The following is a 230,686-nucleotide window of genomic DNA, read 5'->3' on the forward strand; positions in this document are numbered from 1 at the left end:
CGCCGCCCTCGCCCAGGGCTCATCGGTCGTCACCGCGAACAAGGCGCTCCTGGCCGGCCACTACGGCGAACTCATGTCCGCGGCCGATCGCGCCGGGGTCCGCCTCGAGCACGAGGCCGCAGTGGCCGGTGCGATCCCGATCATCCGTCCGGTCGGCGATTCGCTGGCCGGCGACCGGATCGAACGGATCATGGGCATCGTCAACGGCACCACCAACTACATCCTCGACCAGATGGACACCGAGGACTGGGACTTCGCCCATGCGCTGGCCACCGCACAGGAGCTGGGCTTCGCCGAGGCGGACCCCACGGCCGATGTCGGCGGACACGATGCCGCGGCCAAGGCCGCGATTCTGTCCTCGCTGGCCTTCCACGCCCCCGTCTCGATCGACGACGTCCACGTGGAGGGCATCGAGTCGATCACCGCGGAGATGGTCGAGACCGCCCGGGACCAGGGGTTCGTCATCAAACTCCTCGCCGTCTGCGAACGAGTCGCGGACTCACCGGCCGGTGCCGGTCTCTCGGCGCGCGTCTATCCCGCGCTGCTCGGCCGCAGCCACCCCCTGGCGACCGTGCGCGGAGCCTTCAACGCCGTCTTCATCGAGGCGGAGGCGGCCGGTTCGCTGATGTTCTACGGCCAGGGTGCCGGCGGTGCCCCGACCGCCTCGGCAGTGCTCGGCGACGTGGTCTCCGTGGCCCGCCGGAAGGTGCTCGGCGGGCGCGGACAGTATGAGCGCCCGTTCCACTCCGACTCGCGGATCCTGCCGATCTCGGCCATCACCACCAGGTACCACATCACGCTCGACGTGGTCGATCGTCCCGGTGTCCTGGCCGCCGTGTCGGAGGTCTTCGCCTATGAGGGCGCCTCCATCGAACTCATGCGCCAGACCGTGGGAGAGATCGACGACCAGGGCATCCAGCATGCCAAACTGGTGCTCGCCACCCACACGAACACCGACGCGACCCTGAGGGGAACGGTCGATCGCCTCGGCGGCCTCCCCGTGGTCCGCGCCGTCAAATCCGTGATCCGTGTAGAAGGACAGTGAGAATGACATTTCCCAGACATCAGTGGCAGGGCGTCGTCGAGGAGTACCGGAGCCTGCTCGGCATCTCCGATTCCACCCCCGCGGTCACCCTCGGAGAAGGCGGAACACCACTGATCCGGGCGGAGAAGCTCAGTGAGATCACCGGCGCCGAGGTGTGGGTGAAGTACGAAGGCCTCAACCCGACCGCATCGTTCAAGGACCGCGGCATGACGATGGCGATCACGAAGGCCGTGGCCCACGGTGCCAAGGCCGTGATCTGCGCGTCGACGGGCAACACCTCCGCCTCGGCCGCGGCCTATGCGACCAAGGCCGGACTGACCTGCGCCGTGCTCGTGCCGACGGGCAAGATCGCGCCGGGCAAGATGAGCCAGGCCATCGCCCACGGGGCCACCCTGCTCGAGGTCGACGGCAACTTCGACGACTGCCTGACGCTGTGCCGCAAACTCTCCGAGTCCTATCCGGTCCACCTCGTCAATTCGGTCAATCCCGACCGCATCGAGGGCCAGAAGACCGCTTCCTTCGAGGTCGTCGACGTGCTCGGCGATGCCCCGGACATCCATGTCCTGCCCGTCGGCAACGCCGGCAACATCACCGCGTATTGGAAGGGCTACCGCCAGTACCAGGAGATCGGCGTCTCGACTCGCCTGCCGCAGATGTGGGGATTCCAGGCGGCCGGTGCCGCCCCGATCGTCCTCGGCCACCCCGTGGACGAACCCGACACCATCGCCACGGCGATCCGTATCGGCAATCCCGCCAGCTGGGCGCAGGCCATCGAAGCCCGGGATTCCTCGGGCGGAGTCATCGATTCGGTCAGTGATGAGGAGATCCTGGCCGCTCACAAGATCCTCTCCCGCGACGAGGGCATCTTCGTCGAACCGGGTTCGGCGGCCTCGGTGGCCGGCCTGCTCAAGATGTCCGCGGCCGGAAAGGTTCCGAGCGGGGCGAAGATCGCGGTGACCGTGACGGGACACGGCCTCAAGGATCCCAGTTGGGCGCTGCACACCGCCGACGGCTCGGAGATCGAACCCCTGCGGGTCTCGGTCGACGCGGTCAGCGCCGCACGGGCCCTGGGACTCGAAGACCGGTGAGTGTCCGGATCCGACTCGAGGTCCCGGCCACCTCGGCGAATCTGGGGCCCGGCTACGACGCCTTCGGCCTCGCCCTGGACCTGGTCGACACGCTGACGCTGACCGTCCATGACGAACCGGTCGCCGACGAGTCCTGCGTGAGCGTGACGGGGGAGGGGGCCGAGTCGCTGCCGCGAGATCGCACCCATCTGATCATGCGCATCATCACCGAGGTGCTCGCCGGCGAATTCCCCGAGGCGATCGAGGGACTCGCCGAACGGCTGAGCCTCGACTGCGTCAATCGGATACCGCACTCGCGGGGACTCGGCTCCTCGGCCGCAGCGGTCGTGGCCGGGATCGCACTGGCCGGAGAGGTCGCCGCCGTCTTCGGCGGCGGCGAGCTCGACCGGGCACGCGTGCTCGAACTCGCCACGGAATACGAGGGCCATCCGGACAATGCGGCGCCCGCCGTCTACGGCGGTCTGACGATCTCGCTGTCCCACCCTGCACGGGCCTGGCAGGTCGCGGTCACCACCCTGTCCACGGTCACCGTCCTTGTTCCCGAGCATCGCCTCGACACCGATATCGCCCGCGGCCTCATCCCCGTCTCGATCGAACATGAACGTGCCGGCGAGAATTCGGCGCGGACGGGTCTCCTCGTCCACGGCTTCGCCTCCGACGCCTCGGTGCTCTTCGAAGCGACGCAGGATCAGCTGCATCAGGAATTCCGCCGCGAGGCCTACCCGGAGTCGATGGATCTCGTCGACGCCCTGCGGTCGCGGGGGCTGCCCGCGGTGATCTCAGGGGCCGGTCCGACGGTTCTGGTTCTCGCCGACTCGGTGCCCGCCGATTGTGTGCCGGAGTCGGTGGCGCTGCTGCGCACGCCCATTGACCTCGGGGGATATCGGGTGTTCCGAGAAACTTGAGCAATCGATTCGCAAGATCGTCGATAAGCAAGTAAACTGAGGGTGTTCCTCCAGTGATCGGGTTGTGCGATATACATCGCGAACCCACATTCAATGTCACAGATTCTGGAACGTCTCCTGCTCATCTTCAGCAGGTTTTCTTTCACAATGCACCGTCAACGGTGTTTCCGTCGCCGTGAGTAAACGGCTCTTGCCGCACGGCCGAAAGAGGGAGAAGGACCTTCGTGTCTGAAACCACTACTCAAGATTCCACGCCTCGTACGGGCAGTCTGACCGCCCTGCGTCTGCCCCAGCTCCAGGAAATGGCAGCGGGCCTGGGAATCAAAGGGTACCGTCGACTCCGCAAAAGCGAGCTGATCGACGCCATCAACAACCAGAACGGCTCGGGAGCGGCGAAATCCGCACCGAAGTCCGGCTCCGCCGCACCTGCAGCCTCCGAGAAGTCTGCCGACGACTCCAAGGCCGCCGACTCAGCGAAGAACGACGAAGCGAGGAGCGATGCGCCGAAGGGCCGTAGCTCGCGTCGCTCCGCGGCCTCGGTCACCTCGGATGAGGCACCCGCTCTGATCATCGAGCCGCAGTCCGATTCCGACTCTGCGAACGCACAGGAGTCCGCGCCGGCGCAGTCTTCCGGAGACGAGGATCGTTCACGGTCGCGCCGGGGACGTTCGCGTTCCCGCAGCGGTGACGGGCAGAAGGACGACCGCGCTCAGGACTCCGAGGAGTCGAACGATCGCGGATCACGCGGCGATCGCGGCGGCAACGGACGCAACGATCGGGGCGGCAACGGCGGCAACAACGACCGCAACAACGACCGCAACGGCAGCGACCGCAGCAACGATCGCGATGACCGCAACGACCGCGGCAACGACCGTGACGATCGCGGCAATGATCGTGATGACCGCAGCGACCGGGGCAACGACCGGGGCGGAAATGACCGTCGCAATCGTCAGGGCGGGGACAACGACGACCGTGGAAACCGCAACGACCGCGGCAACAACGATCGTCGGAACAACCGCAACAACAACGACGACGATGACCGCGGCGGACGTCGCGGTCGCGGCCGGGATCGCAAACGTCGCGGACGCGGCAACGACGAGCCCGAGATCCGCAACGACGACGTGCTCATCCCCGTCGGCGGCATCCTCGATGTCCATGACAACTACGCCTTCCTGCGGACATCGGGCTACCTGCCCGGTCCCAATGACGTCTACGTCTCCGCATCGATGGTCCGCAAGAACGGTCTGCGCAAGGGCGATGCCGTCGCCGGTGCCATCCGTCAGCCGCGCGAGAACGAGCAGCGCAACAGCAAGCGCGAGAAGTTCGACGCTCTCGTGCGCCTCGATTCCGTCAACGGTCTGACCGTCGACGATGCGCGCAGCCGGGTCGAATTCTCGAAGCTGACACCGCTCTACCCGCAGGAGCGCATGCGGCTCGAGACCACCTCGAAGCTGCACGCGACGCGCATGATCGATCTCATCACCCCGATCGGCAAGGGCCAGCGCGGCCTCATCGTCGCGCCCCCGAAGGCCGGTAAGACGACGATCATGCAGCAGATCGCCAACGCGATCACCGAGAACAACCCTGAGGTCCACCTCATGGTCGTCCTCGTCGACGAGCGTCCCGAGGAAGTCACGGACATGCAGCGTGCGGTGCAGGGAGAGGTCATCGCCTCGACCTTCGACCGTCCCGCCGACGATCACACGACCATCGCCGAACTCGCCATCGAACGGGCCAAGCGCCTCGTCGAGATGGGATCGGACGTCGTCGTCCTCCTCGACAACATCACCCGACTCGGCCGTGCCTACAACATCGCACAGCCCGCCTCGGGCCGGATCCTCTCCGGCGGTGTCGATGCGAACGCACTGTACCCGCCGAAGAAGTTCTTCGGTGCCGCCCGCAACATCGAGAACGGCGGCTCGCTGACCATTCTCGCCACGGCGCTCGTCGAGACCGGATCCAAGATGGACGAGGTCATCTTCGAGGAGTTCAAGGGCACCGGCAACATGGAGCTGCGCCTGAGCCGTCAGCTCGCCGACAAGCGCATCTTCCCGGCCATCGACGTCAACGCCTCGAGCACACGTCGCGAGGAGATCCTGATGACCGGCGAGGAGACCAAGGTGATGTGGCAGCTGCGCCGTCTGCTCTCGGGTCTCGAGCAGCAGCAGGCCGTCGAACTGCTCATGTCCAAGCTCAAGGAGACCGGCTCGAACGTCGAGTTCCTCATGCAGGTGCAGAAGACCACTCCACTGCCGAAGTCCTCGACCGACAACAGCTGAGATGGCCGATGACACCCTCGCCGCCAACGTCAGCGCACTGCTCGATGAGCATTCGAGACTGCAGGAGGAGCTCTCCGATCCTGCTGTCCACACTGACGCCGGCCGGGCCAAGAAGCTGACGAGGCGCTACGCCGAACTCGAGAAGGTGGCCGTGGCCGCCCGTCGGTTCGCTCGGCTCGAAGAGGATCATGCGGCCGCGGAGGAACTCGCGGACGACGACTCCGAATTCGCCGCCGAGGCGGGGCGCCTGGCCGAGGAGATGAGCGAGGTCGAGACCGCGCTCAAGGATCTCCTCGTGCCCAGCGATCCCGATGACGCCCGAGATGCGATCATCGAGATCAAGGCCGGCGAGGGCGGCGACGAGTCAGCTCTCTTCGCGGGCGACCTGCTGCGGATGTACCAGCGGTGGGTCGACTCGCGGGGCTGGTCAGCACAGATCCTCGACGCCACGCATTCGGACCTCGGCGGCTACAAGGACGTCTCGATGGCCATCAAGGCCAAGGACGAAGGCGCCTACGGGTGGCTCAAGTTCGAAGGCGGTGTCCACCGGGTGCAGAGAGTCCCGGTGACCGAATCGCAGGGGCGCATCCACACCTCGGCCGCAGGCGTGCTCGTCTTCCCCGAGGTCGATGAGCCCGAGGAGATCCACCTCGACGACAACGATCTGCGCATCGATGTCTACCGTTCATCGGGTCCCGGCGGACAGTCGGTGAACACCACGGATTCGGCCGTGCGGATCACGCACCTGCCGACCGGCATCACCGCCAGCTGCCAGAACGAGAAGTCACAGCTGCAGAACAAGGAGGCGGCGATGCGGATGCTGCGTGCCCGCATCCTCGCCAAACAGGCCGATGAGGCCGCGGCCGAGGCCGCCGACATCCGCCGGTCCCAGGTCCGCACCGTCGACCGTTCGGAGCGAATCCGGACCTACAACTTTCCGGAAAATCGGATCACCGATCACCGAACGGGATACAAGGCCTACAACCTCGACCAGGTGCTTGCCGGCGATCTCGATCCGGTGGTCGGCTCCTGCCGTGATGCCGACAAGGCCGCTCGCCTCGACGCCCTGGGAGACTGATCTGGACGCGCACCCCCGGCAGCGCGTGTCGACCCTGCTGCGTGCGGCCGAGGGGCTGCTCGCCGAGGCCAGCATTGCCAATCCCGCGCCGGACGCTTCGTCCCTGCTCGCTCATGCGTGGGGAATCGAGACCCAGACGCTGTCGCGGCGACGCCTCTTCGACGAGGAGGTGCCTGCCGAAGTGGCAGGTGACTTCGCGCGCTTATGCGAACGACGCAGACAGCGTGTCCCACTCCAGCATCTGACCGGCACCGCCCACTTCCGCCATCTCGAACTCAGCGTCGGACCCGGTGTCTTCGTTCCCCGCCCCGAAACCGAACTGCTGGTGACAGAGGTCCTCGAGGAGCTCAAGTCCCGTGCCGAGGGCGCTGCTCCTCTCGTCATCGATCTGTGCTCCGGATCCGGGGCGATCAGCCTGTCCCTGGCCAGTGAACATCCCGGGGTCCGGGTCATCGGCGTCGAACGCGAACGCACCGCCCTCGAATGGTCGCGGATCAACCTCGAGCGGACCCACCTCGGCGAGTCCTCGGTCGACTTCGTCGAGGGCGACGCGACGACCTTCGCCGACGACACGCCTGCACTCCACGGCAGCGCCGATGTCGTGGTGACCAACCCTCCCTATGTCCCCGATGCGGCTGTCCCACGTGATGCCGAAGTGCGCGAGCACGATCCCGCTGCCGCACTCTACGGCGGATCGACCGGTCTCGAGATCCCCGCGCAGATCATCCTGCAGGCCGAATCGCTGCTGCGCCCCGGTGGATTCTTCATCATGGAACACAGTGAGGAACAGGGGGCGGGGGCGCGCGAACTCATCGCCTCCACGGCCAGTCTGAGACAGGCCGCGACCTTCCCGGACTACACTGGACGCGACCGCTACACGGTGGCTCGGCGCATGACAGAGACGAGCCGGTGACCACGGGGATCCCTCCGTCGCCACTGCCACCCGAGATTCGAAACGGAGAACGCGTGTCGAGACGATTCGACGTCAGCCAAGCCGACATTCGCGAGCTGGTCCTCGACGAGTGCGCCCGAGTCAGCGAAGCGGGCAATCTGCTCGTCATCCCCACCGACACGGTCTACGGGGTCGCCGCCGACGCATTCAGCGCCTCGGCCGTCGCCTCGCTGCTCGCCGCGAAGGGGCGCGGACGCAATATGCCGCCGCCGGTGCTCGTGCCCCGTGCGGAGACGATCTTCGGACTCGTCGACGGCGTCGATGACCGCGTGCTGGCACTGACCTCACGGTTCTGGCCGGGTCCGCTGACGATCATCGCCAACGCCCAACCCTCCCTCGACTGGGACCTCGGCGACACCCACGGAACGGTCGCCGTGCGGATGCCCGACGATGAGTACGCCCTCGCCCTCCTCGGCCGCACCGGTCCGCTCGCGGTCTCGAGTGCGAACACCAGCGGCTCTCCCGCAGCCACCTCGGTGGACGAGGCGCAGGAGATGCTCGGCGAAGACATCGACATCTACGTCGACGGCGGTGCGCGCGAATCCGGCCTGGCCTCGACGATCATCGACCTCAGCGGGCAGACCCCGCGCATCGTCCGCGAGGGACCCATCACCGCGGCCGAGCTGCGGGAGGTCATCCCCGAGCTGATCGACCTGGACGGCTGAGTGCGCGCCTACCTCTTCATCCTCATCGTCTCCGCCCTCGTGGCGTACCTGCTGACCCCCATGGTCAAGAGGGTCGCCGAACGCGGGCTGATCTTCTCGCCCCTGCGCGAGCGGGACGTGCATTCCGTCCCCACGCCGAGGCTGGGGGGAGTGGCGATGTTCGGTGCGGTGATCGTCGGGCTGGTCTTCGCCTCACAGACGCCGTTCCTGCAGCGGATCTTCGTCGACACCGGTCCGATCATCGGCATCGCCGGGGCCGCGGCCGTCCTCTGCGTTCTCGGCATCATCGATGACATCTGGGATCTGCACTGGATCACGAAACTCGCCGGCCAGGCGCTGGCGGCCGGGTTCATGGCGATCAACGGCGTCGCACTGCTCTCGATTCCCTTCGGGGGAGTGATCATCGGCTCGCCGCGGATGTCGATCATCATCACCATCCTCGTCGTCCTCGTCACCATCAATGCCGTGAACTTCGTCGACGGCCTCGACGGACTCGCCGCCGGAGTTGTGGCCATCGGCGGCAGCGCCTTCTTCATCTACTCCTACTGGCTGGCCCGGGATGCCTCACCCGATTCCTATGCGAACCTGGCCTCGCTCATCATCGCCATCCTCGTCGGCGCCTGCGTCGGCTTCCTGCCCCACAACTTCAATCCCGCGCGCATCTTCATGGGCGATTCCGGTTCGATGCTCATCGGGCTGCTGCTCGCCGCCTCGACGATCCGGGTCACCGGCCAGGTCGATCCCGCTCTCATCGGGCAGGAACGCGTGTTCGCGACATTCATGCCGATCATCCTGCCGATCGCCGTGATGTTTCTGCCGCTGCTCGACCTGGGCCTCGCCGTGGTGCGCCGGCTGATGGCCGGACAGTCCCCCTTCTCCGCCGATGCGAAGCATCTCCATCACCGAATGCTCCGCCTGGGTCACTCCCATGCCCGCGCAGTCCTCATCCTCTACACGTGGACCGCGCTCATCGCCTTCGGCTCCGTGCTCCTGCTCTTCCGCAGCTGGGTGTTCGTCGCCTGCCTCGTCGGCGGACTCTTCGCCGTCACTCTGATCTTCACCTTCTACCCCCTGCGTATGCGACAGAAAGCCAGAGAGGAACTCTCGTGACTGCTCAGTCCGACCCGTCCCGTCCCCAGGAGACCGCCGTGCAGGCTGCCTGGACCCGCGTGTGGAAGACGATGCTCGTGCGCGGGATCGTCCTCGTCCTCGCCGTCGCGATCCTCGGCATGGGCATCGGCTGGCTGATCTCCGGCACCGAAGGTCTGCTCGGCGGCGCGGTCGGCGGGGGACTGGCCGCCGTGTTCATCATCATCACGCTGGTCATCATGTACCTCGGTCGGAACATGGGGCTGACGACCATCGCTGGGTTCCTGGGCATGGGCTTTCTGTTCAAGGCCTTCATCTTCATGATCGTGATTTGGCGTCTCAAGGACGCCGCATGGCTCGACGGGACGGTCGCCTTCTTCACCATCGTCGTCGCCGTCATCGGCTCGTCACTGGTGGAGGCGCTGACCGTGGTCAAGGGGCGAGTTCCCTATGTCGATCCGGAAGCGAAATGACTCGAAGGTAACCGTGAGCGGGCGCCGGGAGAACCGAGCTGACAGAAATTGCACAGCAAAGGCTGATGGATTTGTCGGCAGCTCTCTACAATTGGTAGAGTAGACCTGGTGCTGGAGCCATCTGTAGCTCCATGTCGCTCCTGAACCAAAAGCCACGCAGCGTTCGCGTGGCCAAGGCCAGGCCATCAAGGCCCTTGACCATGGGAGAGTAAAACAAACGTGGGAACACTCAACGCCGCGAACACGACGCTCAATGCTGCAGAAGGTGGCTTCCACGCCCCTTCGATGGCCGAATTCTTTCCAGCGGCTTTCCTCTTCGAGGGCACTCCGTTTGAGATGAACCGCGTGATGCTCATCCGCATCCTCGCGACCGCCGCCGTCGTGATTCTGCTGGCCGTGTGGGCTAACAGAATGAAGCTCATCCCCAGCCGCTTCCAGTCGGCCATGGAACTCGCCATGGAGTTCGTCACCGTCGGCATCGCCGAAGACACCATGGGCAAGGAGAAGGCGAAGAAGTTCATGCCGCTGATCGTGGCGATCTTCTTCGGCATCCTGTTCTGGAACGTCACGAAGCTGATTCCGTTCCTGAATATGCCCGGCACCGGCGTCATCGGTCTCCCGATCGTCCTCACGCTCGTCGTCTACGTGACGTACCACTGGGCAGGCATCGCCGAGAAGGGCATCGGGCGCTACCTCAAGGATTCGCTCATCCTGCCCGGCGTGCCGTGGCCGATGCACATCCTACTCATCCCGATCGAGTTCATCACGAAGTTCATCACCCAGCCGTTCACGCTGGCGATCCGACTCTTCGCGAACATGATGGTCGGCCACCTGCTGCTCGTGCTCTGCTTCTCCGCAACGAGCTTCTTCCTCTTCGACGCCTCCAACGGCTTCCAGTTCTTCTCGATCCTCACTTTCGCCGGCGGATTCTTCGTCTTCCTGCTCGAGATGCTGGTCGTCTGCCTCCAGGCCTACATCTTCGCCCTTCTGTCCTGCGTCTACATCAATGCCGCGATCTCGGACGACCACTGAGTTACGACCCCACAATCTGTAACCCCCTGGTGTTACAAGGCCGGGCCAACCACCCGGCTGCCATATGAAAGGAAAAGCAATCAATGGATATGCTCGCTGAAGTTTCAGGAAGCGTCTCGACGATTGGCTACGGCCTCGCCGCCATCGGCCCCGGTATCGGTGTCGGTATCGTCATCGGCAAGACCATCGAGGGAACCGCTCGTCAGCCCGAGATGGCCGGCGCTCTGCGCGGAAACATGTTCCTCGGTATCGCTCTGATCGAGGCCCTGGCCCTCATCGGTATCGCCACCCCGTTCTTCCTGCCCTGATCGCGAAGAGGACTAAACGATGACTCCGGTACACATTCTCGCGGCAGCGGAAGAGGGCGGAAACCCGCTTCTCCCCGCGCTGTATGACATCGTCTGGAGTGCCGTCTGTCTGCTGATCGTCTTCCTGGTTGTCTGGAAGTACGTCCTCCCGGCCTTCAACAAGACACTCGATGAGCGCGCCGAGCGCATCCAGGGTGGCATTGAGAAGGCTGAGAAGGTGCAGGCCGAAGCCGATCAGGCTCTGGCCGAGTATCAGAAGCAGCTCGCCGACGGTCGTGCAGAGGCTGCACGACTGCGCGCCGAGGCTCAGGAAGAGGGCGCCCAGATCATCGCCGACATGAAGGCACAGGCTCACTCCGAGTCCGAGCGCATCGTCGCTCAGGCTCAGACGCAGATCGAAGCCGAGCGTCAGGCCGCCATGGTGCAGCTGCGCTCGGAGGTCGGCACCCTGGCCACGGATCTCGCTTCACGGATCGTCGGGGAGTCCCTCACCGATGACCAGCGCTCGGCCAATGTGGTCGACCGCTTCATCTCCGATCTCGAGTCCAAGTCGTCCGCACAGCCGGTCAAGGGGGCGTGATGCTCCAGTCGAGCAGATTGTCCCTGCAGGCCGTTCTTGAAGCCGCCAACACCGAGATCTCCGCGGGCGATGCCCGTGAGATCGGTGAGGGCATGCTGGCCGTCGTGTCGGTTCTGGCCGAGAACGTGCAGCTGCGCAAGGCCTTGGCGGACTCGTCTGAGTCGGCCGAGAAGAAGCAGCAGCTGCTGCGGACTCTGTTCTCGACTCGGACCACCGAAGCCGTTCTGCGGATCAGCGACCAGGCCGTCGGCCTGCGTTGGGCGCGGACCCAGGACCTGGTGACAGGTCTTGAGGTTGCGGGTGTGACTGCGATCGCCGCAGCCGCACAGGTGCAGAGCCGACTCGGGCAGGTAGAAGAAGAGGTCTTCCGCTTCGCACGCCTGTCCGAGAGCGATCACGAACTCGGCCGAGCTCTCGATTCCGAGGCATCCGCTGAGGTCAAGAGTCAGCTGATCACCGATCTGCTGGCCGACAAGGCTCAGCCTGACACCATCACACTGATCACCCAGGCGGCACTGCACCCGCGCGGTCTTCGCGTCGCGACCGCCCTCGATCAGTACAGCGATATACTCGCGGCCAGGCAGCAGCGTTCGGTCGCAGACGTCACCGTCGCCAAACCGCTGAGCGAGACTCAGACCCAGAAGCTGGGAGCCGCGCTCTCGGCCAGCTACGGTCGCGAGCTCGTTCTCAACATCCAGGTCGATCCCGATGTCATCGGGGGAGTCCGGGTGCAGGTCGGCGACGAGATGATGAGCTCGACCGTGGCCGACCGATTGGCCGAAGTGCAGCGCAAGCTCGCAGGTTGACACGAGTGGCCGGCTCCTCCGGCAGCACTGGCGGCCCCACCGGTCGCCGGAGACCAAGATTTGAGTAAAGGAAGCAGGGAAACCAGATGGCGGAACTGACAATTCGCCCGGAAGAGATTCGGGACGCTCTGGGGAAGTTCGTTGAATCGTACAACCCCGAGAGCTCGGTAAAGAGCGAGGTCGGCAAGGTCGTCACCGCCGGTGACGGAATCGCCCACGTATCCGGTCTGCCCGGAACCATGGCCAACGAACTCCTCCGGTTCGAAGACGGCACCTTGGGACTGGCACAGAACCTCGACGAGCGCGAGATCGGCGTTGTCGTCCTCGGCGAGTTCTCCGGCATCGCCGAAGAGCAGAACGTCTACCGCACCGGTGAGGTCCTCTCGATCCCCGTCGGCGACGGCTACCTCGGTCGCGTCGTCGACCCGCTGGGTCGTGCCGTCGACGGACTCGGCGAAATCGAGACCGTCGGCCGCCGTGAGCTCGAGCTCCAGGCTGCAGGCGTGATGGATCGCCAGGAAGTCCGCGAGCCGATGCAGACGGGCTACAAGAGCATCGACGCAATGATCCCGGTCGGACGCGGACAGCGTCAGCTGATCATCGGCGACCGCAAGACCGGCAAGACCGCTCTGGCGATCGACACGATCATCAATCAGAAGGCCAACTGGGAGACCGGCGACCCGAAGAAGCAGGTCCGCTGCATCTACGTCGCCGTCGGCCAGAAGGGCTCCACGATCGCCGGTGTCCGCCGCTCCCTCGAAGAGGCCGGCGCGCTCGAATACACGACGATCGTGTCGTCGCCTGCCTCCGACCCCGCCGGCTACAAGTACCTGGCGCCCTATGCCGGTTCGGCCATCGGTCAGCACTGGATGTACGACGGCAAACACGTCCTCATCGTCTTCGACGACCTGTCGAAGCAGGCCGAGGCCTACCGTGCAGTGTCGCTGCTCCTGCGCCGTCCGCCGGGCCGCGAGGCCTACCCGGGTGACGTCTTCTACCTGCACTCGCGTCTGCTCGAGCGCTGCGCCAAGCTCTCCGATGAACTCGGCGGCGGTTCGATGACCGGTCTGCCGATCATCGAGACCAAGGCCAACGACGTCGGCGCGTTCATTCCGACCAACGTCATCTCGATCACCGATGGTCAGATCTTCCTTCAGTCGGACCTCTTCAACGCCGGTCAGCGCCCTGCTGTCGACGTCGGTGTGTCCGTCTCCCGTGTCGGCGGCGCCGCACAGACGAAGGCGCTCAAGGGCGTCTCGGGTACGCTGAAGATCTCGCTGGCTCAGTACCGTTCGCTCGAGGCCTTCGCGATGTTCGCCTCCGACCTCGACGATGCCACCAAGCGCGATCTGGCTCGCGGTGCCCGCCTGACCGAGCTGCTCAAGCAGTCTCAGTACTCGCCGATGCCGTTCGAGAAGCAGACCGTGTCCATCTTCGCTGGCACCAACGGCTACCTGGATGAGATTCCGGTCTCGGACGTGCTCAAGTACGAGACCGAGCTGCACGATCACATCGAGCGGAAGACGGGAATCTTCACGACCATCCGTGAGACCCTCAAGCTCGACGATGACACCAGCGAAGAGCTGAAGAACGTCCTCGGCGAGTTCACGCAGAACTTCGTGAGCTCCGATGGCAGCGGTTCGAAGGCCGGCAGCGAAGACACTTCGGTCGCCTCGTCCGATGACGTCGAGCAGGAGCAGATCGTTCGGCAGAAGCGTTGAACCTGTTCCGTAACGGCGAAAGGAAGAACTGATGGGAGCCCAGCAGAGGGTCTTCAAACAGAAGATCCGCTCGACTCAGTCCTTGAGGAAGATCTTCAAGGCCATGGAGCTCATCGCTGCTTCACGGATCCAGAAGGCCATTGCCCGTTCGCAGGCAGCCAGCCCCTACGCCAACGCCCTGACCCGTGCGGTCTCGGCGGTGGCAAGCGAATCGAACGTCGACCACGTGTTGACCTCGGAACCGGAATCGGTCACCCGCGCAGCCGTGCTGGTGGTCGGTCCCGACCGCGGATTCGCCGGAGCCTACTCCGCGAACCTCCTGCGTGAGGCCGAAGAGCTCATTCGGCTGCTCCGAGAAGAGGGCAAAGACGTTCAGCTGTTCACGGTGGGCGGCAAGGCCAAGAACTACTACACCTTCCGCGATCGTGCGATCGAACGGGCCTGGACCGGCATCTCGGAGAACCCGACTGCCGAGAACGCCCGCGAGATCGGCGAGGCACTGTTGGACAGCTTCGATCCGGAATCGGCCGAACACGGCGTGGACGAGATCTACATCGTGTTCACGAAGTTCGTCTCCAGCGTCAACCACGACCCGGAGTACCGGCGGCTGCTTCCCTTGGAGGTCGTCGATGCCGATGAGGCATCGTCGGGCAACCGGACGGAGACCGCGGCCAACGCCACGGCCCTCCCGCTCTATGAGTTCGAACCCAGTGCAGAGGCCGTGTTGGACGCGCTGCTGCCCCGCTACATCGATTCGCGGATTCTCTCAGCGCTGCTGAGTGCGTCTGCGTCCGAGCAGGCGTCGAGGCAGGCGGCGATGAAGACAGCCACTGACAATGCGGATGATCTCATCAAGACCTACACCCGGTTGGCCAATACGGCCCGCCAGGCGGAAATCACCCAGGAACTCACCGAGATCGTCGGTGGGGCCGATGCCCTTGCGGCGTCGGCAGCCGGCGACTGACCGGCGAGAGCAGAGAAGAAAGAGACCATGACTGCCACAGTTACGGAAACGTCCCCGGCACAGGGCACCGCCCTCGGTCGGATTTCCCGAGTCATCGGCCCGGTTGTCGACATCGAATTCCCGCTCGACTCCGTGCCCGAGATCTACAACGCGCTGACCACCTCGGTCGAGCTCTCCGAAGGCACTCGCAACCTGACCTTCGAGGTCGGCCTGCACCTCGGCAACGGCATCGTCCGCGCCGTGTCCCTGCAGCCCACCGACGGACTCGTCCGCGGTCAGGAAGTCGTCGACAGCGGTTCTCCGATCACGGTGCCCGTCGGTGACGTGACGAAGAACCACGTCTGGAACACCACCGGCGACTGCCTCAACCTCCAAGAGGGCGAGAAGCTCGAGATCGCTGATCGCTGGCCGATCCACCGTTCGGCACCGGCCTTCGACGAACTCGAGTCGAAGACCGAGATGCTCGAGGTCGGCATCAAGAGCATCGACCTCCTCACCCCGTATGTGCAGGGTGGAAAGATCGGCCTCTTCGGCGGTGCCGGTGTGGGCAAGACGGTGCTCATCCAGGAGATGATCTTCCGTATCGCTCACAACCACAGCGGCACCTCGGTGTTCGCCGGTGTCGGTGAGCGCACCCGTGAAGGCAACGACCTCATCATGGAGATGGACGAGGCCGGCGTGTTCAAGGACACCGCCCTGGTCTTCGGCCAGATGGACGAGCCGCCAGGCACGCGTCTGCGCGTGGCGCTGTCGGCGCTGACCATGGCGGAGTACTTCCGCGATGTGCAGAACCAGGACGTGCTGCTCTTCATCGACAACATCTTCCGCTTCACCCAGGCCGGTTCCGAGGTCTCGACCCTGCTGGGTCGCATGCCCTCGGCCGTGGGCTACCAACCCAACCTGGCTGACGAGATGGGTCTGCTGCAGGAGCGCATCACCTCGACACGTGGTCACTCGATCACCTCGATGCAGGCGATCTACGTCCCGGCCGACGACTACACCGACCCGGCTCCGGCGACAACCTTCGCCCACCTGGACGCGACCACGGAGCTCAGCCGTGACATCGCATCGCGCGGTCTCTACCCCGCGATCGACCCGCTGGCCTCGTCCTCGCGCATCCTCGATCCGCTGATCGTGGGCGAGGAGCACTACCGGGTGGCCAATGAGGTCAAGGCGATCCTGCAGAAGAACAAGGAACTGCAGGACATCATCGCCATCCTCGGCGTCGACGAACTCGGCGAAGAGGACAAGCTGGTCGTCCACCGTGCGCGCCGCATCGAGCAGTTCCTCTCGCAGAACACCTACACTGCAGAGAAGTTCACGCAGGTGCCCGGTTCGACCGTGCCGATCGCCGATACGATCGAAGGCTTTGCCAAGATCTGCTCCGGCGACGTCGACCACATCCCAGAGCAGGCCTTCTTCAACGTGGGTGGGCTTGACGATGTCATGCGCAACTACGAAGAGATGCAGAAGTAAGTCATGGCGACACTCGATGTGAATGTCGTCGCGGCCGATCGCGAGGTCTGGGTCGGTGAGGCCAAGCGCGTCATCGCCCGGACCTTGGACGGCGAGATCGGCATCCTGCCAGGCCATGAGCCTGTGCTGGGTGTCGTCGCCGATGGCGAGGCACGGATTCTCACGAACGGCGAGGAAACCATCAGGGTCAAGGCCGATGGCGGCTTCCTCTCCGTTGAGAACAATCGTGTGATCATCGCCGCTGATCAGGCCGAACTTCTCTGATCCGCGCGTTACACTGGCAACCGTGAACCCTTCTGTCCTGCTGATCGTTCTGCTCTCGTTGGTAGGACTCGCGCTTGTGCTCATCGTCGTTGTGACGATTCGACGCAGGTCCATCTCGAAGCTCTCCGGTGCTTTTGACTGCTCCATCAACGTGGGCGAGGAATCTTCTTCTCGCCCACGTTGGCGTTTGGGCGTAGCGGTGTTCTCTGTGGCGTCATTGGACTGGTACCCGGTCTTCGCCCTGACGCGCAGGGCCGCTGTGCGCCTTCCGCGCGCCGATCTCGATATCCTCGTCCGCCGCAAACCGACCTCCGGCGAGCAGTACTCGGTGCTGCCTGACGCGGTGGTCGTCGACTGCTCCTACGGGAAGGCAGACGGACGCCCCCGGTCCGTGTCCCTGGCGATGGACGCCGAGTCCTTGTCCACGATGGCTTCGTGGCTCGAATCCTCTCCTCCCGGCTTCAACCCGACGATGGGAAGGTTCACCTGATGGATGTCTTCCGCCTGACCGGCCCCTCTCAGCTGCGCGGCGTCGTCGACATCAGGGGCGCGAAGAACAGCGTCCTCAAACTCATGGCGGCGAGTCTTCTCGCCGTCGGTCGCACCACCATCAGCAATGTTCCCGCGATCCTCGACGTCAGGATCATGGTCGAGCTGCTGGTGCGCCTCGGCTGCTCCGTCGACTATGACGCCGAGGCGGGTGTCGTCAGCATCGACGTGCCCGAACAGGTCGGCATCCAAGCCGACTACGAACTCGTGCGGGCGATGCGCGCCTCGATCTCTGTGCTCGGGCCGCTGACGGCTCGGATGCGCTCCGCACACGTCGCTCTGCCCGGCGGAGATGCGATCGGCTCACGTGGGCTCGACATGCATCAGGCCGGCCTCGAAGCCCTCGGCGCGACCGTCCATCTCGACCACGGCTACTTCGTCGCCGAGGCACCTGAGGGTCTGCAGGGCACGGAGATCTCTCTCCAGTTCCCCTCCGTGGGCGCCACGGAGAACCTGGTCATGGCGGCCACTCTCGCCCACGGCGTGACAACGATCTCGAATGCCGCGAAGGAACCGGAGATCGTCGACATCTGCTCGATGCTCGTCGAGATGGGTGCCCGGATCGACGGCATCGGCACACCTGATATCACCGTCACCGGAGTCTCCGAGCTCCGCCCGGTCGATCATCGCACTGTCGGCGATCGCATCGTCGCGGGCACCTATGCTTTCGGTGCCGCGCTGAGCGGGGGAGACGTCACTGTCAGGGGAGTGGGGCTCGACCTCATGCCCAATATCGCGATCAAGCTGCGGGACGCCGGAGCCACCGTCGATCCCTTGGACGGGATCGAACTCGGGGACGGCACTCTGGGCGCGGGATTCCGGGTCCGTGGAGCCGACCGACCGAAGGCGATCCGGGTGGCCACGATGCCGTTCCCCGGCTTCCCGACCGACCTGCAGCCCTTCGTCATCGCACTCAACTCCGTCGCCGAGGGAACGGGGCTGCTCTCGGAGAACCTGTTCGAGGCCCGGTGGCGCTTCGTCCAGGAGATCGCCCGCCTCGGAGCGAAGGTGCGCATCGACGGCAACCATGCCCTCATCTCCGGTGTCGAGGGTCTCTCCGGCGCCGAGGTGGAGGCCTCCGACATCCGGGCCGGCGCAGGTCTCGTGATGGCTGGTCTGCGAGCAGTGGGCATCACAGAGGTCTCGGGCATCGATCACATCGAACGCGGCTACGAGAACTTCGTGACGAACCTGCGCAGCCTCGGCGCCGATATCGAGCGCGTCGAGAAGCGCGACATCCTCACCTTCGAGTAGAACCTCAGGAAGTTCTCAGAAGAGGCGGGTGTCGGGATCGTCCATGCCGCGCAGCGCATCGTAGTCGAGCACCACACAGCGAATGCCGCGGTCTTCGGCGAGGGTCCTGGCCTGCGGCTTGATCTCCTGGGCGGCGAAGACGCCGTCGACGGGACTGAGCAGGGGATCCCGATTCATCAGCTCGAGGTAGCGGGTGAGCTGCTCCACGCCGTCGATGTCACCGCGACGTTTGATCTCGACGGCCACCGACCTCTGTCCCTGGTCACGGGCGAGGATGTCGACCGGACCGATCGCGGTCATGTACTCACGGCGGACGAGGCTGTAGCCGGTCCCCAGCGTTTCGATGTGCTCGGCCAGCAGCTCCTGCAGATGGGCTTCGACGCCGTCTTTGACCAGACCGGGATCGATACCGAGGTCATGCTGGTCATCGGCGATCACCTCGGCGATGGAGATGACGAGACGATCTCCGGTCTTGGTCTGGGAGACCTCCCACAGCTGGGTCAGTCCCGCCTCTGCCTGCTCCTCGCTCGGCTCGGTGATCTTCACCGTGGCCGGGGGAGTCATCCAGTTCAGCGGTTTGTAGGAACCGCCGTCGGAATGGATGAGGATCGAACCATCGGCCTTGAGCATGATCAGGCGGGCGGCCATGGGCAGATGGGCGGTCAGACGACCGGCATAATCAACGGAGCACTTAGCAATGACGAGACGCACGGGGTTCACCCTACGTGAGACAATGAGCCAATGCCACGATCTTCATCCTCGCGTCGCAAGAACAAATGGCAGCAGGCACCGCCGGACCTCTCCGATTCGGTCGCGGGCATGCGCACGAGCCGCAATCTGCCCGATGGCACCTGGTCGGTGCAGACGGTGAAGGGCAATGACTCGGGCAAGGTCTACACCTGCCCCGGCTGCGGCCGCGAAGTGGGAGCATCGAGCGCACACATCGTCGCCTGGCGGCAGGAAGCCCGACACGGCATCGAGATCGGCGTGGAGTCACGGCGGCATTGGCATCAAAGGTGCTTCGAACGATTCCGCTGATCGGCAGTCAGCCTCGGAGATATGACGAAAGGGACCCGCGAACTGGTCCCTTTCGTCGTTCCTGAGCCAGCATCGGCATCTGCCACCGGCATAGGCGCTTCAGCTCATGTCACGAAGCTTTCGAAGCTCAGCGCAGGGAATTGCGCGAGCGCGAGGCTTTCTGGTTGGAGTTGTTCGGTCCGGCCTGGCTGCCGTCCTTCGCACCCGACACCTGAGCATCGATCGCGATCGTGTCCTCGTCGGTGGCGCCGTTGGGCAGGTCCTTGCCGTCGGTCTTCGACTCGGCCGATTCACCCTCTGCGTCGGTTGACTTCGCTCCGGCCTGAGCCGCCTTCGCATCTGCCGGAGCCCATTTCGCATCCGTGCCGGTTGTCGCGGACTTCCCGTCCGAATCAGCCGTCTGAGCGTTCGATGTTGCGGCCTTGTGCCCCTGAGAGTTCGAATTCGGTGAATTCGACCCCTGCGGCTTCGCGCCATTCGACGGCTGCGACTGCGTCGACGTGCCCTTGCTGCCGGTCTTCGACGAGCCTGCTGACTGATCCTCGGTCGATGTCGAAGCCGCATCGGAATCGGCACCGTCGGCTTCGCCCTCGGCGAGAAGATCTGCGAGTTCCTGCTCGTCGGCGATCTGCTCCGTCGCGTGGGACGCTGATTCTGCCTTGGCCGGATCGACGGCGTCTTCGCCCATCACACCGGGCATGGCGAAGAGAGAGCGGAGCTGATCGAGCTGCGCAGTGATCGTCTTCCGCTGCTTGGTGAGCAGGTCGACCTGCGACTGTGCGGAGGCGACATTGCGCTTGGCTTCGGCCGCAGACTCTTCGATCGTCGCCTCGGCGGTCGCCCGCGCTTCGGAGATGAGGGTCTGGGCCCGGGTCTTGCCGTCGGCGATGATCTCGTCGGCCTTCTTCACGGCATCGGCGCGAGTCGTCTCCGCGCGCTCTGCCGCTTCCTTGGCCTCCGTGTCGGCCTTCGCCGCACGAGCCTGGGCCTCCTCGATCAGCTTCTTGTTCTCGACCTGGGCGTCGTCATAGCGCTTCTTCCGATCGGCCTCGGCCTCCTGGCGCTTGGTCGCCAGTTCGACGTCGAGTTCGTTGCCGGCCTTCTTCGACGCTTCGTCACGGGCCTTGGCGGCGGCCAGGAGCTCATCGGCCTGGGCCTGGGCGGCGGCGATGGTCTCCTCTGCCTGCGTCTTCGCCTCGGCGCGGAGATCGGCCGCTTCCTTCTCGGCGGTGGCGCGGAGTTCGGAGATCTCGTGCTCGAGAGCTTCGCGGGACTCCTTGGCCGAAGCCGCATTGGCTTCCTTGGCCTGATTGGTCTCCCGATCGGTGGTGGCCTTGAGCTCGGCGGCCCGGTTCTCGGCGGCCTTGACCGTCTCTTCGGCCCGCATCTCGGCGGAGCTGATGATCGCATCGGCCTCGGACCGGGCGTTCGACAGGGTGTCATTGCTTTCGGTGTGCATCCGTGCACGAGCCGAAGCAGCCTCGGCGCGGGCCTTGTTCCGGATGGTCTCCGCATCGGAATTGGCCTGTGCCAGGGTCTCGCGTGCCTGCGATTCTGCGATCTTGAGCAGGTGGTCGATGCGGCTGCCGGGAGGGCCTGCCGCCTCGGCGCTGTCATTGGCGGCCTTCTTCAGCTGAGCCTTCGCCTCGGACAGTTCGCCGGCGATCTGGAGCTTCGCACGGTCGGCGTTGATGACCTGACTACGCGCATCGGAGAGCGCCTTGCGCACCGACTCGACCTCGGTCCGAAGCTGCTGCAGGCGAGAATCGACTTCACTCTTTTCGTACCCGCGCATCGCTGTGCGGAATTCTTCGGTGGGCGTCACTGAAGTGAACTCCTGTCGTGTCAGGGAATGGTGGTTTCTGATGTCCTCGTCCTACTCTAACGGAGACAGTATGAATGTTGGATCCGAATGGCAGCACGTGGACACCTGTTCGCACGGCGGTGATCGGACCCCGTGATTCGCGCCACAGCCGACTGGACTACGCTGGGATGCAAAGACGCGAATCCGGTGCTGTCGCCTCGGCGGATCCGGAGAATCTGAGGAGGAAACATGGCTGATGCAGTGATCGTCGCGGGAGCCCGCACACCGTTCGGACGGCTGCAAGGCGCGTTGTCGAAGCTGAGCGCGGTGGACTTGGGTGGCCGGGCCATCGCCGGCGCACTCGAGCGTGCCGGGATCACAGGCGAGGACGTCGACTGCGTCATCATGGGGCAGGTGCTCCAGGCCGGTTTGGGACAGGGCCCGGCCCGCCAGGCGGCCGTCGCAGCCGGCATCCCGATGAACGTTCCCGGCGTGACCGTGAACAAGCTGTGCCTCTCCGGCATCAACGCGATCACTCAGGCGGCGCAGCTCGTGCGCTCCGGAGAATACGACGTCGTCGTCGCCGGCGGCCAGGAGTCGATGAGCCTTGCCCCGCACCTGCTGGAGAAGTCGCGGTCGGGCTACAAGTACGGCGATGTCGTGCTCAAGGACCATACGGACTACGACGGTCTGTGGGACGCCTTCACCGATCAGGCCATGGGCGGCCTGACCGAAGACGCGAATGCCGGTGACGGCGAATTCTCCCGTGCGGACCAGGACGAATTCTCCGCTCGCTCCCACCAGCGGGCGGCGCAGGCCTGGGAGGCCGGAGCGTTCGAGTCCGAGGTGGTGCCCGTGACGATCAGCGGACGCAAGGGCGATGTCACGGTCTCGACCGATGAAGGTGTGAGGGCCGAGACCACGATCGACTCCCTGTCGAAGCTGCGCCCCTCGTTCCGGAAGGACGGGACCATCACCGCCGGCAACGCCTCCCAGATCTCGGACGGTGCCTGCGCCGTCGTCGTCATGTCCCGTGCGAAGGCCGAGGCCCTCGGTGCCCCGATCCTCGCCGAGATCCGCTCCCACGCCTGGACCGCGGGCCCGGACTCGACCCTGCAGCACCAGCCGTCCCAGGCGATCAAGGCCGCGGCGGAACGCGAGGGCGTCGCCGCAGACTCCTTCGACCTGTACGAGATCAACGAAGCCTTCGCCGCTGTCGGCCTGGCCAGCTCCCGAGACCTCGGCGTCGATCCGGAGAAGGTCAACGTCAACGGGGGAGCGGTGGCCCTGGGCCACCCGATCGGTGCCTCGGGCGCCCGCATCGTCCTCACCCTCGCCCTCGAGCTCCAGCGCCGAGGAGGCGGCACCGGTGTCGCGGCACTGTGCGGCGGCGGCGGCCAGGGGGACTCACTGATCATCTCCGTGCCCGCGCAGAGCTGAGTACGGCACGCCGGCTCGGAGCAGTCTCACCGAGCCGGGGCCGGCTCGCCGACCCGTAGAAGTCTCACCGACCCGCAACAAGCGCCTTAACAAGCAGAGGAGATCACAATGCTCGTCGCATTCTCAGTTGCCCCCAGTGGTGGGGAAGGTTCCGATGCCTCCGTCCACGACGCGGTCGCCGCCGCGGTGGAGGTCGTGCGCGACTCGGGGCTCGACCATCGCACCGATTCGATGTTCACCACGATCGAAGGTGAATGGGACGAAGTGTTCGCCGTGATCAAGCAGGCCACCGAGGCGGTCGGCAGGTTCGGATCCCGCGTGTCCCTGGTGCTCAAGGCCGATATCCGCCCCGGCTACAGCGGGGAGATCTCGGGCAAGCTCGACCGCCTCGAAAAGGCCATCGACGCTCGACGCGAGGACTAGGGCGAGCGGTCGAGGAATTTTCGGCCGATTGTCAGTGATTCACGTCTCATTCGGAGTTACCCTGTGTTTACGACAGAAGGAGATGCACAATGAACGGTTCCCCGTACTTCAGCACTGCCACCGCCCTGACCATGGTTGCTCTGCTCGGCTTCATGCTCGCCGGATTCTTCCCGATCGTGGTCGACTTCGCATTCGCGATCGAAGCGGTCGCGGTCATCCTCGCGCTGACCGGGTTCGTCATCGTCGCCTTCGTGACGGTGCGCAAGTCCTTAGAGCGGGTCACCCGCATCTACTGAACCTCCGCACGGGACGCAGCGGCTCTTGGCGGGCCTCGGACTCAACGACCGAAACCCGCCGGGAGCCGCTTTCTGTTCTGTGCCGAGCATCGGATAAGATATTCGAGCCTCCGTAGCTCAGTTGGATAGAGCAACCGCCTTCTAAGCGGTAGGTCGCGGGTTCGAGCCCCGCCGGGGGTGCAGGTGAGGCTCATCAGGGCCAATTCCGTTCTGCTACGGCGTGGCAATTGGTGCACAGCTGGGAAAACGTAGAGAGTGGATGCGTGATGACAGACAGCAAGAGTGCCATGACACCACCGGTGGGAGGAGCGCTGAGCGATATCGCCCAGCGAGTCTCCGAAACCCGATTCCCGCTGCAGACCGAGGACTCCGAGCACGGCCGCGCCCTGCATTCGGCGCTGTCCTCCGAATTGGGTGACTATTTGCTGCCGCGCATCAACCGCACGCGCACCCCGTTCCTCATCGCCGTGGGCGGATCCACCGGCGCGGGCAAATCGACCTTGGTCAACTCCCTCGTCGGTCGGACAGTGAGCCCGGCGGGCGTCCGCCGGCCCACGACGGCCAATCCGGTCGTCGTCCACAACCCCGCAGATGCGAAGTACTTCGAGTCCGAACACTTCCTGCCCGACCTTCCGCGCGGTGCCTCCGCCGAGGGCTCCGGGGCTCCGGCGGTGGTGCTCGTCGCCGATGACAGCATCGAACCCGGCACCGCAGTCCTCGACTGCCCCGACATCGACTCGCTCGTCGAATCCAACCGGCATCTGGCCAGGCGGATCCTGATGAGCGCTGACCTATGGATCTTCGTCACCACCGCCAACCGCTACGCCGATGCGGCTCCCTGGTCGGTGCTCAAGGACGCGGCCGCCCGGGAGACCTCGGTGGCCATCGTCCTCGATCGCGTTCCCCCCGAGGCCAACCGCGAGGTCCGGCACCATCTCTCGAGCCTGCTGTCGGAGTCCGGACTGGCGAAGTCGCCGATCTTCTCGGTCGCCGAACTCGACCTCGCCGACGGACTGCTCCCGCACTCGGCGATCTATCCGATCCGGTCCTGGATCAGCCAGGTCGGTTCCGAGGGAAGCTCCCTGAGCCGAATCCGGCAGCGCACCCTGACCGGGTCGATCGCAGCCCTGCCCGCTCAGGTGAAGACCTTGGCCGACTACGCGGAATCCCAGGAGACGGCACACGCGGGACTGGAAACCGCACTCGATGAGCGGCTCCGTGCCGCCCACTCGGGACTGGCCGACGTGTTCTCCGACGGTCGCGTCCTCCACGGCGAGGTCAACGCCAGGTGGCAGGACTTCGTCGGCACCGGACAGCTCTTCCGCGGACTCGAGCCGACCATGGCGCGCATGCGGGACCGCATATCCGCAGCAGTGACCGGCAAGCACGATGCCGCGTCACCGCTGCATGTGGCGATCCTGCGCAGCGCAGCCATCTCCCTGCGCGAACAGGCGATCGGCGTCGTCGATGACGTCAACGCGGCCTGGCAGCGTGATGTCAGCGGAACGGCGCTCATCGACGCCCACCCCGAACTCCGGCGACCGGCCGAGGACCTCGAAGACTCCGTCAAGTCGGCGGTGAGCACGTGGTCCGATGAGGTGAATGCGCTCGTGCGTGACATCGGTCAAGGCAGGAAGTCCAAGGCGAGGATCCTCTCGTTCGGGGTCGGCGGCGTCTGCGCCGTCATCGAATACGCGGCCTTCTGGGATCCCAAGCATGCCCGCGGTGCCGACGCCGGTGTCCGCAACGACGCCAACGTGGCCCTCAGCCTCGCCGGCACGATCTTCGGAGAGCAGGAAGCTGTCAGCCTCATCGCTTCGGTGCGGGATCGGTTCCTGACTTCGGCCTCGGGGATCGTCGGCTCCTGCCGGGTTCCCTTCGACAACGCTCTGAGACTATCCGCGGTGCCGGCGCGGCAGGCGGGCGCGCTGCGCTCCTCCGGTGAACGACTCGAGGTGGCATTGTGAACAGTTCTGCACAGACCGAAATCAGACGATTCGCCGAGGCGATCCGGCATTCGCTGTCCCTGGGCCCCGACAAGCTCAGCTCCGAGGTCCGCGAGGATGCCCTGCATCTGCTCGAACGCGCCGAGGATCGGCTGGGCCTGGGCGAGGATTTCACCGTCGTCGCCTTCGCCGGCTCGACCGGCTCGGGCAAATCTTCGCTGTTCAACGCCGTGGCCGGACTCGAGATCGCCCGCGTCGGCGTCCGTCGTCCCACGACCTCCCGACCGACCGCATGCGTCTGGGGCTCGGGCGGAACCGACCTGCTTAACTGGCTGCACGTTCCCGAGCGCAGTCGCACCTGGCGCGAGTCCGCGCTCGACGGTGACGATCAGCGCAGACTCCACGGTCTGATCCTGCTGGATCTGCCCGACCACGATTCGACGGCCGTGGCACACCGGGTCGAATCGGATCGCCTCGTCGGGCTCGTCGATGTGGTCTTCTGGGTCGTCGACCCGCAGAAGTATGCGGACTTCTCTCTCCACTCGGAGTACCTGGCCAAACTGGCGGAGAACAGTTCGAATATGGTCGTCGTGCTCAACCAGATCGACAAGCTCAGTGCTGAGGAGCAGAAGGCCGCGGCCGATCATCTGCGCCAGCTGCTGGTCGAGGACGGACTCACCGACACCAAGGTGCACGTGTCCTCGGCGGTGACGCGAGACGGCATTCCCGAGATCCGCAGCATCCTTGCCGACACGGTCGATTCGAAGCAGGCGGCGGCCGAGAGGCTGCTCTCCGATATGGAGTCGATGGCCAGGCGGATCCAGGGCGAGCTCGGTTCTCCCGTCGCCTCCCCGGACGAGCTGCCCGAAGCCTCCCTGCTCGTCGAGACCATGTCCGACGCGGCAGGCGTCGAGGCTGTGACCCAGACGGTGCGAGACGACTACCTGCGCCGGGCCTACCGCAAGACCGGCTATCCCGTCTTGGCCTGGCTGCAGCGCAATGCCCCCGATCCGCTGGGAGCCAAGCACGGGCAGGGCCGAGACGAACTCGTGCGCGCCTCGGTGCCGGCGACGAGCAAGGCGCAGAGTTCACAGGTCCGCCTGATGGCCCACGACCTGGTCACAGAATCCGTGTCGACGCTGCCCCGACCCTGGCAGGCGGCCGCGGCCGAAGCCGAGAAGACGAGCACGGCCGAACTGGCCGAGACGCTCGACTCTGCGGTCACGGCTGTGGATATCCAACGACGCAGTCCCGGTTGGTGGTCGCTGGCGAATCTCGCGCAGATCGTGTTCTTCCTCGCCACCATCCTCGGAGCCCTCGGCATCATCGTCTCCGCGATCGTCGCGATCGTCGGCTCGGGGACACTGCCCGGTTGGTGCTGGGTGCTGAGCATCGGCCTCTTCGTCCTCGGCGTCATCGGATCCGTCGTGACCTCGGTGATGGCGAAGTCCGCGCGGTTGAAGGGGGCGAATGAGGCCGCCGGCGAGGTGGACCGCAGTCTGCGAGACGCCGTGGGGCAGGTGGCGCAGAGTTCCTATCTGCAGCCGGTCAAGACCGTCATCGGAGAGCACCGAAAGGCCTACGAGCTGCTCGCCTAGCACTTGCCTGCACAGGAGCGACGACTCGTGGGCTGATGCCCTGTGGATGGATGACCTCCGTCCACAGGGCATTTCTCATGTCTGGACAGCGAATCCGCGGCGGGGCCCAATGGAGGTCAGCGTGCCGGACAATCCGGTCGCGATGTCGACGCACTCAAGGGAGCCGCCATGACCACCATTCCCATCACCCTCACCGGGACCATCGCGATGGATCCGGAGAGCAGGACTCTGCCGACCGGACGCGCCTGCGCCTCATTCCGCATGGCCGTCAATCATTGGCGGGTCGACAAAGACACGGGGGAGTTCGTCAGCGACGACACCTCGTGGTTCGGAGTCGACTGCTACGGGCCTCTGGCGAGCAATGTCGCGATGTCGCTCAAACGCGGCATGGCCGTCGTCGTGCAAGGCGCACTGAAGAACCGCGAGTGGGAGACCGCCGAGAAGAAGGGGGTCTCGCCGACCGTCGTCGCCGACCACATCGGCCCCGACCTGCGCTACGGCACGGCCAACTATCAGCGGGCGAAGGGCTCCGCCCGTGACGCGGGCGCCGAGGACTCCGGCGGGCGTTCGAGCGAGACGACCGGCACCGACGGCTGGGGCAACATCGAGGGCACCGCACTCCAGGCCCCGACGATGTCCGATGGCGGCTTCGGCGAGGAGCAGCCGGGGGATTCCGATGGTGAGCCCGTGGAGGCCCTCGGTGACCAGGCAGCCGACGGTGACGGGGGAGTCCGGGCGGACTCGATGCGCAGCGGAGATGACTCCTCAGAGGGCGATGTCATCGCGCGTGAGACCGCGGCGGCCGCCGCGCCGTTCTGAGCGCAGGGGAGGATGATCGGTTACAGTGAGACTGTCAATCATCCCCTCCCGCCGAGGTAGTCGATGCGTCTCGTTCCTGCGCTGGGTGTCTGCGCCCTGACCCTGGCTCTGTCCGGCTGTTCGCTTCTGGGCTTCGGCGGCGATGACACCGAGCCTGCACCGGCCAAGACCCAGGCCAAGCCTGTGGCCGAGGTCGACAAGGTGATCAAGGCCCTGGATCCGCTGACAGGGGACAAGGATTCGGTCCCCTCGACGAAGAAGTTCTTCACCACCATGCTCGACGCCGGGTACGAGGCCGATCAGCTCGAAGCCACGATCGACGAATCGCCGCTGGGCAATGATGTGCCCTCGAAGATGTTCGGCGTGAAGACCGAGAAGGGCTGTGTCGTCGGAGAGATCCGCAGCGGCAAGGCCACCGCCGAGCTGATGCCCCCGACGGAGTCGACCGGCTCGTGCCTGTTCGGCGAGGTGGAGCGTCCCGAAGGCGCGAAGGCGCCCAAGGGGGAGAAGCGCGACGAGGACGGCGATTCGAACGGCGCCGGCCACCTGCCCGGTGAGGACATCAACGGCAAGGACGGCGGCACCGAGAGTCCCGCCGCGTCCGAGGGCTCCGCCTCCGGTGAGGAGTCCTCCTCGACGGGAGGAAGCTCGGAAGGCGAAGGATCGTCATCTTCGAGTTCGTCCGCCGAAGGATCATCGGAGGGCTCCTCGGAAGGCGGATCGTCCGAGTCGGATTCCTCCGGAGAGGCACCGTCCCTCGGGGGCGGGTGACCGTCAAGCCCCGTCCGCGGCGGGTTCCGGATCCGGCCGTGCCGGACCGTGCCGGCAGCCGGGTTCCCGGCCGCGCCGGACCGATGTAAGGACCGGTCGAGGACCGGGTCAGAGGCGGTACATTCGGAGAGTGTCAATTCGCGCTGGAGTGCGCGGTAGCGATAGCCTGAAGACACTATGGCCGAATTCATTTATACGATGCACAAGGCGCGCAAGGCGCACGGTGACAAAGTCATTCTCGACGACGTGTCGATGTCCTTCTACCCCGGGGCCAAGATCGGCATGGTCGGCCCCAACGGCGCCGGCAAGTCAACCATTCTCAAGATCATGGCCGGCCTCGAGCAGCCCTCGAACGGCGAGGCCCGACTCAGCCCCGGATACTCCGTGGGCATCCTCCTGCAGGAACCCCCGCTCAATGAGGACAAGACCGTGCTCGGCAACGTCGAGGAAGGCGTCGGAGAGATCAAGGCGAAGCTCGACCGCTTCAACGCGATCTCCGAAGAGATGTCCGACCCCGACGCCGATTTCGACGCACTCATGGAGGAGATGGGCAAGCTCCAGGAAGCGATCGATGCCGCGGACGCCTGGGACCTCGACTCCCAGCTCGAACAGGCGATGGACGCCCTGCGCTGCCCGCCGCCGGATGCCGAAGTCTCGGTCCTCTCCGGTGGTGAGCGCCGCCGCGTGGCACTGTGCAAGCTGCTCCTCGAGAAGCCTGACCTGCTGCTCCTCGACGAGCCGACCAACCACCTCGACGCGGAGTCCGTGCTCTGGCTCGAGCAGCACCTGAAGTCCTACCCCGGCGCCGTCATCGCCATCACCCACGACCGGTACTTCCTCGACCATGTCGCCGAATGGATCGCCGAGATCGACCGCGGGCACCTCTACCCCTATGAGGGCAACTACTCGACCTACCTCGAGAAGAAGCGCGAACGACTCCAGGTCCAGGGCAAGAAGGACGCCAAGCTCGCCAAACGTCTCAAAGACGAACTCGAATGGGTGCGGTCGAACCCGAAGGCCAAGCAGACGAAGTCGAAGGCCCGCCTGGCCCGCTACGAGGAGATGGCCGCCGAGGCCGAGAAGACGAGGAAGCTCGACTTCGAGGAGATTCAGATTCCGGCCGGACCGCGCCTGGGCGACATCGTCATCGAAGCCGACAACCTCGAGAAGGGCTTCGACGGGCGACTGCTCATCGACGGCCTGAGCTTCTCGCTTCCGCGCAACGGCATCGTCGGCGTCATCGGACCCAACGGCGTCGGCAAGTCCACCCTGTTCAAGACCATCGTCGGACTCGAAGAGCTCGACGGCGGTGACCTCAAGATCGGCGACACGGTCAAGATCTCCTACGTCGACCAGTCCCGCGGGGGAATCGACCCCGACAAGTCTCTGTGGGAGGTCGTCTCCGACGGCCTCGACTTCATCCAGGTCGGTGCCGTCGAGATGCCCTCGCGCGCCTACGTCTCGGCCTTCGGATTCAAGGGACCCGATCAGCAGAAGAAGGCGGGAGTGCTCTCCGGCGGTGAGCGCAACCGGCTCAACCTCGCCCTGACGCTCAAGCAGGGCGGAAACCTGCTGCTGCTCGATGAGCCGACCAACGACCTCGACGTCGAAACCCTCGGTTCGCTCGAGAACGCGCTGCTCGAGTTCCCGGGCTGCGCTGTCGTCGTCTCGCACGATCGCTGGTTCCTCGACCGCGTGGCCACGCACATCCTGGCCTGGGAGGGCACAGCGGAGAACGAAGCCGACTGGTACTGGTTCGAAGGCAACTTCGAAGCCTATGAGAAGAACAAGGTCGAACGTCTCGGTGAGGACGCCGCCCGTCCGCACCGCGTGACCCACCGTCGCCTCACCCGCGACTGAGTCCCGAGCGTCGCTGCGACCCAGTCGCAGTGCTCGTCTCTGAGGCCACACACTGGTGCCCCGGTCATTCGTGACCGGGGCACCAGTGCATTGCGCGGGCGAATTTAGGAGAAGAGCTGCCCCAGCAGCAGAATGCCCTTGAACAGCAGCCGGACGAGGTAGGTGCCGGCGACACCGACGACGATCGCGATCAGCGCGATGGGTCCGATCTCCATCTCCGTGTTCTCCCGCATCCACACGAGCGCGAGGATGGTGATGACGACGAAGAGCGCGACATTGACCAGACGACTGAGGATCGTCCCGAGGACCTCCATCATGGAAGTGTTCTCACTCATCGGGTCTCCTTGACTCGCACCATGCCCTCTTGGGCGACGGTGGCGAGCAGTGAGCCGTCCTGAGAGAAGATGCGTCCGTAGCCCAGCCCGCGACCGCCCTGCGCGGCAGGCGACTCCTGGACGTAGAGCATCCATTCGTCGACCCTGACGCGGCGATGCCACCACATGGCGTGATCGAGGCTGGCCACGCGCAGCCCGGGAGTCTTCCACGTCAGACCCTGACGTCGCAGCACGGGTTCGAGGAGATTGAAGTCACTGGCGTAGGCGAGTGCTGCGGCATTGAGCACGGGATCGTCGCCGAAGGCCGAACCGGTGCGGAACCAGGCGTGCTGTTCGCTGCGTTCGGTGTCCTTGACGCCGGCACGATGCAGCGAAGCTTCGACGGGGCGGACCTCGAAGGGGCGTTTGGCCAGCCACTCGGTCGCCTGCGGCGAATCGTCGCCGGCGAGGATGTCCTGCAGCTCCGGGCAGTCGAGGGGATCCGGCAGCCCGGTGGGCATCGCCTCGGAGTGCTCGAGGCCCTCCTGCTCATCCTGGAAGGAGGCGATCAGGGAGAGGATCGGGGCGTTCTTCTGATAGGCGTGGACCCGTCGGGCCGAGAAGGACCTGCCGTCACGCAGACGTTCGACACCGAATTCGATCGGCTCGGAAACGTCACCGGCGCGCAGGAAATAGCCGTGCAGAGAATGGATCAGCCGCCCCTCCGGCATCGTCGCCGCGGCCGCGACGACACACTGCGCGAGGACCTGACCACCGTAGACTCGTCCGTCGGGCTTGTACTGACTGCCGCCGACGAAGAAGTCGCTCTCCCGCGAGGCAGAGGTGAAATTGAGAGGTTCGAGGTCGAGGAGCTTGCGCAGCTCGGCCACATTCGCCTCGGCTGCGGTGGATTCGGCATCGGTCATTCGGTTCTCCCAAGCTCCTGCACGGACATTGCGCCGGCACGGTCGTTCTCGCGTCGTCCACGATCCTATCGCGAGCGACACCAACGGGCCGAAGATGGCATGATGGGGACCATGCACCTAGGCACCACCGATCCCCATCTGGGCGAATATACGCGGGTACTGTTGGAACTGAGATGGGGTGACATGGATGCCTATGGGCACGTCAACAACGTCACCCAGCTGCGCCTCCTCGAAGAGGCCCGTGTCAGGGCGCTCGGATCTCCGACCCACAGCTCCGATGCTCCGACGACCCCCGGTGAGTTCGGCGTCGCCGAGTCCGTGACCGGCATCGAGATTCCGCAGGTCTTCGCCGCCGCGTCTGCGACCACCGAACTGCTGGTGGCCTCGCACCAGATCGAGTACCGGAAGCCGATTCCCTATCGTTCCGGTCCCATCGCCGTCGACCTCGTCATCAGCGAGGTCAAGCCCGCCTCGATCACGGTCGGCTACGTCATCTGCGAGCCCGACGGCTCGGTCGCCTACTCCCTGGCAGAGACGGTGGTCGTCTTCATCGACGTCAGCAGCTCCAGGCCGCGCCGCCTGAGCGAGGGGGAGACGCTCGCCCTCGAATCGGTCCTGCGTCCGGGTGTCCCGCTGCGGAGCAAGCGGCGATGACGGCGCTGGAGGTCGCCGACCCGCTGGCGATGAAGGACCTGGCCGCATTCACCTCGATGGCCCACCGGCTCGACGCCGACGGAGCGATGCGCCTGCACGTGTCCTCGACCGTTCTCGTCGTCACCGTGGCACCGCTGTACCCGCACGGCATCGGAGATTCGACCCCGCTGGTGCTGGCGATGCGGATGCTGCGTCTGCGCGGACCGGAGATGGACGGATTCGACGAGGTGGTGCCGCTGTCGAACCTCATGGATCGGTTCGCCCGGGAGGAGAACGGCACCACCCTGCCGGTTCCACCGAATCCGGTGCTCGTGTCGTGGAGCGGGATCGCTCCGCCGAAGAGCCGCTGGCTGTCCGTGGACTCGATTCCGGTGCATCAGCTCCGCTCCGCCGCCGAGGCTGGGGTCGAGGAGATCAGCGCGGGCAGTCCCGAAGGGGCGGGGTCGCAGGCGGTCAGGTCCCTGCGCGCACGAGTGTGGTCGCGGCCGATGGAGGCCGCCGGCGGCACGAAGCTTCCGGCCGGCATGGCCTTCGCCGCCGAGGGGCTGAGATTTCTGCCGGGGGACTCCACCGACCTCGAGGTGATGGAGTCGACCGGATGGCTGCGGCTGGTCAGCCCGGGCGGCCACCTGCTCACCCGCACCCGCGTCTGACACGGCGTCATTCGTCTCACGTGCGGACGCGTGCGGGTGGGGGTAGGGCGCCGACGTCCCAGTCGGCCCGCCTCAGCGGACGTTGGGGTTCGTGTTGACCATTGCCGTGGCGGCTCTCTGGAAATAGTCCCAGAAGACCTCGTCGTAGAGCGGAGGCAGCCCGACATCGTCGAGAGCGGCGCGCATGCAGCGCAGCCACCGGTCGCGTGCGTCGAAGTCGACAGGGAACGGGAAGTGCCGCATCCGCAGGCGGGGGTGGCCGCGCTCGGCCTGATATGTGCCGGGGCCGCCGAAGTACTGTTCGAGGAACATCTGCAGCCGGTGCTTCGCACCCTCGAGGCTGTGTCCCTCGGGGTACATGGCGATGAGCACCTCGTCCCGGTCCACGTGCTCATAGAAGACATCGACGAGCCGCGTGAAGGTCGGATGTCCGCCGACGGCTTCGAAGATGGTCTCATTCGACGTCTGCTTCACTTCTCAGTCGTCCTTGTCCGCGGAGTCGAGTCCGGATTCGTCTGCACTGGTCCGGATCTCGTCATCGCTGGGCAGTGGTGAGGGGGAGTCCTCGGCACGGTGCTTCTGCGCGGGAATCCGCGTGGCTGCGGTGGTGCGTGCCGCGGCCGTGGGCGCAGCGTCGGTGCTCCGCGGCTCATCGGCGGATCGGCGCTGACCTGTCGTGGTCTGCCCGGGCGCGGACTCGGCCTGCGGCATGGTCTTGAGCACGGTCTCCTGGAGCACCGGGAAGTGGATGCCGCGCCGATCGAATTCGTCCATCAGCTCGGCACGGAAGGCACGTTCGACCTTCCACTGCAGATTCGGGCGGGTCTTGATCATGGTCCGAATCACCCGGTATTCGGCAGACAGGGACTGGATGCCGGCGATCTCCGGAGGCTCGAGCATCGCAGGGGCGACGTCCGGATCCCGGGTGAGCGCGGCCGTGACCTTCGCGGTGATGTCCCGATAGTCATCCATCGAGGTGGTGTAGTCGACGGGAATCTCGAGCACTGCGCGGGCCCAGCCCTGGGACAGGTTTCCGACCCGGAGGATCTCGCCGTTGCGCACATGCCACAGTGTGCCGGTGAGGTCACGCACCTGAGTCTTGCGCAGACCGACGTCCTCGACCTCACCGACGGCTTCGCCCAGATCGACGGTGTCACCGATGCCGTACTGATCCTCGATGACCATGAAGAAGCCCGACAGATAGTCGCGCACGAGTTCCTGGGCACCGAAGGCGACGGCCACACCGACGATGCCGGCCGAAGCGAGAATCGGTGCGATGTTGAAGTTGAGGTTGTCGAGGATCATCAGCGCGGCGATGGCGCTGATGACGATCGTCGTCACCGAGGACAGCATCCGACCCACGGTCTTCGCGCGTTGGGCACGACGCTCGCGGATGACCTCGGGCTCCGTGCCCGCCCGCTGGGCCTGGACGGCAGTGCCGGAGAACTTGTTCGCCGCCTGGCTCGTGCTGCCGACGGTGCCCTTGGCCACGGCCGCCGAGAAGCGGCGGATGAAGAGCCGGACGATCATATTCAGCGCCACGGCGGCGACGATGATGACCAGGATCTTCAGGGGAGCATCAAGGAGGAAGTCCCAGTCGATCTCGGGTGCTGATATGAGGTCAGAGTTCAGTGCTTCCAAAGTCATGATGTCTGAAGACTAACGTCCCAATTTCAATGATCGCTTGGAAGTGCTGGACACTCGCTGAACTTCGAGCGCTCGCTGCGCATCGGCGAGATTCTCCCGCATCAGGCGCAGCAGGCCCTTCGGCGCCGCCGGATGCTCGGCCAACCAATCCTGCGCCGAGGCGACCGTGGCCGAACTCACCGGCGGGAACAGCCGCAGAGTCATCGTCTGCGCCATCTCCAGGGTCCGGGTCTCCCACCAGCCGGAGACGCGCTGGAAGTACTCCTGGGCGAAGGGGCGCAGCGGTGCCTGAGCCTCGATGGGTCCACCGGTCTCGGTCTCCAAGCCCGTGGCGAAGCCCGTGGCCAGGGCCGCGAGTTCGGAGTTGGGAAGTTCGGCATCGTCCATCATTCGGGTGAAGGCGAGCGATTTGGCCGCCGAGGTGGGGCGTGCGGACCGTGCGGTTGCCGCCTGGCGGAGGCCGGTGGCGCTGGGGTCGCGCTCGGCCATTGCGGCAATGGCAGAGTCGTCGACGGCGTCGTGTCCGGCCAGGGCGATGAGGATCTCCCATCGGAGGTCGGTGTCGACGGTGATGCCGTGGACCGTCGTCGTGGACTCCTCCGACCAGGATCGCAGCGTGGCCAACTGCTCGGCATCGGTGGCGTGCTTGATGAACCCGCGGACGAGCTGGAAGGCCTGGTCCGTGCCCTCAGGCACGGTCGTGAGCAGTTCGGCGAACCGTGCGGCCACGTCGGTGTGGGTGCGGGTGCGGGCCTCGGGCGGCAGATAGGAGCCGACGGCCGTCTCGAGCTGGCGCAGCTGGGTGAGCAGCCCGGAGGAGTGGGTGATCCCGCCGATATGGGCGAGCACCGTGTCGATGTAGTCCTGCACCGGACGTTCACCGTCGCGGACGGCATCCCAGAGGGTGCTGAGGACGAGCAGCTGGGTGAGCGAATCGTCGAAGTCGCTCAGCCGTCTGGCTGCCGTGTCCATGCTCTCAGGATCGAAGCGGACCTTCGCGTAGCTGAGGTCGGCATCGTTGACGATGACGACATCGGGTTTCGGCAGTCCGCGGGCGTCGGCGACGACCGTGGCATCGGAATCGATGTCGAGCGGGAAGGTGTGCTTGCGCACGAGCCGACCGGACCCGTCATCGGAATAGAACCCGATGGCCAGTCGGTGCGGACGCAGGGAGGGCGCGGGCTGACCGTCGAGGACCCAGGGCTTCTGCGTGACGCGCAGCTCGGCGACCACCTTGGCGGTTGTGCCGGTGCTCTCGTTCGGCTCCTCAGTTGTGAGTTCGGCCTCGATGAGGTTCACCCCGGACTCCTCGAGCCACAGCTTCGACCAGCTGGCCAGGTCCCGACCGCTCGTGGCTTCGAGTTCGTCGAGCAGATCGCTCAGTTCGGTGTTCGACCACGCGTGTTTGTCGAAGTACTGCTTGAGTCCGGCGAAGAACTCCACGCGGCCGACCCAGGCGACGAGCTGTTTGAGAACAGAGGCGCCCTTGGCGTAGGTGATTCCGTCGAAATTGACCTCGACATCGGCGAGGTCCTCGATGGAGGCGACGATCGGATGGGTGCTCGGCAGCTGATCCTGCCGGTAGGCCCAGGACTTCTCGACCGTGGCGAACGTCGTCCATGCCTCGGTGTACTTCGTCGCCTCGGCGGTGGCGAGGGTGGACATGAACTCGGCGAAGGACTCGTTGAGCCACAGGTCGTTCCACCACCGCATGGTCACGAGGTCGCCGAACCACATGTGAGCGAGCTCGTGGAGGACCGTGACGGTCCGGCGTTCGACCAGAGCCTCGGTGGGGCGGGAGCGGAAGACGTAGTTCTCGAGGATCGTCACCGCCCCGGCGTTCTCCATCGCCCCGGCGTTGAACTCGGGGACGAAGAGCTGATCGTACTTCTCGAACGGGTAGGCCACACCGAACTCGCGTTCGTAGAACTCGAAGCCGGCGCGGGTGATGGCGAACAGGTTCTCGGCGTCGAGGTGCTCGAACAGGGAGGCCCGGCAGTAGAGGCCCAGCGGCACCGGCGAACCGTCGGACGAGGTCAGCTCCGAGTGCACGCCCTGATAAGGACCGGCGATGATCGCGGTGATGTAGGACGAGATCGGCGTGGTCGGGGCGAACTGCCAGACGGCCGTGCCCGGGATCGGAGGCTCGCCGAGGTCGACGAAGACCTCCTCGGGGTCGCTCGGATTCGGAGTCGGGGAGTTCGACACCACGGTCCACGAGGCCGGAGCGACGACGGTGAAGGAGAACGGGGCCTTGAGATCGGGCTGTTCGAAGACCGGGAAGACCCTGCGGGCGTCGGGGACCTCGAACTGGGAGTAGAGGTAGATCTCATCATCGATGGGGTCGACGAAGCGGTGCAGTCCCTCACCGGTATTCATGTACGAGAAGTGCGCATCGATGATGAGCTCATTCTCTGCGGCAAGGCCGGGCAGGGTGATGCGGGAGGGGGCGACCACCTCGGCGGGTTCGATGTCGAGTCCGTTGAGTCGGATGCGCTCGACGCTCGCGGTGATGGCATCGATGAACGTCGTCGACTCGGGCACAGCGGTGAAGCGGATTCGCGAGCGGACCCGGAAACTCTCACCCTCTCCCGTGAGGATCAGCGTGTTCTCGTAGCTCTGCACATCGACCAGGGACGACCGTCGGCGTGCTTCGTCGCGGGTGAGGTTGTATTGGGGCACTGTGGGGTGACCTCCGCTTCGGAACCGGGTGTACTCGGCCATTGTTTCATGAACGTGCAGGGAACTTGTCGGGTCCTTCGTCTCATCGTCGAACGGGCACGTTTCCCGCACGGACATGCCTTGGTAGATTGGCCTCGGACAGCGCGGGCGGTTCGCCATCACCCGCACCCCGTCAACAGAGGAGTCAGATTGAGCAAGGAAACACTTGACCTGTGGTTCGACACGGCCTGCCCCTGGGCCTGGATGACCTCCCGTTGGGGGCTCGAGGTCGCCAAGGTGCGCGACATCGAGGTGAAGTTCCACCCCATGAGCCTCAATTTCCTCAACCGTGACCGGGACATCCCCGAGGACTACCGTGCGCTGATGAACCGGGCGTTGGCCCCGATGCGTGTGGTCACGGCCGCCATCGCCGAGCACGGCGAGGAAGTCGCCGAACCGCTGTACACGGCGATCGGCACCCGCATCCACCCGGGTGGGGAGCAGGACTTCGAGAAGGCCGTCTCCGAGGCCCTCGCCGAGGTGGGGCTGCCCGCCGAGCTGCAGAAGTACGGCGAGACCGAGGACTACGATGCGGCTCTGCAGGCCTCCCACGACGAAGGTCTGGCACTCGTCGGCGACGATGTCGGAACCCCGATCTGCCGGGTTGCCGGGACCGCCTTCTTCGGTCCGGTCGTCACCCCGGCTCCGAAGGGCGAGGACGCAGGACGCCTGTTCGATGGTGTCCTCGCGGTCGCCTCGACGCCGGGCTTCTTCGAGCTCAAGCGCACGCGCGACCAGGGACCGGTCTTCGACTGACCGCTCCGGCCCACCGGCCGCATCGCGGCCGACCCACCGCTCCACGACAGATCCGTCTCACGGATCGCTGAAAGGCACCCACACATGAAGGTTCATCTCGGAACCGACCACGCCGGCTTCGCATTCAAAGAGGTCCTCAAGGCTCACCTCGGGGAAGCCGGGCACGAGGTCGTCGACCACGGCGCCCTCGAATACGACGCCCTCGACGACTACCCGGCGTTCTGCATCGCGGCCGCTCAGGGCGTTATCGATGACCAGGCGGCAGGCGTCGAGGCGCTCGGCGTCGTCATCGGCGGATCCGGCAACGGCGAGCAGATGGCGGCGAACAAGGTCAGGGGCATCAGGACGGCCCTGGCCTGGAACCCGGAGATCGCCAAGCTCGCACGCGAGCACAACAACGCCCAGGTGGTGGCCGTCGGTGCTCGGCAGCACTCCGAGTCCGAGGCCGTCGACATCGTCGATGCCTTCCTGGCCGAGCCCTTCTCCGGAGACGATCGCCATCAGCGGCGCATCGCCATCATGGCCGACTACGAGGTCAAGGGCCAGGACGCGCTGTGACCTCGCGTGACCACCGCGGCAGGGAGACTGCGCACGGGGGAGTGCGCTCGTGAGGATACGGGGCGCCGTGCTGCGGGAGATGGAACGGCCGCGTCCCTTCGCGGACTCGCAGCCGATGACCGTCGAGGAGCTCGAACTCGATGCGCCGGGTCCCGGCGAGGTGCTCATCCGGATGAGTGCCGCCGGGGTCTGCCATTCCGATCTCTCCGTCGTCGACGGCAACCGCCCCCGCCCGCTGCCGATGCTGCTCGGGCACGAAGGAGCGGGCACCGTCGAGCAGCTCGGCGAGGGCGTCGACGATCTCGAGATCGGTCAGCAGGTGGTCACGGTGTTCCTGCCTCGGTGCGGGGAGTGCGCGAACTGCCGCACCGACGGCAAGCTGCCGTGCACTCCGGGCAGTGCCACAAATGGTGCCGGGACTCTGCCCTTCGACGGTCACCGGGTGCGGCTCCACGATGACACCGGCGCCGAGGTGCTCCACCACCTCGGCGCGTCCGTGTTCGCCACCCATGCCGTGGTCAACCGGGCGTCTGTGGTGCCGGTGGCCGATGACGTTCCGGCACCGATCGCCGCCGTGCTCGGCTGCGCCGTGCTCACCGGCGGGGGAGCGGTGCTCAACGCCGGTGCTCCGGGACCAGAGGACGAGGTGATGATCGTCGGTCTCGGTGGTGTCGGCACCGCCGCACTGATCACTGCGCTCTCGATCGAGACCGCCGGTGTGATCGGTGTCGACGCGAATCCCGAGAAGCTCGTTCGGGCCAAGGAACTCGGCGCCGTCGAGGTCTACACCCCCGAGCAGCTCGGTGACCGGAAGGCGCCGATCGTGATCGAATGCGTCGGTCACGCGCGCGCCTTCGAGACTGCGTTCTCGGCGACTGCGGTCGGCGGGACGACTGTGACGGTCGGACTTCCGGCTCCGGACGCGGTCTCGCAGATCACCCCGGTGACGCTGACGGCTGAGGCGCGGACCGTGGTCGGCTCCTACCTGGGCTCGGCAGTGCCGAGCCGGGACATTCCCGTCTACGCGGATCTGTGGCGTCAGGGAAAGCTGCCCGTCAAAGAGCTGATCTCTGACACCATCGGACTCGAGGACCTCAATTCCGCCTTCGACGCGCTCTCCGAAGGGCGCGTGGTGCGTCAGATCATCGACTTCTCCCGCTGAGTCCCGCCCGGCGGCGGACCGGTCGACCGGAGTGCTGTTCCGGGAGGTTGTTCCTGAGACCTGTTTCGGAAGGTCGGCTGAGTGAGCCGCGGGGGATTTCGCCGGACTTCGCTGACTTCGCCGGTGTCGGTGCACTTCGCCGGTGTCGGTCCACAGTTCCGTTGAAAACAACGTCTCGCGCGACGATGTTTTCAACGGAACTGTGGACCGAGCGGAACGGAACTGTGGACCGAGCGGATGTGGCGGCCCGGAGGTGGTCGTTGTCACCCGTGCGGGCAGAAACGAAGAATGTCCCACGCCGTCGAGTGAACGATGACGTGAGACATTCCCGCGAGCGGGTGGTACCCCCTCGTTGGTCGGGATGACAGGATTTGAACCTGCGACCCTCTGTTCCCAAAACAGATGCGCTACCAAGCTGCGCCACATCCCGCGACCAGGACTATCTAACCATAGGCCGCGGCCCGGGCGCACCTTGTGGACGCATCCCGGCGCCGATGGGATGCAGCTCACACATATGTCGGTTCGACTGCGGCTCGGGCCGCATCTGCGGGTTGTGGCACAGCTCACGAAGTGCCGATTTGGCCGACGGCGAGATCGTCGACTATAGTCGATCAAGCAACACGGGGATGTAGCTCAATGGTAGAGCCTCAGTCTTCCAAACTGATGGTGCGGGTTCGATTCCCGTCATCCCCTCCACGATGTCGCCGCTGGTCACAGCGGCGACATTTTTCATTCCCGCGATGGTCCGCCGGACGTGAGGCCGGACCTGGAGGTGGGACCGAGCCTCTGGGGTAGGATTCCGCTCAACCCCGATCCGCCTGACGCAAAGATCCCGATGCCTCCCGAACCTCGACCACGGCCGCCCCGCCGAGCGCTCTCCCGCCGCAGGGTGATCGCCGGTGCGCTGTCGGGCGCGGGTCTGCTCGGCGCAGGATTCGCCGCCTCCCGAGGCACCGAACTGCTCCGATCCGTCGGTCGCGATGACCCGAGCAGATCGGTCACCGTGGCGTACACCTCCGCGACGGGGCGCACGGGCATCGACGCCGAAGCGGCCGCACGCCTCCCGGCCGGGTCCCGAGTCATGCCCGAACTCTCAGGCACCGGTCCGGACCGGAGGCAGCAGGAATTCCTCGATCGCAGTCGGCCGTGGCTGGAGTCGCTGCCGACGCATCGACGTGAGTTGGCCACCTCGGCGCTGCTCGATCTCTGGGTCCTCTCGGATTCCCTCCCCGGCACCGTGGCCAGCTGGACGGGGCCGTGGCGGTGCATCTGGCCTCGCGACACCGCATTCTCCGCGATCGCGCTGGCCCGGGTCGGCGCGATCGACCTGGCTTGGAGTCATCTTCTCCACCTGCAGTCGCTGCAGGACGCCGAAGGGTCGTTCGCCGCGCGCTACCTGCCGGAGACCGGAGGGGTCCCAGATGATCGAGCCGCGCAGTCCGACGCGATAGGACTCCTGCTCTGGGCCGTCGCCGAGGTGGCGGACTCGGCCGCACGAAACGGCCGTCCCGTGAACCACGGGGACATGGCGCCTATGCTCCGCCGGTCGAGCTCCCGTCTGATCTCGCACACCTCCCACGGCACCCGACTTCCCCCGGTGTCCCCGGACTACTGGGAGGTCGCCGAATCGAGGGTGACCCTCGGGATCGCCGGGCCCACCCTGATCGGCCTCCAATCGCTGCTCGAGCTGGCGGAGTCCTCTCCGCAGATCTTCGCGGGCAGCGCCGGGGGAGTCGCCGGTCTCGAGGAGGCGGCCGCCGGCTTCCGTGCGACCTTTGCGCGGACCTTCACCGCGAACGGATTGCAGCGCTATCCCAGTTCGGGCGGACTCGATTCCGCTCTCTCCTATCTCCCGGCGGCCGGCCTCGTAGCGGGTCGCCGGGCGCACGGCCAAGGTGCCAGCGCCGATCTCGCTCTGGGCATCGCCGATCTTGATCGGGCCAGGCGGCTCCTCGGGCAGCCTGCGGGCGGCATCCGACCCGGCCACGGCTGGATCCTCGATCGTTCGAGCTGGACGCCGTCGACCTCACTCATGGCACTGGGCTACGCCCGCCTCGGCGCCACCGAGACCGCCGAGGAGATGCTCGACTGGCTGAGCGCGCATCGCACGGGCCCGGGGTCCCTGCCGGAGAAGGTGAGTGAGGACGGCGTCCCGGTCTCCGTCGCTCCGCTGTCCTGGACGGCCTCGAACGTCGTCATCTGCCTCGACGAGCTCTACGGCGGCACCTGAGCGGTTTCGTGTTTTGCCCGGTGTTTCGCGTAATATGGGTGACTGCGTCTTGCGGACGTACGCGAACATGTCGCGGACTTTCGCTCCCCTTCGGTCACGAGCTGACCGTCCAGGTCGCCGAATGACCGAATTTGCATGACTGTCGAACTTGAAAGGTCCCACTGTGAATAGCTCCGTCGAGCAACTCGACCCCACGCGGGTCAAGATCAGCGTGGAAGTCCCATACGCCGAACTCAAACCGAGCGTCGACGAGGCATATAAGACGATCGGTGCTCAGGTCACCGTTCCCGGCTTCCGCAAGGGGAAGGTGCCCACGCGCATCATCGACCAGCGCATCGGCCGTCCTGCAGTGATCCAGGAAGCCATCAACAACGGCCTCGACGGCTTCTACCGCGATGCCGTCGAAGCCAACGATCTCAAGCCCATGGGGCAGCCCGAGGTCGAGATCTCCGAGGTTCCCGGACTCGACGGAACCGAAGACGGCGACCTCACCTTCACCGTCGAGGTCGACGTGCGCCCCGAGATCGAACTGCCCGCCTTCGATTCGATCTCCGTCGAGGTCGATCCCATCGAAGTCACCGATGCCGACGTCGATGCCGAACTCGAGCAGCTGCGCACCCGCTTCGGAACCCTGACCTCGGTCGATCGCCCCGCGGCGACCGACGACTTCGTCACCCTCGACCTGGTTGCGACCATCGACGGCGAAGAGATCGACACCGCCTCCGACATCTCCTACCAGGTCGGCGCCGGAACCATGCTCGAAGGCATGGACGAGGCTCTCGACGGACTCTCCGCAGGAGAGACCACGACCTTCGAGACCACCTTCGCCGGCGGCGAGCACGCAGGTGAGACCGGCAACGTCTCGATCACGCTCTCGGCGGTCAAAGAACGCGAACTGCCCGAGGCCGACGATGACTTCGCTCAGCTGGCCAGCGAGTTCGACACCATCGCCGAACTCCGCGATGACCTGCGCGAGCAGGCCGCGAAGCAGAAGGAGACCGACCAGGGCGTCCAGGCCCGCGACAAGGTCCTCGAGCACCTCATCGAGACCCTCGAGGTTCCCGTGCCGGCCAAGGTCGTCAGCGAAGAGGTCGAACGTCACCTCGAGTCGGAGAACCGCCTCGACGACGATGAGCACCGCACCGAGGTCACCGAGGAGACCGAGCGCAACCTGCGCACGCAGTTCATCCTCGATGCCATCGCCGAGGCCGAGCAGGTCGAAGTCAGCCAGCCCGAACTCATCGAGTACCTGATCTCCGCCTCGCAGCAGTACGGAATGAACCCGAACGAGTTCGCCCAGATGCTCGACAGCTCCGGTCAGGTCAACGCCCTGGTCGGTGAGGTCTCGCGCCGCAAGGCTCTGGCAGCGGCGCTTGCCGGCGCCACGGTCAAGGACACCGCGGGCAACGTCGTCGACATGGAGGCCTTCACCTCGCCCGCCGAGGACGAGGCCGATGACGCCGAGGCAGTCGCCGCCGAGTCCGCTGAGACGGACTCCGCTGCGGACGCCGCCGAGGCGACCGCGCCGGACGGCGACGAAGAGAACTGAGGGACGACCGCCTCGGCGGACCCCGAATCTGACGGTGGGCACGGAGATCTCCGTGCCCACCGTCATTTTCTGTCTGCGGGAACCTGCCCGGTAACGACCTACCCGGTGCGAACCTGGCCACCGTGTCCGCGCGTGCCCGGGTCGCACATGTCCTGGCGGCCCGTGGAATTCCCGTGTGAGGTCCTGCCAGCTGGACGGATTCGCCCTCCGATCACGCTGATGGCGAACATGGGGGCCGCGCCGGACTAAAACCGTGGGGCGAGCAGTTAGAGTCCATATCAAGCCATCAACAGACAACAGGAGTGAAACGTGAGCGCACACGACATGACCTCTCCCGTCGGCCTTGACGCCGGTGGGGGAATGGGTCTGGACGACCATATCTTCAATCGTCTGCTCAAAGAACGCATCATCTGGCTCGGCTCAGAAGTGCGCGACGACAACGCCAACGCCATCTGCGCCCAGATGATGCTGCTGGCCGCCGAGGATCCCGATTCGGACATCTCGCTCTACATCAACTCTCCGGGCGGCTCGGTCACCGCCGGCATGGCGATCTACGACACCATGCAGTACATCAAGCCCGACGTGTCCACCGTGGCCATGGGCATGGCGGCATCGATGGGGCAGTTCCTGCTCTCCTCCGGTGCCCCCGGCAAGCGCTATGCGACCCCGCACGCCCGCATCCTCATGCACCAGCCTCTCGGCGGAATCGGCGGCACCGCCACCGACATCAAGATCCAGGCCGAGCTGATCCTCAACATGAAGAAGCAGATGGCCGAGCTGACCGCTCAGCAGACCGGAAAGTCGCTCGAGCAGATCCTCAAGGACAACGACCGCGACCACTGGTTCACCGCTGAGCAGGCCCTCGAGTACGGCTTCATCGACAAGATGATCACCCGTGCCTCGGACGTCGAGAACAACTGAGCGGGAGTGAAGGAAGAATGAATTCAATGAACTTTATGCCAGGCTCCACCGCCGGAAACATGCCGCAGTCCCGCTACGTCATGCCGCAGTTCGAAGAGCGGACCCCGTACGGCTTCAAGCGCCAGGATCCCTACACGAAGCTCTTCGACGATCGTGTGATCTTCCTCGGAGCGCAGGTCGACGACACCTCCGCTGACGATGTCATGGCCCAGCTGCTCGTCCTGGAATCGCAGGACCCGGACCGCGACATCACGCTCTACATCAACTCGCCCGGTGGTTCGTTCACCGCGATGACCGCGATCTACGACACGATGCAGTACATCAAGCCGGAGATCCAGACCGTCTGCCTCGGACAGGCCGCCTCGGCCGCGGCCGTGCTGCTGTCTGCCGGCAGCCCCGGCAAGCGTCTGGCTCTGCCGAATGCCCGCGTGCTCATCCACCAGCCCGCCATGGAGGGCCAGGGACAGGGTCAGGCCTCGGACATCGAGATCCAGGCCGCCGAGGTGCTGCGCATGCGCGAGTGGCTCGAGGGCACCTTGTCGAAGCACTCGAACAAGACCCCCGAACAGGTCTCGAACGACATCGAGCGCGATCTCTTCCTCACCGCCGAGCAGGCCAAGGACTACGGTCTCGTCGACCAGGTCCTGTCCTCACGCAAGGAAGCCAACTGATCATCCCTCGATGATCTCCGCACCAGCGTTTCGGGCCCGGACGGTGCCAAGCCGTCCGGACCCGAAACGCTGTCGGGGATACGACACACCGAATGACGTCGCTGGAGGCTCGTGTCAGCGACGTATGGGAAGCTATTGAGGTACAGGAAACACGAGCGGTAGAGTTGGGGCCAAGCGCCCTGGCGAAAGGTTGTGACAGTGGCTCGCAGTGCGGACGGAGCAGACCTGCTCAAATGCAACTTCTGTGGCAAATCACAGAAGCAGGTTCGGAAACTCATCGCCGGACCCGGGGTGTACATCTGCGATGAATGCATCGGTCTGTGCAACGAGATCATCGAAGAGGAGCTCAGCGAGACGAGCCCGGATCACGCCGAACTCGAACTGCCGAAGCCGCGTGAGATCTTCGACTTCCTCCAGGAATACGTCGTCGGGCAGGAGCCCGCGAAGAAGGCGCTCTCGGTCGCCGTGTACAACCACTACAAGCGCATCCGCTCACTGCAGAGCAGCGAGGACACGAAGACGCTGGGCGTCGAAGACTCCGAGGTCGAGATCGCGAAGTCGAACATCCTTCTCGTCGGACCGACAGGGTCCGGCAAGACCTATTTGGCCCAGTCGCTGGCGAAGCGGCTCAACGTTCCCTTCGCTGTCGCCGACGCCACCGCGCTGACGGAAGCCGGCTATGTCGGCGAAGATGTCGAGAACATCCTCCTCAAACTCATCCAGGCCGCCGACTTCGATATCCAGCGCGCCGAACACGGCATCATCTACATCGACGAGATCGACAAGATCGCCCGCAAGTCCGAGAACCCCTCGATCACTCGCGACGTCTCCGGTGAGGGCGTTCAGCAGGCGCTGCTGAAGATCCTCGAGGGCACGCAGGCCTCGGTTCCCCCGCAGGGCGGTCGCAAGCATCCCCACCAGGACTTCCTGCAGATCGACACCACGAATGTGCTGTTCATCGTCGCCGGCGCCTTCGCCGGGATGGAGGAGATCGTCGCCGGACGCAAGGGCAAGCACGGCATCGGCTTCGGTGCCCTGCTGCAGTCGAAGAACGACGAAGAGGATCTCTACGCGGACATCCTGCCTGAGGATCTGCTCAAGTTCGGTCTGATCCCCGAGTTCATCGGGCGTCTGCCCGTACTCGCCACGGTCTCGACCCTCGACCGGGCCGCCCTCATGTCGATCCTCACCGAACCGAAGAATGCGCTGGTCAAGCAGTACCAGCGGATGTTCGAGTTCGACAACGTCTCACTGACCTTCGAGACCGAGGCGCTCGAGGCCATCTCCGATCTCGCGCTACTGCGCGGCACCGGAGCTCGCGGTCTGCGCTCGATCATGGAAGAAGTGCTCCAGCCGGTGATGTTCGATGTGCCGTCGCGTGAGGACATCGCCGAGGTGGTCGTGACCAAGGACGTCGTCGACAGCAATGTCGCCCCGACCCTCGTTCCCCGCACCCAGTCCCGGACGAACAAGAAATCAGCTTGAGCCCTCACCGTAGATGAGGCTCTTCGCCGACACCCGTCCGCTCCGCTACGCCGACTTCCGGCGGCTGTGGCTGGCCAACATCGTCACCGTCATCGGCGCGCAGATGACGGTTGTGGCGATCCCGGCGCAGATCTTCCACATCACCGGGTCCTCCGGCTACGTCGGCCTGGCCGGGGCGTTCGGTCTCGTGCCGCTCATCGTCTTCGGACTCTGGGGCGGGTCGCTGGCCGATGTCATCAACCGACGCACTCTCCTCATCATCTCCACTCTCGGACTCATCGTGACGAGTGCGCTCCTCGCGCTCATCGCTGTCCTCGGCGTCGAGAACGTGTGGCTGCTGCTGAGCGTCTTCGCCATGCAGCAGGCCTTCTTCGGTCTCAACCAGCCGGCCAGGGGCGCTCTTCTGCCCACCATCGTTCCCTTGGCCCTGCTGCCGGCGGCGAACTCGCTGAACATGACCGTGGCCACCCTCGGCGCTGTCATCGGCCCTGTCATCGGCGGAGCCCTCATTCCGGTGTTCGGATACCAGCTGCTCTATGTCATCGACGCCGTGTTCCTGGCGGCCACGCTCTACGCGGTGCTCCGGCTGCCCCCGCTGATTCCGCAGAAACAGTCACACACCCGTTCCGGGATCAAGGGAGTCATCGACGGCTTCCGCTACTTGGGAACGAACACCGTGGTCATGGTCTCGCTGCTCGTCGACGTCATCGCTATGGTCTTCGGAATGCCCCGGGCTCTGTTTCCGCAGATCGCCGTCGAGACCTTCGACGGTCCGCCCGCAGGCGGCATCGTCTTCTCCCTGCTCTTCGCGGCACTGGCCGGGGGCAGTGCCCTGGCGGGCATCTTCTCCGGGTGGGTCTCGAAGGTCCAGCGTCAGGGGCTGGCTGTCATCGTCGCCATCATCGTGTGGGGAGCGGCGATGACGCTGTTCGGCATCTCCCTCGAATTCGCGAGGGGATTCTGGCTCGCCGCCCTCATCATAGCGCTGTTCGGTTTGGCGCTGGGCGGGGGAGCGGACATCATCTCCTCCGCATTCCGATCGACGATGCTGCAGGAGGCGGCCACCGACGATATGCGGGGTCGGATGCAGGGGGTCTTCATCGTCGTCGTCGCCGGAGGCCCGCGGCTGGCTGACATCCTCCACGGCTCCGTCGCCGAACTCACCGGCACCACTGCAGCCTCGGCGGGAGGCGGCATCGCCGTGATCGTCCTCGTGCTCGTCTGCGCCGTGGTGTTCCCCGCATTCCGGAAGTACCGCGTCGAACGCGGCGAGGGACCCGAGCAGACAGTGGCCCTCGAGAACTGACGGGAGCGCCCGGTCACCTCAGCGTGTGCAGGTGACTGGGCGCTCCGGCGTCGTTTCGGAGAGCTTGTGGCTCGCTCAGCCCTGGGCGGCCGAGTAGACGGCGTTCTCAGCGGGCTGGACCACGACGAAGCCCGGGCCGTGGAATGCCAGCTGCACCGACTCGCCGGATCCGCGACCGAAGAAGGTGCCGACGCTGACATCGGTCTTGATCTGCGGCGCCAGTGCCGATGACCAGCAGACCGCTGCCTGCGGGTCGACGAAGGTCGGCTGCTGTGAGCAGTCGAGGACCATCGGCGCTCCCTTGCAGCAGATCGCGGCGGTTCCCTGGCCGGCGAGTTCGAGGTTGAACAGGCCCGAACCGCTGACCATCGCCCCGACACCGCCCTTGATGCGCCTGATCTCCCAGTTCAGGGCATCGTCGAAGGCGAGCAGGTTCGCGGTGTTGACAGTCAGCGCGTCCTGCGGGCCCTCAAGGGCCATCATGAAGATGTTCGAGGCCTCCCGGGCGAAGAACACCTCACCGTGGCCTTCGACGCGCATGACGTTGCCGCCCTCACCGGTGGCCGCCTTCTTCATGAACTGGCCCATCGACTTCGAACCCTGGTGGGCGAATTTCACGTCACCCTGGTAGGCGACCATTGCGCCCTTCGTGGCGATCATCGGAGCGTTGGGGGTGATGACCGTGCGCAGCATCTTGTCCGACTGCAGTGTCCAGCGTTCCTGATTCTGGACTTCGGCGTTGCGCTTCGAAAAGAGTTCGCTTCTCATGGTTCAAAAGCCTTTCATGCGAGAAGAAGTCCTGTACTTCTTCGGCTGTCGAGACAATCGTAAGCGCTCGATGGGCGGGACGGCCCTGATTTGGTGTGTTCATCTTGGAACAGCAACGCCGGGTGTGCGAGCTCGTATGCTCGCACACCCGGCGGGTGCTGTGTGCTGTGGTCGGGCGGTCACCGCCCGGGGGCCTCAGTCCTGAGGCACGAAGTCGACCGCGGTGATCGCGATCTCGTCTCCGGACTCCTCGGCGACGAGATTCTCGATTCGTCCGGCGGCGACCAGGTCACCGTGAGCGGCCCCGATTGCGGCCACGACCGCGGCCGGGGCCGCAATCGTGAGACTGCGCACCTGAGTCTTCTGGGAGACCTTCGCCTCCGTCTTGGTGCGACGGATCTCGGTCAGCACCGCGGCCACGGAGGCCAGCAGTGTCGGATCGACCGCGGATGCCGGGTCTGCCAGCTGCTCATCTCCCGGCCAGGGCGACCGATGCACGGAGCCGGTCCGCCACCAGGACCAGACCTCTTCGGTGACGAAGGGCATGATGGGAGCGAACAGGCGCAGCAGGACGTCCAGGGCCGTGGCCAGAGTGACGTGAGCCGAGAGCTGCTCCGACTCGCCGGCGGCTCCATAGGACCGGTCCTTGACCAGCTCCACGTAGTCGTCGGTGAATTCCCAGAAGAAGCTCTCGCTGACCCGCAGCGTATGGGCGTAGTCGTAGTCGGCCATATGCGCGGACGCGGACTCGACCACCTCGGCGAGCTTGGCCAGCAGCGCCCGATCGAGCTCATGGGTGACGGCGCCGAGCTGACCGATGAGTCCCGCGTGCACACCCTGCGCCAGGGCGAACTTGGAGGCGTTGAGCAGCTTCATCGCGAGGCGACGGCCGATCTGCATCTGGGTCACATCGTAGGCCGTGTCGGCACCGAGCCTGGCGCTGGCCGCCCAATAGCGGACGGCATCGGGACCGTACCCGGGCTTCGGCTCGGCGAGGATGTCCGAGGGCACGACGACGTTGCCCTTCGACTTCGACATCTTCTTCCGGTCGGGATCGAGGATCCACCCGGAGAGTCCGGCGTGCTTCCACGGTGCGACGTCGTTGAGCGAATTCGCACGCACGACGGAGGAGAACAGCCAGGTCCGGATGATGTCGTGGCCCTGCGGGCGCAGATCGAAGGGAAAGACCTTGGAGAAGAGATCGTCGTCCCGGCTCCAGCCGCTGAGCAGCTGCGGGGTCAGCGATGAGGTCGCCCAGGTGTCGAGCACATCGGGGTCGGCGCTGAAGCCGCCGGGGACGTCGCGCTGCTCGGCGGTGAACCCGGCAGGCACCTCGGCGACGGGGTCGACCGGCAGGGACTCGGGCACGATCGGATTCTCGTAGTCCGGCTGTCCCTCGGCGTCGAGGCGGTACCACAGCGGAATCGGCACACCGAAGTAGCGCTGTCGGGACACCAGCCAGTCACCATTGAGATTCTCGACCCAGTTCTCGTAACGGGAACGCATGAAGCTCGGGTGCCATTCGATCTCGCGGCCGCGGGCGATGAGCTCATCTCGCAGCTGCGCGGAGCGTCCTCCGTTGCGGATGTACCACTGGCGGCTGGTGACGACCTCGAGCGGCTTGTCGCCCTTCTCATAGAAGGGCACCGGGTGGGTGATCGCTTCGATCTCACCGATCAGGTCACCGGATTCGACGAGCATCTCGGCGATGTCCTTGCGGGCAGAGAACGTCGTCTTCCCGGCCAGCTTCTCGTAGTTGGCGACCGCGTCCGGCTTCGGGGACGCCGCGATCCACTCCGGAACGTCAAGATTCAGGCGTCCGCCCCGGTTGATCACCGCGCGGGTCGGCAGATCAAGCTCTCGCCACCAGGTGACGTCGGTGAGGTCGCCGAAGGTGCAGACCATGGCGATGCCGGTGCCCTTGTCGGACTTCGCGAGCTCATGGGCACGGACTTCGACGCTGACCCCGAAGAGCGGGGAGACGACGTTCGTGCCGAAGAACGGAATGTAGCGCTCGTCCTCCGGGTGGGCGACGAGAGCGACGACGGCCGGGATCAGCTCGGGCCGGGAGGTGAGGATGACGATCGGGTCCGCCGAGGTGTCGGCCAGTCCGTCAGCTCCCTCCGGGAAGAACTTCACCTTGTGGTAGGCGCCGTCCTTCTCGCGGTCCTCCAGCTCCGCCTGCGCCACAGCCGTTCCGAAGGTCACGTCCCACATCGTCGGTGCGTCCTGCGAGTAGGCGTGGCCGTTGGACAGGTCCGTGAGGAAGGCGCGCTGGCTGACCGATCGGGAAGTGTCGTCGATCGTGCGGTAGGTGTACTTCCAGTCCACGGACAGGCCGGTGGAGCGGAAGAGATCCTCGAAGATCTGCTCGTCCTCGGCCGAGAGCTTCTCACAGAGTTCGATGAAGTTCTGGCGGGAGATCTTCACGAAGTCCCGCGAATTCTTCGCCGGCTTGGCCGGCGGTTCGAAGCTCGGGTCGTAGGGCTGGCTGGGGTCGCAGCTGACGCCGTAGTAGTTCTGCACACGTCGCTCGGTGGGCAGACCGTTGTCGTCCCAGCCGAGGGGGTAGAACACGTTTTTGCCCTGCATGCGCTGGTAGCGGGCGAGGATGTCCGTCTGCGTGTAGGAGAACACGTGACCGACGTGCAGGGATCCCGAGGCCGTCGGCGGGGGAGTGTCGATGGAGTAGACCTGCCCACGGTCGGTGTCGACGTCGAAGTCGTAGACCCCGGACTCGCTCCATGCGGCGTCCCACTTGTCCCGCAGACCCTCGAGGGCCGGTTTGTCCGGTAGGTTCACTGACTCGTGTGTCGAGTCCGAAAAGGCAGGTGTGTTCATAACTGCTGATTTTCTCACCCGGACCGTCTCTGGCCAAACCGGTCGTCTCCGGGACGGACACCGTTCGATGAAGCTGCCTCGGCGAGGTCGGGAAGCCGGTCGGGTGGTGGCCCGTCTCACAACCTGAAGACGTCTTGAGACGAGTTGAGTGGCAGTAATGAGATTATTGGCTCATGGCGACCTTGGACAGAATTCCGACAGAGAATCCGCCGCCGACCTCGACGGCATGGATGAACCCGGCACGGGCGATCGCGATCGTGGCCGTGGTCGCCATCCACTCCTTGGGCACAATCGTCGAACAGAACTTCGCCGCCATGGGCGCTGACTGGTGGGTCGCCAACGCCGTGGACTCCGCCTGCCGCTGGTCGGTGCCGGTGTTCATCATGATCTCCGGGGCGCTGGCCCTCGACCCGGCGCGGGGCAGCAAACCCCGGAAGTTCCTCAGCAAACGGGTGTGGCGAATCGGGATCCCGCTGGTGTTCTGGACCGCGGTCTATCTGCTCTTCCGCCGGTATTATCTCCAGCCCGGAGATGACAACTGGAACCCCGGCATCGCCATCCTCACCGGATCCCCGTTCGTCCAGCTCTACTTCCTCTACGTGCTTGCGGGTCTGACGCTGCTGACTCCGTTCTTCCGACTGCTCAGCGTCCACGGCTCCCGCCGCCTGCAGTGGGGCACCGGCCTGATCTTCCTCGGGATCGGCATGCTCGACCAGTGGGTGTCGATGATCTTCGACGTCGGGGAAGCCAACATCGCCACCCGCTTCCTTCCCATGGCCGGCTTCTACATCCTCGGTTGGGTGCTCCGCGACATCGTGCTGAACAGGCGCGCGGTGATCCTCTCGTGGGCGACCTTCCTCGCTTCGGTCGGCGTGACCACACTGTGGGCCGGGTTCGGTCCGGGGGAGAAGCCCTGGATGTTCCCCTATGAGTACCTGTCTCCGGGCGTGGTCGTCGCCTCTCTGTCGGCCTACCTGCTGCTGCATCACCACATGCGCACCGGTTTCGGCTTCCTCCACTGGTTCTACCCCTACTCCTTCGGCGTGTTTCTGCTCCACCCACTCGTGCTCTATCCGGTCCGCAACGAGATGGGACTGCCGACGACGGTTCCCGGAGTGCTCCTCCACGCCTTCGTCATGCCGATCGCCTACACCGTCGTCTGCGCCGTGGTGACCTGGGTGGCCGTGAAGATTCGCGGAGTGCGAGCGGTCTTCGGCGAGGGCGGCCCACGCAACCCGCACTCCCGACCTTCCGGGAAGTCGGCTCGAGCAACGCCGAGTCCCTCAGGGTCGGCGGCTGGTCCGACACAAGGTCCCTCCGGAAAGTCTGTTGGTGCGACCGAGAGCCCCTCGGGAACGACACCCGACCCGGATCCACAGGACGCCTGAGGATCCGTAGACTGGTCATCAGAATTCAAGAGCACCCAGACCGATCGAAGACAGGGGTACGAAGATGGAGACGTTGAGAGCAGTGGTGACGGGCGCGAGCTCGGGCATCGGGGCCGCCACCGTACGACAGCTGCGCGAGCAGGGCTGGGACGTCGTGGCCGTGGCCCGCCGGGAGGACAAACTCAAGGCCCTCGCCGAGGAGACCGGAGCCAGCTACTTCGTAGCGGACATGACCGATGACGAGGCCGTCGCCTCCTTCGCCGAAGAGGTCATCGCCGCCGGCCCCGTCCACTCCCTCGTCGCCAATGCCGGAGCCGCCTACGGCACCGATACCGTCGCCGAGGCGTCGGTGGCCGGGTGGCGGGACATGTTCGACGTCAACGTCCTCGGCGTGCTCCGTGTCGTCAAGGCCTTCCTGCCGGCGCTCATCGAATCCGGTCGCGGCGACATCGCCGTGATGTCCTCGACCGCTGGACACCAGGCCTATGAGGGTGGAGGCGGCTATGTCGCCGCCAAGCACGGCACTCATTCGATCGCCGCGACTCTGCGTCTCGAACTGGCAGGCGAACCCGTGCGCGTCATCGAGATCGCTCCCGGCATGGTCGCCACCGACGAGTTCACCCTCAAACGAGTCGGCGGCAGTCAGGAGCGCGCGGACAAGGTCTACGAAGGGGTGGAGAATCCCCTCACGGCCGAAGACGTCGCCGATGCGGTGGTCTACACCCTGACCAGACCCCACCACTTCAACGTCGATCTCATGGTCATCCGCCCCATCGCCCAGGCGGCCCAACACAAGGTGGCGCGCAACCAGGGGCTGTGAACAGCTTCCCGAGTGGTCGGGGAGCTCGGCCCGGGTATACGATTGTGACTGCGATGATCCGGCCATCACCGGGGAGCTTCCGGAAGAACAGATTCCTCATCCGTCGAGGACCACCTCGGCGGGATGACGATCCCAGTAGAACCGGACGGTTGGACCCGTCATCGATCCGGCTATGAGCGATCCGTGCTCGTGCGTCTTCACCGACGGCGGCTGCGGATAAGCGAGGTGGTACCGCGGCAGAGATGTCGTCCTCGTGACAGTGACCGCAGTATACCAAAAGGACGCTCATGACCCAGCCTCTGTATCCCAAGGTGTCGACCTCGGCGTTCGGCCTGTCCGCCTCGCCGAACTTTCCCGCGATCGAGGACGCCGTCCTCCGCTACTGGCAGGACGACGACACGTTCCAGGCCTCGATTGACCAGCGCGATCCGGGCGAGGACGGGGAGAACGAGTTCGTCTTCTACGACGGCCCTCCCTTCGCCAACGGCCTGCCGCACTACGGCCACCTGCTCACCGGCTACGTCAAGGACGTCGTGCCGCGCTTCCAGACCATGCGGGGCAAGAAGGTCGACCGACGCTTCGGCTGGGACACCCATGGCCTGCCCGCCGAGCTCGAGGCCGAACGGCAGCTGGGCATCACCGACAAGTCCGAGATCGGCCGGATGGGTCTGGCCGCCTTCAACGACGCCTGCCGCTCCTCTGTCCTGCGCTACACCCAGGAATGGCAGGAGTACGTGACCCGCCAGGGCCGCTGGGTCGACTTCGACAATGACTACAAGACGCTCAACGTCGAATACATGGAAAGCGTCATCTGGGCGTTCAAGCAGCTGTGGGACAAAGGCCTCGTCTACGAGGGCTACCGCGTTCTGCCCTACTGCTGGAAGGACGAGACCCCGCTGTCGAACCATGAGCTGCGCATGGACGACGACGTGTACAAGATGCGTCAGGATCCGGCCGTGACGATCGGCTACAAGCTCAAGGACGCCGAGGAATGGGTCCTGATCTGGACCACCACGCCCTGGACCGTGCCTTCGAACCAGGCCGTGGCCGTGAATCCGGACATCCCGCTCGTCGCGGTCGTCCCCGGTGACGACGGCGCCGCGGAACTCCAGGGCAAGACCCTCATCCTCGCCGAGGCGCGCCTGTCCGCCTATGCCCGGGAGCTGGGGGAGAACCCAGAGATCCTGCGCAGCTTCAACGGCAGCGAACTCGTCGGTCGCGAATACGAGCCGCCGTTCCCCTACTTCGAGAGCCGCCAGGACGAGTTCGGGCAGCGGATGCACACGATCCTCTCCGCCGACTTCGTCACCGTCGAAGACGGTACCGGCATCGTCCACCAGTCGCCGGCCTTCGGTGAGGAGGACAAGGAGCTCACCGACTCCTACGGCATCACTGCCGCCCGCCCCGTCGACGACGCGGGTCGCTTCGACTCGACGGTTCCCGACTATTCCGGCCAGCAGGTCTTCGAGGCGAACAAGGCCATCATCAAGGACCTGCGCAACCACACCGGTCCACTGGACGGCCGGTCCGCGCTGCTGGTCCGCCACGAATCCTACGAACACTCGTACCCGCACTGCTGGCGCTGCCGGAACCCGCTGATCTACCGTGCGGTGTCCTCCTGGTTCGTCCGCGTCACCGAGTTCAAGGACCGGATGGTCGAACTCAACGAGCAGATCAACTGGGTGCCCGACAACGTCAAACACGGACAGTTCGGCAAATGGCTGGAGAACGCCCGCGACTGGTCCATCTCACGCAACCGCTTCTGGGGATCCCCGATCCCGGTGTGGATCTCCGACGACCCGACGTATCCCCGCACCGACGTCTACGGTTCGCTGGCGGAGATCGAAGCCGACTTCGGCCGACTGCCGCGCAACGACTCCGGCGAGGTCGACCTCCACCGGCCGTGGGTCGACGACCTCACCCGCCCGAACCCCGATGATCCCACCGGACAGTCGGTGATGCGCCGGATCCCGGAGATCTTCGACGTGTGGTTCGACTCGGGTTCGATGAGCTACGCCCAGGTCCACTACCCGTTCGAGAACTCCGAATGGTTCGATAACCACTTCCCGGCCGACTTCATCGTCGAATACGTGGGACAGACCCGCGGCTGGTTCTACCTGCTGCACGTGCTCGCGACCGCGATCTTCGACCGACCGGCCTTCACCAACTGCATCTCCCACGGGATCGTGCTCGGCTCGGACGGGCAGAAGATGTCGAAGTCGCTGCGCAACTACCCGGACGTCAACGAGGTCTTCAACCGCGACGGATCCGATGCGATGCGCTGGTTCCTCATGGCCTCGTCGATCCTGCGCGGCGGCAACCTCGTCGTCACCGAACAGGGCATCCGCGACGGGGTGCGCCAGGTGGTTCTGCCGCTGTGGAACACCTGGCAGTTCTTCGCCACCTACTCGAACACCGCCGACGGCAGCGCCGGTGAGAAGTCCGGGTACCAGGCACAGACCCGCTACGACTCCACCCAGGTGCTCGACCGCTACCTGTTGGCGAAGACGCACGACCTCATCACCGAATTCGCCGAGGCGATGGAGGGCCTGGACATCTGGGCCGCCTGCGACCTCGTCCGCAGCTACCTCGACATGCTCACCAACTGGTACGTGCGGCGCTCTCGCCGCCGGTTCTGGGACGGCGGTGCCGACACGCACGAATCCTTCGACGTGTTCTACACCTGCCTCGAGGCCTTCTGCCGAGTGGCGGCGCCTCTGCTGCCGTTCACGGTCGAGGAGATCTACCGCGGACTGACCGGGCAGCGTTCCGTCCACTTGGCCGACTACCCCGACGCCGCGGCGTTCCCCGCCGACGCCGAGCTCGTGGAAGCCATGGACCTGACCCGGGACATCTGCTCGACGGCATCCTCGGTGCGCAAGGCCAACCGACTGCGCGTGCGACTCCCGCTCGCGCAGCTCACCGTGGCCACCGACGCGCAGCTCGGTGCCGCATTCACCGACATCATCGCCGATGAGCTCAACGTCCGCTCCGTCGACGTACTCGACGTCGCCGAGGCGGAGGCGGCCGGCTTCTCGCTCTCACAGAACCTCGTGGTCAATGCCCGCGCAGCCGGACCCCGGCTTGGCAAGCAGGTGCAGCAGGTCATCAAGGCCTCGAAGACGGGGGACTGGTCGGTCGTCGACGGCACCGTGACCAGCGGCGGCATCGAACTCGTCGAAGGGGAGTACACCCTCGACTCGGTCGCCGAGTCCGGCACGGACGGCATGGAACTGGCCGCCCTCGATTCCGGATTCCTCGCCCTCGACACCCGGGTCACTCCCGAGCTCGAAGCCGAGGGTGTGGCCCGCGATGCGGTCCGCGCCATCCAGGGCATCCGCAAACAGCTCGATCTGCATGTCTCCGACAGGATCACGGTGAGAGTCGACGCAGACTCCGAGGTCGCCTCGGCGCTGCGTCCGCACACAGATCTCATCGCCGGTGAGACCCTGGCGACCGCCCTCGAATTCGACGCGATCGATGACTCGGCTGTGCAGGTGTTCACTCCCGAGGAGCTGCCTGCGGGCACTCGGCTGACCGTGAGCCCGGCATGAGCGGCGAGGACACCTCCGGTCGCAGCGGAGACGAGCCCGAGATCATCGAGTCCGCCGGTGCGGACGAGGCGGCGCGAGGAGAACTCGCCCGCGTCTACGCCGCGCTGTTGGCCCGGGCAGGCGAAACCCAGGTCGAGCTGCGACTCGATGCGACCCGGCGAGCCTGCGAGCTCCTCGGCGACATCCACACCGCGGCCCCGGTGATCACGGTCACCGGGACGAACGGCAAGACCTCGACGGCACGGATGATCGACTCGATCGTCACCGCCCACGATCTGCGGGTGGGCCGGTTCACCAGCCCTCACCTGCATTCGGTGACCGAGCGCATCTCGGTCGACGGGGCGCCCGTGGCGGTCGAGACCTTCGTGCGGATCTTCGATGAGATCTCCGCCTACCTCGAGATCGTCGATGCCGAGCTCGCCGCCGAGGGCCGGGCCCCTCTGACCTACTTCGAAGCCCTGACAGTGCTGGCATTCGCGGTCTTCGCCGATGCCCCCGTCGATGTCGTCGTCACCGAGGTCGGCATGGGAGGGCAATGGGATTCGACCAACGTCGCCGACGCCGAAGTGTGCGTATTCACCCGGATCGGTCTCGACCACCAGCAGTTCCTCGGTGACACCTTGGCCGAGATCGCGGGCACCAAGGCCGGGATCCTCGACCGCAACGTGGATCCGAGTCCGGCACCGAGTCCGGTCGCGGTCATCGCCGAACAGGCTGAGGAGGCCCAGACCGTCCTCGACGCCGAGGTGGAGCGCCGGGGTGTCTCAGCCCTGACCGAGGAGCGGAACTTCCGGCTCCTCGATCGCCAACGCGCCGTCGACGGCCAGCTGGTCACGGTGCAGGGACTGCGCGATGTCTACACCGACGTCTTCGTTCCCCTGCACGGAATCCATCAGGCCCACAACGCGGCGGTGGCGATCATCGCGGCCGAGGCGTTCCTCGGCGACGAAGGAAAGCCTCTCGACCTCGAGACCCTGGCCGAGGGACTCTCACGCACCACCTCGCCGGGTCGCGCCGAACTCGTGCGCACCGGCCCGAGCGTCGTCGTCGACGGGGCACACAACCCCGATGCCGCTCATGTGCTCGCCGACACCCTCGCCGAGGCCTTCGACTTCGACTACACCGTGATGGTGCTGGCGATGCTTGAGGACAAGGACATCCACGGGGTGCTCGAAGAGCTCCACCGCAGCGCCGACGCCTTCGTCATCAGCGAGACGATGAGTCCGCGGGCGCTGAGCGCGGAGACACTCGCCGAGGCAGCCCGGGAGTGGGTGGACGAGGACTCGGTGATCCTCGCCGCCGATCTCAACGCCGCCCTGATGAAGGCCATCGACCTGGCGAACGCGGCCGAGGCGAACAGCCCCGGCATCGTCGTCACCGGTTCCCTCTACACGGTGGCCGAGGCCCGGCTGCTGCTGGGCAGGGGAGAGAGCGAATGAAGTCGAAGTACCCCGTGCTGTGCGGGTCGATCCTCATCTGCGAACTCTTCGTCGTCTACTTCGCGGTACTCACCGCCTATGGGCTTGCGGTCAAGACCGCCGGCTCGCTGACCCTCGGGCAGCTGCTCATCGGCGCGTCGGTCATCGCAGTGCTCGCGATCGCGGCGGTGGGCATGCTGCCGCGCAGGATCGGCCAGAAGCGCCCCGGAGTCATCCTCGGCTGGATCGTGCAGGCCCTCCTGCTGGCCTCCGGCTTCGTCCTCAACTCGATGTTCTTCGTCGCGGTGCTCTTCATCGCCCTGTGGGCGGTGGCCGTGTACTGGTCGGCGCGCATCGACAGGGAAGTCGCCGAGCGGTCCTGAGGCCGCCTCGGCGAATTGATCACCGGGCACCCGTGCCCGGTAAGCTGTGAACAGTCGTCGACACATGCAACGGAAGGACCGGAATGGAACGCACTCTCATCCTCATCAAGCCCGACGGGGTGGCCCGCGGACTGGTGGGTCAGATCCTCGCACGGATCGAGGCCAAGGGCTACACGATCGATGCCCTGAGCCTGCGGTCGGCGACGGCCGAGGAGCTCGCCGCCCACTACGCCGAACACGAGGGCAAGCCCTTCTACCAGCCGCTGGTCGACTTCATGTCCGAAGGACCCATCGTCTCGATCATCGCCTCCGGACAGGGTGTGATTCCGGGCTTCCGGTCACTGGCCGGAGCCACCGATCCGACGTCTGCGGCACCGGGCACCATCCGCGGTGACCTCGGCCGCGACTGGGGCGAGAAGGTCCAGAAGAACCTCGTCCACGGCTCCGACTCCGTGGAGTCGGCCGAACGGGAGATCGGGATCTGGTTCCCGGCCTGAGGCCTGAGAACGCCTGATCCGAGGAAGCGGATCGTCAGCTCCGGCCAGGCGATCCCCGAAACTGGTGATCAGACGTGAAGCGGGTGCCCTGCCGACAGGCGGGGCACCCGCTTTTTCGCTGCTCGGGCCGAAGGAGCCCCGCCGGGACCGGATCAGCGCCGAGGCGAGCTCAGAGCGCCACGGAGCCGAGTTCGCAGCGTCGAGCTCGCAGCGTCGAGCCGGAATCAGAACAGCGAGGCGAAGAAGCTCCAGAACTGGGTGAGGATGCACGCGGCGATGATGAGCAGCCACAGCACGGAGACGGCGATGTTCTCCTTCGCCAGCACCTTGACCATCGGATTCTGCGCCGCGGCGGCACCGAAGTGCCCGGACAGCAGATTGCGGGCGGTGACTCCCACGAACATCGGAATCGTCACGGTCCACACGACGATGCACCACGGGCAGCCGACACCGATGGCGTAGATCGAGGTGTAGAACAGGAACATCACGAGCACGACACCGAGGCCGAGGCCGATATTCAAGCCGATCTGGACCCAGCCGGGCAGCCTGGTGCCGGCGAGGATGAGGACGCCGATCAGCAGCGGAAAGACGAAGGCGGCGATGCCGAGCAGCTGGTTCGGGAAGCCGAACAGCTGACTCTCCGGATGCTCCATCACCGAACCGCACGAGAAGAACGGGTTGAAGTCGCAGGAGAGGACCGCATTCGGATTCTCCAGCTTCTCGTACTTCTCCGCGGCCAAGGCGAACGAGGCGATGAAGCCGATGATCGAGGCGATGATGAGGAAGAGGCCGAACGGGAGCCCCCTGAGTACCCAGGATCGGGTCGATTCCGGAACGTCGAGCTCGTCATCGGTGAGTGTCTGTGTGCTGTTCACCCTCCAAGGATGCCTGCCGCGGGCACGTGCGGCAAACCTCATCACTGTGAATTCCCCGGATAGGGTAGTGATGCGGACCACACCGAAGCGCCGGGATCCGGTCCGGGCGCGAAGTTGTGTGACATAATGGCGATACGGATACCTGCTCTCACACCGAGCAGGAGAAGTGCCTCCACCGAGTCGAGGGTAGGACCTCGCAGGTCGACACCAAGATGAGGCAGCCCGGAAGGCCTACGCGCGGAGCGCGAGCCGGAAGTGCCATCCACAGGTTTCGGTCCGATACGGACCATGCAAGGATCCGGAGATCCGCGAGGTGTGGGCGGAGTCTCCGGACTGGGAGAACTGATGAACGACACGTCGAACGACGGCAACGAAGCAAATGATGCAACACAGGGCATTCTCGCCGACCTCGCTGATCTCCAGCACAAGGTGAATGCCGACGGCGACGCCCATGAGGACGTCGATGACACCGTCAGGCAGAGACTCGACCACATCGCCGAGGCGGCGGAATCGCTGCGTACGGGCGGAAGCGCCGAGGAGGCCGACGAGGCTCCGGAACCCGAGCCCCAGCCGAAGCGGGGAGGCCCGAAGAAGGCCCGCGAGGCGGTGGCCAACAGAGGCCTCGTATTCGAGCAGTTCGTCCGTGACAGCTCCGATGATGACTCGGACGACGATTCGGACAGCGACGACGAGGACCAGCAGGCCCAGTCCGCGAATGACCGTGAGGACCGCACCCGGTCCACACCGTCCGTGACTTTCGATCCGCGCAATCCCTTCGCCGCACCCGCCGCGCAGCCCGAGCCGGCGGCGGCTCCGGAACCTCGTGCCACCCCGCCCGCGCCCCACGACGGCGGATTGATCTTCCAGGTGCCCCAGGCCGAGCTGGCCCAGGTCGTGCATGTCGAGGACGATGACGACGATGACTGGGATGGCTCTGATGACGCCGAGGATACCACCTCGGATTCCCATGATTCGGACGATGACGATCGTGATGACTCCGAGGATGATTCGAACGGCCGTCGGCGTCGCCGAGGCGGACGGGGCCGTCGGTCCCGCAACCGCGACGACTCCACCGATTCGGCCGAGTCGTCCGAGGCCAAGGACTCGTCGCAGTCGACGGATGAGACAGACGATGACGACGAAGGGTCCCGTAGCTCACGTCGCGGCGGACGCTCGAACCGTCGCTCCGAGAACAAGTCCAAGCAGGGCGACTCGGAGCAGAACCAGACGAAGACCGGGAATGACCACTCCGGCGGCGAGTCCCAGACGGAGGACTCCGACGACGGCGACGATGACGACGATGACGGCGACAGCGGATCGCGTCGCCGCCGCCGCTCGCGTTCCCGGACCCGGTCTCGCAGCACCGACCGGGATGAAGTCACCTCGCTGAAGGGATCGACCCGTCTCGAGGCGAAGCGGCAGCGTCGCAAGGAAGGTCGTGAGGCCGGACGTCGACGCCCCGTCATCACCGAAGCCGAGTTCCTGGCGCGGCGCGAGTCCGTCGACCGGACGATGATCGTGCGCGAGAGCGGCGACCAGACCCAGCTCGTCGTCGTCGAAGACGGAATCGCCGTCGAGCACTACCTCAAGGAGAACCGGCAGCAGTCCTCGCTGATCGGCAATGTCTACCTGGGCAAGGTCCAGAATGTGCTGCCGAGCATGGAGGCCGCGTTCATCGACATCGGCAAGGGCCGCAACGCGGTGCTCTACGCCGGTGAGGTCAACTGGGACGCACTCGGAATGGACGGCAAGGCCCGTCGCATCGAGACCGCTCTGAGCTCGGGGGACTCCGTGCTCGTGCAGGTGACCAAGGATCCCGTCGGTCACAAGGGTGCTCGGCTGACCAGCCAGATCTCCCTGCCCGGCCGCTTTCTCGTCTACGTGCCCGGCAATTCGATGACTGGAATCTCCCGGAAGCTGCCGGACAACGAACGCAGCCGGTTGAAGAAGCTCCTCAAGGAACTCGTCGGCGACTCCAACGGCGTCATCGTGCGCACCGCTGCAGAAGGCGCGACCGATAAGGACCTGAGCCGCGATGTCGAGCGCCTGGCCAAGCGGTGGGAGACGATCGAGAAGAAGTCGAAGTCGACGAAGGTGCTCGCACCGCAGCTTCTCTACAGCGAGCCCGACATGATCGTGCGCATCATCCGCGATGTGTTCAACGAAGACTTCAACTCGCTCGTCATCGACGGCGACGGGGCCTGGGACACCATCCACGAATATGTCGAGGCGGTCGCCCCCGACCTGCTCGAACGCGTCCACCGCTACAGCGAAGAAGAGAACATCTTCGACCACTACCGGATCGAAGAGCAGATTCAGAAGGCGCTGCAGCGTACCGTCAGTCTGCCCTCGGGCGGTTCCCTCGTCATCGACCGCACAGAGGCGATGACCGTCGTCGACGTCAACACCGGAAAGTTCACCGGTTCCGGCGGCAACCTCGAAGAGACCGTGACCCGAAACAACCTCGAGGCCGCCGAAGAGGTCATCCGCCAGGTGCGCCTGCGCGACATCGGCGGCATCATCGTCGTCGACTTCATCGACATGGTGCTCGAATCGAACCGCGATCTCGTCGTGCGTCGCCTCGTCGAGTGCTTGGGCCGGGACCGGACGAAGCATCAGGTCGCCGAGGTGACGTCGCTCGGACTCGTGCAGATGACCCGCAAGCGCATCGGCACGGGTCTGGCCGAATCCATGGTCAGCGCCGGCGCCGATCTCTCGGGTCGAGGCCTGTTGCTTCCGGGATCCGAGGAAGACGGTTCCAAATCCCATCGCGGAGGCAAATCCTCGAACGGCTCGAACAACGAGAGCCGTCGCGATCGCAAGCGTCGTGGTGAGTCCAACGGCAAGTCCAAGAACAGCGAAGCCGACTCCTCTGCGGATTCGGTGACCTCGGATGCCTCCCGCTCGGCGGTCGCGGCAATCGCCAAGGCGACCCTGAAGAAGGACGAGGACTCCGACGATGCCGCCGAGCAGCACGCCGAAAAGGCCGGGCAGAACGCCGACAAGGGTCCGCAGGATCCTGCGGGCGATGCGCATGACTCGGACAAGGACGGTCGCAGCGGCTCGGGTCGCTCCGGTTCGGGCCGCAACCGGTCCCGTAACGGGCGCCGCCGGTCGAACGCAGACTCCGAGCAGTCCGCCGAATCCGCAGACAACTCGTCGACTGGTTCCCAGCAGGACGGGACCGCGACGAGTGCGAAGTCTGCACGTTCGGACGAGCAGGCAGAATCCTCAGCAGCAGGCGCCGCAGAGAAGACTCGGCCCGCGACGGCACCCGAGAAGTCGGAACCGGCAGCCGAGCTGCCGTTGATGATCGGCGCCGACACCGCGACCAAGGTCGCCAAGGCGGAGCCGGTCAAGCGTGCGCCTCGCCGTTCGGCCGCGGCCCAGACCAAGCCGAAGGATGACGCGGCGAAGGAGCAGCTGCCGACCTCGTTCGTCATCATCGGCGAGAGCTGATACCGCAGTGCGAGGCTGAGCCCACGCGCACAGCGAGGCGCCCTGCCGGTGATCTCCATGATCATCGGCAGGGCGCCTCGCCATTCACCGGTCTGGGACCGCTCCGCAGCTGGGTGCCCGGCTGAGCGCCCAGGATCGGGGAACTCAGCCGGTCGAACTCTGGTTGCGCGTGGTGCTGATGGTCGGCTGCGCCGCGGTGTCGCCGCACAGCACGATCATCAGGTTGGAGACCAAGTCGCTGCGTTCGGCTTCGCCGAGGTTGACGATATTGCGTCCCTCGATCTCTGCGATGGCCGTTTCGACCATGCCCACGGCTCCCTCGACGATGAGCTGCCGGGCGGCGACGACCGCAGTCGCCTGCTGACGTTGCAGCATCGCGCGGGCGATCTCGGCGGCATAGGCCAGCTGCGTGATCCGCGACTCGATGATCGTCACCCCCGCCGCAGAGACACGGGCGGCCACCTCGTTGGAGAGCTTCGAGGTGATCTCATCGGCGTTGTCGCGCAGAGACATCCGATTCGGATCCGAGGAATCGTAGGCATAGGAGTTCGCTATGTGGCGAACCGCTGTCTCCGCCTGGATGGCGACGAACTCCTCGAAGTCGTCGACTTCGAACATGGCCTGTGCGGTGTCCTTGACCTGCCAGACGACAACGGCTCCGATCTCGATGGGGTTGCCGTCGAGATCATTGACCTTCAGCGTGGAAGTCTCGTGGTTGCGGATGCGCGTGGAGACCTGATCCTTCGAATACAGCGGATTGACGAATCGCAGTCCCGACTGACGGACGGTGCCGACGTACTTGCCGTAGAGCTGCAGGACGACCGCATGTCCGGGAGCCACCGAAGTGCAGCCTTTGAAGAGGAACATCGAGGCCACGAAGCTGATGATGCCGATGACCATGAGGATGACCCCGAGGGTCGCCTGAGCGAAGGTCAGGAAGAAGCCGAGCGCGCCGAGCAGCACGGCGATGAGCAGGAGAATGACTGCGGCGACGATTGCGAAGTATCCCGAGAAGCCGCCGGCCGGGCGCTCTCTGACTCGTTCGCCTTCGGGGGAGACGATGCGCGGGGCACCTCCCGGAGCATTGCCCCCACCTCTGTGCAGGCCGGGGGCGTTGGCCTGCTGCCCCGTCCCGGCCGGGGTCTGTCGAGGGGGACCGCCCTGGGACCGGGCGCCCGGAGGGGTCCCCTGACCGGCGGTGGAATCATAAGGCTGCGGCTGCCCTGAGGGCGGACCGTACCCGGGTCCGCTCTGGCCGGGTTGGGGCTGCCGGATCGGAGGACCTGGCTGATTGCTGTTCGGGGGACCGGGGTTCTGTGACATGCCACCAGTCTAGGACACCAGGTGAGACGGATGTCTCACCGTGAGGACGAATGTGTGATCCAGGTAACAGTTCTGTAACCGAATCGTTCCCGGTGCTCCGAGTGCTTGTCAGTTCGCCCCAGCTACGGAAGCTTTGAACAACATGAACACCTTACTGTTAGCTGCAGATGCTCCCAGCTCGCCCGTCGACGATGCCATCAACACCTGGTTCGACCCGATCGCCACCTGGTTCGGGAACATCATCTTCTTCCCGGTCACCCTCGGGGATCTCTCATTCCCCTTCGTCGTCTTCTGGCTGATCTTCGCCGCCCTCGTCTTCACCGTCTACTTCGGCTTCATCCAAGCCCGCGGGTTCAAGCTCTCGCTCGAGATCATCCGCGGAAAGTTCTCCTCCAAGAACGACCCCGGTGAGGTCACCCACTTCCAGGCCCTGGCCTCGGCGCTCTCGGGCACCGTCGGACTCGGCAATATCGCCGGTGTCGGCGTCGCCATCGCACTCGGCGGTCCGGGCGCGACCTTCTGGATGATCGTCGCCGGCCTCCTCGGCATGTGCACGAAGTTCGTCGAGTGCACCCTCGGAGTCAAATACCGTGAGATCGACGAGAACGGCGTCGTCCACGGCGGTCCGTTCAAATACCTGCCGATCGCCTTCCGTCGCTTCTCCAAACCGGTGGCGACAGTGCTCACCGGACTCTTCGCGGTCGCAATCCTCATCTTCGGCGTCGTCGGCGGCGGCATGTTCCAAGCCAATCAGACCTTCGCTCAGGTGCGCACCGCCACCGGCGGCGATGACGGCTTCCTCGCCGGGCCGTTCGCCTCCCTCATCTTCGGCATCATCTTCGCGGCACTCGTCGCCCTGGTCATCCTCGGCGGGATCAAGTCCATCGCGAAGGTCACCGACAAGCTCGTTCCCGGCATGGCGATCTTCTACGTCGTCTCCTGCCTTCTCGTGCTCGGCATGAACTTCACCAACATCCCGAACGCGATCGGCGAGATCTTCGCAGGAGCCTTCAACCCCCAGGGCATCGCAGGCGGCATCGTCGGTGTCATGATCATCGGCTTCCAGCGCTCGGCCTTCTCGAATGAGGCCGGCATCGGCTCGGCGGCCATCGCCCACTCGGCGGTCAAGACCCGCCGGCCCATCTCCGAGGGCTTCGTCGCTCTCCTCGAGCCCTTCATCGACACCGTGATCGTCTGCACCATGACCGCACTGACGATCATCGTCGCCAACCAGGCCTCCTACCGCGAGGACCTCGGCGAAGGTGAGATCGGCGGCGTCGCCTTGGCTTCGGATGCCTTCTCCACCGTCGCCTCCTGGTACCCGATCCTCTTGGCCATCGCCGTCGCACTCTTCGCCTTCTCCACGCTCATCACCTGGGCCTACTACGGTGAACGTGCATGGAGCTACCTGTTCGGTCGGTCGAAGCCCACGATCACGGCCTTCCGGACCCTCGTCTGCGTCTTCGTCGTCATCGGCTGCATCGCCAGCTTCTCCAAGGTCGTCGAATTCGCCGATGCCGCCCTGTTCATGTGCGCCTTCATCAACATCCTCGGCCTCTACATGCTCATGCCTGTGGTCAAGAAGGAGATGAAGAAGTACCTTGCCGATCGTCGGGCTGGTACGCTCAACGATCTCGAGACCAAGGACGCCGTCCCCGTCCCGGACAACGCCTGAGCTTCAGGAGGGGCCATCCGACTCGGGCTCGGATGACGGCCTGAGAGTCGAATGATCGTGTGCCGTGACCAGCGTGGGTCGCGGCACACGATCATGTCCGGGCATCGTTAGACTGGGGTGTGTGAATGAGAACAAGGACGACAAGACACGCGCTCAGGAGCGGCTGTTGGAGCTGCGCAGCAGCATCGACAACATCGACGCGGCCCTGATCCACCTGCTCGCAGAGCGATTCAAGCTCACGGAGACCGTCGGCGAGCTCAAGGCCGATCACGGTCTGGCGCCGGCCGATGAGGCGAGGGAATCCAGGCAGGTCGCGCGTCTGCGCAGCCTGGCCGAGGAGTCTCATCTCGATCCGGAGTTCGCAGAGAAGTTCCTTGCCTTCATCGTCGCCGAGGTGATCCATCACCACGAGCGGATCGCCGAATCCCGCGAAGCCTGAGCCGTACCATCGGCGCCGTCGATGGGAGATGGCTCACATCCTCGACGCGGGGTCGATGCGACGGCGACGTCGGTTTGCCCAGCGGGTTGCCGTGGACTAGAATTGAGCGTCGGTGCGCATGACGCACCACGGCTGGTGATTCCTCTCAATGGGATGCCTGCGACGATCCATTCGCGGCAGCCAAGGGACCAACCGCCGTTCGTTTGTGTATAAGCAGAAAGGGTTCGACCATGGTCTATGCCATCGTCCGCGCCGGAGGTCACCAGGAAAAGGTGAGCGTCGGCGATATCATCACAGTCAACCGAATGAAGGCGAAGGCTGGCGAGAGCGTCGAACTCGATGCCGTACTTCTCGTCGACGGTGAGACCGTGACGACCGACGTCGACGCACTGTCGAAGGTTTCGGTCAGCGCCGAGGTCGTCAACGAGCTTCGCGGTCCGAAGATCGTGATCCAGAAATACAAGAACAAGACCGGTTACAAGAAGCGTCAGGGCCACCGCCAGGACCTCACCCGTCTGAAGATCACGAACATCAAGTAAGAGGAGACTTCTCACATGTCAAGCAAAAAGGGAGTCAGCTCGACCCGCAACGGTCGCGACTCGAACCCACAGTACCTCGGCGTGAAGCGCTTCGGCGGTCAGGTCGTCAAGGCCGGCGAGATCATCGTCCGCCAGCGCGGAACCAAGTTCCACCCCGGCTCCAACGTCGGCCGTGGAGGGGATGACACCCTCTTCGCGCTCACCGCGGGTTCCGTCGAATTCGGCAAGCGCAACGGTCGCAAGATCGTCAACATCGTCGGCGCCTGATCTTCGGGATCCGGTTCGACAGCAATTGATCTCTCCCCGCACAGGGGATCATGAAGGGTGAGTCACCATGACTCACCCTTCATCTGATATAAGGACATTATGGCCACCGAGTTCGTAGACCGCGTCACCGTCCATCTCTCCGCAGGCGACGGCGGAAACGGGTGCGCCTCGATCAGGCGCGAGAAGTTCAAACCGCTCGGCGGGCCCGACGGCGCCAACGGCGGAGACGGCGGAAACATCATCTTCGTCGTCGACAGTCAGACCACGACCCTGCTGCCACTGCACCACCGCCCCCACCTGCGGGCCGACGGCGGCGGCATCGGCAAGGGAGACATGCGCGACGGAGCCGACGGCGGTGACCTCGTCGTCGCCGTCCCCGAAGGCACAGTCGTCAAGACCACCAGCGGTGACATCATCGCCGACCTCGTGGGCGCGGGCACCGAATACATCGCCGCAGCCGGAGGGCGCGGCGGTCTCGGCAATGCAGCCCTGGCCTCGACCAAACGCAAGGCGCCCGGCTTCGCGCTCCTGGGTGAGCCGGGGGAGACCCTCAGCCTCGTCCTCGAGCTCAAGACCATCGCGGACATCGCCCTCGTCGGCTATCCCTCTGCCGGCAAGTCGAGTCTGATTGCCGCACTTTCGGCGGCGAAGCCCAAGATCGCCGACTACCCGTTCACGACTCTCGCGCCCAACCTCGGTGTGGTCCAGGCCGGGGACACCCGCTTCACGGTCGCCGATGTACCCGGTCTGATTCCTGGCGCCTCGGAGGGCAAAGGCCTCGGACTCGAATTTCTGCGCCACGTCGAACGCTGTGCCGGTCTCGTCCACGTCATCGACATGGCGACATGGGAGCCCGGACGCGATCCGGTCTCCGATCTCTCCGTCATCGAATCCGAACTCGCCGCCTACGCGGTCGACCTCGACGACGGGAGCGGACTGCTGCCCCTGTCCGAACGGCCCAAGCTCGTCGCCCTGAACAAGGTCGACATCCCCGATGGTCGCGATCTCGCGGACATCGTCCGTCCCGATCTCGAGGCCGCCGGCTACCGGGTATTCGAGATCTCGGCCGTCAGCCATGCCGGACTGCGGGAGCTGTCCTTCGCCATGGCCGAACTCGTCGTCGCCGAACGAGAACGCCGCACCGCCCTCGAGGCGATTCCGCAGCGCGTGGTGATCCGTCCCAAGGCGGTCGACGACCGCGGATTCGAAGTCCGCACCGAACACGATGCCGACGGTCCGGTCTTCCGCGTGCTCGGCGACAAGCCGCAGCGCTGGGTGCGCCAGACCGACTTCGGCAACGACGAGGCCGTCGGATTCCTGGCAGACCGCCTCGAACGCATCGGTGTGGAGGAATCCCTGTTCAAAGCCGGTGCGAAACCCGGCGACACGGTGATCATCGGCGGCGCCGACGGAGTGGTCTTCGACTGGGATCCCACTACCGTGGGCGGAGCCGAGCTGCTCGGCTCGCGCGGAAGCGACCTGCGACTCGAGGAGGAAGCCCGCGCCACCCGCAAGGAGCGCAAGGCTGCCTATCACGAGCGGATGGATGCGAAGGCCGCCGTCCGTGCCGAGTTCGAAGAGGAACGACTCGCCGAGCGAGCGCAGCGCGCGCGACCGGCATCGACCGACCGGTCCGAGTCCGAGCCCGATCAGCGGTGAGTCGGGCCGTCGGTGATGAGACCTCGACGCGCTCGGACATCGCCGGTGCCCGGCGCATCGTCGTCAAGGTCGGCTCCTCGTCCCTGACCACGCTCGACGGCGGGCTCGATGAAGCGAAGCTCATCGCACTGACCGATGTCATCGGCGCGCATCGGGCCGCCGGACACGAGGTCATCCTCGTCTCCTCCGGTGCGATCGCGGCCGGCCTCGAACCGATGGGACTGCGCAAGCGTCCGCGCGACCTTGCCACACAGCAGGCGGCCGCGGGCGTCGGTCAGGGACTCCTGATGGCCGCGTACACGCGAGCCTTGGGTCGCTATGACCTCGTCCCCGGCCAGGTGCTGCTCTCGGCGGATGATCTGATTCGACGCACCCGATACAAGAACGCCCAGCGCGCCATCGACAAGCTGTTGGCCTTGGGGACGCTGCCGATCGTCAACGAGAACGACGCCGTAGCCACCGAGGAGATCCGCTTCGGCGACAACGATCGCCTGGCCGCTCTGGTCGCCCACCTCGCTCACGCCGACGCACTCGTCCTCCTCTCCGACGTCGACGCCCTCTACTCGGGACCTCCGCAGCTCTCCGACTCGATCCGGATCGATCGGGTCGGCGGGGCCGCAGACCTTGAGGCGATTGCCATCGGCGGAGTCGGTGCTGCCGGCACCGGCACAGGGGGCATGGCGACGAAGGTCGAAGCGGCCACGATGGTCGCCGATTCCGGCATCCCCGCCGTGCTGACCTCGGCAGGGAACGCCGCCGGCGCTCTCTCAGGTGAGCATGTCGGCACCTACTTCGCCGTCACCCACCGTCGTCGGGGCACCCGTCTGCTGTGGCTGCGTCACCTGGCCAGGACATTCGGATCGGTGACCATCGACAAAGGCGCGGAGTCGGCTGTGCTCTCCCGTGGAACCTCCCTGCTGGCAGCCGGTGTGACAGCCGTCGAAGGCGGCTTCGAAGCGGGAGATCCGGTCGAAGTGAGGAACCTCGAGGGGGAGGCCATCGCACGCGGAATGGTCAACTTCTCCGCAGAGGAGCTGCCGTCGATGTTCGGCTGCACTACCGAGGAACTTGGCACCCGACTGGGAAATGACTACCGTAAAGAAGTCATCCACCGAAACGATCTCGTTCTCACACACGTGAGCGGGGGGAGATAGCACATGACCGCTGTATCCGAGATACACCCGAAGACAGTTCGGGGCGTCACCAGGGTGGCCCGCAATGCCAAGGCCGCCGCAGGCCGACTGGCGACCTCGTCGACGGCAGAGAAGAATGCGGCGCTCACGGCCATCGCCGAGGCACTCAGGGCCAATTCCGAGCGCATCGTCAAGGCCAACGATGCCGATATCGCCGCCGGCACCGAAGCAAGAATGAGCACCGCGCTGCTCGATCGGCTGCGACTCGACGGCGACCGCATCGAGGCGATCGCCGCCTCCGTCGAGACCGTCATCGATCTGGCTGATCCCGTCGGCAACATCGTCGTCGGACGTACCCTGCCCAACGGCATCCGCCTGACCCAGACTCGGGTGCCGATGGGAGTCATCGGAGCCATCTACGAAGCCCGGCCGAATGTCACCGTCGACATCGCGATCCTGGCGCTGAAGTCCGGCAACGCCTCAGTGCTGCGCGGAGGTTCCGCCGCCGCACAGTCGAACGCCGAGATCATCTCGATCCTCCGCAAGGCCGTGGAATCGGCCGGACTGCCCGCGGACACCGTCAACGGCATCGACCAGTACGGGCGCGAGGGAGCCAGCGTGCTGATGAACGCCCGCGACTACGTCGATCTTCTGATTCCCCGCGGGGGAGCCGAACTCATCAGCATGGTGGTTCAGGAATCCATCGTCCCGGTCATCGAGACCGGCATCGGCAATGTGCACATGTTCGTCGACTCCTCTGCGACAGTGAAGACCGCGGTCGACCTGGTGCTCAACTCCAAGACACACCGGCCCAGTGTCTGCAACTCGCTCGAGACCCTCCTCGTGCATGAGCGAGCCGCCCGACGAGTGCTGCCGAAGATCCTCGAACGCCTCAACTCGGCCGGAGTCGTCGTCCACGCCGACACCGATGTTGCGGCTCTCGCCCCCTCGACCATGAAGATCAAGAGGGTCTCCCGCCGAGACTGGGCCAAGGAATACCTCGGCCTCGAACTCGCGGTCAAACTGGTCTCCGGCATCGACGAGGCGATCGAGCACATCCGCGCCTATTCCTCAGGACACACCGAGGTGATCGTGACCAAGGACCTCGACAATGCCGAGACCTTCGTCACCGCCATCGATGCCGCCGCAGTGGGAGTGAACGTCTCGACCCGCTTCACCGATGGAGGCGAACTCGGTTTCGGCGCGGAGGTCGGCATCTCGACGCAGAAGCTCCACGCACGCGGACCGATGGGCCTCGAACAGCTCACCACCACGAAATGGGTGATGATGGGCAACGGGCAGATCAGAGAGTGAACCCCGGGCCGCGGTTCCGCGTGCAATCGGGCTGCGGTGACCGACCATGGCCATGTCGATGCCGTCTTCTGGCATCGTTCATGAGAAACTGAGAACAGAACACGACGAGGCGCCGACGAAGCCTCACCTGCCTGATGTAAGGAGAACACCCGTGAACGCAGCCATCCTGGCGTCCGCTGCCGAGGGCGCGGAGCATGCCGTCCACCACGAACTTCCGATGGATCCGATCTTCTTCGGTCTCATCACCTTTGCCATCTTCATGACGCTGGCGGCCGTATCCCGGTCGTGGAAGGGTATCTCCTACCGCCACTGATATGGCTGAACGCACACGCAGAGTCGGTGTCATGGGCGGCACCTTCGACCCCATTCATCACGGCCACCTGGTTGCAGCGAGCGAAGTCCAGTCGACTTTCGACCTCGATGAGGTGGTGTTCGTCCCGACCGGTCGGCCCTACCAGAAGGACGCCGGCGAAGTCACCAGTGCCGAACACCGGTACCTGATGACGGTGATCGCCACGGCTTCGAACCCGCGCTTCACTGTGTCCCGGGCCGACGTCGATCGACCGGGAGCCACCTACACGATCGACACTCTGCGCGACCTGTCCCGGAGCTACGGACCGGATACGGAGTTGTTCTTCATCACCGGCGCGGACGCTTTGGCTCAGATTCTGACGTGGAAGAATGTGGATGAGCTGTTTTCTTTGGCGCACTTCGTCGGAGTGAGTCGGCCGGGCCATGAACTTCGCGGTGAGGGCCTGCCGGTGGATCGTCTGAGTCTGGTCCAGATTCCGGCCCTGGCGATATCGTCAACGGATTGCAGACAACGAGTGATGGACGGGGCACCGGTCTGGTATCTGGTACCAGACGGAGTCGTCCAGTACATCGCGAAATACGAGTTGTACAGGAGTGAGAATGGCTGAGGAGCAGTTCACGTCACGTCGAGCGCGGCGCGAAGCCGAGCGGTTGAAGGCGGAACAGGCGTTCGATGCACGCGACACCCCTGAACAGTCGAGCGATGAAACGGCGGCCCTGCGTGCCCAACTCCTGACACCGGCTCCCGGGGCCCCGTCGGAACCCGCAGCCCCGTCGGCGCAGCCGAAGGAGAAGGCCGGCGAAGTGGACGACGACACCGACCGAGCGCCCATCGATGCGGAACCCGCACCCCAGGTATCCCACGAACGGGGACCGCTGGCCACCGACCATCCGCTCGAGGAGCGGCCGCCGGTCAACGCCGAGGACAGACTCGACCCGCAGCGGACTCCGCTGCCGCACTTCGAGTCCCGCGCGGCGCGCAAGAGGTACCTGCGCGAGCATGGACTGTCCCTCGACGGAGACCTCTCCACGGGCGCCATGCCGGTCATCGCCGAACCGGAGGACGCCGGATCCGAGGACGCTGGACCCGAGGATGGCGGCGCGAAGATCCCAACCGACGATTCGGCGAAGACACCGCCGGCCGCAGGGACGGAACCAGGAGCCTCGGCCGCGAAGCCGGAGGCCGTGACCGCGAAGTCGGAATCGGTGACGGAGAAGCGTTCGGCACCGACATGCCCACAGGCTGCAGATGATTCGGCGCCGTCCGGGGAACCGGAGTATGTCCCTGCGCGGAATGCCGAACCCGAGTCCTACGACACCGCAGGATTCGGCGGTGCCGCCGAGGAGGTCGCCGCCCGAGACTTCGAATCGCCGGTCACTGCCGATTCGGGCCCCCGACCTGTATCGCCCGAGAACGAACCCTACGACGCGCTGTCCAAGCCGCTGTCCGCCCTCGAGTCCGATGACGGCGACGTCCCGTCTCTGACGACAGCGGAGATCACCGGCACCGGCGTGGCCGAGGGCACAGATTCGCGAGCGGTCGAAGAGACCGCAGCGACGACGCCGGCGAGCCCGAACGCAGCTCCGAAGCCAAGCACCGAGAAGCCCAGTGCCGAGAAACCCAGCACCGACAAACCCAGTGCTGAGAAACCGGGTGCTGAGAAGTCGAAGGCACGCAGCAAGGGCTCGAAGGCGCGCTGGAAGGCGCCGAAAACGGAAGCCACGGCCCCGGGGAGCTCGACTGCCGAGACCGGCACGAAGAAGGCGGCGTCCGGCGAAACCGAGGGCCGCTCACGACGGATGCCGATCGTGCAGCCGCCTTCGACCTCCGGGGTCCGCGTGGTCACCGCCTCCTCGGCGCAGATCCCCGAAGCAGCCGAGGACCGAAGCTCGACAGAGTCGGCGTCGGCAGCAGGAACCGGCACAACCGGCACCGGCGTGAACCAGGATCAGGAGGCAGGCACGCCTGCGAACCAGGCATCCGGCCCGGCCGACAGCACGGCGGCTGAGGCTTCCCCGGATGACGCGGCACGCGCCTTGGCTGCCAACCCGGAGACCCGTCCGATGGACACCGTACCGGAAGCGTGGTCGCTGCCGAACGCGAACTATGAGGACGAAGAGACCGAGAATCCGCCCGCGGAACGCATTCGTGCAAGTGCTGTCACCGGACACGACGGTCGGATCCTTGTCGGTGAGGAACCCTCGAAGGTTCCGTTCATCGCTCTCGGCGTGGCGGCCACCGTCGCCGTGGCACTCATCGTCATCGCCCTGGTCATGCTTCTGTGACGGGCTCAGAAAGCAGCACCCACCCGAAAGGATCGCGTGAGCGAGATCGTTGAATCCACCGAAATGCTGAGAACTGCGGCGAAGGCCGCGGACGAGAAGCTCGGCTCCGACCAGGTCGGCCTCGATGTGAGCTCCACGCTCTACATCACCGATGCCTTCCTCATCATCTCCGCCGACAACGAACGGCAGATCGCCTCGATCGTCGACGCCGTGGAAGAAGCGGTGCAGACGACCCACGGGCGCACTCCGCTCCGACGCGAAGGACGCGGCAGCGGCGACTGGGTGCTGCTGGACTTCGGCGACATCGTCGTGCACGTGTTCTCCGCCGAACAGCGTGAGTACTACGCACTCGAACGCCTGTGGAAGGACGTTCCGGTCATCGACCTGCAGCTGCCGGCCGCAGACGACGCTTCATGACCAAGACGGTCATCTTCTGGCGTCATGGCCAGACCGACTTCAATGTCGCGGGACGCTTCCAAGGTCAGTCGGATGTGCCGCTGAACGACCTCGGTCGCGCGCAGGCCGCCGAAACGGCGCAGAATCTTCAGCACCTGCATCCCGAGCTGATCGTCTCCTCCGATCTCTCTCGCGCCGCCGAAACCGCCGATCACCTTGCCGAACTGCTCGACCTCGAACCGGTCCGAGACGCTCGATTGCGTGAGACCGCCTTCGGCGACTGGGAAGGCTCGACCCGAGCAGAGGTCGCCGAGAACTGGGCCGAGGAGCTGGCGGCCTGGGCGGCAGGAGCGGATATCAGCCCACCCGGAGGCGAATCACGCAGCCAGTCGGGACAACGGGTCGCCGAGGCGATCGTCGACCTCGTCTACACCACCGATGCCGAGACGATCGCCATCGTCGCTCACGGCGCTGTTCTGCGGGGCGCGGCGGAGATCCTGCTCGGGCTCACCGGCAGCGGCCGCCTGGCCGTTCTCGGCAACTGCGGACACGGTGAGTTCGGCTTCACCGGTGAGAACTGGGTGCTGCGCAGTTGGGGGACCCGCCCCGCCCGGTAGCCGCCCGTTCCGCGGGCCCCTCTGCGGTTCGCGGCCCTCCCGCCGCCGGACGCCGCTCACAACTCAGCCGCGCTCGGCATTCACCGAGCGGATGAGTCCGATGAGGGCCCGCGCCGATTCCTCCCAGTCGAACTTCTCGGATTGCACGCGGCCCGCCGCCGACGCCTCGGCCCACACAGTCTCATCGCTGAGGTCTGCGATGCGCGCCGCCACCGAGCGGGGATCCTCGGGATCGAAGTACACGGCCGCATCACCGGCGATCTCATGGAAGATCGGGATGTCCGAGACGGCGACCGGCACTCCCTGCGCCATCGCTTCGATCACGGGCAGACCGAACCCCTCCGCCCGCGACGCAGTGACCAGGGCGGTGGCCGAGTCGAGGAGTTCGGCATACTCGTCGTCGCTGACACCGCGGTGGAAGACGACCTTCGCCCGATCCGGAATGAGCGCACGCAGCTGAGCCTCACGGCGCCCCTCGATCCGGCTCGCAATGTGCAGCGTCCACCCCGGCAGGAACTCCAGCGCGAGAATCAGGGTCTCGACGTTCTTGTACGGCAGGAAGGCACCCATGTAGACGAGCGACTTCGCGTCATGCCTGTTCACGGTGCGAGCATTCTCCGCGGTCACCTCGGCGGCATTGGAGACTACGGTCACCGGTTTCGAACTCAGCGAATGGGCGGCGATGAGCTCCTTCGTCGTCTCCGATACTGCCGCGATCGCATCGGCACGGTTGAGCAGCAGCCGCTGCGGGGCGTAGCTGAGGTGGTAGGCCCGCCACAGCCATCGCACCGGCAGCGGCAGGTCGCGCGGAGGCTGCGGGTGCGAATAGTAGATGAGATCGTGGATCGTCAGGATCAGCCCGTATCGGCGACCCGTGGACCCCATCACCTGCATGGTGGAGAAGACCACGTCGGCTCCCAGCGCATTGAGCTCGGAGGCGATGAAGACCTCAGCCGGAGACGTGGGGGAGTTGAGCTTGACCCACCGGCACTGCGGCAGCAGATCCAGCTGAGCTTCGTCATTGATGATCGCGGTGACTTCGATCTCGGTGTCTGCTGCGGCGTCGAGCAACGCTGCGAGCAGGCACGATCCATAGCGAGAGATGCCGTCGTGATGGGTGGTTCTGGTGAAGCGGGCGTCGAAGAACACCGACACCGTTCGACCGGTCTGAAGGTTGCGTGTGCTTTTGCTCATGGAACTCCGAGTCGATAGTCTGAAGTCTTGTAAGTCTGAGTCTGTCAGAGTGTACGTTCATCGTGGCGAAGGATCAGTGTGTGAAGGAACCGTCACCGATGTCACCGGACCCGAAAGCTCGGACATGATCCTCACGATTCTCGCACTTGCCTCACTCGTCATCCTCACCCCGTTCATCACGCGGCTCTTAGGCCGCGCCAGCGGGTGGCCGCTTGCTGCCGCCTACCTAGCGACAGCCGCCTTGTTCACCCCCACCGCCGCCGAGGTGATGGCGGGTAAGACTCCCGAATTCTCCGTCCCGTGGATCCCCTCCTTCGGAGTTGAGCTGGCGCTGCGCGCCGACGGCATCGGCGTTCTCTTCACCTATATCGCCCTCATCATCGGTGCCGTGGTCTTCGTCTATTCGACGGCCTATCTGTCGCCGGGACGGAACACCAGCTTCTACTGGCTGATGGTGATCTTCACCTTCTCGATGGTCTCCCTGGTGCTCAGCAACGACCTGCTGGTCCTCTTCGTGTGCTGGGAGCTGACCTCACTGGCCTCCTTCTTCCTCATCGCCCGCTCTGGCTCTCCCGGTCAGGCACCGGCCCTACGTACGATGTTCTTCACCTTCATCGGCGGACTCAGCCTCCTGGTGGCCACGGGAGTGATCATCGCGGTGACCGGGACGACGAACGTCAACGAGGCGCTCAATTCCTCCGTCTGGACGGGCCAGCCCGCGGTGACGACATTGGTGGCGGTGCTCATCGCCGTGGCCGGGATGACGAAATCCGCGCAGTTCCCGTTCCATTCGTGGCTGCCCGATGCGATGGCCGCCGCGACACCGGTTTCGGCCTATCTGCATGCCGCGGCCGTGGTCAAGGCCGGCATCTTCCTGATGATGCGCTTCTCGCCGACGTTCCATGAGACGGCTGCCTGGAATGCGCTGCTCATCATCGCCGGTCTCCTCACCGCCTGCATCGGCGGATGGTTCGCCCTCAACCAACACGACGTGAAGAAGCTCATGGCCTTCTCCACGGTCTCGCAGCTGGGCCTCATCACCGCCGTCATCGGAGTCGGCACCGAGGCGGCGATCGCCGCCGCGGCCCTGCATGTGATCGCCCACGCCCTGTTCAAATCCGGTCTGTTCATGATGGTCGGCGTCGTCGACCACATTGCCGGCACCCGCGATCTCGCTCGGATCCCGGGCCTCATGCGTCAGGCACCGGGCGCATTCATCGTCATGATCATCGGCTGCGCTTCCATGGCGGGCATCCCACCGCTGCTCGGATTCGTGTCGAAGGAGTCACTGTTCACCGCTCTGACCGAGGCCCCGGGCGGCAGCGGGATCGGCTGGGCCGCGCTCATCGTCGCCGTCGGCGCCTCGGTGCTCACTTTCGCCTACTGCGCCAAGACCGTGTGGGGCTGCTTCATCGACGGGCGCGACGTGGACCGATCGCAGCTCCACCGCGGTTCCCCGGTGATGCTCACCGCAGCGGGGCTGCCGATCGTGGCCTCCCTGCCGCTGGGGTTCGCTCTCTTCGTCTTTGACCACCCTCTCGATCGGGTTGTGCGCGCGGCGGTTCCCACCGCCTCGGATTCGGTCCACCTGTCCCTGTGGCACGGGTTCAACGTCGAACTGGCCGCCTCGGCGCTGATCATCGTCATCGGCGTGATCCTCATCATCAACCGCTCCCGCGTGTTCGCGTTCTTCCACCGTGCCGCGCCGGGCACCGACGGCGCTGCCGTCATCGCCGGCATCACCTTCGTTCTTCGCCGCCTCGGCCGCGGCCTCGGCGCATTTGTGCGCCCGATGAATTCCGGACCGTACCTGGCAACGTCGCTCGGGGGCCTGGCCCTGCTCGCCCTGGGGGCGATCCCCGCCGTCTATGGGGACCTGCCGCCCTTGCAGGAGGGGCTGTGGCGTCCCGTCGACGTGGTCGTGCTCGTCCTGACCACCGTTGCGGTGATCGTCGTCTGCACCTCCCATTCGCGGCTGACGACCGTCGTGGCCCTGTCCGCGGTGGGCATCCTCGCCACCGTGCAGATCCTGGCGCTCGGTGCCCCCGATGTCACCCTCACCCAGCTTCTGGTCGAGGCGATGACGATCATCGTCATCATGCTCGTGCTGCAGAAGCTCCCACGTGCGTTCTGGCGGTTCCCGAAGCGGCTTCAGGTTCCCCGGCTGCTCTTCGCCGTCCTCGTCGGTGCCATGGTGACCGGACTCACCCTGGTGCTCAACGGCCGCCGGGAACGCTCGGATCTGGGCCTGTACTACATCCAGAACGCCCCCGAGATCAGCGGCGGGAGCAACATCGTCAACACCATCCTGGTGGAGTTCCGTGCCCTCGACACCCTCGGTGAGCTCACGGTCCTCGGTATGGCCGGAATCGCCATCGTCGCGGTGATGTCGACGGTCAAGGACAAGTTCATCGACCCACCGGCTGAGAACATCCCCGAACCACCCCGACAGGCATGGGTGTCGATCCGTCCAAAGGGCTCGACGGCCTACCGGGCCGTGCACGAAGCCTGGCCGAACGTGATCCCTCTGCAGCTGACGATCAAGGTGCTCGGGCCGCTGCTGGCAGCGTCCTCGCTGGTCATCTTCTGGCGCGGGCACAACTCGCCCGGCGGCGGCTTCATCGCCGCGCTGGTCGGCTCTGCGATCATCGGCCTGGCCTATCTGTCGACGGCGAAGGACCGGGCCATCGGTCCGCCGCGTGCCCCGCTCTACCTCATCGGCAGCGGTGTCGCCACCGCCGTGGTCACGGGAATCATCGGGCTTCTCTTCGCCGGGTCCTTCCTCAAACCCCTGCATACGGAGTTCGCGGGACAGCACTGGACGACGTCGATGCTCTTCGACGTCGGCGTCTATCTGGCCGTCCTCGGGCTCATCCTCCTGTCCTTCAACCTCCTCGGCGTCTCTGATTCCGCAGCCACGCCTGCCGGAGACGATGTGCTCACCAACGGCATCATCCGCCGCGACGTCGAACGCACCCGTGAACGCGCCGACGAGCTGCTCTACGGCGAACTGCGCGGACCGATGGACGCGATCCGGGGAGAGCGTCCGGAGCGGGAGCGTCGCGTGCGGAACTCCGACGCGGACGAGAAGGTGCGGGCGTCCTCGACGCACATCCTCGACGGCGATGCCCCGCCGGATGCCCAGGGCTCCGACGACCTGTCCACCGAATCCGCCGAGCAGGAGGGAAGCCGATGATCCTCGCTCTCACGATCGGCGTCCTCACCACTGGCGGCGTCTACCTCATGATGCAGCGGTCGATGGTCAGGGGAGTGTTCGGACTGACGTTGATCTCCCACGCCGCGAACTTCATTCTGCTCTCCGCCGGAGTCGGCGCGTGGCGGGTCGAACCGCTCAGCGATCGCGGTGACCAGTCGCTGGCAGCCGATCCGCTGCCGCAGGCCTTCGTGCTCACGGCGATCGTCATCACCCTGGCGGTGACGATCTTCATGCTCGCCCTCGCCGTGCTCGGACATGACGACGATCAGAAACGGGCACCCGAGACCGGGGAGGAGCGCGACTCATGAACCCTGCACTCCTGCTCCTGCTCATCGGTGTGCCGCTGCTCGCCTCGGCGCTGAGCGTGCTCATCACCTCCCGCACCTTCGACCGTATTCTGCTGCTGGCCGCCCCTAGCTTCGTCGGTCTCTCCGGCGTCGGACTTCTGCTGATGCACCGGACGCAGCCCGTCATCGCCCACTCGGTCGGCGGCTATGTTCCCGGCCTGGCGATCCCCTTCGTCTCCGACACGTTCACTGCGCTGATGCTGGTGCTGACCTCACTCATCGCGGTGATCAGCGCGGTCTTCCTCATCACGACCGGTGAGGACCAGTATCGGTTCGTGCCGGCGCTGATCCTCATGATGCTCACCGGCGTGTACGGAGCACTGCTGACCGGTGACCTCTTCAACTTCTTCGTCTTCGTCGAGGTCATGGTCCTGCCGGCCTATGCGCTCATCGCGGTCACCGGAACCTGGCGCCGCCTCGGCGTGGGCCGGATGTACGTCATGGTCAACCTGCTGACCTCGACGATCCTGCTCATCGGAGTCGGATTCGTCTACGGTGCCACCGGCACGGTCAACCTCGCCGTGCTCGCCGACATGGGCACTCCCACCGGTCAGGGAGCCCTGGCCCTGGGCGTGGTGCTGCTGGCACTGATCATCAAGGCCGGTGGCGCACCCTTCCACGGCTGGCTGGTGCGCAGCTATCCGAACACCTCGGCGGGGATGATGTCTCTGTTCTCCGGTCTGCATTCGAAGGTCGCGCTCTATGCGATCTACCGGATCTACACCACCGTCTACGGGGAACCGGCGCCGTGGGTGAACGTCATCGTGATCATCGCGGTCGTGAGCATCCTGCTCGGCTCCCTGTCCGGCTTCGGCCAGATCCGCGTCCGCAACGTCCTCGCCTTCCAGATGACTGCGGGGGTCGGGCACATCCTGCTCGGTGTGACGCTCCTGTCCACGGCTGCGCTCGGGGCCGGTGCCTTCTACATGGTCCACCACATGGTCACGATGGCGGGACTGCTGCTCATCATGGGAGCCGTGGAGCAGACCTACGGGACCGGATCCTTCAAGAAGCTCTCCGGACTCGCGGGACGGGAACGCTGGGCCAGCGTGCTGATGATCCTCGGCCTGTTCTCCCTCATCGGTCTGCCGCCGACCTCGGGACTGTGGGGGAAGGTCGGTCTGATCACCGCCGCCACGGCGAGCGGGAACGGCCTCGCCTGGGCATTGGTCTCGGCCATCGTCATCGGTGCACTCGTGTCGCTGTTGGCCCTGCAGCGGACCTGGCGGAACACCTTCTGGGGGCCGCCCATGCAGACCTATCGCCCCGATTCGGCGGAGACGGGACGAGCACCGGCCGAACCGATCATGCGCAGCGTGCGGATTCCGGCACGGCTGCTGGTCCCGGGCACCGTGATGATCGCACTGTCCGTGGCGATCTTCGTCTATCCGGAGCCGCTGCTCGAGATCACCCGCCGCGCCGCCGAAGGGCTCATCGACCACAGTGACTACATCGAGGCGGTGACCCGACCATGATGCGTCTCATCCACGGCATCTCCTACGTCGCCTACATCCTGTGGGCGATCGTCACCGGCTCATTCACCATCGCCTCCCGACTCTTCGTCTTGCGTGAGGCCTATGCCCGACCGATGATCGTCGAGCTGCCGCTGCGCTGTGCCACCGACCTCGAGGTGACGCTGTTCGCCTCGTCGATCACCATCACTCCCGGGACCCTGGTGACCGCGATTGCGTCGGGCACCGCGACACAGCCGCCGGCGCTGTTCGTCCATGCCCTGTTCGAAGACTCCGAGGAATCGGCGCTGGAGGGCCTCATCGCTATGGAATCGCGGCTGCTGGCGATGACGCGCGGACGCGCCCCGCGAGCGGCGAGCCGGGACCTCGAGACTGACGCATCCGAAGGAGGCACCCGATGAACATCGTCGTCAGCATCTGCATCGTCATCCTCGCCGCCGCGATCATCCTCGGCCTCATCCGCGTCCTGACCGTGAAGGATCTGGGATCGCGGGCGATCGTCAGTGACCTCGTCTACTTCTCGGCGATCGGGATCCTCACGATGATCGGCATCGCGGTCTCGTCCTCGATCGTTCTCGACGTGATCTTCCTGTCCTCGATGGTCGGCATCCTCGCCACCGTGGCACTCTCGCGGATCCTCACAAGGGGGCATCGCTGATGAACGATGTTGTGGCTGCCGTGCTCGTCGGGATCTTCGGAATCACCGGCTCCCTGATCATGCTCGCCTCGGCGATCGCGATGTTCCGCGTCAGAGACGCACTCTCGCGCATCAACGCCTTCTCCCCGGCGACAGGACTCGGGATGCCGTTCATCGTCATCGCGGCCTATGTCTACGACCTGCATTCCAGCGGATTCTCGTGGGGGTCGCTGCTCATGGCTGTGGTGGCGCTGCTGTGTCTGATCATCGTGTCGTCCGTGGCCAGCAATACGCTCTCGCGCTCGGCCGTGCTCTCCGGCCAGCCGATCCATCGCAAGACTTCGCCGAATCGGCTGGCCCAGCCGCCGGCGGGCGTGATCGACGAAGCCGAGCGCTCCGAAGACTGAAGACGGATGCCGGACTCAGTCCCGGCCGGTGGTGCGCATGGTGATGTTGATCCTGCCCCCGCCGAGGTGGCTGAGCCGACCGTGGTCCGGTGCGGTTCCCGGGAGGATCTTGGTGACTCCGTGGTAGGCGAAGCGCGCGGGTCCGCCGAAGACGAAGGCATCGCCGCTGGCCAGCCGGATGTCCTCGTAGGGTCTGTTGCGTGACTCCGAATTGCCGAACCGGAAGATGCAGGTGTCGCCGAGGGAGAGTGATACGACCGGTGCCGGATCGTATTCGTCCTTGTCCTGGTGCATGCCCATCTTCGCGGTCTCGTCGTAGTAGTTCACGAGCGCGACGTCCGGTTCGTAATCGGAGGCAGTGAGGCCCCACACCGAGGCGGCCGAGCCAGGTTGGTCGTCGTCCCGGGCGACCGCCTCGGCGGCGGAATCGATGACCTGTCGACCCAGCCTGGTCATCCAGTCCGGGAAAGGGAGAACGGTCTCGTTATTGACGTCGCGGGCCCTGCGGTCATAGGCCCCGGGGCGCCAGTGCCAGCCGAGTCCGATTGTCTTCACGCTCATCGGGTGGCCGCCGATGCGGGTCGAATGAGCGGGTACGGGCCCGGCCTGCCACTGTGACCAACGCGCGATGATCCATTCCTGCGCACGCTCGTCGAGGTACCCGGGCAGCCACACGGCACCGGGGAAGACGAGGCGGGGACGCCTCTCGAAGGCCTCGTCGGCGAAGAGGGAGTCCACTGCTCAGAGTTCTGAGATCTCGATGCTCTCGTCCTGCAGACGTGCCGCCGAGACTTCTTTGCCGATGAGTGCGCGCAGCTCGTCGCTGTAGTCCCAGATGTTGACATTCATGGCTGCGGTGACGCGACCGGCTCGGGTCCAGAAGGCGATGAACTCACCGCTGGACCTGTCGCCGCGGATGACGACATCGTCGTCTGCGCTGCCGTGGCCGACGTACTCCATGCCGAGGTCGTACTGGTCGGTGTAGAAGTACGGCTGCCAATCGTAGGACTTGGTCCCCCCGGTGATGGTGGAGGCGGCGACCTCGGCCTGCCGGACGGCATTGTCCCAGTGTTCGACGCGCAGACGCTCGTCGAGAAGGCTGTTGTGGGCCTTCGCGATGTCGCCGATCGCGAGGATCGTCGGTTCACTGGTGCGCATCTGCTCGTCGACGATGATGCCGCCATCGACGTAGAGTCCCGCCGCGGCGGCGAGTTCGACGGTGGGATCGGCGCCGATGCCGACCACGACGAGGTCGGCCGGGACGCTGCCGGCGCTGGTTTCGACGGCTTCGACGGCAGAGTCGCCGGTGAAGGCGGTGGTTTCGGCGTCGGCCAGGAATTCGACCCCGTTGGCCCGATGGAGATCCTCGAAGTGCTGACCGAGCTCATCACCGAGGACGGATTTGAGCGGCGGAGCCGAATGCAGGATCACGGTGACATCGCAGTCCTTGGACCTGGCCGCCGCGGCGACCTCGAGTCCGATCCACCCGCCGCCGATGATCGCGACCTTCTTTCCCCGGCCGAACTGAGACCGGATCGCGATTGCGTCGCCGGCGTCCCTGAGGGTGTGGATGTTGCCGAGGTTCTCACCCGGCACATCGAGCGTGCGGGGAGTCGAACCGGTGGCGAGGATCGCCTGCCCGTAGCTCAACGTCTCACCGTTATTGAGAGTCACGGTCCGGTTCTTCGGATCCAGGCCGGTGGCGGTGGTCCCGAAGAAGGTCGTGACATCGTGGTCGGGGTACCAGTTCTCGCCCCGCAGAGCCGAATCGGCCGGATCGCTGTCCTCGAGCATGACCTTCTTCGACAGGTCGGGTCGATAGTACGGTGCTGTAGGGTCGGCGCCGACGAGGGCGATCGAGGAGGCGTACCCGCCTTCCCGCAGTGATTCGACGACGGTTCCACCGCCGATTCCTGCTCCGATGATGACAGTTCCGAATTCCTGAGTCATTGCCAGTCCTTCCTCGAGGGGGATTTCTCCCAGCCTGTACCGACCTGAGCCGTTCGTCAAACGCCGCGGCGAACTTCGCTTCCTCTCGTTTTGTGTCGAACAGTGCTCCCGGCGTAAAGTGAGAGACGGAAGGGGCTTTAGCTCAGTTGGTAGAGCGTTTCGTTCGCAATGAAAAGGTCAGGGGTTCGATTCCCCTAAGCTCCACAATCGGTCGCCTGCGACCACCGACGAATCGGGCAGAGGTGCATTCGAAGTGAGAACGCGGACAGCTGTCATGGCGGGTCTGCTGGGTCTCTCGAGCGCCGTTCACTTCTCTCGTCCCCGCGTCTTCGACGCGATCGTACCGCCCGGACTGGGCAGCCCACGGAACTGGACCTATGTCAGCGGTGCCGCCGAACTCGGCTGCGCGCTGCTGCTGGCAGTCCCGCGCACGCGCAGGCTCGGAGGTGCCGCATCCGCAGCGCTGATGGTCGGAGTCTTCCCGGCGAACATCTACACCGTGGTCAAGCACTGGGAGGAGCCCAGGGCGCGTGCAATCTCCCTGGCTCGGCTGCCTCTGCAGATTCCTCTCGTGTGGCTGCCGGCGAGCATCGCCGCCGGCCGCGGATGACCCCGCGACTGACCTCTTCTCACTGAGTCAGCACCACCAACTGCGCGGTCGCCCGTGTCATCGCCACATAGCGGTCGACTCCTCCCTGCACTCCCTCCCCGAAACTCTCGGGTTCGTCGACGACCACCAGGTCGAATTCGAGGCCTTTGACGCCCTCCGGCCGCAGAACCGAGACCCGCGACGACGCCGAATCCGCGTGACGTTCGGGATCGACGGTCACCACGCAGGCCACCCCCTCGGCCTGATCGGTGCACCACGACTCGATGATGGTTCCAAGGTGCCGGCGCTGTTCGTATCGCACCGGATTCCCCGTGAATCTCACCGATTGCGGCACGTTCGCCTGGGGGAGGACCGCACGGATGGCCGGTTCGGCCACCTCCATCACCCCGGCGGGGGTCCGGTAGTTCACGCTCAGTCCCACCTCGGCGACCTCCAGGCTGACCCGGCTCAGCCGGTCGGACCAGGACTCGGCGAAGCCGAGCCGTGACTGGGCCCGATCACCGACGATGGTCAGACTCCGTGAGGGACACCTGTCGAGGAGCATCCGCCACTGGGCCGGGGTGAGCACCTGCGCCTCGTCGACGACGATATGGCCGAAGGGACCGGCCAGACGATCGCCACGGGCGGACCCGCGCCCGGTCGGATCATCCAATGCCGAACGCAGATCATCACCCCGGAGCATCGTCATCTCCGCCAACTCGCTGTCATCGGCGGCGATGAGATCGTCGATGACAGCGCTCATCCGGTCGTGCTCGGCGCGGGCCTGCACCGAGGCGAGTCCCGCACGAGCGTTTTCGGCAGGATCACCGATTCGTCTGAGCGCGGCATCGATGAGAGGCATGTCCGCTTGGGTCCACTCCCGTGGATTCTCCCGCTGCAGGCAGGCGATCTCATCGTCGTCGAGCTCCGGCGCGGCCAGTCGTAGGTAGTCGGGCACCGTCCACAAGTCACCGGCGAGGTCGAGCGGATCGAGAATCGGCCAGGTGGTCGCAAACGTCTCTCGCAGCTTCGGATCCCGGGAAACCTCTTCGCGCACCCGGTCGGGATCGGCGTCTTCGTCGATCTCTGCAGCAGCCTCGACGAGGATGTCTACGAGGGAGTTCCACACCTGTTTACGCGCCGCATTGTGATCCGTCTCCTCCCGAGCGGCGAAGGCTTCGTTCCAGTGTTCGCGTCGGACGATCACCTCACCCCATGAGGTGTCGACGGCGAGGACCTGCCGAGGTGGCTGCTCGTAGAGGTGCGTCGCCGCGTCGAGGACGCTGACCGGGTCGAGTCTTCCCTTGATCTCCGCATCGGCGACTGCGTCGACTGTCACAGGTTCGACCGGAGTGAAATCCTCGAGAGTGCAGAGCCGGACGCGGTTCTCGCCGAGGCTGGGCAGAACGTCATCGACATAGTTGAGGTAGGCATGGGTGGGGCCGACGAACAGCAGCCCGCCACCGGTGCTGATCCGCGGCTGCGAGTAGAGCAGGTACGCGGCACGGTGGAGTGCGACGACTGTCTTACCGGTCCCCGGACCTCCGTCGATGACCAGTGCGGGTCGATCGGCGGCACGGATGATCGCATCCTGATCAGCCTGGATCGTCGCGACCACGTCACGCATCTTCGCCGATCGGCTGGCGTCGAGTGAAGCGATGAAGTCGGTGCGGTCGGCGGCTGCGCCCGGCCTGAGGGACTCGTCCCAGTAGTCGGTGATGCGTCCTTCGGACCACCGATAGCGGCGTCGGGAGGACAGACCGTGCCGGGAGACGGGGGTCGCAGCGAAGAAGGGTTCGGCACGGGGAGTCCGGCAGTCGACGAGCAGCTGGTCGCCGTCATCAGTTCGCAGGCCGAGCCGTCCGATGTAGACGATCTCGCCGGTCGCGGCGAGGACCATCCGGCCCAGACAGACATCGAGGTCGAACCGGCTGAGCAGCTTCAGGCGGTCAGAGAGTTCGCGGATGAGCGCATCGCGTTCGAGTCCGGTCTGCCCATCTCCTGCAGGAGACCGTCGAAGTCCGTCGATCCGGGATTCGAGATCGCGGCGGTCCCGGGCGAGCCGGTCGGCGATGCGGGTGAAGTGTCGGACATCGTCGTCGATGAGTTCGGGACGGGTCTTCGCGTTCAGCCGGGCTGGCAGATCGAAGAGTGTGGCAGGCATGCGGACTCCTGGGAACATAAGCGGGCGGCGGGGATGAAGACACTCATTGTTCACCCTGGTGGGGGCCTTGCGGCAAGCCCCCATCCGTGGCATATTCTGAGAATGGAGGAGACGTCGGTGGACGCGGTCGAAGCACTGCGCCGTCTGAGCTTCGCAGTCGCTACGTCGGCCTTCCAGATCGAGGGTGCGAGAACCGAAGACGGTCGAGGTCGATCGATCTGGGATGACTTCGTCGACACACCGGGCACGGTCATTGACGGCAGCACGGCTGAGCCCGGACCTGACAGCTACCACCGCAGCCGAGAGGACGTCGCGCTGCTCCGTGAGCTCGGCGTGGACCGGTACCGCTTCTCGATCTCCTGGACGCGCATCATTCCCGACGGTGGGGCAGGGACGCCGACCAACACCAAAGGCCTGGACTACTACGATCGGCTTGTCGACCAGATTCTCGAGGCCGGGGGTCGTCCCCGAACCGACGCTCTATCATTGGGACCTGCCGGCACCGCTCGAAGCCGCAGGCGGCTGGCTGAATCGCGACACCGCATTCCGCCTCGGCGACTATGCGGCGGTTGTGGCTTCCCGCCTCGGCGATCGGGTCTCCCACTGGTACACGATCAACGAGCCTGCCTCGACCGCACTGCAGGGCTATGCGCTCGACGAACTCGCTCCGGCTCGGGGCCTGCTCTTCGATGCACTGCCCAGCGTGCACCATCAGCTGTTGGCGCACGGCCTCGCCGCGGAGATCCTGCGCGAATACGGCGCCGTCCAGGCGGCTCCGGCACTCAACCACAGCCTCATCCTGCCGGCCTCTGACACCGAAGCCGACCTCGCAGCGGGGGCGGCTCTCGATACGATCATGAACAGACTCTTCGCCGATCCGTTGCTCCTGGGCACCTACCCGGACCTCGAAGGATTCGGTGCCGCCATGCCGATTAAGACCGGAGATATGGAGCTGATCTCGCGGACGACCGAGATCTACGGCCTCAACTACTACAATCCGATCACGGCAACCGCCTCGGATGGGCCTCTGCCCTTTGCGATGGTTCCCACCGAGGGCGCGGCGACCACCGGGTTCGGGCCGATGTGGCCGATCAGACCCGACACCCTCCGTGACTTCCTCATCGATATGTCGGACCGCTACGGATCGGCCCTGCCGCCGATCGTCATCGCGGAGAACGGCGCCGCGTTTCCGGAGCCCGCGCGCTGCTCCGAGGAGATCGCGGACGGGGATCGCATCTCCTACCTGCGCTCTCACCTCACCGCGGTCTGCGAAGCGATGGAGGCGGGCGTGCGTGTCGACGGATACACCGTGTGGTCGCTTCTGGACAACTTCGAATGGGCCGATGGCTTCACCCAGCGCTTCGGTCTCGTCCATGTGGATATGGACACCGGTGAACGCACCCCGAAGGCCTCCTTCCGGTGGCTGCGGGACCTCATCGCCGCGGTGAGATCGTGAGGCCCGTGACCGTCTCCGGGCAGCGGGACGGGGCGCGGGTCGGACCGCTGTGGATGGTCTGGTTCACCACCGCGTGGCTGGCGATCTGGACCGTCCAGCTCACCCCCGTCCAGCTTCTCCTGCCGTTGCAGCTCGAGACCCAGGGCGGAGAATGGATCGAGAGCGTCGTCTGGTCGGGCGTCGTCCTCTCGGCCGGGGGACTGGCCGGAATCGTCGTCGCCCCGCTCGCCGGTCGGCTCTCCGATCGCACCCGTTGGCGACTCGGTCGCCGGCGTCCCTGGGCGATCGCCGGATCCCTGTGTGCGGCACTCGGGCTGCTGCTCACCGGCATCGCCGAAGGCCCACTGCTCGTCGGAGCATCCTGGGTCATCGTGTCCGTGGGCGTCTCGACGGCTTCCGCGGCCCTGACAGCTCTCATCGCCGACCAGCTGGGAGCCCAGCGTGGTGCGGCCTCGGCGGCGGCAAGCTCGGCACAGGCCGTCGGCGTCGTCGTCGGGATTGGGGCCGTTGTGCTGTTGGGACTGAGCCCCGGTGCCTCCTACGTGCTGCTCGCCGGACTCATCGCAGTCATCGGGACAGGCACCGCACTGCTGCTGCCCGATCCGGCTCCTCCCCACCCCGCCTTAAGCGATCTCCACCGTCATCAGGTGCTGGCCGCGCCGCGGATCTCATCCCTCTTCGACAACAACTTCAGATGGCTCGTGACCACGCGCTTCATCGTCAACCTCGGCAATGCCTTCGGCACCTCGCTGCTGCTGTTCTTCCTCCTCCACGGCCTCGGTTTCCCCGCCGACAGCGCTGACGACGGTCTGCTCGTCCTGGTCATCATCTATACGGTTTTCGTCGTCATCGCCTCGGTGCTGGTCGGCATCATCACCGACCGCAGCGGCAATCGACGGCTGTGGACGATCACATCCGCACTGGTGCAGGCCTGTTCCGGCGTGCTCATCCTGATCAATCCCAATTTTGCGACTACGGCCTGTGCGGCAGGGATCATGGGCGCGGGATACGGGGCGTACATGGCGGTCAGCCTCGCCTTCGCCACCGACCTGCTGCTCGATCCCGACGACCATGCCCGCGATCTGAGCATCGTCAACAATTCGGCCAACCTCGGTCAGCTGCTGGGACCATTGCTCGGCGCCGGGCTGGTCGCACTCGTCGGCGGATTCTGGCTGCTCTTCGCAGCCGCTGCGTTCTGCTCGGTCCTCGGGGCGGCGATGACTCTGCGAATCACCACCCGGCCTTCACTGCGAAGATCCGGGCACCTGGAGTGACCGGGCCCCGCGAATCGCCTAGGAGAGGCCCAGCAGCTTGCCGCTCTTCGACAGCTCCGGGTCGGTGCACGCGGACAGATCGAAACAGCAGGGGCGGCGCTTGCCGGATTCGAGCTTCGAGATCGCGACGTCGACCCGACGGGCTCGGGTGTCGGCGTTCTTCGTCGCCTTGATCCATCGCACCCATTCCCAGCGGGCCATGGGGGTCAGGCCCGCCCACACCTCGTCGAGGTCGCCGGCGTCGTCGAGAGCGCTGCGCAGGTCGTCGGGCACATCGACCTCGGGCCAGTCCTTCGTGGGCGTCACCTCGACCTGGACCGTGTCTCCGGGACTGACCTGCATCTTCGACCACAGGTCGTCATCGACGCTGATCCAGTGACCGCGCATCCCATCGGGTTCGACCACCGTCGTGAACTCCTGGCCCGCGGCAGCTCCCGTGACGGCGACCTGTCCGCGCGAGGGCAGCTGGGTGCTCGCCTCTGCGGTCAGACGCAGGATCGCTCGCTCATTGAGGACCTCCGCAGTGCTGGAGAAGGTGATCGCCGAGGCGGGGGAGACCATCTTCGCAGGCATGGGCATGCTCCTTGGGGTGTGGCTCGTCGGTAAGCGGCGGGCGCGGTGTGTGGCCGCCGGAGTTCAAGCATAGCCCCGGCGGCCCGCGGTGACTTCTCGATCCCTGCCGAGACGATCACCGCACCGCGGTCACCGCCCCTCGTTGATCCGAGCCGCCGATTGTCAGCCGAGGCGTCGACCGCTCCATTCGGGGGTGTGTGTTCGGAATCCTGCGATTCGCGTGCGCACGCCGGCTGGGAAGTCGGTGGCCCGCTGCTCGTGCTGGTCGACGTGGAGGCAGACGATCTCCTCGGTGGCCACCAGGCGGTCATCGACGTGCATCTCGTAGGCGAGATGGAGCTTCTTGTCTCCGGCTGCGACGAGCATCGGGGTGACGTGCAGCCGCGATCCCAGCGCAACCTCGTCGAGGTAGCGGATATGGGATTCGACCGTGTACAGGGAGGCGCCGACGCTGCTTCGGTACTGCTCATCGAGGCCCAGCTGATCCATCACCTGATCGGTGGCGAAGCCGAAAACGAGGACGTAGTAGGCCTCTGACATGTGCCCGTTGTAGTCAATCCACTCCGGACTGACCTCGGTCGTATAGGTCTGGAGAACTGTTGACTCCGCTGTCGGTTCTGCGGATGTCTGCTCCCCTGTGGGAACCGACGCCGAGGGAACCGGTGCCGACTCTTGGTCGGAGGTGAGCGACGCGGTGAGCTTGCGGAGGGCGATGATCCCGGCGTCCCGCTGGGCGACGAGCTCGGCGATTTTCCGTGTGCCGCTGGCGATGTCGCAGCCGGCGACCACGCTGTCGCGGAGGTTCTGGGTGAGTTCCGGAGCCTCGAGACGCGTCCACGGGGACTTCAGCGACGGTCCGAAGTGGTCGAGCATATGCGCCATCCCGCCCTCACCGCCGGCGAGGTGGAAGGTGAGCATAGGTCCGTGGAACGGCCATCTCAGCCCGGGGCCGTCGGTGATCGACCGGTCGATCTGCTCGACGGTTGCCTCACCTTGATCGATCATGTGCAGGGCCTCGCGCCACTGCGCCTCCTGCAGGCGGTTGGCGATGAACCCGGGAACCTCCTGATCCATGCGGATCACGGATTTGCCGATATGAGAGTAGAACTCGGCAGCCCAGTCGACTGCTTCATCCGCAGTGGCCTGACCGCCGACGACCTCGACGAGAGGGATGAGATAGGGCGGATTGAACGGGTGCCCGACGACGAAACGTTCGGGATGAGAGGTCTCGGTGGCCATCTCAGTCATGCTGTAGCCGGAGGTGGACGAACCGATGATGACATGTTCTGGGCAGACGGCATCGATCCCGGCGAGCAGTGCCTGTTTGAGTTCGAGGTTCTCCGGTGCCGACTCCTGGACGAACCCGGTGTCCGCGACCGCCTCGGCGAGGTCGGTGTGCAGGGACCAGTTCGACTTGTCTGCGCCGGGAACCATGTCGAGCTCGGCCAGGGCGGGCCAGGCGGCCTCGATGAGCCGGGTGAGCTTCTCATCGGCGTCGGGTGCGGGATCCCAGACCTTGACCCTGAAGCCGCGAGCGAGGAAGTAGGCGGCCCAGCCCCCGCCGATGGTGCCGGCGCCGATGCAGGTGACCGTCGTGATCTCCTCGACCGCCGCTCGGTCGGGGTGTCCGAAAAGTTCGACGCTCACAGATCAGCCCCCGAGACGATCGGTGTCTGGACCCGGAGGTCGAGGATCTCACGGGCTTCGTCGGGGGTGGCAACCGCGGCGCCGAGGTTCTCGATGATGGAGACGGCACGGGAGGTGAGTTCCGCGTTAGTGGCCTTGACTCCCTTGGACAGGTAGAGGTTGTCCTCGAGACCGACCCGGGCATGGCCTCCGGCGAGCACGGACTGAGCCACCCACGGCAACTGGTTCGCTCCGATCGCGAACGAGGTGAATTGGGCGCCCTTGGGCAGCATGCTCACCATCGCGGCAAGCAGGCCGGCGTCGACGGGCGCCCCATAGGGCACGCCCATGCACAGCTGGTACAGCGGCGGGGGATCGATGAGTCCCTCCTCGACGAGGACGTTGGCGAACCACAGGTTGCCGGTATCAAAGATCTCGAGTTCAGGTCGCACCCCGAGGGTCTGGATCCGCTTCGAGCCCTCGCGGAGCATGTCCGGGGTCGAGACGTAGATGTTCGATCCCTCACCGAAGTTGAGCGAGCCGCAGTCGAGGGTGCAGATCTCCGGCAGCAGCTCCTCGACGTGGGGGAGCCGTTCGAGGGCGTTGACGAGATCGGTGCCCGGCATGTGCGTGGTCGGATCCTGCGGATCGACGACGAGGTCTCCGCCCATTCCTGCGGTGAGGTTGAGGACCGGATCGACATCCGAGGAGCGGACCCGGCGGACGACCTCGCGGTAGTAGGCGACCTCCCGAGATCCCTGTTTGGTCTCGAGGTCGCGGACGTGGATGTGCACGACCGAGGCGCCGGCTCGGGCGGCGGCGATCGCATCATCGGCGATCTCGGCCGGTGTGACGGGAACGTGTTCGCTCTTTCCGGTCGTGTCGCCGGCACCGGTCACGGCGCAGGTGAGTATGACTTTGCGATTCATGATGACTCCTCATCAGTTGAGTTCTTCTTGGTCTCGTGCTCTTCGGTGATCGTTCGGTCAAGGTAGTTCGCGAGCCGCATGCGGAACGTCGAGGCGTCTAAGACTCCGGTGAGCACCTTGACCCCGAGGCCGTCGAGCAGCGATGTCAGCTCGTCGGTCATGGCGGCAGCATCTCCTGCCCGGAAGAGACCCTGGTCCTGCCCGTCGGCGATCGTCCGGCGCACCGTCGTCGACCAGCGTTCATAGCTTTCGAGGTAGTGCGCGGCGTCGGCTCCCTCGAGGGAGAGTCGAGCCCAGGTCTGGACCCAGATCGACCACTCGCTGCGGGAGGTCCTGCCGATGGGCGACTGGAGTTCGAGCAGCCTTTCAAGTCGCCTCCGGGGATTGCGGATTCCGCTCAGCCAGGCGATCTGTCGGTCGAAGGCGAGCTTGACGGAATGATCGAGCGTGGCATCGAAGAGGTCCGATTTGCTGGAGAAGTAGTAGTGGACACTCGCACTCGACACGCCTGCCGCCTCGGCGATGTCCGCAATTCGCACGGCCTCGTAGCCGAGTCGGGCGAACAGGTCCCAGGCGATTTCGACAATGTGCCTCCGGGGCGTCGCCTCGGCGGCCTCGGACTCCTCGGGCACGGACGGTGTGCGACTCGGTGCGGCGGAGACCTCGGATTCGTCTCCGAGCAGCCATCGGACCGTCACCCCCGTCGAGGTGGCCAGGCCGAACAGCTCCTCGGCGGTGAAGCGTCGATTGCCCGCCAGGGATTTCGACAGCTTCGTCTCATCGATGCCGATGGCCGCGGCGATGCGCCGTTGACTGAGACCGCTGCGTAGGATCGCGTCCTTCGCCCGTCCCGATGTGGCCTGGGAATCGATTTGCACGTGCATGGTGTGAACCTACCCGTCGATTGCGGGAAACGCAAGCAATTATGACTGATAATCAGGACTTGCGAGTTACGTGCGTGAATCTGCCGCCCGGGGGAGTCCACGTGAAGGCCTCGCCAGACCGCACGAGCAGATAGTCTCGTTCTGAAGAAGCGATCCGCAATTGCCGCCGCCGTCCAGGAGGGACCGATGAACGACAGTCTCCATTCCCGCATGCACGTGGTCTCCGACGAGACCCGCAATCTCGTCAATCTCGTCCTGGAGTACTCCCGGCGACGCACCCTGGCCGTGGACACGCCCTTGGATCACCCGACCACAAATACCGAACTCAAGCGTCTGGCGGGTCCGACGATCACCGAAGAGGGCGTGGGATCCTCTCGTGCACTGGCGATCTTCGAGCACATCTTCGCTCCCGCCTGCATTACCACCGATCATCCGAAGTATCTGTCCTTCATTCCCAGTGCCCCGACGAAGGCCGCCGTCGCCTTCGACCTCGTCGTCTCGGCGAGCGCCCTCTACGGGGGATCGTGGCTCGAGGGTGCCGGAGTCGTCCATGCCGAGAACGAGGTGCTGTCCTGGCTGGCCGGCGAATTCGGACTGCCCGACACCGCCGGCGGCGTCTTCGTTCAGGGCGGCACGATCGGCAACCTCTCGGCCCTCGTCGCGGCCCGCGATGCACAGAAGCGCAAGCTCGGTGAGGCCCGCCCCGGTCGCTGGGTGATCGTGTGCAGTGCCGAGGCCCACTCCTCCGTCGCCTCGGCGGCCGAGGTGATGGACGTCGATGTCGCCCCGGTGGCCACCGGGGACGATGGAATCCTTGGTCCAGACGGCGTGCGCGCCGCCTTGGAGGAGCACGGCGACGCGGTGATCGCGGTCGTGGCCACCTCGGGCACGACGAACTTCGGCACCATTGATGACATCGCCGGCATCGCCGCGCTCAAGGACGACTTCGACTTCTGGCTGCACATCGACGGCGCCTACGGGCTGGCCGCGATGCTCTCACCCCTGGCCAGGCACAAGTTCGCCGGTGTCGAATCCGCCGATTCCCTCATCGTCGATCCGCACAAGTGGCTCTTCGCGCCCTTCGACGCCTGCGCCCTGCTCTACCGCGACCCGCGAGCCGGGCGGCGAGCGCACACCCAGCACGCCGAATACCTCGACACTCTCACCGAGGCTGAGGAGTGGAGTCCCTCGGACTATGCGATCCAGCTGACCAGGCGTCCCCGCGGCCTTCCGCTGTGGTATTCGCTGGCCAGCTATGGGGCTGAGACCTACCGGGAGGCGATCGGGCATTCGATCGAGCTGGCGATGCAGATCGGCTCGGAGATCAAGAAGCGGCCGAACCTGCGGCTCGTGCGTGAACCCGAACTCTCCGTGGTCGTCTTCGAACGTGACGGCTGGTCTCGGAGTGACTACCAGACGTGGTCGGATCGGCTCTTGGAGGATCAGCGTGCGTTCGTCGTGCCGAGCTCGCACAACGGGCGGCCGAACGCGCGCTTCGCGATCGTCAATCCGCTCACCACGCTCGAGGACCTCATCGACATCCTCGACACCATGGAGTGAGGGCCCTCAGTCCTCTGGCGGCTTCTCCGTCGCGCGGCGGGATCGCAGCTCGACGGTGAATGTCGGCAGCAGCGCCTGGGTGATCGGTCCGATGCCGAAGGCATAGAGGACCGTGCCGATGCCGAAGACGCCGCCGAGCAGCCAGCCGGCCGCGACGACCGTGATCTCGATGAGGGTGCGCACAAGCCGGATCGAGCGTCCCGTGACGCGGGCGAGTCCGGTCATCAGGCCGTCGCGGGGGCCGGGTCCGAACTGGGAGCCGATGTACATCGCCGAGGCGGTCCCGTTGAGGACGATGCCTCCGACCAGCAGCGCGATGTTCCATCCCAGCTCCTCCGGCTGCGGGAGGAACAGGCGGGTGAGGTCCAGCGAGGGGCCGATGAGCAGGGCATTGAGCACGGTGCCGATGCCCGGCTGCTGTCTCAGCGGGATCCAGATGAGCAGAACGAGGAAGGACGCGATCGTCACGATCGTCCCGAAGCTCAGCGGGATGTGGCGCAGGATGCCGGAGTGGAGCACGTCCCAGGGCATCATGCCCAGGCCCGAGGTCACCATCATCGCCATCGACGCCCCGTAGAGGTAGAGGCCGATGAGCAGCTGCGGGAGTCGTCGGGGGAGCCGTCCGGCTCTGAGCTGCTGGATCGGTCCGATATTGGCGAGTTCGCGCTTGGGTGTGGGAGTCGATGGCATGCGAGGCTTTCAGAAGTCGTGCTGTGTCAGTCTCATCCTCTCGTGGACTGGCCTTGCAGAAAATAGCCAATTGCCGGAAAGTGGTCACCAGGAGGCTCCCATGAATCCCAGCGCAATGAGCGGAGGCCGTCTCGCCGGCATCATCGGCACCGGTCCCTGGCCGTCACCCGCCTACGACTCTCTGCATGCGGCGATCTCGCGGGTGATCGCCGACGGACGCCTGCCGGTCGGCACACGACTGCCGAGCGAACGAGAGCTGGCGGCCGCCATCGGTCTGTCCCGGACGACGACGACCCGGACGTACGGACTGCTGCGCGAACAGGGATTCCTTCTCACCCGTCGCGGCTCCGGCAGCGTCGTCCGGCTGCCGAATGTCCCGGGCGGGCGGATCGACCACCTGCTCACGCCCGCCGGCGCGGACGAATCCGAGATCGACCTGACCTGCACGGCGCAGGTCGCCTCTCCTTGGCTCTTGGGCGCTTACGACCGTGCGCTCTCACAGCTTCCGGCTTATCTGCCCGGCACAGGCTACTACCCGTCCGGGCTGCCGGTGCTGCGGGAGGTCATCGCCGAGCGCTTCACGCGGCGCGGTGCTCCGACAGATCCCGATCAGATCCTCATCACTTCGGGGGCCTTCGGCGCTGTTGCCATCGCCGTGCGAGCGCTGCTGCAGGGGTCCGGAGCGCTTCCCCCGGATCGGAGTTCCTCCCGACGGATCCTCATCGAGAGCCCGACCTATCCCAATGCGATCGCCACCTTGGAAGGTGCCGGGGCCTCGCTCGTGTCCTATCCGCTCGAGATCGGTGAGGACGGATACTACTGGGACCTTGCAGCCATGGAACAGGTGCTGCACCGGTCCCGAATCCGCGCGGCCTACCTCATTCCGGATTTCCACAATCCCACTGGAGCGCTCCTGCCGGAGTCGGCACGCGGTGAGCTCGCAGAGCTGCTGCAACGGCACTCGGTGACCCCGATCATCGACGAATCGATCGTCGAGCTCGGACTCGACGACGCACCGACGCCGACGCCTCTGGCGAAGTTCGCTCCGAACTCGATCACGGCCGGCAGCACGAGCAAGATCTTCTGGGGCGGCCTGCGAGTGGGGTGGATGCGCCTGCCTCGTCACCTCATCGACTCGATGGCCGCGACGAGGCTCAGTCTCGATCTCGGTGCCCCGGTCCTCGAACAGCTCGTCGCTGCCGAGCTCATGCGCGACCATGATGCGATCCTTCCCGACTACCTGGACAAGCTGCGCACAGGTCGGGACATCCTCGTCGCACAGGTGCGCACCCACCTTCCCTCCTGGGACCTGAGCGTTCCCGCCGGGGGAATGGCGCTGTGGGTGCGACTGCCCGAGGAGCGCTCCGGGGCCTTGGCGATCGCCGCGAGGGAACAGGGACTGGCCCTCGTGGCCGGACCGAACTTCGCTCCCAGCGGCGGACTCGACGGATGGATCCGCCTACCGTACACGGCGGCACACGAGCAGCTCTCACAGCTGGGTCCGCGGCTGGCCGCGGCCTGGGAGGATGCCCTATCGCTGGAGGGACGGATCCCGGCCGGACGGGCCCGCATCGTCGCCTGAGCCGATGAGTACCATGGGGATATGGCCCAGGGCGATCGACTCAGTCACGATGCACAGTTCTCGACGGCGACGAGCGTGGAGGACTTCCGCGCCAATATCGCCGAGGTGGAGCGCCGGATCGCAGCGGCCGCCGAACGCGCGGGTCGAGAGGCCTCTGAGATCGAGCTGCTCCCGGTGAGCAAGACCGTTGAGCAGGACCGGATCCGTCTCGCAGTCGCCGCGGGCTGCACCAAACTCGGAGAGAACAAGGTCCAGGAGGCCTACCGCAAATCCGAGGAGATGTCCGACCTTGAGGTCGACTGGGCCGTCATCGGACACCTGCAGTCGAACAAGGCCCGGGATGTGGCGAAGTTCGCCGCCGAGTTCCAGGCCCTCGATCGGTTCAAGGTCGCCAAGGGACTCGATCGACGACTTCGCGACGAAGGCAGAACCCTCGACGTCTACGTCCAGGTCAACACCTCTGCAGAGGAATCGAAATTCGGTCTGCCCCCGGATGAGCTCATCGGCTTCCTCCATGAGCTGCCGCAATTCGACATGCTCAGAGTCAGGGGCCTGATGACCCTGGCGGTGTTCTCCTCCGATATCGACCGTGTCCGCACCTGCTTCCGACTGCTGCGTCGGCTCCGGGACGAGGTGAGGGCGACCGACCCCGAACTCATCGGGGACGGGAAGCTGTCGATGGGCATGTCCGGGGACTTCGAAGTCGCGATCGAAGAAGGCGCCGACTGCGTCCGCGTCGGTCAGGCGATCTTCGGACGGCGATCCCTGCCCGACAGTCACTATTGGCCGGAGGGCACCTGAGTCTCTCGGCGACGCTGCTCGTTCTCGAACGACACCAGGTCGCCTGCTATCTCATCGCCATCGGCGTCGGGGGCATTCTCGGATCGGCCGTGCCGACGGGCTCTCAGCTGGCCGCCTCGGCGATCACACCGTGCCTCATCGTGCTCCTGTTCGTGACCTTTCTCGAGATGCCGTTCGACCGGCTCGCCGCGGCATTACGCGATCTCAGGTTCCTCGGCGCCGTGATCGGCCTGAACTTCCTCATCGTCCCCCTCGTGGTCGCGACACTGCATACGCTCATCCCACTGAATGAGTCCGTGGCCGTACCCGCGCTCATCGTCCTGCTCACTCCCTGCATCGACTACGTCCTCGTCTTCACGAAGCTCGCCGGCGGCTCAGCGGATCGCCTGCTCGTCCTCACCCCTCTGCTCATGATCGCTCAGGTCGCGCTGCTGCCCGTCTACCTGTGGGCGATTCTGGGGATCTCGGCCGCCGCGACCATTCCACCGGGGCCCTTCGTCGAGGCGCTGGCACTCTTCGTGCTCCTCCCGCTGCTGGCCGCGGTCATCTTCCGCTTGCTGGCACACAGAGTGCACCGGGTCGAATCCGGCCTCGAGTACGCCTCACGGTCGATGGTCGTCATCATGTCGCTGACTCTTGCCGTCATCGCGGCGGGCCAGATCCCAGTGCTCGGTCCCTACGCCTGCGAACTGGGGCTGGCGGTCGCGCTGTTTGCAACCTTCGCGGTCATCATGGTCGTCCTGGGCCGGCTCCTGTCGTGGATCCTGCGGTTGCCTGCGGGCAGTGCCAACGCTCTGATCTTCAGCGGAGTGACCAGGAACTCTCTGGTCATGCTGCCCATCGTGCGGGCCGTGGACGGTGCCGGACCGGGGGCGGACGTGGTCGTCTCGCAGACGATCGTCGAACTCTTCGTGATGCTTGCGCTCGTGCGCTCGATGCGGTGGATCGCGCCTCCAGGTGCCGTGTCCGAAAACCGCTAGTATTGGATCTCCCTGCGGGGCAGAATGGACGTATGTTCACAGCAGACCAATGCCATCGAGCGGTCGCGGCACGGGACCGCCGCTTCGACGGCATGTTCTTCACCGCAGTCCGGTCCACGGGCATCTTCTGCCGACCGTCCTGTCCGGCGCGGACTCCGCTCCGGAAGAACGTCGACTTCTACATCACCGCTGCGGCTGCGGCCGAGGCCGGATTCCGTGCCTGCCGCCGCTGCCGACCCGACGCCAGTCCGAGCTCACCCGAATGGGACGTGCGAGCCGACGTCACGGGACGAGCGATGCGCCTGATCCGCGATGGCCACGTCGACCGCGAGGGCGTTGCGGGCCTGGCCTCGACACTCGGGTACAGCACCCGCCAGCTCAGTCGGCTGATGCGTGAGGAACTCGGCGCGGGGCCGTTGGCGATCGCGCGGACGGAGAGGGTGCGGACCGCGCGAACCCTGGTGGAATCGACAGCGATGTCGATGAGCGACATCGCCTTCGCCGCGGGGTTCTCGAGCATCAGACAGTTCAACGACACTTTCCGTCAGGTGTATTCGACCACGCCCCGCGAGCTGCGCGACGGAGCCGGAGCACCGAAGACCAGCGGCGATATCGTGCTCCGACTCGCATATCGCGCTCCTTTGGATCTCGACTACTTGTTCGCCTACCTCGGCGCCCGGGCAGTCACCGGCATCGAGGCCGTCGACGAAACGGGCTACACACGGTCGATGCGACTCGCGCACGGTCCGGCCGTGCTCACGGTGCGCCGCGGCCGTGGAGACTTCGTCAGCTGTCGGCTGCGCTTGGCCGATACCCGAGATCTGGGCAGCGCAGTCGCCCGGGCCCGGCGGATCCTCGACCTCGATGCCGATCCCACGGCAGTGGAATCGACCCTGCGGTCCGTCGGTCTGGGGGAGTTGGCCGACAGGTATCCCGGGGTGCGGTCACCCGGGCACAGCGACCCCGTGGAATTGGCGATCAGGACCGTGTTGGGCCAGCAGATCTCCGTGACAGCGGCCCGCACCCACCTCAACCGCCTGGTCGCCGACATCGGGGAGGAACTCCCTCCGGAGCTCAGGCTCGGAGAGGTGGACCGCGTCTTTCCCACCGCCGAGGCGATCGCCTCGGTGCCTGAGGAGAACTGGGCCCTGCCGCAGCGTCGGATTCGGACGACCCGCACGCTCGCCTCGGCGCTGGCATCCGGCGCGATCGATCTCGGCCCCGGCTGCGATCGGGAGGAGGCGAGCTCGAGACTCCTGGATCTGCCGGGAATCGGCCCATGGAGCGCCGGCTATATCCGGATGAGAGCCCTCGGCGATCCGGACGTCCTGCTCGCCTCCGACCTCGGGGTGAAGAAGGCCCTGGACGATCTGGGCGGGGCCGTTCCTCAATGCAGTCCCTGGCGTTCGTACCTCACTCACCTGCTCTGGGCACACCACTCTGCATAAACCTCACCTGCACAGATCTCACCTGCACTTCGTACCGAAGAGAACCGGAGATGACCATGACATCGACAACGACGACAGCCACCGCGCTGAGGTATGCGATCACCAATTCACTGGTGGGCGCGATCCTGCTGACCTCCGACGGGAAGAATCTGACCGGACTCTATCTCGATGACTTCGACGAGATCATCGAGCGGCTGGCCGCGGTGGCGCGGTCGGAGCCACGCGAAGACCCAGACCTCGAGGTGTTTGCCGAGGCACGTCGGCAGCTGGGGGAGTACTTCGCGGGAGAGCGCACCACCTTCGACCTGCCGCTGGCCCCGGTCGGAACCGACTTCCAACGCACCGTATGGGACGCAATCGGCCGCATTCCCTACGGCACCACATGCGGATACGGCGAGCTGGCGGCAGAAATCAACAGGCCGACAGCCGCCCGAGCGGTCGGAGCGGCGAACGGCAGGAACCCGATCAGCATCATCGTGCCCTGCCACCGGGTGATCGGGGCGAACGGATCACTGACCGGGTACGCCTGGGGCGAAGAGAAGAAGCGCACCCTGCTCGATCTCGAGGCGGGTGTGGTGGCGGCCCGACGCTAGCTCCGAGCGCTGTCGAGCTCGGGTCAGGCGAGCGACCCTGCGGGCCCCGGGTCAGATTCGGCTCGGTGCAACGTCGGGCTCGAAAAGGTCGTCGCAAGTGACGACTTTTTCGAGCTTCGCGTTGACCCACCGCTTCCGGGTGATCCTGGACCCACAATCGGACCGTTAACCCGTGGACGATCACGGTGAATACAGGGCATGACACGCGAGTCTCATACACACATTTTGGCCGATAACACCCATGTAGACGCGGGCATGTGGCGGTGAATGGCGAAGAGCCGAAGTCATCTGATATGACTTCGGCTCTTCTGCGGTGGAGGTAAGGGGATTCGAACCCCTGACCTTCTCCATGCCATGGAGACGCGCTACCAACTGCGCCATACCCCCGCGTGCCTGATCAATATTACCCAGGGCCGGCCGTGACGCCAAATCGGATCACAGTGACGCTTGCCACAGAGCTGAGGCGGCCGCCCCTGAGAGTTGTTCAGGGGCGGCCACCGGCGCACAGCCGTAACCAGGCACCCGGTCCGAACCGAGGACACCAGAGCCCGACCCGGCACTCAAGCAACCAGACACCCGGTCCGGCCGTCAGACGAACGGCCTGACCTGGCTCAGGTAGCGGACGATATCGCGTTCGCGCTGCTCGGCAAGCGACTTCTGCCGTACCCGGCTGCGCAGCTGGGCCTCTCGGCGCTGAACGAGCACGTGGCTGCGTGCTTCGGATGCGGTCGCCGGGCGGCGAGCCCATTGGATCAACCGCAGTCCGGTGCTCAGTGCCAGTCGACGTGGAATTGTGAATGGAAATGCAATGGACAAAACTGCTCCTTTACGTTTTCGGGCAGGAGAAATCCCCGAATGGCGATAAATGAGAATAGTTCAGCTAACCCGCGCAATGTGGCAGGTTGAGTTGAATAGTTACGATAGCTCTCGGCAGTGCACGAGTTCCGCGAGGAGGAGTGTGTCAGGCCATAGGCTCCGACTGCGCGTTGTCGATCCGCGTAGGCGGTCGATCTGCGGAGGTCGGAAGGGCGCCAAGCAGACTCGAGCGGAGTCAGAGCCGAAGGTGTCGCTGTTGACCGTGAACGAACGTGCCTGGTGAACGACGCTGTCCCGTGCAGTCACGTGTCGATACCGCGCTGACAGGCCAGAGCAGGCCTATGCGTGGGTTCGGAGCAGTGTGGTCCTGCGAAAGAAAGCGTACCGGTGTTCAGTCGACCGGTGGAGAAAGACGAAGAGTACGGCTGAGATCAGCCGGCGAGTCCTTGTCCGCCAATCAGGCAGGCAGCGTAACCGCCATGGCAGCGAACGCCGAAGCATGTTCGGAGGTCGGGGTCTGCGATCTGGATGTTCATCATCGAAGCTGCGCTCCTTTCTTGGTCGTGGATCTCGGGTGAGCGGCGTCAACGCTCAGATTTCAAAGAATGCAATTCTGGGTTTTATGCGAATCCGTAATTGCACTTATGAATTTAGCACAGCTTCTGAGTTCAATGGAAGTTCTGTTCACAATTTCTGAACTTTTCTTCCGCAGCGTCAGGTCAGGAGTCGTATGAACCAGCCATCGCCGTTCGTCCAGCCCATCCAAATCACGAGGTCGACTCGATGCATTGCGAGGTCAATTCGATGAATTGCAACGTCGACTCGATCGAGTGCGATGATGACGCGACCGACGTGGACCCCAGGCCACAGGTTCCCAAGTAGAATCGACTCAGACTCGCGCCTAGCTGGGAGAACACAATGTCACAGGATGCAGCAGCCACGACTCGACGACTGGTCGTCGGGTACATCGCGACCGACCGTGGTCGGGACGCCGTCTCGTTGGCCATCTCGATCGCACGATCGGTCGAGATCGAACTCGTCGTCACGATCGTGCGGCCCGAATCATCGAACTTCACCGCAGGCAATGCCATTCCGCAGGACGGCACCGGCATCGTCGAACAGCAGCTCGATGAATGGCTCGACGAAGCATTGGCCCTCATCCCGGATGACGTGACTGCTCGTGGAGTCATCCACACGGCTGCGAACGAGTCGATCGGGCTGATGGAGGTCGCCGAGGCCGAGGGTGCCCTGGGCATCGTCATCGGGGCCCGAGCCACCACCTTGATGCGTCAGTTCCGCATCGGCACCGTTGCGTCGACGCTGCTCCACGCCTCAGAGGTTCCCGTCATCCTCGCGCCCTCGGGGAATTCGGATATCGGCCCGATCTCGCGCATCACCGCGCTGTTCGGGGCGCGACCCGGTGCGGCCTCGCTGATCGGCGCCGCCGTGCAGACCGCCGCAGGTCTCGACGTCGACCTCCGCCTGCTGTCCCTGATCGAAAACGACGGCCTGCTGGAGGACGAGGTCCAGGAGATCACCGAATTCGCCGAGGAGTATGGGGGAGCGGTCCTCGCAGGTCGCGCCAAGGACATGTTCGAGTCCGGCCGGGCGAGAGTGAAGTCTCAGGCCGGTGCCGATATCGAAGAGGCCGCCGAGAACGTCGACTGGCTCCCGGGCGAACTCGCCTTCATCGGCTCGAGCCGACTCGGCCGCGGCGGCAAGGTGTTCGCGGGAGCTCGGGCCAGGCGTCTCCTGCGGGTTCTTCCCGTTCCGGTCGTCGTGGTGCCGAGGCGCTCGGCCAGCCGCCTGTGACGGCACCCGTGAGAGCAGGGGCCCGCCGCATCGATCTAGAGGTCGCTGACCACACCACACCTGCGTGGCTGCATCCCAGAGAGTCGAGCAGGCGTCCGCTGCTGATGATCCACGGCTTCCGCGGGGACCATCATGGAATGGACCTCATCGCTGCGGCCGTCAGGGACCGTGACGTCATCGTTCCCGATCTGCCCGGATTCGGACTCTCGGCGCCCCTGGCCGCAGGGCTGAGCATCGACGCCTATGTCGGCTATCTCTGTGCACTCCGCGCCGAGGTGGCCAGGCGGTGGCAGCGCCCGCCCGTCGTCCTCGGGCATTCCTTCGGATCGATCCTCGTCAGTCACCTCGCGGCCCGCCTGTCACAGGCCGGTCAACACGCGACCCAGACTCAGCCGGAGCGCGGGGAGCTCTCGGAGCTTGTCCTCATCAACCCGATCACCACTCCGGCCCTCGAAGGCTCCGCCCGCTTCCTCACCGGTCTCACCCGCGTCTACTACGGTCTCGGCGCGCGCCTCCAGGAGCGTGCGGGACACCAGCTGTTGGCCAATCCGCTCATCGTGCGAATGATGAGCGAGGTGATGGCGACGACGAAGGATCGGGGCCTGCGGCGTTATATCCACGACCAGCATGCGAAGCACTTCTCCACCTTCTCCGACCGGGCGTCTTTGGCGGAGGCCTTCGAGACCTCGGTCTCGCACACCGTCACCGAGGTGGCCGAGGAGCTGACCATGCCTACCCTCGTCATCGCGGGCGACCGTGACGCGATCGCACCTATCGGACCGACACGTGAGTTCGTCGCGAAGCTGCCCGATGCACGGTTCGTCGAACTCGGCGGGGTCGGTCACCTGGTTCACTACGAACGCCCGGAAGCGACCGCCTCGGGGATCATGGAATTCGCACGGGACAGGGACTGAACCCGCATCTCCCAACCGCTGCAACACGCCTGAAACGGACACTCGACGACTCGCAGCGGAGAGCCGATATCCCGAGGACGACGCGCGGAAACCCGCGCTTCCGACGTCGACGTACGCAGGCCCGAGGACGAAATGCAGAAAAGGGCCGCCGCGCAGCAGCGCAGCGGCCCTTTCGAGCAGTGGTTCAGGCGCGCGGACGCGGATCCCTGATCCACATGTAGATCATCGGGAGCAGGAAGGCGAACGACGAGAGGAGCAGGCCCGCCCAGAACACCCAGAACTCGGTGCCGGCGGGCGAGGAGAACGAGGCGCCGAACAGATAGAGTCCGAATACGAAGAGAGCGAAGGCGATGACGAAGACGACGACGTCAGCGAACGATGCTGAGTTCCGAGTTCTCTTCGTTGCGATATTGGACATGGTCTCCTCCGGCGATGATTCTGCGGTCCTGTGGGCACTCTGCAGATCAGTCTACATGGCGTAGAGAAGCTTTCCGCTCACCGCTCCCGGTCGGCGCTTCGCTCCGGAACCAGCCAGCCCAGCAGGGCAGAGACGATCGAGACGATGATCGCGGCGAAGATGGCTGAGAAGAAGAAGCTGTCGATCGTGAACTCGAACGGGGTGAAGCCGCTGAGCCAACTGGTCAGGGCGAGCATGATCGCGTTGATGACGATTGAGAACAGGCCCAGGGTCAGGCAGGTGATCGGCGCGGAGATGAAGCTGAGGATGGGTTTGATGAATCCGTTCGCCAGACCGAAGATAAGCCCGACCACGAGGTAGGAGATGATCATCGCCGGAATGTGTCCGGTCTGCTCCTCGACGAGGGGATTGCCGGAGATGGCGACGCCTGGCAGAAGCCATGCCGCCACCCAGATCGCACACGCATTCACCACAACTCGAGCAAGGAAGTTCATGCTCGTATACTCCCAGATCCGCCTGCATTCTTACTGAGTCGCCGATGGGAATGAGGTCCGTGCCGACGGCCGGACGGCACCGGGTAGTCTGGGGGAAGACGCCCACCGGCGTCGGGATACGACATGTGCATCTACCGAGTGATTTGATCCAGGTCACCACGGCGGCACAGACTCCCGCAACAGTGGGAGAACAACACTGGATTGGTATGTCACATAAGGAACTCTCACGCACCGAAGAGGCAGACGGCTCCCCGACCCTGTTCTCCACCGTCGGCCGCAGCTACTTCCCGATCGCCTTCATGGCTCGGATGCCGTTCGCCATGGTCGTCATCGGCGTCCTCACCCTCGTCGTCGCCGGCAGGGACTCGCTGAGCCTGGGCGGCATCAACTCCGCCATGGTCGGTCTCGGCACGGCGATCTTCGGTTCGTTCATCGGTGCCGCGGCGGACCGGTGGGGACAACGCTATGTGCTGCTGACGGTCGGGCTGCTCAACTGTCTGGCACTGCTCTTCATGGCGTGGGTCGTGTTCAGCCCCCTGCCCGATGCCGTGGTGCTCATCGCCGCCTTCGCGATCGGCGCCACCTCCCCGCAGGTCGCTCCCATGTCTCGGTCCCGCCTCGTCGAGATCGTCACGACCAGACTGCAGGGGCCCCGGCAACCGAAGATACTCAACGGAACCATGGCCTACGAATCGGCCGCAGACGAGGTCATCTTCGTCTTCGGTCCCTTCATCGTCGGACTCCTCGCCACAGCCTTCACCCCCGTGGCCCCGATCTTCGGCGCCATCGTCCTCACCCTGGCCTTCGTCTCGGCCTTCGCACTCCACCCGAGCGGACGGGCCCGACGGACCGGGGATGCGGCTCAGACACCCGTCCAGAGTCCGGCCCGGGAGCTGTTCACCGGCGGGGTCTTCGTCGTCGTCCTCGGCGTGTTCGGCATCGGCCTGGTCTTCGGTTCGACACTGACGGCACTGACCGCGCTGATGAACGACATCGGCCACCCGGAGGAGGCCGGTCTCGTCTACGGAATGATGGGCATCGGGTCGGCGATCCTCGCGATCTCGGTGGCCCTGTTCTCACCGCGCTACGCGCTCTGGGCGCGGTGGCTGTCCTTCGCACCGCTCATGCTCGGCGGGGCGACCATCATGGCCGTGTCCGACCGGCTGAGCGGCATCGTCATCGCGCTGCTGCTGATGGGCTCTGCGGTCGGTCCCACGCTCGTCACGCTGTTCAGTCTTGCCGCGGAACGGTCCCCGCTGGGACGTTCGGCCACGGTGATGTCGATGGCCGGCTCCGCGATCATCGTCGGCCAGTCCGTGGCTTCGGCCGTCAACGGAATCCTCGCCGAGGAGGTCGGCACTGCCGCTGCCATGGCCGTTCCCATCGCGGCCGCAGCCATCGTTTTCGTCGCCGGTCTGCTCAACCTGCTCGTCGGCTCATCGGCGCGAAAAAGAGACCTGGTTCACTCGTAGTTTCCGCGTTGTGGGACGGTGCGTCCCAGTGATCGCCGCGTGTGACCCATCACTCGGCGAAGAGTAAGATCTCCGCTTGGCCCACGTGAATCGCACAAGGAATCGTGTGATTGCACAGCACTACGGAAAGCACACTATGTCATCAAGCACCTCGACGACCGAGGCCGAGCGGAACGACACCCGGTTCTTCGGACATCCCCTTCCCCTCATGCAGCTCTTCAGCCTCGAGCTGTGGGAACGGTTCTCCTACTACGGGATGAACGGCATCCTCGCCCTCTACCTGTACTTCAAGGTCACCGACGGCGGACTGGGGATGCCCCAGCCGACGGCCATCGGCATCGTCGGCGCCTACGGCGGTGCGGTCTTCCTCGCCACCATCCTCGGTGCATGGCTGGCGGACAGGCTCCTGGGCGCCGAGAAGATCCTGTTCTACTCCGCGATCATCATCATGGCCGGCCATATCTGCCTGGCCGTCATTCCTGGCTTCGGCGGAGTCGCCGCAGGCCTCATCCTCGTCGCACTCGGCTCGGGCGGGCTCAAGGCCAATGCCTCGGCACTCGTCGGCGAGCTCTACACCGAGAAGGACCCGCGTCGGGACGCCGGGTTCACGCTCTTCTACATGGGCGTCAACCTCGGCGCCTTCCTCGGACCGCTCATCACCGGACTCCTGCAGAAGGAGATCGGCTTCCACGTCGGCTTCGGTGCGGCCGCGGTCGGCATGGCGCTGGGCCTCATCATCTACGCCACGGGGCGGAAGAACCTGCCGGACGAATCGCGGGGAGCGGTCAACCCGCTGCCGACGTCGAAGCTCTACCTGTTCCTGGGGGCCATCGTCCTCGCCGTCGTGCTCATCGTCGTCCTGTGGTTCTCCGGAGTCGTCAATCCGGAGAATCTCGACTGGTGGATCGCAGGCATCTCCGCGGGCGCCGCGGCCTGCTACTTCATTGTCATGGGTGTGAGCCCGCAGACGAACGCCGAGGAACGCTCACGCGTTCTTGCGTTCATCCCCTTCTTCGTCACCTGCGTGGTCTTCTGGTCGCTGTACCAGCAGATCTTCGGCACACTCACCGCGTACTCCGACACCCAGATGAACCGTGTCATCTTCGGCTGGGAGATGCCGATCAACTGGCTCCAGCTGATTCCGCCGATCTTCGTCATCGCCTTCGCTCCCGTCTTCTCAGCGATCTGGTTCAAGCTAGGCACGCGACAGATCTCGACCCCGGTCAAGGCCGGCCTCTCGCTCATCCTCATCGGAATTGCGTTCCTGCTCTTCCTGCCGTTCGCGAACTCCGGCCCCCACGAGACGCCCCTGCTGTGGGTCGCTCTCATCCTGCTGCTGTTCGTCTTCGCCGAGCTCCTCATCTCGCCGATCGGTCTGTCCTTCTCCTCGAAGGTCGCTCCGAAGGTGTTCCAGTCGCAGATGATCGCGGTCTTCTTCCTCGCCTCCGGCGTGGGTACGGCGCTCTCGGGCGTCCTCGGCGGATACTACTCGGCAGACAACCAGACGCCGTACTGGTCGTCGGTCGGTGCTGCGTCCATCGTGCTCGGACTCATCGCCCTGACCCTGACGAAGCCGATGCTCAAGGCCCTGCGCGGCATCCGCTGATCCTGGAGCGGCTGCGGCCGCAGCCGATGATCTGCACCGCCGGAGACGCCCTCGCTCACAGTTCGTGAGCGAGGGCGTTTTCGTCGCTTCAGACGCCGATGAAGATCGGCAGCGCCTCGGGGTGATGGGCGTGGACGATAGTGAGGAAGACGAGGGCGTCGAAGAGCAGGTGCACGGTCACCGTGTACGGCAGCGACTTCGTGCGGGTGAAGATGAAGGCCTGCACCAGAGCGAAGGGGATCGTCAGCAGCGGCCCGATCGACCGGTAGCCGAGTTCCCACAGGAACGAGACGAAGATGATCGTGGTGAACACGTTGGCCGTCCAGAACGCGAAGTGCTTGCGCAGCAGGGCGAAGACCGTGCAGATGAAGAACAGCTCGTCCCAGATGCCGACGGCGTTGACCCCGAAGAAGAGCCGGATGATCTCCGACCAGTCGGTCAGCGGCGGCCAATTGAGGTAGACGCCGGTGCGCATGAAGTACTGCGGGAGAACCAGCCAGGCGACGACAATGACGAAGCCCAACCAGGCCCATTCCAGTCGCGACCACGGCTGCCCGCGGCGCAGCGGAAAGACGATCGTGGTGTCTTTGAACCAGTACCTCGTGATCAGCCAGGGGCCGATCACCACGGCCGAGAGCACGACGCCCATCCGGGCGATGTTCGACCAGGAGATGTCGGCTTCGACCGAGATCGAGGAGATCAGGCCCAGGCATCCGGCGATGACGCTGAGATCGCGTGCGAACTCCCGATCACTGACCCAGGCGATGACGAGCGAGACCGCCATCGGGATGTAGCCGAGAACCCGCAGCTCCGGGAAGGTGGTGCCAATGCCGAAGAGGAACAGCGCCGAGACCGCCAGCAATGCTGCCGCTCCACCCTGCCAGGAGAAGAGTCGGCGATGCGGTGATTGGGCGGCGAGCGCTGTGTCCGTGTCCACCTTGCACACTCTAGGGCACCGCGCCGTGAAACGAGGTGGACCTAACCCGTAGGATCGTCGGAGGAAGAGGGAAAGGACGTCATTGGACCCCGAGGACTACAGCGACACCATCGCCGATCTGGCACCCCGTCGGGGGACCGAGACGATTCCGGTGACCACAGCGATCGGTCGTGTCACCGCCGGAGATGTGATCGCCCAGACCCCCATGCCCGCCTTCGCCACCTCGGCGATGGATGGTTTCGCCCTCGACTCAGCCGGCCTCGCATCCGCCGCCGCGGGGATACGGGTGGACGTGCGCGGTGACATTCCCGCAGGACATCGACCGGTCCCGCTGCGGCCGGGCTCAGCGGTCCGGGTGATGACCGGTGCCCAGGTCCCCACCGGCGCCGAGGCGGTGGTGCCCGTCGAATGCACCGATGCCTCCCCGACCGGCGAGGTTCCCTCGAGCATCCGGGTCACGGAGCTCTCGGACCGTCTGCGACCAGGGTGGAACATCAAAGCGGTGGGGGAGGACACCGAGGTCGGGGACACGGTCATCGCCGCCGGTGCCCGCCTGAGCGCCGCCGGCATCGGGACCCTCGTGATGCTCGGACATGAGAGCGTCGAGGTCGAGCGGCCGGTGCGGATCGGACTCGTCATCACCGGGGACGAATTGCGATCGAAGCCGTATACACCTGCGTTCGCCGCGGTCGGGGAGCCTGCTTCGGTCGTCGACGGCCGGGAGCCCACCCCGCTGATCCACAACTCCAATCTGCCGATGCTCTCCGCGGCCGTCTCCGCCGCGGGGGCGGTGCCCATCGAACGCAGCTGCGGAGACGATCCTGCACAGCTGTTGGACATCCTCGGCGAGCTGAGTGAGCGGGTCGATCTCATCATCACCACCGGCGGCATCAGTGCCGGGGCGTACGAGGTGGTCCGACAGGGCCTCGAAGGCGGACGGTCGACATTCCATCACTTGGCGCTGCGGCCGGGGGGACCGCAGGGTCACGGACAATTCGACGGCGTCCCGCTGCTGCATTTCCCCGGCACACCCGCCGGTGCGTTCCTGTCCTTCCACCTCTTCGCCGTCTCCCTGCTGGCCGCACGGCCCCTGCGGGAGCGGTGGCGGAAGGCGGTCTTCGCTGGTCCCGAATTGTCAGGCATCACCAAGGGGGTCACTCTGATCCCGGGCGGCTACACCGCGGGGGGAGGGGTCGTGAGGACTCCGCGCTCACGCCTGCGTGACTATTCGGGTGCAGACGTCATCATCCGCATCCCGCGGAGCACAGCCGAAGTGTATCCGGGAGACATCGTCGACGTCCTCGAGTGCTGAGCGGCCGAAGAACTAGGATGGAGGACATGTCAGACCAGGGACACGCCGCCGACGGCCGGGCACGCTATGCCCGGCAGATCCGCCTCGCCGGTTTCGGCGCAGAGGCACAGCGAACCCTGCTCAACTCACACGTGCTCGTCATCGGAGCTGGGGGACTCGGCGCCCCGGTGCTCAGCTACCTCACCGCGGCCGGGGTCGGCCGAATCACCGTCGTCGACCCTGACGTGGTGGAGCTGAGCAATCTGCACCGGCAGGTGATCCATTCCGAGGCCGGTCTGGGCGAACGCAAGGTCGACTCCGCCCGCCGGCATCTGCAGGGACTGAACTCGAGCATCGAGATCCGCACTAACCCGACGTTGCTGACCACGGACAACGCCCTCGACCTCATCGGGGAAGCCGATATCGTCGTCGACGGCAGCGACAACTTCGCGACGCGGTATCTGAGCAACGACGCCTGCGAGATCCTCGGCCGCCCGCTCGTCTGGGGCACCATCCTCGGCTTCGACGGGCAGCTTGCCGTCTTCGACGCCGCCGGTGGCAATGCCACGCTGCGGGACCTCTATCCGGTCGTCCCCGCACCGGGCAGCGTCCCCGACTGCGCGACCGCCGGAGTCCTCGGCCCCCTGTGCGGCAGCATCGGATCGGCCATGGCCATGGAGACGGTGAAGATGCTCACCGGAATCGGCACGCCGCTGATCAACGCGGTCATGGTGCACAGCAGCCTCGACGCGAGTTGGGAGAGAGTGCCCGTGGGCCGCAACCCCGCCCGTGCGGCCGTCACGGACCTGCGCGATCACCGCGGCGACTATGACCACCTCGGCGAGTTCGACGCGCTGACGACCGAGGCCACGACAGCAGCGCCAGAGCCCACGGTGGCAGCCGACCCCGAGGCCCCAACGACGAACACGCCCCCGAACCTGGGGCCGGCAGTGATCAGGTGGGAGCAGCTGGAGCAGGACACGGTGATCATCGACATCCGCGAGGACGATGAGGCCTCGGCCGGACGCGTACCCGGGGCGAAGCACCTGCCCATGGACGCACTTCTCGCCGATCCGGAACCGAACCTCGCCCACGACCACGTGGCGCTCTACTGCCGCTCGGGGGTGCGGTCATCGACGGCGGCGGCCCAGCTGCGCAAGCGCGGATACGATGTCAGCTCGATCAGCGGCGGCTACCTCGCCTACCTCTCACGGGGCTGAAGCAATCACAAACCTGATGCGCTGACGCCGCTCAAACGGCAGGTGCCTCAGCCTCCCGCGAAGGGCGGGAGCACATCGACGGTGTCGCCGTCGGACAGAGCCGCCGCATAATCGGTGGCGGCCACCGAATTGATGAGGAAGCTCGATCGTGAGAGCACTGTCGCCGCCTGCTGATCGGCCCCCTCAGTGAGCAGTGCCACGAGTTCGTCGACGGACCCGGCCTGCAGGCGCGACTCCCGGGTGCCGAAGGCCTCTCGGGCCGCGGCGAAGAAGCGGACGCTGATCTCTGGCACTTATCCTCCGATGGCGCTCATGGGTCGTTGGGGCTGCTGGAAGTCTGCGGTGTCCATCCCGTGTCCGGCGAGCTTCTTCCAGTGCGCGCCCTTCCACAGGTTCGCGATCGCCTCATCGTCGGCCCCGGACCGCATCGCCGTGAGCAGATCGACCTCGATGTGGGAGAACAGGCAGGTGCGCACCCGCCCTTCGGCGGTGAGTCGGGTGCGGGTGCAGTCGGCGCAGAAGGGTCTGGTCACCGAGGCGATGATTCCGACATCTCCGAGGATCGTGTCCGGAGCGGAGCGGGAAGCGACCCTGAACTTCTCGGCCGGGGCTCCGTTTCGCGGCGCCGAATCCGGGGTGAGGATGAACTCGGGTTCGAGGAGGGCGAAGATGTCGGCAGCGGTGATCATCGACGAACGCTGCCAGGAGTGTCCGGCATCGAGCGGCATCTGCTCGATGAAACGCAGACTCAAGCCCCGCTCGAGGCACCACCGCAGCAGCTCGGGAGCCTGCTGGTCATTGATTCCCGGCAGCAGCACGGCATTGATCTTGACCGGATCGAGACCGGCATCCTGCGCCCCCTGGATGCCCTCGAGCACCCGGTTGAGGAACGGGCGGCGGGCGATCTCTTCGAAAGTCGCGGCATCGACCGTGTCGAGGGAGACGTTGATCCGATCGAGACCCGCCTCGCGCAGCTTCGGGGCCCGCTTGTCCAGACCGATCGCATTCGTCGTCAGAGCGATGTTCGGCCGCGGTTCGAGGGCGGCGACCCCGGAGATGATCTCGGTGATGTCCTTGCGGGTCAGCGGCTCCCCACCGGTGAAGCGAATCTGATCGACACCGAACTTCTCAACCCCGATGCGCGCGAACCGCACGATCTCCGCAGCTGACATCGCGGCATCGCGAGACATGAACTCCACGCCTTCTTCGGGCATGCAGTAGGTGCAGCGGAGGTTGCAGAAATCGGTCAATGAGATGCGCATGTCGCGGGCTCGCCGCCCGAAGGTGTCGAGCAGCGAATCCTCATTGTGAGCGGTGAAGGAATCTCCGGGGTCGACCGTCGGAGTTCGCAGCACCGGCATCGGCAGGCTGATCTTCCGCATTGCCTGTTCCTCCTTGAAAACCTGTGTCGCTATCATCGTCCCATGACTACTCCGATCATGCATCGTTCGCGAGTCCTTGAGACGATCGCTCCACTCCTCGAAACCCGGTCGACGCCGATCGGGGACCTCCTCGATGCGCCCAGACTGCTCACCGAGGACGTAGAGTCGGCGATCGACGTTCCCGGCTTCGACAATTCGAGCATGGACGGTTATGCGGTGGCGACCGCGACACTTGAGCAGGCCCCGCAGGAGCACCGCACCCGTCCGGACGGTTCGCGGACGCTCGTGATCGGCCCGATCCCCGTCGCCGGGCGGGTCGCCGCCGGTGCACGGGGCGCCGAGGTGGCGGCGGGCACGGCCGTCGAGATCATGACCGGGGCGCCTCTGCCGGCGGGCACGGACACCGTGATCAGAATCGAGGACACCGAACCGGGAGCCTTCGAGTCTTCCGAGATCACGGTGGCGGTGCCGGCCGCAGGCGGCCTCCCACAGCTCGGAAGCTTCGTCCGGGCCCGCGGCAGCGATGTCCGGTCCGGACAACGAGTGCTCAGCAAAGGAACTCGGCTGACGCCGGCCCACCTCGGCGTGGCCGCGTCCTGCGGAATCCGGGAGCTGCCCGTGCTGGCGCTGCCGCGGGTGCTCGTGGTCAGCACCGGGGATGAGATCCTCGCCGAGGCGGCCGCCGGCATTCACGACGCGAATTCGGTCACGCTCACCGCCGCACTGCGCCGCCTCGGCGTCGAGGTCGAGATCCTCCGGGTGCCCGATGACCCGGGCCTGCTGCTCGAGCGAGTGCGGCAGACCACGGCCGAGCTCGTCATCTCCACCGGCGGCATCTCCAAGGGCGCCTACGAGGTCGTCAAGCTCGCCGCCGCGGCCGATCCCGGGTCGTCGATGGTCTTCGATCCCATCACCATGCAGCCCGGGGGACCGCAGGGCTGCGGTCGTCTGGCAGATCGTCCCTGGGTGGCGCTGCCGGGCAATCCGGTCAGCACGCTCATCAGCTTTGAGATGTTCATCCGTCCGGCCCTGTTGGGCCTGGGCACGGACGACGACCCGCGCGAGGTCGAATTCCACCGACTGCCCAACGGACTCGACGAGCCTCCGCCCGCCGGCAAGCTCCAAGTCAGGCGGGCGCGTCTGAGCGCCGATGGTCTCGTCTTGGTCGGCGGTTCCCGCTCGCATCTGCTGGGCAACTATGCCCTCAGCGACCGTCTCCTGTTCGTCCCGGCGGGATATCCGCATCACGACCCCGCCGACCCCTTCGCTCCGGTGGACGATATGCTGAGGACGTGGAAGATCGAATGACGCTCTCGCACGTCGATGAGTCCGGAACAGCCCAGATGGTCGACGTCGGAGACAAGGATGTGAGCCGACGCCGAGCCGTGGCCACCGCCCTGATCACCACGCGTGCCGAGGTCATCGACATGATCGCCGAGGCGGGCCTGCCCAAGGGCGATGCCCTGCCCGTGGCGAGGATCGCCGCGGTGATGGGGGCCAAACGCACGAGCGATCTCATCCCCCTGTGCCACCCCCTGCCGCTGACGGGCATCGACGTCGACTTCGAACTGCTCGAGACCGGTGTGCGCATCACCGGAGCGGTGAAGACCGTTGCCAAGACCGGGGTCGAGATGGAGGCGCTGACGGCCGTGTCCGTGGCTGCGCTGACGATCTTCGACATGATCAAGGCCGTGGACAATCGGGCCGTCATCGGCGACATCAAGGTCATCGAGAAGTCCGGGGGCCGCAGCGGCGATTGGATCCGAGAAGCATGAGCGTCATCCGCGCCGACGTCGTCGAGACCCCGATCAGCACCGAATCCCTCGAACCCGAGGTCGTCACCGACACCTGCGGAGCCGCTGTCAGCTTCTCCGGAATCATCCGCAACCACGACGGGGGACGGTCCGTCCGCGGGCTCAGCTACGAATCGCATCCGCTGGCCGGAGACCAGATCGCCGAGGTGGCTGCGCGGATCGCCGCCGCCCACCCCGAGGTGCGACTGGCGGTGTCCCACCGGGTGGGCGCCCTGGAGATCGGCGACGTCGCCCTGGCCGCAGTCGTCGCCTCGGCCCATCGGAAGGATTCCTTCGCCGCGTGCGCCGAACTCATCGACGAGGTCAAGGCCGAGGTCGCGATCTGGAAGCACCAGCACTTCACCGACGGCACCGAAGAATGGGTGGGAGCACTCGAATGACCGAACTGCGCATCAGCGAAGCAGCACGATTCCTCGGTGTCAGCGATGACACCGTCCGGCGGTGGATCAATGAGGGCCGACTGAGCCAACGCAAGGACGCTTCGAACCGCGCCGTCGTCGACGGCAAGGAGCTCGTCGGACTGGCCCAGGCGGGTCCGGCCGCGCTCGAGGACCCGACAGGGGTGGTCAGCTCGGCCCGGAACAGGTTCGCCGGACTCGTCACCGAGGTCCTCATCGACGGAGTGATGGCACAGGTGAGCCTCCAGTGCGGCCCCTTCCGGGTGGTGTCGCTGATGTCGGCTGAGGCCTGTCGGCAGCTCGAACTCGAACCCGGCAGCCTCGCCACCGCCTCGGTGAAGGCGACGATGGTCTCGATCGACACGCTCGGAAATCAATGATCTGTCTCAAATGCTGATGGAATTGCCAGTTTAATCCGCAGATGCGGGTTAAATGGGGGTATGAAGAAGCAACTCTCAGCGATCTGCATCGCCGCAGCGCTCACCCTGACAGCATGTTCATCCGGTACGGGAGCCGATTCGGATTCCGATTCAGGGGAGAAGACCGAACTGACCGTCTTCGCCGCCGCCTCCCTGACAGACGTCTTCGAGGACGTCGCCGAGGAGTTCAAGAAGGAGAACAGCGATGTCTCCGACGTGAAGTTCTCCTTCGCCGGCTCCTCCGATCTCGTCTCCCAGATCTCAGAGGGAGCACCCGCCGATGTCATCGCGACCGCGGACGAGAAGAACATGGACACCCTCGCCTCCGACGATCTCCTGGCCGGTGAGCCGCAGATCTTCGCCTCGAACACTCTGGCTCTCGCCGTGCCCAAGGGCAACCCGGGCAAGCTCGAGACACCGAAGGACTTCGCCGGCAAGGACCTCGTCATCTGCGCCCCGCAGGTGCCCTGCGGATCGGCCACAGAGAAGTGGGCCGACCAGAATGATGTCACCCTCGATCCCAAGAGCGAAGAGAACTCCGTCACCGATGTGCTCGGCAAGGTGAGCTCCGGCCAGGCGGATGCCGGCATCGTCTACGTCACCGACATCCCACGCGGCGACGGTGCGGTCGAGATGGTCGACCTCGAAGGCGCCGACAAGGTGGTCAACCAGTACCCGGCGGCGACGGTCAAGGCCAGTGAGAACCAAGAGGCGGCGGACGCCTTCGTCGAGTTCCTGGGCACGGACACAGCGGCCAAGCTGCTTGAGGACGCCGGGTTCGCCACTCCCTGATGAACAGACGCAGCCACAGCCATTCCACGGCGCCCGCATGGCTGTGGATTCCCGCGGCGATCGGAATCGCATTCCTGCTCGTCCCCATCATCGGGATGATCTCCCGCATCGAACCGGGGACTCTGAGCGAGGTCGTCCTCGCGCCGGAATCACGCATCGCCATGGGACTGTCGCTGCTGACTTCGGTCGTCTCCGCCATCGTCTCCGTCGCCATCGGATTCCCACTCGGATATCTGCTGGCGACGAAGACGTTCCCAGGGCAGCGGATCGTGCGCACCCTCATCCTCCTGCCGCTCGTGCTGCCACCGGTGGTCAGCGGTCTCGCGCTGCTCTACACCTGGGGGAGGTCGGCCTACCTCGGCTCGCTGCTCACCGATGCAGGACTCGGGCTGGCCTACACCACGGCCGCCGTGGTCGTCGCGCAGATCTTCGTCTCGCTGCCCTTCATGGTGATGTCCGTCGAGACCGCGGTCGCGGCCCGCGGGACAGGCTATGAGCTCGCCGCCGCCGAACTCGGAGCAACGCCCGGACGGGTCTTCTTCACCGTGACTCTGCCGCTGCTGCGCCCCGGAATCATGACGGGAGCGGTGCTGTGCTTCGCCCGTTCACTGGGCGAATTCGGTGCCACCCTGACCTTCGCCGGCTCCCTCGAAGGGGTGACCCGGACGATGCCGCTGCAGATCTATCTCGTCCGCGAGTCCGATCCGCAGTCGGCGATCGCGCTCTCCCTGCTCCTCGTGCTCGTGGCACTGATCATCATCGTCCTCGCCTACCGCTCCCCGCACGCCCCGAAGCTGCGGCCCAGCCGACCGAGCGGCGATGACGCGGACGGGGCAGTCGCACCTGCCGGCGTGCAGCCTCGTTCCGCGTATCCGACGCTGAGCACCGCGGCGAATGACAGCTCTGCATCGGCCCCGGACGCCGACGAATCCGCCGCCGGCACCGGAGGACCGCCTCGGCGGGAATTCCCGCCCTCTCACCCGGCCATCGAGTTGCAGGCCACGCTCGACGAGCGCGATGTCGAACTGAACTTCAGTGTGCCCAGCGCCGCGACGACGGCGGTCATCGGTCGCAACGGCGCCGGGAAGTCGACGCTCTTCCACGTCACCACCGGGGCCTTGGCCGCAGACAGCGGTTCGCTGCGCATCGGCGACGAGGTCATCTTCGACATCGAGGCCGGCACGTGGCCGGCGATCCACGACCGCGGCATCGTCCACCTCGCGCAGAACCCGCTGCTGTTCCCCCACCTCAGCGTCATCGACAACGTCGCCTACGGGCTGCGCTGTCAGGGCCTGAGCCGGCAGGACGCCCGCCGGCGAGGTCAGGTCATGCTCGACCGCCTCGGCGTCGGACACACCTCCGGACGCCGCCCCTCCGCGGTCTCCGGCGGGCAGGCCGCCCGCATCGCCCTGGCCCGCGCCCTCCTCATCGAACCCAGGCTGCTTCTGCTCGACGAACCGCTCGCCGCTCTCGACGTCGACGTCAAGGTCGAGACCCGCAAGGTGCTGCGCGAGGTGCTCGAAGGGCGCAGCGCGCTGCTCGTGACCCATGATGTCGACGACGTCATCGCCCTGGCGTCCTCATTGGTCCTCATCGACTCCGGGCGCACGGACTACGTCGCCGAGGTGGGCGAGATCGACACCGCGGCGCCGGAGCGCGGACGCGATTTCCTGCGCAGCTTTTGCGAGACCGATCGAGAAGGAATACTGTGCAGTAGATCACAGTAGTCATTTCGCATCAGCGCAAGGGAGCACTTCGCCGTGGCAGAACTTTCCTACACCTCCGGACCGTCGACCACTCCGCTGCTGGGACAGACGATCCCCGCCAACCTCAAGGCGGTCGCGGCCGCCAACTCGACGGCGACCGCGCTGGTCGACCGGCACTCGGGCCGTCGCTGGACTTATGCGCAATTCGACCGCGACACCGATGCGCTGGCCATCGGTCTGTTGGAGCGCGGGGTGAAGAAGGGCGATCGTCTCGGCATCTGGGCCCAGAACCTCGGCGAATGGGCGCTGATCCAGTACGCGACGGCGAAGATGGGGGCGATCCTCGTCAACGTCAATCCCGCCTATCGCAGCCACGAACTCGAATTCGTCGCCAAACAGTCGGGAATGAGACTTCTCATCTCCCAGATCGTGGCACCCCCGCACTCGGACTACCACGCGATCGCCACCGAGGTTGCGGCGAAGGTGCCGGGGCTGGACCTCGTCTTCATCGACACCGTCCCCGACGACCTCCTCGGCGAGGCCTCCATCGGCGAACGTCAGTCCTTTGCCCACCTCATCGAGGCCGGACGGCGGCTGCTCGATGACGATTCGGCCAAGTACGGCGTGCGCCTGCAGCAGGTCATGGACGAACTCTCCTCCGACGACCCGATCAACATCCAATACACCTCGGGCACCACGGGCTTCCCGAAGGGGGTGACGCTGAGCCACCACAACATCCTCAACAACGGATTCTTCATCGGCGAACTCCTCGCCTATACCTCTGCCGATTCGGTGGTCCTGCCCGTTCCCTACTACCACTGCTTCGGGATGGTCATCGGCAACCTCGCGGCACTCAGCCACGGGGCGGCCATCGTCCTGCCCTCACCCGGCTTCGACCCCGTGGCCAGCCTCCGCGCCGTCGCCGAGGAGAAGGCGACCTCTCTCTACGGCGTGCCGACGATGTTCATCGCCGAACTCGAACACCCCGAGTTCTCCGACTTCGACCTGAGCACCCTGCGCACCGGGGTGATGGCCGGATCCCCCTGCCCAGTCAACGTCATGAAGCGGGTGATCGACGATATGAACATGTCCGAGGTCGCGATCTGCTACGGCATGACCGAGACCTCGCCCGTGTCGATGATGACCCGGGTCGACGACTCGCTCGAGGCGAGGACCCAGACCGTGGGCCGGGTGATGCCCCACCTTGAGATCAAGATCGCCGACCCGGTTACAGGCCTGGCCGTTCCGCGCGGACAGAAGGGCGAGCTGTGCACGCGCGGCTACTCGGTCATGCTCGGGTACTGGGAACAGCCGGACAAGACCGCCGAGGCGATCGACTCCGCGCGGTGGATGCGCACCGGTGATCTCGCGATCATGGACGAGGACGGCTATGTCGACATCTCCGGCCGGATCAAGGACATGGTCATCAGGGGAGGGGAGAACGTCTACCCGCGCGAGATCGAGGAGTTCCTCTACCACCATCCGGCGATCCGCGATGTCCAGGTCATCGGCGTCTCCGACGAGAAGTACGGGGAGGAGCTGATGGCCTGGGTGATCCTCAAGGACGGCTTCGACTCACTCGACGCCGAGGAGGTGCGCGAGTTCTGCTCCGGCAAGCTCGCCCACTTCAAGATTCCCCGCTATGTCGAGGTCCGGGAGTCGTTCCCGATGACCGTCTCGGGCAAGATCCGCAAGGTCGAGCTGCGCGAGGAGGGTGAGTCCATCGTGCACGGGGCGACGGCCGGCTGAACCGCTGCGAACCGAGCCCGTGGTGTGGACGACGACGGTCCCGGACAGCGTCGGCCTGATGTCAGGCTGACGTCGACCGGACTTCGGCCGGGCGTCGACCGGGCGTCGACCGGGCGTTGTTCGAGGTCACAAGTCGGTTGCAGTTCTCCTGACAAGACGCCACGTTTTTCATGTGAGGACACTTTTCACTAAGATCAGTGTCCATGAGAGCTGAGTCACAACCGCTGGTGTCGGTTACGAACGTCGAGAAGCACTACGGTGACTTCCATGCCCTGAAGAACGTCAACCTCGACATCCAGGAGCAGGAAGTCGTCGTCGTCATCGGCCCTTCGGGCTCGGGTAAGTCGACGCTGTGCCGGACGATCAATCGCCTCGAAACCATCACCTCGGGTTCGATCACGATCGACGGCAAGGAGCTGCCCGCCGAAGGTGCGGCCCTGGCTCAGCTGCGCTCCGATGTGGGCATGGTCTTCCAGGCCTTCAACCTCTTCGCTCACAAGACGATCCTCGAGAACGTCACCCTGGGTCCGATCAAGGTGCGCAAGCTCTCGAAGTCCGAAGCCGACAAGCAGGCGATGGCCCTGCTCGAACGCGTCGGCGTCGCCCACCAGGCTGATAAGTATCCCGCTCAGCTCTCGGGCGGGCAGCAGCAGCGCGTGGCCATTGCGCGGGCGCTGGCGATGAAGCCGAAGGTGATGCTCTTCGACGAGCCCACCTCGGCGCTCGACCCCGAGATGATCAATGAGGTTCTCGACGTCATGGTCGGCCTCGCCAAGGAGGGGATGACGATGGTCGTCGTCACCCACGAGATGGGCTTCGCCCGGAAGGCCGCCCACCGGGTCGTCTTCATGGCCGACGGCGAGATCGTCGAGGTCGCCGAACCCGAAGAGTTCTTCACTAATCCGCAGACCACCAGGGCCAAGGACTTCCTGTCGAAGCTCCTCACCCACTGAACCTGTTCATCGACGGCTCGGCTCACCGCGGAGGCCGCGTTCGTCACTCGTCACACCCACAGTTCTGAATCACCATCACAAGGAGAGACAATGAAGAAGCTCAGCATGGCCGTTGCCTCGGTCGCCATCGGTATGCTCGCCCTCAGCGGCTGCGGCCAGGGCGGCACCCCGGATGCCCCGGCCGAAGGAGACGGTGCACAGTCCGAAGCTCCCGAGTACACGGTCAACGAGGAAGCCGACTTCGCCGATTCGAAGACCTGGAAGGCTGCGAAGGATGCCGGTGAGCTGAACATCGGCGTCAAGTTCGATCAGCCCGGCCTCGGCAACGTCTCCGCCGGCTCTGAAGACCCCGAAGGATTCGACATCGAGATCGCGAAGATGGTTGCGGCCGAACTCGGATTCAGTGCTGACCAGATCAAGTACACCGAGACCGTCTCCGCCAACCGTGAGCCCTTCCTCCAGCAGGGCAACGTCGACATGGTCATCGCGACCTACACGATCAACGATGAGCGCAAGAAGGTCGTCGACTTCGCCGGGCCCTACTATGTCGCCGGTCAGGACCTGCTCGTGGCCGAAGACTCCGATATCGCCGGCCCCGAGGACCTCGCGGGCAAGAAGGTGTGCTCGGTCGACGGTTCGACGCCGGCTCAGAACATCAAGGACAAGTACAAGGACGCCGAGCTCGTCACCTATGACGCGTACTCGAAGTGCGTGACCGACCTGCAGTCCGGTTCGGTCGACGCGGTGACCACCGACGATGCGATCCTGCGCGGCTACGCTCAGCAGTACGAGGGTGAGTTCAAGGTTGTGGGCAAGCCCTTCACCGAGGAGCCCTACGGCGTCGGCCTGCCCAAGGACGACCAGGATCTCCGCGATGCGGTCAATGATGCTCTGCAGAAGGGCATGGACGACGGCGACTGGGACAAGGCCTTCGAATACACCCTCGGGTCGACCGATGATGTCGACAAGCCCGAGATCGACCGTTACTGACACGTCCACAGATTGACATGATGCGAGGGCACCGAATGGTGCCCTCGCATCGATTAAGGAATCTGGAATGGATTTTCCGCAGCTTCTCCAAATGTTCCTCTCGGGGACGTGGGGAACGATCAAGCTCTTCACCGTCGCCCTCCTCGGCTCGATGGTGCTCGGCACCATCCTCGCCGGCATGCGGGTCTCACCGACCCCGGTGCTGAGGATCGCCGCCTCGACGTACATCAACGTGGTCCGGAACACCCCGCTGACGCTGGTGATGTTCTTCTGCGCCTTCGGGCTGCCGTTCCTCGACATCCGCTTCGGTGCGACGAGCTCCTTCAACTCCTTCGTCTACGCCACGATCGCCCTCACCGCCTACACCGCCTGCTTCGTCGCCGAGACCCTCAAGTCCGGCATTGCGACGATTCCGGTCGGTCAGGCCGAGGCGGCCCGTGCCGTCGGACTGACCTTCGGGCAGACCTTGGGCCAGGTGATCCTGCCGCAGGCGTTCCGGACCGTGATCCCGCCGCTGGGCAGCGTGATCATCGCCATGCTCAAGAACACCTCGATCGCCTCGGCCTTCAACAACCGGGAGCTGATCTCGGCTATGCGCAATGCCATCGAGCTGCGCGGCGACCTCGTCATTCCGCTGCTCTTCGGCACCGCCTTGGCCTACCTGATTCTGGCGCTGATCCTCGGACGCGTCTTCGACTACCTGGAGAAGAAGCTGGTGATCCTGCGATGAGTGCACCGACACAGGTCCTCTTCGACGAGCCCGGACCGAAGGCCCGCCGCAATAACGTCATCTTCTCGATCGTCTCGGCGATCGTGCTGTTGGCCCTCATCGCCTTCATCGTCTGGAAGTTCGCCGATGCCGGTCAGCTCGACGCGGCCAAATGGTATCCATTCACCTTCACTCAGATCCAGATGGTGCTGCTCTCGGGCATGCTCGCCACCCTCAAGGTCGCCGTGGTCGCCTCGGTGCTCGCCATCGTCGTCGGTGTGATCTTCGCCCTCCTGCGCCTCTCGGGTACGCGGATCATCTCGATTCCGGGCACCATCGTGCTCGAGTTCTTCCGCGGCGTGCCAGTGCTGCTGCTGATCTTCGCGATGTTCCTCATATTCGGCAACACGATCGGCCCGTTCTGGTCGGTCGTCATCGGCCTCACCCTCTACAACGGCATGGTGCTTGCCGAGATCATCCGCGCCGGCATCCTCGCGGTCCCGAAGGGCCAGCGGGAGGCGGCCATGGCGATCGGCCTGCGACCCAGCCAGGTGATGAGTCTCGTGCTCATGCCGCAGGCGCTGCGGGCGATGATGCCGACGATCATCGCGCAGATCGTCGTCCTCCTCAAGGACTCCGCCCTCGGCTTCATCGTCACCTACCAGGATCTCCTCTATCAGGTGAACCTCATCGGTCGCGAGTACAACAACCTGCTTCCGACGTTCCTCGTCGGAGCGGTGCTGTTCATCATCATCAACATGATCGTCGCCGCGATCGCCCGCTGGCTCGAGAGCAGACTGCAGCGCAAGACCACCGCCGACACGGAGGACGGGGCGCTCTCGGCCAAGACGGTCACCTGAGTGTAGTGTTCGGGAGAGAAGTCAGAAGCACGAACCGTGCATCGTCGCCGGTGACAAGGAGTCGCAGATGCAACCCGAACTCAATTCCACCCCGGTCGAAGTCGTCGATAACCCCGGCCGGGAGCGGTACGAGATCTTCACGGCCGGGGATCCGGCCGAGTTCATCGGATTCCTCGCCTACCGTGTCATCGATGCCGAGACTCTCGAACTCCAGCACACGATCATCTCCGAGGGGTTCTCTCGTCGCGGCTTCGCCCGGACTCTTGTCACGCACGTCCTCGATCGGGCGCGTGAACGTGAGATCCGGATCGTGCCGACCTGCAGCTATGTCCAGGACTACATTCGGCGCTTCCCGCAGTACGGCGACCTCGTGGCCGAAGGGTGAGGCCAGGGTCTGAGGGAGCGGTTCGTGATGGGCGTGGGGCGGGCCGTTTCGCGCCGAGTCCCAGCGGCGACCTGCACATCGGCAACATCCGTTCCGGACTGCTCGCCTACGTCCGTGCCCGCCAGACCGGAAGGCGGTTCCTCTGGCGCATCGAAGACCTCGACCGGGTCAGAGACGGTGCCGCGGAATCGCAGTTGGCGGTGTTCTCCGAGCTCGGCGTCGTCCCCGATGAGGAGCCCCTGGTGCAGTCCCGCAGGCTCGAATACTACGCCGCTGCCATCGATCACCTCGCCGAGGCGGGTCTGGTCTTCGAATGCTACTGCTCACGCAAGGACATCGCCGAAGCTCCCAGCGCGCCCCACGCGCCGCCCGGGGCCTATCCCGGAACCTGCCGCAGCCTCGGCAAGGAGGAGCGGGCCCGCCGACGTGCGCATCTGGACGAACTCGGTCGGGCACCGGCTCTGAGGCTGCGCACCGACAACGCCGAGCACCTCGTCGACGACGAACTGCTCGGCGAGATCGCTGCGCCCGTCGACGACTTCGTTCTGCGGCGCGGCGACGGCGTGTTCGCCTACAACCTCACCGTCGTCGTCGACGATGCCGCCAGCGGAATCGACGAGGTGGTGCGCGGGGACGATCTCGCGTCTTCGGCTCCCCGACAGGCCTACCTCGCCCGACTCCTCGGTGTGATTGGTCCGGGCTGGCTGCATGTGCCCCTGGTGCTCAATTCCACCGGTCAGCGGCTGGCGAAGAGAGATGGGGCAGTGACCTATCAGCAGCTGCGGGAATTCGGCTGGACGATCCCGGACGTCTTCGGGTGGATGCAGAGCTCACTCGGCTTCGCAGGCTCGGCTCAACCTCGGTGGCGGAATGTCGAGGATATGGTCGAGGGAATCGACTTCGGGCTCATCGACGCCGAACCGACGGTGTTCGTGCCGCCCAACGGCGACCGCTGACCTCGGTCGGGGACAGACGCCGAGGAATCAGCTGCGCAGTGTGGTGCAGAGCCGCCGAAGACTCAGCTGCGCCGTGGAGGAACAGCGCTGGCGAGAGCTCCGTCGCACCGTGGGGTGCGGCATTGCCACAGTCTCAGGCGGCGCGGGAGTCGAGATCGTCGCCGATGACCTCGGCATAGATCGACTCGAAGGTGTCGAGCGTGTATTCGATGTCATGCTTGGCGACGACATCGAGAGAGGCCTGCGACATCGTGTCGAGCGCGGCTTCGGTCATCGTGCAGATGCTCGTGAAGCGATCGGCGAGCACATCGATGTCGCGCGGCGGGAACAGATAGCCGTTGACACCGTCCCGGACGAGATGCGGCAGAGCCACGGCGTCGGCGAGCACCACGGGTTTGCGCGAGGCCAGGGCCTCGAGAGTGGCGATGGACTGCAGCTCCGCGGTCGACGGCATGCAGAAGAACGTGCACCGTTGGTAGGCCTCCATCAGCTGCTTGTCGCTGATCTTGCCGAGGACATGGATCCGGTCGGCGATGCCGAGCTTCTCGGCCAACTCCTTGAGCGGCTCCTCCTGATCCCCACCGCCGACGATGTCGGCTTCGAGACCGATCGCCGGGTCCGTCTTCGCCACGGCCTCGACGATGTCTGCTGCGTGCTTCTCCGCCGAGAGTCTGCCGACGAAGAGCACCCGCGGGGGAGTCGCCTCGGCGGGGGAGTTCTCGACTTCGCTCAGGTGGGCGAAACGGTCGAGGTCGATCCCGCAGGACACCGCGCGGATCGGTGAGGTGAACCCGTTCTGGGTGAGCAGATCGGCGGCCAGCTGGGTGGGCACCGTGATGAAGTCGGCCGATTGGAACTTCCGGCGCAGATCCCACCAGGCCATCGCCGTTCCACCGTCGAGCAGCGACTTCGGCGCCTTGATGTAGGGGCGCACGTTGTCGGGCATGAAATGGTTCGTCGCGACGACGGGGATGCCGCGCCTGATCGACTCTGAGAAGGCGTAGCGGCCGATGACGAAGTGGGCTTGGGTGTGGACGACATCGGGCTGCAGGCTGTCGAGGAGACGGGAGAGCTCCGGCTTGGTCTCCCAGGGCATGCAGATCGTCCAGGTGGGATGCAGCGGCCAGCGATGTGCGGTCAGCCGATGCACGGTCACTCCGTCCTCGGTGCTCACGGATGCCTTGCCCGTGGCGGAGGGGCAGGCCACGTGGACTTCATTGCCACGAGCGGCGAGCCCGGCGGCGAGGCGCTCGGCGAATTTCGCCGCACCGTTGACCTCGGGGGCGTAGGTCTCGGTCGGAATGAGGATTCGGCGGGGTGGTGTGTGACGGTGCGCGGACAGGATTCAGCTCTCCTCGGTGTCGGTCAATGTGTCGCTCCGGCGAGCGACTCGGCGCTCGGCTTCACGATCTTTGACATCGGGATGATAACGCGACAATACAACGACCCCCAGGCAGGCGACCAATCCGGTGGCCGTGATCGCAATGATCAGCCACACCGGAGCGGACTGCGCCTCGCCGAGAACCACGGTGCCCAGAATCACTGCACCGATCGGATCGACGACGGTGAGTCCGGCGATGACCATCTCCGGGGGTCCGGCCGCGTAGGCGTTCTGGACGAACCACGAGCCCAGAGCCGCTGCGGCGGCAAGGCCGACCACGTTGATCCAGGTCACCTGGTCGGGGCCGGCGCGGAGGATCTGGACGCTGACGAGGTGCGCGTTCGTGGCGACGCAGGCGAACAGCAGCCCGGCGGCGGTGATGAGCACAAGCTGTGGAGCGTGGCGGAAGGCGATCATGATGATCAGACCGATGACGACGACGATTCCGGTGATCCACACCAGCGGCATCGCATCCCCGCCGAGGTGGACCTCGGAGCGTGCTGTCGTCGCCGAGAGTGCGACGAAGAGTGTGACCCCGACCGTGCACCAGACGACCGCTTGGACGAGGCGGCGATTGACCTTGAGTCCGCGATGGCGGATGCCCAGCAGCACGGAGACGATGAGTGAGAACGCACCGATGGGCTGAACGACCATGACAGGGGCCAGCGCGAGGGCGACGAGGTTGCCGGCGGTGCCGAGTCCGAGAATGAGGAGTCCGAGCAGCCAGCGACGGTTGGCGAGCAGCTCCTTGAAGTTGGCCCAGCTCAGTCCGTTGTGCGAATCATCCTGACCGACCACGGCCTCATGCTGGAACAGTGCTCCATAGGCCAGAGCCACTGCCGCGAGGACGGCGAAGGCGATTGCCACTATGGTCACGTTGCTTCTTCCGCTGTGGGGATGTGGTCGAGGATCGCTTCGATTTTACAGTCCAGGAGTACCGCAGTGGTGGTCCGAGACTGTGTTTGTCCTGACTGTAAGGCTTGCTTATGGGAGCGAGTGGGGTAAACCGGAACGATGTGAGCTAACGCACTGCCTTCGGTTTTGTTGAGATGGAGATGTCTTTGCTAAGCTGAATCAACGTGCGCAGGTCACTGCGACGTTCCTCCGTAGCTCAGTTGGCAGAGCATTCGACTGTTAATCGAAGGGTCGCTGGTTCGAGCCCAGCCGGGGGAGCCGCCAAGGCCCCGTCCGTTCAGGACGGGGCTTTCGTCGTGCCCGGGGTCTTCCGTCCGCAAGGAATACTTGAAGCATCAACCAGGTTGGCAGGAATATGAAGTCATTCGGATTCTTGAGTTTCGGACATTACGGGGCAGGCAGTGCACCCGGAGGCTACGGCGCGAAGGAGGCGCTCAAACAGGCCGTCGACATCGCGGTCGGTGCCGATGAGATCGGCGTCAACGGTGCATACTTCCGGGTCCATCACTTCGCAGAGCAGGCGGCTTCGCCGATGCCGGTGCTCTCGGCCATCGCCGCGAAGACCTCACGCATCGAGGTCGGTACCGGGGTCATCGATATGCGCTACGAGAACCCTCTCTACCTCGCCGAGGAGGCCGCCGCGCTCGATCTTCTCTCCGATCAGCGCGTGGCGCTGGGAATCAGTCGGGGATCACCGGAACCGGCGCTGCGCGGGTGGGAGTCCTTCGGCTACACCGACCCCACCGAGCCCAAGGCCGCGAACATGGCGCGGGAGAAGTTCTCGACGTTCGTGGCGGCCGTGCGGGGCGAAGAGATGACGCCCGCCGATCCGGCCCAGTTCGGTCCCGGACGCCGATTGCGCATCGAGCCGCACTCGCCCGGTCTCGACCGGCGAATCTGGTGGGGCGCCGGCTCGGGTTCGACCGCTGAGTGGGCGGCCGAGCAGGGGGTGAACCTGATGAGTTCGACCCTGCTGACCGAAGCCACTGGTGCCTCCTTCGCCGAGCTCCAGCGGGAGCAGATCGAACGTTATCGCGCAGCGTGGACAGCGGCCGGTCATGATTGGACACCCCGGGTGTCCGTGAGTCGGTCCATCTTCCCGATCACGACGAATCTCGATGATCTCTACTTCGGCCGGCGGTCCGGTGCCGAGGGCGACCAGATCGGCATCATCGACGACACCCGTTCGACCTTCGGCCGCACCTATGCCGGTGAACCGGATCGTCTCATCGAGGAGCTCAAGGCCGATGTCGCCGTCGAGGAGGCAGACACCGTTCTGCTGACGATTCCGAGTCAGATCGGCGTCGACTACAACCTCCACATCCTCGAGTCCTTCGCCGAGCACGTCGCCCCTGCTCTGGGGTGGAAGCCCAACACCGAAGGACCCGCCACCGGCACCTCGTTCTGAGACGCACGCTGTCGAGCATCTGCTGCCCCACCGACTGGGGGCTGCCGGCCGATATGTCACGGTCATGCAGGTCTGGGCGAACGACACCGTATGATGAAACAGTCCGACTTGCAGAAAAATCAGAGGGTATCGACGAGGCTGCTCGCAGGGGCGTATCGAGCCCGAATCGTGAAGGGGTGGTGACGTGACCGAGCGTTCGCGCATGACAGTGACGCAGAGGCGGATCCTCCTCATCGGCCTCGTCCCACTGTTCATGTCCCTGCTCTCGGTGTCGATCATCAATGTCGTCCTCCCGGCCATCGGTGACAACCTCGGGGCCTCATCCTCGGCGCTCCAGTGGGTTCTCACCGGCTATGCGCTGTCCTTCGGCGTCGTCCTCGTCGCTGCCGGCCGTGCCGGAGACGTCTTCGGCAGGGGACAGCTGTTCATGATGGGCGTCGGCCTGTTCGGTCTCTCATCACTCGTCGCCGGGATCGCGCCCGGCCCACTGACTCTCAATATCGCCCGTGTGCTTATGGGACTCGGCTCCGGTCTGCTCAACCCCCAGGTCGTCGGTCTCCTCCAGCAGTACTTCCAGGGTCCCCAACGCGGCCGCGCCTTCGGGATGATGGGCACCACCGTCGGACTGTCGGTGGCGATCGGCCCGGTCCTCGGGGGGATTCTCATCACGATCTTCGGTGAGGACTTCGGATGGCGAGCCTCGTTCCTCGTCAATGTCCCCTTCGCGGTGCTCGCCCTGATCCTGGCCAGGCAGTGGCTGCCGACAGGTGCCTGGCGTCCGATCGAGGCGCAGGAGGAGAAGAGGAACCGGGACCTCGATCCCGTCGGTGTGATCCTCCTCGGCGTCGCGGTGCTGCTCGTCCTGCTGCCCTTCGTCGAGTCGTCGCTCGGATGGTTCGTGTGGCTGGCACTGCCGGTGGGTCTGCTCACTCTCGTCTTCTGGACCAAGTGGGAGCGGCGCTACGCGGCACGGGGACGTCCGCCCATGGTCGATCTCAATCTGTTCAAGATCAGAAGCTTCAGCAACGGGTCGATCATCATCGCCCTCTACTTCATGGGCGTGACCAGTGTCTGGGTTCTCGTCGCGATGTACATGCAGCAAGGCCTCGGGCATACGGCGTTGGCGGCGGGCATGATCGGTCTGCCTGCGGCCCTGGTTTCTGCGGTCTCCGCCGACGTCTCCGGCCGGTTCGTCTTCCAGGTCGGCCGCCGCCTCGTCGTCTGGGGGATCGTCACCTGTCTGCTCGGACTCGTCTCCACGATCCTCGTGGTCTACCTCGTCTCGCAGGGCATCGGCAGCGAATGGTGGATGCTGCTCAGCCTCGTCTTCATCGGGGCCGCACAGGGCATGGTGATCAGTCCCAACCAGACGCTGACGCTGCAGGACGTGCCGTTGCGCTACGCCGGTTCCGCCGGGGGAGTGCTGCAGACCGGACAGCGAATCGGCACCTCGATGGGCTTGGCCATCATGACGGCTCTGGCCTTCGCGGTCACCGCGGTCAGTGACTGGAACATCGGCATGATCGCCTCGTTCATCGCCATTGCGGTCATCGTGATCCTCGCCGGAATCGTCGGTGTGGTGGAGGTTCGACGCGGTCGGAAGCCGCGTCGCTGAGCCTTCGGCCACCTCGGCGAGGTTCGTGTTTCCCTCAGCTCTGAGCGCAATAATGTTACGGTTTTTAGACAATTGAGTCTGTCCCCATATGGAAGACTGTGAACGCACGTTTGCCCATGGAAGGACATATGGTGGTTCAGGCACCCGATCAGGACTTCGCACTCGAGGACCTTGTGCGCTCCGGCGGCATCGAGACCTATTTCGCTCCCGTCGTCGATGTCTATACCTTCGGCAAGGTCGGGTATCAGATCCTTCAGGCACCGGTCGATGATCCGGTGGTCGGTCGCGCCGAGTCGGAGAATCTCCGGGAGTCGATGCACTCTTCGGCGATGATCGGCGATATCGACGCCTCCCTGCGTGCCACAGCGCTGCGGACCGCCGAGGCGGCGGGACTGCCGAATTCCAACCGACTGTTCCTGCACGCGGAAGCGGAGTCGTTCGCGACTCTCGAGGACCGCACTGCCGAACCGGACCGTTCGGTCATCCTCCAGCTCGACGCCTCCCGGGTGAGCTCGTCTCCCGCCGCGGTTCTCCGCGCCGTCCGCCAGGCTCGCTCCATGGGGTGGGGCGTCGGCATGTCCTCGGTCGGCGCAGATCTGCGCAGCACCGCTTTCGTGCCCTTGGTCAACCCGTCCGTGGTCGGCCTCCATCCGGATGTGCTGCGCATCGACTGCGATTCGCATCTGGCCGAACTCAACCGGCTCCTCCATGCCCACCTCGAACGCACCGGCGCCGTGATCATGGCCGAAGGTGTGGAGTCAGAAGACGATCTCGATCGGGTGCGGGCCTTGGGCGCCAGGTACATGTCGGGCCCCTATTTCGGTGGGGCGACGAAGGAGCCGGAGCCCTTCCGGGATCCCATCGAAGACGGATTGATCGATCATCATTCGCGCAATCTGCCGGCGCTGGGCACTCCGTACTCGATTGCGCAGGGGCTGCGCCGCGAGCCCTTGGTGATGAATCGCGAGCTTCTCGTCGCGCAGATCGCCGCCCTCGAGGAACGCGCACTGGCTTCCGGGACGGCGACGATCACCCTCGGCGTCTTCGGGGAGGACGAGACATTCTCCGAACCGACCCGACTTCGCTACGAGAAGATCCGCGACACCGTGGGGCTGACCGCGATGTTCTCCGGCGGATTCGACGGCCCGCCCATCCCTGGGGTGCGGACCGGAGTCGTGGACGCCTCCGACCCGATGCGCAACGAGCACGGGGTCGTCGTGGTCGGTCCGGACTGGTCAGGACTGGTCGCCGCCTCGAAACGCAATGACCCCGGCAGTGACGGTCAGATCGTCTACGACGTGTACATCACCACCGAGAGGTACACCTGTGTCGACGCCGCACGCAGCGTGCTGACGCGGATCTCGCCGTTGAATTCCGGGAACTGAGTCTCAGGTGCGGTGACCGGCGGTCCGCGCGCCCGTCTGAAATGGGAACCCCGGCGACTATGGTGCTAATCTTGTTTCGGCTCGCCCCCGTAGCTCAGCTGGTCAGAGCAGGGAACTCATAATTCTTTGGTCGCCGGTTCAAGTCCGGCCGGGGGCACCAGGAACCACTTTGACATGGGCCAATCGCTGACGCACCGTTGTCATTCCGTATCGGGCCCAGCCTCGGTCTGCAGGTTCGAATTCGGGTTGAAGACAGTGTTCGACATCGGAGCGTATGCGATCGTCTCTCCGTCTGGACTGCTCCTGACCTTGGCAGCTTCACGGTCCTCGGCATCGATCTCGTCGAACAGCTTCGTGAAAGCTTTCTCTGCCTCGGGGTTCTCGGTTGGATGCTCCGATCGCACTCGCACAGTGTCGGCGGCATCCTCGTAAGATGCGAACTCGACAACGAAGCGCGGCCCCACCTCGGCGGCGACACGATGTGCGAGTCGCGTACCCTCCACCGTGTATGCACGGGCGGCAGCTAAGGACACCCACTCGATGTCATCCGTGAGCGAGTCGTAGTAGGACTGCTCCCACGCGTCGAGATCGTCGACGAGTCCGCTCGTCAGCCCTGTCTCCCGGTAGCGGATCGGCTGGTCGAGCCAGACCACAGTATGCGCATAGTCGGGGAACAACCGGACTATCTCAAGTGGTGCTTTCTCGCGTATGTCATCCTTGCCCATCTCCACAGCCTAACGTCGATCAAGCGATCCTCACAGATACCCGACATCACCAGCGTCTTTGGTGCTTGGCGTGGGTGCGATCGTCAGCTATCATGGCCTGAGTACCTCCTTTCGGATCGTAGGGGAAGACGTATCCGAGGTAGGAGGCACAAATGGATATGACACAGGGCGTACTCTTCGTCCACTCAGCACCTCGCGCGCTGTGCCCACATATTGAATGGGCAGCGGGTGGGGCAATCGGTGCGCAAGCACGCTTCGACTGGACACCCCAGCCGGCAGCGCCTGGCCTTGTGCGCGCCGAAGTCTGCTGGCGCGCGCCCGCAGGTTCGGGTGCCCGCATTGCATCCGCACTGCGCGGATGGGACTCCTTGCGCTATGAAGTCACCGAGGAGCCCTCTGCCGGAGTCGACGGTGGGCGCTGGAGCCACACACCCGACCTCGGCATCTACCACGCGGTGACCGACACGGCCGGCAACATCCTCGTCCCTGAGGATCGCATCCGCTCGGTCATGGAACGCGCCGCAGGTGATCCCGCGAAGTTCTCCGCAGAGATGACCCTGGCGCTCGGCGAGGCCTGGGACGAGGAACTCGATGCCTTCCGCCACGCCGGCGAAGGCGCTCCGGTCCGCTGGCTGACCAAGGTCGGCTGACTCACCACCTGCACTGCCGTCCTTGCGGCACAGCCACCTCGGCGGCTGCATTGCGCTTCACATTGCCATGGGCACACCGCTCTACCTCCGGTGTGCCCATGGCTCATTGTGCGTTCGCAGCCATCCAAGGGTCTGCCGGCCTGTGCTGGGTGGCAATCGCTTGCCAGAAAACCCAGCGCACTGCACTTGTCCGCAGCGTATGGACATCTACCCAGCGGTGACGCGTGGAAACTCCCGGGCCCGGCGCAGGACGCTCGACCGGCCGCGACGCGCTCGACGCACGACTGGCCAAGACGCACACGACGCTGTGAGGTATCGCCTGGCCGCCGCACGCGAGAGGGCCCCAGCTCATCGAGCTGGGGCCCTCTGCGGTCGCGATTCGATAGCGAGCTTCAGCTCGCGATCAGCCGCAAAACGTATCGATCACACGGACTTGAACGCGACGACGGCGTTGTGCCCGCCGAACCCGAACGAGTTCGAGATGGCGGCGATGTCACCGGAGGGCAGCTCGGCCGGAGTGTCGCGGACGATGTTGATGCCCACCACCTTCGGATCCACCTCGTCGATGTTGATCGTCGGGGGAGCGGTGCGGGTCTCGAGAGCCTTGACGGTGAGGATCGACTCGACCGCACCGGTGCCGCCCAGGAGGTGGCCGGTCATCGACTTCGTGGCGCTGACCAGCGCATCGCCGACGTTCGAACCGAGCAGCTCGGTGATCGCCAGAGATTCCGGAATGTCACCGACGGGCGTCGAGGTCGCGTGCGCGTTGACATGCTTGATGTCTCCGGCACCGAGATCGGCCGCGTCGAGTGCCTGCTGCATGGCACGCAGCGCGTGCTTGCCCTCGGGCTCTCCGCCGGTGATGTGGTAGGCATCGTTGGAGATGCCCCAGCTAGCCACCTCGGCGTAGATCTTGGCACCACGCGCCTTCGCATGCTCTTCAGTCTCAAGGATGAGAGCACCGGAGCCCTCACCCATGACGAAGCCGTCACGGTCGACGTCATAGGGACGCGAGGCCGTCTCGGGCGAATCCGTGCGACGGGACAGCGCCTGCATCGAGTTGAAGGCGGCCAGGGTGATCGGATGGATCGCAGCCTCCGAACCGCCGGCGATGACGACGTCTGCTCGCCCGGAGGCGATGACGTCGTAGGCGTGTCCGAGGCTCTCTGTCGACGAGGCGCACGCGGAGACCATGGTCTGGACGCCGGCACGGGCCTTGAAGTCCATGCCGATCGCCGCAGCGGGACCGTTGGGCATGAGCATCGGTACCGTCAGCGGCATGACGCGACGCGGTCCTTCCTCCTGCAGGGTGTCCCATGCATCGAGGAGAGTCCAGACTCCGCCGATTCCCGTCGCCCAGGACACTGCAGTCCGGTCGGGATCGGTCTCCTCGAGACCGGCATCGGCCATGGCCTCACGAGCGGAGATGAGGGCGAACTGGCTGGAGGGATCGAGGCGCTTGGCCTGAACCCGCTTGAGATTCTCGGTCACCACCTGTGGGTCGACCTGGGCCGCGAAGTCGACGGCGAGGCCGTACTTCTCCGACCAATCGTTGTCCATCGTGTGAACGCCGGACGTGCCGGCCAGAATGGCTTGCCACGTGGCATCGGCCGTTGCGCCCAGTGGGGTTACCGCACCGATCCCGGTGACGACAACTTTAGGTGTCATGGTACAAACCTCGTCGATAGGTGTGGACACGGCCCGTCGGTGGACGGGCCGTGTACGGCAGTTCTGCTCAGGCCTCCTGGGCCTTGTTGATGTAGTCGACAGCGTCCTGAACGGTGACGAGGTCCTTGACGTCGTCATCGGGGATCTTGACGCCGAACTTCTTCTCGGCGTTGACGACGATGGTCATCATCGAGATCGAATCGATGTCGAGGTCGTCGGTGAACGACTTGTTGGCCTCGACAGCTTCGACGGCCAGGCCGGTCTCTTCGTTGACGATCTCTGCGAGTCCGGCGAGGACTTCAGCTTCGGTGAATGCCATTTCTATCCTACTTTCTAGTGTCAGCCGAGGGTTGATCGGCCGGTTGAGGAACTTTTCGACGAGTGTCCCGCCGAATATCTTAGGACATTCACGGCGAGTTTTCCGCGAATGCGCCCGTTCATGGGAGGCGGATCACCTGTGCACCGTAGACGAGTCCGGCTCCGAATCCCATCTGCAGAGCCAATCCTCCGCTGAGTTCGGGCTGCTCACGCAGCAGTCGCTCGGTGGCCAGCGGGATCGAGGCCGCCGAGGTGTTGCCGTTGTCGGCGATGTCGCGGGCGATGACGACGGACTCGGGCAGCTTCAGCTGCTTGGCCAATTCGTCGATGATGCGCATGTTCGCCTGGTGGGGAATGAACGCGGCCAGATCGGACGCCTCAACGCCGGACGCCGCAAGAGCCTCCTTGGCGACTTCGGCGCCGTCCCAGACGGCCCAGCGGAAGACGGTCGGGCCGTCCTGCCGCAGCGTCGGGAAGGGCAGATCGCGATCATCGCGGATGTCCATGAGCGATTCGGTCATCCGGATGGTCGACCAGTTCTCGCCCTTCGAACCCCACACGGTCTTCGAGATGCCGGGCTCATCGGCAGAGGTGACGACCACGGCTCCAGCACCGTCACCGAGGATGAAGGAGATCGAACGGTCCTCGGGATCGATGACGTCGGAGAGCTTCTCCGCACCGATGACGAGCACGTTGTCCATCGTTCCGGCCCGCACCAGCGCGTCGGCCTGGGCGATGCCGTAGCAGTAGCCTGCGCAGGCGGCGCTGATGTCCCATGCCGGCACCGGGCCGGTGCCCAGGCGATCGGTCAACGCCGAGGCGGCTGAAGGGGTGAAGTACGGGAAGGTGACGGTGGAGATGATGATTCCGCCGATGTCCTCGGGCTTGAGCCCGGAGGAGGCGATGGCCTCCAGCGCGGCTTCTTCGCACATGTCGAGGACGCCGACGTCCTTGCTGGCCCGACGGCGCGTGATGATGCCCGTGCGCTGACGGATCCATTCGTCCGAGGAGTTGATCGGTCCGGCGATGTCATCGTTGGTCACGAGGTTCTCGGCCCGGTAGGCGCCGATGCCGGCGATGGTGGAGAAGCGTCCCGTCTCCGCGGTCTTCAGTGTTGGCATGGTGGTCTTCCTTCGATTCTCAGGCGTGGGCCGCAGCGAACTCACGCGCACCGTCGAGGTCGGCGGCTGACTTGATGGCAAATGTCTCCACGCCCTTCATGGCGCGACGGGCGATTCCGGTGAGGGTGCCGCCGGGAACGAGTTCGATCATCCCGGTGGTCCCGGCATTGAGCAGCGTCTCCTGGCACAGGTCCCAGCGCACCGGATTCGTCACCTGCTTCACGAGGCGCTCGAGGTAGTCCCGCCCTTCGGTGACGACGGTGCCGTCGGAGTTCGTCAGGATCGACACCGTGGGGTCGGAGACCTCGAGTCCCGAGGCGGTGGCGGTGAGCTCCGCGGTGGCCGGAGCCATGTAGTCGGTGTGGAAGGCACCGGCCACAGGCAGGGGGATCACACGGGCCCGCTCGGGCGGATTCTCCGCGAGGGTGTTCAGGCCGTCGAGGGATCCGGCGGCGACCGTCTGTCCGCCGCCGTTGATGTTGGCGGGGCTGACACCCGCGGCTTCGAGCGCGGCGAGCACATCATCGGGCTCGCCGCCGACGACGGCCGACATTCCGGTCGGGGTGGCTGCGGCGGCCGCGGCCATGCCTGCACCGCGGACGGCGACGAAGCGCATCGCATCGGCGGGTGAGAGGATTCCGGCGATCTGGGCGGCGGCGATCTCACCGACCGAGTGACCGGCGACGTAGTTCGGGGTGATGCCCAGTTCTGCAACGCAGGCGATCGCCGAGGCGACGAGCAGAGGCTGCGCCAGGGCGGTGTCCTTGATCGTCTCATCGTCGGATTCGGTACCGTGCAGACGAAGATCGATTCCCGAGGCTGTCGAGAGTTCGTCGATCTGCGCGGAGAAGGCGTCGAGTTCCAGGAAGGAACTCAGAAAACCCGATTTCTGGGCGCCCTGACCCGGGCACGTGATAGCTAGCACTCAGTTCTCTTTTCGCTCGGTTTCGCTGTTCAATCTATCGGATGGTTCGCGGTGCTCACTGTGTTTTGTCGCTGTTCGACAATAGCCCTTCCTCCGACAGTCGGCCATAGACCAATGAGATGTGGATGACGAAGGCGTCACGCGAAAGCGTCGGATCGAGGCCGATGACCTCGGTGATCTTGCGTAAGCGGTAGCGGACGGTGTTCGGGTGCACCGACAGCGCCTTGGCCGTGGCCTCGAGTGAGGAGCCGAACTCGACATAGGCGCTCACGGTCTTGAGCAGCTGCCCGGTCCCCGAGGTGAGAGGTTCGTAGTAGCGGCGGATGAGCTCCCGCAGCGCCACCTGGTCACCGGACAGGGCGCGTTCGGGAAGGAGTTCGTCGGCCCTGACCGGACGCGGCGAATCGGGACGGGCCGTAGCCGCCTTGAGTGCCCTGATCGCCGCCCGCGCCGAGGTGGCGGCTTCGGCCAAGGTCGGCACGCTGGGTCCGAGGATCACCTCGGAGGGACCGAAGCAGTCGGAGAGCTCCTCGACCGCCGCGTCCAGGTCGGCCACCGCACCGAGGACGATGAGCAGACGGTTCTCATGGATGCCCACAAGTGCATCATCGGCCCACCTGCGCGCCTTGCGCCGAATCACGTCGAGGCCCTTCTTCGCCGATCGCTGCGGGGCGCGACCGACGATCACGCTCACCGGCCCCTCGGACTGCCAGCCGAAAGCCGCGGTGCGGCTGGCGAGCTCATCCACGGAGTCGCCGCGAACGAGGGCATCGACGACCATGGCCTCGAGGCGGGCGTCCCAGCTTCCCCTCGCCTCGGCGGCCCGGGCGTAGATATCGGCCGCGGAGAAGGCGATCTCCCGGGAGTAGATGAGCACGGCTTCACGCAGGGCCGGCTGCTCGGCCGAGCGGGCGATGTCCGGCACTCGTTCCTCGACGACTTCGACGACGACCTTGAGCAGCTGCAGGGTCTGCTGCAGGCTGATCGAGCGGATGAGATCCCGGGGAGCGGTCTTGAAGATGTCGGAGACGACCCGAAGATTCGTATCGGGCTTGCGGTACCAGTCGATGAACGACGAGATGCCGGATTGGGCGAGCAGGCCGACCCACGACCGATCGGAGGAGGACATGCTGCGATACCAGGGGAGGCGCTGATCGAGTCGTTGCAGGGTGACAGTGGAGAGCACACCTACTCCTGCGCGCAGCCGGCGTGCGGTCTCGGCGCGACGGCGAAGGGTCTCGGCATCAGTCGACATGGTCACCACTTTAGATGATCGAGGACAATGGTCTTGTCAGCGACATACAAAGACTTGGCCGAAACGACAAATATGGCCGGAGTCTTCATGACTCCGGCCATATCAGCGGTGTGCGCTGCCATATCTGCGGTGTGCGCAGAACGTCAGTGCTGCGCGCGGACGGTCAGCGGATCAGGCTCCCGCGCCCTCCGTGGAACCGGAGGCGCCGGCGCGGACATCATCGAGCTGGTACTTCTTCGCCGCCTCGGCGGCCTTGTCGATCGACAGGGCACCGGTGTCGGCGAGCGAGATCAGTGCCTGCGTGACGACGGACGGACCATCGACGAGGTAGTAGCGGCGTGCCGCAGGACGGGTGTCCGAGATCGCATAGCCGTCGGTGCCCAGGGAGGTGAAGTGGCTGGGCACATACTGGCGGATCTGGTCGGGCACCGCGCGCATGTAGTCCGAGGTGGCGATGACGGGACCGTCGGCCTCTGCCATCTTCTCGGTCACATAGGGCACACGCGGTTCGGCATCGGGATTCGTCAGCCGGTCGTTCTCTGCGTTGATGCCGTCGCGGCGCAGCTCGGTCCACGAGGTCACCGACCACACATCGGCCGAGACGCCCCAGTCCTGATCGAGCAGTTCCTGGGCTTCGAGCACCCACGGCACACCCACACCGGATGCCAGCAGCTGAACCTTCGGTCCGCCGTTCTCAGGTCCCTTTTTGAGCAGGTACATGCCCTTGAGCACACCGTCGACATCGAGGCCCTCCGGTTCGGCGGGCTGGACCATCGGCTCGTTGTACATCGTCAGGTAGTAGAGCACATTGGGATCCCGACCGTCTTCGGGACCGTACATCCGGTGGATGCCGTCGCGGACGATGTGGGCGATCTCGTAGCTGTAGGCGGGATCGTAGGAGACCACCGAGGGGTAGGTCGAAGCGAGCAGGTGCGAATGACCGTCACCATGCTGCAGACCCTCGGCCACCAGAGTGGTCCGGCCGGCGGTGGCACCGAGGACGAATCCGCGAGCCATCTGGTCGCCGGCTGCCCAGAAGAAGTCGCCGGTGCGCTGGAAGCCGAACATCGAGTAGAAGATGTAGAACGGGATCATCGGCTCGCCGTGAGTGGCGTACGAGGTGCCCACCGCGGTCAGTGCCGCGGTCGCGCCGGCCTCATTGATGCCGACGTGGAGCAGCTGTCCGTCCGTGGACTCCTTGTAGGCGAGGAACAGGTCCCGGTCGACGGAGATGTAGTTCTGGCCGTGCGGGTTGTAGATCTTCGCCGTCGGGAAGAACGAGTCCATTCCGAAGGTCCGGGCCTCGTCGGGAATGATCGGGACGATGCGCTTGCCGAACTCCTTGTCGCGCATGAGGTCCTTGAGCACGCGGACGAAGCCCATTGTGGTCGCGATCGTCTGCTTGCCCGATCCCCGTTTGCCGGCCTCGAAGGCCTTGTCATCGGGAAGCTTGAGATCGACGTAGGTGCTGCGCCTCTCCGGTGAGTAGCCGCCGAGCGCCGCGCGACGCTCCTGCAGGTACTTTATCTCAGGAGCGTCGACTCCCGGATGGTAGTACGGGGGCAGCTTCGGGTTCTCCTCGAGTTCTTTGTCCGAGATCGGGATCTGGAAGTGATCGCGGGCGAGCTTGAGGTCGTCGACGGTCATCTTCTTCATCTGGTGCGTCGCGTTGCGGGCCTCGAAGTGGGGTCCCAGCGAGTATCCCTTGACGGTCTTGACGAGGATGACGGTCGGCTGACCGGTGTGCTCGAAGGCCGCCTTGTACGCCGCATAGACCTTGCGGTAGTCGTGGCCGCCGCGCTTGAGCTGCCAGATCTGCTCGTCGCTGTAGTTCTCGACCATCGCCTTGGTGCGCGGATCCCGACCGAAGAAGTTGTCCCGGACGAAGCCGCCGGACTCTCCCTTGTAGGTCTGGTAGTCGCCGTCGGGAGTCGCGTTCATCAGGTTGACGAGCGCACCGTCGCGGTCCTTGGCCAGCAGGGCGTCCCATTCGCGTCCCCAAACGACCTTGATGACGTTCCATCCGGCGCCGCGGAAGTAGGCTTCGAGCTCCTGAATGATCTTGCCGTTGCCGCGGACCGGTCCGTCGAGGCGCTGCAGGTTGCAGTTGATGACGAAGTTGAGGTTGTCGAGCTCCTCATAGGCGGCGACGTGGAGCATGCCGCGGCTTTCCGGCTCGTCGAGCTCTCCGTCACCGAGGAAGGCCCAGGTCTGCTGCTGGGAGGTGTCCTTGATGCCGCGGTTGTGCAGGTATTTGTCGAACTGCGCCTGCGCGATCGCGTTCATCGGTCCCAGACCCATCGACACCGTCGGGTGCTCCCAGAAGTGTTCGAGCTGCCTCGGGTGCGGATAGGAGGGCAGGCCGTTGGGCTTGCCGTCGATGAAGTGCGACTGCTGCTGCCTGAAGCCGTCGAGCTCATCGCCGCTCATCCGGCCTTCGAGGTAGGCGCGGGCGTACATGCCGGGAGAGGCATGGCCCTGGTAGAAGATGTGGTCACCGCCGCCGGAGTGGTCCTTGCCGCGGAAGAAGTGGTTGAGGCCGACTTCGTAGAGCGTCGCCGAGGAGGCGTAGGTGGAGATGTGTCCGCCGACCTCGACTCCGGGCCGCTGTGCGCGGTGGACGAGCATGGCGGCGTTCCAGCGGTTCCAGCGCCGGTAGCGGCGTTCGACCTCTTCGTCGCCGGGGAACCAGGGTTCGTTCTCCGGGCCGATGGTGTTGACGTAGTCGGTGGCTGTGAGGCTGGGGACGCCGATCTGCTTCTGCCGGGAGCGTTCGAGCATCCTCAGCATGACGTAGCGTGCCCGTGAGCGGCCGCCCTCGTCGATGAGTCCGTCGAGGGAGGCCAACCATTCCTCGGTCTCCTCCGGATCGACGTCGGGCACCTGGCTGGGCAGCCCATTGAGAATCGGTCCGCCCTGTTTCCGATTGTCCACGGTGTGGTCCTCTCTTCTGCTCCACGATCTTCTTTGGTGTAGAGATCATGCTCATCGGTTGGTCTGCGATCCGCAGGATGCGCGAACCCAGAGTTCAGCCGATACTTCCTTCAGCCTAGTCCTCCCATGCGAACTTCGCTGGGCCGAGAGTTTGTGATCTGCCTGACGGATGTGTGCTCTTCGGTGGCGTTTGGCTTCGCTTGGACCGTCTTGACGCGCCGATATTTGCGCCTTGACCACAGTTGACGGAACAATAAGGGCATGAGCAACTCCGCTTCTGAAAGGACATCTTCCACGTCGACCCTCCCGAGCGAGCTGGGCCACAACCTGGGCTTGGTCAAGGGAGACTATGTGCAAGAAATCGGCTACGACGACGATGTCGACCTGGAACTGTGTCAGGCGATCGAAACCATCATCGGTGACAAGATCGCGGATGGTGATGTCGATGATGTCTTCGACGTCATTCTCATGTGGTGGCGGTCCGACGATGATGACCTCATCGATGGTCTCGTCGACGCCCAGGCGACCCTCAAGGACGGGGGAGTCGTCTGGCTCCTCTCCCCGAAGGCCAGCCGCCCCGGCCACATCAGCCCCGCAGACATCTCAGAAGCGGCCCCCACCGCCGGGATGCATGTGACCTCGACCGTGAGTGCGGCCGAGGACTGGGCGGGCTTCCGACTTGTGGGCAAGAAGAACTATTCATGATCCTGCGGCCCGGTGATAGGGCCCCGGATTTCACGGTCCCGAACCAGCACGGATCGACCTTCCACCTCGCCGAGGCTGTCCACGGCTCCGCGGTGGTGCTCGCTTTCGTCCCCTTCGCGTTCTCACCGATCTGCGGTGACGAGATCGGCCAGCTGACTCGCCTGCAGTCCGAGACGAGAGAGCAGGACCGTGCGGTGTCTCTGCTGGCGGTCTCGGTGGACTCGAAGTACACCCTCGCAGCCTGGTCGGATGCGGCAGGGGTCGACATCGAACTCGGTTCGGACTTCTGGCCGCATGGTCAGGTGGCTCGTGCCTACGGTGCCTTCGACTCCGATCACGGGGTCGCCGAACGGGCAGTGTTCGCCATTGCTCCAGGCGGTACGATCGTGAGTGGACGACAGGTCGCCCGCAGCAGCACCCGCGATTTCAGCGAGGACGTTGCCGCGGCGCTTGGGAGCCTGTGAGGACAATTCGCGCAGCCGTCGGCGTCGAACGCTCCGGCGGCACCCTCAAGGAGGAATGACACATGGCCACTCTGTTCACGAAGATCATCGACGGAGAGATTCCCGGCACCTTCGTCTACCAAGACGATGTCTGCGTCGCCATACTCGATGTGGCACCGATGACCGAAGGTCACGTCATGGTCGTCCCGCGGGAGGAGATCTCCCATTGGATCGACGCCGATGAGGAGCTGCTCGCTCATCTCACCTCTGTGAGCCGACGGATCGGGCGCGCGCAGAAGGAGGCGTTCGGCTGCGAGAGGATCGGAGTGCTCGTCGTCGGCTACGAGGTGCCCCATCTGCACGTGCACGTGCTGCCGACGAACTCCATGGATGACTTCGACATCAGCGACCGGGCGCCGATGCAGACCCCCGAACAGCTGGAAGGGCCCGCCGAGAAGATCCGACGGGCCCTGGACCAGCAGTCCTGAACCGGCAGCTCAGCTGCCTGCACCAGCAGGCAGGCGTTCCGCGCCGGCCATCGGCACTCAGCGCCCCATGGCCTCGAGCCTGTGGGCCAAAGCGTCTCTGACGAGTTCGGCACCTGCGGTTCCGCCGTAGTTCGCGGCAAACCGGGGATCACTGACATACATCTCGGCCAGCCCGCGCACGTAGCCGGCGAGCGCCTCCTCTGACTCATGGGCAGGTGTGCCCGGCACCGAGCGCAGCCACTCGATATGCCGGTCGGCCAGACCCTGGCAACGCTGCGACTCGGGGGAGGCCCCCGCCTCGGCGGCGGCGATCCAATCATCACTGAGCGCACTCACCTGCGCCTTCCACTCCTTCCGTTCAGTCTCGTTGAGCCCGGTCCACCAACGGTCGGACCGCGCATAGGCCTCGGCGCCCCAGCGCCGCGTGACTTCCTGTTCGTATTCTCGATGGTCGAAGCCATCGAACATCTCCTCTGCCATCAGAAGTTCACCTGCTTCCAATCGTGTGATGGTCGCGGTGACGGACGCCATCTGCCGCTCGATGCGCTCACGCTCGCGTCCGAGCACTTGCACATGCTTCGACAGCGCCGCGATCGGGTCATCGGTTCGGTCGAGCACCTCGGCGATCTGTGCCAAGGGCAGGCCGAGGTCCCGCAGCAGCAGGATGCGCTGCAGACGCACCAGGGCTGCTTCGTCGTAGTGACGGTATCCGTTCGCGGCGATGGTCGTGGGCGGCAGCAGGCCGATCGCGTCATAGTGACGCAGGGTTCGGCTCGTCGTGCCCGTCAATCGCGCTGTTTCCTGTATGGACCAGTCCATGACCACCAGCCTAGAAGTTGACGCGACGTCAAGGTCAATAGCAGATCTGCGCCGGGATGAACCTCAGGCGACGGACCGGATGGAGTCGAGTGCGGAGAACAGGTCCTCGGCGAGGTCATCGACGTGTTCGAGCCCGACGGAGAGGCGGACAAGACCGTCGCCGGGTTTGGCTGTCGCCGCCACCGGGCGGTGCGTCAGTGACGCCGGATGTTGGATCAGTGTGTCCGCTCCGCCGAGGGACACGGCGTGGACGATGAGTGAGCAGTTCTCGACAAAGGTCCTGGCCGCGGTGAATCCTCCGGCCAGGTCGAGGGCGATCATCGCGCCTCCGCCGGACATCTGCCGGCCCAGCAGCCCCCGATCATCGCTGCCGGGCAGTCCGGGGTAGTGGACCTGCGCGATCTGCGGGTGTGACTGCAGCCGCTCGGCCAGCATCGCGGCTGTGGCCTGAGCCGCGCGCATCCGTACGGCCAGGGTCCGCAGTCCGCGGTGCAGGAGGTAGGCGCCCATCGGGTGCAGGAGCGCACCCGTGATCGACCTGACCTGCCGCAGTCTTGTTGCCCAGGCGGAATCCGTTGCGATGATTCCGCCCATGGCGTCTCCGTGTCCGCCGAGGTACTTCGTGGCCGAATGGAGGACGAGGGCCGCACCGTGCTTGATGGGCTGCTGCAGAACTGGGGTGCAGAAGGTGTTGTCGACGAGGACGGGAACGTCCCCGGCCGCCGCGACGACGGCGTCGAGATCGACGAGGTCGAGGCTCGGGTTCGCGGGAGTCTCGACGATGACGAGTCCCGTGTCCTCCTGAATCGCCGAGGCGATGTCTTCCTCGCGTGCCCAGGTCAGCGTGGTGCCGAGCAGTCCGGATTCGAGGAGATGGTCGCTGCCGCCGTAGAGGGGCCGGACGGCGACGATGTGCGGTGTGCCGGCTTTGACGGCCGCAAGGAGGGTCGCGGTGAGTGCCGCCATGCCGGTGGCGAAGGCGACCGCTTCCTCAGCGTGCTCGAGTTCGGCGAGCGCGGATTCGAAGCGTGCCACACCCGGCTGCCACAGCCGCTGGTAGACCGCGGAGTCGCCGTCTTTGAGCGCGTTGCCGGAGGCCAGCGATTCGTAGGACTCGCCTCCGGTGCTGATGTCGGTGACGGGGTTCGTGGTGGAGAGATCGATGGCCGGAACATGGACGCCCGCCTCGGTGAGGCCGTCCATTCCGCCGTGGACCATTCGGGTTTCAGGGTGCAGTGAGGTCATGGTGGCATTCAATCCAGTTCTGCGAAGAGGTGCAATCGATCCTCAAGGTCCTGTGCCAGTCGTCGATCGTGTCGAAGATTCTGCATGAGCGTGTGGGAGACTGTGAGGCATGTCGCAGAAAGTCGAACTCGATGACATCGACCGCAGACTGCTGGGCGAACTCAGCCAGGACGCCCGAGCCTCCGGCACCGCCCTCGCCGCCGCCGTCGGCATCTCCGAATCGACCGTGTCCCTCAGGCTCAAGCGGCTCAAGTCGCTTGGGGTGATTCGGGGTTTCAGCGTCGACGTCGACACCTCGGCGCTGGGGATTCCGCTGCAGGCTCTGATCTCGATCCGGTTGGCCAAGCACGACCGCGCCGAGATCGACGCCTTCACCGCTGCCGCACCCAGGTTCCCGGGGGTGGTGCGGATGTATCACATGGCCGGGGCCGACGACTATCTGCTGCATATCGTCGCCACCGACACCGAGGCGGTGCAATCCTTCGTCCTCGACTATCTGACCCGGTATCCGGCAGTGGCGCACACCCGCACCAATCTCATCTACCGGGTAGAGGACGGCTCGGCCTGGATTCCCGATGGGACGTGACCGGAGGAGTCCCTCCATGTGCGGACGGCTTCCGCGGGGTCGGGGAGAGTTCGGCCCGACTCAGCCCTGTCATTCGGCTGGCGGCCTTGATCAGGCCGTCTGCTCCCGCATAGCCGACCGTGCGTGCGGCCGCGGGCACCGAGGTCCCTGCGCGGATGCGCCGCAGCGCAAGATTGAGCCTCTTACGTGTCCTCCACGCGAGGAAGGAGAAGCTGAGTTCGTCTTTGAGCAGACGTTCGAGGTGGCGTGGGCTCATTGCGTGTCTGGTCGCGAGTTCCTTGAGGGGGACGAGCAGCGATACAGGGTCGTCGACGATGGCCGCGACAGTGCGGTGATCGGGTTCGGGGATGTAGAAGTCGTCGACGAGCAGAGCTTGGAGCACGGCGTCGAAGGCCCGCCGGAACGGCAGTCGCTCGGACTCATCGGCGGGGGAGGCAGCAAGGACGAGCAGCGCGGTCTCTCGGATGGCCGGGGAGCGGGGGAGGTGAAGGTAGCCGTTGGGAGGTTCGGTCTCGGGAGAGAGCCTGGGACCGAGCATGATGCTCTCCCGGCGCATGGTCACCGAGTGGGAGAGTCCGGCGGCCATCCAGAGGTTCGATTCGGCGCTCAGCGACACGTGTTCCACGGCACCGCCTCGGCGAATTCCGACCTCGACCGATCCGCTGACGACGTGGATGAGCAGGGGATAGTCGTGGGAATGGAAGTCATGACCATCCAGAACCACGGGACGTTCGGTGGCGTGGCCGGGCTCGGTCGAGCGGAGCAGATCGTGTCGCACTGGTCGGAAGATGATGTCGCCTCTGTCGAAGGTGGGGCTAGTGGTTTGGTTAGGCTCGTCTATGTTGTCCGATTGTAGTCACGATCGGGCCCACGTTCGTGCCCTTTCGCTCTCACAGAGGTGGTCTATGTTCCGTCTTCGCCGTCTCGGCGCCCTCATCGCCGTGTCCGGTCTCCTGCTCGCCGGCTGTTCAGGGCAGAGTCCTGCCCCAGCCGAGACCTCGTCCGCAGAGACTCGCACCGTGTCCATGGAGCAGGGCGAGGTTGAGGTGCCGGCTGATCCGCAGCGCATCGTCGTGCTCAACTACGCCCTGGCCGGGTATCTCTACGATCTCGATGAGCCTGTGGTGGCGACAACACCGGAGGTGACTGATACCGACGGCGAGTTCTCCCAGTTCTGGAAGCACAAGGCGGAAGCACAGGGCACCGAATTCCTGCCGTGGAGCAACGACGGCTTCGACCTCGAAGCGATCATCGCCGCCGAGCCCGACCTCATCATCGCCGGGGGCATCGGCTTCCCCCTCAAACATGCCACCGATGCCTATGAGCGCCTCGCCGAGGTGGCCCCGACGGTCATCGTCTCCGGTGAGAAGCAGACGTGGCAGGACCAGTTCTCCTTCCTCGCCGACGAGGTGCTGGGGAAGAAGGCCGAGTATGAGGCGTTCGAATCCACGTATCAGGAGCGTGTGCAGGAGGTGAAGGCGAACATCGAGGTGCCGGAGGGTGATATCTCCATCCTCAGCCTCGACGATCCGGCATCGCCGTACATCCTCATCGAGGGCAAAAGCCTCTCCGCCGAACTCGAACCGCTCGGCTTCACCACCGCGCCGCTCTTCGCTGAGAACGACATCGAACCCTACACGGCCGGTGGGGACATGTTCGGACCGTCATTGGAGGTGCTGCCGGAAGTGCTCCGCTCGGAGACCGTCTTCGTCGTCGGGTTCAACACCCCCGACATCGGCGTCGACGATCTCAAGGACGAATCTCCCTATAACCGAGTCCCCGCGTTCGAATCCGGTCAGGTCCATGACCTTCCGTACTGGTCGATGCGCGGTGACTACGACGAGGCCCTGGGTCTCCTCGATGTCATCGAGGAGGAGTTCGGGAAATAGGCTCGGGGGCGCGGGGATTCGGGGGCATAATTGACTCATGGCAGCCCCGAAGACCCAGCCCACCGATGCCGATGTGGAGGCATTCCTCGCCGCGGCGACTCCCGCCAGACGACGCGAGGACGGAATGGCTCTTAGCCGAATATTCTCCGAGGTCACCCGGGTCGAACCCGTGATGTGGGGGCCGACGATCGTCGGCTACGGGCAGTTCCGCTACGTGTCTCCGTCCAATCCGCGCACCCGCGGCATCTGGATGAAGACCGGATTCTCTCCACGGAAGGCACAGCTGTCTCTCTACGGTCTCAAGGACGTGGCAGAGGGCGCCGCTCTGCTGCCGGAGCTCGGCACCTTCACGGAGGGCGCGGGCTGCGTCTACGTGAAGAGACTCGAGGATATCGACGAGGCCGTGCTGCGTGAGCTCATCGCTTTCGCCTTCGCCCGCGAGGACGATCCTCTCCCCGCGGGATGACGCATCGCGGGGAGGTCCCTCAAGGCCGTGAGCTGATGCTCAGGCCCTGCTTGCGCTGGTGGACCGCGAAGTAGCGCAGCCCGGCGGTCCTGTCTGCACTGAACCGACGGCGCGAACGGCGGGGCAGCCAGACGATCTGCCCGGGTCGCAGCTGAATCGAGCTCAGTTCGGTCTCGAGGACGCCGCCGCCATCAAGGACGTGGATGAGGACATCGAGGTCGGGTCCGGTGTGCTCACGGATCTCGCCGCCCGGAGCCAAAGAGATGACATTGGCGTCGAGGTCGCGCCGTTGCGGCGACAGCTGCCAGACCGACCCTGAGATCTCGGCTCCCTGATCATCGGTGGTTGGGGCGAGGTCGTCGACGTCGAGGACGATGCGAGGTACGGGAGTTCCGGCGCACCTGCTGATTCGGACTCTGAATTCCTCGCCGTCGCTGTCGAGAGACTCCCACTCCATAGCCTCGGCGAATTCGTTCTCCATCTCTGTTCTCAGGTGTTTCGGCTCGTGGTCGCTGATGAGGATGAGACCGGTGCCGACCTCAAGTTCGTCGAAGGCGGCGATGATGAGCGGATGGCGCTGCAGTTTCGGAATCTCGCGCACGTCGATGATGGGTTCTTCGGCCATGGTCATCCTCCGGCTCTTGTTTCTGTGCTCGTCTGCCTAAGCTAGCATCAGGGGACCATACGTTGCGCCGTCGGTCGCCGCAGAACGAGACACCGGTCCACAGCGAGGCGGAGGAACCCCGCCGGAGAATTCGTGATGATTCCCTCGCAACGGCATTCGGTCACGGCGATCGAGGACTCCGCATTCTTGCTGACCATCCGAACCGACATCGCCGAACGCTGATCTCAAACCGTCCCGGCGCGGAAAAGAGAAATGTCCCACGCCATCGAATGAACGATGACGTGAGACACCACATTGGTCGGGATAGCGGGATTCGAACCCACGACCTCCTCGTCCCGAACGAGGCGCGCTACCAAGCTGCGCTATATCCCGTGACCAGCAACTACTATAGCGAGGGGAACGCGATCTGAAAAATCGGGACGCACATCCATGAGCAAATGAAAGGAATGTCTCAGTGGCACTGACAGCCGAGAGCATCACCAACACGGCCCTCGACATCCTTTCGCGCTACGGACTCGGCGATCTGTCGATGCGCAGACTCGCCCGCGAACTCGAGGTCCAGCCCTCTGCGCTGTACTGGCATGTCAGGGACAAACAGGCGCTCTTCGTGCTTATCTCCCAGAGCCTCACCGCGGAGGTGGACACTCGTGCGCCGGTCACCGCTGACCCGTTGGCGGCTGTGCTCGCCCTGCGCGAGGTGCTGTTGAAGTACCGAGACGGCGCAGAGATCCTGCTGCTGGGATACTCGGTTGACGCGGCCGAAGCGACGCCGGTGGCTCTGGCACCCGAACGGTTAGGCCGAGAGACTTCCCATGCGGTGATGGTGCAGACCCTCGGAGCGGTGGCGATCGCACAGAATCGTGCCCTCTTCGCGGCCTCTGCCGTGGAAGGTGAGTCCGCATCCACAGCGGCGACAGAGGAGGAAGCAGCGGCCGACTTCGCCTCCACGATCGCGTTTCTGCTCTCGCGCAGCACCTGACCCGGCTGCCACTATTCCGACGCAGATCGAGAGTCCGATCCGGTGGCGGTCCGAGCGCTCACCGATTCGTCTGACGGTGGCGCTTGTGGCATACTGATCGAGCGCACAGGCACGCTCTCAGGTGCGCAGTGGGGCCTATAGCTCAGTTGGCTAGAGCATCTCGTTTACACCGAGAGGGTCGGGGGTTCGAGTCCCTCTGGGCCCACCGTACGATCTCCTCAGGCACCGATCGCCATCTGCACCGCTGATTCGCCCTCCCAGTCGAGGATCTTCAGCAGGTTCGCCTGCGACATCGACACGCAGCCGGCCGTCTGGCCGCTTCCGGTGTTGACGTGGAGGAAGATCGCCGATCCCTTGCCGGGTGTTCCCTCCGGGTTGTAGTCGATCACCTGTCCGTAGTCGTAGGCCGGCGTCTGGTACATCGACTCGCCCGCATACCCGTCAGACTTCTTCTGCAAGGTGTTGTACTTCTTCGTGGCGTCCCCGTCGACCCACACATGATCCTTGGTGACCTTGACGTACTTCTCGCCGTGGAACTGCTTCGGCTCGCTCTTGACGCCGAAGCCGTAGTCCATATCGAAGACTCCCGAGGGAGTCTTGCCGTCGCCTTCCTTCTTCTTCCCCGCGGCGGCGATGCCGTTGTAGCCGACGAACCCGTCGACACTGAGCGCGGAGTAGTAGTCGCCTTCCCACTTCTCGCAGGCCTTGACCGTGGCCTTCGACCCTCCGGTGCCCGTGACGACGATGACCTTCGCAGAATCCGCCGCCTCGGGAACGGAGCATTCGGCCCCGAGCCGATCGGGTTTGTCTGCGGCATTGCCGTCGACGACCCCGGCGCCGAGCCCGTCAGCCGCCCGCGCGGCGGGACCAGCGAAGAGCGAGAGCCCGGCGAGTGCCGAGCCGATGGCCATGGCCGCCAGACGTGAGCTGCGGCGAGCTGGAAATGTTGTGTCAACCATGATGTGTCTCCTTCGATTCGATGTGCATGGTGTGCGGGAAGCGGCGGTTCGGACCTGAGGAATTTCGGGACTCAGCAACGGTCGGGCGGGTCACTCACCTCGTGGGCCTGGACCGCCTCGGCGGGTGGGGAATCGGCAGGGGAGGAGTCGCGGAGGAGCGCGTCCGGGTCGGTGCCGCGCCACCGGGCGATTCCCTTCATCACCTGGTAGATGATGATCGCCGAGGCGGTGCCCAGGGCGATGCCTTCGAACTGCAGTCCGCCCGGTGCCCACGTGAAGTTCGCAATCGCGACGATGAGGGAGACGGCTGCGGTGTTGAGGTTGATCGGGTTGGAGAAGTCGACGCGGTTTTCCACCCAGATGCGCACACCGAGCAGTCCGATCATGCCATAGAGCACCGTGGCGGCACCGCCAAGGACTCCCGGTGGGATGGTGGCGATGATCTCACCGAACTTCGGCAGCAGGCTGAGGACGAGGGCGATGATCGCCGCGCACAGATAGGCGGCGGTGGAGAAGATGCGGGTGGCCGCCATGACCCCGATGTTCTCCGCATAGGTGGTGGTACCCGAGCCGCCTCCGGAGCCGGCCACCACGGTGGAGATCCCGTCGGCGAAGAGAGCGCGGCCCGTGAGATGGTCGAGATCGCGTCCGGTCATCGCGGCCACGGACTTCACATGGCCGATGTTCTCGGCGATGAGGACGAGGACGACGGGAACGAAGAGACCGAGATAGCCGAGGTCGAAGGCCGGGGCATGGAAGCTCGGAAGTCCCACCCAGGCGGCCCCGCCGATGGTGGAGAAGTCGACCTGTCCCTGCAGCCATGCCGCGCCATAGCCGATGAGCACACCGAGCAGGATCGACAGCCGCCCGAGCATCCCCTTGAACAGCACTGTGATCAGGAGGATGGCGACGATGGTGATGACCGCCGTCAGCGGGGCCTCTTTGACCCAGTCCCAGGCTGCGGGCGCGAGATTGAGGCCGATGAGGGCGACGATCGCCCCGGTCACGACCGGCGGCATCGTCACTTCGATCCAGCGGACTCCGGCGAAGTGGACGACGAGACCGACGAGGGCCAGGGTCACACCTACGGAGATGATCCCGCCCTGGGCCAGGGCCATGGCATGTGGTTCGAGCTCCTCGCCGGCAGTGGCCGAGAACCCGGTGACCGCACCGATCGGGGCCAGCAGCCCGAAGGAGGACCCCAGATACGAGGGCATCATGCCCTTGGTGATGAGGAGGAACAGGAGCGTGCCGATCGCGGTGAAGAACAGCGTCGTCGAGGGCGGGAATCCGGTCAGCAGCGGCACCAGGAAGGTCGCACCGAACATGGCGATGACGTGCTGGGCGCCGATACCGATCGTTCTCGGCCAGCTCAGCCTCTCCTCGGGGAGGACGGCCTCGCCGGGTCGGATCGTCTTGCCGTCGCCATGCGTGGCCCAACCGCGTGATCGGATGGGTCCGATCGCTGCGGCCTTCGAACTGCGGCCTGTGTCCACTGTGTCCCCTCGGTCGTGCGTCAGGTGAATCGTGCTCGCAACCATGCGATGGTGCTGCGCCACTGTGCAGTCTATGCGTGGTGGACTCCGATGCCTCGTCCATCGGTGGTCTGTCGTCTGCTAGTCTATTGAACACTGTTCAGGAAATCGCGCAGACGATGACCCTGACGAACGTTGACCCCGACGAAGGAGCCGAGATCTATGACCGAACGATTCGACGCGTTGGCACAATCAGTGCTCGACGGCACACCGATCACAGCAGACCAGGCCCTGTCACTGCTGACCAGCAGCGATGAGGAGCTGCTCGCCCTCGTGGCGGCGGGCTCGACGATCCGCCGTCGACACTTCGGCATGACGGTCAAGCTCAACTAACTCGTCGATCTCAAATCCGGACTCTGCCCGGAGAACTGCAACTACTGTTCGCAGGCGCTCGGATCGACCGCGCCGATCCTGAAGTACTCGTGGCTGAGCAAGTCCGAAGCCCTCGACCAGGCCGGGCGGGGCATCGACGGCGGCGCTTCACGCGTCTGCCTCGTCGCCAGCGGCAGGGGTCCGAGCCGGCGCGACATCGACCGGGTCGGAGACATCGTCACGGGCCTCAAGGACGAACACCCCGAGGTCGAGGTCTGTGCCTGCTTGGGCATACTCAAAGACGGCCAGGCCGAGACGCTGCGGAACGCCGGTGCCGACGCGTACAACCACAACGTCAACACGGCCGAATCCTTCCACGACACGATCGTGCAGACGCACACCTATGCCGATCGGACCGCCACGATCGAAAAGGCCAAGTCCTCGGGACTCTCACCGTGCAGCGGACTCATCGTCGGCATGGGCGAGAGCGACGAACAGGTGATCGAGGCACTCTTCGCGCTGCGGGAGTTGGACTCGGACTCGATCCCGATCAACTTCCTCATCCCCTTCGACGGGACGCCGATGGAGGGACAGTGGAACCTCACACCGGCTCAGTGCCTGAGGATCGTGGCCACGGCCAGGTTCGTCTGCCCCGATCGTGAAATCCGACTGGCCGGAGGGCGGGAGATCCACCTTCGCTCGCTCCAGCCCTTGGCGCTGCAGGTGGCCAACTCGATCTTCCTCGGCGACTACCTGACCTCCGAAGGCCAGGCCGCCGAGGAAGACCTCGCGTTGATTCGGGACAACGGGTTCACCATCATCGGACAGGACGAGACCCCGGACCCGGCCCGGGTGCCTGCTCTGCGACGCCGAGGTGCGGGAACCGCGGCTGAAGCCAACGCCTGAACACGAAGAGGGCGCCCACGAGGCGAGGCAGGCTCAGACCTCGCGCAGCTGGCGTTTGAGGATCTTGCCCGCGGAGTTCTTCGGCAGCTCCGACACGAAGGCGATCCGCTTGGGGACTTTGAACCCGGCGAGACGATCCTTGACATGGGCGATCACCTCCGCCTCGGTGATCTCAGCCTGATCCGCCTTGAGGACGACGAAGCCGGTGATCGCCTCGATCCACTTCTCGTCGGCCACCCCGACCACGGCCACCTCGGCGACCTGGGGGAGTTCGAAGATCGCGTCCTCGACCTCCCGGCTGGCCACAAGCACCCCGCCGGTGTTGATGACGTCCTTGACGCGGTCGACGACTTCGACGAAGCCGTGCTCGTCCATCTTCACGAGATCACCGGAGTGGAACCAGCCGTTCTCGAAGGCCTCGGCCGTGGCCTCGGGCCTGTTCCAATACCCTTCGCACAGCTGCGGGGACCGGTAGAGCAATTCGCCCTGTTCACCCGGGGGCAGGTCCGCACCCGTTTCGTCGATCACGCGCGTTTCGACGAACATCACCGCACGCCCGGCCGATCCCGGATGAGCGTCGTGGTCCTCGGGCCGCAGCACCGTGCACAGCGGCCCCATCTCAGATTGCCCGAAGCAGTTGTAGAAACCGAGCCGCGGCAGACGTCCACGCAGCTTCTCAAGGATCGGGCCGGGCATGATCGAGGCACCGTAGTAGGCCTTGCGGAGGCTGTCGAGATTGCGCGTGGCCAGCTCCGGGCTGTTGGCCAGCGCGACCCACACGGTGGGTGCGGCGAAGAAGGAATTGATCTCCCGCTCCTCGAACAGGGCCAGCAGCTGCTCTGGCACCGGTGACGGGACGATGATGTTGTGCGCGCCCATCGCCAGCAGCGGCAGCAGGAACACGTGCATCTGCGCCGAATGGTAGAGCGGCAGCGCATGGACGACCCGGTCGGTCGGTGCGAAGTCGAGGCTGAGCAGGGAGGAAATGTACTCGTGGATCAGCGCCCGATGGGTCATCACCGCCCCCTTCGGCGCCGAGGTGGTGCCCGAGGTGTAGAGAAGCTGGGCCACGTCCGAATCGGCGACCGGGAACTCGTCCGCCGCGACCGGTGGGATCTCATCGGCGGTCGCAGGGTCGAGCAGGACCGTCAGGTCGAGGACTTCGGCCTGCGCCCCGGTCGCAGTGTCGGTGACGGCCGCGAGCAGGTCCGCATCGGCGAAGACGAACCGTGCCCCGGAGTTGTCGAGGATGTAGTCGAGCTCAGCGTTCTTGAGTTGGAAGTTCACGGGCACGTGGATGAGTCCGGCACGAGCGCAGCCGAGATAGAGGAGGGCATAGAGATCCGAGTTCTTGCCGTAGGCTGCGACTCGATCGCCCGGCTGCGCCCCGAGTCGCAGAAGCTCCCGAGCCACGGCGGTGACCCCGGCGTCGAGTTCGGTATAGGTCCAGACACGGTCACCGAATTCGATCGCGACATCGTCATCGAAGCGTCCGGCGCTGCGGCGGATGAGATCGGCGACGGTCGAGGAGAAATGCAGATCCGCGGGCTGTGCATTCGCTGCTGAAGTAGACATGAGCCAAATCTAATGGTGATCGAGCGATTAGTGAACTGGGTCTCTTCGGCCGCGGTCAAGGGTGCAGGAAATTGTCAGCCGTGGACATGTAATAGTGTGGAGCCATGGACTATCCATTGGTCAGAGAATGCGTCGAGGTCTTCGATTCGCTGTGGCCGCGAAGCCTCGCCGAGAGTTGGGACTCCGTGGGTCTGGCTGTCGGCGATCCCGATGCCGAGGTTCGGTCGATCCTGCTCGCCCTGGACCCGATGGATTCGGTCATCGCCGAGGCGGTGGTGCTCGGGGCCGATCTGCTGTTCACGCATCATCCGCTGCTGCTCAAACCCGTCAATTCGGTCAGCGTCGGCACTCTCAAGGGCGGAGCCGTGCACACACTGATCAGCAACGACATTGCCGCCTTCAACGCGCACACGAATGCCGACTCGGCCCGCGGGGGAGTCTCCGACGCGCTGATCTCCCTGCTCGGGATCGAGAATGCGAAGCCCCTGGTGCCCCATGATCGCCACGGTGACGCGGACGACGCGGCGCTGCCGACCGGCATCGGTCGGGTCGGCGACCTCGCCGTCCCGACCGCCGTCCGGGACATCGCCCGCACCCTGGCCGATCGTCTCCCACGCACCACCACCGGGGTCCGCATCGCCGGAGACCCGGCGGCGACCGTTCAGCGAGTCGCCGTCTGCGGGGGAGCCGGTGACTCCCTCTTCGTCGAGGTCCGCGCCAGCGGAGCCGAGGTCTACATCACCGCCGACCTGCGGCACCACCCCGCCACCGAGGCCCGGGACACCGCCAACCGACACGATGGTCGACCGCAGCTCATCGACGTCTCGCACTGGGCGTCGGAGACCGTGTGGCTCGAAGCCGCGGCGCAGGCGCTCGAAGCCGAGTTCGCCGCTCGCGGCCTCACGGTGTCTCTGCAGCACTCGGCCGTCAACACCGACCCCTGGGTCGAACGCTACTGATGAGGATCCCACCATGCTGATCACCCCGGACCAACGCACCGCCCTCGAATCGCTCATCGCCGTCGCCGCCCGCGGTCGGGCTCTGCGCCACGAACACGACAACCCCAAACAGGCCGAGCAGCTGCAGGAACTCGTGAACTCCCACAAGGAGCTGGGAACGCGGAAGGCCGAAGCCGCCGAGGTGGTCGAAGGGCATCGCGGGGCGGTGGCGGAGACGAACGCCCTGATCGAGAAGCAGAAGACCCAGATCGCGAAGAAGACCGAGGAGCTCAATGACGGCACCGGCCTGACCAGCCGTGACCTCGTGAATCTGCAGAACGAGATCGCCGCTCACGAGGAGCGGGTCGGCGAGCTCGAGGAGATCGAGCTCGGCTCGATGGAGGAGCTCGAGGCCGCCGAGGCGGGACTGGCCGATGTCGACCGCAGGCTCGACGAGGTCACCGCCGAGGGTCGCAGCGTGCAGACGGCGGTCAAGGAGCGCAAGGCCGAACTGAGCGGCGAGCTCGAGGACAACAGCGCCGAAGCCGAGAAGCTCCGAGAGCAGCTGCCGACCGCGGTGGCCTCCCAATTCGACACGAACATCGCCCAGGGCGGGCCCGGAGCCGCGATCCTGACCGGCCCGAACTGTCAGGCCTGCGGCCAGGAGATCGGCGCTGCGACATGGAAGACGATGCTCGCCGGTGACGCGAACGAGACCTACGAATGCGAGGAGTGCGAGGCGGTTCTGCTGCGGCGCAGCTGAATCGGCCACGCACCGAGCCCGAGTTGCGTGCTCGGCTCAGACTGCGTGCCCGGGCACGCTCAGTCGCGGAGGACGATCGTCAGCGCACCCGGCTTGGTCTTCGTGTGCTCGGTGAACTCCACCTCATAGGTCTCTGCGGCACGTGCCACGAGGTCCTCGGTCGAAGATGGCAGCGGGCGGTCGTCGCAGAGGAGTCGGCCGACGAACTCTCCGCGGTAGAACTTCGCCCAGTGTGAGACGACGCTGCGTTTCGTCCCGGTGTCCTTGACCGCGCCGACGGTGACGACCTGATTGTTGGGCCCCGGCCACGCCGCACGGTAGTCGCTCGAACGACAGTCGAGCACCACCTCGGCGGGATCGACGGCGAAGGACTTCGCCAGCAGGGGACGCCACCACGTGCTCAGCTTCCCGAGCCCGGCCAGGTCGGTCTTCATCGCCAGGCGATAGGCCGGGATCGGATCGAGCCCGGAGACCTGTCCGAAGAGGGCGGAGAAGACGTGGACGTCGCGGAGTCTCTGACTCAGTGTGTCGTTCCGGCTCGCCTCGGCGACGAGTTCGGGGGCACCCATCGCCTCATAGAGGACCCCGGAGTAGGTGAGCAGGGCGGGTGCGCACGGCAGGGTGTCGAGCACGATGTTGCGTTCGACGTCGGCGGCCAGCGATGCGCCGACCCCGAGGCGTTCGAGTGCGTCCTTGCGCTTCGAGACCTTCTGCAGGGTCGTCAGCACCTTCTTCCGCTGGGGTCCCAGATCCGGTGCCGAGAGTTTCTCGAGATCGAGGGGCGAGCCCGTATCGGCAGGGGTCTTGCCCTCTGAGGGCGGCAGCAGAATCTTCACCCCACCATCGTATTGGGGTCCGAGCCCGAGCATCGAGGCGGGGTCGGGATGACCTCCGTCACGTCACCTGTCCCCGGCCCGATTCGAGTGCCGGCCACGGTGTCCGGTCGGGGTACACTGGGGAATTCGAGGACAGGTCACCAGACGGTCGCGGCCCTCCAGGGGGCTGAGGAACGTCCGGGCTCCACAGAGCAGGGATGGTGGGTAACACCCACCCGGGGCAACCCGCGGGCAAGTGCAACAGAGAGCAGACCGCCCAGTTCCGACTGGGTAAGGGTGAAACGGTGGTGTAAGAGACCACCAGAGTGCCGGGCAACCGGCGCTGCTGGGTAAACCCCATCCGGAGCAAGATCAGACAGACGACGTTCGAGGCTGCTCGCCGAGTCGTCGGGTGGATTGCTTGAGGCCGGTGGTGACATCGGTCCCAGATAGATGACCGTCAGTCGAGAAGGGCAACCGACTCGATGACAGAACCCGGCGTATCGGTGGCCTGTCCTCCTCCACCGCGATACGGCCTCAGCTGACGGTCGGCCTCAGACGACATTGAGCCTCAGCCGTTCGAGGAGCTCTTCTTCACCTTCGCCTTGCCGCCGTTGACGGCGAGGATCGCAGCACCGACGATGCCTGCGTTGTTGAAGAGTTTTGCCGGTTTGAGTTCGGCCCGCGTGTCGATCATGTGCAGAAAGTCCGTGTGGGACTTCGAGATCCCGCCGCCGACGATGATGAGGTCGGGAGAGACGAGCAGCTCGATCTGCGTGTAGTACTGCTGGAGGCGCTTCGCCCACTCGTCATAGTCGAGGTTCTCCCGCACCTTGACCGACTCGGCCGCCTGCGTCTCTGCGTCACGCCCGTTCATCTCGATGTGTCCGAGCTCGGTGTAGGGGACCAGACGCCCCTGAGTGAACAGCGCAGTCCCGATTCCGGTGCCCAGGGTCGTCAGCAGCACGGTCTTCTTCCGATGCTTGCGACCGGCGCCGAAGACCATCTCGCCCAGACCCGCGGCATCCGCGTCGTTCATGAAGTGGAAGGTTCTGCCCGTGTGCTCGGTGAGGATCTCGACGATGTTCGAGCCGATCCAGCTCTGGTCGAGGTTCGCGGCGAAGTGGACACGCTCGTCGCGGACCACACCGGGGAATCCGCACCCGATCGGCAGCGCGTCGAGGCTCGCCCGGTCGTCGACGACCTCGAGCTCGAGGGCCTTGCTGGTGAGCATCTCGATGACTTCGCTGATCGCCTCGGCGACGGCGATCGGGGTGCTCGGTTTGGGGGTGAGCACCCGGACGCGTTTGAACGCGAGCTGGCCTGTGGCGGTATCGACGAGGGCGGCTTTGATCCCGGTGCCTCCGATGTCGATGCCGATGGCGAATCGATCCTGGGATTCGTCTGTCATGCTCGGTCCTGTTCGCTGATCGGTCCGGCGGCGATGGCGGTGTCCGCATCCGGCTGGGTGAGGATCTCGGCTCCGGTGTCGGTGACGACGAGAGTGTGCTCGAACTGGGCGGAGCGCTTCCGGTCCTTCGTCACCACTGTCCAGGAATCGTCCCAGACGTCCCAATCCACGGTCCCGAGGTTGAGCATCGGCTCGATCGTGAAGATCATTCCCGGCTCCATCACCTCGGCGTGGGCGGGTGCGGCGTCATAGTGGGGCACGATGAGGCCCGAGTGGAACTCCCGACCGACCCCGTGTCCGCTGTAGTCGCGGACGACCCCGTAGTCGAAGCGCTTCGCAAACTTCTCGATCACCCGGCCGATGACGTTGATCTCGCGTCCCGGCTTCACGGCCTTGATTCCGCGCATCATGGCCTGATAGGTCCGTTCGACGAGCAGCCGCGACTCCTCGTCGACCTCACCGGCATAGAACGTGTAGTTCGTGTCCCCGTGCATGCCGTCGATGTAGGCGGTGATATCGACGTTGACGATGTCACCGTCCTCGACCACGGTGGAATCGGGGATGCCGTGGCAGATGACCTCATTGAGCGAGGTGCACACCGACTTCGGGAAACCGCGGTATCCCAGAGTGGAGGGATAGGCGCCGTGATCGCACATATATTCGTGGGCGACGCGATCGATCTCGTCCGTGGTCACTCCCGGGGCGATGATCTCGCCGACGACGGCGAGGGCGTTCGCCGCGATCCGACCTGCGGTGCGGACCTGTTCGATCTCCTCGGCGCTGTAGAAGTTGTTACCGTGGCCTTCATCGGCATCGGCGCGTCCGACGTATTCGGGACGGATGATGTTCTTGGGAACACCGCGTTCGGGGGAGATGGTTCCTGGCGTGAGGAGTCTGGGCGATGCAGTCATGATGATTCCGATTCTAGAGCGGTTTCGGGCCGATATTCCACAATCGCGATGCCTGTCGGTGCGCAGTCAGCCGGGCCTGCGCGTTTAGAATCGTGATTGCGGCACCCCGTGAGTCGACCGGGGCCGCGGCTGCGACCGCCACGGTCAGCGCAGTTGGTGATGAGGATGCACGGGAGGTGCGATGAGCGAGACGAACGAGGCTTCGGGGCACGAATTCTCGGGCCTGAGCGATGTCGTGAGCCTGACGAGCGCCCCCCAGCAGATCGCCGACCACATCCTCTCCGGCATCGCCGTGGGCGCCCTGCCCGAGGGCACCCTGCTGCCCGGAGAACGCACCCTGGCTGCTGATCTGCAAGTGTCGCGGTCGAGTGTGCGCGCGGCTCTGCTGCGTCTCGAACGCCTCGGCGTGGTCGAACGTCGCCGCGGACGCGGGGGAGGGACCTTCGTCTCCCATGTCAACCCGGAGGCTCTGGCCCCGATGGCCGGACGCATCGACGAATTCCACGCCGAGCGGCTCAATCTCCTCGACGCGCGTGCGATCTTCCAGAACAGTCTTGCCGCCACCGCCGCCATGCGCCGCACCGAGGTGGAGCTCGCCGAACTGCGGGAGCTCGCGGAGAGATATTCCGAACGCGCCGAGGCTGCCGCCGCCAGAACAGCGGACGCGCGGTTCCATTTCGCCATCGCCCGAGCAGGACACAATCCCGAGCTCGTCCGCATGGCCATCGACATCGACACGAGGATCAATGCCGGATTCCGGCACGACCCGTTCTCCCGGAAGCTCTTCGAACATGCGGTGCAGGATCACGCCGCGATCGTCGACGCGATCGAGGCCGGTGATGCCGAGGCGGCGGGTCGTCTCTGCGAGGAGCACTTCCGCTCCACCACGATGCCTCCGCACTCCTGAACGCGAGGCGGCCGGCCCCCTCAGTCCACAGTTCCGTCGTAAACAACGTCTCTCGAGACGAGGTCTACGACGGAACTGTGGACTGAGCGCTGTCAGGGTGCGGCGGCCACCCCGATGCGGAGACTTACAGGCGGCGGAGCCTCTCAGTTCGCGAGGGCGTGAGCCACGGACACCGCTTCGAGACCGAAGGCCTCGGCGACGTTGTCGTTGGTGACGTGGCCGTTGTGGACATTGAGCCCGCGCGCCAGACCCGCATCGTTCGACAGCGCCTGGTGCCATCCCTGGTTCGCGAGCTTGACGGCGAAGGGCAGGGTCGCGTTCGTCAGCGCCGCGGTGGCCGTGTTCGGGACGGCGCCGGGCATGTTCGCCACGCAGTAGTAGATCGAGTTGTGGACGGTGAAGGTGGGGTCATCGTGTGTCGTCGGCCGCGAGTTCTCAAAGCAGCCGCCCTGGTCGATGGCGATGTCGACGAGCACCGAACCCGGCTTCATCCCGGCCACCATCTCATCGGTGACCAGCTTCGGAGCCTTCTTGCCCGGGATCAGCACCGAGCCGATGACCAGGTCGGCCGTCGCCAGAGACTTCGTGATCTCGTACTTGTTCGAGACCTTCGTTGCGATCGCTCCGGCGAAGGTCTCATCGATCTGACGCAGACGCGGAATGTTGATGTCGATGACCTCGACATCGGCTCCTAGCCCCAAGGCCATGCGGGCGGCATTGGTCCCGGCGACTCCGGCGCCGATGACGACGACGCTGGCGCGTTCGACACCGGGCACTCCCGAGAGCAGGATGCCCCGGCCGCCTTCGGCCTTGAGCAGGCTGTGGGCGCCGACCTGAGTCGAGAGGCGTCCGGCGATCTCGCTCATCGGTGCCAGCAGGGGCAGTCCGCCGCCGTCGGGCTGGACGGTCTCATAGGCGATTGCGGTGGTTCCGGCGTTCATCAGCGCCTGGGTCAGGGCTTCGTCGGCGGCCAGGTGCAGATAGGTGAAGAGCACGAGATCCTTGCGCAGGAAACCGTACTCCTGCTCGATGGGCTCCTTGACCTTGAGGACCAGGTCGCCGGCGGCCCAGGTGCTTGCGGCATCGGCGGCGATGGTCGCTCCCGCCTCGACGTACTCCTCATCGGCGATGAAAGATCCGGCGCCGGCGCCGGCCTGAACGGTGACCTCATGTCCGTGGGCGACGAGCTCGTGGACTCCGGCGGCGGTGATGGCGACTCGGAACTCGTTGTTCTTGACCTCGGTGGGCACTGAAATGCGCATTGCTTTCCCTCTTCTCATTGGTGCGCCCGTGGGGCGGATGCGATCGACGGCGGCGTCGACCGGCTGCTGTCCTCACTCTATTGCCTAGAAGGTTTGCAGAGCAAACCTTTATGCCTGGTTTCGTCGCAAATTTTGCGGAATCAGTTTTCCGCAGCGCGCACAAGAGCGGAAATCGCGATTCGCGGGAGACGCTCGGCCCAGCCTCCTACATGCTTGGTGAGGAGCCGAGACTTCTCCACCGCAAAAGGTAAGCTGATCCATGTCAGTGCACGACTACGCGGATGAAAGAAGGTTCGCCATGGGCATCTACGAAGACATCGACGGTCCCGATTCGAAGTACTACTTCAATCTCGAGACCAACGCCGTCGAGAAGGGACTCGTCAGCGACTGGACCCATCGCATGGGACCGTATGAGACCGAAGAGGTCGCCCGCGCCGCGCTCGAGAAGGCGCGCGCACGCAACCAGAAGTGGGACGAGGACGACGAGAAGTGGAACGGCTGAATTGATGTCGCGCCAGGAAGAGTTCGTTCTCAGGACGGTCGAGGACCGTGAGGTCCGCTTCATCCGGCTATGGTTCACCGATGTGCTCGGACAGCTCAAGTCCGTGGCGATCGTTCCCGCTGAGCTCGAGGGGGCTTTCGCCGAGGGGATCGGCTTCGACGGCTCTGCCGTGGAGGGGCTCTCACGCGTCTATGAGGCCGACATGGTCCTCAAACCGGATCCCTCGACCTTCTCCCTGCTGCCGTGGAGGGGTGAGACCGAACCCACCGGACGCATGTTCTGCGACATCCACGTTCCCGGCGGCGAACCGGCTCCGGCCGATCCGCGCAATGTGCTCAAGCGGACGTTGGCGAAAGCCGCGGAGAAGGGCTTCACCTTCTACGTCCATCCGGAGATCGAGTTCTATCTGTTCAAGACCGAGAATCTCGACACGGGCACCGGCATCATCGACGGCACGAAGCCGATTCCCGTGGACACCGCGGGCTACTTCGACCACGTCAACGGCGGCACCGCCAATGACTTCCGGCGTTCGGCGGTGACGATGCTCGAGGCCATGGGACTGTCGGTGGAATTCTCCCACCATGAGGGCGGACCCGGGCAGAACGAGATCGACCTGCGCTATGCGGACGCGCTGACCATGGCCGACAACATCATGACCTTCCGGTCGGTGATCAAAGAGGTCGCGATCTCGCAGGGCGTGTACGGCTCGTTCATGCCCAAGCCGCTGGCCGCGCATCCCGGCAACGGCATGCACACGCATGTGTCCCTGTTCGAAGGCGAGAACAATGCCTTCTTCGAACCGGGCGCGACGTACCAGCTCTCGAAGACCGGCCGTCAGTTCATCGCCGGCCTGCTCACCCACGCTGCCGAGATCACGGCGGTGACGAACCAGCATGTGAATTCCTACAAGCGCCTGTGGACCGGACACGAAGCCCCGTCCTACATCTCCTGGGGGCACAGGAACCGGTCCGCGCTGGTCAGAGTCCCGCAGTACAACTCGGGCAAATCCTCCTCGGCGCGTGTGGAGTACCGTGCCCTCGACTCCGCGGCCAATCCGTACCTGTCCTATGCGCTGATGCTCGCCGCCGGGCTCAAAGGCGTCGAGGAAGGGTACGAACTGCCGGAAGAGGCGGAGGACAACGTCTGGCTGCTCTCCGACACCGAACGCCGCGCGATGGGCATCAAGGCCCTGCCGACCAGCCTCTCGCACGCACTCGAACTGATGGAGCAGTCTGACCTCGTCGCCGAGACCCTCGGTGAGGAGGTGTTCGACTTCTTCCTGCGCAACAAGCGTCAGGAGTGGACCGAATACCGTGCTCAGGTGACACCGTACGAGCTCGCCAAGCACTTCACCTCGATGTAATCGCCATGGCCCGCCTGACTTCCCGAACGTCTTCGGTCTCCGAATCCGCGGCCCGCTTCCTGACCGAGATCAACGAGATCCTCGGGCAGGAGCTGGCCACGGATTCGCGGTTCATCGATCTGCTCGAGGCGACGCCCGACCCGCATGCGGCTGCACTGGGACTGCTCAGAATCCTCGAGGCCGCCGGGGATGAGGCCGGGCAGTTCCTCAGCGCCGTGCGCACCGGCACCGCGAAGGATCTGAGCGAGGATGACCTCGACCGGGCTCTGTTGGCGCGACTTCTTGGGGTGATGGGCACCTCGGAGGCGATGGTCGACCACCTCGTGCGCAACCCGAAGTCCCTGCCCGTGCTGTTGGAGAGGGACCCGTTCCTCATCATCTCCACCCCGGCGGCTTCCTCATCGTCACTGCGCTCCGCCCTCCTCGACGCCGTCGGGGCGAATGCCGACGATCCCTCTCCGATCGCCGAAACGCTCGGCGACGACGGCGTCCGGGCACTGCGGCGAGCCTACCGAGACGCCCAGCTGCGCCTGGTCGCCGACGATGTGGCCGCCGAGGCTCCTGTGGAGATCGTCGACCATGTCATGGCTGTGCTCTCCGACCTCGCGGCCGCCGCCATGGATGCGGCTCTGGCCATCGCCCGAGCCGAACTCGATCCGAACGGTTCGATCAGACTCGCCGTGATCGCCCTGGGCAAGACCGGGGCACGGGAACTCAACTACGTCTCCGATGTCGATGTCGTCTTCGTCCTCGATTCCGCAACCGATGACGAGCAGCGATCGCTGGCCACGGACATCGCGCAGCGCATGCGCGGCATCCTCTCCGATGCGGGCCCCGAACCCGCCCTGTGGGAGGTCGACACGGCGCTGCGTCCCGAAGGCAAGGCCGGGCCGCTGGTGCGCACCCTCTCCGAATACACCCACTACTATTCCGATATCGCGAAGAACTGGGAGTTCCAGGCCCTGCTCAAGGCGCGTCCGGTCGCCGGCGACGCCGAGGTGGGTCAGGCCTTCTCCGACAGCCTCCTCCCGCTGGTGTGGCAGGCCTCCAGTCGGCAGGGTTTCATCGACGGCATCCGGTCGATGCGCCGGCGAGTCGTCGACCTCATCCCCGCCGCCGAGGCGCCACGGCAGATCAAGCTCGGACGTGGGGGACTGCGCGATGTCGAGTTCTCCGCCCAGCTGCTCCAGCTCGTCCACGGCCGCACCGACGAAGACATCCGGACTCCCAATACGCTCATGGCGTTGGAAGAGCTCGGAGAGCACGGCTATATCGGCAAGGACGACGCCTTCGCCTTCTCCACGGCCTACCGGTTCATGCGGGTCGTCGAACACCGGGTGCAGATGCCGCGGATGCTGCGCAACGCACTCATCCCCGATGACCCGGAGAAGCTGCGGAGTTTGGCCCGATCGGTCTTCCGTTCCGGCTCTCGCACCGGTGAGAGACTCGAGGAGACGCGTCGGGACTATGCCAAGCAGGTGACGCGGCTGCATGAGCAGATCTTCTACCGCCCGATCCTCGAGGCCGCTGTCGGGGTGCACGGGGCCGTCGTCGACGCCCACAACCGCGGGACGAGTCTGCAGGCGGCAGCGGATCGCCTGCGGGCCTTCGGCTACCGCGATCCGCAGGGAGCACTCGGCCATATCAAGTCGCTGACCACCGGCATGTCACGGACGGCCCTGGTGATCAAGCAGGTGCTTCCTGCACTGCTCGACTGGTTCTCCGACGGGGTCGAACCCGATTCCGCGCTGCTGTCCTTCCGGCGTCTGAGTGAATCGCTGTCGTCATCGGGCTGGTTCCTCAAGATGCTCCGGGACTCGGGTCTCGCCGCCAAATCGGTGGCCGAGGTGCTCTCACTGTCGGGCTATTCGACCGAGCTGCTGCTACGGCAGCCGGCAGCGGTGGCCTGGCTGGACGACTTCGAGAATCTGCGTGCCCGAGACCCGCAGACCCTTGAGGCGGAAGTCTCCGGCCTGCTCAAACGCCATGGTGCGGCGGCGGTCACGCAGATCCGGGAGACCTACAGTCGCGAGCTGCTGCGGATCGCTCTGCGCGATGTGCTCGATGCCGGGGATCGGGCCGAGATCCCCGGCGATCTCTCGGATCTCATGGACCTGGCCGTGTCCGGCGCGCTCCGGGCCGTGCGCTTCGACCTCGACGGTCCCGAGACCCCGGACTATGAGTTCGCGCTCGTCGCCATGGGCCGTTGGGGCGGCAGGGAGATCGGCTACTTCTCCGATGCCGACTCCATGTTCGTCTATCGAGCGACCGGGGAAGACCTCGACGCCGAGGCGAAGGCGAAGCTGAGCAAGCACGTGAACAAGATCGCCCTGCAGCTGACAACCCGGCTCAAGGCCAGCGAAGGGGCACAGGGCGTCGACCTCGACGCGGACCTGCGCCCCGAAGGCAAGAACGGACCCCTCGTCCGCAGCTTCTCCTCCTACCAGGCCTACTATGCGAAATGGTCGCAGCCCTGGGAAGCGCAGGCGCTGCTGCGAGCACGCCCCGTCGCCGGTGATCAGGCGCTCATCGATGACTTCGCCGAACTCATCGACCCGCTGCGCTACCCGTCCGAGATGCCGGGCAAGGCGCTCACTCAGGTCCGAACCCTGAAGGCGCGGATGGAGGACGAGCGGCTGCCGCGCAGCGCGGACAAGCGACGGCACCTCAAGCTCGGCCGCGGCAGCCTCTCCGACGTCGAATGGACCGTGCAGCTCCTCCAGCTCCAACACGCTGATCGGCTGCCCGCGCTGCGGACGACCTCGACGCTGCCGGCCCTGCGGGTCGCGGCCGAGGAATCGCTGATACCGGAGGAGGACGCCGAGGAGTTGGCCGTCGCATGGCAGCTGGCCACCGATGTGCGATCGGCGGTGATGCTCTACCGCGGTCGCACGGCACAGTCACTGCCGGCCGATCACACCGAACTCGAAGCCACCGCCCGACTGCTGGGCTACCCCGTCGGGGGAGGACACGACCTCGAGGACGACTACCTGCGCGCCACCCGGCACGCGAGGAACGTCATGGAGCACCGCTTCTACGGATTCACCTGATCTTCGAACTCGAGACCGAGCAGCGCGTTCTCGATCACTTCGGGCAGGGCAGGGTGGATCCAGTACTGACCTTCGGCAACCTCGTCGGCTCGCTGGCCGAAGGCCATCGCCTGGATCAGCGGTTGGATGATCATCGACGCCTCGTGGCCGACGATATGTGCGCCGAGGATCTGCCGGGTTCCACGGTCGGCGATGATCTTCACGATCCCCGGATCATCGGCCATCGCCCAGCCGTAGGCGACGTCGGCGTACTTCTGCACCTTGACGGTGATCTCGTGGCCGGCCTCGCGAGCCTGCTTCTCCGTCATTCCGACATAGGCGACCTGCGGTAAGGAGAACACCGCCCCGGGGACGGCATGATGGTTGACGACGGCGAGGTCAGCCTCGGCGGCGCTGCCCGGTGCCCCGGCCGCCACATCGGCGGCCAGGTTGCGACCGACGATCTTCGCTTCGTGGTTGGCCACATGCTTGAGCTGATGGGGAGAGCTGATATCGCCGAGGGCGAAGACGCCGGGAACCGGCTGCCCATCGGCGAGGACCCGCTGATGCTCATCGACGGCGAGCCGATGATCGGGATGGACGTCGAATCCGGTGGCGCCGATCTCCAATCCGGCCGTGTTCGGCTTCCTGCCCGTGGCGATGAGCACGCCGTCGGCGGTGATCGTGCTCGGCAGCTCCACCTCGTCGAGGCGGCCGCTGGGCCCCACCGTCACGGTCACGCCCTCCTCGGCAACGGAGTACCCGGTGACCTCAGCACCGTGGAGGACCGTGTGGGTGCTGTCGAAGAGCGAGGTGTACTCCTCGGAGATCTCCTCATCGAGGTGTCCGAGCAGACGGGGACCGCGGGTGATCACCGTCACCTCCGTGCCGAGGCCGGCGAAGACATGGGCGAACTCCGCGGCTATGATCCCCGATCCGATGACGATGAGGCGTCGGGGACGCTCGGGCAGGCGCATGACGGTGTTCGAGGTGAAGACGGGATAGCCGTCCGTGTCGACGCGGGCTCGATCGAGTCCGTCGGCCTCGGGAATGACCGGTGAGGCGCCGGCGGCGATGACGATGCGATCTGCTGTGATCTCCTCTCCCGAAGCCGTCCGAACGCTCTTGGGCCCGGTGAAGTGGACGTGTTCGGGCACGACCGTGACATTGGGCTGACGGTCACTGCTGCGGTACTCGCGACCGCCGGCCTCGATGGCGTCGACCCGCGAGAAGATCCGGTCGCGCAGGGTAGGCCAATCGACCCCGTCGAACTCCGTGGAGATGTTGTAGCGATCAGAGTCCGCCGCCTGCTCGGCGAGCGTGGCGGGATAGACGAACATTTTCGTCGGGATGCAGCCGACGTTGAGGCAGGTGCCGCCGAAGTGCCATTCCTCGGCGATCGCGGTCTTGAGACCGACGAATCTGGAATCGAGGAACATGTTCCCCGAACCCGTGCCGATGAGAAGCAGATCGTAGTCAGTCATAGTCCATCCCTCTGTCAGTCGTCAGTCCGCGGGGCCGGTGGCTCTCGGACTGGGCGTGTGCGCGAAAGAGCGCCACGGGTGAGAACCCGTGACGCTCTTACTGTATTCCCTCCGCAGGGGAGGCTGCTATCGCTGGGATCGCGCGGCCGAACTCAGAGTGAGTAGTAGAGCTCGTACTCGGTGGGTGTCGGACGGAGACGAGCCACCTCGATCTCGTTCTCTCGCTTGATGCGGATCCAGGTCTCGATGAGATCCGAGGTGAACACATCGCCGGCGGTGAGGAAGTCGTGGTCCTTCTCGAGCTCGAGCAGCGCCTCGTCGAGGGAACCGGGGACGAGCTTGATGTCCTTGGCCTCCTCGGGAGGAAGCTCGTAGAGGTCCTTGTCGATCGGCTCTGGGGGCTCGATCCGGTTGCGGATTCCGTCGAGGCCGGCCATCAGTTGGGCGGAGAAGGCCAGGTAGGGGTTCGTCGAGGGATCCGGCACGCGGAACTCGAGGCGCTTGGCCTTCGGCGAGGAACCGGTGACCGGGATGCGGATGGCGGCCGAGCGGTTGCGAGCCGAGTAGACGAGGTTGACGGGCGCCTCGTAGCCGGGGACCAGGCGACGGTAGGAGTTGATCGTCGGGTTGGTGAAGGCGAGCACGGCTCCCGCGTGCTCGATGAGGCCGCCGATGTACCAGCGAGCGAGGTCCGAGAGACCGCCGTAGCCGTTCTCGTCATAGAACAGCGGCTCGCCGTTCTTCCACAGCGACTGGTGGCAGTGCATGCCCGAGCCGTTGTCGTTGAACAGCGGCTTCGGCATGAAAGTGGCCGACTTGCCGACGTTGAACGCGGTGTTCTTGATCACGTACTTGAAGTCGAGCAGCTGATCGCCGGCGTGCTGCAGCGTCTTGAACTTGTAGTTGATCTCCTGCTGGCCCGCGGTGCCGACCTCGTGGTGAGCGCGCTCCATCTCGAAGCCGATCTGCTCGAGGGTCAGTGACATCTGATCGCGGATGTCAGCGAAGTGGTCCTGAGGAGAGACGGGGAAGTAGCCGCCCTTGAAGGGGGTCTTGTACCCCTGGTTGCCTCCCGGCTCGTCATCGCCGGTGTTCCAGGCTGCCTCTTCGGACTCGACCTCGTAGAAGCTGTTGCCGGGGGTGTTGTCGAAGCGCACGGAATCGAAGAGGTAGAACTCGGCCTCGGCGCCGAAGAATACGGTGTCGGCGATGCCGGTGCTCTCGAGGTAGGCCTCAGCCTTCGCGGCGACCTGGCGGGGGTCGCGAGAGTAGGGCTCATCGGTGAAGGGATCGACGATCGAGTGCGTGACCACGAGCGTCTTGGCTTCGCGGAACGGGTCGATGTAGGCCGAGGACACGTCGGCGAGCAGCTTCATGTCGGACTCATGGATGCCCTGGAACCCCGTGATCGAGGAACCGTCGAAGAGCAGCCCTTCAGTGATCTCCTCCTCACCGTACGAGGCGGCGGGAAGGTTGAAATGCTGCACGACACCTGGGAGGTCGCAGAAGCGAACGTCGACGAATTTGACGTCGTTCTCCGAGATGTAGTTGACGAGTTCTTCAGCAGACGAGAACACTTAGGTCTCCTAGTTCGATTCGTATGGCCGTTTGCCTGACCACCCTCCATACTAATTGGCCCCAGGTGAAGACGTGATGTCGTTCATGTTTCGGGCATGTTTCCTGAGGATCCGTCCAGGGTTCACTTCGGTAGGCTGGGACCGTGATTGATCGTGATGACCTCGGGTCTTGGCTGGATGGCCCCAAAATCGAGCGAGAGCCCGGAGACTGGCCGGGCAAGCGTCTCGGACTGCCCGAGTCGGGCCGGCACTCTCTGGCACCGGCGTGGCGGCGGATACTGGCCCTCCTCGTGGACTGGCTGATGTGTCTGGCGATCGCCAACGTCATCGACTCCGGGAACCCGTTCCTGGCTCCGGGCATCTTCGCGCTCGAGCAATTCCTGCTGGTGGCCACGCTGGGCTACTCGGTCGGTCACCGGATCTTCGGCATCGAGGTCCGCCGCCTCGACGGTCATGTGCCCGGACTGCTCAAGTCCCTCATCCGCGCGGTCCTCGTCGTGCTCGTCATTCCCGCGCTGATCTTCGACCGCGACAATCGTGGCCTGCACGATCTCGCGGCCGGCACCGTGATCCTCCGCCGCTGACTCGCCACTGGTCCGTCCCTCCATCGGATCGAGCCCTCCCGTCAGCCGGATCGAACCCTCCCGAAGCCGGGCCGAGCCGTCCAGCGATTGTGCCGAGCCGCCCCAGAGGCCTGAGTGCAACGCGAAGCTCGAAGAAGTCGTCACTGGTGGCGACTTTTTCCGATCCCACGTTGATCGAGCCGTCTGACTCGCGCTGACTCAGCCGCTTCACGCGCATTGACAGACCCGCTCTGCCACGCGAAAACCGGTCACGAAAAGGGCACCGACTCGATGATGAGTCGGTGCCCTTTTCGCTGGCGGTCGGCGGATCAGCGTCCGCGCATGGCCTTGTGGTTCGGGCGGGCCTTGTTCGGATCGACGCCCTTCGGGATCGGGGGACGAGTGCCCTGGCTGCCGAGAGCGGCGAGACGATTGCGCACGGCGAGCACCTCGGCGCGGTTGAGCTTGCGCGGCAGCTTCTGCACGGTGGGAACCACCTGCTTCATCGTCAGCTGACCCTCTTCCTTACCACCCTGGAAGGTGTGGACGGGGACGTTGGGGAGGATGCGCTCGTGGCGCTTCTTCTCCTTGGCCAGCAGCTTCGCACTGCGAGCCTTCGGCCCTTCGCTGAGCAGCACGACGCCGGAGCGCCCCGTGGAGCGGAAGACCAGATCGCGGCTCTTCGGGTCGATGGCGATCGGTTTGTCATCCATGAGGTAGCCGCGGCGAGCGGTGTTGAGGACGGCGCCGAAGGCCCCCGGCTGTCCCTCCATCTGCGCAAATGCAGCGGTCTCGGCGAATCGTCCGAGCATGAACATGCCCAGGAGGAGTCCGAGCATGAATCCGAGGATCGTGGTGAAGATCGCCGTGGTGCCGCCGATGAGCAGACCGACGAGGAGACCGATGAGCGTGAGGCCCAGGATCGCGGCAGCCAGCAGCCACGGGGTGGCCTTGTTGTGCTTGGCCGCCAGTTCGTAGACCTGACGCATCTGCGCCAGCCGACCCGGCTTCTTGTTCGGATCCTTGGGCTTGCGTCGGAACAGTCCCTTGCGCGGTTCTTCGCTCATTCTCTCACTTGCTCTTGAAGGGCTTCGTCACGTCACGGACGGGGTCCGGACGCACTCATTGCTCAGCAGACAAGTCTACCTCTTCGCCGGCGCCGAACATATCCACAACCGCCTGGGCTTCCTGCTTCGCGGGGGTGTGCTTGTCCAGATGGGCGAGATGGTCGGGGATCTTCTCGCCGCGGTGGCGCATCGCGGTGGCCCACAGGCGACCGGCGCGGTAGGACGAACGGACCAGCGGACCGGACATGACTCCGAGGAAGCCCATCTCCTCGGCGGCATCGCGGAGCATCACGAAGTCCGCGGGTTTGACCCACCGGGTCACCGGGTGGTGCCTGGGGGAGGGCCGCAGGTACTGGGTGATCGTGATGAGATCGCAGCCGGCATCGTGGAGGTCCTGCAGGGCGGAGATGATCTCATCGTTCGACTCCCCCATTCCCAGGATGAGGTTCGACTTCGTGATCAGACCCGCCTCCCTGGCCTGGGTGATCACCGACAGCGAGCGTTCGTACCGGAACGCCGGGCGGATCCGCTTGAAGATGCGGGGCACGGTCTCCACATTGTGGGCAAGCACCTCGGGGCGGGAGGAGAAGACCTCCGCGAGCTGGTCCGGCTTGGCGTTGAAGTCCGGGATGAGCAGCTCGACGCCCGTGCCGCGACCGTCGACGTAGGAGAGGTCGTGGATCTGTCGGACCGTCTCGGCGTACAGCCAGGCCCCGCCGTCGGACAGGTCGTCGCGGGCGACACCGGTGATCGTCGAGTAGCGCAGACCCATCTCTCCCACCGAGGCGGCGACGCGGCGCGGTTCGTCCGCGTCGAAGTCAGCTGGCTTCCCGGTGTCGATCTGGCAGAAGTCGCAGCGCCGCGTGCACTGCTCACCGCCGATGAGGAAGGTCGCCTCTCGATCTTCCCAGCACTCGAAGATGTTCGGACATCCCGCCTCCTCGCAGACCGTGTGCAGATCCTGCTTGCGCACGAGCGACTTGAGAGACGAGTATTCGGGGCCGATATGGGCCTTGGCTTTGATCCAAGCCGGCTTGTCCTCGATCGGAGTCTCCGAGTTGCGTGCCTCGACACGAAGCATGCGGCGGCCTTCTGGCGCAATCGTCACGTCTGTTCTCCTAGGCTGTGATGGTCTCGTGCAGGATTTCGTCGAGTCGGGCGGCGACGTCCTCCGGAGTCACCGGGCGTCCGAGTTCGGCGCTGATGGTCGTGGTGTCGGCATCGGGAATGCCGCAGGGAACGATGGCGTCATAGGCGCCGAGGTCATTGCTGCAGTTGAGCGCGAGACCGTGCATGGTCACGCCCTCGTGGATGCGGATCCCGATCGCCCCGATCTTGCGGTCGCGTCGCAGCTCGTCTCCGAGCAGCCAGACACCGGCCCGTCCTTCGACCGTGGTGGCCGCGATTCCGTATTCGGCAAGGAGCGCGATCATCGCGTCCTCGAGCTGAGAGACGAAGAGGCGGACCTCTTTGGGATCATTGAGCTTGTAGATGAAGTAGGCGACGAGCTGGCCCGGGCCATGCCACGTGATCTTGCCCCCGCGGTCGACGTCGACCACCTCGGTGCCGTCAGTGGGACGCTCGTGATCCTCGGTGCGTTTGCCCGCCGTGTAGACCGGGGAGTGTTCGAGCAGCAGGATCGTCGAGGGACGAGACCCGGCGAGCACTTCTTCGTGATATCTCTTCTGCAGGTCCCAGGTTCGCCGGTAGTCCGAGAGGACCGGTGCGAAGCCGAGTACTTCTGTGGCCAGTGGCATACTCCCACACTATGTCTCTTGTTACAGGGGTTCAATTTCTCCCACAATGACCCTCGACACCTTCGGCGCGGAGTGAAGCATTGACATCCAAGAAGGATTCGGCCACCATTGAACAACAGCAAACGCGAATAAATGGCATCAATGGAGATGACGAAGAATGACGTGGGAGTTCCAGGCGACCGTGTCCGATGGCATCCATCGACTGCTCGATCGGCAGGGCGCAGTCACCTGGGGCATCGAGCACGACGGCTTCGACGTCGATCATCCCACCGCCATGGGCACCGCCGAGGTGGGGCTGCCGACCGGAACGACTGAAGTGCTGCTGGTACCCCCGCTGCCCGGCGGATTGGTACTCGACACCGTCCGCTCCTACCAGGGACTGACCGAGGGGGAGCTGTGCACCCTGTTCCTCGGCGTCTTCGATGAACTCCTCACCGTCGCTGCGCCGGAATCGCGCTTGTGTCTTCAAGCCATCGGGCTCGCCGCCGACGGGCGACCGCGCATCATCCCCGGCATCTCCCAGCCGCCCCTGTCCTCGAACCGTCGGGCGGTCGGGGAGATGCTCTACCACGCCAGCCACGGCCGCCCCTGGGCCGAGAGCCTCCTGCCGGTCAATATCGCCCTGGACCGCTGTTCGCCCGCCCTGCGCGCGCTCGTTGCCGAACTGCTCGATGAGAGCGTCCCCGCAGGGCCTCTCACCGATACGATCGCCGAGGTGGGCGAGGCGCTCCGCGGATTGAGCGCGCCGAGTGCGCTGCCGCTGCTGCCTGCCGAGCGCGATCTCGATCCCGGTCAGGCGCTGACGGCGCGCCTGCGTGCGGCGAACGGGCACTCTCCCGCGCGCATCGCGGATCCTGCACCTGATCTGCATGCGGCAGCACAGCGCGGCGGCAGTCCAGATGGACCGGGGGAGGGCTCGGTGATCGGGACGACGAGTCCTGGTCGCCGATCTCGGGTGGGACAGGCTCCCGATTCGGCCGCACGACTCCGCGAGGCAAGTCGGAGCGGTGGGGTGCGGACTCGACGCGGGCGGACGGAGACCAGACGGGCACGACCTGGTCGACGCCACTTCACAAACATGCTCGAATGGGCGCAAGCGCAGGCGACGGGCCTCGCAGGGCGCCTCACCCGCGGCCGACGGCTGCCGGTGATCCTCGCCGTGTGCCTGACGCTCATCGGGGCGGCCGTGCTGGTGCAGTCGCTCGGCGAGGATGAGAGTGCCACCCCTGCGCGATCGAGCACCGATGCCGATCCTGCGTCCGGCCGGGACGCGGATTCCCCGACCACCGCCACCACCGCGAGCAGCGGTGCCGGTGACGCCGCGGTTCCCACCGACGAGGACATCGTCGAGGTGCTCGCGGAACTGTGTGAGCGGCGCGCGGCGGCGTTGAGCGAGGGGGACGGCGACGCGCTGCGCGAACTCACCGTTCCGGGCTCCACGGCAGCGCTGGCCGATGAACTCATCGACGTCGCAGCTTTTGCAGGGACCGACTACGGCATTGAACTCAGCGACGTCCGGGTCGTGGAGAAGACCGTCGATGCCGTGCGTGCGAGTGCGACGATGACCAGCACGGCGGAGGGTGGGGACCAGACGAGCTTCGAACCCACCGCGGTCGAGTTCGAACTCACCCTCAAAGGCTCCGAATGGAAGATCTCGGCGGTCCGAGAGCTCGCCGACGACACGGAGCGGTAAATGGTCCCAAGGGAGTGGCGAGCGGTTCCACGGGAGCGGTGAATGCCCCGAGGGGCCGACCACATCGTGGTCGACCCCTCGGTCTCGCTGCAGGCGCTGCCTCGCATCAGAGCTCGAGGTCTGCCTCGAAGTTGCCCTCTTCCAGGCGAGCCTTGATGGTCTGCAGGAAGCGTCCTGCATCCGCACCGTCGACGAGCTGGTGGTTGTAGGTCAGCGGCAGGTAGACCATGTCGCGGATCGCGATCGATTCCTCACCATCGGCCGTCTTGACCACGATCGGCCGGCGCACGATCGCACCGGTGCCGAGGATGCCCATCTGCGGCTGGTTGATGATCGGGGTATCGAACAGCGCACCCACCGAACCGATGTTGGTCACCGTGAACGTGCCGCCGGAGAGCTCATCCGGCTGGATCTTGTTGTTCCGGGTCCGGTCGGCGACATCGTCGATGGCCTTCGAGAGCCCGGCGATGCTGAGCTCTCCCGCATCCTTGATCACGGGCACCAGCAGTCCGCGCGGCGTGTCGACCGCGACGGCCAGATGCTCATGATCGAAGTAGGTGATCTGCTGCGATTCGAGGTCGTACTGCGCGTTGACCTTCGGGTGCACCTTGAGTGCCTCGACGATCGCCTTCGCGAAGAACGGCAGGTACGTCAGCTTCGACCCGTGCTTGGACTGGAACGCTTCCTTGTTCGCCTTGCGCAGCTTGGCCACGCGGGTCATATCGACCTCGACGACCTGGGTCAGCTGAGCGGAGACCTCGAGCGATTCGCTCATCCGCTTGGCGATGGTCTGCCGGATCCGCGAAGCCTTCTCCGTGGTGCCGCGCAGCTTCGCAGCCTCCTCGGGGATCTCGAGCTTGAACGGCTCCTTCGCACCACCGGCCGCGGAAGCGCCGCCTGCGGCAGGCGCCGCCGGAGCAGATCCGCGGTTGGCGGCAGCGGCCAGGACGTCCTGCTTGCGGATGCGTCCGCCGACACCGGTGCCGGTGACCGAGGCGAGGTCGACGCCCTCATCGCGAGCCAGTCGGCGCACGAGCGGGGTGACGTAGGCGGCGTTCTCACCGACGGTCTCGGCGGCGGCCGGAGACGAAGACTGAGCAGCAGGGGCCTTGGCCTCTGTGGGCTCTTCGGCCTGTGCCGCAGACGCGTCCTGAGCAGATTCGGCGGCCGGGGCCTTCTCCTCTGCTGCGGGAGCCTTCTCCTCGGCGGACTCGGCCTGTGCCGGAGCAGCCTCGGCGGGTGCCTCTTCAGCCGAGGCCTTCTCCTCGGCAGCCGGAGCCTTGGTGGAGGACTCTTCGGCCGGAGCCTGCGAGGCAGAGGAATCCTCGGACGGAGCGCCGGAGCCGATGCGCGCCAGCGGGGCACCCACCTCGACGGTTTCGTCCTCTTCGGCGAGATGAGCCTGGACGACACCGGCGACGGGGGAGGGAACCTCGGTGTCGACCTTGTCGGTGGACACCTCGAGGAGAGGTTCGTCGACCTCGATCTCCTCACCGACTTCTTTGAGCCAGCGGGTGACGGTTCCCTCGGTCACGGACTCGCCCAGTGCGGGCATCGTGATCTCGGTTCCCTCACCGTCTGAATCGGACGAGGCGGGCGCAGACTCGGCGGAGTAGTCCGCGGACTCCTCTGTCTCGGCTGCCGGTGCTTCCTCGGCGGGCGCTTCCTCGGCTGCGGGCTCTTCGGCGGACTCGTCGGCCGAGTCATCGGCCGGAGCCGAATCATCGGAGCCGCTGCCGTCGCCGATGTAGGCGAGATCTCCGCCGACCTCAACGACATCGTCTTCGTCGGCGAGGATCTTCTCCAGGGTGCCGGCGTAAGGGCTGGGGATCTCGGTGTCGACCTTGTCGGTCGAGACCTCGAGCAATGGTTCGTCTACTTCGACTTCGTCTCCGACGGATTTCAGCCAGCGTGTGACTGTTCCTTCGGTCACCGACTCACCGAGAGCCGGCATCTGCACGGAATTCGACATGTCTTTCGTCTCCTCGGATCTTATGAGTGGAAGTGCAGGGGTTTGCCGGCGAGAGCCAGGTGGGCTTCGCCGAGTGCTTCATTCTGCGTCGGGTGCGCGTGAATGAGTTGCGCCACTTCCTCTGGGAATGCTTCCCAGTTGACGATCAGTTGGGCCTCTCCGGCCTGTTCGCTCAGGCGGGCGCCGATGCCGTGGATGCCGACGACCGGTCCGTCCTTCTCGCGGATGACCTTGATCAGGCCGGTGGTGCCCAGGATGACCGACTTGCCGTTACCGCCGAGGTTGTACTCGAGGGCTTCGACGCTGTCCGCTCCGTACTTCTCCTCGGCCTGTGCCGAGGAGAGACCGACCGAGAAGATCTCGGGTTCGCAGTAGGTGACGCGGGGGATGCCCGATTCGACGACGGGTGCCGGGTTGAGTCCGGCGATTTCCTCGGCGATGAAGATGCCCTGACCGAAGGCACGGTGTGCCAGCTGGAGTCCGGGAACGATGTCGCCGCAGGCGTAGATGTTGCCGACGCCGGTGTGGAGGCGCTCGTTGGCGAGCACGAATCCGCGGTCCATCGGGATGCCCTGCTCCTCGAAGCCGAAGCCATCGGTGACGGGTCCGCGGCCGACCGCGACGAGGAGGTACTCGGCCTCGAGGGTCGAGCCGTCTTCGAGGGTCACCTTGACGCCGTCGGCCGTCTCCTCGACGCCCTTGAACATGACGCCGAGCTTGAAGCCGATCTTGCGCTTCTTGAAGGCCCGCTCGAGGTTCTTCGAGATTGTCTCGTCCTCATTGGCCACGAGGTGCTTGAGGCCTTCGACGATGGTGACATCGGCTCCGAAGGAATTCCAGACGCTGGCGAATTCGACGCCGATGACGCCGCCGCCGAGGACGATCGCCGACTTCGGGACCTTGTGCAGCTGCAGAGCTTCGGTGCTGGTGATCACGCGCTCGGTGATGTCGAGACCGATCGTCTTCGAGGTGGAGCCGGTCGACAGCAGGACGTTCGTGCCCTTGACCGTGTGGTTGCCGTCCTCACCGGTGACCTCGACGGTGTCCTTGCCGGCGAGCTTGCCGGTGCCGAAGTAGGTGTCGATGCCGCGGGCCTTGACCAGACCCTGCAGTCCCTTGTAGTTGCGGGAGATGACAGTGTCTTTGTAGTCGAGCACCCTGTCGATGTCGATGCCCTTGAACTCGGCCTGGATGCCGAAGGTCTCCGATTCCTTGGTCGCGTCGGCGATCTCGGCGGCGTGCAGAAGCGCCTTCGTCGGAACGCATCCGCGGTGCAGACATGTGCCGCCAACCTTGTCGCGTTCGATCAAAGCAACCTTCATGTCGAGCTCTGCGGCACGCAGAGCCGCGGCATAGCCGCCGGTCCCGCCACCCAGGACGACAAGGTCGTAGGTCAATGAATCACTCACGGATTACTCCTCGTAGCTGTGAATAAGACTGCGGTACGCAGCTTTCCCTCTTATCTTTCCACTTTTCTCAGCAGGCGCGAAAGCACACGCTGTCTGTTTGACCACAGGTGGTCATGATCACCTTGATTTCGACAGCATGTAGAATCATCCGCTCAGTCTCGCGCCTTCGCGGTCTCGATCAGCGTCCGGACCGCGGCGCCCGTGGCCGCAACCGGGGTGTAGCCGAAGGCGGAGCCGGTGTTGAAGCTCGGGCCGGCGATGTCCACATGGGCCCAGTTCGTGTCCTCGGCGACGAATTCCTGCAGGAATGCCGCCGCGGCGAGCATGCCGCCGGAGCGCGGACCGGAGTTCTTCAGGTCCGCCGAGGTGGAGTCGAAGCCTGCGAGCATCTCCTCGGGGATCGGCATCGCCCACATGTTCTCACCGGCGGCCGTCGCCGAGGCCGTGACCTGTTCCCGGGCCGCCTCGGCGCCCATGACTCCTGAAGTCCGGTCTCCGAGGGCGACGACCTGGGCCCCGGTGAGGGTGGCGACGTCGATGAGCAGGTCCGGCTTCTCCGCATCCGCGTCGGCCAGAGCGTCGGCGAGGACGAGGCGGCCTTCGGCGTCTGTGTTAGTGACCTCGACGGTCTTGCCGCTGCGCATGTGAAGCACATCGCTGGGGCGCTGTGCCGAGGAGCCGGGCATGTTCTCGGCCAGGGGCAGCCAGGCGGTGGCTCTGACGTCGAGTCCCAGGTCGGCGATGCCGAAGACGGCCTGGACCACAGCGGCGGCTCCGGCCATGTCGGACTTCATGTCCTCCATGCTCTTCGCGGGCTTGAGCGAGAGGCCGCCCGAGTCGAAGGTGATGCCCTTGCCGACGAGGCTGATGTGGCGTTTGGCGCCCTTCGGGGCGTATTCGACCTTGACCAGACGCGGGCCCCGGGTCGATCCCTGGCCGACTCCGATGAGTCCTCCGTAGCCGCCGGCGAGGAGTTCCTTCTCGCCGAGCACCGTGACCTTGAGCCTGCGGTCCTTCGCCTGTGCCTTGACGATCTGGGCGAAGGATTCGGGGTAGAGATCGAGCGGGGGAGTGTTGACCAGGTCGCGTGCCCGGTTCGTCGCCTCGGCGATGATCGTGCCGCTGCTGTGAGCGGAGGAGAAGGCCCTGCCCTTGGGGCCGAGGACGGTGACGGTGCCGGGCACCTTGCCCTCGCTGCGGTAGTCGAGGAATCGGTACGCACCGAGGCCGGCGCCCACGGTGACTGCTTCGACTGCTTCGGGGGTGGCGACGGGCAGCGCAAGGGCGATCGACGCTGCTTCGTCCAGGCCGCGCAGGGCATTGCCCGCGGCACGGCGCAGCGACTCATGTGCGGTCTCGGCCGCGGCGCCGGGATCGAAGGAGCCGATTCCGACGAGCAGGATGCTCTCAGCGGAGAAGCCCTTGGGGGCGGGAACTCGAGCGGTGGCACCCGCCTTGCCGCGGAATTCGATCGCACGGGCCGCGTCCTCGATTCCGGTGCGCGCCGCCTTTGCGCTGTCGAGTCCGAGGACGGATCCTTCGGAGACTGCCAACACGAGAACGGAGGCGGTGGCCTTCACGGGTGTTGTCGAGGAATAGCTGCTGGGGGTGGATGCACCGGCCATGTGGTCCCTTTCAATCGTCTTCGAGCGTTGCTTCTCAATCGTCTTCGAGCGTTGCTTCGATCCTAATGCCAAACTACGGCGGATGCGGAAAGGGTGAGGACTTCTGGCATATTCTGGTCTGCGTGTACTCTCTGATCTTCAAACTCCTCTTCGTCCCGATGGATGCCGAGCGCGCGCATCATCTCTCGTTCTCTGCGCTGCGCATCATCGATCGCATCCCGGTCCTCAATCGCCTGCTCCGCTTGGTTCTGGGCGGTCGCACACGCCGCCCGGTCGAGGTGCTCGGACTGCCGTTCCCCAATCGGCTGGGCCTGGCCGCAGGGTTCGACAAGAACGGGGAGGGGGTCCGGGCCCTCTCGGCGATGGGCTTCGGCCATATCGAGGTCGGCACGATCACCGCACACGCTCAGCCGGGCAATGATCGCCCGCGGCTGTTCCGTCTGCGTGAGAGCTTCGCCCTGCTCAACCGGATGGGATTCAACAATCAGGGGGCCAGACAGGCATCATTCAACATCGCCGCTCAGCGTCGGGCCATCGCGGCACTGCCGAAACGGGATCGCCCGATCATCGGGGTCAACATCGGCAAGACCAAGGTCGTCGATGCCGTCGACGCCGTGGAGGACTACGCCGCATCGACGCGCGTCCTGGCCGGCTCGGCGGACTATCTCGTCATCAACGTGAGTTCGCCGAACACCCCTGGGCTGCGGGATCTGCAGTCCGCGACCAGCCTCGAACCGATCATCGATGCCGTCCGCTCCACCGCCGCCGAGGCGGTCGAGACTCCGCGTTCAACGCTCGGTCATGTGCCCCTGCTGGTCAAGATCGCTCCCGATCTCGCCGATGATGACGTCGTCGAGATCTGCCGACTGGCGATCCGGTCAGGCGTCGACGGTCTCATCACGACGAACACCACGATCGATCGTGATGTGCTCGACGGCCGCGACGCCGCTTTCGCCCGCGGCGAAGCGGGAGGCATCTCCGGACGCCCTCTGGCACAGCGCTCACTCGAGGTGCTGCGACTGGTCAAGGCGACGGTCGGCGACGAGCTGTCGGTCATCTCCGTCGGCGGCATCAGCAATGCCAATGACGTTCGGGCACGACTGGCCGCCGGAGCCGACCTCGTCCAGGTCTACTCGGAGCTGATCTACTCGGGGCCGTTCTGGCCGGGCCGAATCATCCGCGACTCGACCCCGACCGCACTGCTCACTCGGGGTACTGGCGCCGTTTGACCTGCGGCTTGGGCATGCGCAGAGGACGAAGCTGAACGCTGCGCATGATCGCGTAGAAGGTCAGTCCGCGCTCCATCTCACCGAACTTCGCACGCAGGCGACCCTTGAGGATGTAGTTGAGGATGAATCCGTCGAGGATGATCAGCACGAGCAGTCCCCACACCGCATAGGTGAAGTACTGCTGGATCTGCACCGGCTGGGTGAAGGCGATGACGAGGATGAGGATCGCCGCCGGGATGAAGATCTCGCCGATCGAGAACCGGGCGTCGATGTAGTCGCGGACGTAACGGCGCTGCGGGCCTTTGTCGCGGCGGGTGAGGTACTTCTCCTCACCGTTCATCATGCCGATCCGGGCGCGGTCGCGGTCTTTGCGCTGGGCCTCCTTGGCCTTCTGGTTCGCGACCTTGCGATCCTTCGAGACCAGCGGTTGTCTGCGCACCGACTCCTGCTGGCTGCGCTTGGGCGTCGGCCGCCCCTTCTTCTGCTCCGCTTCTCGCTGCGGAGCGGCGTCTGCGCGCGCGGCATCATCGTTCACGGGCTGTTTGTCGGAGGATTGCGCATCCTCGTGAGTCTTTCTGCTTCCGAACACCTGATGAATACTACCGTTGGAGAATGAGCGAATCGACTTCAGCGCCTGAGAGCGCGCAATTGCATGCCGAACTCGACACCATCTTCGATGATGTCCTCACCCGTCTCACCGAGCTCGTGGCCATCCCGTCCGTCGCCTGGCCGAGCTTCGATCCGACGAATGTCCGCTCCAGCGCCGAGGCGGTCGCGGCCCTGGCCCGTGAGCTCGGCCTCGAGGTCGACATCCTCACCGCGGCTCAGCCCGATGGCAGCGAGGGCTACCCGGCCGTTGTCGCCTCGGTGCCGGCTCCGGAGGGCGCACCCACGGTCCTTCTCTACGCCCACCACGATGTGCAGCCTCCGGGGCGGTCCGAGGACTGGAACACCGAGCCCTTCGCCGCCACCCGGGTGGGGGACCGACTCTACGGTCGTGGCGCCGCCGATGACAAGGCGGGCATCATGGTCCACCTCACCGCTCTGCGGCTGCTGGCGGACAACCTCGGCGTCGGTGTCACCCTGTTCTTCGAAGGCGAGGAGGAAGCGGGCAGCCCGAGCTTCCGCAATTTCCTCGATACCTACCGCGACCGTCTCGCCGCCGATGTCATCGTCGTCGCCGACTCGGGCAACTGGGCCGCGGGGACACCGGCGCTGACGACGAGCCTGCGGGGCATGTGCGCCGTGGAATTCGAGATCTCCACGCTCGACCATGCCGTGCATTCCGGCATGTACGGAGGAGTGGTGCCCGATGCGATGCTCGCCATGACGCGCGTGCTCGCAAGCCTCCACGACGAGAACGGGTCCGTGGCGGTCGAGGGCCTCAAGGCCGAGACGCACAGCGACATCGACTACGACGAAGCCACGATCCGCACCGACTCGGGCCTGCTCGAGACGAGCTCACTCATCGGCTCGGGGTCGTTGGCCTCGCGACTGTGGACCCAGCCGTCGATCACGGTCATCGGCCTCGACATTCCGGATGTGGCGGTGTCATCGAACACCCTGCAGTCGAGTCTCAGGGCGAAGCTCTCGATCCGGCTCGCTCCGGGGGACACTCCGGAGAATGCCGCAGCCGCAGTGGAGAGGCACCTGCGTGCCAACCTGCCCTTCGGTGCGACGCTGAACATCGGCGACACCGAGGGCGGCAGCCCATGGCAGGCGGATCTCTCCGATCCTGTGGTCAAGACCGCGCGGCAGGCACTCACGGACGCCTGGGAGAAGGAATCGGTGACCATGGGCATCGGCGGCTCGATTCCATTCATCGCGGACCTGCTCGAGGTTTTCCCCTCAGCTTCGATCCTCGTCACCGGCGTCGAAGACCCGGACGCACGGGCCCACAGTGCCAACGAGTCCCTGTATCTGCCCGACTTCAAGTCCGCCATCGTCGCCGAAGCGTTGCTGCTGCACCGGCTCGCCCCCGGATCGTGAGCGCAGACGCGCGAAGATGACACCGCGGGAATACGGATTGCCCTGTCGACGTTGTCTGCGGTGTAGCCTGGGACCAGCACCGAAATAAGGAGTAACCATGACTGTGACGAAAGAAGCCGAGGCGACTCACGAGGTCGAGCTCTCCGACACGGCGGCCGACAAGGTTCGCAGCCTGCTGCAGCAGGAGGGTCGCGATGACCTGCGTCTGCGCGTGGCCGTGCAGCCCGGTGGCTGCTCCGGTCTGATCTACCAGCTGTACTTCGACGAGCGCCACCTCGACGGTGACGCCGTGCGCGACTTCGACGGCGTCGAGGTCATCGTCGACCGGATGAGCGTGCCCTACCTCAACGGTTCGACGATCGACTTCTCGGACACGATCGAGAAGCAGGGGTTCACCATCGACAACCCGAACGCCGGCGGATCCTGCGCCTGCGGCGACTCGTTCCACTGATCGTCTTCGGCTGAACCGAGGACACCACCGAAATGGACCTGGAGGATCTGCGTGCCGTGTCGTACACGGCCACGCAGGACCAGGTCCTTTCGTCGTATCGGGCCGGTCTCTTCCCCATGGGCATCGGTGCCGGCGGGACGGGCCGGATGGGCTGGTGGGCACCGCGACGGCGCGGAGTGCTGCTGCCTGATGCCCTGCGCGTCTCCAAGAGTCTGCGCAAGTCGATGCGCCACTTCGACTTCACCGTCGATGCCGCCTTCGACGAGGTGATCCGCGCCTGCGCGGACCCCGATCGTTCGGGCGCCTGGATCACCGAGGAGATCATCGGCCTCTATACCGGCCTGCACCGCGAGGGCTGGGCCCACTCCGTGGAGGTCTGGGCGGATGGTGAACTCGTCGGCGGCCTCTACGGGGTCGCAATCGGGTCCTTCTTCGCGGGCGAATCGATGTTCCACACCCGCACGGACGCGTCCAAAGCCGCCCTCGCGCACCTCGTATCGGTCCTCGACGGCACCTCGCAGACCGCAGTTTCACAGACTCGCTCAGCGTTGCCGCAGACCATCTCGGCGTCGCCTCGGACCACTCCGGACGGCACCGCTGATGACACGGCTGCTGGCGGGCCCACCTCGGCGGATGGGGCATTCCCGGAGCAGCGCTGGCTCATCGATACGCAGTGGCAGACGCCACATCTGGCCGCCCTCGGCGTGTCGGAGATCGGGGGACTGGAGTACTCCGCACGGCTAGATTCCGCGCTCCGCGGCCAGCGCTGTCAGCTTATTCTCAACAAATGAACATCTGCATGTGAATTTCTACCGCCTGTAGCGGTAGTCTTGGGGATGACAGAGTAAGAACTCGTCTTCCGGCCTGTCCGGAGGCGAAGAAGGTTGTGAAAGGCTGCACGTGGATTCTCCGAATCAGTCAGGACCGCAGCGGTCCTGGGCGAAGCGGCTCGGCATTCTGAGCGCCGTGTTGATACCGGCGTTGCTATCGGGTTGCACGAAAGAGCAGATCGCCACAGGATTCTTCCCCGTCGAATCGAAGGGTGCCACCAACCACACTGAGGCGTACACCGCCCTGTGGAACGGCGGCTGGATCGCCCTGATGATCGTCGGTTTGATCGTGTGGGGCCTCATCCTGTGGGCAATGGTCGCCTACCGCCGACGCAAGAACGATCGCGGTCTGCCCGTGCAGATGCGCTACAGCATGCCGATCGAGATCCTGTTCACCGTGACTCCGGTGGTTCTGGTCCTCGGCTTCTTCTTCCAGAGCGTGCAGGTCATGGAGAAGACCACCGATGACACCACGCCCGGAGAGCAGGTCATCGAGGTCGCAGCCAAGCAGTGGGCTTGGGACTTCAACTACGAGACCGAGAACGTGTACTTCGCCGGCACGCAGGCCCACCTCGACGGGACCGAAGAGCCGGGCGAGACCGCTCCGACCCTCTACCTTCCGGTCGACACCGACCTCGAGATCAGACTTCATTCACGCGACGTCATCCACTCCTTCTGGGTACCCGCCTTCCTCGAGAAGCGCGATATGATCCCCGGCCACGATCAGAGCCTCCATCTCCGTGCGGAGAAGGAAGGCGACTATGTCGGCAAGTGCGCCGAGCTGTGCGGTGAGTACCACTCGGAGATGCTCTTCAACGTGAAGGTCGTTTCGAAGGACGAATTCGCCGAATACACCAAATCACTCGCCGATGATGGCAACACCGGCCAGCTCGGACCCGAGTTCGATCGCAACTGGTACCCGAAAGAAGGTGCTGAACAATGACCGCAACAACGAATCAGGCGGTTCTTGACGCGCCCGTTGTTCCGCGGAGCAAGGGCAAGATCATCGTCGACTGGATCACGTCGACCGACCACAAGACGATCGGGTACATGTACCTCATCGGCTCGTTCTTCTTCTTCTGCGTCGGCGGTGTGATGGCCTTGGTCATCCGTCTCGAGCTCTTCGAGCCCGGGATGCAGATCATCGAGACCAAGGAACAGTACAACCAGCTGTTCACCATGCACGGCACACTCATGCTGCTGATGTTCGCGACGCCGCTGTTCGCCGGATTCGCCAACGTCATCATGCCGTTGCAGATCGGCGCACCGGACGTGGCTTTCCCGCGACTCAACGCCTTCGCCTTCTGGCTCTACCTGTTCGGCAGCATCGTTGCGATCTCCGGCTTCCTCACCCCGCAGGGTGCGGCATCATTCGGTTGGACCGCCTATGCGCCATTGAGCAATACGACGTTCACTCCCGGTGCCGGCGGAAACCTGTGGGTCCTCGGCCTCGGCCTGCAGGGCTTCGGTACGATCCTCGGCTCGGTCAACTTCATCACCACCATCATCACGATGCGTGCACCGGGTATGACGATGTTCCGTATGCCGATCTTCAGCTGGAACGTCCTCATCACCGGCATCCTCGTGCTCATGGCCTTCCAGCCGCTGGCTGCCGCTCTGCTCGTCCTGGGAGCTGACCGCGTCTTGGGATCCCATGTGTTCAGTCCCGGCAACGGGGGGCCAGTTCTCTGGCAGCACCTGTTCTGGTTCTTCGGGCACCCCGAGGTCTATGTGATCGCCTTGCCCTTCTTCGGAATCATCACCGAGATCATCCCTGTCTTCAGCCGCAAGCCGGTGTTCGGCTACAAGGAGCTCGTCTTCGCGACCATCTCCATCGCCGCCCTGTCGGTGACGGTGTGGGCCCACCATATGTACGTCACGGGTGTGGTCGCATTGCCGTTCTTCGCCTTCATGACGATGCTCATCGCGATTCCGACCGGTGTGAAGTTCTTCAACTGGATCGGCACGATGTGGCGAGGATCCATCACCTTCGAAACACCGATGGTGTGGGCGATCGGATTCCTCGTGACCTTCCTCTTCGGCGGACTCACCGGTGTCATCCTGGCCAGCCCGGCGTTGGACCAGTCGGTCTCCGACTCCTATTTCGTCGTGGCTCACTTCCACTACGTGGTCTTCGGCACCGTGGTGTTCGCGATGTTCGGCGGATTCTACTTCTGGTGGCCCAAGTGGACCGGTCGGATGCTCAACGAGAAGCTCGGACAGATCCACTTCTGGATGCTGTTCATCGGCTTCCACGGCACCTTCCTCGTCCAGCACTGGCTCGGAGTCGACGGTATGCCTCGTCGCTATGCCGACTACCTGCCGCAGGATGGCTTCACCTGGATGAACCAGGTGTCGACCGTCGGTGCCCTCATCCTGGGTCTGTCCATGGTGCCGTTCTTCTGGAACGTGTGGATCACGGCGCGCAATGCACCGAAGGTCACCGTCGACGACCCCTGGGGCTACGGCGGATCCCTCGAGTGGGCGACCTCCTGCCCGCCCCCGCGTCACAACTTCACTTCGCTGCCCCGTATCCGTTCGGAGCGTCCGGCATTCGATGTCAACCACCCCGAACTGCTGGAGTACGCAGGTCACAGCCAGCCCGAACCTCAGCTGACCGGAGGTAGCGCCAAGTGAAATCCTCGATCTACGTCTTCAACCTCTGTGGAATCTTCTTCATGGCAGTAGGTGTGGTCTACGGCTTCTTCACCGACTTCACCGAGCTCGTCGGATTCCCCGCTCTTCTCCTCGTCGGCGTGATGGCACTGATGATCGGTGTCTACCTGTGGCTGACCGACCGACGCGTCGGTCGTCAGCCCCAGGACAGCGAGGATGCGGAGATCTCGGATGCGGATGCCGACTACGGCTTCTTCAGCCCGTGGAGCTGGTGGCCCATCGTCTGCGCCGGTGCCGCAGCGGTTTCGTTCTACGGAATCGCCATGGGCTGGTGGATCTTCCCCTTCGGTGCTGTGCTCGGTCTTGTGGCACTCGTCGGAATCTCCTACGAACATGATCGCGGCGATCACGCGCACTGATCTCACGGTGCGCAGCAGCATGGCGCACTGAACGGCTCACAGGCGGCCCGGACTCGATTGCGTCCGGGCCGCTTTGTGCTGTCTGCAGGTGCGCGCGGTCAGTGCCGATTCAGTCGTGCACAGTTCCGCGCCTCAGGGTCTGCCCGGGCGGTCGAGATTCGGCCCCAGAGGCTCCTGCACTCCGTGGGACCGGCAGAGGCGCTGTCCCGAGCTCTGTGACGTCTGTTGCGGCGCTGTGGCGCTCACTGAAGGCGCCCCACCGGTTCTGACCGGCCGTTGTCGCTGGGGCACCAGTCGCGAAGCTTCCAGTGTTGGCCGTGTACGGGCCGCTTCCAGTCACCGTTGAGACTCCAGCGGCACTCGTGACCGGTAGAAGCCCGTCGAAGGGCCCAGCACTCGCTTGAAGGACCATGAGACCTGTTTTGGAGTGCAGTGAGACCCATTGAAGAGCTGGGCACCCGCTCCACGCCTGTGGGAGTGTGAGTGTACGTCCACCGGAGCGCAACGCAGCAGCAGCCTTGAGGCGTGCTCGGGCCCATATGCAACGACGGGCCCGTGACCAAGGGCCGCGGGAGAGCAGGCTGCGGACGGCGAAGACATCGCTGTCATCGGTGACCTCCCGGCCGCTGTGCCTGCGACGGGAGACCCGGATGTGTTGCGACGCGTTTGTACCGCCTGCACAACGGGCTCAGGGGCAGGGCGCTGGCGTTCTGCGGGAGACGGGGAATGTCGCCGCGTCGTGAGGTCCTCTGAGGCGAATTCGTTCGGTCTATGCCGAAAGGAATAGTCGGCGAACGACGCTGTGGGTGCTTGGTTTCGCCGAGGCGGCCGTGCTGGGACACGAACGCAGCACCGAGACCATGTTCGCGACCAAAGAGGGAGAGACCGAGGACGCGCAAGAAATATCGAGATCGCGCACAACACATCGGCGGCGTCCACAACACGCCGGTCAGTGCAGAGCAGCCCGTCGGGGGAATGCAGAGCAGACCGGGGGAGTGCAGGCTGCAGGCGACCGCGACGAACCATGAATGGCCGAGGGGCCCAGCAGCTGACTGCTGGACCCCTCGGCCTGGTGGCTATCCGCCCCTACTCGATCAGTGACCGATCTGCTTGTGATCGTCACCCTCGACCGAGTCATGATCGTGATGCGATGCCTCAAGCTCCTGCTTGGTCACCGGAGCGACGCGATCTTCGAAGAAGAACCTCGACAGACGTGCACGGAACTTCTCGAGACCGGTGATCTTACCTTCGGCATTCGGCTCCGCCGGGATGTAGCTCGGCGATTCGAATGCGGTGAGCTTCCACAGCTTGTGCGGTGGCAGCGCCTCGTGACGCTCGAGGAACTCACCGTGGGGAAGACGGATGATGTTCGCCGTCTCCCGACCGTGCAGAGCGATCTCGCGATCCTTGCGCTGCAGTGCGATGCACATGCGCTTGGTGATGATGTACCCGATCACCGGACCGACGAAGAAGAGTATCCGGAAGATGTAGATCATGTCGTTCAACGACATCTGGAAGAACACGGCGATGATGTCACCGGAAGCCGCAGCCCACATATTGCAGTAGAAGATGATACCTGCCACACCGATGGCGGTGCGCGTGGGGTTGTTGCGGGGACGATCCAGGATGTGGTGTTCGCGCTTGTCCTTGAGCAGCCAGGACTCGAAGAACGGGTAGATGAACATCGCACCGAAGACTCCGCCCATGACGAGGACGGCACTGTTGATGTTCAGCGAGATCGGCCACCCGGCGATGTAGAACTCGAGCCAGCCCGGCACGATGCGCAGGAATCCATCGGCCCAGCCGATGTACCAGTCAGGCTGGGTACCTGCGGACACCGGGGACGGGTCGTAGGGACCGTAGTTCCAGATCGGGTTGATCGTGAACAGTGCCGAGATCAGTGAGATGAGACCGAAGATGAGGAAGAAGAACCCTCCGCCCTTCGCGGCGAATGTCGGCAGGACCGGTTCGCCCACGACGTTCTTCTCGGTGTTGCCTGCACCCGGGTACTGGGTGTGCTTGTGCACGACGACGAAGACGAGGTGGATTCCGATCAGCGCGATGAGCAGTGCCGGGACGATCATGATGTGCAGCGTGTAGAGCCGCGAGACGATGTCGATGCCGGGGAACTCGCCGCCGAAGAGGAAGTACGAGATATAGGTTCCGACCAACGGCAGCGACTTGATGATGCCGTCGATGATGCGCAGGCCGTTGCCGGAGAGCAGATCATCGGGCAGCGAGTAGCCGGTGAAGCCGGCAGCCATGCCCATGATGACGAGCAGCACTCCGACGACCCAGTTGAGCTCACGCGGCCGACGGAAGGCACCGGTGAAGAACACGCGCAGCATGTGGATGCTCAGAGCGGCCACGAACAGGAGCGCACCCCAGTGGTGCATCTGCCTGATGAACAGACCGCCCCTGATCTCGAACGAGATCGCGAGCGTGGAGTTGTATGCCTCGGAGATCTCCACACCGCGCAGAGGAGCCCATGGACCCTCGTAATGGAGCTCGCCCATTGCGGGGTGGAAGAAGAACGTCAGGAACGTACCGGAGAGGATGACGATGACGAAGCTGTAGAGAGCGACCTCACCGAGCATGAAGGACCAGTGGGACGGGAAGATCTTGCGGCCGAATTCCCGAACCAGCACGGATGCCCCGACGCGGGTCTCGGTGAAGTGCGCTGCCTTCCCGATGGCTGTTGTGGGCTGTGTTGTACTCATGGGTGGTTGATCTCCCAGAAGGTAGGTCCGACGGGCTCAGGGAAGTCCGACTGCGCCACCAGGTAGCCCTCGCTGTCCACGCTGATGGGCAGCTGCGGGAGGGGGCGCTTGGCCGGGCCGAAGATGACCTTGCAGTGTTCGGTCACGTCGAAGGTCGACTGGTGGCACGGGCACAGCAGGTGATGCGTCTGGTGCTCGTAGAGTGCCACGGGGCAGCCCACATGCGTGCAGATCTTCGAGTACGCGACGATGCCGTCGTGCGACCAGCTGGCGCGGTCCGGGTCTTCCTTGAGCTCATTGGGGTTGATCCGCATGAGCAGGACAGCGGCCTTGGCCTTCTCGTTGAGCGGATGTTCGCTCTTCTCTTCGTCGCCGATGCCCGAGGGCAGGACGTGGTAGGCCGAGCCGATCGTGACCTCTTCGGCCTTGATCGGTCGCTCGGAATCGGGAGACGGGATGCCGCCGGGATCCCGCACCAGACGGGTGCCCTTCTCCCACAGAGTGTGGAACGGCTTGTCGCCCGGCAGGGGGCCGAGGTCGCGGAAGACGAGGATCGCGGGAAGAGGTGCGATCGCCAGGGCCGCAATGAGCGTGTTGCGCAGGAGCGGACGACGGGCGATTCCCGACTCTTCTTTGGCCTGGTGGAGGATCTCGAGCGCGATGGCCTGGTCCTCTTCGCTGCCGGCGATGTCGTGGCGTTCGTCGATGCCCTCATGATCGCTCATCAGGTTCTTGGCCCACAGGATCGCGCCCACGCCGATGGAGAACATCGCGACGGTGGCACCGAGACCCACGGACATGTTGTGGATGCGGATGCTCTGCATCGTCTCGCCGGGGGTGAACAGGAAGTAGGAGACGATGAACCAGATGGTTCCGACCATCGACAGGACGAACCACAGGGCAACCTGGCGCTCGGCCACCTTGGCGGCACGCGGATCGGCGTCAGCCAGACGCGGCTTGTGTTCCGGCAGCCCAGGGTTGGTGAACCCGTTCAACTCCTCGAGCTGGCTGCCGCCGCCGGAGTGCTCTTTCGAGGTCATTGAATTCCCCGTCTATTCTCGTGATGGATGGTGAACGACACGGCCGGACTCACTTCGACCTGGATGACAGCCACACTGTCATTCCGATGACTGCCGCGAGTCCGAAGAACCAGATGAAGAGACCCTCAGCCACTGGTCCCAGGGATCCGAGCTTGAATCCGCCGGGGGAGGGGTTCTCCGAGACCTCGCGGACGTAGGCGATGACATCGCGCTTGTCGTCCGGGGTCAGGTTCGCATCGTTGAAGATCGGCATGTTCTGCGGTCCCGTCTGCATCGCTTCGTAGAGGTGCTTCTCCGAGACCTCAGACAGGTTAGGTGCATACTTGCCACGGGTCAGAGCGCCACCGGCGCCGACCACGTTGTGGCACATGGCGCAGTTCGTGCGGAAGAGACCGCCACCTGCGGCAGGGTCGCCCTTCGAAGCGTCGAGGTATTCCTCTTCGGGGATCGAGGGTCCGGGTCCGAGCGAAGCGACGTAGGCGGCCAGCTGTGCGGTCTGCTCATCGTCGAACTGCGGTTCCTTGACCCGGGCCTGCGGACCGTTCGCCTGCAGCGGCATGCGGCCGGTGCCGACCTGGAAGTCCACAGCTGCGGCTCCGACGCCGATGAGTCCGGGGCCGGCCTTCGAGCCTTCGGCATTGAGGCCGTGGCAGGTGGCGCAGTTGGCCGCGAACAGCTTCTTGCCCTCTTCGATGTCAGACGAGCTGGCTGTGTCGGCCTTGGCGCTCGAAGTCTGGGTGAAGAGTGCGTAGGCTCCGCCGGTCAGCAGCAGGCCCACCAGCAGCAGCACTACCAGTGCCATGGGGTGCCTGCGGCGATCTGCTAGAAGCTTCACTTGATCGTCCTTTGCTTGAAGTTTTGTGAGTCCTGGTGGCCGTGCATCTCGGCCGTCTACTGCAGCAGGTAGATGACGCCGAAGAGACCGATCCAGACGACGTCGACGAAGTGCCAGTAGTAGGACACGCAGATCGCGAATGTGGCCTCATGATGGCCGAACTTCTTCGCTCCATAGGCTCGACCGATCACGAGCAGGAAGCAGATGAGTCCGATGGTCACGTGGATGCCGTGGAAGCCGGTGGTCAGGTAGAAGACGGAACCATAGCCGTCGGAGTTGATGGCGACACCCTCGCTGACGAGGGTCGCGTACTCCATCACCTGACCGGACACGAAGACCGCGCCGAGGAGGAAGGTCAGGTAGAACCACTCGACCATTCCCCACTTGGTGACGTTCAGGAGCGAGCCGGTGCGCCGCGGACGGAACCGTTCAGCGGCGAAGACACCCAGCTGGCAGGTGAATGAGGACGACACCAGGATGATCGTGTTTCCGAGCGCATAGGGAATGTCCAAGATCTCTGTCTTGGTCTCCCACAGACCCGGAACGACCGATCTGATGGTGAAGTACATGGCGAAGAGCGCGGCAAAGAACATCAGGTCGCTCGCGAGGAACACGATGAAGCCCACCGTGGTCACATTCGGACGATTGACAACCGGATGCGCTGGCGCTGTTTGAGATGCAGTGGCAGTTGACACAACCCCATTATTACTCGTCTCGGGGTGAGTTTTCATCTTTTACCCAGGTTTGGCGGCAGAAATTTCTACACGATGTAGCGAAAACCCCGATTTGGTGCCGAAATCTCGAATCGGAACCGTCGCGCCCCCGCGTGTCGAGGACAGGATAGGATGCCGCAGGTAAGGCCCACCTCGCCGTAAGAGGTGGTGGCACACCCTATCGAGAGTTCATTCTGATGACCCATTCTTCGCGCCCGACAGCCCCGGATTCTTCGACAGCACAGCCCGTCAGAAACGCCGCTGCCGAGAGTCTCAGCTGGCCCGATCTGCTGATGTCGCTGATGCATCAGAAGGACCTCGAAGAGAGCCAGGCGGCCTGGGCGATGGACCAGATCATGTCGGGTCAGACACCGGATGTGACAATGGCCGCATTTCTCGCCGCCCATCACACGAAGGGGGAGACGGTCGCCGAGATCGCCGGCCTCGTCTCGGCGATGATGGACCATGCGGTGCCGCTTCCCGGGCTCGAAGACTCGGTCGACATCGTGGGCACCGGCGGCGACCGTGCGAAGACGGCGAATATCTCGTCGACGGCGGCGATGATCATCTCCGCGACGGGACAGCGCGTCGTCAAACACGGCAACCGCGCGACCTCCTCGGCCTCGGGTTCGGCCGACGTGCTCGAGGCCCTCGGCGTCCGCTTCGACATCACGCCGGAGCAGACCGGACTCATCGCCCAGGAGGTGGGACTGGCCTTCTGCTTCGCCAACGTCTTCCACCCGTCGATGCAGTTCGTTTCGGCCGTGCGCCGTCAGATCAGCGTGCCGACTGCCTTCAACATCCTCGGACCGCTGACGAACCCGGCCCGGGCCAGGCACACCGCGATCGGCGTCGCCGATGCGCAGATGGCCCCGCTGGTAGTCGGCACACTGGCCAAACGCGGACACCAGGCAGTCGTCTTCCGGTCCCGTGACGGACTCGACGAGCTGAGCAACACCGATGTCAACGATGTCTGGGAGGTTCGGCACGGAGAGGTCGAGCACACCACCTTCGACGCCCTCGATCTCGGCTTCGAACGCGTGACGAAGAACGACCTGCGCGGCGGCGGACCGCAGGACAACGCCGCGATCACCCGTGCGGTCCTCGACGGCGAGCATTCAGCGGTCCGCGACATCGTCCTCATCAACGCCGCCGCGGCGCTGGTCGCCGCCGATGAGTCGGCGGTCGGAAGCTTCACCGAGCGGATGTCGGCGAAGATCAGCGTCGCCACCGAGACGGCCGACTCCGGCGCCGGGGCACGGAAGCTCGATCAGCTCGTCGAGGTCTCACACCGGGTCGCCGAGACGAATCGCACCTGAGACCTGCGCATGGTGGTTCGCGCCGTCCACCGGCAAGGACCAGGTGAAGTCCGCGGGGAAAGCCTCGGCTGACCGACTCGGCCATGCCATGCTCGCATCCTGCAGCCAGCTCGCGAGCAGCCGGGTCTCCTCGGCCAATGAGTCGGTTTCGGCCGGCAGACTGCGGTGTGGCCGCGGCACCCATTCGGCGGTCGCGCACAGCGAATCGAAGGCCGCGTCGAGGTTTGCGCCTCCCGGGACGTGCGAGGCCGCGGCGAGTTTGCCGTGCCGGATCACCGCGAGATCCTCTCCGCCCTCCGTCGCCGGCGCCGAGGCGAGGATCTCGGGCACCGCACGCAGCGCCGACACCGTCTCCGCGCGGGCCGCGGTGGACAGGGCCGAGCGCAGCGAATCGCGCACCTCGGCGGCGGTCTCGTAGCGCGCCTCCGCGGCCAGCTTCGCCATCCTCTGACCGCTCAGCCGGCGCAGGGAGGAGAAGTCACCGGCCAAGGCGTCGAAGAGCTCGGCGATCTCGGACCGGTACCGGGCGGGGTCCGTGATCCCGGCGCACGGTCCGCCGCACTGACCGACCTGGGAGCTGACGCAGGGACGATGATCGGCCACATTGGCCGCGGTGACCTTCGCCGTGCAGCGTTTCACCGGGTACAGGGTGTCGAGGGTCTCCTTGACCGCCTGAGCGGACTTCCGTGATCGGAACGGGCCGAGGGCGGGTGCGGGGGAGCGCTCGATCGCCGAGGCGGAGCGGACCACCGACAGTCGCGGATACTCCTCGTCGCTGAGCACGATCCAGGAGTTGCGGTCTGGGTTCTTCGAGCGCCGATTGTACGGTGGGGCCAGTTCGCCGATGAGGCGGAGCTCGCGCACTTCCGCCTCGAGGGAATGGGCGCACGGCAGGCAGGAGACCTCCTGGGCCGCGGTGATCATCTCCGCCATCCGACCGCGGTTCTCCGAGGCATTGAAGTAGCCCCTGACCCGCCGGGCCATGTTGCCGGACTTCCCGATGTAGAGCACGCGACGGGTGCCGTCGAGGAACATATAGACGCCCGGTTCGGCCGGCACGCCCTTGGCCAGGTGCGATTTCGCCTGACGTTTGGCCCAGCCGGCCTGCCGCACCGTCGAGAGCTCCTCAAGAGTGGTGATCCCGTACCCGCCGAACCGCTCGAACAGGTGATGGAGCAGCTCGCCGGTGGCGCGTGCATCCGAGAGCGCCCGGTGGTCCGGCGTCACACTGGTGCCGAAATGGGCCGTCAGTGTGCCCAGCTTGTGATTGCGGACCTCATCGCGTCCGACCACCCGCCTGGCCAGGGTGACGGTGTCGAGAACGGTCGGAGATGGCCAGTGGTAGTCGAGCTTCTCGCAGGCCGAGCGCAGGAACCCGATGTCGAAGGGCGCGTTGTGGGCGACGAGGACCGCGCCGATGGAGAATTCGAGGAAGCTCGGCAGCACCGAGCGGATCGAGGGAGCATCATCGACCATCGCGTGGGTGATCCCAGTGAGGCGGGACACGAACGGTGAGATCACCGACTCCTCGGGTTTGACCAGCGACTGGAATTCGCCGATCACCTCACCGCCGCGCGTCTTCACCGCGCCGATCTCCGTGATCTCCGACTTCCCCGCTGTGGTGCCGGTGGTCTCGAGGTCGACGATGACGAAGGTGACCTCATGAAGTGGTGTGCCGAGGCTGTCGAACGACAGCTGGGTGCTCTCGAATGGGCCCGGGGCTCGGTCGAATGGCAAGGACATGGAGGTCAGTCTCTCACCTGCCTCTGACACGGCTCTCAGACCGAGGCGCCATCGTCTCCGTCGACCGATCGAGTCGTGGGCAGGTGGAAGAAGAGTCCGATCGCACCCCCGAGTCCCACGGCGATTCCCACGAGCAGATACCAGCCGGGCAGCGGTCGGAAGAAGATGACGCCGATGAGCAGGAGCACGACTGCGCCGAGGGTGGCCAGCAGTGAGAGCACGAGAGTCGGCGAAGCGGTGCGCCAGCCGATCGGTTCGGCCGGACCGGGCTCCCACCCCTCGGATTCCTCCAGGGCGTCCCTGACCTCTTCGACTGGGATGTCGGCCATCGGCGCTGCGGGTTCGGCGATCTGCTGGACGAGGTCTTCCCACTGACTGTCGCTGATGCGCGCAGGGTCCTCCCCGATCCGTTCGGAATCGGGAATCTGGTTGCGCCAGTCCTCGTTCTCCTCGTCCTCCATGTCACTCATCAGCAATCCTCGCCGTCACTCTATTCCCCGGCCTCCACCGTCGAGCACCGATCCCGACCGCGGGGATGCGGCTGCCGCAGCGACCGCCTCGGCGATCGCCTGAGCATCGTGATCTAGGGTCGCCACGTGGCGCGAGCGGCGCATCGCCACAATCTGCGGTCGCCGGGGGAGGCCGGACCGGAGGGTGCGCAGCGAGCGGGGACCGACGACGTTGTCCTGTCCGGAGGCGAACACGGTGACCGGGACCTCGATCTTCCACAGTTCCTCCCGCAGGCCCTCCAGCGCCGAGGCGAACGAGGCGATGGCCGCGATCGGCGTCCGTTCGTAGGCGAATTCGTCCCGTCCCGGGTGGGCGATGTCGCCGCCGATGGCAGGGATCGAGGAGACGAAGTGCTTGAGTACGGGCAGAACGGGAGTCAGGGGACTGTCGATATGCAGCGCCGGATTGACGAGGACGATCTCCTGCGGAGGAGCAGATGTCGCTCCCAGGCCGAGGGCGAGAGCCCCGCCCATCGACAGCCCGGCGACGATGACCCGATCATGGTCTGCCTCCAACCTGCCGAGTTCGGTCAGCGCCGCGCCGAGCCAATCCGACCAGGTGGTCGCGTTGAGGTCGCGCCACTGCGTGCCGTGACCGGGCAGCAGGGGGACGCTGACGCTGTGGCCCTGCTCGGCGAGGGACCGGGCGATCGGGAACCAGGCGGCCGGTGAACCCGTGATTCCGTGGAGGAACAGCACCGCGTCGGATGACTCATCGACGATGTGGCGGTAGGGTGCCGTGGGCACCGGATGCTGTGGTGTGAAGTCGATCTCCATGGCAACAGCATGGCATGGAAGTGCGACGCGCGTGTCGATATATGATGTCCGAGGACGACAAAGCGTCGTGACATGGAAGGGTGCTCGTGTTCTACTGGTTTCTCAAGCGAGTCCTCGCCGGACCCATTCTGCGGATACTCTTCCGTCCCTGGGTCAGGGGCCTGGACAACCTGCCGAGCGATGGTCCAGCGATCATCGCCGGAAACCACAACCACTTCATGGATTCGATCTTCGTTCCCCTGCTCGCTCCCCGTCCCGTCGTCTACCTGGCCAAGAAGGACTACTTCACCGGACGCGGAATCAAAGGCGCGGTGACTCGCTGGTTCTTCAAGCTCAATAATCAGCTGCCGATGGATCGCGGCGGAGGTTCGGGCTCTCAGGCTTCTCTCGAATCCGGGCTCAAGGTGCTCGGTGAGGGAAATTCGCTGGGCATCTACCCCGAAGGCACCCGCTCACCGGACGGCAAGCTCTACCGGGGTCGGACCGGCATCGCCCGTCTCGTCCTCGAGTCCGGAGCCCCGGTCATCCCGGTGGCCATCATCGGCACCGACAAACTCCAGCCCGCCGGGCGCCTGATCCCGAAGCTGCGCCGTGTCGGAGTGGTCTTCGGCTCCTCCATGGACTTCTCCAAATACGAAGGGCTCCCGGTCGACCGCTTCCTGCTGCGTTCGATCACCGATGAGATCATGTACGAGATCATGCGTCTGTCGGGACAGGAATACGTCGACGCCTACGCCTCGACGGTCAAGACCAAGCTGCTCACCAGCGCCAAGCCGAAGAAGGCCACCAAGTCCGCAGATGCCGAGGACGGGCAGAACCCGCCGACCGGGGACGCCCAGGGGGCAGAGAAGAGCTCCGATACGGCCTCCGATGAGCCCCGCGATGCCACCGGCGGCAGGCCGGGGAACTGAGCGATCCGAGCACGCTCAGCCGGCGAATCGACGGCGGATCGCGTGTTCGAATACTGCGATAACGGCGACACGCAGAAATCGTTACCTTGGGGTGTTTGTCCTGAAGGGCCAGGGAGAATAGCTTGGAGTTGTTGAATCCCACTGTAGGTTCGCTGGGAAGAGGGCTAGAATGTTTATGTTCTCTGTCCTTCCAAGCGACCTCGCTTCCCCCAGGGACTTTAAGGAGGAGTCGGTGTGAACCGCTCAAGTCATGAAAGCGTCGAGTCGACGCCGATACCGTCGGCGGCCCAAGGGTTGCTCTTCGACGATGATCTGCCCGTCCTCGACGAAGAGGCCGGCTACCGCGGTCCGACCGTGTGCAAGGTCGTCGGCATCAGCTATCGTCGGCTCGACTACTGGGCACGCACCGACCTGGTGACTCCTTCGATCCGCAACGCCACCGGCTCCGGCAGCCAGCGCCTCTACAGCTTCCGTGACATCCTCGTCCTCAAGATCGTCAAGCGCCTCCTCGACACCGGTGTGGGACTGCAGTCGATCCGCACCGCCGTCGATCACCTGCGTTCGCGCGGTGTCCAGGACCTCTCGCAGATCACGCTCATGTCCGACGGAGCCAGCGTCTTCGAATGCACCTCACCCGATGAGGTCGTCGACCTCCTGCAGGGTGGACAGGGCGTCTTCGGCATCGCCGTCGGCCGTGTCTGGAACGAGGTCGAGGGCAGTCTCTCCGAACTGCCCAGCGAACGGATTCCCGAAGACGATGATGCGGTGCTGGCCATGGACGAACTCGCGCAGCGCCGCGCACAGAAGCTCGGCTGACTTCGACAGCTCGGACCGCTCCCGGTCCACCTCACTGACTCGGGGGAACATGCGTGTGGCCCGTCCATGATGGACGGGCCACACGCATGTCTGCTCTCAATTCAGTCGTCTGCTCTGTTCGGGCCCCTGCTCAATGCTCATTTCCGGCGGCGCGGCAGGTCGAGACACCTCGGAGGCACTGCGGGGGAGGACAACATTGCCCCAAACGACGTCAGGACGACGCCGCTGAGGTCAGTTCTCAGATGAAGAGCCGCTCTGCTTGCGCCCGCGGATGTTCTCCGAGCGCAGCGCACGTTCGAGCAGCGAATCGAAGGAGGAGGCGACCTCCTCGGCGGGCTTGCCCGGCCACGAATGGATCGGTCGGGCCGAACCCTGTGCCTGCTGCATGACGGCGCGTTCGGCCAGCGGCGGATTGAGCACCAGAGGACCGAACATCTCACGCATCTCGGAGATCCTGTAGTCGTGCTCGGTCGATCCGGCGCGAACGCGGTTGACGACGAGTCCCAGCGGCTGGATGTCCGAGGTCCCCCGCTGACGCAGCTCGTCGGCGGCACGCAGCGCACGATCGGCAGCGGCCACAGAGAACAGGCTGGGCTCGGTCACGACCGCCACGCGGCTGCTCGCGGTCCAAGCGGTGCGAGTGAGACCGTTGAGACTGGGCGGGCAGTCGATGAGGACGAGGCGGTAGCCCTTCGCAATCCGGCTCAGCGCATCGTCGAGTCGGCGCAGGTAGCGCTCCGACAGAGACGGACGATCGAACTCGGCGGCCCGGGGAGACCCGGAGATCACGTCGAGATGACCGAGCTTCTCGCCGACCCACCCGGAGGGGATGATCGCCTCGGAGAGGATCTTCTGGGACTTCGGGGCAGCCAGGACATCGGCGATATCGACCCGCGTCGAGGTCGGGACATCGAGGCCCGTCGACGAATCCGCTTGGGGATCCATATCGACGACCAGGGTCGGTATACCCCGGTTGTAGGCCGCCGAAGCGAGACCGAGCGTCACGGATGTCTTACCGACTCCGCCTTTGAGGCTGCTGATACTTAGGACAAGCACCCTCCTACGGTAACGTATCGGAACCGGCCGGGCGGTCACGACCACGCCGAGGCGGCCCGAGTCGAAAATGGGACCCCCTGTCTCAGCGTGGCTCAGGTCACTGAGTAGAGTATTTCTCGACAGCCCGTCGACCAGTCGCCAACCGGCGGCCGATACAGAAGTGAGAGACACAGATGTTCTCTAAAGTTCTTGTGGCAAACCGCGGCGAGATCGCCGTCCGCGCCTTCCGCGCGGCGTACGAACTCGGCGCCTCGACCGTCGCTGTGTTCCCCTATGAGGACCGGAACTCGGAACACCGGATGAAGGCCGATGAGGCCTATATGATCGGCGAGGAGGGCCACCCGGTCCGCGCCTATCTCAGCGTCGAGGAGATCCTGCGCGTCGCCAAGGAAAGCGGAGCCGACGCCATCTATCCCGGCTACGGCTTCCTGTCCGAGAACCCCGATCTGGCACGTGCCTGCGCCGAGGCGGGAATCACCTTCATCGGCCCGAAGGCCGATGTGCTCGAACTCGCAGGCAACAAGGTCCAGGCACTGTCCGCAGCCCGCAACGCCGGCATCCCGGTGCTCGATTCCACCCGCCCCTCGGCCGATATCGCCCAGCTGCTCGCCGATGCCGAATCGATGGAGTACCCGCTGTTCGTCAAGGCCGTCGCCGGCGGCGGCGGTCGCGGCATGCGCCGGGTCGCAGAACCCGCCAAACTCGAGGAGTCCCTCAAGGCCGCGATGCGTGAGGCCGAAGGTGCATTCGGTGATCCGACGGTGTTCATCGAACAGGCCGTGCAGCGTCCGCGCCACATCGAAGTCCAGGTGCTGGCCGACAATGACTCGAACGCCATCCACCTCTTCGAACGCGACTGCTCCGTGCAGCGCCGCCACCAGAAGGTCGTCGAGATCGCGCCGGCACCCAACCTCGACCCCGAGATCGCCACGGCACTGCACGCCGATGCCCTGAAGTTCGCCAAGGCCCTCGGCTACCAGAACGCTGGCACCGTCGAATTCCTGCTCGAGACCGACGGCCCCCGGGCCGGCAAGCACGTGTTCATCGAGATGAATCCGCGCATCCAGGTCGAGCACACCGTGACCGAAGAGATCACGGACGTCGACCTCGTGGCCTCCCAGATGCGCATCGCCGCCGGCGCCACACTCGATGAGATCGGGCTGCGGCAGGAGGACATGCGGATCAGGGGAGCGGCTCTCCAGTGTCGCATCACCACGGAGGACCCGGCGAATTCCTTCCGCCCCGACACGGGCACCATCACCGCCTATCGTTCGGCCGGCGGCGCCGGTGTGCGACTCGACGGCGGCACCGTCCATGCAGGTGCGGCGGTCAGCGCCCACTTCGACTCCATGCTCGTCAAGCTCTCGTGCCGCGGCCGTGACTTCCCGCAGGCGGTCTCCCGGGCACGTCGCGCTCTCGCGGAGTTCCGCATCCGCGGTGTCTCGTCGAACATCGGCTTCCTGCAGGCCGTGCTCGAAGACGAATCCTTCATCGCCGGTGACCTGGCCACCTCATTCATCGAGGAGCGACCGCAGCTCCTCGATGCACGGGTCAGCGCCGACCGCGGGTCGAAGATCCTCGACTTCCTCGCCGATGTCACCGTCAACCGGCCCAACGGCGAACCCACCGTCAGGATCCGTCCCGGCGAGAAGCTGCCGGAGATCGACCTCGACGCCGAACCTGCCCCCGGCAGCCGCAATCGACTCCTCGAGCTCGGTCCCGAGGGCTTTGCGAAGTCGCTCCGTGAGCAGACCGCCCTGGCCGTCACCGACACCACCTTCCGCGACGCCCACCAGTCGCTGCTGGCCACGCGTGTGCGCACCCGCGACCTCCTGGCCGTGGCCGGGCACGTCTCCCACATGACCCCGGAGCTGCTGAGCATCGAGGCCTGGGGAGGCGCCACCTATGATGTGGCCCTGCGCTTCCTCGGCGAGGACCCCTGGGAACGCCTCGCCGCCTTGCGCTCCGCTGTGCCCAACATCGGACTGCAGATGCTTCTGCGGGGCCGCAACACCGTCGGCTACACTCCGTATCCGACACAGGTCACCGACGCCTTCGTCGATGAAGCCGCAAAGACCGGCATCGACATCTTCCGCATCTTCGACGCCCTCAACGACGTCGAGCAGATGCGGCCGGCCATCGAGGCCGTGCGGGCGACGAACACGACCGTCGCCGAGGTGGCCCTGTGCTACACCTCGGACATCCTCGACCCGAGGGAAGAGCTCTACACCCTCGACTACTACCTCAGGCTCGCCGAGCAGATCGTCGAGGCCGGAGCCCACGTCCTGGCGATCAAGGATATGGCCGGTCTGCTGCGTCCGGCCGCTGCCGAGGCGCTCGTGAGTGCGCTGCGGAAGAACTTCGATCTGCCCGTCCACGTCCACACCCACGACACCGCCGGCGGTCAGCTGGCCACCTTGTGCGCAGCGGCAGCCGCCGGTGCCGATGCCGTCGACGCCGCCTCGGCGGCCATGGCCGGGACCACCAGCCAGCCGAGCCTCTCGGCGCTCATCGCGGCGTTCGAGAACACCGAGCGGGACACCCACATCAGCCTCGATGCCGTCAGCGACCTCGAGCCCTACTGGGAGGCCGTGCGCAAGGTCTACGCACCCTTCGAATCGGGACTGCCCGGACCGACAGGTCGCGTCTACCGTCACGAGATCCCCGGCGGCCAGCTCTCGAACCTCCGTCAGCAGGCCGTGGCGCTGGGCCTGGGGGAGCGGTTCGAAGAGATCGAGCACATGTACGCCGCGGCGGATTCGATCCTCGGCCACCTGGTCAAGGTCACCCCGTCCTCGAAGGTTGTCGGCGATCTCGCCCTCCACCTCGTCGGTGCCGGGGTCTCGCCGGAGGAGTTCGCGGAGAACCCGGACAAGTTCGACATCCCTGATTCGGTCATCGGGTTCCTCAGCGGTGACCTCGGAGATCCTCCGGGCGGATGGCCCGAGCCGTTCCGCACGAAAGCTCTGGCCGGCCGCAGTCGCAAGCCTCTCGTCGAAGACCTCGAACCGGCGGACGTCGCCGCGCTCGAGGAGCCGGGCCGTGATCGTCAGGTCAAGCTCAACTCCCTGCTGTTCCCCGGACCGACGAAGGAATTCGAGCAGATGCGGGCGAACTACGGCGATCTCTCGGTCGTCGAGACCTCCGAGTACCTCTACGGGCTGACCGCGGGCGAAGAGCATGCGGTGGAGCTGTCGAAGGGCAAGGATCTGCTCATCGGAGTTCAGGCCATCAGCGACACCGACGAGCGCGGCATGCGTTCGGTGATGTTCACCCTCAACGGCCAGCTGCGTCCGCTGCAGGTTCGTGATCGGGCGGTCGAGACCGACATCAAGGCCGCTGAGAAGGCCGATGCCGGCAATCCCAAGCACGTCGCCAGCCCGTTCGCCGGTGTCGTCACCCTGCAGGTCAAGGAAGGCGACACGGTCGAGGCCGGCGGCACCATCGCGACCATCGAAGCGATGAAGATGGAGGCGACGATCACGACGCAGACCGCGGGCACCGTGACCCGCGTGGCGATCGCCGATGTCCAGCAGCTCGAGGGCGGCGACCTCGTGGTGGTCATCGATGGCTGAACGTGAGATCCGGCTCTGGGGCGATCCCGTTCTCCGCAGCCCCTGCGCCCCGGTGACGGTCTTCGATGAGAATGTGGCCGCCCTCACGGCCGATCTCGTCGACTCCTCGCTGCCGGAGGGCAGGGCCGCGGTCGCCGCGCCCCAGATCGGAGTCGCCCTGCGGGCATTCGGCTACGATCTCGACGGACGCACTGGGTACGTCATCAACCCCGAGATCGTCGAGCTCGGAGGCGAACTGCGCGACATCGAGGAGGGCTGCCTGTCGGTGCCCGGCCTGTTCTTCGCCACCCCGCGCTACGAATTCGCACGTGTGCGCGGAGTCGATGCCGAGAACAATCCCGTGGAGATCGAAGGCACCGAGGTGTTCGCGCAGATGCTTCAGCACGAAGTCGCCCACCTCGACGGGCAGGTCTACGTCCAGGCCCTGCCCAAGGAACGGCGTCGGGAGGCCATGAAGGCCATCCGCTCCGCCGACTGGTTCCTGGCCAGAGCGCTGTGACCGAGAAATACGTGACCCAGAAGTACGTGACCGAGAAGAAGGAGACACTTGTGAGCATTCAACGCACCGCCGTCATCGGCAGCGGCCTGATGGGAGCCGGAATCGCCGAGGTGCTTGCGAAGTCGGGCCTCGACGTGATCGTCCGCGAGATCAACGAGGAGGCATCGGCCGCCGGACGGGCTCGAATCGAGAAGTCCCTCGCCCGAGCGGTGGAGAAGGGCAAGCTCGACGAAGCGGCTCGTGACGCGGCTCTGTCCAAGCTGAGCTTCACCACCGACATCGCGGACCTCGCCGACCGTCAGCTCGTCATCGAGGCGGCCAGTGAGAACGAGGACATCAAGAAGTCCATCTTCGCCGAGCTCGACGAAGTGGTCACCGATCCCGAGGCGATCCTCGCCTCGAACACTTCGTCGATGCCGATCATCCGCTTCGCCCAGTCGACCTCCCGTCCCGAGCGGGTCCTCGGAGTGCACTTCTTCAACCCGGCACCGGTGCAGCCTCTCGTCGAGATCGTCTCGTCGGTGCTCACCGCCGAGGAGGTGCGCGATACCGTGACGAGCTTCGTCTCGGAGGTGCTGGGCAAGAACCCCGTCCAGGCCGAGGACCGTCCCGGTTTCATCGTCAATGCGCTGCTCATTCCCTACCTGTGCAGTGCCATCAGGATGCTCGAATCCGGATTCGCCACGAAGGAAGACATCGACGCGGGGATGGTCGGCGGCTGCGCCCACCCGATGGGACCGATCAAGCTCGCCGACCTCGTCGGACTCGACACCTGCTACTACGCCGCCCAGAGCATGTTCGAGGAGACAGGAGACCCGGCTATGAAACCTCCGATCCTGCTCTCCCGCATGGTCGATGCCGGTCTGCTCGGCGTGAAGTCGGGACGCGGCTTCTACGAGTACTGATCTGCAGCGAAGTCAGCTGAGGAAGATGACTGAGGGGCGGTGCCTAACGGCACCGCCCCTCAGTCATTCCGGTTCGCAGGTCAGTCGTTCCGGTTCGCAGGCCTCAGCCGGCGAGCAGCTTCTCGTAGCTGGCGAGCTTGAGGCAGGCGACCAGGCCCTGAGCTGCGAGTTCGACCTCTTCGAGCACCGGCATCGTCGGTGCGATCCGGATGACGTTGTTCGCGGGATCCAGCCCGTAGGGATGTGTGGCGCCGGCCGGGGTCAGCTTCACCCCCGCCTCGGCGGCCAGCTTCACCACCCGATCAGCGATGCCCTCCATGGTCGTCAGGGTGATGAAGTATCCGCCGTCGGGACGCGTCCACCGGGCGAGGTCCGAATCCCCGAACGCACTCTCGAGGGCATCGAGCACGGCGTCGAACTTCGGAGCGATGATCTCCGCATGCTTGCGCATATGCGCCTCGACCCCGGCCGAATCGCCGAAGAAGCGGACATGGCGCAGCTGGTTGACCTTGTCGGGTCCGATCGAGATCTTCCCGAGGTTGGTCTTCATCCAATCGACACTCAGAGGACCGCCGCCGAAGAAGGACACACCGGCTCCTGCCAGGGTGATCTTCGAGGTCGAGGCGAAGATCCACGGCCGCTCCGGATTGCCGGCTTCGGCGCAGAGACTGAGGATGTCGATGTTCTCCACATGCTCGTCCCGCAGATGGTGCACTCCGTAGGCGTTGTCCCACAGCAGTGTAAAGTCGGACGCGGCCGCGGGCATGGCGGCGAGTTCAGCGGCTCGCTTCGGGCTGATCGTGATCCCCGTGGGGTTCGAGTACATCGGTACGAGCCACATTCCCTTGACCGATGCGTCCTCGGCCAGGCGCTGCGCCTCGGCGATGACCGGGCCTTCCTCGTCCATCGGGATGCTCAGCAGTTCGAAGCCGAGAGATTCGGCGAGGGCGAAGTGGCGATCGTATCCGGGAACCGGGCACAGGAGCTTGCGCGGTCCTTCGCCCCAGGGGCGGTCATCGGCGGCAGTGCCGTGCATGGTCGCAAACGTCAGCGCCTGCGCCATGAATGTCAGCGAGGCGTTGCCTCCGGCGAACAGCTGCTCGGTGGGGATCTTCAGCAGGGGAGCGAAGATCTCGCGCAGTTCGACGAGTCCTTCGAGTCCGCCGTAGTTGCGAGCATCGACGCCGCTCGGTGTGATGACGTCATCGGCGGTGACGGCGGTGAGCAGGTCTCCGGCGAGGTCAAGCTGTTCGGGAGAGGGCTTGCCGCGGGTGATGTCGAGCTTCAGGCCGCGAGAGGCGAACTCCTCATAGTCCCTGGACGCTTCGTCCAGTTGGGTCTGCAGCTCTGAATTGGGCGACATAAAAGCTCCTTCACACTGATGTACATCCGGTGAGTCCATCCTATCCACTCTGCGACCCGACGCACGGATAGAGTGGGACCGAACTCGAACAGGGACAGAGAGGGTGCGAACAGTGGTGAGACCGCGGGCGCAATCGGCACATGGTCTGAGCTTCGGCACGCAGGCCGCGGTCTATGACCAGGTGCGTCCCGGCTATCCGGATGCCGCTGTCGATCTGGCCGGGGTTGAGTGGAAGGGCCTGAGGGTCTGCGACCTCGGCGCCGGGACCGGGATCCTCAGTCGAAGCCTCATCGCTCGTGGAGCCGAGGTCACCGCGGTCGACCCCGATCAGGCGGCTCTCTCCCACAACCCGGCCCGCTCTCTGCGCGGCAGCGCCGAAGCCACCGGCCTCCCCGACGCCAGCGTCGATCTCGTCACCGTGGCCCAAGCCTGGCACTGGTTCGATGAGAAGGCGGCCGCCCGGGAGATCGTTCGCATCCTGGCGCCGGGCGGCCGACTGCTGATCCTGATCAACCAGCTCGATGTCCGTGTCGATTGGGTCCTGCGGCTGAGTCGGATCATGCACGCGGGTGATGTCTACCGCCCGCGATATCGGCCCGAGCCTGGAGCAGGGCTGGTGCTCAGCGACCAGACGATCGTCGAATTCTCTACTCCGGTCACGCTCGAGGGACTCATCGATCTGGCCCGCACCCGGTCGTATTGGCTGCGCTCGAATGAGACCACGCGGGCTCGGGTGGAGGCGAATCTGCGGGAGTACCTCACCGTCGAACATCCGCTCGAGGGTGAGACGGCCCTGCCGTACATGTGCCTGGCCTACCTTCTCGAGGTCGATTCGGCAGGCGGCGACCGCGACCGGTGAATGACGCATGACCGGTGATTGACACATAGCAGAGGCGGGTCGCACCGATCGGTGCGGCCCGCCTCTTCTGTCGTCTAGCTGTCGTCGTCTCAGAGTGCGCGTCGCATCTGGGAATCAGGCCTGGGCTGAGTTCTCGTCCTCGGTCGAGGTGGACTCGACCACCTCGGTGGCTCGGACGGGGGAGGAGTGCGAGACGTTGATCTTGCGCGGACGTGCCTCCTCGGCGACCGGGATCGTCAGAGTCAGGACTCCGTCGACGTAGTCGGCGCTGATCCGGTCGAGCGCGACTCGGTTGCCCAGAGTCAGCTGGCGGGCGTAGGTGCCGACGGTGCGTTCGCGGGTCAGCCACTTCACGTCCTTCTCGGCGACCTCGGACTCGCGCTGAGCGCGCACTGTCAGGGTCCGGTCCTCGACGTCAACATCGATGCTGGCGGGATCGACTCCCGGCATATCGATGCGGGCGATGAAAACCTCCCCGTCGCGGTAGAGATCCATCGGCAGCGAGGTGGCGTTCGGGGTGCGGGTGACCTCCGAGAAGAAACGGTCGAGGTCACGGATGGGGTCAAAACGAGTTGCCATGAGCTTCCTTTCTGTAGGTCGATACATTGAGTCAAACACACTCAACTTTGAAATCATTCCTCTCTCATGAAATTCTCAGTTCTGTGAGTCTGCTTCCGGTCCTCCTTGCGCTCGTTCCCGTGGTCGTCCTCATCGCGTTCGGATTCGCGCTGAGACGGGTGCCGGGCTTCACCGCCGACGAGTTCTGGTCCGGTGCGGAGAAGCTCGCCTACTACTGCCTGCTGCCGGTGCTGCTGTTCTCCTCGGTCGCCGAGGTGGACGTCGCCCATGTGCCCATCCTTCGTCTCGGAATCGCTCTTGTCGCCCCGACCGTGGTGATCTCTCTGGCCATCATCCTGCTGCGCCGCGTCATCGCCGGCGATCTCCGGTCCTTCACCTCGGTGCTCCAGGGCGGGGTCCGCTTCAACACCTATATCGGACTCTCGATCGCGGCGAGCTTGTACGGCACCGAGGGCGGTGCCCTGGCCGCGATCGTCGCGGCGATCCTCGTCCCGACCGTCAATATCGTCTCGAGCCTCGGCTTCGAGTTTCTGCGGACCGGACCCAGCTCTGTCCTCGGGATCATTCGCAGCATCGCGACGAATCCGCTGGTGATCGGGTGTGTGGCCGGAGGAGTCTGGAATCTCCTCGGCCTGCCGATTTCTACCCTCCTCGGCTCGGTGCTCGACCCGCTCTCAGCCGCGGCGCTGCCGATCGGTCTGCTCTGCGTCGGCGCGGGGCTGCGCCCGTTCTCTCTGCGGGAACACGCACTGGCGCTGATCAGCTCGACGGCGACCAAGCTCATTCTGCTGCCCGGTCTGAGTCTGCTCGCGCTTCATCTCTTCGATCTGCCGCCCACCGCTGCCATGGTGGGGATGATCTTCCAGGCGATCGCCACCGCGAGTTCGGGCTACGTCATGGCCAGGCAGCTGGGCGGCAACGCCGAGCTCATGGCCGCTCTCATCGCCGCTCAGACGCTGCTCATGCTCCTCACTCTGCCGCCGGTGCTGCTCATCGCCGAGCTCGTCCTCGGCGGCTGATCAGCATCGACTCCGCCTCGGCCGGGTTCCGATGAATACGGCAGCGGCCGGACTCCACGAAGGAGTCCGGCCGCTGCCGGTCACTCAGGGGTGATCAGATACCCGGTCGCGGACCGGGATCAGTTCACCGCGTCGATCACTCGTTGTCGGCGCTGATGTCCGGGTGGCGAGAACCGAGCTCGGAGTCGATGCGCAGGACTCCGGAGCCGTCTTCGCCGACGCGCTCGAGGCGGCCGATGATCTCGGAGATGCTCGACTCCTCTTCGACCTGCTCGTCGATGAACCAGTGCAGCAGGGGCAGGACGTCGAGATCACCCTCGGCCTGTGCGGTGCGGTAGAGGTTGCGGATCGATTCGGAGACCTTCTCCTCGTGGGCGAGGGCGGCCTTGAAGAAGTCGATGGGCTGCGAGCCGGAGACCTTCGGTGCGGCGATGTCGCCGATCTGCGGAGCGAAGTCACGATCGAGGCAGTGCTCGATGAACTTCGCGGCGTGGACCTGCTCCTCCTCGGACTGAGCGCGCATCCAGCGAGTCATTCCGGAGAGATCGAGATCGTCGAGCTGAATGGAGAGCTGCAGGTAGACCAGCGAGGCTTCGAGCTCGAGGGTGACCTGCTCATTGAGGACCTTCTGCATTGCGGGGCTCAAGTGCATGTGTTTCTCCTTTGCGAATCGAGACGGATCACTTCCGTCAGTACAAAGATTATCCTGACACCTTTTCTAGAATGATTCCAGTGTGGAAAGGCTCGGCAAACTCCCGGTAGGTATAGCAAACCTGCCTGTTTCCAATCAGCCCGTCACTACCATGGACACCCCCGCCCCGTGCGTGCCAAGCTGGACGCATGCAGGACAGAATCGACGCACTCACTCACTGGCACGCGGGAGACGACGCTCTGCACGCCCGCTTCCTCACCGGCTCGTTCGTCACCGGTGTCAGCTTCATCGATGAGATCGCCGAGGCGGCGGAGGCTGCCGGTCACCATCCCGATGTGGATCTGCGCTTCCCCCACGTCGACATCACCTTGACGACTCATGATGCGGGATCGATCACCGATAAGGATATCGACCTCGCTGAGCAGATCAGCCGGATCGCGCAGTCCCAGGACATCGACGCCGAGGCGGACGCCCCGAGCTGATCGCGCCGGCGCCGAGCAGCATCGAGGCGTGGTCGACTCTCACAGCAGTGGGTGACGCTGCCCGACTCGGGTGGCCGCCTCGAACGCCTGGGCGATCCGGAGCAGGCGGACGTCGTCACCGGGTCTGGCGACGAGTTGGACGCCGACCGGAAGACCTGATTCGGAGAAGCCTGCCGGCACGGAGATCGACGGGCACCCGGTCGCCGAGATCACACACAGCGCCCGCATCCATTCGAGGTAATTGTCGAATTCGATCCCGTTGATCGACGTCGGATACTCGATCGAGGCGTCGAAGGGCAGCACCTGCGAGGTGGTGAGGACGAGCACGTGGTGGTCGGCGAAGAACCGTTCGACCTCACTGTGCAGGCGGGCCCGGGCACGATCGGCCGAGACCACCTCGGCACCGGTGAGCTTGAGTCCCATCTCGATGTTCCAGACCACCGAGTCTTTCATCCGATCTCGATGCTCTGTCAGCAGCGGTGCCCAGGAATGGACGAAGTCGAGGGCCCGGCGGACGGCGAAGACCTCATCGGCGTCGGAGAGGTCGGGAATCCTGTCCGTGACTTCGGCACCGAGCGAGGTGAAGACCGCGGCCGTGGACGCCACGATCTCGGCGACCTCCGTCTCGACCGGCAGCAGACCGTCAAGGTCCGGACTGAAGCCGATCCGCACGCCCCGCAGGTCAGGGTCGCATTCATTGCCGAGTCCGAATTCGGGCAGGTCGAAGACGTCGCCGGACTCACCGATCGACCCCGGCGCACCCGGCTCGGGGCCTGCGGCCACACTCATCAGCAGCGCCACGTCGGAGACCGTGCGAGCCATGAAGCCGCTCTGGGCGAGCCAGGCGAAAGGGTCGCCCGGCAGCGTGTGGGGAATCCGACCGTTGGACGGTCGGAAGCCGACGACATTGTTGAAGGAGGCGGGGGAGCGCAGGGAGCCTCCCATATCGGAACCATCGCCTGCGGCCTGGATTCCCGCTGCCAGTACCGCACCGACTCCGCCCGATGATCCCGAAGCGGACTTCGTGGTGTCATACGGATTGAGCGTGGTGCCGAAGACCGGGTTGAAGGTGTGGGAACCGGCCGCGAACTCCGGGACATTGGTCTTGCCAGTGGTGTTGATCCCCGCCTGCTTGAGTCGAGCGATGATGAGGGCGTCGGTCTCGGGGACCCGCTCGGCCATGATCGGTGACCCCCAGGTGGTGCGCATCCCCGCCGTGTCGTGAGTGTCCTTGTGCGTCATCGGCACCCCGTGCAGGGCACCGATCGGCTCCCCGCGGGCAAGGGTGCGGTCGGCCGCCTCGGCGCAGGCAAATGCGGTCTCATCATCTCGGGTCACAACCGCATTGATGGCGGGGTTGAGGGCGTCGATGCGATCCAGGTGATCCCTCAGCGCCTCCCGGGCCGAGATCTCCTTCGCCGCTATCCGCGCGGCCAGTTCGCGCATGGACAGCCAGCGCAGCTCCTCGCTCATCGGCTCACTTCCCAACTCTGCCGAGCACCGTGGACAGGGCGGCACGGATGCCGGTCTCCAGGGTGGTCTCGACGTCATCGGGGGCGAAGAAGGGGGAGTGGTTGCCCGCCGGCTGCTCGTCGCCGTCGAACTTGGCGGGGGAGTACCCGCCGAAGAACCAGTAGACATAGGGAACTCCGATGTCATCGCCGAAGGCCCCGAAGTCCTCACTGCCGGTGACCGGACCTTCGACGTGGACCTGCTCCTCACCGAGTTCGGCCCGGACGGAGTCGACGAAGGCGCGGGCCTCCCTGGGATCGTTGTAGCAGCGGGGGAAACGGTACATCTCCTCGATGACCGGTTCCGGCGCGCGCGACGCCAGCGCCTCGGCGAGGATGACGCGTTCGATGCGGTCAAGGACGACGGCACGGACCTCCTCGTTGAAGGTGCGGATGTTGAGTTTGAACTCCGCGGAGTCCGGAATGATGTTCTCCTTGAGACCGCCGTGGAAGGTGCCCACGGTGACCACGGCCATGTCACGGCCGGAGATCTCACGGGAGACGACGGACTGGAGGCGGGTGATCATATAGGCGCCGAGGACGATCGGGTCGATCGCGTTCTCCGGCTGGGAGCCGTGTGCCTGCTTGCCCTTGACCGTGACCCTGATGCAGTCGGACATCGCCATGGCAGTGCCCTCGGCGACGTAGAGGTGCCCGGCGCGTCCGGGCCAGACGTGCTGTCCGTAGATGACCTCGGGTCTGACGATGGAGTCCCAGAGTCCGTCGTCGAGCATCGCCCGGGCGCCCTCGCCGGTCTCTTCGCCGGGTTGGAAGATCATCACCACGGTGCCCGACCACAGGTCAGTGTGCTCGACGAGGTACTGTGCGAGGTAGAGCCCGACGGTGATGTGCGTATCGTGGCCGCAGCCGTGCATGACGTTTGTCGTCGTGCCGTCGGGCAGGGTGCCCTCGACCGTCGAGGCGTAGTCGTAGCCGGTGTCCTCGGTGATCGGCAGTCCGTCGGTGTCGGCACGGTATCCGACGACGGGGCCTTCGCCGTTCTCGATCACGGCGACGACTCCGGTGCCGCCGAAGGTCTGTGTGGTCAGCCCCAGGCCCTGCAGGCGGGAGGCGATCGTCGCAGCGGTGTTCGTCTCCTGCATCGACAGCTCAGGGGAGCGGTGGAAGTCCTTGTAGTCGGCGACGATCTGGGCGAGGTTGTCCGAGATCGCCTCGCGAAGTGCGGGATTGAGCGGCATGGTGTCCTTTCATCGTGGATCGTATTCATGGTCGCAGGTGAGGAGGTGCCGTCGGTGATCCGTTCGCCTGGTGGATCGGATGCCTGCATCACCGCGGCGGTCGGTCCTAGTTGATGCCCACTGAGTCTCCGTCGTCCGTCCTTCGGTCGGTCACCGCCCTGTTCCGGGTGAACCAGGTGATGACGATCGTCACGATGACGACGATGGCGACGTCGCCCGGGGCGAGCACGGGTACGAGCGGGATGAGGACGAGGATGACGAGAGCGGCGATGGCCAACGCGATGAGCGTCGACTTCACCTGTCGAAGTGAGGCGATGAGCTGGACGGTGACTCCGCCGAGGATGGCCGGCAGGATGTAGAGCTTGGCGACGAGGGTGACCTGTTCGGGAATCAGCGTGAGGAGCCAGGTGCCGAGGACGCCGACGAAGATCACCATCGAGGCGACGTGGATGATCGCTGCCCCGCAGATGGCCATCGTCGCTGCGTATTCGCCCTTGCGTGTGCCCGGCTTCGCCCCGATCGTGTCCTGGGCGACGATCGCCGAAGGCAGCAGCTTGTTGGAGATGTTGCCGATGAGGAAGGCCTGGTACATGCCTGCGGGCCCGAGGATGGGGAAGTAGGTGAGTGGTTCGACGATGTAGAAGACCCCGTAGACGGCGAAGACCGCGAGGAATCCCGTGAGGACGTTGCCGAGGTCGACGTTCGCATCGGCGACGAAGAGCAGATAGAACGGCACCGAGGTGGCGATGAGGAAGCCGATGAAGAGGGTGATCGACCCCCATTTCGTCGTCGTTCTCTCGAAGGCCGCGTGCGAGGGAGCGGTGATGATGTCTGACATGTCGGCCTCCTCAGGCTTCCGGTGCGCCGAGTCCGGCATAGTGGGCGAAATAGGCGGCTACGAGGCCGACGAGAAGAGAGATCCCCAGGCCCCATTCCTTCAGCCACGGCGCCTTGAGCGTCTTGGCGAGGAACAGGCAGATCGTCATGACGATCGCGGAGACGACGACGGCGATGACATGCGTCGGCGACTTCGGGATCTCCCTGAAGGTCAGTGCAGCGAAGGCCGCGAGGAGTGCAGCCCCCGGAATGATCGACATGAGCGCCGGATTGACCTTTTCGAGCTTGTGGGAGCTGCGTTTGAAGATCGGGGTGAGAATGAGCGTTGAGATCATCCACCCCGCCCCGGAGAGGCTCATCGCCATGAGCGCGACGATGAAGACGCCGCGGGTGAAGGTCTCATCGCCGAGGTTGGCGCCCATGGTTCCCGCGGCGATGGACGCGGAGGCCACCTCCGTGGCGGCCGATCCGATCAGTCCGACCCGGACGACGACCGGGGGAGTGCCGAAGAGGGGGAGAAGTGCGATGGCCACGAGCACCACAGACAGCGACGGCCCGATGGCGGCGACCCCGCCTGCCCTGAATGCCGAGCGCACCTCCTGCTGGCTCATGCCCGCTGATTCCGCATTCTTGCGCACGGCACTCATGTAGATGAGCGATTGGACGACAACGACTCCCATCACCGCGAACGCCAGGATCCACAGAATCGGAGCATTGGCGAGGCCGAGGTAGTCGGCGGATCCGCTGGCTGACGTCATGGGGTTCCTCATTTCAATGCTGAGATGACAGGCGCGATGCCGCACACGACGGTGTGGACCACATCACACTTTTGACGAACCTAACCCGATTGCGACAGCGATCACAGACTTCGGACCGTAATTCCCACTTGGCGAGAACAATTCCATCGATGATGGCCATAAGCAGAATCGATGTGCGAGTCATACGAGCCGTACACTCGTGATCACGATCACCATCGAACGGAGAGACGATCCGTGGAGCCTGAGATCGATGTTCAGCTCGACCGCGCCGAAGACTGCTGGGTCACGGCCCTCGAGCGTGTTCGCCTCGAGGACTTGGACCGGGAGAGCGGCTGTTCGAAATGGTCGAATCGGGAGCTGATCAACCATGTCGTCGGCGGGGGACTGCGCTATGCGAAGCTGCTGGCACAGGCCCCGCCGACCGAGGTCGAATCCACGCGCCGCGTCGATCACCTCGGCGCGGACCTCACAGAGTCGTTCTGGACGCATGAGCGTATATTCCGGACGATCGCAGGGGACTGCGATCTCATGGTCGAGGTGCCGCACCGCATCGGGCGCCTGCCCGGTACGCAGTTGGTCCGCATGCGCATCCTCGAACTCGCCCTCCACGCCGCGGACCTCTCACGGGGAATGGCCTTGCAGTGGCCGATCGACGACACGCTTGCGGAGTGCATGTCGACACAGCTGAGCGACCTCATCATCGAACTGGGTTCGACCGGGGGATATGCGCCGCCACGTACTCCGGCGGCACAGATGTCGCATGCTCAGCAGGTTCTCCAGATATCCGGGCGGTGACAGCCGTGCCTGCTCAATCCGATCCGTCACGACTCGACCACTCGCTTCGCGTATGTTCAAGGGTCTGCTCGAGGAGTTGGCGCAGAACGTCGATGTCCACGTCGGACAGGCGCGTGAGATAGAGGCATGCGGTACCGTTCGTGTGTTTTCCGAGTTTCTCCACGAGCTCGGGCCATCTCTGCGGAAAGTCGCTTGTGAGATAGATGGTGTGCTTCGATGCGCCGGGGGAAAAGGCCAGCAGCGGCATTGTCCCGCTGTGTCCGGAATCGTAGCGATACTCGATCTCGCCGAAGCCGATGATCCGCGACGCCCACACTACAGGTGTATCGCCGGAGAATTCACCGAGGAGTTCGCACAGCCGATCAGCCTCGGCACGTCGTGGACCGCGCGCACGATCGAGCACCTCGCTGACAGGTTCGCCGGTCGGCCTCATCGCCGGCAGCTTCGACTTCGCCACGTGATTCTCCTTTGACGCTGGTGTGTCCAGCCTAGTCGAGCCGATCACAGGAGAGGGGCGTTCCAGGTTTACTTAACATAATGTATATTATCGGCGTACGACGCAGAAGCCCTGACAGCGCTCGTCCAGACATCCGCACACAGAGATGGCCGCGAATGACTGATGTGTCATTCGCGGCCATCGAGTGTCCTGTGTTCGCTTCGGCTCAGCTGCCGAGCCCGACGTTGCCGCCGAGGCCGACCTTGCCGTCGTCCTTCGAACCTCCGTCGTCCTTGGATCCGCCGCCGTCATCGGCTGCGCCGTTGGACTTCGTCAGCCCGGCCTTCTTGCCGCAGGTCGGCCATGCGCCGGGTCCCTGCTCCTTGAGGACCTTCTGAGCGATGCGGATCTGCTCCTTCTTGCTGTGCTGGTCCGCAGTGCCCGAACCGCCGAAGCCGTTCCAGGTCTGCTTCGAGAACTGGAGTCCGCCGTAGTAGCCGTTTCCGGTGTTGATGTCCCAGTCGCCGCCGGACTCGCATTCGGCGACCTTGTCCCAGACGCCTCCCGAGGCGGCCTGTGCAGGTGCGCTCATTCCGGTGAGTCCGGCTGCGGCGACCGCTCCGGCTCCCACGAGGAGCGCGGCCTTGCGAAGGCTTGTGCTGTAGAGGTTCACTGTCTCATCTCCGTAGTACGACTGCATTTCGGTTCTGTAACCCGGTCGTTACCGAGCCGTTATACACCGTAACGGATCTGGCTGGTCGAGTGAAACCAGATCGGCACGGATCCCATCAGAATCGACTCCGAGGAACCACAACGCGAACTGAGTGCCCCACGCTCGACTCCCCTGCTCGGACCTTCGTCACCGCAGCGTCTCACCGGGCCACGTACTGCGCCAGATAACGTGCCGTCAGCGTCGCATCCGACGCCGAGGCGGACGCCACGAGTTCGGCGGGCGTGCCCTCGAACACGATGCGTCCACCATCATGACCGGCCCCGGGCCCGAGGTCGATGAGATGATCGGCATGAGCCATCACCGCCTGATGATGCTCGATGACGATGACGCTGCGTCCCGAGTCCACAAGGCCGTCGAGCAACCGCAGCAGGGTATCGACATCGGCCAGATGCAGGCCCGTGGTCGGCTCGTCGAGGATGATCACCTGCGCGGCATCGGCAGCCTTGGCAGAGAGATGGGTGGCGAGCTTGAGACGCTGCCTCTCTCCCCCGGACAGAGTCGTCAGCGGCTGGCCGAGACTGAGATAGCCCAGCCCCACCTCGGCGAGGTTCTTCAGGATGGAAGTCACTGCGGGAATGCGCGCCTGACCGGTGCCGAAATGATCGAGAGCGTCGAGGACCGAAAGGTCGAGGACCTCCCGGATGTTCTTCTCCCCCAGCGTGTACACGAGAACCTCGGCCTGGAAGCCCTTGCCCTCGCACTCATCGCAGGGCGCGGACATGCCGGCCATCATCGCGAGATCCGAATAGATGATCCCGGCACCGTTGCACACCGGGCAGGCGCCCTCGGAATTCGCACTGAACAGCGCAGGTTTGACTCCGTTTGCCTTGGCGAAGGCCTTGCGGATGGGTTCGAGCATTCCCGTATAGGTCGCAGGATTGCTCCGCCGCGACCCCTTGATCGGTGCCTGGTCGATCATCACGACGCCGTCGCGCCCGCGCAGCGACCCCTCGATGAGAGTGCTCTTCCCGGACCCGGCCACGCCGGTGATGACCGAGAGCACTCCGAGCGGGATGTCGACGTCGATCGCCTGCAGGTTGTGGGTGCTGGCTCCTCTGATCTCGAGGGCACCCGATAATGTCCGCACCGATTCCTTGAGCGGCGCCGTGTACGAGAGATGCCGACCCGTCAGGGTGTCGCTCTCGCGCAGGGCCTCGACGCTGCCGACGAAGGTCACCTCTCCCCCGTTCGATCCGGCCCCGGGCCCGAGGTCGACGATGTGATCGGCGATCGTGATGGTTTCCGGTTTGTGCTCGACGACGAGCACGGTGTTGCCCTTGTCGCGCAGTGCCAGCAGCAGCGCGTTCATCGCCTTGATATCGTGCGGGTGGAGGCCGATGGTCGGTTCGTCGAAGACATAGGTGACATCGGTGAGCGAGGATCCGAGGTGACGGACCAGTTTGATCCGCTGCGCCTCTCCCCCGGACAGAGATCCGGCGGAGCGTTCGAGCGAGAGATAGCCCAAGCCGATGTCGACGAAGGCCTGCACATCATGGCGCAGCGACTTCAGCAGCGGACCGGCCGACTTGCCGTCGATCCCGGACAGCCAGTCGAGGACATCGGAGATCTGCAGGGCGCACACCTCGGCGATGGACTTCCCCGCCAGACGGGAGCCGCGGGCGGCGGCATTGAGCCTCGTCCCCTCGCATTCGGGGCACCGGGTGTAGACGACTGCTCGGTCGACGAAGGCCCTGATGTGCTTCTGCATGGCGTCGCGGTCCTTGGACAGGAAGGACCGCCGAATCCGCGGGATGAGGCCGTCGAAGGTCATGTTCGTCCCGCTGATGACGATCTTCTCGCCCTCGGCGTAGAGGAGAATGGACCGTTCCTTCTCCGTGTAGTCGGCAATCGGCTTGTCCGGGTCGAAATAGCCGGACTCGGAGTAGAAGCGGGCGTTCCACCCGCCGGGTTTGTACCCGGGGATCGTGATCGCACCGTCGTTGAGGGACTTCGACTCATCGACGACCTCGGCGATGTCGATATCGGTGGCGGTTCCCATCCCCTCGCAGTGGGGACACATGCCTCCGTTGACGGAGAAGGTCTTGCGTTCGACCTGCTTGCCCTCCCCCTTGTCGATCGTCACCGCACCCTTGCCGCTGATCGTGGCGACGTTGAAGGAGTACGAGTTCGTCGATCCCAGGTTCGGTTCGGCGAATCGCGCGAAGAGTGTGCGCAGCTTCGCATTGATGTCGCTGACCGTGCCGACGGTCGAGCGCGGGTTCGCCCCGATCCGCTCCTGGTCGACGAGGATCGCCGTCGTCAGGCCCTCGAGGACGTCGACCTCAGGCCGGGCCATGGCCGGCATGAACCCCTGGACGAAGGCGCTGTAGGTCTCGTTGATCATCCGCTGCGATTCGGCGGCGACGGTGGAGAAGACGAGCGAGCTCTTGCCGGATCCCGAGACCCCGGTGAAGACCGTGAGCCGACGTTTGGGGATCTCGACGGAGACGTTCTTGAGGTTGTTCTCCCGGGCCCCGGTGACGCGGATGACGTCGTGGGCATCGGCAGCGTGCACGGGCATCAGCGCTGCTGGATGCGGATCATGTTCCCCGCGGGATCGCGGAGGGCACAGTCGCGCAGACCGTAGGGCTGGTCCATCGGCTCCTGGACGATATCGGCGCCCTTGGCCTCCACCTCAGCGAACACCTCGTCGACGTCGGGACTGGCGAGCACGATCGCGGCGAAGCTGCCCTTGGCCATGAGCGATTCGATGACCTCGCGCTCATTCTCGCTGATCGTCGGGTCGGTGATGGCCGGGGTGAGGACGATCGAGGTGTCGGGTTGGCCCGCGGGGCCGACGGTCAGCCACCGCATCTGATCGGATCCGACGTCGAGGCGGACCTCGAAGCCGAGCACGTCACGATAGAAGGCGAGAGAGGCTTCGGCATCGGTGTGGGACAGGAAGCTGGCGTTGATTGTGATGTCCATGCCCGTCATCCTAGTCCGGCTCGGAACTCCGGACTTCTCGATTCCTGACCGGTCGGAGGACATTCTTGACGATGAACGTCGGCAGATCGTGCTCCCCTGCCTCCAGGGCGCTGCGATACCGCCGTGGCGAGACTCCGACGAGTTCGCTGAACCGGGTGCTGAAGGTTCCGAGCGAGGAGAAGCCGACGGTGAAGCAGATATCGGTGATGCTCAGGTCTCCCCTGCAGATGAGCGCCATGGCACGTTCGATCCGTCGGGTCATCAGGTAGGAGTACGGCGATTCCCCGTATGCCGCCCGGAACCGGCGACTGAGGTGGCCGGCGGACATGTGGACGTCAGCGGCCAGCTCCTCCACGTTGAGCGGGCGGTCGAATTCCCTGTCGATGCGGTCGCGGACCCGTCGCAGGGCGATGAGCTGCGCGCGGCTCGCCGGGTCGATCATCCCGTGTGGATTCCTCGCTTCAGGGTCTCCCCGCGGAAGAAGGCCGGGTTCTGCACGGATTGGATGACCATGATGACCGCACCGAGAACGAGCACCCCGATGCCCAGGACGAAGACCAGTCCGATGCCGAACACCGAGGAACCCGACCCGTAGTCGGGATCGAGTGAGTCGATGGCGGTGGTGACGAAGATGACGAGCAGAGTCACGCCCCCGACGAGAGGGAACAGGAAGCGGAAGAAGATGTTCTTCGGCGAGGCGAACAGCGAGCGGCGGTAGTACCAGATGCAGGCCAGTCCGGTGATCCCGTAGTAGAAACAGACCATCAGACCCAGTGCGGTGATCGTGTCCCACAGGGCGTTCTCGGAGAGCAGCCGCATGACGACGTAGAAGATGATCGCGGCCGCCGCCGAGGTGATGGTGGCCACCGAGGGCGACTTGTAGCGTGGCGAGATGCTTCCGTACTTCTGCGGCAGGGCCCCGTAATGGCCCATCGCCAGGATCGTCCGTGACGGGGAGACCATCGTCGATTGCAGTGACGCCAGCGAGCTCGAGAGCACGGCGACCGAGACGAGGACCGCGAAGGGGCCCATCACCGGCCCGGCCAGGGAGGCGAAGATCGACTCCTGGTTCTCCGGGTTTCCGGCACCGAGGCCGTCGGTGCCGACGCCGGCGAAGGAGATCACCGCGATGGTGCAGGCGATGTAGATGATGACGATCGCGATGATCGTGAGCATGGCTGCCCGCCCGGGTGTCTTCTCCGGGTCCTTCGCCTCCTCGTTCATCGTGATCACCGTGTCCCAGCCCCAGAACAGGAAGATCGACAGGGACACGGCGGCTGCGACCGTGGAGAAGTCGCCGGCGGCCAGTGGGTTGAACCAGTCGAGACTCACGGGTGTGGGGTCGAAGGCGGTGCCGTTGGCCACGTGCACGAGCGCGGCGATGACGAACCAGCCGAGCGCGAGGACCTGGAAGGCGACAAGCCAGACCTGTATCTTCTCGGTCGCCTCGACACCGCGATAGGAGATCCAGGCAGCGGCGGCGGTGAGGATCACGGTGACAGGGATGTTGATCCACAGCACTCGGGTGAGATCGGAGATGCTCGGGTCCCCGAAGATCTGCGCCAGCAGCAGGAAGAGGAAGTCCACGGCGACGGCGGCGAGGTTCGAGAGCACGAGCACGGTGGCCGCGATCAGCCCCCACCCGCCCATCCACCCCAACCACGGCCCGAAGGCGCGGGTGGCCCAGGTGAAGGTCGTGCCCGAGTCCGGCATCGCCGAGTTGAGTTCCCGGTAGCCGAAGACGACGAGCAGCATCGGCACGAAGCCGATCAGCAGGATCGCGGGAGTGTGGACTCCGACCTCAGAGATCGTCGGACCCAGTCCCGAGGTCAGAGTGTAGGCGGGAGCGATGCAGGAGATGCCGATGATCGCTCCGCCGATCGCACCGATCTTTCCGGCCGAGAGCCCCTTCGAACTCAGTCCCGAGGAATCGACTCCGGCGGCTGCCTCAGGCACCGAGGATCTTCTCCGCCGTCGCCCGCCCGATCCGTACGGCACCGTCGACATGCTGATAGCCCGCAGCGGCGATATCGGAGCTGGCGAAGTGGATGGGGCCGACCGGATCGTTCTGGAATCGTCCCCAACGGTGGAGCCCGCCGAGGTCGTAGCTCGTCGCGTAGGCGCCTCTCGTCCATTCCTCCGAGCCGAAGTCCGAGAGGTAGAAGACCTCCGGGTCCAGTGCCTGCGGGCCGAGGAAATCGGCGAGGGATTCGAGGATGCGCTGCTTCCTCGTCTCCTCGTCGAGGGCGAACATCTCATCGGCGCGGACATCGGAGATGAAGCCGACGAGGGTGCCGCGCTCCTCCCCATGGTTCGTGTTGTCGTAGACCTCCTGCACCAGCTGGCCTGCGCCGAATCCGGTCCCGCACAGTCCTGCCTCACGCCAGAACGGACTCGGGTAGGTGGCATGGACCTTGATCACCAGTCCCATCGACTGATGCTGGTGGAAGATCTGCTGGAGGCGGGGCAGCTGGGGAACGTAGCTGATGCGCGAGTAGAGGTTCGGCGGCACCGCCACGATGACACTGCTCGCGCTCACACTCATCGTGTCCGTGTCGACGCGGACTGTGTCATCGGTCCAGTCGATGGTGCGGACGGGGCTGTCGAGCACGACGGTGCCTTCTCCGAGTTCGGCGGCCATCTGCTCGGACACCGATTGCATTCCTCCGACCACGCGCCGGTCGAGGATGAAGTGATCGTCGACGAGGTGGGTGAACGATCCCGCCGAGGCGGCCATGAGGATCGCCTGCAGCGCGGAGAATGCCGTGGTCGGCTTTGTGAGCATCCCACCGGCGATGAACATCCCGATGTTGGCGCAGGCGAGTTCATCCTCCGATTGGGACCGCAGCCAGTGGTGGAAGGAGATCGAATCGAGTTCCGCGGCTTCCGGGGCGTCCCACGGCGCATCGGGTCCGATGCGGGCGGCGAGTTCGTCGAGGAGGTCGATGAGTCGTGTCATCTCCGCCTGCGTCGACTCCCCCACCGGGAACATGTCTCCGGAGTAGACCGTGCGGGTGCCGTCGGGTGCGATGTAGACGCTGTCGCCGTCGCGGTGCCGCTGGTAGGTCTCCTTGCCCAGTTCTCGGACGAGGTCGAGGAGCGCAGTCTGGTCCGGGGAGATCCACTGGCCACCGATTTCGTACATCTGGCCATCGATGTGGTCAGTCCAGGTTCGGCCGCCCACTCGGTCTCGTGCTTCGAGGACGATCACCTCTCGCCCTGCGGCCTGCAGCCTGCGGGCCGCGCTCAGGCCGGTCGGTCCGGCTCCGACGATGACGACATCGCATGTTCGATCCGACACAACGTTCTCCTTCGAAAGTTCCTCTTGTGTGCTCAGAGTAGCCAGGGAACAACGCCGTGCCAAGGCGGGTGCGCTCAGCCGGTCGACGGTGCGGAATCGGTATCAGCGATAGTCGCTCACCTCGACCGGTGTTCCCGCCTCCTTGGCGCCGATGAAGGCCCAAGAATCGGGCAGGCTGCCGTCGATGTCGCTGATTCCGTAGACCTGTCCGAGCTCATGGGTGCTCAGTGTCCGCGTGTTGAAGCGGTGTCGGTCTGGATCGGCGGCCAGTGCCGCCACGGTGCGTCCGAGCAGGTGCGGTGTCTCGGAGATCGCGAAATCGGCCGGTGGGACCGAGCGTTCGGGGTCGAGCGCGTCGGCGGACCAGGTCTCCTCGCTGGTGTCGAAGAGTTCGAGCATCATCTCCGACCGCAGCCATCCCGGAGTCACGGCCACCGCTGTGCCTCCCGCCTCGGCGAGTTCGTGCCCGAGGCCGAAGGCCAGCCGGCTTACAGCCGTCTTCGTCAGGTCGAGATAGATGCTCTCCCGGTAGTGCGTGTCGTTGAAGTCCTGCGTGCCGTCGGTGATCTCGATGTGCAGGCCGCCGGACTCCCGCACCAGCAGCGGCAGTGCGGCGTGGGCGGTGTTGAGGTGGGTGAGCAGGCCGGCTCGGAACAGCCGCATCTCAGTGTCGAAGTCCGTGGTCCAGAATTTCTCGCCCCAATCGACATAGGCCTCTCCCCCGATGTCGTTGACGAGGATATCGAGGCGACCATGTCGGGCATCGATCGTCGACACCACCTCGTCGACCTGGCCTCGATCGAGGTGATCGCAGACGAGGGCTTCGGCCTGCTCGCCCTCGCTCGTGATGAGTTCGGCGGTCTCGTCGATGGTCTCGCCTCGGCCGTAGTCGGAGGGATTCGAACGGGTGGATCGTCCGGTGCACCAGACGAAGGCACCGGACCGTGCGAGTTCGCGGGCGATAGCTCGCCCGGCCCCGCGTGTGGCGCCGGCGACGAGAGCGATCCTGCCCTCCAACGGTCGAGCGCATGGTCGTGTGTGGTCTGTGTCGAGTGCAGTCATGGCACCAGTCTGGAACCCCATCCCTGACAGGGAATGTCAGGGTGGCCGACTATTCTCGAAGATATGAAGGCTGCTCGGCTCGTGTCTGAGATCGTCATCCTCGCCGCCCAGTCGCGTCCGATCACCGCCGAGGCCCTGGCACACCGTCTCGAGGTCACCGAACGTACGGTCTACCGCGATATCGGCGAACTGTCCGGGATGGGGGTTCCTGTGATCACCCAGGCGGGAGCCGGCGGTGGAATCAGTCTGCTCGGAGAGTGGGCCTCACCGGTGTCCGGGATGACACGCGACGAACTCGACTCCGTTCTCATCGGCTCTCTGGCCGCGGCCGATCTCGGGCTCGCCTCCGAATCCGCAACGGCGAGGGCGAAGATGCTCACGGCGACCGAGTCGGTGCTCTCAGCGTCCGTGCTCGTCGACGGGCCGGATTGGTTCATGGCACAGGAGAGTCCGGAGCATTTGGCCTCGATCGCCTCTGCACTCCGGGCGCAGACGGGACTGCGCATCGTCTATCTTCGTCGCGGCATCCGCAGCGTTCGCACTCTGGGTCCGCTCGGACTGGTGGTCAAGGCCGGGCGCTGGTATCTCGTCGCCCAAGCACCGGGCGGGATCCCGCGCACCTACCGGGTCTCCCGGATCGTTGAGACCTCCCCGCGGTATCGGCGGATGACCGGCCCGACAGACTTCGACCTCGGCGAGTACTGGCAACGCTCCCAAGCGGCCTTCGATGCCTCCATCCGCACCACCTCGGTGAGGTTGAGGATTCCCGAGGCGCGCATTCCGGATCTGCTCAGAGCGGTGCCGGGTCGGGTGACCGATCATGCGATCGAGAACGCGCGACTCGATGACGGGATCATGGAACTCGAGCTGCCGATGGAGCCCGGTGAGATCGCCGTGTCTCAGCTGATCATCGTGCCCGAGGTCGAAGTCGTCTCACCGCTGACGGTCCGCCGCAGCCTCCGTGCTCACGCCTCGGCCGCCGCGAAGCTCAATCATTGAGCCAACTCGGTCACTGAACGTCGTAGCTGCCGTTGATCTGCCCGGCGCCGACTCCGCCCACGGCCTCCATCGCGGCCTTCGAGAGGTCGAAGCAGCGGTTGCCGTGGTAGGGACCGCGGTCGTTGATGCGCACGGTCACGGACTTGCCGTTGGCCTCGTTGGTGATCTTCACCTTGGAGCCGAAAGGCAGGGTCTTGTGGGCGGCGGTGAGCTTGTTCGTGTCGAATGACTCGCCGTTCGCGGTCTTCTGACCGTCGAATCCGTCTCCCCCGCCGTAGTACGACATCGGGCAGGACCCTGACTCTCCGGCGGACTTGCCCGACTTCGACGGTCCGTCATTCTCGTCCGCACTCGAGCCCTTGGAGGACGATCCGGACGACGATGACCCTGAAGACGCGGAGTCGCCGGTGCTCTTCGGACTGGGGCTCGGGGTCTCGGTCTTGGTCTCAATCGTGATCTTGCCCGGCTTCTCTTTGGCCTGCTTCTTCGCTTTGGCCAGGACCTCATCGGGTGTCTGGGAGGGCTGAGACTCGGCGACGACGGGCGATTCGGCGACGACCTGCTGGCCCCGGTCGGTGTTCTCGGGAACCATGGCCAGACTCGACCCGACGATCGCGGCGGTCGCCACGGTGGGGACGATGAAGGCGGAGAGCACGGGGCGGGTGCGGACTGCCGCGAGCACTCCCCCGGCGGTGTGCGCCGGTCCCTGCGGAGAGTGACGGCCAGATCTCTTCTTCGGTGCTCGGAGAGCGGTGAAGATGGTGCCCGTCGCTTTGGAGCTCGGTGAAGAGTGTTTGCCCACTGTGAAGTCCTCGTAGTCCGTGATCAGAAATCGCACCGATGCGGAGATGCCGGGGAAGTCGCATTCGAGTGCGGTCTCAGCACTCGCTCCAAGTTATCGGATCGTTACCTGAACACAGTCTAGTTAAGGAACTGTTACAAAATCAATGCGACGCGCTCAGCCGACTTCGGTTCCCTTGCCCTTGCGGGTGACCAGCTTGCGCACCCCGTCGGCACCGTTGGTCACGGTCTCCTGGGCCTTGTCGAAAGCGCGCTCAACCTTGCCGCTGCGCACGGCGTCGTCGATGACGTGGGCGACATTGCCGAGAGCCTTGTTCACGGTCGACTCCGTCGTCTCGATCAGACTCGAACTCGTGGTGGCCTCGCGGACGTTCTTGACCCCGCTGCTGGCGGCCCCGTAGGCACGCGTAGCCGCCGAACGGGCGCGTTCTGTCGGCGTGCGCTTGGTGGAGTCGATGACGTCATCGGGTTCGATCGGTTCTTCGTGAGAGCTCATACCTCCATCGTTGTCGACGCCGCCGATCTGGTCAACAGCAACCTAGGATTGGACCATGAATTCTCAGCCGGAGATCATCGCACACCGAGGCGGACTGTGGCCGGGCATGAGCGAGAACACCCTCGAGGCCTTCGCCGCCGCCCATCGCGCCGGAGTGGAGTGGATGGAGACCGATGTCCATGCCTCTGCCGACGGCGTGCTGTTCGCCGCCCACGACGCCGATCTCGATCGGATCGCCGAGCGCCCGCATCGGATTCGTGATCTTCCGGCCGTCGAGCTCGATCGGATCGAGCTGGTGGCCGGTGGGCGGCTGCCGCGCCTGAACTCCCTGTTCGATGAGCTGTCCGGTGCGCGCTGGAACATCGACGTCAAGGCTCCGCACAGCATCGGTCCGATGATCCGCACGATCCGCACGGCCGGCGCCGAGGAGCGAGTGCGCTTGGCCTCGTTCGCCACGTCGACGCTGCGGCACCTGAGATCGGGCCTGCCCGGGATCCGCACCTCTGCCGGAACGGCGGAGACCGCCCTGTTCACCCTCGGCGCCCTGCCCGGCGTGCCCGATCGCGGCCTCGCCCCGTTTCCACCCGGCCTCGATGCACTGCAGGTTCCGAGATCGTTCAAAGGGATGCCGGTGGTGACCGCGGGGTTCGTCGAACGCGCGCATGCCGCCGGTCTGCTCGTGCATGTGTGGACTGTCAATGATGCCGCGGGTATGCGCGCGCTCCTCGACCTCGGAGTCGACGGCCTCGTCACCGATGACGTCATGGAGGGACTCAAACAGCTGGTTGAGCGCGGCAGGCCGACCGGCGGTGCTGCCTGACAGTAGCGGCTGCAGGCTGAGAGTGGCGACCGACAATGGCGGCTTGCCGCAACGTGCCGCCTGAAGACGCGGCACTGCCGAACTGTACTGTGTCGCCTGAGAATGAGGAATAAGCCCAGACGGTAGACTGTTCCCTCGTAGCAGAGGACAGCAGTCGAGTCGGAAGGTGAGAGATATGAGCGAACGCAGTCTCCGCGGAACACAGTTGGGATCACGCAGCCTGGAGACGGAAGAGGGCGTCGAGCCCGCTCCGCGTCAGATGGTCGAGTTCGAATGCGAGGACGGCACACGCTTCAAGGTGCCCTTCTCCATCGAAGCCGAAGTCCCCTCCACCTGGGATTCGGGCATTCACGGCATCGGCACCCGCGTGGGCGTCAACGAACCCGACGGTGAGCCCGTCAAGCACGTCCGCTCACACTGGGACATGCTGCTCGAGCGCCGTTCCTTCGACGAACTCCAGGTCCTCCTCGATGAGCGCCTGGCGATTCGCCGCGGCGAGGTGCCCGCCCAGGCCTGAGCCGGGCAGTCGGCCGCACAGCCGACACAGAAGCACTCATGGGGTGCAGGTCGATCGACCTGCACCCCATTGTCATGCGTACGCGATTGTCATGAGTACGCGGTTCTCAGCGCTCCTTCGACAGCAGCCGGCGCAGCTGCCGCCCGCGCCGATCGAACCCCCAGCCGGCGACCTTCGTGAACGCCTCGGTGATGATCGATTTGCTCATCTTCGACTCCCCCAGTTCGCGCTCGACGAAGACGATGGGAACCTCGGCGACGCGGAAGCCCGCTTCCACCACTCGGTAGGTCATGTCGATCTGGAAGCAGTATCCCTGCGACTGCACACCGGAGAGATCGAGGGTTTCGAGGACGGTGCGCGAGTAGGCCCGGAATCCTGCGGTGGCGTCCTTGACCCCGAGACCCATCACGGCGTTGACATAGAAGTTCGCGCCGCGTGAGAGCAGGAAGCGAGACCGCGGCCAGTCGACGATCGCCCCTCCCCGCACCCACCGCGATCCGATGACGAGGTCCGCCTCGCCGGTGCGGGCAACGTCGAGGAGCTGTCCGAGGTCGAGCGCCCGATGGGAGCCGTCGGCGTCGAATTCGCAGATGATGTCGTAGTCGCGTTCAAGAGCCCATTCGAAGCCGGCGAGATATGCCATGCCGAGGCCCGCCTTCTCGCTGCGGTGCAGGACGTGGACGCGATCGTCGACGGCCGCCTGTTCATCGGCCCACTGCCCCGTGCCGTCGGGGGAACCGTCGTCGACGACGAGCACATCGACCTCGGGCTGCCGTTCGAACAGGCCGGACAGGGTCACCGGCAGGGCAAGACGTTCGTTGTAAGTCGGAATGACGACCAGGATCTTCGAAAGCACGGCCTCAACGATACGCCGCGGGGACGGAAGTCAATGAGCCGACACCCCCGCCTTCGGACCACGTTGTGCAACGAGTTATCTAATGACGGGTGTGCCGACTCCATTCCGACGTCCGCGGAATGTCAACAGCGAATCTAGTCGCTCCCAGCGTCTTTGCAAAATTCCTCTGACCTGGGACGATGCTCAAATTCGCAGGTCAGACGCAAGCGAATCGATAGCGAAAATCTTCCCCCACGGCGTGTCGTCTTGATTTCAGGTGCCGTATTTGCTGCATTCATCTCACTGACCGGGATCACGGGTCTCTGCGCGCTCGCGGCGGACTCCTACCGCTCTCAGTTCAGAGAACGACCCGAGTCGGCAGGGGAACGTCCGGAGACAGCTCCGGCAGCCCGGGTGTGCCGGAGCGCGGATCGGTGCTCCATGCGGCCACTCGCGGGTCGGCGACCTGGACGACGAGCCGCTCGACCTGCCAGCGGACGAAGTCGGCCACGGCTCCGGGGGCGAGGACACCGCCCTCGGGGTTGCCGGCGGCGCGGTGGGCGAATCGAGTCGCGGCATTGAATGCGGCCCTGGCCCCGATGCCGTTCTCGCCGATCACGGCATCGCGCACGCTCGCCCAAGGAGATTCCTCCGAGTAGCTCAGCGACACCTGTGCTCCGGCGGAGAGGAGCTGGGCCAGCGGCTGCGGACGGGCGGGGTCGAGCGTGATGGCCACCCCGGAACGACCGAGATCGCTGACGAAGGTGTCTTCGACGGCGAAATCGAGGAGCAGACGGTATCCGCTGCGCTGCGCCAGCGCGGCGTTCTCCCGCAGACGCTCGAGCACCTCGGCGAGGCGCTCGCCGTCGTCGATGAGGATGTTGAGGGAGGTGCGCGGAAGTTCGCTGAGCGCGAGGAATTCTGCAGCTGCGATTGACGCGCGCCCGGCATCCGCCTCGTCGGCTTCCGGCTCGTCGACGTCCGCATCACCGGCACCGTCCGCGCCGAGCGTCGGATATCCGATCACGTGCAGCGCCTCGGGTGCCGTGGCCCGGAACCGGGCGATCGTCTCGGCGCCGCCGAGCACATGGGCGTGGGTGAAGCCGCGCTCATACACCTCCGGTGCGGTGGGCGCGTGCTCATCGAGGACGAGGCCGGCATGGACGAATCCGGGCGTCAGGAAGTCCCCGGCCAGGTCGCTCGCCTGCGGATCGAGGGCCAGTGCGGCCTCATCGGAGCCGATGAACGACACCGTGCCTCCCGCCGTCCCGAGGGCCGTCGCGAAGGGATCGACACTGCTGTACACATCTCCACCAAAGTACATATTCACAGCCGACAGGCTACACCGTTCCGGTCCGTCGCTTGTG

Annotated in this window: 213 protein-coding genes, 9 tRNA genes, 1 other RNA gene and 2 pseudogenes (1 of these 225 only partly in view); 140 read left to right on the plus strand and 85 right to left on the minus strand. The window is 65.2% G+C overall.

What is annotated here, in order from left to right; genetic code table 11:
• The 19 genes from CV023_RS02075 to murA all read left to right on the plus strand — a co-directional run.
• Positions 1-1,045: the 3' portion of a homoserine dehydrogenase gene (locus tag CV023_RS02075; protein WP_230743811.1), read on the plus strand. It extends 263 nt beyond the left edge of the window; the window shows 1,045 of its 1,308 coding nt (coding positions 264-1,308); its start codon lies off the left edge, out of view; the stop codon is at positions 1,043-1,045.
• Between the two features lie 2 nt (positions 1,046-1,047).
• Positions 1,048-2,133 carry a threonine synthase gene (gene thrC, locus CV023_RS02080; protein ID WP_230743812.1) on the plus strand — a complete coding sequence of 362 codons (1,086 nt, stop codon included), beginning with the start codon at positions 1,048-1,050 and terminating at the stop codon, positions 2,131-2,133.
• Positions 2,130-3,038, plus strand: a complete 909-nt coding sequence (gene thrB / locus CV023_RS02085) for a homoserine kinase (RefSeq protein WP_230743813.1) — start codon at positions 2,130-2,132, stop codon at positions 3,036-3,038. Before thrC ends, thrB begins: the two co-directional genes overlap by 4 nt.
• A gap of 224 nt (positions 3,039-3,262) precedes the next feature.
• Positions 3,263-5,317, plus strand: a complete 2,055-nt coding sequence (gene rho / locus CV023_RS02090) for a transcription termination factor Rho (RefSeq protein WP_230743814.1) — start codon at positions 3,263-3,265, stop codon at positions 5,315-5,317.
• 1 nt (position 5,318) lies between these two features.
• Positions 5,319-6,395, plus strand: a complete 1,077-nt coding sequence (gene prfA, locus CV023_RS02095; protein WP_230743815.1) for a peptide chain release factor 1 — start codon at positions 5,319-5,321, stop codon at positions 6,393-6,395.
• Positions 6,355-7,308: a peptide chain release factor N(5)-glutamine methyltransferase gene (prmC, locus tag CV023_RS02100; RefSeq protein WP_230743816.1), complete on the plus strand. Its 954-nt coding sequence runs from the start codon at positions 6,355-6,357 to the stop codon at positions 7,306-7,308. The genes prfA and prmC overlap by 41 nt, the downstream gene beginning before the upstream one ends.
• 53 nt (positions 7,309-7,361) lie before the next feature.
• Positions 7,362-8,012 (plus strand): L-threonylcarbamoyladenylate synthase, encoded by a 651-nt coding sequence (locus CV023_RS02105; protein WP_230743817.1) that lies wholly within the window; start codon positions 7,362-7,364, stop codon positions 8,010-8,012.
• Positions 8,013-9,122, plus strand: a complete 1,110-nt coding sequence (locus CV023_RS02110) for an MraY family glycosyltransferase (protein WP_230743818.1) — start codon at positions 8,013-8,015, stop codon at positions 9,120-9,122.
• On the plus strand, positions 9,119-9,574 hold the full coding sequence (locus CV023_RS02115) for a hypothetical protein (protein WP_230743819.1): 456 nt from the start codon (positions 9,119-9,121) through the stop codon (positions 9,572-9,574). Before CV023_RS02110 ends, CV023_RS02115 begins: the two co-directional genes overlap by 4 nt.
• A gap of 219 nt (positions 9,575-9,793) precedes the next feature.
• Positions 9,794-10,606, plus strand: a complete 813-nt coding sequence (gene atpB / locus CV023_RS02120; RefSeq protein ID WP_230743820.1) for a F0F1 ATP synthase subunit A — start codon at positions 9,794-9,796, stop codon at positions 10,604-10,606.
• 83 nt (positions 10,607-10,689) lie between these two features.
• Complete coding sequence (gene atpE / locus CV023_RS02125; protein WP_166971395.1) at positions 10,690-10,914, plus strand: F0F1 ATP synthase subunit C; 225 nt, start codon at positions 10,690-10,692, stop codon at positions 10,912-10,914.
• Between the two features lie 19 nt (positions 10,915-10,933).
• On the plus strand, positions 10,934-11,494 hold the full coding sequence (locus CV023_RS02130; protein ID WP_230743821.1) for a F0F1 ATP synthase subunit B: 561 nt from the start codon (positions 10,934-10,936) through the stop codon (positions 11,492-11,494).
• Positions 11,494-12,300, plus strand: coding sequence for a F0F1 ATP synthase subunit delta (locus CV023_RS02135; protein ID WP_230743822.1), 807 nt, complete (start codon positions 11,494-11,496; stop codon positions 12,298-12,300). The genes CV023_RS02130 and CV023_RS02135 overlap by 1 nt, the downstream gene beginning before the upstream one ends.
• Before the next feature lie 86 nt (positions 12,301-12,386).
• Positions 12,387-14,021: a F0F1 ATP synthase subunit alpha gene (atpA, locus tag CV023_RS02140; RefSeq protein ID WP_230743823.1), complete on the plus strand. Its 1,635-nt coding sequence runs from the start codon at positions 12,387-12,389 to the stop codon at positions 14,019-14,021.
• Between the two features lie 31 nt (positions 14,022-14,052).
• The gene (locus CV023_RS02145; RefSeq protein WP_230743824.1) at positions 14,053-14,985 is read left to right on the plus strand and encodes a F0F1 ATP synthase subunit gamma; all 933 of its coding nucleotides are present in this window, start codon (positions 14,053-14,055) and stop codon (positions 14,983-14,985) included.
• Between the two features lie 27 nt (positions 14,986-15,012).
• Positions 15,013-16,461 (plus strand): F0F1 ATP synthase subunit beta, encoded by a 1,449-nt coding sequence (gene atpD, locus CV023_RS02150; protein WP_230743825.1) that lies wholly within the window; start codon positions 15,013-15,015, stop codon positions 16,459-16,461.
• A gap of 3 nt (positions 16,462-16,464) precedes the next feature.
• Entirely contained in the window at positions 16,465-16,725 is a 261-nt protein-coding gene (locus tag CV023_RS02155) for a F0F1 ATP synthase subunit epsilon (protein WP_230743826.1), read from the plus strand.
• A 22-nt stretch (positions 16,726-16,747) separates the two neighbouring features.
• The gene (locus CV023_RS02160; protein WP_230743827.1) at positions 16,748-17,215 is read left to right on the plus strand and encodes a DUF2550 domain-containing protein; all 468 of its coding nucleotides are present in this window, start codon (positions 16,748-16,750) and stop codon (positions 17,213-17,215) included.
• Complete coding sequence (murA, locus tag CV023_RS02165) at positions 17,215-18,528, plus strand: UDP-N-acetylglucosamine 1-carboxyvinyltransferase (RefSeq protein ID WP_230743828.1); 1,314 nt, start codon at positions 17,215-17,217, stop codon at positions 18,526-18,528. The genes CV023_RS02160 and murA overlap by 1 nt, the downstream gene beginning before the upstream one ends.
• A 15-nt stretch (positions 18,529-18,543) precedes the next feature.
• Here the strand turns inward: murA and nucS are convergent, their stop codons facing one another.
• A complete protein-coding gene (nucS, locus tag CV023_RS02170; protein ID WP_230743829.1) occupies positions 18,544-19,239 on the minus strand; it encodes an endonuclease NucS in 696 nt (231 codons plus the stop codon).
• A 30-nt stretch (positions 19,240-19,269) separates the two neighbouring features.
• On the opposite strand from nucS, the gene CV023_RS02175 reads away from it, so the two are divergent.
• A complete protein-coding gene (locus CV023_RS02175; protein ID WP_230743830.1) occupies positions 19,270-19,566 on the plus strand; it encodes a hypothetical protein in 297 nt (98 codons plus the stop codon).
• A 127-nt stretch (positions 19,567-19,693) separates the two neighbouring features.
• On the opposite strand, the gene CV023_RS02180 is transcribed toward CV023_RS02175, so the two are convergent.
• On the minus strand, positions 19,694-21,391 hold the full coding sequence (locus CV023_RS02180; protein WP_230743831.1) for a cell division protein: 1,698 nt from the start codon (positions 21,389-21,391) through the stop codon (positions 19,694-19,696).
• A gap of 228 nt (positions 21,392-21,619) precedes the next feature.
• On the opposite strand from CV023_RS02180, the gene CV023_RS02185 reads away from it, so the two are divergent.
• From CV023_RS02185 to ettA, 9 genes are all read left to right on the plus strand, one after another.
• Positions 21,620-22,810, plus strand: a complete 1,191-nt coding sequence (locus tag CV023_RS02185; RefSeq protein WP_230743832.1) for an acetyl-CoA C-acetyltransferase — start codon at positions 21,620-21,622, stop codon at positions 22,808-22,810.
• Positions 22,811-22,918: 108 nt separating this feature from the next.
• Entirely contained in the window at positions 22,919-23,233 is a 315-nt protein-coding gene (locus tag CV023_RS02190; RefSeq protein WP_230743833.1) for a thiamine-binding protein, read from the plus strand.
• 89 nt (positions 23,234-23,322) lie between these two features.
• Positions 23,323-23,529: a hypothetical protein gene (locus tag CV023_RS02195; RefSeq protein ID WP_230743834.1), complete on the plus strand. Its 207-nt coding sequence runs from the start codon at positions 23,323-23,325 to the stop codon at positions 23,527-23,529.
• A 106-nt stretch (positions 23,530-23,635) separates the two neighbouring features.
• Positions 23,636-23,709 (plus strand) — tRNA-Arg (locus CV023_RS02200).
• Between the two features lie 86 nt (positions 23,710-23,795).
• Entirely contained in the window at positions 23,796-25,496 is a 1,701-nt protein-coding gene (locus CV023_RS02205) for a dynamin family protein (RefSeq protein WP_230743835.1), read from the plus strand.
• Positions 25,493-27,073, plus strand: a complete 1,581-nt coding sequence (locus tag CV023_RS02210) for a GTPase (protein WP_230743836.1) — start codon at positions 25,493-25,495, stop codon at positions 27,071-27,073. The genes CV023_RS02205 and CV023_RS02210 overlap by 4 nt, the downstream gene beginning before the upstream one ends.
• Positions 27,074-27,241: 168 nt before the next feature.
• Positions 27,242-27,892, plus strand: a complete 651-nt coding sequence (locus tag CV023_RS02215; protein WP_230743837.1) for a single-stranded DNA-binding protein — start codon at positions 27,242-27,244, stop codon at positions 27,890-27,892.
• 63 nt (positions 27,893-27,955) lie between these two features.
• A complete protein-coding gene (locus CV023_RS02220; RefSeq protein WP_230743838.1) occupies positions 27,956-28,663 on the plus strand; it encodes a DUF6993 domain-containing protein in 708 nt (235 codons plus the stop codon).
• Positions 28,664-28,840: 177 nt separating this feature from the next.
• Positions 28,841-30,523 (plus strand): energy-dependent translational throttle protein EttA, encoded by a 1,683-nt coding sequence (ettA, locus tag CV023_RS02225; RefSeq protein ID WP_230743839.1) that lies wholly within the window; start codon positions 28,841-28,843, stop codon positions 30,521-30,523.
• A gap of 104 nt (positions 30,524-30,627) precedes the next feature.
• Here ettA and CV023_RS02230 read toward each other — a convergent pair whose 3' ends face one another.
• Complete coding sequence (locus tag CV023_RS02230; protein WP_230743840.1) at positions 30,628-30,858, minus strand: hypothetical protein; 231 nt, start codon at positions 30,856-30,858, stop codon at positions 30,628-30,630.
• Complete coding sequence (locus CV023_RS02235; protein ID WP_230743841.1) at positions 30,855-31,763, minus strand: acyl-CoA thioesterase; 909 nt, start codon at positions 31,761-31,763, stop codon at positions 30,855-30,857. Before CV023_RS02235 ends, CV023_RS02230 begins: the two co-directional genes overlap by 4 nt.
• Positions 31,764-31,874: 111 nt before the next feature.
• Here CV023_RS02235 and CV023_RS02240 point away from each other — a divergent pair, with 111 nt between their 5' ends.
• Positions 31,875-32,417, plus strand: coding sequence for an acyl-CoA thioesterase (locus tag CV023_RS02240; RefSeq protein WP_230743842.1), 543 nt, complete (start codon positions 31,875-31,877; stop codon positions 32,415-32,417).
• Complete coding sequence (locus tag CV023_RS02245) at positions 32,414-33,070, plus strand: hypothetical protein (protein WP_230743843.1); 657 nt, start codon at positions 32,414-32,416, stop codon at positions 33,068-33,070. The genes CV023_RS02240 and CV023_RS02245 overlap by 4 nt, the downstream gene beginning before the upstream one ends.
• A 72-nt stretch (positions 33,071-33,142) precedes the next feature.
• On the opposite strand, the gene CV023_RS02250 is transcribed toward CV023_RS02245, so the two are convergent.
• The 3 genes from CV023_RS02250 to pepN are packed head-to-tail and all read right to left on the minus strand — an operon-like array spanning position 33,143 to position 37,399.
• Positions 33,143-33,544 (minus strand): globin, encoded by a 402-nt coding sequence (locus CV023_RS02250; RefSeq protein ID WP_230743844.1) that lies wholly within the window; start codon positions 33,542-33,544, stop codon positions 33,143-33,145.
• A gap of 3 nt (positions 33,545-33,547) precedes the next feature.
• Positions 33,548-34,717, minus strand: coding sequence for a mechanosensitive ion channel family protein (locus CV023_RS02255; RefSeq protein ID WP_230743845.1), 1,170 nt, complete (start codon positions 34,715-34,717; stop codon positions 33,548-33,550).
• 12 nt (positions 34,718-34,729) lie between these two features.
• A complete protein-coding gene (pepN, locus tag CV023_RS02260; RefSeq protein ID WP_230743846.1) occupies positions 34,730-37,399 on the minus strand; it encodes an aminopeptidase N in 2,670 nt (889 codons plus the stop codon).
• 189 nt (positions 37,400-37,588) lie between these two features.
• On the opposite strand from pepN, the gene CV023_RS02265 reads away from it, so the two are divergent.
• The 3 genes from CV023_RS02265 to CV023_RS02275 all read left to right on the plus strand — a co-directional run bounded on the left by CV023_RS02265 (position 37,589) and on the right by CV023_RS02275 (position 39,914).
• Complete coding sequence (locus CV023_RS02265; RefSeq protein WP_284934653.1) at positions 37,589-38,194, plus strand: mycothiol-dependent nitroreductase Rv2466c family protein; 606 nt, start codon at positions 37,589-37,591, stop codon at positions 38,192-38,194.
• Positions 38,195-38,278: 84 nt separating this feature from the next.
• Positions 38,279-38,752 (plus strand): ribose-5-phosphate isomerase, encoded by a 474-nt coding sequence (locus CV023_RS02270; RefSeq protein ID WP_230743847.1) that lies wholly within the window; start codon positions 38,279-38,281, stop codon positions 38,750-38,752.
• A gap of 49 nt (positions 38,753-38,801) precedes the next feature.
• Positions 38,802-39,914: an alcohol dehydrogenase catalytic domain-containing protein gene (locus tag CV023_RS02275; RefSeq protein ID WP_230743848.1), complete on the plus strand. Its 1,113-nt coding sequence runs from the start codon at positions 38,802-38,804 to the stop codon at positions 39,912-39,914.
• A gap of 353 nt (positions 39,915-40,267) precedes the next feature.
• On the opposite strand, the gene CV023_RS02280 is transcribed toward CV023_RS02275, so the two are convergent.
• A tRNA-Pro gene (locus CV023_RS02280) sits at positions 40,268-40,344 on the minus strand.
• 192 nt (positions 40,345-40,536) lie between these two features.
• Between CV023_RS02280 and CV023_RS02285 the strand changes: the two genes are divergently transcribed.
• The 7 genes from CV023_RS02285 (at position 40,537) to CV023_RS02315 (ending at position 48,076) form a co-directional block, all read left to right on the plus strand.
• Positions 40,537-40,610: transfer RNA gene (locus CV023_RS02285), tRNA-Gly, on the plus strand.
• Positions 40,611-40,749: 139 nt separating this feature from the next.
• Positions 40,750-42,144, plus strand: a complete 1,395-nt coding sequence (locus tag CV023_RS02290) for a hypothetical protein (RefSeq protein ID WP_230743849.1) — start codon at positions 40,750-40,752, stop codon at positions 42,142-42,144.
• Positions 42,145-42,307: 163 nt separating this feature from the next.
• Positions 42,308-43,693: a trigger factor gene (gene tig, locus CV023_RS02295; RefSeq protein WP_230743850.1), complete on the plus strand. Its 1,386-nt coding sequence runs from the start codon at positions 42,308-42,310 to the stop codon at positions 43,691-43,693.
• A 324-nt stretch (positions 43,694-44,017) separates the two neighbouring features.
• On the plus strand, positions 44,018-44,614 hold the full coding sequence (locus CV023_RS02300) for an ATP-dependent Clp protease proteolytic subunit (protein ID WP_230744376.1): 597 nt from the start codon (positions 44,018-44,020) through the stop codon (positions 44,612-44,614).
• A gap of 26 nt (positions 44,615-44,640) precedes the next feature.
• Positions 44,641-45,285, plus strand: coding sequence for an ATP-dependent Clp protease proteolytic subunit (locus CV023_RS02305; protein WP_230743851.1), 645 nt, complete (start codon positions 44,641-44,643; stop codon positions 45,283-45,285).
• Positions 45,286-45,483: 198 nt separating this feature from the next.
• A complete protein-coding gene (clpX, locus tag CV023_RS02310) occupies positions 45,484-46,770 on the plus strand; it encodes an ATP-dependent Clp protease ATP-binding subunit ClpX (protein ID WP_230743852.1) in 1,287 nt (428 codons plus the stop codon).
• Positions 46,771-46,783: 13 nt separating this feature from the next.
• The gene (locus CV023_RS02315; RefSeq protein ID WP_230743853.1) at positions 46,784-48,076 is read left to right on the plus strand and encodes an MFS transporter; all 1,293 of its coding nucleotides are present in this window, start codon (positions 46,784-46,786) and stop codon (positions 48,074-48,076) included.
• Between the two features lie 75 nt (positions 48,077-48,151).
• Here CV023_RS02315 and CV023_RS02320 read toward each other — a convergent pair whose 3' ends face one another.
• Positions 48,152-48,844 (minus strand): AIM24 family protein, encoded by a 693-nt coding sequence (locus CV023_RS02320; RefSeq protein ID WP_230743854.1) that lies wholly within the window; start codon positions 48,842-48,844, stop codon positions 48,152-48,154.
• 195 nt (positions 48,845-49,039) lie between these two features.
• Positions 49,040-51,685, minus strand: a complete 2,646-nt coding sequence (gene valS, locus CV023_RS02325; protein ID WP_230743855.1) for a valine--tRNA ligase — start codon at positions 51,683-51,685, stop codon at positions 49,040-49,042.
• 173 nt (positions 51,686-51,858) lie between these two features.
• Between valS and CV023_RS02330 the strand changes: the two genes are divergently transcribed.
• From CV023_RS02330 to ndk, 6 genes are all read left to right on the plus strand, one after another.
• The gene (locus CV023_RS02330) at positions 51,859-53,073 is read left to right on the plus strand and encodes an acyltransferase (protein ID WP_230743856.1); all 1,215 of its coding nucleotides are present in this window, start codon (positions 51,859-51,861) and stop codon (positions 53,071-53,073) included.
• A 64-nt stretch (positions 53,074-53,137) separates the two neighbouring features.
• Positions 53,138-53,893 carry an SDR family oxidoreductase gene (locus CV023_RS02335; protein ID WP_230743857.1) on the plus strand — a complete coding sequence of 252 codons (756 nt, stop codon included), beginning with the start codon at positions 53,138-53,140 and terminating at the stop codon, positions 53,891-53,893.
• A gap of 287 nt (positions 53,894-54,180) precedes the next feature.
• Positions 54,181-57,447, plus strand: coding sequence for an isoleucine--tRNA ligase (gene ileS, locus CV023_RS02340; protein ID WP_230743858.1), 3,267 nt, complete (start codon positions 54,181-54,183; stop codon positions 57,445-57,447).
• Positions 57,444-58,886, plus strand: coding sequence for a bifunctional folylpolyglutamate synthase/dihydrofolate synthase (locus tag CV023_RS02345; RefSeq protein ID WP_230743859.1), 1,443 nt, complete (start codon positions 57,444-57,446; stop codon positions 58,884-58,886). Before ileS ends, CV023_RS02345 begins: the two co-directional genes overlap by 4 nt.
• A complete protein-coding gene (locus CV023_RS02350) occupies positions 58,883-59,248 on the plus strand; it encodes a DUF4233 domain-containing protein (RefSeq protein ID WP_230743860.1) in 366 nt (121 codons plus the stop codon). The genes CV023_RS02345 and CV023_RS02350 overlap by 4 nt, the downstream gene beginning before the upstream one ends.
• Positions 59,249-59,331: 83 nt before the next feature.
• Complete coding sequence (gene ndk / locus CV023_RS02355) at positions 59,332-59,745, plus strand: nucleoside-diphosphate kinase (RefSeq protein ID WP_230743861.1); 414 nt, start codon at positions 59,332-59,334, stop codon at positions 59,743-59,745.
• Between the two features lie 224 nt (positions 59,746-59,969).
• Here the strand turns inward: ndk and CV023_RS02360 are convergent, their stop codons facing one another.
• Positions 59,970-60,620: a vitamin K epoxide reductase family protein gene (locus CV023_RS02360; protein ID WP_230743862.1), complete on the minus strand. Its 651-nt coding sequence runs from the start codon at positions 60,618-60,620 to the stop codon at positions 59,970-59,972.
• A gap of 345 nt (positions 60,621-60,965) precedes the next feature.
• Here CV023_RS02360 and CV023_RS02365 point away from each other — a divergent pair, with 345 nt between their 5' ends.
• Positions 60,966-64,079 (plus strand): Rne/Rng family ribonuclease, encoded by a 3,114-nt coding sequence (locus tag CV023_RS02365; protein WP_230743863.1) that lies wholly within the window; start codon positions 60,966-60,968, stop codon positions 64,077-64,079.
• Between the two features lie 144 nt (positions 64,080-64,223).
• Here the strand turns inward: CV023_RS02365 and CV023_RS02370 are convergent, their stop codons facing one another.
• Complete coding sequence (locus CV023_RS02370; RefSeq protein ID WP_230743864.1) at positions 64,224-65,402, minus strand: SPFH domain-containing protein; 1,179 nt, start codon at positions 65,400-65,402, stop codon at positions 64,224-64,226.
• Between the two features lie 142 nt (positions 65,403-65,544).
• Between CV023_RS02370 and CV023_RS02375 the strand changes: the two genes are divergently transcribed.
• From CV023_RS02375 to CV023_RS02430, 12 genes are all read left to right on the plus strand, one after another.
• A complete protein-coding gene (locus CV023_RS02375) occupies positions 65,545-67,077 on the plus strand; it encodes an alanine/glycine:cation symporter family protein (RefSeq protein WP_230743865.1) in 1,533 nt (510 codons plus the stop codon).
• A 121-nt stretch (positions 67,078-67,198) separates the two neighbouring features.
• Entirely contained in the window at positions 67,199-67,516 is a 318-nt protein-coding gene (locus tag CV023_RS02380) for a chorismate mutase (RefSeq protein WP_230743866.1), read from the plus strand.
• Positions 67,517-67,746: 230 nt separating this feature from the next.
• Positions 67,747-68,055 (plus strand): 50S ribosomal protein L21, encoded by a 309-nt coding sequence (gene rplU, locus CV023_RS02385; RefSeq protein WP_230743867.1) that lies wholly within the window; start codon positions 67,747-67,749, stop codon positions 68,053-68,055.
• 15 nt (positions 68,056-68,070) lie between these two features.
• Positions 68,071-68,322 carry a 50S ribosomal protein L27 gene (gene rpmA, locus CV023_RS02390; RefSeq protein ID WP_230743868.1) on the plus strand — a complete coding sequence of 84 codons (252 nt, stop codon included), beginning with the start codon at positions 68,071-68,073 and terminating at the stop codon, positions 68,320-68,322.
• Between the two features lie 99 nt (positions 68,323-68,421).
• Complete coding sequence (gene obgE, locus CV023_RS02395; protein ID WP_230743869.1) at positions 68,422-69,981, plus strand: GTPase ObgE; 1,560 nt, start codon at positions 68,422-68,424, stop codon at positions 69,979-69,981.
• Positions 69,978-71,135 (plus strand): glutamate 5-kinase, encoded by a 1,158-nt coding sequence (proB, locus tag CV023_RS02400; protein WP_230743870.1) that lies wholly within the window; start codon positions 69,978-69,980, stop codon positions 71,133-71,135. The genes obgE and proB overlap by 4 nt, the downstream gene beginning before the upstream one ends.
• 3 nt (positions 71,136-71,138) lie before the next feature.
• Positions 71,139-72,428, plus strand: coding sequence for a glutamate-5-semialdehyde dehydrogenase (locus tag CV023_RS02405; RefSeq protein WP_230743871.1), 1,290 nt, complete (start codon positions 71,139-71,141; stop codon positions 72,426-72,428).
• Positions 72,429-72,579: 151 nt separating this feature from the next.
• A complete protein-coding gene (locus CV023_RS02410; protein ID WP_230743872.1) occupies positions 72,580-72,741 on the plus strand; it encodes a hypothetical protein in 162 nt (53 codons plus the stop codon).
• A 1-nt stretch (position 72,742) separates the two neighbouring features.
• Positions 72,743-73,348, plus strand: coding sequence for a nicotinate-nucleotide adenylyltransferase (gene nadD, locus CV023_RS02415; protein ID WP_269067026.1), 606 nt, complete (start codon positions 72,743-72,745; stop codon positions 73,346-73,348).
• The gene (locus CV023_RS02420) at positions 73,341-75,026 is read left to right on the plus strand and encodes a hypothetical protein (protein WP_230743874.1); all 1,686 of its coding nucleotides are present in this window, start codon (positions 73,341-73,343) and stop codon (positions 75,024-75,026) included. The genes nadD and CV023_RS02420 overlap by 8 nt, the downstream gene beginning before the upstream one ends.
• 63 nt (positions 75,027-75,089) lie before the next feature.
• A complete protein-coding gene (gene rsfS / locus CV023_RS02425; protein ID WP_269067105.1) occupies positions 75,090-75,443 on the plus strand; it encodes a ribosome silencing factor in 354 nt (117 codons plus the stop codon).
• Positions 75,440-76,039 (plus strand): histidine phosphatase family protein, encoded by a 600-nt coding sequence (locus CV023_RS02430; RefSeq protein ID WP_230743876.1) that lies wholly within the window; start codon positions 75,440-75,442, stop codon positions 76,037-76,039. Before rsfS ends, CV023_RS02430 begins: the two co-directional genes overlap by 4 nt.
• Positions 76,040-76,102: 63 nt before the next feature.
• Here CV023_RS02430 and CV023_RS02435 read toward each other — a convergent pair whose 3' ends face one another.
• Positions 76,103-77,233, minus strand: coding sequence for a glycosyltransferase family 4 protein (locus CV023_RS02435; RefSeq protein WP_230743877.1), 1,131 nt, complete (start codon positions 77,231-77,233; stop codon positions 76,103-76,105).
• A 124-nt stretch (positions 77,234-77,357) separates the two neighbouring features.
• On the opposite strand from CV023_RS02435, the gene CV023_RS02440 reads away from it, so the two are divergent.
• Genes CV023_RS02440 through CV023_RS02465 form a run of 6 tightly spaced genes read left to right on the plus strand, consistent with a single transcriptional unit; the run spans position 77,358 to position 83,313 of the window.
• Entirely contained in the window at positions 77,358-80,429 is a 3,072-nt protein-coding gene (locus CV023_RS02440; RefSeq protein WP_230744377.1) for a DUF4040 family protein, read from the plus strand.
• A complete protein-coding gene (locus CV023_RS02445) occupies positions 80,426-80,758 on the plus strand; it encodes a sodium:proton antiporter (RefSeq protein WP_230743878.1) in 333 nt (110 codons plus the stop codon). Before CV023_RS02440 ends, CV023_RS02445 begins: the two co-directional genes overlap by 4 nt.
• Positions 80,755-82,272 carry a monovalent cation/H+ antiporter subunit D family protein gene (locus tag CV023_RS02450; RefSeq protein ID WP_230743879.1) on the plus strand — a complete coding sequence of 506 codons (1,518 nt, stop codon included), beginning with the start codon at positions 80,755-80,757 and terminating at the stop codon, positions 82,270-82,272. Before CV023_RS02445 ends, CV023_RS02450 begins: the two co-directional genes overlap by 4 nt.
• Complete coding sequence (locus tag CV023_RS02455) at positions 82,269-82,670, plus strand: Na+/H+ antiporter subunit E (protein ID WP_330166641.1); 402 nt, start codon at positions 82,269-82,271, stop codon at positions 82,668-82,670. The genes CV023_RS02450 and CV023_RS02455 overlap by 4 nt, the downstream gene beginning before the upstream one ends.
• Positions 82,667-82,927: a monovalent cation/H+ antiporter complex subunit F gene (locus CV023_RS02460; RefSeq protein ID WP_230743880.1), complete on the plus strand. Its 261-nt coding sequence runs from the start codon at positions 82,667-82,669 to the stop codon at positions 82,925-82,927. Before CV023_RS02455 ends, CV023_RS02460 begins: the two co-directional genes overlap by 4 nt.
• Positions 82,927-83,313 (plus strand): cation:proton antiporter, encoded by a 387-nt coding sequence (locus tag CV023_RS02465; protein ID WP_230743881.1) that lies wholly within the window; start codon positions 82,927-82,929, stop codon positions 83,311-83,313. Before CV023_RS02460 ends, CV023_RS02465 begins: the two co-directional genes overlap by 1 nt.
• A gap of 15 nt (positions 83,314-83,328) precedes the next feature.
• Here the strand turns inward: CV023_RS02465 and CV023_RS02470 are convergent, their stop codons facing one another.
• Entirely contained in the window at positions 83,329-84,051 is a 723-nt protein-coding gene (locus tag CV023_RS02470) for an alpha-ketoglutarate-dependent dioxygenase AlkB family protein (RefSeq protein WP_230743882.1), read from the minus strand.
• Positions 84,052-84,054: 3 nt separating this feature from the next.
• On the minus strand, positions 84,055-85,263 hold the full coding sequence (locus tag CV023_RS02475) for an NAD(P)/FAD-dependent oxidoreductase (RefSeq protein ID WP_230743883.1): 1,209 nt from the start codon (positions 85,261-85,263) through the stop codon (positions 84,055-84,057).
• Positions 85,264-85,394: 131 nt separating this feature from the next.
• Here CV023_RS02475 and CV023_RS02480 point away from each other — a divergent pair.
• Positions 85,395-85,467 (plus strand) — tRNA-Ala (locus CV023_RS02480).
• 49 nt (positions 85,468-85,516) lie between these two features.
• A complete protein-coding gene (locus tag CV023_RS02485; RefSeq protein WP_330166642.1) occupies positions 85,517-85,873 on the plus strand; it encodes a DoxX family protein in 357 nt (118 codons plus the stop codon).
• Positions 85,874-85,892: 19 nt separating this feature from the next.
• Here CV023_RS02485 and helR read toward each other — a convergent pair whose 3' ends face one another.
• Complete coding sequence (gene helR, locus CV023_RS02490) at positions 85,893-88,016, minus strand: RNA polymerase recycling motor ATPase HelR (protein ID WP_230743884.1); 2,124 nt, start codon at positions 88,014-88,016, stop codon at positions 85,893-85,895.
• 102 nt (positions 88,017-88,118) lie between these two features.
• Between helR and CV023_RS18730 the strand changes: the two are divergent.
• The 3 genes and pseudogenes from CV023_RS18730 to CV023_RS02500 form a co-directional block, all read left to right on the plus strand.
• Positions 88,119-88,406 (plus strand): annotated as a pseudogene (locus CV023_RS18730) (family 1 glycosylhydrolase); the annotation flags it as partial.
• A 43-nt stretch (positions 88,407-88,449) separates the two neighbouring features.
• Complete coding sequence (locus CV023_RS02495; RefSeq protein WP_269067028.1) at positions 88,450-89,472, plus strand: glycoside hydrolase family 1 protein; 1,023 nt, start codon at positions 88,450-88,452, stop codon at positions 89,470-89,472.
• The gene (locus tag CV023_RS02500; protein ID WP_230743885.1) at positions 89,469-90,746 is read left to right on the plus strand and encodes an MFS transporter; all 1,278 of its coding nucleotides are present in this window, start codon (positions 89,469-89,471) and stop codon (positions 90,744-90,746) included. Before CV023_RS02495 ends, CV023_RS02500 begins: the two co-directional genes overlap by 4 nt.
• Positions 90,747-90,764: 18 nt before the next feature.
• Here the strand turns inward: CV023_RS02500 and CV023_RS02505 are convergent, their stop codons facing one another.
• The 4 genes from CV023_RS02505 to CV023_RS02520 all read right to left on the minus strand — a co-directional run bounded on the left by CV023_RS02505 (position 90,765) and on the right by CV023_RS02520 (position 94,758).
• Positions 90,765-91,319: a YdeI/OmpD-associated family protein gene (locus tag CV023_RS02505; protein WP_230743886.1), complete on the minus strand. Its 555-nt coding sequence runs from the start codon at positions 91,317-91,319 to the stop codon at positions 90,765-90,767.
• Between the two features lie 162 nt (positions 91,320-91,481).
• Positions 91,482-92,966: a 3-hydroxyacyl-CoA dehydrogenase NAD-binding domain-containing protein gene (locus tag CV023_RS18945; protein ID WP_230743887.1), complete on the minus strand. Its 1,485-nt coding sequence runs from the start codon at positions 92,964-92,966 to the stop codon at positions 91,482-91,484.
• Positions 92,963-93,874 carry a 3-keto-5-aminohexanoate cleavage protein gene (locus tag CV023_RS02515; protein WP_230743888.1) on the minus strand — a complete coding sequence of 304 codons (912 nt, stop codon included), beginning with the start codon at positions 93,872-93,874 and terminating at the stop codon, positions 92,963-92,965. The genes CV023_RS18945 and CV023_RS02515 overlap by 4 nt, the downstream gene beginning before the upstream one ends.
• Positions 93,871-94,758, minus strand: coding sequence for a TetR family transcriptional regulator C-terminal domain-containing protein (locus tag CV023_RS02520; protein WP_230743889.1), 888 nt, complete (start codon positions 94,756-94,758; stop codon positions 93,871-93,873). The genes CV023_RS02515 and CV023_RS02520 overlap by 4 nt, the downstream gene beginning before the upstream one ends.
• Before the next feature lie 186 nt (positions 94,759-94,944).
• Here CV023_RS02520 and CV023_RS02525 point away from each other — a divergent pair, with 186 nt between their 5' ends.
• Positions 94,945-96,318 (plus strand): pyridoxal phosphate-dependent decarboxylase family protein, encoded by a 1,374-nt coding sequence (locus CV023_RS02525; protein ID WP_230743890.1) that lies wholly within the window; start codon positions 94,945-94,947, stop codon positions 96,316-96,318.
• A gap of 6 nt (positions 96,319-96,324) precedes the next feature.
• Here the strand turns inward: CV023_RS02525 and yczE are convergent, their stop codons facing one another.
• Positions 96,325-97,008 carry a membrane protein YczE gene (yczE, locus tag CV023_RS02530; RefSeq protein ID WP_230743891.1) on the minus strand — a complete coding sequence of 228 codons (684 nt, stop codon included), beginning with the start codon at positions 97,006-97,008 and terminating at the stop codon, positions 96,325-96,327.
• Between the two features lie 100 nt (positions 97,009-97,108).
• Here yczE and yczR point away from each other — a divergent pair, with 100 nt between their 5' ends.
• From yczR to CV023_RS02555, 5 genes are read left to right on the plus strand one after another with little or no spacing between them, the layout of a single operon-like run.
• The gene (gene yczR / locus CV023_RS02535) at positions 97,109-98,590 is read left to right on the plus strand and encodes a MocR-like transcription factor YczR (protein ID WP_230743892.1); all 1,482 of its coding nucleotides are present in this window, start codon (positions 97,109-97,111) and stop codon (positions 98,588-98,590) included.
• 21 nt (positions 98,591-98,611) lie between these two features.
• Positions 98,612-99,391 carry a YggS family pyridoxal phosphate-dependent enzyme gene (locus tag CV023_RS02540; RefSeq protein ID WP_230743893.1) on the plus strand — a complete coding sequence of 260 codons (780 nt, stop codon included), beginning with the start codon at positions 98,612-98,614 and terminating at the stop codon, positions 99,389-99,391.
• Complete coding sequence (locus tag CV023_RS02545) at positions 99,373-100,371, plus strand: arsenic resistance protein (protein WP_230743894.1); 999 nt, start codon at positions 99,373-99,375, stop codon at positions 100,369-100,371. The genes CV023_RS02540 and CV023_RS02545 overlap by 19 nt, the downstream gene beginning before the upstream one ends.
• Before the next feature lie 32 nt (positions 100,372-100,403).
• A complete protein-coding gene (locus tag CV023_RS02550) occupies positions 100,404-101,819 on the plus strand; it encodes an Ada metal-binding domain-containing protein (RefSeq protein ID WP_230743895.1) in 1,416 nt (471 codons plus the stop codon).
• Positions 101,820-101,875: 56 nt separating this feature from the next.
• On the plus strand, positions 101,876-102,412 hold the full coding sequence (locus tag CV023_RS02555; protein ID WP_230743896.1) for a methylated-DNA--[protein]-cysteine S-methyltransferase: 537 nt from the start codon (positions 101,876-101,878) through the stop codon (positions 102,410-102,412).
• 314 nt (positions 102,413-102,726) lie between these two features.
• Here the strand turns inward: CV023_RS02555 and CV023_RS02560 are convergent.
• Together CV023_RS02560 and CV023_RS02565 are read right to left on the minus strand one after the other, a co-directional pair.
• Positions 102,727-102,799 (minus strand) — tRNA-Ala (locus CV023_RS02560).
• Between the two features lie 201 nt (positions 102,800-103,000).
• On the minus strand, positions 103,001-103,228 hold the full coding sequence (locus CV023_RS02565) for a hypothetical protein (protein ID WP_230743897.1): 228 nt from the start codon (positions 103,226-103,228) through the stop codon (positions 103,001-103,003).
• 918 nt (positions 103,229-104,146) lie between these two features.
• Between CV023_RS02565 and CV023_RS02570 the strand changes: the two genes are divergently transcribed.
• Together CV023_RS02570 and CV023_RS02575 are read left to right on the plus strand one after the other, a co-directional pair.
• Positions 104,147-105,040 (plus strand): universal stress protein, encoded by an 894-nt coding sequence (locus CV023_RS02570; RefSeq protein ID WP_230743898.1) that lies wholly within the window; start codon positions 104,147-104,149, stop codon positions 105,038-105,040.
• An 8-nt stretch (positions 105,041-105,048) separates the two neighbouring features.
• Positions 105,049-105,954, plus strand: a complete 906-nt coding sequence (locus tag CV023_RS02575) for an alpha/beta fold hydrolase (RefSeq protein ID WP_284934648.1) — start codon at positions 105,049-105,051, stop codon at positions 105,952-105,954.
• A 184-nt stretch (positions 105,955-106,138) separates the two neighbouring features.
• Here CV023_RS02575 and CV023_RS02580 read toward each other — a convergent pair whose 3' ends face one another.
• Both CV023_RS02580 and CV023_RS02585 read right to left on the minus strand, forming a co-directional pair.
• Positions 106,139-106,372 carry a hypothetical protein gene (locus CV023_RS02580; protein ID WP_230743900.1) on the minus strand — a complete coding sequence of 78 codons (234 nt, stop codon included), beginning with the start codon at positions 106,370-106,372 and terminating at the stop codon, positions 106,139-106,141.
• Positions 106,373-106,449: 77 nt separating this feature from the next.
• The gene (locus tag CV023_RS02585) at positions 106,450-106,866 is read right to left on the minus strand and encodes a phage holin family protein (protein WP_230743901.1); all 417 of its coding nucleotides are present in this window, start codon (positions 106,864-106,866) and stop codon (positions 106,450-106,452) included.
• 206 nt (positions 106,867-107,072) lie between these two features.
• Here CV023_RS02585 and CV023_RS02590 point away from each other — a divergent pair, with 206 nt between their 5' ends.
• Positions 107,073-108,338: an MFS transporter gene (locus tag CV023_RS02590; RefSeq protein WP_230743902.1), complete on the plus strand. Its 1,266-nt coding sequence runs from the start codon at positions 107,073-107,075 to the stop codon at positions 108,336-108,338.
• 136 nt (positions 108,339-108,474) lie between these two features.
• Positions 108,475-109,944, plus strand: coding sequence for a peptide MFS transporter (locus tag CV023_RS02595; protein WP_230743903.1), 1,470 nt, complete (start codon positions 108,475-108,477; stop codon positions 109,942-109,944).
• An 88-nt stretch (positions 109,945-110,032) separates the two neighbouring features.
• Here CV023_RS02595 and CV023_RS02600 read toward each other — a convergent pair whose 3' ends face one another.
• Positions 110,033-110,890 carry a CPBP family intramembrane glutamic endopeptidase gene (locus CV023_RS02600; RefSeq protein WP_442859910.1) on the minus strand — a complete coding sequence of 286 codons (858 nt, stop codon included), beginning with the start codon at positions 110,888-110,890 and terminating at the stop codon, positions 110,033-110,035.
• A 73-nt stretch (positions 110,891-110,963) separates the two neighbouring features.
• Here CV023_RS02600 and CV023_RS02605 point away from each other — a divergent pair, with 73 nt between their 5' ends.
• The gene (locus tag CV023_RS02605) at positions 110,964-112,193 is read left to right on the plus strand and encodes a molybdopterin molybdotransferase MoeA (RefSeq protein WP_230743905.1); all 1,230 of its coding nucleotides are present in this window, start codon (positions 110,964-110,966) and stop codon (positions 112,191-112,193) included.
• 26 nt (positions 112,194-112,219) lie between these two features.
• Complete coding sequence (locus tag CV023_RS02610; protein WP_230743906.1) at positions 112,220-113,392, plus strand: ThiF family adenylyltransferase; 1,173 nt, start codon at positions 112,220-112,222, stop codon at positions 113,390-113,392.
• 47 nt (positions 113,393-113,439) lie between these two features.
• Here the strand turns inward: CV023_RS02610 and CV023_RS02615 are convergent, their stop codons facing one another.
• The gene (locus CV023_RS02615; protein WP_230743907.1) at positions 113,440-113,685 is read right to left on the minus strand and encodes a MoaD/ThiS family protein; all 246 of its coding nucleotides are present in this window, start codon (positions 113,683-113,685) and stop codon (positions 113,440-113,442) included.
• Positions 113,686-114,774: a GTP 3',8-cyclase MoaA gene (gene moaA / locus CV023_RS02620; RefSeq protein WP_230743908.1), complete on the minus strand. Its 1,089-nt coding sequence runs from the start codon at positions 114,772-114,774 to the stop codon at positions 113,686-113,688.
• A gap of 42 nt (positions 114,775-114,816) precedes the next feature.
• On the opposite strand from moaA, the gene CV023_RS02625 reads away from it, so the two are divergent.
• From CV023_RS02625 to gluQRS, 13 genes are all read left to right on the plus strand, one after another.
• A complete protein-coding gene (locus tag CV023_RS02625) occupies positions 114,817-116,082 on the plus strand; it encodes a molybdopterin molybdotransferase MoeA (RefSeq protein ID WP_230743909.1) in 1,266 nt (421 codons plus the stop codon).
• Positions 116,079-116,549 (plus strand): cyclic pyranopterin monophosphate synthase MoaC, encoded by a 471-nt coding sequence (gene moaC, locus CV023_RS02630; RefSeq protein WP_230743910.1) that lies wholly within the window; start codon positions 116,079-116,081, stop codon positions 116,547-116,549. The genes CV023_RS02625 and moaC overlap by 4 nt, the downstream gene beginning before the upstream one ends.
• Positions 116,546-116,968: a molybdenum cofactor biosynthesis protein MoaE gene (locus CV023_RS02635; RefSeq protein WP_230743911.1), complete on the plus strand. Its 423-nt coding sequence runs from the start codon at positions 116,546-116,548 to the stop codon at positions 116,966-116,968. The genes moaC and CV023_RS02635 overlap by 4 nt, the downstream gene beginning before the upstream one ends.
• Positions 116,965-117,366, plus strand: coding sequence for a TOBE domain-containing protein (locus CV023_RS02640; protein WP_230743912.1), 402 nt, complete (start codon positions 116,965-116,967; stop codon positions 117,364-117,366). Before CV023_RS02635 ends, CV023_RS02640 begins: the two co-directional genes overlap by 4 nt.
• 60 nt (positions 117,367-117,426) lie before the next feature.
• Complete coding sequence (gene modA, locus CV023_RS02645) at positions 117,427-118,197, plus strand: molybdate ABC transporter substrate-binding protein (RefSeq protein ID WP_230743913.1); 771 nt, start codon at positions 117,427-117,429, stop codon at positions 118,195-118,197.
• Positions 118,197-119,924 (plus strand): ABC transporter permease, encoded by a 1,728-nt coding sequence (locus CV023_RS02650; RefSeq protein WP_230743914.1) that lies wholly within the window; start codon positions 118,197-118,199, stop codon positions 119,922-119,924. The genes modA and CV023_RS02650 overlap by 1 nt, the downstream gene beginning before the upstream one ends.
• 33 nt (positions 119,925-119,957) lie before the next feature.
• Entirely contained in the window at positions 119,958-121,652 is a 1,695-nt protein-coding gene (locus CV023_RS02655; RefSeq protein WP_230743915.1) for an AMP-binding protein, read from the plus strand.
• 203 nt (positions 121,653-121,855) lie between these two features.
• Complete coding sequence (locus CV023_RS02660; RefSeq protein WP_413335248.1) at positions 121,856-122,605, plus strand: amino acid ABC transporter ATP-binding protein; 750 nt, start codon at positions 121,856-121,858, stop codon at positions 122,603-122,605.
• 90 nt (positions 122,606-122,695) lie between these two features.
• Positions 122,696-123,595 (plus strand): glutamate ABC transporter substrate-binding protein, encoded by a 900-nt coding sequence (locus CV023_RS02665; protein WP_230743916.1) that lies wholly within the window; start codon positions 122,696-122,698, stop codon positions 123,593-123,595.
• A gap of 67 nt (positions 123,596-123,662) precedes the next feature.
• Positions 123,663-124,325, plus strand: a complete 663-nt coding sequence (locus CV023_RS02670; protein WP_230743917.1) for an amino acid ABC transporter permease — start codon at positions 123,663-123,665, stop codon at positions 124,323-124,325.
• The gene (locus CV023_RS02675; protein ID WP_230743918.1) at positions 124,322-125,164 is read left to right on the plus strand and encodes an amino acid ABC transporter permease; all 843 of its coding nucleotides are present in this window, start codon (positions 124,322-124,324) and stop codon (positions 125,162-125,164) included. Before CV023_RS02670 ends, CV023_RS02675 begins: the two co-directional genes overlap by 4 nt.
• A gap of 67 nt (positions 125,165-125,231) precedes the next feature.
• Positions 125,232-125,549, plus strand: coding sequence for a GNAT family N-acetyltransferase (locus CV023_RS02680; protein ID WP_230743919.1), 318 nt, complete (start codon positions 125,232-125,234; stop codon positions 125,547-125,549).
• Positions 125,546-126,505 carry a tRNA glutamyl-Q(34) synthetase GluQRS gene (gene gluQRS / locus CV023_RS02685; protein ID WP_230743920.1) on the plus strand — a complete coding sequence of 320 codons (960 nt, stop codon included), beginning with the start codon at positions 125,546-125,548 and terminating at the stop codon, positions 126,503-126,505. Before CV023_RS02680 ends, gluQRS begins: the two co-directional genes overlap by 4 nt.
• Before the next feature lie 133 nt (positions 126,506-126,638).
• On the opposite strand, the gene CV023_RS02690 is transcribed toward gluQRS, so the two are convergent.
• Together CV023_RS02690 and CV023_RS02695 are read right to left on the minus strand one after the other, a co-directional pair.
• On the minus strand, positions 126,639-127,850 hold the full coding sequence (locus CV023_RS02690) for a glycosyltransferase (RefSeq protein ID WP_330166650.1): 1,212 nt from the start codon (positions 127,848-127,850) through the stop codon (positions 126,639-126,641).
• The gene (locus tag CV023_RS02695; RefSeq protein ID WP_230743921.1) at positions 127,851-128,762 is read right to left on the minus strand and encodes a DMT family transporter; all 912 of its coding nucleotides are present in this window, start codon (positions 128,760-128,762) and stop codon (positions 127,851-127,853) included.
• A gap of 224 nt (positions 128,763-128,986) precedes the next feature.
• Here CV023_RS02695 and CV023_RS02700 point away from each other — a divergent pair.
• The 5 genes from CV023_RS02700 to CV023_RS02720 all read left to right on the plus strand — a co-directional run bounded on the left by CV023_RS02700 (position 128,987) and on the right by CV023_RS02720 (position 133,369).
• A tRNA-Asn gene (locus tag CV023_RS02700) sits at positions 128,987-129,059 on the plus strand.
• Positions 129,060-129,156: 97 nt separating this feature from the next.
• Positions 129,157-130,209: an LLM class flavin-dependent oxidoreductase gene (locus CV023_RS02705; protein WP_230743922.1), complete on the plus strand. Its 1,053-nt coding sequence runs from the start codon at positions 129,157-129,159 to the stop codon at positions 130,207-130,209.
• 202 nt (positions 130,210-130,411) lie between these two features.
• Positions 130,412-131,824 (plus strand): MFS transporter, encoded by a 1,413-nt coding sequence (locus tag CV023_RS02710; protein WP_230743923.1) that lies wholly within the window; start codon positions 130,412-130,414, stop codon positions 131,822-131,824.
• 128 nt (positions 131,825-131,952) lie between these two features.
• Entirely contained in the window at positions 131,953-133,209 is a 1,257-nt protein-coding gene (locus tag CV023_RS02715; protein WP_230743924.1) for an EAL domain-containing protein, read from the plus strand.
• An 83-nt stretch (positions 133,210-133,292) separates the two neighbouring features.
• Positions 133,293-133,369, plus strand: a tRNA-Ile gene (locus CV023_RS02720).
• 40 nt (positions 133,370-133,409) lie between these two features.
• Here CV023_RS02720 and CV023_RS02725 read toward each other — a convergent pair.
• The gene (locus CV023_RS02725) at positions 133,410-133,934 is read right to left on the minus strand and encodes a hypothetical protein (protein WP_230743925.1); all 525 of its coding nucleotides are present in this window, start codon (positions 133,932-133,934) and stop codon (positions 133,410-133,412) included.
• A gap of 158 nt (positions 133,935-134,092) precedes the next feature.
• On the opposite strand from CV023_RS02725, the gene CV023_RS02730 reads away from it, so the two are divergent.
• Positions 134,093-134,584 carry a DUF3145 domain-containing protein gene (locus CV023_RS02730; protein ID WP_230744382.1) on the plus strand — a complete coding sequence of 164 codons (492 nt, stop codon included), beginning with the start codon at positions 134,093-134,095 and terminating at the stop codon, positions 134,582-134,584.
• A 423-nt stretch (positions 134,585-135,007) separates the two neighbouring features.
• Here the strand turns inward: CV023_RS02730 and CV023_RS02735 are convergent, their stop codons facing one another.
• From CV023_RS02735 to aceE, 6 genes are all read right to left on the minus strand, one after another.
• Positions 135,008-136,252 carry a beta-ketoacyl-[acyl-carrier-protein] synthase family protein gene (locus CV023_RS02735; RefSeq protein WP_230743926.1) on the minus strand — a complete coding sequence of 415 codons (1,245 nt, stop codon included), beginning with the start codon at positions 136,250-136,252 and terminating at the stop codon, positions 135,008-135,010.
• Positions 136,253-136,319: 67 nt separating this feature from the next.
• Positions 136,320-136,571 (minus strand): acyl carrier protein, encoded by a 252-nt coding sequence (locus CV023_RS02740; RefSeq protein WP_009882400.1) that lies wholly within the window; start codon positions 136,569-136,571, stop codon positions 136,320-136,322.
• Positions 136,572-136,689: 118 nt separating this feature from the next.
• On the minus strand, positions 136,690-137,691 hold the full coding sequence (locus CV023_RS02745) for a beta-ketoacyl-ACP synthase III (RefSeq protein WP_230743927.1): 1,002 nt from the start codon (positions 137,689-137,691) through the stop codon (positions 136,690-136,692).
• Between the two features lie 19 nt (positions 137,692-137,710).
• Positions 137,711-138,616, minus strand: coding sequence for an ACP S-malonyltransferase (locus tag CV023_RS02750; protein WP_230743928.1), 906 nt, complete (start codon positions 138,614-138,616; stop codon positions 137,711-137,713).
• Positions 138,617-138,671: 55 nt separating this feature from the next.
• Positions 138,672-139,871, minus strand: coding sequence for a PucR family transcriptional regulator (locus CV023_RS02755; RefSeq protein WP_230743929.1), 1,200 nt, complete (start codon positions 139,869-139,871; stop codon positions 138,672-138,674).
• A gap of 171 nt (positions 139,872-140,042) precedes the next feature.
• Positions 140,043-142,805 (minus strand): pyruvate dehydrogenase (acetyl-transferring), homodimeric type, encoded by a 2,763-nt coding sequence (gene aceE / locus CV023_RS02760; RefSeq protein ID WP_230743930.1) that lies wholly within the window; start codon positions 142,803-142,805, stop codon positions 140,043-140,045.
• A 261-nt stretch (positions 142,806-143,066) separates the two neighbouring features.
• Here aceE and CV023_RS02765 point away from each other — a divergent pair, with 261 nt between their 5' ends.
• The 3 genes from CV023_RS02765 to CV023_RS02775 all read left to right on the plus strand — a co-directional run bounded on the left by CV023_RS02765 (position 143,067) and on the right by CV023_RS02775 (position 144,441).
• Positions 143,067-143,510, plus strand: coding sequence for a DUF3052 domain-containing protein (locus CV023_RS02765; protein WP_230743931.1), 444 nt, complete (start codon positions 143,067-143,069; stop codon positions 143,508-143,510).
• On the plus strand, positions 143,507-143,974 hold the full coding sequence (locus CV023_RS02770) for a redoxin domain-containing protein (protein ID WP_230743932.1): 468 nt from the start codon (positions 143,507-143,509) through the stop codon (positions 143,972-143,974). Before CV023_RS02765 ends, CV023_RS02770 begins: the two co-directional genes overlap by 4 nt.
• 62 nt (positions 143,975-144,036) lie before the next feature.
• The gene (locus tag CV023_RS02775; protein WP_230743933.1) at positions 144,037-144,441 is read left to right on the plus strand and encodes an HIT family protein; all 405 of its coding nucleotides are present in this window, start codon (positions 144,037-144,039) and stop codon (positions 144,439-144,441) included.
• Positions 144,442-144,498: 57 nt separating this feature from the next.
• On the opposite strand, the gene CV023_RS02780 is transcribed toward CV023_RS02775, so the two are convergent.
• The gene (locus CV023_RS02780) at positions 144,499-145,260 is read right to left on the minus strand and encodes a MerR family transcriptional regulator (RefSeq protein ID WP_230743934.1); all 762 of its coding nucleotides are present in this window, start codon (positions 145,258-145,260) and stop codon (positions 144,499-144,501) included.
• Between the two features lie 63 nt (positions 145,261-145,323).
• A complete protein-coding gene (locus tag CV023_RS02785) occupies positions 145,324-146,505 on the minus strand; it encodes a trans-sulfuration enzyme family protein (protein WP_230743935.1) in 1,182 nt (393 codons plus the stop codon).
• A 109-nt stretch (positions 146,506-146,614) separates the two neighbouring features.
• Here CV023_RS02785 and CV023_RS02790 point away from each other — a divergent pair, with 109 nt between their 5' ends.
• The gene (locus tag CV023_RS02790) at positions 146,615-147,091 is read left to right on the plus strand and encodes an Lrp/AsnC family transcriptional regulator (protein ID WP_230743936.1); all 477 of its coding nucleotides are present in this window, start codon (positions 146,615-146,617) and stop codon (positions 147,089-147,091) included.
• Here CV023_RS02790 and CV023_RS02795 read toward each other — a convergent pair.
• Positions 147,042-147,869, minus strand: coding sequence for an AraC family transcriptional regulator (locus CV023_RS02795; protein ID WP_230743937.1), 828 nt, complete (start codon positions 147,867-147,869; stop codon positions 147,042-147,044). The genes CV023_RS02790 and CV023_RS02795 overlap by 50 nt on opposite strands.
• Positions 147,870-147,996: 127 nt before the next feature.
• Between CV023_RS02795 and CV023_RS02800 the strand changes: the two genes are divergently transcribed.
• Both CV023_RS02800 and CV023_RS02805 read left to right on the plus strand, forming a co-directional pair.
• Positions 147,997-148,980: an ABC transporter substrate-binding protein gene (locus tag CV023_RS02800; protein WP_230743938.1), complete on the plus strand. Its 984-nt coding sequence runs from the start codon at positions 147,997-147,999 to the stop codon at positions 148,978-148,980.
• A gap of 37 nt (positions 148,981-149,017) precedes the next feature.
• The gene (locus CV023_RS02805) at positions 149,018-149,446 is read left to right on the plus strand and encodes a DUF1801 domain-containing protein (RefSeq protein ID WP_230743939.1); all 429 of its coding nucleotides are present in this window, start codon (positions 149,018-149,020) and stop codon (positions 149,444-149,446) included.
• 19 nt (positions 149,447-149,465) lie between these two features.
• Here CV023_RS02805 and CV023_RS02810 read toward each other — a convergent pair whose 3' ends face one another.
• Together CV023_RS02810 and CV023_RS02815 are read right to left on the minus strand one after the other, a co-directional pair.
• Positions 149,466-150,071: a DUF2249 domain-containing protein gene (locus tag CV023_RS02810; RefSeq protein ID WP_230743940.1), complete on the minus strand. Its 606-nt coding sequence runs from the start codon at positions 150,069-150,071 to the stop codon at positions 149,466-149,468.
• A 295-nt stretch (positions 150,072-150,366) separates the two neighbouring features.
• Positions 150,367-150,443: transfer RNA gene (locus CV023_RS02815), tRNA-Pro, on the minus strand.
• An 82-nt stretch (positions 150,444-150,525) separates the two neighbouring features.
• On the opposite strand from CV023_RS02815, the gene CV023_RS02820 reads away from it, so the two are divergent.
• Positions 150,526-151,050, plus strand: coding sequence for a TetR family transcriptional regulator (locus CV023_RS02820; protein WP_230743941.1), 525 nt, complete (start codon positions 150,526-150,528; stop codon positions 151,048-151,050).
• A 131-nt stretch (positions 151,051-151,181) separates the two neighbouring features.
• Positions 151,182-151,255 (plus strand) — tRNA-Val (locus tag CV023_RS02825).
• 13 nt (positions 151,256-151,268) lie between these two features.
• Here CV023_RS02825 and CV023_RS02830 read toward each other — a convergent pair.
• Positions 151,269-152,009: a L,D-transpeptidase family protein gene (locus CV023_RS02830; RefSeq protein WP_230743942.1), complete on the minus strand. Its 741-nt coding sequence runs from the start codon at positions 152,007-152,009 to the stop codon at positions 151,269-151,271.
• 71 nt (positions 152,010-152,080) lie between these two features.
• Positions 152,081-153,505 carry a uracil-xanthine permease family protein gene (locus CV023_RS02835; RefSeq protein ID WP_442859911.1) on the minus strand — a complete coding sequence of 475 codons (1,425 nt, stop codon included), beginning with the start codon at positions 153,503-153,505 and terminating at the stop codon, positions 152,081-152,083.
• Between the two features lie 201 nt (positions 153,506-153,706).
• Between CV023_RS02835 and bioB the strand changes: the two are divergent.
• Positions 153,707-154,708: pseudogene (gene bioB, locus CV023_RS02840) on the plus strand (biotin synthase BioB); the annotation flags it as partial.
• Positions 154,709-154,795: 87 nt separating this feature from the next.
• Here bioB and CV023_RS02845 read toward each other — a convergent pair.
• A complete protein-coding gene (locus CV023_RS02845) occupies positions 154,796-156,337 on the minus strand; it encodes a fatty acyl-CoA synthetase (protein ID WP_230743943.1) in 1,542 nt (513 codons plus the stop codon).
• A 104-nt stretch (positions 156,338-156,441) separates the two neighbouring features.
• On the opposite strand from CV023_RS02845, the gene CV023_RS02850 reads away from it, so the two are divergent.
• Positions 156,442-157,296, plus strand: a complete 855-nt coding sequence (locus CV023_RS02850; RefSeq protein WP_230743944.1) for a Nif3-like dinuclear metal center hexameric protein — start codon at positions 156,442-156,444, stop codon at positions 157,294-157,296.
• Positions 157,297-157,309: 13 nt separating this feature from the next.
• Positions 157,310-158,038: a zinc ribbon domain-containing protein gene (locus tag CV023_RS02855; RefSeq protein ID WP_230743945.1), complete on the plus strand. Its 729-nt coding sequence runs from the start codon at positions 157,310-157,312 to the stop codon at positions 158,036-158,038.
• Between the two features lie 59 nt (positions 158,039-158,097).
• Here the strand turns inward: CV023_RS02855 and CV023_RS02860 are convergent, their stop codons facing one another.
• A complete protein-coding gene (locus CV023_RS02860) occupies positions 158,098-158,874 on the minus strand; it encodes a YaaA family protein (RefSeq protein WP_230743946.1) in 777 nt (258 codons plus the stop codon).
• Positions 158,875-159,006: 132 nt separating this feature from the next.
• Here CV023_RS02860 and rnpB point away from each other — a divergent pair.
• An RNA gene (rnpB, locus tag CV023_RS02865) (RNase P RNA component class A) lies at positions 159,007-159,372 on the plus strand.
• Between the two features lie 52 nt (positions 159,373-159,424).
• On the opposite strand, the gene ppgK is transcribed toward rnpB, so the two are convergent.
• A complete protein-coding gene (ppgK, locus tag CV023_RS02870) occupies positions 159,425-160,264 on the minus strand; it encodes a polyphosphate--glucose phosphotransferase (protein WP_230743947.1) in 840 nt (279 codons plus the stop codon).
• The gene (gene map, locus CV023_RS02875) at positions 160,261-161,175 is read right to left on the minus strand and encodes a type I methionyl aminopeptidase (protein WP_230743948.1); all 915 of its coding nucleotides are present in this window, start codon (positions 161,173-161,175) and stop codon (positions 160,261-160,263) included. The genes ppgK and map overlap by 4 nt, the downstream gene beginning before the upstream one ends.
• A 181-nt stretch (positions 161,176-161,356) precedes the next feature.
• Between map and CV023_RS02880 the strand changes: the two genes are divergently transcribed.
• On the plus strand, positions 161,357-162,082 hold the full coding sequence (locus CV023_RS02880; protein WP_230743949.1) for a FadR/GntR family transcriptional regulator: 726 nt from the start codon (positions 161,357-161,359) through the stop codon (positions 162,080-162,082).
• Positions 162,083-162,225: 143 nt separating this feature from the next.
• On the opposite strand, the gene ald is transcribed toward CV023_RS02880, so the two are convergent.
• Positions 162,226-163,344, minus strand: a complete 1,119-nt coding sequence (gene ald / locus CV023_RS02885) for an alanine dehydrogenase (protein ID WP_230743950.1) — start codon at positions 163,342-163,344, stop codon at positions 162,226-162,228.
• A 259-nt stretch (positions 163,345-163,603) separates the two neighbouring features.
• On the opposite strand from ald, the gene CV023_RS02890 reads away from it, so the two are divergent.
• The 3 genes from CV023_RS02890 to CV023_RS02900 are packed head-to-tail and all read left to right on the plus strand — an operon-like array spanning position 163,604 to position 168,259.
• Positions 163,604-163,846 carry a hypothetical protein gene (locus tag CV023_RS02890; protein ID WP_330166643.1) on the plus strand — a complete coding sequence of 81 codons (243 nt, stop codon included), beginning with the start codon at positions 163,604-163,606 and terminating at the stop codon, positions 163,844-163,846.
• Between the two features lie 4 nt (positions 163,847-163,850).
• On the plus strand, positions 163,851-165,209 hold the full coding sequence (glnA, locus tag CV023_RS02895; RefSeq protein WP_230743951.1) for a type I glutamate--ammonia ligase: 1,359 nt from the start codon (positions 163,851-163,853) through the stop codon (positions 165,207-165,209).
• Positions 165,210-165,214: 5 nt separating this feature from the next.
• Entirely contained in the window at positions 165,215-168,259 is a 3,045-nt protein-coding gene (locus tag CV023_RS02900) for a bifunctional [glutamine synthetase] adenylyltransferase/[glutamine synthetase]-adenylyl-L-tyrosine phosphorylase (protein ID WP_230743952.1), read from the plus strand.
• Here CV023_RS02900 and CV023_RS02905 read toward each other — a convergent pair.
• Complete coding sequence (locus CV023_RS02905; RefSeq protein WP_230743953.1) at positions 168,244-169,722, minus strand: mycothione reductase; 1,479 nt, start codon at positions 169,720-169,722, stop codon at positions 168,244-168,246. The genes CV023_RS02900 and CV023_RS02905 overlap by 16 nt on opposite strands.
• Positions 169,723-169,874: 152 nt before the next feature.
• Entirely contained in the window at positions 169,875-171,299 is a 1,425-nt protein-coding gene (gene glnA / locus CV023_RS02910) for a type I glutamate--ammonia ligase (RefSeq protein WP_230743954.1), read from the minus strand.
• 143 nt (positions 171,300-171,442) lie between these two features.
• On the opposite strand from glnA (CV023_RS02910), the gene CV023_RS02915 reads away from it, so the two are divergent.
• The gene (locus CV023_RS02915) at positions 171,443-171,883 is read left to right on the plus strand and encodes an RDD family protein (RefSeq protein ID WP_230743955.1); all 441 of its coding nucleotides are present in this window, start codon (positions 171,443-171,445) and stop codon (positions 171,881-171,883) included.
• A 308-nt stretch (positions 171,884-172,191) separates the two neighbouring features.
• On the opposite strand, the gene CV023_RS02920 is transcribed toward CV023_RS02915, so the two are convergent.
• From CV023_RS02920 to lipB, 3 genes are read right to left on the minus strand one after another with little or no spacing between them, the layout of a single operon-like run.
• Positions 172,192-172,929 carry a DUF4191 family protein gene (locus tag CV023_RS02920; protein WP_230743956.1) on the minus strand — a complete coding sequence of 246 codons (738 nt, stop codon included), beginning with the start codon at positions 172,927-172,929 and terminating at the stop codon, positions 172,192-172,194.
• A gap of 55 nt (positions 172,930-172,984) precedes the next feature.
• Positions 172,985-174,037: a lipoyl synthase gene (gene lipA, locus CV023_RS02925; protein ID WP_230743957.1), complete on the minus strand. Its 1,053-nt coding sequence runs from the start codon at positions 174,035-174,037 to the stop codon at positions 172,985-172,987.
• 10 nt (positions 174,038-174,047) lie between these two features.
• Positions 174,048-174,686 (minus strand): lipoyl(octanoyl) transferase LipB, encoded by a 639-nt coding sequence (gene lipB, locus CV023_RS02930; protein ID WP_230743958.1) that lies wholly within the window; start codon positions 174,684-174,686, stop codon positions 174,048-174,050.
• 157 nt (positions 174,687-174,843) lie between these two features.
• Between lipB and CV023_RS02935 the strand changes: the two genes are divergently transcribed.
• Positions 174,844-176,379: a hypothetical protein gene (locus CV023_RS02935; protein ID WP_230743959.1), complete on the plus strand. Its 1,536-nt coding sequence runs from the start codon at positions 174,844-174,846 to the stop codon at positions 176,377-176,379.
• A gap of 106 nt (positions 176,380-176,485) precedes the next feature.
• Here CV023_RS02935 and sucB read toward each other — a convergent pair whose 3' ends face one another.
• From sucB to CV023_RS02950, 3 genes are all read right to left on the minus strand, one after another.
• A complete protein-coding gene (sucB, locus tag CV023_RS02940) occupies positions 176,486-178,351 on the minus strand; it encodes a 2-oxoglutarate dehydrogenase, E2 component, dihydrolipoamide succinyltransferase (RefSeq protein WP_230743960.1) in 1,866 nt (621 codons plus the stop codon).
• 20 nt (positions 178,352-178,371) lie between these two features.
• Complete coding sequence (lpdA, locus tag CV023_RS02945) at positions 178,372-179,760, minus strand: dihydrolipoyl dehydrogenase (RefSeq protein ID WP_230743961.1); 1,389 nt, start codon at positions 179,758-179,760, stop codon at positions 178,372-178,374.
• A gap of 152 nt (positions 179,761-179,912) precedes the next feature.
• Entirely contained in the window at positions 179,913-181,385 is a 1,473-nt protein-coding gene (locus CV023_RS02950; protein WP_230743962.1) for a leucyl aminopeptidase, read from the minus strand.
• Positions 181,386-181,507: 122 nt separating this feature from the next.
• On the opposite strand from CV023_RS02950, the gene CV023_RS02955 reads away from it, so the two are divergent.
• Positions 181,508-182,614 (plus strand): quinone-dependent dihydroorotate dehydrogenase, encoded by a 1,107-nt coding sequence (locus CV023_RS02955; RefSeq protein ID WP_230743963.1) that lies wholly within the window; start codon positions 181,508-181,510, stop codon positions 182,612-182,614.
• Here CV023_RS02955 and CV023_RS02960 read toward each other — a convergent pair.
• Positions 182,589-183,149 carry a DUF3043 domain-containing protein gene (locus CV023_RS02960; RefSeq protein WP_230743964.1) on the minus strand — a complete coding sequence of 187 codons (561 nt, stop codon included), beginning with the start codon at positions 183,147-183,149 and terminating at the stop codon, positions 182,589-182,591. The two genes, CV023_RS02955 and CV023_RS02960, sit on opposite strands and share 26 nt — an antisense overlap.
• A gap of 77 nt (positions 183,150-183,226) precedes the next feature.
• On the opposite strand from CV023_RS02960, the gene CV023_RS02965 reads away from it, so the two are divergent.
• From CV023_RS02965 to CV023_RS02990, 6 genes are all read left to right on the plus strand, one after another.
• Entirely contained in the window at positions 183,227-184,603 is a 1,377-nt protein-coding gene (locus tag CV023_RS02965) for a dipeptidase (protein WP_230743965.1), read from the plus strand.
• 97 nt (positions 184,604-184,700) lie between these two features.
• A complete protein-coding gene (locus CV023_RS02970; RefSeq protein WP_230743966.1) occupies positions 184,701-185,054 on the plus strand; it encodes a HesB/IscA family protein in 354 nt (117 codons plus the stop codon).
• 32 nt (positions 185,055-185,086) lie between these two features.
• Positions 185,087-185,845 (plus strand): leucyl/phenylalanyl-tRNA--protein transferase, encoded by a 759-nt coding sequence (aat, locus tag CV023_RS02975; protein ID WP_230743967.1) that lies wholly within the window; start codon positions 185,087-185,089, stop codon positions 185,843-185,845.
• Positions 185,846-185,954: 109 nt separating this feature from the next.
• Positions 185,955-186,827 carry an aa3-type cytochrome oxidase subunit II gene (gene ctaC, locus CV023_RS02980; RefSeq protein ID WP_230743968.1) on the plus strand — a complete coding sequence of 291 codons (873 nt, stop codon included), beginning with the start codon at positions 185,955-185,957 and terminating at the stop codon, positions 186,825-186,827.
• Entirely contained in the window at positions 186,824-188,521 is a 1,698-nt protein-coding gene (ctaD, locus tag CV023_RS02985) for an aa3-type cytochrome oxidase subunit I (RefSeq protein WP_230743969.1), read from the plus strand. The genes ctaC and ctaD overlap by 4 nt, the downstream gene beginning before the upstream one ends.
• On the plus strand, positions 188,518-188,919 hold the full coding sequence (locus CV023_RS02990; protein ID WP_230743970.1) for a cytochrome c oxidase subunit 4: 402 nt from the start codon (positions 188,518-188,520) through the stop codon (positions 188,917-188,919). The genes ctaD and CV023_RS02990 overlap by 4 nt, the downstream gene beginning before the upstream one ends.
• 1,094 nt (positions 188,920-190,013) lie before the next feature.
• Here the strand turns inward: CV023_RS02990 and qcrB are convergent.
• From qcrB to ctaE, 4 genes are read right to left on the minus strand one after another with little or no spacing between them, the layout of a single operon-like run.
• The gene (gene qcrB, locus CV023_RS02995) at positions 190,014-191,639 is read right to left on the minus strand and encodes a cytochrome bc1 complex cytochrome b subunit (protein WP_230743971.1); all 1,626 of its coding nucleotides are present in this window, start codon (positions 191,637-191,639) and stop codon (positions 190,014-190,016) included.
• A complete protein-coding gene (gene qcrA / locus CV023_RS03000) occupies positions 191,636-192,679 on the minus strand; it encodes a cytochrome bc1 complex Rieske iron-sulfur subunit (protein WP_230743972.1) in 1,044 nt (347 codons plus the stop codon). Before qcrA ends, qcrB begins: the two co-directional genes overlap by 4 nt.
• A gap of 49 nt (positions 192,680-192,728) precedes the next feature.
• Positions 192,729-193,514 (minus strand): cytochrome bc1 complex diheme cytochrome c subunit, encoded by a 786-nt coding sequence (gene qcrC / locus CV023_RS03005; RefSeq protein ID WP_230743973.1) that lies wholly within the window; start codon positions 193,512-193,514, stop codon positions 192,729-192,731.
• 56 nt (positions 193,515-193,570) lie between these two features.
• Positions 193,571-194,245, minus strand: coding sequence for an aa3-type cytochrome oxidase subunit III (ctaE, locus tag CV023_RS03010; RefSeq protein ID WP_269067034.1), 675 nt, complete (start codon positions 194,243-194,245; stop codon positions 193,571-193,573).
• Positions 194,246-194,424: 179 nt separating this feature from the next.
• Between ctaE and trpD the strand changes: the two genes are divergently transcribed.
• Positions 194,425-195,546 carry an anthranilate phosphoribosyltransferase gene (trpD, locus tag CV023_RS03015; RefSeq protein WP_230743974.1) on the plus strand — a complete coding sequence of 374 codons (1,122 nt, stop codon included), beginning with the start codon at positions 194,425-194,427 and terminating at the stop codon, positions 195,544-195,546.
• On the opposite strand, the gene CV023_RS03020 is transcribed toward trpD, so the two are convergent.
• From CV023_RS03020 to CV023_RS03030, 3 genes are read right to left on the minus strand one after another with little or no spacing between them, the layout of a single operon-like run.
• Positions 195,514-197,289 carry a DEDD exonuclease domain-containing protein gene (locus CV023_RS03020; RefSeq protein ID WP_230743975.1) on the minus strand — a complete coding sequence of 592 codons (1,776 nt, stop codon included), beginning with the start codon at positions 197,287-197,289 and terminating at the stop codon, positions 195,514-195,516. The genes trpD and CV023_RS03020 overlap by 33 nt on opposite strands.
• A 35-nt stretch (positions 197,290-197,324) precedes the next feature.
• On the minus strand, positions 197,325-197,759 hold the full coding sequence (locus CV023_RS03025; protein ID WP_230743976.1) for a hypothetical protein: 435 nt from the start codon (positions 197,757-197,759) through the stop codon (positions 197,325-197,327).
• Between the two features lie 15 nt (positions 197,760-197,774).
• Positions 197,775-198,575, minus strand: coding sequence for an alpha/beta hydrolase (locus tag CV023_RS03030; RefSeq protein ID WP_230743977.1), 801 nt, complete (start codon positions 198,573-198,575; stop codon positions 197,775-197,777).
• A gap of 86 nt (positions 198,576-198,661) precedes the next feature.
• Here CV023_RS03030 and CV023_RS03035 point away from each other — a divergent pair, with 86 nt between their 5' ends.
• Both CV023_RS03035 and CV023_RS03040 read left to right on the plus strand, forming a co-directional pair.
• Positions 198,662-199,486, plus strand: a complete 825-nt coding sequence (locus tag CV023_RS03035) for a lysophospholipid acyltransferase family protein (protein ID WP_230743978.1) — start codon at positions 198,662-198,664, stop codon at positions 199,484-199,486.
• A gap of 234 nt (positions 199,487-199,720) precedes the next feature.
• Complete coding sequence (locus CV023_RS03040; protein WP_284934637.1) at positions 199,721-200,302, plus strand: MerR family transcriptional regulator; 582 nt, start codon at positions 199,721-199,723, stop codon at positions 200,300-200,302.
• 231 nt (positions 200,303-200,533) lie between these two features.
• Here CV023_RS03040 and CV023_RS03045 read toward each other — a convergent pair whose 3' ends face one another.
• Positions 200,534-201,358 (minus strand): ParA family protein, encoded by an 825-nt coding sequence (locus CV023_RS03045; protein WP_230743979.1) that lies wholly within the window; start codon positions 201,356-201,358, stop codon positions 200,534-200,536.
• A 173-nt stretch (positions 201,359-201,531) separates the two neighbouring features.
• Here CV023_RS03045 and CV023_RS03050 point away from each other — a divergent pair, with 173 nt between their 5' ends.
• Genes CV023_RS03050 through CV023_RS03060 form a run of 3 tightly spaced genes read left to right on the plus strand, consistent with a single transcriptional unit; the run spans position 201,532 to position 206,337 of the window.
• Entirely contained in the window at positions 201,532-204,933 is a 3,402-nt protein-coding gene (locus CV023_RS03050) for a pyruvate carboxylase (RefSeq protein ID WP_230743980.1), read from the plus strand.
• Positions 204,926-205,432, plus strand: a complete 507-nt coding sequence (locus CV023_RS03055; RefSeq protein ID WP_230743981.1) for a peptide deformylase — start codon at positions 204,926-204,928, stop codon at positions 205,430-205,432. Before CV023_RS03050 ends, CV023_RS03055 begins: the two co-directional genes overlap by 8 nt.
• Positions 205,433-205,482: 50 nt before the next feature.
• Positions 205,483-206,337, plus strand: coding sequence for a 3-hydroxybutyryl-CoA dehydrogenase (locus tag CV023_RS03060; RefSeq protein ID WP_284934636.1), 855 nt, complete (start codon positions 205,483-205,485; stop codon positions 206,335-206,337).
• A gap of 103 nt (positions 206,338-206,440) precedes the next feature.
• Here CV023_RS03060 and CV023_RS03065 read toward each other — a convergent pair whose 3' ends face one another.
• Positions 206,441-207,700 (minus strand): aminotransferase class I/II-fold pyridoxal phosphate-dependent enzyme, encoded by a 1,260-nt coding sequence (locus CV023_RS03065; protein WP_230743982.1) that lies wholly within the window; start codon positions 207,698-207,700, stop codon positions 206,441-206,443.
• A 112-nt stretch (positions 207,701-207,812) separates the two neighbouring features.
• On the opposite strand from CV023_RS03065, the gene CV023_RS03070 reads away from it, so the two are divergent.
• Entirely contained in the window at positions 207,813-208,559 is a 747-nt protein-coding gene (locus tag CV023_RS03070) for a class I SAM-dependent methyltransferase (protein WP_230743983.1), read from the plus strand.
• Between the two features lie 114 nt (positions 208,560-208,673).
• Here CV023_RS03070 and CV023_RS03075 read toward each other — a convergent pair whose 3' ends face one another.
• A complete protein-coding gene (locus tag CV023_RS03075) occupies positions 208,674-209,138 on the minus strand; it encodes an Hsp20/alpha crystallin family protein (RefSeq protein ID WP_230743984.1) in 465 nt (154 codons plus the stop codon).
• A gap of 83 nt (positions 209,139-209,221) precedes the next feature.
• Here CV023_RS03075 and CV023_RS03080 point away from each other — a divergent pair, with 83 nt between their 5' ends.
• Complete coding sequence (locus CV023_RS03080) at positions 209,222-210,157, plus strand: AEC family transporter (protein WP_230743985.1); 936 nt, start codon at positions 209,222-209,224, stop codon at positions 210,155-210,157.
• A gap of 136 nt (positions 210,158-210,293) precedes the next feature.
• Here CV023_RS03080 and CV023_RS03085 read toward each other — a convergent pair whose 3' ends face one another.
• A complete protein-coding gene (locus tag CV023_RS03085; RefSeq protein WP_230743986.1) occupies positions 210,294-210,809 on the minus strand; it encodes a ferritin in 516 nt (171 codons plus the stop codon).
• A gap of 188 nt (positions 210,810-210,997) precedes the next feature.
• Here CV023_RS03085 and CV023_RS03090 point away from each other — a divergent pair, with 188 nt between their 5' ends.
• Positions 210,998-211,291: a 4a-hydroxytetrahydrobiopterin dehydratase gene (locus CV023_RS03090; protein ID WP_230743987.1), complete on the plus strand. Its 294-nt coding sequence runs from the start codon at positions 210,998-211,000 to the stop codon at positions 211,289-211,291.
• 39 nt (positions 211,292-211,330) lie between these two features.
• Here CV023_RS03090 and CV023_RS03095 read toward each other — a convergent pair whose 3' ends face one another.
• The 4 genes from CV023_RS03095 to CV023_RS03110 all read right to left on the minus strand — a co-directional run bounded on the left by CV023_RS03095 (position 211,331) and on the right by CV023_RS03110 (position 215,596).
• The gene (locus CV023_RS03095; protein ID WP_230743988.1) at positions 211,331-212,764 is read right to left on the minus strand and encodes an amidase; all 1,434 of its coding nucleotides are present in this window, start codon (positions 212,762-212,764) and stop codon (positions 211,331-211,333) included.
• A 4-nt stretch (positions 212,765-212,768) separates the two neighbouring features.
• Entirely contained in the window at positions 212,769-214,001 is a 1,233-nt protein-coding gene (locus CV023_RS03100) for an amidohydrolase (RefSeq protein ID WP_230743989.1), read from the minus strand.
• Between the two features lie 106 nt (positions 214,002-214,107).
• Positions 214,108-214,839 (minus strand): hypothetical protein, encoded by a 732-nt coding sequence (locus CV023_RS03105; protein WP_230743990.1) that lies wholly within the window; start codon positions 214,837-214,839, stop codon positions 214,108-214,110.
• A 10-nt stretch (positions 214,840-214,849) separates the two neighbouring features.
• Positions 214,850-215,596 (minus strand): DUF5058 family protein, encoded by a 747-nt coding sequence (locus CV023_RS03110; protein WP_230743991.1) that lies wholly within the window; start codon positions 215,594-215,596, stop codon positions 214,850-214,852.
• Positions 215,597-215,830: 234 nt separating this feature from the next.
• Between CV023_RS03110 and CV023_RS03115 the strand changes: the two genes are divergently transcribed.
• Complete coding sequence (locus CV023_RS03115; RefSeq protein WP_230743992.1) at positions 215,831-216,391, plus strand: maleylpyruvate isomerase N-terminal domain-containing protein; 561 nt, start codon at positions 215,831-215,833, stop codon at positions 216,389-216,391.
• 13 nt (positions 216,392-216,404) lie between these two features.
• Here CV023_RS03115 and CV023_RS03120 read toward each other — a convergent pair whose 3' ends face one another.
• The 8 genes from CV023_RS03120 to CV023_RS03155 all read right to left on the minus strand — a co-directional run bounded on the left by CV023_RS03120 (position 216,405) and on the right by CV023_RS03155 (position 224,851).
• Positions 216,405-216,848, minus strand: a complete 444-nt coding sequence (locus tag CV023_RS03120) for a DUF1801 domain-containing protein (protein ID WP_230743993.1) — start codon at positions 216,846-216,848, stop codon at positions 216,405-216,407.
• A gap of 205 nt (positions 216,849-217,053) precedes the next feature.
• On the minus strand, positions 217,054-217,500 hold the full coding sequence (locus CV023_RS18950; RefSeq protein WP_284934635.1) for a transglycosylase family protein: 447 nt from the start codon (positions 217,498-217,500) through the stop codon (positions 217,054-217,056).
• A 199-nt stretch (positions 217,501-217,699) separates the two neighbouring features.
• Positions 217,700-220,081 carry an ATP-binding cassette domain-containing protein gene (locus CV023_RS03130; RefSeq protein WP_230743994.1) on the minus strand — a complete coding sequence of 794 codons (2,382 nt, stop codon included), beginning with the start codon at positions 220,079-220,081 and terminating at the stop codon, positions 217,700-217,702.
• On the minus strand, positions 220,081-220,497 hold the full coding sequence (locus tag CV023_RS03135; protein WP_230743995.1) for a VOC family protein: 417 nt from the start codon (positions 220,495-220,497) through the stop codon (positions 220,081-220,083). Before CV023_RS03135 ends, CV023_RS03130 begins: the two co-directional genes overlap by 1 nt.
• Position 220,498: 1 nt before the next feature.
• On the minus strand, positions 220,499-220,930 hold the full coding sequence (locus CV023_RS03140) for a helix-turn-helix transcriptional regulator (RefSeq protein WP_230743996.1): 432 nt from the start codon (positions 220,928-220,930) through the stop codon (positions 220,499-220,501).
• Positions 220,927-222,495: an APC family permease gene (locus tag CV023_RS03145; protein ID WP_442859912.1), complete on the minus strand. Its 1,569-nt coding sequence runs from the start codon at positions 222,493-222,495 to the stop codon at positions 220,927-220,929. The genes CV023_RS03140 and CV023_RS03145 overlap by 4 nt, the downstream gene beginning before the upstream one ends.
• Positions 222,437-223,825 (minus strand): flavin monoamine oxidase family protein, encoded by a 1,389-nt coding sequence (locus tag CV023_RS03150; protein WP_269067130.1) that lies wholly within the window; start codon positions 223,823-223,825, stop codon positions 222,437-222,439. Before CV023_RS03150 ends, CV023_RS03145 begins: the two co-directional genes overlap by 59 nt.
• Before the next feature lie 66 nt (positions 223,826-223,891).
• On the minus strand, positions 223,892-224,851 hold the full coding sequence (locus tag CV023_RS03155) for an SDR family oxidoreductase (RefSeq protein ID WP_230743999.1): 960 nt from the start codon (positions 224,849-224,851) through the stop codon (positions 223,892-223,894).
• Between the two features lie 63 nt (positions 224,852-224,914).
• On the opposite strand from CV023_RS03155, the gene CV023_RS03160 reads away from it, so the two are divergent.
• Positions 224,915-225,850 carry a helix-turn-helix transcriptional regulator gene (locus CV023_RS03160; RefSeq protein WP_230744000.1) on the plus strand — a complete coding sequence of 312 codons (936 nt, stop codon included), beginning with the start codon at positions 224,915-224,917 and terminating at the stop codon, positions 225,848-225,850.
• A gap of 10 nt (positions 225,851-225,860) precedes the next feature.
• Here CV023_RS03160 and CV023_RS18955 read toward each other — a convergent pair whose 3' ends face one another.
• A complete protein-coding gene (locus tag CV023_RS18955; RefSeq protein ID WP_230744001.1) occupies positions 225,861-226,652 on the minus strand; it encodes a septal ring lytic transglycosylase RlpA family protein in 792 nt (263 codons plus the stop codon).
• 156 nt (positions 226,653-226,808) lie between these two features.
• A complete protein-coding gene (locus tag CV023_RS03170; RefSeq protein ID WP_230744002.1) occupies positions 226,809-227,147 on the minus strand; it encodes a hypothetical protein in 339 nt (112 codons plus the stop codon).
• A 55-nt stretch (positions 227,148-227,202) separates the two neighbouring features.
• On the opposite strand from CV023_RS03170, the gene CV023_RS03175 reads away from it, so the two are divergent.
• Positions 227,203-227,967, plus strand: a complete 765-nt coding sequence (locus tag CV023_RS03175; protein ID WP_230744003.1) for a glycerophosphodiester phosphodiesterase family protein — start codon at positions 227,203-227,205, stop codon at positions 227,965-227,967.
• Between the two features lie 175 nt (positions 227,968-228,142).
• On the plus strand, positions 228,143-228,484 hold the full coding sequence (locus CV023_RS03180) for an RNA polymerase-binding protein RbpA (RefSeq protein WP_230744004.1): 342 nt from the start codon (positions 228,143-228,145) through the stop codon (positions 228,482-228,484).
• 106 nt (positions 228,485-228,590) lie between these two features.
• Here the strand turns inward: CV023_RS03180 and CV023_RS03185 are convergent, their stop codons facing one another.
• Positions 228,591-229,340, minus strand: a complete 750-nt coding sequence (locus tag CV023_RS03185) for a polyprenol monophosphomannose synthase (RefSeq protein ID WP_230744005.1) — start codon at positions 229,338-229,340, stop codon at positions 228,591-228,593.
• Between the two features lie 337 nt (positions 229,341-229,677).
• Positions 229,678-230,643 (minus strand): metal-dependent hydrolase, encoded by a 966-nt coding sequence (locus CV023_RS03190; RefSeq protein WP_230744388.1) that lies wholly within the window; start codon positions 230,641-230,643, stop codon positions 229,678-229,680.
• Positions 230,644-230,686 lie beyond the last annotated feature (43 nt).

It is taken from the genome of Brevibacterium sp. CCUG 69071 (assembly GCF_021023135.1).
Lineage (GTDB): Bacteria > Actinomycetota > Actinomycetes > Actinomycetales > Brevibacteriaceae > Brevibacterium.

Excerpts from the sequence above, each read along its gene's own strand:
- moaA (WP_230743908.1), bottom strand. The coding sequence starts at position 114,774 with ATGCGGAAGATCAGCCTGCCGATGCCGGTGCTGCGAACTCCGACGGTC.
- CV023_RS02735 (WP_230743926.1), bottom strand. The coding sequence starts at position 136,252 with ATGACACCTAAAGTTGTCGTCACCGGGATCGGTGCGGTAACCCCACTG.
- CV023_RS02810 (WP_230743940.1), bottom strand. The coding sequence starts at position 150,071 with ATGGCCGAAGAACCCATCATCGACGTGCGCGAGATTCCGAAACTGCAG.
- CV023_RS02805 (WP_230743939.1), top strand. The coding sequence starts at position 149,018 with ATGGCAGCCCCGAAGACCCAGCCCACCGATGCCGATGTGGAGGCATTC.
- CV023_RS03065 (WP_230743982.1), bottom strand. The coding sequence starts at position 207,700 with ATGTCGCCCAATTCAGAGCTGCAGACCCAACTGGACGAAGCGTCCAGG.
- CV023_RS03025 (WP_230743976.1), bottom strand. The coding sequence starts at position 197,759 with ATGAGTGACATGGAGGACGAGGAGAACGAGGACTGGCGCAACCAGATT.
- CV023_RS02785 (WP_230743935.1), bottom strand. The coding sequence starts at position 146,505 with ATGACCTCACTGCACCCTGAAACCCGAATGGTCCACGGCGGAATGGAC.
- CV023_RS02220 (WP_230743838.1), top strand. The coding sequence starts at position 27,956 with ATGCGTCTCGTTCCTGCGCTGGGTGTCTGCGCCCTGACCCTGGCTCTG.
- CV023_RS02245 (WP_230743843.1), top strand. The coding sequence starts at position 32,414 with ATGACGGCGCTGGAGGTCGCCGACCCGCTGGCGATGAAGGACCTGGCC.
- murA (WP_230743828.1), top strand. The coding sequence starts at position 17,215 with ATGGATGTCTTCCGCCTGACCGGCCCCTCTCAGCTGCGCGGCGTCGTC.
- CV023_RS02965 (WP_230743965.1), top strand. The coding sequence starts at position 183,227 with ATGAGCGAATCGACTTCAGCGCCTGAGAGCGCGCAATTGCATGCCGAA.
- CV023_RS02935 (WP_230743959.1), top strand. The coding sequence starts at position 174,844 with ATGACGTGGGAGTTCCAGGCGACCGTGTCCGATGGCATCCATCGACTG.
- helR (WP_230743884.1), bottom strand. The coding sequence starts at position 88,016 with ATGCCTGCCACACTCTTCGATCTGCCAGCCCGGCTGAACGCGAAGACC.
- CV023_RS02950 (WP_230743962.1), bottom strand. The coding sequence starts at position 181,385 with ATGGCCGGTGCATCCACCCCCAGCAGCTATTCCTCGACAACACCCGTG.
- CV023_RS02670 (WP_230743917.1), top strand. The coding sequence starts at position 123,663 with ATGGATTTTCCGCAGCTTCTCCAAATGTTCCTCTCGGGGACGTGGGGA.
- CV023_RS03095 (WP_230743988.1), bottom strand. The coding sequence starts at position 212,764 with ATGAGCGAGGAGCTGCGCTGGCTGTCCATGCGCGAACTGGCCGCGCGG.
- ctaE (WP_269067034.1), bottom strand. The coding sequence starts at position 194,245 with ATGAAAACTCACCCCGAGACGAGTAATAATGGGGTTGTGTCAACTGCC.
- lipB (WP_230743958.1), bottom strand. The coding sequence starts at position 174,686 with ATGCCACTGGCCACAGAAGTACTCGGCTTCGCACCGGTCCTCTCGGAC.
- ctaD (WP_230743969.1), top strand. The coding sequence starts at position 186,824 with ATGACCGCAACAACGAATCAGGCGGTTCTTGACGCGCCCGTTGTTCCG.
- CV023_RS02135 (WP_230743822.1), top strand. The coding sequence starts at position 11,494 with ATGCTCCAGTCGAGCAGATTGTCCCTGCAGGCCGTTCTTGAAGCCGCC.
- CV023_RS02705 (WP_230743922.1), top strand. The coding sequence starts at position 129,157 with ATGAAGTCATTCGGATTCTTGAGTTTCGGACATTACGGGGCAGGCAGT.
- CV023_RS02430 (WP_230743876.1), top strand. The coding sequence starts at position 75,440 with ATGACCAAGACGGTCATCTTCTGGCGTCATGGCCAGACCGACTTCAAT.
- CV023_RS02155 (WP_230743826.1), top strand. The coding sequence starts at position 16,465 with ATGGCGACACTCGATGTGAATGTCGTCGCGGCCGATCGCGAGGTCTGG.
- CV023_RS02880 (WP_230743949.1), top strand. The coding sequence starts at position 161,357 with ATGAGCGAGACGAACGAGGCTTCGGGGCACGAATTCTCGGGCCTGAGC.
- trpD (WP_230743974.1), top strand. The coding sequence starts at position 194,425 with ATGACCCATTCTTCGCGCCCGACAGCCCCGGATTCTTCGACAGCACAG.
- CV023_RS02635 (WP_230743911.1), top strand. The coding sequence starts at position 116,546 with ATGAGCGTCATCCGCGCCGACGTCGTCGAGACCCCGATCAGCACCGAA.
- qcrA (WP_230743972.1), bottom strand. The coding sequence starts at position 192,679 with ATGACCTCGAAAGAGCACTCCGGCGGCGGCAGCCAGCTCGAGGAGTTG.
- CV023_RS02525 (WP_230743890.1), top strand. The coding sequence starts at position 94,945 with ATGAACGACAGTCTCCATTCCCGCATGCACGTGGTCTCCGACGAGACC.
- CV023_RS02590 (WP_230743902.1), top strand. The coding sequence starts at position 107,073 with ATGTCACATAAGGAACTCTCACGCACCGAAGAGGCAGACGGCTCCCCG.
- CV023_RS02515 (WP_230743888.1), bottom strand. The coding sequence starts at position 93,874 with ATGAATCGCAAAGTCATACTCACCTGCGCCGTGACCGGTGCCGGCGAC.
- CV023_RS02230 (WP_230743840.1), bottom strand. The coding sequence starts at position 30,858 with ATGAGTGAGAACACTTCCATGATGGAGGTCCTCGGGACGATCCTCAGT.
- CV023_RS03105 (WP_230743990.1), bottom strand. The coding sequence starts at position 214,839 with ATGTCAGACATCATCACCGCTCCCTCGCACGCGGCCTTCGAGAGAACG.
- CV023_RS02800 (WP_230743938.1), top strand. The coding sequence starts at position 147,997 with ATGTTCCGTCTTCGCCGTCTCGGCGCCCTCATCGCCGTGTCCGGTCTC.
- CV023_RS03130 (WP_230743994.1), bottom strand. The coding sequence starts at position 220,081 with ATGCCCGTGCACGCTGCCGATGCCCACGACGTCATCCGCGTCACCGGG.
- CV023_RS02755 (WP_230743929.1), bottom strand. The coding sequence starts at position 139,871 with ATGTCGACTGATGCCGAGACCCTTCGCCGTCGCGCCGAGACCGCACGC.
- CV023_RS02770 (WP_230743932.1), top strand. The coding sequence starts at position 143,507 with ATGATCCTGCGGCCCGGTGATAGGGCCCCGGATTTCACGGTCCCGAAC.
- CV023_RS03075 (WP_230743984.1), bottom strand. The coding sequence starts at position 209,138 with ATGGCAACTCGTTTTGACCCCATCCGTGACCTCGACCGTTTCTTCTCG.
- CV023_RS02175 (WP_230743830.1), top strand. The coding sequence starts at position 19,270 with ATGCCACGATCTTCATCCTCGCGTCGCAAGAACAAATGGCAGCAGGCA.
- CV023_RS03100 (WP_230743989.1), bottom strand. The coding sequence starts at position 214,001 with ATGCCGCTCAATCCCGCACTTCGCGAGGCGATCTCGGACAACCTCGCC.
- CV023_RS02330 (WP_230743856.1), top strand. The coding sequence starts at position 51,859 with ATGGCGACCTTGGACAGAATTCCGACAGAGAATCCGCCGCCGACCTCG.
- CV023_RS03055 (WP_230743981.1), top strand. The coding sequence starts at position 204,926 with ATGGCTGAACGTGAGATCCGGCTCTGGGGCGATCCCGTTCTCCGCAGC.
- CV023_RS02665 (WP_230743916.1), top strand. The coding sequence starts at position 122,696 with ATGAAGAAGCTCAGCATGGCCGTTGCCTCGGTCGCCATCGGTATGCTC.
- CV023_RS03140 (WP_230743996.1), bottom strand. The coding sequence starts at position 220,930 with ATGATCGACCCGGCGAGCCGCGCGCAGCTCATCGCCCTGCGACGGGTC.
- CV023_RS02650 (WP_230743914.1), top strand. The coding sequence starts at position 118,197 with ATGAACAGACGCAGCCACAGCCATTCCACGGCGCCCGCATGGCTGTGG.
- CV023_RS02890 (WP_330166643.1), top strand. The coding sequence starts at position 163,604 with ATGTCAGTGCACGACTACGCGGATGAAAGAAGGTTCGCCATGGGCATC.
- CV023_RS02520 (WP_230743889.1), bottom strand. The coding sequence starts at position 94,758 with ATGCACGTGCAAATCGATTCCCAGGCCACATCGGGACGGGCGAAGGAC.
- CV023_RS02505 (WP_230743886.1), bottom strand. The coding sequence starts at position 91,319 with ATGCCTGCGAAGATGGTCTCCCCCGCCTCGGCGATCACCTTCTCCAGC.
- obgE (WP_230743869.1), top strand. The coding sequence starts at position 68,422 with ATGGCCACCGAGTTCGTAGACCGCGTCACCGTCCATCTCTCCGCAGGC.
- CV023_RS02625 (WP_230743909.1), top strand. The coding sequence starts at position 114,817 with ATGACTACTCCGATCATGCATCGTTCGCGAGTCCTTGAGACGATCGCT.
- CV023_RS02420 (WP_230743874.1), top strand. The coding sequence starts at position 73,341 with ATGGCTGAGGAGCAGTTCACGTCACGTCGAGCGCGGCGCGAAGCCGAG.
- CV023_RS02680 (WP_230743919.1), top strand. The coding sequence starts at position 125,232 with ATGCAACCCGAACTCAATTCCACCCCGGTCGAAGTCGTCGATAACCCC.
- CV023_RS03155 (WP_230743999.1), bottom strand. The coding sequence starts at position 224,851 with ATGACTGCACTCGACACAGACCACACACGACCATGCGCTCGACCGTTG.
- atpD (WP_230743825.1), top strand. The coding sequence starts at position 15,013 with ATGACTGCCACAGTTACGGAAACGTCCCCGGCACAGGGCACCGCCCTC.
- CV023_RS02765 (WP_230743931.1), top strand. The coding sequence starts at position 143,067 with ATGAGCAACTCCGCTTCTGAAAGGACATCTTCCACGTCGACCCTCCCG.
- CV023_RS02290 (WP_230743849.1), top strand. The coding sequence starts at position 40,750 with ATGCCTCCCGAACCTCGACCACGGCCGCCCCGCCGAGCGCTCTCCCGC.
- atpE (WP_166971395.1), top strand. The coding sequence starts at position 10,690 with ATGGATATGCTCGCTGAAGTTTCAGGAAGCGTCTCGACGATTGGCTAC.
- CV023_RS03050 (WP_230743980.1), top strand. The coding sequence starts at position 201,532 with ATGTTCTCTAAAGTTCTTGTGGCAAACCGCGGCGAGATCGCCGTCCGC.
- CV023_RS03090 (WP_230743987.1), top strand. The coding sequence starts at position 210,998 with ATGCAGGACAGAATCGACGCACTCACTCACTGGCACGCGGGAGACGAC.
- CV023_RS02370 (WP_230743864.1), bottom strand. The coding sequence starts at position 65,402 with ATGTCACAGAACCCCGGTCCCCCGAACAGCAATCAGCCAGGTCCTCCG.
- CV023_RS02850 (WP_230743944.1), top strand. The coding sequence starts at position 156,442 with ATGGACTATCCATTGGTCAGAGAATGCGTCGAGGTCTTCGATTCGCTG.
- CV023_RS03160 (WP_230744000.1), top strand. The coding sequence starts at position 224,915 with ATGAAGGCTGCTCGGCTCGTGTCTGAGATCGTCATCCTCGCCGCCCAG.
- CV023_RS02450 (WP_230743879.1), top strand. The coding sequence starts at position 80,755 with ATGAACCCTGCACTCCTGCTCCTGCTCATCGGTGTGCCGCTGCTCGCC.
- CV023_RS02405 (WP_230743871.1), top strand. The coding sequence starts at position 71,139 with ATGACCGCTGTATCCGAGATACACCCGAAGACAGTTCGGGGCGTCACC.
- CV023_RS02790 (WP_230743936.1), top strand. The coding sequence starts at position 146,615 with ATGTCGCAGAAAGTCGAACTCGATGACATCGACCGCAGACTGCTGGGC.
- CV023_RS02540 (WP_230743893.1), top strand. The coding sequence starts at position 98,612 with ATGGCCCAGGGCGATCGACTCAGTCACGATGCACAGTTCTCGACGGCG.
- CV023_RS03170 (WP_230744002.1), bottom strand. The coding sequence starts at position 227,147 with ATGAGCTCTCACGAAGAACCGATCGAACCCGATGACGTCATCGACTCC.
- CV023_RS03110 (WP_230743991.1), bottom strand. The coding sequence starts at position 215,596 with ATGACGTCAGCCAGCGGATCCGCCGACTACCTCGGCCTCGCCAATGCT.
- ettA (WP_230743839.1), top strand. The coding sequence starts at position 28,841 with ATGGCCGAATTCATTTATACGATGCACAAGGCGCGCAAGGCGCACGGT.
- CV023_RS02315 (WP_230743853.1), top strand. The coding sequence starts at position 46,784 with ATGAGGCTCTTCGCCGACACCCGTCCGCTCCGCTACGCCGACTTCCGG.
- yczR (WP_230743892.1), top strand. The coding sequence starts at position 97,109 with ATGAATCCCAGCGCAATGAGCGGAGGCCGTCTCGCCGGCATCATCGGC.
- glnA (WP_230743951.1), top strand. The coding sequence starts at position 163,851 with ATGTCGCGCCAGGAAGAGTTCGTTCTCAGGACGGTCGAGGACCGTGAG.
- CV023_RS02595 (WP_230743903.1), top strand. The coding sequence starts at position 108,475 with ATGTCATCAAGCACCTCGACGACCGAGGCCGAGCGGAACGACACCCGG.
- CV023_RS02240 (WP_230743842.1), top strand. The coding sequence starts at position 31,875 with ATGCACCTAGGCACCACCGATCCCCATCTGGGCGAATATACGCGGGTA.
- CV023_RS02215 (WP_230743837.1), top strand. The coding sequence starts at position 27,242 with ATGACCACCATTCCCATCACCCTCACCGGGACCATCGCGATGGATCCG.
- CV023_RS02255 (WP_230743845.1), bottom strand. The coding sequence starts at position 34,717 with ATGACTTTGGAAGCACTGAACTCTGACCTCATATCAGCACCCGAGATC.
- CV023_RS02640 (WP_230743912.1), top strand. The coding sequence starts at position 116,965 with ATGACCGAACTGCGCATCAGCGAAGCAGCACGATTCCTCGGTGTCAGC.
- ndk (WP_230743861.1), top strand. The coding sequence starts at position 59,332 with ATGGAACGCACTCTCATCCTCATCAAGCCCGACGGGGTGGCCCGCGGA.
- CV023_RS03145 (WP_442859912.1), bottom strand. The coding sequence starts at position 222,495 with ATGTCGACGGTGCCGTACGGATCGGGCGGGCGACGGCGGAGAAGATCC.
- CV023_RS02305 (WP_230743851.1), top strand. The coding sequence starts at position 44,641 with ATGAACTTTATGCCAGGCTCCACCGCCGGAAACATGCCGCAGTCCCGC.
- CV023_RS02445 (WP_230743878.1), top strand. The coding sequence starts at position 80,426 with ATGATCCTCGCTCTCACGATCGGCGTCCTCACCACTGGCGGCGTCTAC.
- CV023_RS03180 (WP_230744004.1), top strand. The coding sequence starts at position 228,143 with ATGAGCGAACGCAGTCTCCGCGGAACACAGTTGGGATCACGCAGCCTG.
- CV023_RS03190 (WP_230744388.1), bottom strand. The coding sequence starts at position 230,643 with ATGTACTTTGGTGGAGATGTGTACAGCAGTGTCGATCCCTTCGCGACG.
- map (WP_230743948.1), bottom strand. The coding sequence starts at position 161,175 with ATGACTGCATCGCCCAGACTCCTCACGCCAGGAACCATCTCCCCCGAA.
- CV023_RS02570 (WP_230743898.1), top strand. The coding sequence starts at position 104,147 with ATGTCACAGGATGCAGCAGCCACGACTCGACGACTGGTCGTCGGGTAC.
- CV023_RS03030 (WP_230743977.1), bottom strand. The coding sequence starts at position 198,575 with ATGGAGATCGACTTCACACCACAGCATCCGGTGCCCACGGCACCCTAC.
- CV023_RS02235 (WP_230743841.1), bottom strand. The coding sequence starts at position 31,763 with ATGACCGATGCCGAATCCACCGCAGCCGAGGCGAATGTGGCCGAGCTG.
- valS (WP_230743855.1), bottom strand. The coding sequence starts at position 51,685 with ATGAACACACCTGCCTTTTCGGACTCGACACACGAGTCAGTGAACCTA.
- CV023_RS02905 (WP_230743953.1), bottom strand. The coding sequence starts at position 169,722 with ATGACTGACTACGATCTGCTTCTCATCGGCACGGGTTCGGGGAACATG.
- thrC (WP_230743812.1), top strand. The coding sequence starts at position 1,048 with ATGACATTTCCCAGACATCAGTGGCAGGGCGTCGTCGAGGAGTACCGG.
- CV023_RS02335 (WP_230743857.1), top strand. The coding sequence starts at position 53,138 with ATGGAGACGTTGAGAGCAGTGGTGACGGGCGCGAGCTCGGGCATCGGG.
- CV023_RS02715 (WP_230743924.1), top strand. The coding sequence starts at position 131,953 with ATGGTGGTTCAGGCACCCGATCAGGACTTCGCACTCGAGGACCTTGTG.
- rplU (WP_230743867.1), top strand. The coding sequence starts at position 67,747 with ATGGTCTATGCCATCGTCCGCGCCGGAGGTCACCAGGAAAAGGTGAGC.
- CV023_RS02780 (WP_230743934.1), bottom strand. The coding sequence starts at position 145,260 with ATGGACTGGTCCATACAGGAAACAGCGCGATTGACGGGCACGACGAGC.
- CV023_RS02365 (WP_230743863.1), top strand. The coding sequence starts at position 60,966 with ATGAACGACACGTCGAACGACGGCAACGAAGCAAATGATGCAACACAG.
- CV023_RS02550 (WP_230743895.1), top strand. The coding sequence starts at position 100,404 with ATGTTCACAGCAGACCAATGCCATCGAGCGGTCGCGGCACGGGACCGC.
- CV023_RS02710 (WP_230743923.1), top strand. The coding sequence starts at position 130,412 with ATGACAGTGACGCAGAGGCGGATCCTCCTCATCGGCCTCGTCCCACTG.
- CV023_RS02725 (WP_230743925.1), bottom strand. The coding sequence starts at position 133,934 with ATGGGCAAGGATGACATACGCGAGAAAGCACCACTTGAGATAGTCCGG.
- aat (WP_230743967.1), top strand. The coding sequence starts at position 185,087 with ATGGACCTGGAGGATCTGCGTGCCGTGTCGTACACGGCCACGCAGGAC.
- CV023_RS02730 (WP_230744382.1), top strand. The coding sequence starts at position 134,093 with ATGACACAGGGCGTACTCTTCGTCCACTCAGCACCTCGCGCGCTGTGC.
- qcrB (WP_230743971.1), bottom strand. The coding sequence starts at position 191,639 with ATGAGTACAACACAGCCCACAACAGCCATCGGGAAGGCAGCGCACTTC.
- CV023_RS02585 (WP_230743901.1), bottom strand. The coding sequence starts at position 106,866 with ATGAACTTCCTTGCTCGAGTTGTGGTGAATGCGTGTGCGATCTGGGTG.
- CV023_RS02745 (WP_230743927.1), bottom strand. The coding sequence starts at position 137,691 with ATGCCAACACTGAAGACCGCGGAGACGGGACGCTTCTCCACCATCGCC.
- CV023_RS02830 (WP_230743942.1), bottom strand. The coding sequence starts at position 152,009 with ATGGTTGACACAACATTTCCAGCTCGCCGCAGCTCACGTCTGGCGGCC.
- CV023_RS02345 (WP_230743859.1), top strand. The coding sequence starts at position 57,444 with ATGAGCGGCGAGGACACCTCCGGTCGCAGCGGAGACGAGCCCGAGATC.
- CV023_RS02920 (WP_230743956.1), bottom strand. The coding sequence starts at position 172,929 with ATGAGCGAAGAACCGCGCAAGGGACTGTTCCGACGCAAGCCCAAGGAT.
- CV023_RS02270 (WP_230743847.1), top strand. The coding sequence starts at position 38,279 with ATGAAGGTTCATCTCGGAACCGACCACGCCGGCTTCGCATTCAAAGAG.
- prfA (WP_230743815.1), top strand. The coding sequence starts at position 5,319 with ATGGCCGATGACACCCTCGCCGCCAACGTCAGCGCACTGCTCGATGAG.
- CV023_RS02475 (WP_230743883.1), bottom strand. The coding sequence starts at position 85,263 with ATGACTCAGGAATTCGGAACTGTCATCATCGGAGCAGGAATCGGCGGT.
- ileS (WP_230743858.1), top strand. The coding sequence starts at position 54,181 with ATGACCCAGCCTCTGTATCCCAAGGTGTCGACCTCGGCGTTCGGCCTG.
- CV023_RS02375 (WP_230743865.1), top strand. The coding sequence starts at position 65,545 with ATGAACACCTTACTGTTAGCTGCAGATGCTCCCAGCTCGCCCGTCGAC.
- CV023_RS02190 (WP_230743833.1), top strand. The coding sequence starts at position 22,919 with ATGCTCGTCGCATTCTCAGTTGCCCCCAGTGGTGGGGAAGGTTCCGAT.
- CV023_RS02435 (WP_230743877.1), bottom strand. The coding sequence starts at position 77,233 with ATGAGCAAAAGCACACGCAACCTTCAGACCGGTCGAACGGTGTCGGTG.
- CV023_RS02845 (WP_230743943.1), bottom strand. The coding sequence starts at position 156,337 with ATGTCTACTTCAGCAGCGAATGCACAGCCCGCGGATCTGCATTTCTCC.
- CV023_RS02440 (WP_230744377.1), top strand. The coding sequence starts at position 77,358 with ATGATCCTCACGATTCTCGCACTTGCCTCACTCGTCATCCTCACCCCG.
- CV023_RS03175 (WP_230744003.1), top strand. The coding sequence starts at position 227,203 with ATGAATTCTCAGCCGGAGATCATCGCACACCGAGGCGGACTGTGGCCG.
- CV023_RS03135 (WP_230743995.1), bottom strand. The coding sequence starts at position 220,497 with ATGACGGGCATGGACATCACAATCAACGCCAGCTTCCTGTCCCACACC.
- CV023_RS03020 (WP_230743975.1), bottom strand. The coding sequence starts at position 197,289 with ATGTCCTTGCCATTCGACCGAGCCCCGGGCCCATTCGAGAGCACCCAG.
- CV023_RS02205 (WP_230743835.1), top strand. The coding sequence starts at position 23,796 with ATGACAGACAGCAAGAGTGCCATGACACCACCGGTGGGAGGAGCGCTG.
- sucB (WP_230743960.1), bottom strand. The coding sequence starts at position 178,351 with ATGTCGAATTCCGTGCAGATGCCGGCTCTCGGTGAGTCGGTGACCGAA.
- ald (WP_230743950.1), bottom strand. The coding sequence starts at position 163,344 with ATGCGCATTTCAGTGCCCACCGAGGTCAAGAACAACGAGTTCCGAGTC.
- CV023_RS02350 (WP_230743860.1), top strand. The coding sequence starts at position 58,883 with ATGAAGTCGAAGTACCCCGTGCTGTGCGGGTCGATCCTCATCTGCGAA.
- CV023_RS03085 (WP_230743986.1), bottom strand. The coding sequence starts at position 210,809 with ATGCACTTGAGCCCCGCAATGCAGAAGGTCCTCAATGAGCAGGTCACC.
- CV023_RS02660 (WP_413335248.1), top strand. The coding sequence starts at position 121,856 with ATGAGAGCTGAGTCACAACCGCTGGTGTCGGTTACGAACGTCGAGAAG.
- CV023_RS02970 (WP_230743966.1), top strand. The coding sequence starts at position 184,701 with ATGACTGTGACGAAAGAAGCCGAGGCGACTCACGAGGTCGAGCTCTCC.
- CV023_RS02130 (WP_230743821.1), top strand. The coding sequence starts at position 10,934 with ATGACTCCGGTACACATTCTCGCGGCAGCGGAAGAGGGCGGAAACCCG.
- rpmA (WP_230743868.1), top strand. The coding sequence starts at position 68,071 with ATGTCAAGCAAAAAGGGAGTCAGCTCGACCCGCAACGGTCGCGACTCG.
- moaC (WP_230743910.1), top strand. The coding sequence starts at position 116,079 with ATGACGCTCTCGCACGTCGATGAGTCCGGAACAGCCCAGATGGTCGAC.
- CV023_RS02185 (WP_230743832.1), top strand. The coding sequence starts at position 21,620 with ATGGCTGATGCAGTGATCGTCGCGGGAGCCCGCACACCGTTCGGACGG.
- CV023_RS02455 (WP_330166641.1), top strand. The coding sequence starts at position 82,269 with ATGATGCGTCTCATCCACGGCATCTCCTACGTCGCCTACATCCTGTGG.
- CV023_RS02195 (WP_230743834.1), top strand. The coding sequence starts at position 23,323 with ATGAACGGTTCCCCGTACTTCAGCACTGCCACCGCCCTGACCATGGTT.
- yczE (WP_230743891.1), bottom strand. The coding sequence starts at position 97,008 with ATGCCATCGACTCCCACACCCAAGCGCGAACTCGCCAATATCGGACCG.
- atpA (WP_230743823.1), top strand. The coding sequence starts at position 12,387 with ATGGCGGAACTGACAATTCGCCCGGAAGAGATTCGGGACGCTCTGGGG.
- CV023_RS02580 (WP_230743900.1), bottom strand. The coding sequence starts at position 106,372 with ATGTCCAATATCGCAACGAAGAGAACTCGGAACTCAGCATCGTTCGCT.
- nadD (WP_269067026.1), top strand. The coding sequence starts at position 72,743 with ATGGCTGAACGCACACGCAGAGTCGGTGTCATGGGCGGCACCTTCGAC.
- CV023_RS02320 (WP_230743854.1), bottom strand. The coding sequence starts at position 48,844 with ATGAGAAGCGAACTCTTTTCGAAGCGCAACGCCGAAGTCCAGAATCAG.
- prmC (WP_230743816.1), top strand. The coding sequence starts at position 6,355 with ATGCCGACAAGGCCGCTCGCCTCGACGCCCTGGGAGACTGATCTGGAC.
- CV023_RS02555 (WP_230743896.1), top strand. The coding sequence starts at position 101,876 with ATGACATCGACAACGACGACAGCCACCGCGCTGAGGTATGCGATCACC.
- CV023_RS02300 (WP_230744376.1), top strand. The coding sequence starts at position 44,018 with ATGACCTCTCCCGTCGGCCTTGACGCCGGTGGGGGAATGGGTCTGGAC.
- modA (WP_230743913.1), top strand. The coding sequence starts at position 117,427 with ATGAAGAAGCAACTCTCAGCGATCTGCATCGCCGCAGCGCTCACCCTG.
- ppgK (WP_230743947.1), bottom strand. The coding sequence starts at position 160,264 with ATGACAGACGAATCCCAGGATCGATTCGCCATCGGCATCGACATCGGA.
- rsfS (WP_269067105.1), top strand. The coding sequence starts at position 75,090 with ATGCTGAGAACTGCGGCGAAGGCCGCGGACGAGAAGCTCGGCTCCGAC.
- CV023_RS02145 (WP_230743824.1), top strand. The coding sequence starts at position 14,053 with ATGGGAGCCCAGCAGAGGGTCTTCAAACAGAAGATCCGCTCGACTCAG.
- CV023_RS02740 (WP_009882400.1), bottom strand. The coding sequence starts at position 136,571 with ATGGCATTCACCGAAGCTGAAGTCCTCGCCGGACTCGCAGAGATCGTC.
- CV023_RS02460 (WP_230743880.1), top strand. The coding sequence starts at position 82,667 with ATGAACATCGTCGTCAGCATCTGCATCGTCATCCTCGCCGCCGCGATC.
- CV023_RS02610 (WP_230743906.1), top strand. The coding sequence starts at position 112,220 with ATGTCAGACCAGGGACACGCCGCCGACGGCCGGGCACGCTATGCCCGG.
- CV023_RS02775 (WP_230743933.1), top strand. The coding sequence starts at position 144,037 with ATGGCCACTCTGTTCACGAAGATCATCGACGGAGAGATTCCCGGCACC.
- CV023_RS02675 (WP_230743918.1), top strand. The coding sequence starts at position 124,322 with ATGAGTGCACCGACACAGGTCCTCTTCGACGAGCCCGGACCGAAGGCC.
- CV023_RS02465 (WP_230743881.1), top strand. The coding sequence starts at position 82,927 with ATGAACGATGTTGTGGCTGCCGTGCTCGTCGGGATCTTCGGAATCACC.
- CV023_RS02900 (WP_230743952.1), top strand. The coding sequence starts at position 165,215 with ATGGCCCGCCTGACTTCCCGAACGTCTTCGGTCTCCGAATCCGCGGCC.
- CV023_RS02855 (WP_230743945.1), top strand. The coding sequence starts at position 157,310 with ATGCTGATCACCCCGGACCAACGCACCGCCCTCGAATCGCTCATCGCC.